Here is a 171,354-nt window from a genome sequence, read left to right as displayed (position 1 = left end):
CACCGGCGTGGCCCCGGGTGCGGAGCTGCGCGCCGACGCGACCGTGCTGGGGCAGGGCGGCAGCATCATCGTCCATTCCACCGAGGCGACCGAGATGGCGGGTGCGATCAGCGCGCGCGGCGGGCCGCAGGGCGGGGATGGCGGCTTCGTCGAGGTCTCGGGCGAGCGCGGCTTCCGCGTGCCCGGCAGCATCGACGCCGGGGCGCCGCAAGGCCAGGCGGGCACCGTGCTGTTCGACCCGAACACGCTGCTGATCGCCAATAACGGCTTCACGCTGCCCGGCGTGCCGGACTTCAACCCGGCCGGCGATTCGCTCGGCTTCGGCGCGCCGCCCACCGACGCGGTGGTCACACCCACGCAGATCGCCGCCGTGACCGGGGACCTGCTGCTGCAGGCCACCAGCTCGATCGTGGTGCAGGATGCGGTCACCAAGCCGCAGGGCAGCCTGACGCTGCAGACCGCGGCCAATGGCCTCATCCAGATCAATGCGAACGTGGTGATCCAGGCGGGCAACCTCACGCTGATCGGCAACGCCATCGCCTTCAACGCGCTGGCCCAGGCGAGCGGCACTGTCACCTTGCAGAATACCGGCGGCACGGCGCCCGGCAACGTCACCGCCGGCACCAATGGGCGGATCGTCGCGACGACGCTGACACAGACCGGGGCGCTGTCCTTCAACGCCATCACGCTCAGCGGCGCCAATGAGATCGCGACGCTCGGCTCGCTGACCGCGCAGCAGGGCATCATCGTCAACAATATCGTGGATCTGACCGTGGCGGGACCGGTATCCCTGCTGGCCGGCGCAGGGAGCGGAAACATCAGAATCATCGCGGACGGCGGCGCCACGGCCAGGAACCTCACGGTCAACGGCTCCGTCAATGCGGGCGTCAATCAGTTCGTCCTCACGGCCAATGGCGACGTTACGCTCAATCCTGGATCGAGCGTCTCAGGATCAGTATTTGAAGGGCTGAGTGTGATTGCCGCGGCCACGACGGGGGGCACCCGTAATCCGGCGCTTCCGGGCGCGCTGCGACTCAACGGCACAATAAACCACGTGGGCGACCTTACCTTCGGCGCTGGGACTGGTGGAATTTCCCAGCAGGGCGGGCAGATTGTTGTCCCGGGGGGGACGCTCGGGGTCGCGTCAGGCGCGGATGCGCTGCTCGACCATGGCGCCGGCGGTGGTGCGCCCAATGCCGTGGCCAACATTGGCTCAGTGAACATTCCGGGGCGTTTCAGCCTTGATAACGGGATTACAAATCTCACGGTTACGACCGCAAGTACGATCCAGGCGGCGTCCATCCGGATTGCGACGGAAGGCACCCTGACGATTGCTGCCGGCGTTGGAACTCTTCCATCTGGCCTGCTCACCTCGCCCAGCGGCACCATATCTCTTCTGGTCAACGGCCTGAACCTGCCGGCAGGACCCACAACCACACCGCGCGTGAATGCCGCCACCGTCGAGATCGCGCCCGCCACCCCGCGCGCCGTTCAGTTCGCCCTGCCCGATGCGACGACGCCCACGCCGGGCACGCTGGCGCTGAACCAGCAGACGCTGGCTCTTATCAACGCGACGGACACGCTGCGCATCGGCGGCACCACGGCGGGCGGCACGACCGCGACCGCGCTGACCATCGAGGATAATTTCGACTTCGCCGGCGGCCCGACGCTGGCGGTGGGCACGCTCGACCTTCGCAGCCTCGGCGCCATCACCCAGGCGGCGGGCACCTTGCTGGGCGCCGACATCCTGACCGGCAGCGCGGGCGGCGGCGTGAACCTGCCCAACGTCTCCATCGGGCAGCTCGGCGATTTCTCCGCCGGGGACAATTTCTTCCTCAGTGCGGGGGAGCTCGTGCTCGCGGGCTTGGTCTCCGCGCCGGGCCGGATCGTGACGCTGGTCGCGAGCGGGTCCGTCTCGACCACCGGCCCCGGCCGCGTGACCGCCGCCGAACTGCGGGTGAGCAACTCGGACGGCAACATCGAGCTCGCCGGTGCGAACCTGCTCGACCGGCTGGGCGAAACCCGCTCGGTCGGGACGCTCGAGATCGTCAATGCCGGGCCGCTGATGGAAATTCCGGCCGGTGCGACGGTGCAGGCGGCCGATGAGGCGGTGCTGCGCGCCACCACCGGCTCCATCACGGTCAACGGCACCGTGCGCGCGCCGGTCCTGACCCTGTCGGCACCGTCGGGCACGGTCGCGGTGAACGGCAATTCGGCCATCGCCACCACCGGCGCGCTGCTGCTCGCCGGCGATGCGGTGGCGGTGAACGGGCTGGTTTCCTCCCCGGTGCAGGTGACCGTGCAGGGGACGAGCAGCGCATCGCTCGCGGGCACCGCGCAGACGCCGCTGCTGGTGGTCAGCGCGCCCGCCGTGACCTTCGGCGGGCTGAACGTGGCCGGTCTCACCCGTCTCTCGCTGGGCACCGGCGGCTTCGCCTCGGGTGGGATCAATACCCGCCAGCTCGCGGTGCTCGGTGGCCGCGGTACGCTGCTGAACGGCACCATCGCGGGCGTCGCGGGCGAGAGTGCCGCCGCACTGGGCGAACGGCGCAACGCGCAGGGCGTGACCGAGCCTTCCCCGCCGCCAAATGCGCTGAGCTTCCTGTTCAACAACTGCGCGATCGCCGTGGCCGGGCTCTGCGCACCGCCGCCTCCGGTCGTGACCCCGCCGCCGCCGACGCCGCCGACGCCGCCCGCGCAGGCTGAGCCTGGGGACCAGTCGCGGCCCGACGTCCCGAGCTATACCGTCGCCGACAACCCGCGCGGCTTGCAGGCTGAGCTCGACCCGGCCGGGCAGCCCGCCGGGCTGGTGCGCTTCCCCAGCGTGTCCCTCGTGGTGCGCCCCGGGCGCGACACGACCGAAGACCGCGAACTCGCCCCCCCCAACGTGCGTGCGGAGGATTTCTGACATGCGCGCCACCATCCTGATCCTGGGCTTGGCACTCGCCGCCTGCGCCCGGCCGCCCGAGAGTGCCTTCGTGCCGGTCTCCTCCGGCGGCGCGGTGACCGAGGTCGGTGCGAGTGCCGCCGGCGAGCCCTGCCGGATGGCGCGCACCAATGATGGCGGCGACATCTGGTGCGGCACCTGGGAAAGCCCCGCGGTGCGCATCCGCCGCGGCGATGGTGCGACCGCCATGGGCGCGGCGCAGGCGGCGCGCACGACCCTCGCGGCGCGGCTGGACTGCGACGCCCCGAGGCCGGCGACCAGCGGCGGCATGAACGGCGCGCTCATGGAGTGCCGCCGGCGTCAGGGCGGCTGGCCGGCCTTCGTGCTCGCCGCCGGCGAGGGCCGGATCTGGCTCGCCGAGGGCGTGCTCTCCGCGCTGCCGGCGGCCGACCGCGCGATCGGCGTGCTGGCGGGGCGCAGCGGCACCGCCTCGGCGCCGCTCTCCTCGGACGCGATCGCGCTGCTGGCGCAGCGCCTCTCGCGCGAGGCGATCTCGAGCGGCGATATTGGTCGCTTCGACGCGCTGATGGAGATCGGCCGCGACGCCAATCAGGCCGAGCGCTTTCCCGCCTCCGAGACCGCCTATCGCGCCGCCCTCGCGCTGCAGGATCGCGCGCTCGGCGCCAACAATCCCAACAGCGCCCAGACGATGATGCTGCTCGCGCTGCAGCTCTCGAACCAGGGCCGCTATCCCGAGGCGGATGCGCTGTTCAACCGCGCGACCCCGCTCGCGGCCCGCGCTGCGGACCCGCTGGCGCCGGCGGCCCTCGCGCATTACCGGGCGCTGGCCGACGCCAATCGCGGCCGCACCGAGCCCGCACTCGCCGGCTTCGCGCGCGCCGCCACGCTCTACCGGCCCTTCCTGCCGCCGGAGCTGCGCGAGGGCGGGGCCGCCCTGCCGGCCGATAGCGGCGCGGCGCTAGCGCCCCTGCTGGTCGCGCGTGACGTGGTGCCGGACCCGCTCGCGCAGCGCGCGACGATCGGGCTCATCGAGGCGCGGCGCAACGCCGCCGCCGTGCTGCGTGCCGCAGGGCGGGGCGCGGAGGCGCAGGTGGCGGTCGCGGATGCGCAGCGCATCGTCGCCGCGGTGCCGGGCCTGTCGGGGGCGAACCTCATCTCGGCCCGCCTCGCGCGGACCAGCGGTGCGCTTGCGGCCGGCACCGGCGAGACCGGGCTCGCCGATGCGCGCTTCGCCGCCTCCGCCCGCGGCTTCGCGCTCGGCGTGCCGCGCTCGCGCCCCTATGCGGAGACGCTGCTGCTCCGTGCCGCCGCCATCGGGCCCACGGCCGGCGAGACCGCCGGGATCTGCCGCGAGGCGGTGAGCGTGCTGCGGTCCCTGCGCGAGGGCGTGGAGGCGCGGCGCATCGCGCCCTGCGTCGATGCGCTCGCTCTGGCCGGCCAGGTCGATGCCGCCTTCGAGGCGGCGCAGCTCGGCCAGGGGCTGGTGACGACCACCCAGATCGGACGCGCCGCCGCACGGCTGACGGAATCGGCGCGCGACCCGGCCGTCGCCGGTGCCTTCCGCCGGCGCGAGACGGCGGAGCGCACACTGGCCGCCAAGTACCGTGAGCGCGACGCCGCCATCGCCGCGGGCGCGAACCGTGGCGAGCTCGCCGCGCTCGATGGCGGCATCGGCGCCGCCGAGGCGGAGGCGGTTGATGCCGACGCCGCGCTGCAATCGGCCGCACCCGGCTTCGCGCAGCTGGTGCAATCCTCGGCGACGGCGTCCGAGGCGATGGCCGCACTCCGACCGGGCGAGGCGCTGCTGCTGGTGACCGAGCCCGAAGGCGGCCGCGGCTGGAGTTTCTGGGCGCAGGAGGGGCGGATCACTGTCGCGCGGATCGGCGCCGACACCGCCGAGATCAACCGCCTGGTGGCCGAGCTTCGCGCCAGCGTCGAGGACGGGAATGGCGAGAAGCCGTTCATGGCGGGCACCGCGCATGCCCTGTACCAGGCGCTGATCGGCGTGCATGGCGCGCGCGTCGGCGAGGCGCGGGCGCTGCTCGTGGTGGCCGAGGGCGCGCTGCTGTCGCTGCCCTTCCCGATGCTGGTCACCGCGCCGCCGCCCGACGCGCGCAGCCACGAGGGCGCGCGCTTTCTGCTCGAAGCCATGCCCGTGACGCATCTGCCCTCGCCGGCCAGCCTTATCGCGCTCCGCCGCTCGGGCAACTCCGCGGCCGGGCAGGCCTGGGTCGGGTTCGGTGCGCCGGTGCCGGTGCCGGCGAGCTACGCCGCGCGCAGTTTCCCCGCACAGCCTTCCTGCGGGCGCGGCCTCGCCTCGCTCGCGGCCCTGCCCGGTGCGGCGCTGGAGCTGCGGGTCGCCGGGCAGATCATGGGGGCGAATGCGTCGGAGCAGCGCCTGGGTGCGGCCTTCACCCTCGACGCGCTGCGCCGGACCCGGTTGCGCGACTACCGCGTGGTGCATTTCGCGACCCATGGCGTGCTGCCCTCGGACCTCGCCTGCCTCACCGAGCCGGCGATCATCGCCTCGGCCGCCGCCAACGGGCCGGATGCGACGCAGGCGCTGCTGACCTCCGGCACGGTGCTGGAATTCGACCTCGACGCCGACCTGGTGATGCTCTCCGCGTGCAACTCCGGCGGTGGGCGCGCCGCCGGCGAGAGCCTCTCCACGCTCGCGCGCAGCTTCTTCTATTCCGGCGCGCGCGGTCTGCTGCTGACGCATTGGTATGTGAACGACATCGCCGCGGCACGGACCGGCGCGGTCATGCTGCTCAACATGCGCAACGGCGACGGCAGTGCCGAGGCGCTGCAGAAGGCGCAGCTTGGCATCTTCCGGCTGCGCGGCGGGTCTCACCCGGCGTTCTGGGCGCCCTTCGCACTGATGGGGCCGGGGCAGGCGGGCAGGCCGGGCGTCCGCCAGGCGGCGCTCTGAGGCCGGCGGCGCCAGGTCTTAGCACGAGGGCGCGAGGCTGACCGTGTCGGCGGGCTCAGGCTTGCCGAACAGGAACCCCTGCGCCTCGTGGCACCCGATCTCAGCCAATAGCGCGCATTGGGCTTCGTTCTCGACGCCTTCGGCCGTGATGGACATGTCGAGCGCGGTACCGAGCGTGACCACCGATCGCACGATCGCGTTGCTCTCGCGCGAATAGCCCAGGCTCGCGACGAAGGACCGGTCGATCTTCACGCGGTCGAACGGGAAGCGCTGCAGGTAGCCGAGCGAGGAATAACCGACGCCGAAATCATCGAGCGCGATGGCGACGCCGAGCTCGCGAAGCCGGTGCAGGCTCGCCATCGTCTCCTCGGTCTCGCGCAGCAGCACCGATTCCGTGATCTCGAGCTCGAGCCGGGCGGGGTCGAGGCCGGATAGCGCCAGCGCGGACCTGACCGCCTCATAGAGGCGGCCACCGCCGAACTGCACCGGGGAGAGGTTGACCGCGACGCGCCAAGGCGTAGGCCAGGCGGCCGCCTGGGCGCAGGCCTGGTGCAGCACCCATTCGCCCAAGGGGATGATCAGACCCATCTCCTCGGCCAGCGAGATGAACTGGTCGGGCAGGATCAGCCCGCGATATGGGTCGCGCCAGCGCAGCAGCGCTTCGAAGCCGATCAGGCGCCGCGCCGGCAGCGTCACCTGCTTCTGGTAGTAGAGCTCGAATTCCTGGTTCTCGAGCGCGCGGCGCAGGTCGAACTGATCGCGGCGCCGCTTCTGCGCCTGGGCGTGCATGCCCTGCTCGAAATAGCGGAAGCGGGAACGCCCGGCCGCCTTGGCGCGGTAGAGCGCCATGTCCGCGTTCTTCAGCAGCGTATCGGCGTCGAGGCCGTCGCGCGGTGCGACGGCGATGCCGATGCTGGCGCCGACGACGACCCTGTGCCCGTCGATCTCGAACGGTGCGCGCAATTCCTCCACCAGGCGCTGGGCCAGCAGGCCGGCATCCTTGGGCTGGTCCAGCTCCATCTGCACGAAGGCGAATTCATCCCCGCCCAGGCGCGCGATCGTGTCGATCTGGCGCACCTGGCCCATGCAGCGCCCGGCGACGGCCTGAAGCAGCGTGTCGCCGCCGCCATGGCCGAGGGTGTCGTTCACATCCTTGAAGTGGTCGAGATCGAGATAGAGCACGGCGAAGGGCTTGCCCCCCGCCTTGGCGCGGACCAACGCCCCGTCGATCACCGAGCGCAGCAGCGCGCGGTTCGCAAGCCCGGTGAGCGCGTCGTGATGCGCGAGGAAGTCGATCCGCGCCGCCCCCTTGCGCTGCTCCTCGAGCACGCTCAGGGCGGTGCGCGCGGTGGCGAGCTGGTCCCGGCTCTGCAGGTGGCGGATGCCGAGCAGCGCGCCGCCGATCGCCGTCAGCGTCACCAGAACCAGGGCGATACTGGTGGTCAGGACATGTTGCCACCATGAGGCCAGCACGTCGTCGACGCTGCGAGACACGGTCACGATCACCGGGTAGTCCGACAGGGCGCGCGCGGCGATGATCCGCTCGACACCGTCCAGCGGGCTCTCGGAGTGATAGGTCAGGCCCGACGCGGCGCCGGCGATCTGCGCGAAGCGGATGGCGTCGGCATCGGCCGAGCTGTTCTGGCCCGGCTCCGGGTGCGGGAACCGCGCCATCAGCACCAGGTCGCGCCGCCACAGCGAAATCACGCCTGTGGGGCCGAGATCGATGCGGCCGAGGAACTCCTCGAAATCGGTCAGCCCGATGCCCACGCCGGCGATGCCGAGGAACTCTCCGTTCGCAGTTTCCAGCCGGCGCGAGAGATAGATGTTCCAGGTGCCGGTCTGGATGTTGCGTGCCGGCGGGGCGAGATAGGTGGCGAGCTGGGGATCATCGCGTAGCACCGAGAAATGCGGACGGTCGGCGATGGAGAAGACCGGCAGCGGCCAGGCCCGCGAGGATGCGATCGTCACCCCCTGCGCATTGGTCAGGAACAGCGCCTCGATCTGCGGCAACGCGCTGATCATGGACCGCAGTTCGAGGTTGACCGCCTGGGTGCTCAGCCGCTCGTCGAATTCGCGGGTGTTCTCGACGCCGAGGATGGTGACCAGCTGCATGAGGCCCTGGTGCAGCAGCTCCACGGAGCGGAAGGTATTCTCGGTGTAGTTCGCGAGCACGAGTGCGAGGTTCTCGATCTCCCGCTCGGCCCGGGCCATGTCGCGGCGATAGAGGTGGCCGAGCAGAAGACCGGCCGCGAGGATCGCGGACAGAACGAAGGACGCCGCCGCCACTACCAGCCAACGGGAGGAGCGTGGGGCCTTGTCCGGCGCGCTGCGAAGGGCCGCGCCGGGCCATCGCAGGACGCTGGTCATGGCAGGCATCGTGGTGCCCGGTCGTTCATGCTGGAATTTCAGTTCCACCAGCGGGATCCGGACAAGTTTCGCGGATCCGTTGGCGATTCGGGTTGCTAACTCGCTGCGTCATTTCTCTTGCGATACGGGAAATGGTCGTTTGCTGCCACTGAAATCAAAATTGCGGAAGTGTCGGGAGCGCTGATGAACGTTCATCGCATCGCTCGGTCAAACGAATCGAAACAAATTGAAGTGCGATTGATCGCTGCTGCATCATATCTTCGTGGGCTGCGGTGGAAGAAATGTCGCAGTGCAATGACGGCGGTAGAATACTGGAATACCGCTCCAGCGACGCAGCGGGGAGCATTGCATCGTCCTGCGACGGGTTCGCCAGACTGCTCGAACCGATGCTTGGAGGGGTGAACGGCGCCACGCTGCCCCGCGGACCGAAAGTCTCTCGCGCGGTGGCCTAAACTCGGTTGCAGGCCGCCAGACGAGGCTGGCGACCTGCATTCGAAACGACGTTCGCCCGCTCCGGTCGCGTGACCGGCGCGGAGACCGGATCAGCGGCGCGTGATGCGGATCGCGCTGGTCGTGTTGTTCCGCATGTTGAAGGTGCAGCGGTAGGAGAAGTTCGCGGGGCCGCGCGCCGTGGTGAACTGGCCACCGCCACGAATGCTGGTGGTCGTGGGCGAGGCCGCGCGCGCCAGCGGATCGTTGAAGGTGATCTGGTCGGCGCCGCGGAACTGGCGGGCGACCATCGGACGCGCCGCGGATTCGCAGGCTTCGCGCGCCACGGCGGCGGGCTCCGGCGCGGCCGGCGGAGCCTGCACGACCGGGGCAACCGGCGGCGGCGGCGGCGGCGGCGTGCTGGCGCAGGCGGCGAAGGCGAGCGGCGCGCCAAGCGCGAGGAGGATGCGATGGTTCATGGCGTTTTCCTAAAGGGTCGTTGCAGACGAGGAAGATTTCCGATTTCGGCCCGGATGGTCAATGGGCGAATCGCGGAAGAATTGAAGTAGATTACCGCCTAGCCGCTTGGCGCGGGTATGGCGATGCCTCCCTTGGCGGAGCGGCGAACACGTTCGGGTCACCGGCTCCATCCCGCAAACGCGACGGGCCCCCATCCCGGCCCGGGTTGCCAAGACTGCGATGCGGCGCCTAGCCTTCGAGTGGGAAGCGCCACTCGACCAGGAGTGCGCCATGATCAAACGCCGTCTTCTTATGGGCCTTGCGGTCGCGACACCGCTCGCGCGCCCCGCGATCGCGCAAAGCTTCCCCGCCCGCCCCATCACCATCATCATGCCTGTTGCACCCGGTGGTCCCGGCGATGTGCTCGGCCGCCCGCTGGCTGCCGCGCTGAGCGCCGAACTTGGCCAGCCCGTGGTGATCGACAACCGCACCGGCGCCGGCGGCACCATCGCCATGGATTTCGCCGCCAGACAGCGACCCGATGGCCACACCATCATCCTGGCGAGCAACAGCACCTACGCGATCGCGCCGCATCTCTACCAGACGCCCTACGACAATGATCGCGCCTTCGCCCCGCTCGCGCTGCTGGCGGTCGCGCCGAGCTTCCTCACCCTGCACCGCTCGGTGCCGGCCAATACCGTCGCCGAATTCATCGCGCTGTGCCGCGCCCGGCCCGAGGCGATCACCTTCGCCACGGCGGGGATCGGCTTCACGAGCCACCTCGCCACCGAGCTGTTCATGGCCAAGACGGGCGTCTCCATGCTGCACGTGCCCTATCGCGGCGGCGCGCCGGCGACGCAGGCGCTGCTCGCCGGCGAGTGTGACTGCAACTTCATGGAAGCCGCCTTCGTCCGTGCGCTCATCGGCACGGGCAACATCAAGCCGCTGGCCATCACCACCGCGCAGCGCTCGCCGCTGTTTCCCGATATCCCGACGCTGCAGGAATCCGGTGTCGAGGGGTTTGAGAGCGCCACCTACTGGGGCATGATGGCACCGGCCGGCGTACCGCAACCGGTACTGGACCGCATCACGGCTTCCGTGCTTCGCTTCTCGCGGCGCGACGAGACCCGCGCCGCCGTCACCAATGCGGGCTTCATCCCGCTGAATGGCGATGCCGCCGCCTTCGCCGCACATCAGCGCGCGGATACCGCGCTCTGGGGCGATGTCATCCGCACCCGCGGCATCCGACTGTCGTAAGAGGAAGCAAGACAAGATGCACGATACAGTGATCCGCGGCGGTACCATCGTCGACGGCACCGGCGCCCCCGCCTACGTCGGCGATGTTGCTATCGACAATGGCGTCATCACCTCGGTGGGCGGTGAGGCAGGCCCTGCGAAGCGCGACGTCGACGCGACCGGCAAGCTAGTTACCCCCGGCTGGGTCGACGTGCACACGCACTATGACGGGCAGGCGACCTGGGATCCGGTGCTCGCCCCCTCTTCCTGGCATGGCGCGACGACGATCCTGTTCGGCAATTGCGGCGTCGGCTTCGCCCCGGTCCAGGCGCCGCATCGCCAGGCGCTGATCGACCTGATGGAGGGCGTCGAGGACATCCCCGGCATCACTCTGAGCGAAGGGTTGAAGTGGGACTGGACCTCCTTCCCTGAATATCTCGACGCGCTGGAGAAGCTGCCGCGGACCATCGATATCGCGGCCCAGCTCGCCCACCACCCGCTGCGCGTCTTCGTCATGGGCGAGCGCGCGATCAACCGCGAGATGGCCACCGGCGAGGATGTCGCGGAGATGGCGCGCCTGGCCGAGGAGGCGATGCGCGCGGGCGCCTTCGGGTTCACCACATCGCGCACCGACCAGCATAAGACGCTCGCGGGCGACCTGGTCCCCGGCCGCTATGCCGAGCATGAGGAGCTGATCGCCATCGGCGACGCGCTGGGGCGCGCGGGCCACGGCACCTTCGGCATGCTGTCCGACTTCGAGGATGAGGCGGCGGAGTTCACCTGGCTGAACCGCATCGCCGAGAAGAACGGCCTGCCCATGTGGTTCCTGCTGACCGACCGCAGCTACGATCCGGATCGCTGGCGCCGGCTGATGGATGGCGTCCGCGCGTCGCGTGCGCGCGGCTTGCCGATGTCGGCGCAGGTCGCGGGGCGGCCGGTGGGGCTGATCCTGGGCCTTACCACCTCGCTCAATCCCTTCGCGCTGCGCGAGAGCTTTGCCGATCTCGCGAAGCTCAGCCCGGCGGCGCAGCTGGAGCGGCTGCGCGACCCGGCGCTCAAGCGCGCGATCCTGGCCGAGGAGGCCTCGCCGCGGCTGTTGGAAGTGCTGCCGCCGCTGTCGCGCCAGATCGCGACGCGGTGGGACCGCATGTACCTGCTCGGCGATCCGCCGGATTACGAGCCGGCGCCGGAGCGTTCCATCGCCGCCATGGCGGAGAAGGCCGGGATGAGTGCGGAGGAATTCTGCTACGACTACCTGGTCGGCGGCGATGGCAGCCGGATGCTGTATTTCCCGGTCACCAACTACGTCCATGGCGACCTGGACGTGGTGCATGAGATGATCACCGACCCGAACACGGTGCTCGGCCTGTCCGATGGTGGCGCGCATTGCGGCGTCATCTGCGACGCCTCGCTCAACACGTTCATGATCACCCACTGGGTGCGCGACCGCAGCCGTGGCGAGCGCCTGCCGCTGGAATTCGTGATCAAGCGCCAGACCAGCGAGACGGCGGATTTCTTCGGCTTCAAGGATCGCGGGCGGCTCGCGGCGGGGATGAAGGCCGACATCAACGTGATCAACTACGAGGCGCTGCGCATGCATCACCCCGAGATGATCTACGATCTTCCGGCTGGCGGGCGGCGTCTGGTCCAGCGGGTCGAGGGCTACGACATGACCATGGTCTCCGGCGTGCCGGTGTTCGAACATGGCGTGGAGACCGGCGCGCGGCCGGGCAAGCTGGTGCGCGCGGGGCATTGATGGACGGCCCGGCCGGCTACGCTCCCGAGGCGCCGCGCCGGGCGCCCTTCATCCTGCCCGCACGCCCCGAGGCGCTGCGACTGGTCGCGGCCGAGACGGCGCTGATCATCGTGGACATGCAGAACGCCTATGCGTCGCCGGGGGGGTATATCGACATCGCCGGCTTCGACATCTCCGGCACGTCGCAGGTGATCGCCCGCATTGGTACCGTCGCGCAGACCGCGCGCGCGGCGGGGATGCCGGTGATCTTCTTCCAGAATGGATGGGACCCAGCCTATGCCGAGGCGGGCGGGCCTGGGTCGCCCAATTTCCACAAGTCGAACGCGCTCAAGACCATGCGCAAGCAGCCGGAGTTGGCCGGCACGCTGTTGTCCAAGGGTGGGTGGGATTATGCGCTGGTCGATGCGCTGAAGCCGGAGCCGGCCGACCTGGTGGTGCCCAAGACGCGCTATTCCGGCTTCTTCAACACCAACATCGACTCGCTGCTGCGCGCGCGCGGCATCCGCAACATCGTCTTCACCGGCATCGCGACGAATGTCTGCGTGGAATCCTCGCTGCGGGACGCCTTCCACCTCGAGTATTTTTGTGTGGTCCTGGAGGACGCGACCCACGCGGCGGGGCCGGACTTCGCGCAAAAGGCGGCGATCTACAACATCGAGACCTTCTTCGGCTGGGTTTCCACCACGGCGGATTTCTGCGGCGCGGTGGGACAGGCGGCGGGATAGCCTCTCCTACGCTTCAACCGGTCCGAGCACCTCGTCGACCGTCCCGTCGCCGGTGATGACGCCGCCCTCCAGCCGGATCGCGCGCGTGCACCAGCGCCGAACCACCGACGTGTCGTGGGTCGCGACGACCATGATGTCCGCGCCGGTCACCAGCCGGGTGAGGCGCTCCTCCGCCTTGGCGAGGAAGCCCGCATCGCCGGCGAGGAACCACTCATCCATGAGCAGGACTTCGGGCTGCATCGCGGTGGCCATCGCGAAGGCGAGGCGCACGCCCATGCCGGCCGAATAGGTGCGGATTGGCACGTCGAAGAACTCGCCCAGGTCGGCGAAGGCCTCGACCTCCGCGGTCAGCGCCGCGGTCTCCGCCTCTTCCATGCCGCGGTAGAGGCAGCGCAGGCGCACATTCTGCCGGCCTGTCGATTCCGCATCGACCCCGGCGCTGACGTCGATCATCGCGCCGATCGAACCGGCGACCGTCAGCCGCCCTGCGACCGGCTCGTACACGCCGGCCAGCATGCGCAGCAGCGTGGTCTTGCCCGCGCCGTTATGCCCGATGAGCGCGACGCGTTCGCCGTCGCGGATGGTGAAGCTCAGGTCGCGCAGCGCGGTCACCACCACGCGATTCGAAGGGTCGGTGTGCAGCCGCGCATTGCCCAGCAGCCGCTTCTTCAGCGACCGCGCGCCGAGGTGATAATACGGAAAATCCAGGCAGAGCCCGTGGGCTTCGATCAGGGCCATGGCGTGTTTCGATCAGACCCAGAACGCGACGCGGCTGCGGAACCGCACCAGGAAGGCCGCCGCGAGCACGACGTTGATGATGGTGTAGGCGAAGGCGGCAACCCAGGCGATCAGCGCGCCACCGCCATCGATGAGCGGGCCGCGCACCGTCTCGAGGATGGAGTAGAACGGGTTGAGCGGCAGCAGCGCCGCCCATTCGCCCAGCAGCTGTGGCTTCCAGATGATCGGGGTGAGGAAGAAGAACAGCTGCATGATGCTGCCCACGATCGGCCCGATGTCGCGGAACCGCGCGCACACCATCCCCAGCAGCAGCGCCAGCGCGAAGCCGTTGATCGCGATCAGCATCAGCCCCGGGATCACGAGCAGCACCTCCCATCCCGGCCAGGTGCCGCAGACGAGGAAGACCAGCGCGATCAGCGGCAGGTTGTGCGCGCCGATCAGCGCGTTGCGCAGCATGCAGCGCAGCGCGTGGATGGTGTAGGGCAGCGGCATCTGGCGGATGATCGCCTCGGATTGCACGAAGCTGGTCGTGGCCTCCGTCACCATCTGCGAGATGAAGTTCCACACCACCAGGCTGACGGCCAGGTGCGGCAGGTATTCCACCAGCGTCAGGCGGAACAGCGCCGAATAGGTGATGCCGATGCCGAGCAGCATCACGCCCGTCGACAGCGTCAGCCAAAACGGGCCGAGCACCGAGCCGCGATATCGGTTGCGGATGTCGAGCCAGGCGAGGGCGACAGCAAGGCGCCAGCGCGCCATCCCCATCACCACATCGGCGATGGCGCGCTGGCGACGCTGCGGGTTGGCGGCATCAACCTGGTACAGGGCAGTGACCGCGGGAAGCTGTTCGAGCATGGCGCGGGTCATACTCCGCCGGCACGGCGCGGGCCAGAGGCAGCGCTGCCTTGCCGCCGCACGCCGAACCATGCTCAAAAACCCGGCAGAACGATGCGCCGCGACCGGCCCCGAGGATGACGCCCATGCACGCTGGCCTTCCCCCGCTCCTGCTCATCGGCTGCGGCAAGATGGGCGGCGCGATGCTGGCCGGCTGGCGGGAGCAGGGGCTGGCCGAGGCGGTGGTGGTCGAACCCAACCCGGCGGCTGCGCTGGCGGAGCTTGGCGGCGTCCAGGTCGTCGCGGGTGCCGACGCGATCCCAGCTGACTTCGAGCCCGGCGCGGTGATCCTGGCGATCAAGCCGCAGGAGGCCGCTGGCGCCCTGCCGGCCTATGCGCGCTATGCCGGCCGCGCGCCGTTCCTGTCGATCATGGCCGGGCGCTCGGTTGCGGCGATGAGCGCAGCGCTGGGCGGCGAGGCCGCCATCATTCGCGCCATGCCGAACACCCCGGCCGCCATTCGCCAGGGTTTCTCGGCCGCCTTCGCCGGCCCCGGCGTCACCGAGGACCAAAGGGCGCTGGCCGACCGGCTGCTGGGCGCGATCGGCGAGGTCGCCTGGGTGGCGGATGAGGACCAGCTCAACCCAGTGACGGCCGTGTCCGGCGGCGGCCCCGCCTATGTCTTCCTCCTCGCCGAGGTGCTGGAGCAGGCGGCACTGGCCGAGGGCGTGCCGCCCGACCTCGCCCGGCGCATGGCCCGCGCCACGGTCGCAGGTTCCGGCGCGCTACTCGCCGCGAGCCCCGAGGACGCGGCCCAGCTGCGCATCAACGTCACCAGCCCGAAGGGCACGACGGAGCGTGCGCTCGCGGTGCTGATGGCCAAGGGCGGACTGCCCGAGCTGATGCGCCGGGCGATAGCGGCTGCCACTGCCCGCTCGCGCGAGCTGGCTGGCTGAGCGGCGCCTGCGCGATGCCGCATAAAACGCTCCCCATGCCTGCGCCACCCTTGCGGGACGGGGCCCAAGTGTCAGCAAATCATGGCTGGCATCTGGCCGCGCGCACCCCATAATCAGGCCATGGACACAAGCCCCGACCTCACCGAAAGCAAGCTCATCGCCGGTTTCTGGCAGGTGGTGGCGCTACGTGGCTGGCACGGCGTCACCATGGCCCGCGTCGCCGCCGAGGCCGGTACCACGCTCGCCACGTTGCGCGGCCGCTTCGCCACCCCGCTCGATCTGCTGCGACTGCATGGGCGCATGGCGGACCAGGCGGTGCTCGCCGGCACCATCGCGGGGCAGGGCGGCACGTCGCGCGACCGCATTTTCGACGTGCTGATGCGCCGGCTGGACACCATGCAGCCGCACCGCGCCGGCATCGAGCGGCTGCTCGACGACGTCCGGCGCGATCCCTTTCTCGCGCTGTTCCTCGGGCCGCGCATCCTGGGCTCCATGGGCTGGATGCTGGAGGCCGCGGAGCTCGACAGCAGCTTTCCCGCCGGCGCCTGGCGCGCCCCGGGTCTCGCCGTGGTCTGGCTCGCGACCGTGCGTGCCTGGCGCGCCGACGACAGCCCCGACCTTGGTTCGACGATGGCGGCACTCGACCGTGCGCTCGATCGCGCCGAGGGTGTCGCCCGGAGCCTGCGCCTGCCGATCGCCGATGCCGAGCCGGAGGACGCGGCCCCGCCGCCCTCTTGAATCCGAACGTCCAGGAAAAAGGGATAAAACAATGGCCAGCGAGATGGATTTCACCAAGATGTTCCGCATGCCCGGCTTCCCGGACATGGAGGCGCTCGCCGCCGCGCAGCGCCGCAACATGGAGGCGCTGGCCGAGGCCAACCGCACCGCGCTCGAAGGCGCCCAGGCGGTGGCCAAGCGACACATGGAAATGGTGCAGCAGTCGATCGGCGACATGACCGAGGCGATGCGCAAGGCCGGCGACGGCGAGGCCCCGCAGGCCCAGGCGCAGCGCCAGGCGGAGATGATGCGCGGCGCCTATGAGCGCGCCGTGGCGAACATGCAGGAGCTCGCCGAGCTGATCCAGAAGTCGAGCGGCGAGGCTCTGGGCCTGCTCAACAAGCGCTTCGCCGCGGCGATGGAAGAGGCCAAGGCGCTGGTGCCGCCCACCAAGTGAGGCCTGCGTCGGGCGCTACGGTGAAAGGGGCCGTCGGTTTGGACGCGCCCCTGTTCAAGCCCGAGCTGTATGGCAGGCGGCCCATCCGCTGTTCGCGCGTTCCTTCTCGCTGCCGCGCCCGCTAGCGCCTTCTTCCGCCTCGCTGATGCCACCCCCATTCGCGCCAATAACCGAGAATCAAGGAAAGAAGGTTAGGGGAGAATTCTTCCTTCCCATTCTTCTTGGCGCCGTCGCCTTCCTCATCCTGCTCGGCCCCGAGGTCCTGCCGCCCTGGCGCGACGGCTGGCTGACCACCGACCGCGATTTCGCCACCTTCCACCTGAGTTGGATGTACTACCGCGACACGCCCTGGTCCTGGCCGCCGGCGGCCAATCCGCGTTACGGCATCGAACTCGGCAGCAGCATCTTCTACGGCGACCTGGTGCCGCTGATCGCCATGCCGATGAAGGCGCTGGCGCAGGTGTTGCCGGTCGGGCAATTCGTGGGCGCCTGGTTCCTGGTGTGCTTCGTGCTGCAGGCCGTGTTCGCCTGGGCGCTTCTTGCGCGCCCGGGTGTGGACCGGACCGCGAGGGTCGCCGGCTGCGTGCTGCTGCTGTTCGCGCCGTTCCTGGTCTATCGGATCTACCAGCATGTCTCGCTGGTGGCGCAGTGGATCGTGCTCGCCGCGCTGTGGCTGGCGCTGCGGCCGGAGCGTCCTCGGCGCGCGCTGCCATGGGCGGCGTTGGTGGCGCTGGGCTCGTTGCTGAACGCCTACCTGCTGGTGATGGTGGCGGCGATCTGGGCGGCGGACTGGCTGCGCCGGCTCGCCGCGGGTCCGCGCTGGGCGCTGCTGCCCGAGGCCATGGCGATGCCGCTGATCGCGGTCGCGGGGGTGTGGCTGGGCGGGTATTTCTTCATCGCCGCGGGACTTCCGTGGGGCGACGGCTATGGCGCGATCGGGATGGATCTGTTGGGACCGCTGACCGCCGGCTACAGCTCGCTGCTGCTGCCCGACTGGCCGCCCCAGCCCCTGCACGAGGGCAGGGCGGTGTTCCTGGGGGCAGGGGGACTGGTGGTGCTGTTGGGTGCAGCCGCCGCGCTCGCCTGGCGGCCTGCGGCGCTGGGCGGGCTCGAGCGATTCTGGGCGCTGGGGCTTGCGATCCTGGCGCTGTTCGCGATTGCGGTGACGCATCGGGTGATGGTCGCGGGACAACTCGCGTTCGAGCTGCCGATTCCGGGTTGGGCGCTGGCGCTGCTGGAACCGCTGCGCTCATCCAATCGCTTCGCCTGGCCGGGGCTCTATGCCGTGCTGGTGCTGGCCGTGGTGCTTGTGGCTCGGGTGCTGCCCAAGGCGGTCTCGGCGCGGGTGCTGATGCTCGCCGCAGGGCTGCAGGTCGGCGACACGGCGAACTGGTGGGTACCGAACCGGAACACGCTCGCCGCGGAGCCTGCGGGGTGGACAACAACGCTCGTCGCGCCGTTCTGGGCCGAGGCGCGCGGGCGGTACCGGCGGCTGCGGCAGGTGATGCCCACCGGGCAGCCGACCTTCATGGATCCGGCGGGGCAGGATGGCTGGGCGATGCTGGCGCGCTATGCGCATGACAATGGCTGGGATACGGATGTGTCCTACCACGCTCGGGTCGCGGCCGAAGCCCGTGCGCGACTATGGGCGGAGACGCGCAGACGCATCGCCGAACGGGACTGGGAAGCGGGCACGCTCTACGTTGTGCAGACAGCCATGCACGATGCCATGCGCGCGGCCGCCATTCAAGACCGGGATCTCTTCGCCGAGATCGATGGCATCACCGTCTTCGCGCCCGGTTGGCACGCCGCGCCGACCGCCGCCACACCGGCGGCCGTCACACCGCCTCCTGTCACACCGGCAGCCGCACGCGCGCCCTGAGACCGCCCAGCGGGCTGTCCTCCAGCAGGATGTCGCCGCCATGGGCGCGGGCGATGTCGCGCGCGATGGCGAGGCCCAGCCCCGTCCCGCCGGCCGACATCGTCGCGAATGGTCGGAAGGCCTCCTCGCGCTGGTCCGCGGCAATCCCCGGCCCGTCATCATCGACCATCACTGTGGCCCAGCCGCCGCCCTCGGGCCGTGCGACCTGCTCCACCGCCACAGCGATGCGTCGGGCGTGCTTGCGCGCATTATCGAGCAGGTTGCCCAGGCACCGGCGGAAGCCGTCGGCGCGCAGCGGCATGGTCAGCGCCTCGGGCGCCTCGACCGAGATCCGCGCGCCGTCGCGTCGGGCGCGCGCAGCGACATCCTCGACCAGGGCGACCAGATCGGTCGGCACCGGCTGTTCCTGGCCCTCGCCGCGCGCGAAGGCGAGGTAGGCGGCGACCATGCGCTCCATTTCCTCGACATCCTGGGTAAGGGCGGCCGCATCCTCCTGCGCCGGTGCCGGCAGCAGGGCCAAGGCGAGGCGCATGCGGGTGAGCGGGGTGCGCAGATCGTGGCTGATGCCGGCCAGCATGTCGGTACGCTGGGCAACGAAGCGGCGGATGCGTTCCTGCATGCGGTTGAAGGCGGCTGCCGCTTGGCGCACCTCGGCGGCCCCCTCGGGCTTGATCGCACCGAGGTCGCGGCCCATCCCAAAGGCCTCGGCCGCACCGGCAAGGCGGCGGATGGCACGGACCTGGTTCTTCATGAACGCCGCCGCCACGCCGAACAGCAGCAGCGCGGATCCCACCAGCCAGATCATGAACAGGTAGAGCGTGCTGGTGAACAGGCGCTTGCGCGGGGCTTCGACATGCAGCACGCCGCCGGGCAGTTGCACCCGGATGATCACGCTGCGCGGGTCGGTCTGCCAATCCGTGTCGAAGGGCAGCGCCACGCGTTCGCGCATGGCTGTGGCGAGGTCATCCTCGAGCGGCAGCAGGGGCAGAGAGGCGCGGCGGGATTGCGGCGCCTCCAGCCGCGCGCCGGGTTCGAAGGCGAGGGCCATTTCCAGCCGCCAGGCCGCCTCGCGGAAGATGCGCGCCTGGGATTCCGCGCTGGCGTCGCGGGTGATGAGTTCGCCGATCATGCCGACATCGCCGGCGACACCGGCGGCGAGACGGCGCGAGATGACGTCGAGGTGGTTGCCGTAGAACAGTTGCAGCGCGATGGCCTGAAGGATGACCAGCGGCAGCAGGATGATGAGCAGCGCGCGCCCGAGCAGACCCCGCGGCGCGAAAAAACGGAAGATGCGGCTGAGGCGCATGAAGGCTTCGATCCCGAGTAAGGAAGTCTGATTTCCTTACCCTGGCATGCGGATGTAAGCGATTGATTTCACTGCCCGCCGAGGAAGGCCACCTTACCCGCTTACTTTCGGCATCGCCTTCGGCGGAACCAAGCGGCGGCGCCTTGCTTATGCTTAACTTCCTATAAAACGAGCGATCCAGACCGTCAAGCCCCGCGGCGCTAGTCGTCCTTCGGCTGCACCGCCGGGTGGTCGCCGGTGGGGCCGGTCACACCCGAGGATGCCGGCGGGTCACTAGCCGGGAAGCTGTCGTCGACGGTGTCATCGTGCTTGGCCTCGTCCTCGGCGATCTCCGCCTTGGCCTGGGCCTCGAAGCGGTGGGCGCCGCCCTCGGGCGACCCCGCTTCCTCCCACAGCTGCCGGGCCCGTTCCTCGATGCGCTGCTGCGCGATCTCATAGGCGTCGGACATGGTGGACCTCCTGAGGGTGAAGCCCGTTCAACGCCGGCCCGGGGAAGGCGGTTTCAGGCGCCTGGTCGCAGGATGTAGCCGCGGTGGCGGATGGTCTGCAGGAAGCGCGGTTCGCGCGGGTCAGGCTCGATCTTGCGGCGAAGGCGGGTCACCTGCACATCGATGGCGCGCTCGCCGGCCTCGGGGGTGCCCAGGGCGTCGGCGATCTCCTCGCGGCTGAGCACCTCGCCGGCCTTGCGGGCCAGCGCCAGAAGCAAGGCGGATTCCCCGCCCGTCAGGCGCACAGGGCCGTCGGGTCCGCGCAGCTCGGCGCGCTCGAGGTCGAACCATTGCGGGCCGATCTGCACGGCATGGGCGACGGGCGTCGTCGGCGGCGCGGGTGGCGCCGCGCGCTTGAGGATGGTGCGGATGCGCAGCGCCAGCTCGCGCGGGTCGAAGGGCTTCGGGAGATAGTCGTCGGCCCCGCTCTCGAAGCCCGCGATGCGGTCATCGGGCGCGCCGCGGGCGGTGAGCATGAGGATCGGCACCTCCTTTCCGTCCCGGCGCAGGCTTTCGGTGAAATCCAGCCCTGATTCGCCCGGCATCATCACGTCGAGCACCAGCATGTCGAAGGCCATCGAGGACAGCGCCTTGCGGGCGGCGGCGGCGTCGGCCGCGACCGAGACGCGGAAGCCCTGTTCGCCGAGGTAGCGCTGAATCAGCGCGCGCAGCCTCGCGTCGTCATCGACGACCAGGATGTGCGGCGTGTCGGCGGTGATCTCGCTCATCGGCCGCGCTCCCGGATCGTGGGCTCATCCTCGATGCTGCGCAGCAGGCCGCGCGCCTCCGGCCCCATCAGCCCGCGCATGACGCGGCGGAACCCTTCCACCGCGCCCGGCCCGGCCTCGCGGTAGGCGGCCATGACGGTCTCGCGCTGGCGGTCGAACAGGCGGCGCTCGAGGTCGCGGCCGCGCTCGGTCAGCGTCAGCAGGCGCTGGCGGCGGTCGGCGGCACCCGCGATCTGCACCACGTAGCCCTCCTCGATCATGGGCTGCAGCACGCGGCCGAGGGATTGCTTGGTGATCGACAGGATCGCGAGCAGGTCGCCCACGGTGATGCCAGGCCGGCGGCCGACGAAGTGCAGCACGCGGTGATGTGCGCGTCCCATGCCGAGCTCGGCGAGGATGGCGTCGGCACCGGCGGTGAAGTCGCGGTAGCCGAAGAACAGCAGGTCCTGGGCCAGGCGCAGCTCCTCCTCGCGCAGGAACAGCAGGTTGCGCCCGGCGGTGGGGCCACCGCCCTTGTCATGCGCGCCGGGGTCGCTGCCGGCCTTGTCCGCCGCGGCGCGGCGCCGTGCCTCGGTTCCGGCCTTGGCCTCGCGTTGCGCGGCCTCCTGCTCAGCGCTCATCCGCGCCATCCTCCCGTCCTTGCCGCATGGCTGCCTTGCCATCATGATGGGTCAGTATCATTGACGCAAATAGGCGGCTCATTCTAATCTCCGGCCATCAGACGCATGATTGTTGCGCATGATGGCGAGATGATGGTGCTTTCCGAAAGTTGGGCTGCGGAGATCTCCACAGTGGCCCAGGAAGACATCCGCATCGGCCGAGAGTATAGCGACAGAAACGCAAGGAAGGATCGCCCCATGGCCCTCGTGCCCTTCGATGACCGCGACGGATGGATCTGGATGGACGGCGCCATGGTGCCTTGGCGCGACGCCAAGCTCCACGTCCTGAGCCACGCGCTGCACTACGCCTCGGCCGTGTTCGAGGGCGAGCGCTGCTATGGCGGGCATATCTTCAAGCTGCGCGAGCACACCGAGCGGCTGATCGCCTCGGCGAAGATCCTGGGCTTCGACCTGCCCTGGTCGGCCGAGGAAATCGACGCCGCGTGCAACGCGACGCTCGCGGCCAACAACCTCACCGACGCCTATTTGCGCCCGATCGCCTGGCGCGGGCCGGAGGAGATGGGCGTGGCGGCGAAGCACACGAAGGTCCACATGGCGATCGCCTGCTGGGAGTGGGGTGCCTATTTCGGCGTCGAGCAGCGCATGGCCGGCGTGCGGCTGTCGATGGCGCCGTGGAAGCGCCCGCACCCGGACACCGCCCCCACCGCGTCCAAGGCAGCGGGCCTTTACATGATCGGGACGCTGTCCAAGCACGCCGCGATGGATGCGGGCTACGACGATGCCCTGATGCTGGACTGGAAGGGCGATGTGGCCGAGGCGACGGGGGCCAACGTGTTCCTGGTCATCGACGGCGAGATCCACACGCCCAAGCCCGACAATTTCCTCGACGGCATCACCCGGCGCACGGTGATGGGCCTTGCGCGGACGCGGCAGATGAAGGTGGTCGAGCGCATCATCCCCGAGAGCGACCTCGCGCGCGCCACCGAGGTGTTCTTGTGCGGCACCGCCGCCGAGGTGACGCCGGTGCGCGAGATCGCGGGCCGCACCTACACGCCGGGCGAGATCACCCGCACGCTGATGACCGACTACTCCGCGCTCGTGCACATGAGCCCGGACGACGTCGCGAAGCGCGCAGCATGACGAACGTGGTGCCCGCCCGCATCGCGGAGCGGCCGGCGAGCGTGCCGGTCGACTTCACGCTCGCGGTCGACATGGATGAGCGCGCCGTGCTGTACCCGGCGGGCAAGAGCATCACGCGGGTGAACATGAGTGCGGCCGAGGGCGGCATCGCCTTCGACGCGGTCTTCGCCTTCAACGAGGCCCGGACGCCGCCGCGGTTCATGGTGCTGGAGCTGGACGATGCGCGGGAGTTCGGCCGCCGCCTGGTCGATGCCGTCTACCAGGCGCGTCCGCAGAACGCCATCACCGAGACGATGCGCATCGGCATCACGGTGCACACCAACGGGTTTCATTTGCAGATCGGCGATGTCGCCGCGCCGACGGAGCTGTTCGTGGGCCTGGGCTCCATCTGGCGCTTCACGCAGACGGTGCTGCGCGCGGTCGACCGGCTGTCGCCGGTCGAGTCCCACTAGCTTCGCGACTGCCCTCTTCACCGCACCAGTAGCCAAAAACAAAAGAATGGTGTCCGGGGAAATTCCTTTACCGGCCTTTTTACCCGATGCTGAACCGCGTTTCGTGCTTATCGGCGACGAGCGTCAGCGCCGCCCCCGTCTCCGCCGTATAATCCTCCAACAGCACCGGATTCGCTTGCAGCGCATCCACCACGCGCGGCGCCGCGTGCAGGGTGAGGCGTGCGCCCGGCCGGTGCCGGGCCTCGCGTGCGGCCTTGCGCAGGGCGGCCAGGGCGAGGGCCAGGGGTCCCGTCATGGCTTCGTACAGCGGCGGATGGATGCGGGCGCGCTGGACCTCGATCAGCCCGAGCCCGGTGAGGCCGACCAGCCGCGCCAGGGGGTCGAGCGCGGCGGCAAAGCCAGGTGCCAGGGCGGCGCGCTGTTTCGCGGGCAGGCCGGCGGGGTCGATCAGGATCGCGCCGGCGAGGTCGCGCAGCCGGATCTGCCGCGCGACGGTCTCGAGCGCGGCCGCGTTCACGGCCGGACCAAGCGGGCCGGAGTCGATGTCGATGGCGACGAGGGCCGGCGTCGGGTGGATGGAGATGCTGGCGCCGCCGGGCAGCGCGACGGTGGGCGTGCAGGCTTCCTCGAAGGCGGTCTCGATGGCGTCGTCGAACACCGGCGTCTCGCTGAAGCCGGCGCGCAGGCTCGCCGCGAGCGCGCGGCTGTCGGTGCGGATCGGTGCCTGGTGACGCGCGGCCAGGCGCAACGCCAGGTGCGGCGCGCGCCAGAGCAGGGCGGGCGAGGGGCCGTTGAGGCGCGCCTCCTCCTCGCTCACGCGGGCGGTCAGGCGCGGGCCCTTCGACCCCTGGGCGGCGCGGGTGATGCGCAACGGCAGCAGCATGCCTTCCGAGCGGGCGTTCTTGTCGAGGTGCTTGGCCTCGCTGTCGGGCAGGAAGCCCGTCGCGCCGTCGGGCAAGGCGCAGAAGCTGCCGGCGAGTGGGGCGGCATGGGTGAGGATGCGCGCGAGCACGAGGTCGCCGACGCCATCGGGGCCGTGGGGGCGGTGGATCCGGAACTCGGCGGCGCGGCCGTCCTCGAGCAGCGCGATGCGGTGCTCGCCGGGGGCGGCGGCGACCAGGATCTCGCGCTTCATGGCCGCAACCAGCCGGAACCGCGCAGCAGCTGGGCCGTCTCGAACAGCGGCAGGCCGACGACGTTGGAATGCGAGCCCGAGAGGAAGCGGCAGAAGGCTTCGGCGCTGCCCTGGATGGCGTAGCCGCCGGCCTTGCCGCGCCACTCCTCGCCGGCGACGTAATGCGCGATCTGCTGGCCGGTTAGGCGCTGGAAGGCGAGGGTGGTCTCGACCACGCGCTTGAGGCGGCGGCCATCGGGCAGCGCCAGGACCACCCCGGTGATCACGCGATGGCGTCGCCCGGAGAGCAGCGTGAGGAACGCCTCCGCCTCCGCCGCATCGGCCGGCTTGCCCAGGATGCGGCGACCCAGTCCCACCACCGTGTCGGCGGCGAGCGTCAGCGCATCGGACGTGGCGGCGGCTTCGGCCTTGGCGAGTGCCAGGCGTGCGGCCAGCTGGCGCGGCAGCTCGGCGGCGCGTGGGGTTTCGTCGATGTCGGTGGCGACGACGCGGTCGGGGATGATGCCGAGGCGCGCGAGCAGTTCCATCCGGCGCGGGCTCGCGGAGGCGAGCACCAGCGGCGGTCGGATCATTTGAATCGGAACGTGATGCGGCCCTTGGTGAGGTCGTAAGGCGTCATCTCGACATTCACGCGGTCGCCGGCGAGGACGCGGATGCGGTTCTTGCGCATTTTGCCGGAGGTGTGGGCGAGCACCATGTGCTCATTGTCGAGTTTGACGCGGAACATGGCATTGGGGAGAAGCTCAACGACCTGGCCGCTGAATTCGATCATATCTTCTTTTGACATCGGTCCTCTTGGTCTGGGGCGCGCGGAACATGCTCGCGCAGTGTTGCAGGGTCAAGCGACGCCTCCGGCGCGTCGGGGCGGCGGTGGCATGCATGGGGAAAGTGATCGCGGCCGAAGTAGGGGCGGGAGCCCCCGGCCGGTTCAGGCGCGCCGGGGCGTGCCCATCGCGGCGAGCAGCGCGCGGAAGGCGGTGATGGCGGCCTCGGCATCGAGGGCCGGGTCCGTCTCCAGGCCCTGCTTCTCGCTGACGCTGCGCCGCGTGACCTGCCAGCCGCCCTCTTCCTCGTCTTCCTTCGCGATCCAGGCAACCATGGCGATGCCGGTGCCGCGGCGGTGGGAGAGATAGCGGAACACCTTGACCGCGCGGTTGCGCTGATCGCCGCCCACCTTGGGCGAGCCGTCGGCGGCCACCAGCTTGTGCGGCGCCGAGGTCTGCGGCGGCGGCGAGAGGTCGAATTCCAGCGCGAGGGCCGCGGCGGCCTCGGTGAGTGCGCCGATCGCGCGCGTCGTCGCGGTCTCGGGCTTCGGGCCGGCGGCGCGGAATCCCGGCCGCGGCGGCAGTGCCGCGAGGGCGGTCTTCACCGCCTCGGCCATGGCCGAGGCGGCGTCATGGTGCTTCGATCGCTTGGCGTCGGCCAGGATGCGTTCGGCATTCTGCGCGAGGGTTTCGAGTTCCTTGCGGCTCTTCGTCGAAATATCCATTATGACATATTCACCATGATCGTTTTCTTGTGCGTGAAGTGTTCGAGCATGGCTTCGAGCGATGCTTCCTTGCCGAGACCGCTCGACTTCACGCCCCCATAGCTGAGATTGGCCTGAACCACCAAATTCTGGTTGATCTGGACCAGCCCGGCTTCGAGGCGGTGCGCAAGATCGAGACCGATCTTGAGATTGTTCGTCCACAGGCTCGCCGCAAGGCCGTACTCGCTGTCATTGGCCTCGGCGAGCACGATTTCGGCATCGTCGAAGGGCTGCACCACCGTCACGGGCCCGAAGATCTCCTCGCGCACCAGGCGCGACTCGGCGGTGAGACCGGTGAAAATGACGGGCTGGATGAACAGGCCCTTCTTCAGAGCTGGGTCGGTCGGCATGGCGGAGCAGGTCAGGGCAGTGGCGCCGGGGGTGGCGGTGCCCTCGGCGATGTAGGCGCGCACCTTCTCCATCTGCCCGGGGCTCACGATGGTGCCGATATCCGTCTTCTCGTCGAGCGGGTCGCCCATGACCATGGCGTCCACCGCCTGCTTCATGGCGGCGACGAAGCGGTCGAAGATCGGGCGTTCGACATAGATGCGGCTCGCGGCCGTGCAGCTCTGCCCCTGGCGGGTGAAGCGCATCGAGGTGATGGCACCGGCGACGGTCTTGTCGAAATTGCAGTCGGCGAAGACGATCATCGGCGACTTGCCGCCGAGTTCCAGCGTCAGCGGGATCAGCTTCTCGGCCGCCGTGCGGGCCACGATCTTGCCGGTCTCGACGCTGCCGGTGAAGGTCACCTTGCGGACCAGCGGGTGCTCGACCAGCGGCGCGCCGCAATCCGGGCCGAAGCCCGAGAGCATGTTGAACACGCCGTGCGGCAGGATGCGGTTGAGCAATTCGCAGATGCGCAGGACGGCGAGGGGGGCTTCCTCGGCGGACTTCACGACGACGGCGTTGCCGGCGACGAGTGCGGGCGCGATCTTCAGCGCCATCAGCAGCATCGGCACGTTCCAGGGGATGATCGCACCCACGACGCCGAGCGGTTCGCGGACGGTGACGCTGAGCACGTCGGGCGCGAAGGGCACGCTCTCGCCCTTCAGTTCGCCGCCGAGGCCGCCGAAGAATTCGAAGATGTCGGCGACGACGTTGGCCTCGACGCGGGATTCCGTGCGCAGCGCCTTGCCGGTCTCGAGTGCGATCAGGCGGCCGAGCTCATCGGCATGGGCCTTGAGCAACGCGGCGCACTGGTAGACCAGGGCGCCGCGTTTCCGCGCGGGCACCTTGGCCCAGAGTTTCTGCGCGACGGCGGCATTCTGGACGGCGGCATCGACATCCGCCGCGTCGCCCAAGGCGGCGGTCGCGACCTCGGCACCGGTCGCGGGGTTCACCACGGGGAAGGTCTTGCCGCTGCGCGACGGCACAAACTGGCCGCCGATCAGGTGCACGCCGGAGAGCGCGGTGGCGAGCGCGAAGGGGTCGGCGCTGGGCGCGTCGGGCGTGTGGCGCGGGGTGTCGAGCATGGAATTGGTCCTCCCTTGGGATCGTGGCGGACCATGCGTCCGGCCGGGCGCCGGGGCAAGCGGGCCGGGATTTCATTTCCCGTCAGCGCTTGGGGAGGTAGGGGCGGATCGTGAGGCCGGTCCTGGGATAGTCGAGCATCAGTTGCCGTTGCTCGGCGGTATTGGCCCAGTCGCCATAGCGGGTGAAGCCGCGCGCGGTGTCGTGCGCCACGAAGATGCGCGGCGACTGAGCGTCGAACAGCTGCGGCAGCATCACCCTGCGGAAGAAATACAGCGTCTCCACCCGCACGGACTGCGCGATGACGGCAGCCACGAACGTGCCGTGGCCGGAGATGATGCGCCGCGCGCCGAAGATCGTGGCGGTGTCCTCGCGCAGCGTGCTGCTCTGCATGGTGCAGCCGATCCCCGCTGCCGAGAGGTAGGCCTCCAGCGCGGCGATGGTGGGGTTGGCGCGGTCCTCGTGCACCACAACTACCTGGTCGACCGGGTGCTCCCGCGCGGCGTGTTCCAGGGCGGCGACGTAGTAGGATAGCGGCGGCTGCACATACCCGACATGCCCGCCCACGCCCTGGAACACGTCGCCGGAGCGGATATGGATGACGACCGTGCCGGCATCCAGCGCGCCATCCTCAAGGCCTGGCAGCAGGATCGGCCGCACGGCGTCGCGCAGGATGGCGGCCAGGCGAATGGGGTCGCGTTCCACGGCCGCCGGCACGTAGTGGCCGTAGTAGAAGCGCGACATCATCAGGAAGGCGTTCTCCCCGGCCTCGGGCTTCCGCACCAGAATCTCGATGTCGCCGTAGCGCAAGCTCTCCGGCACGCCGAACGCGTCGCGGAAATCATCCACGCTGAGATAGACGCGGCCGATCCCGTGGACCTGGGCGAAGAGCAGCGCGTTCATTGTCCCGATGATGCGATTGCCCAGCCGGCCGATGCGCAGCGTCTGGACGGCATCGATGGCGCCGAAGGCGTGGCCGGGGAAGAAGCTCAGCCGGTCGCCGTCATATCGCCGCCGGGCATCCTCGAATGTCCCGAACGGTGCCACGCGTTCGTGGAAGACGCGTTGCAGGTCCGCCTCCTCCGCCGGCGGATGCGGGCCCGTGACGGCCTCGGGAACGAAGACCTGCACCAGTTGCAGGTGCAGCGCGGTGCGGGGCTGGCGCACCGCGAGGCGCACAAAGCGGATGGCGGGCTGGTCATCGCGCCGGTGCAGCCGGATGCTCAGCGGCGCGCCGGACGCCACGTCGCCGAATTCCTGCGCGACGTCGACCAATGCAGTCCACGCGATCCCATCCTCAGAAAGCTGGACCACCAGCGGCAGCGCCCGGCCACGCAGGTTGTCCTGCTTTGCGTTGCTGCGCTGGCCGCGGTTGTAGACCCGCAGCACCAGGTCGCGATGGCCCCCACCAAGGTCGATCGACCACCAGGGATTCGCCTCGAATTCGGTATGGATCGCGAAATCCGCCTGGCGCGGCGGGTCTACCAGCGCCGCGGCGCCACCCATGTGCGACCAGCGCGACAGCGTGCTCTGCGCACAGGCCTTGCCCGGCGCGATGTTCACCCATCCGGCGAGATCGAACCCGGCATCGAGGCGGATCTCGATGCCGGACGCCGGGCCATCGCTCATGGCGCGCTGTCTTGCGGGGGTGGGGTGGCGATCTCGACCATGCGCGGCATCAGGGCGACGATGCGGCGCGACGCGGCCTTCGGCAAGCGCATGGCAGGCCGGCCGCTCAGCCGCGTGCATGGACAGCCACGGACAGGGTGCGTAAGGCTGGCCGCGCCACCCGCATCGATGAGACACCCCGCCATGACCCAGCCCGCCGTGACCCAAGCCGGGGGGCCCCTCACGGGGCTTCGCGTCCTCGACCTCACCCGCGTGCTCGCGGGGCCGACCTGCACGCAGATGCTGGGCGACCTCGGTGCCGAGATCATCAAGATCGAACGCCCCGAAGCTGGCGACGACACCCGCGGCTTCGCGCCCCCGGTCTGGCCAGGCACGACCGAGAGCGCCTACTTCCTCGGCGTGAACCGCAACAAGCAGTCGGTCACGCTCGACATCGCCAAGCCCGAGGGCCAGGCGATCATCCACAAGCTGCTCGCCAGCTGCGACATCCTGGTCGAGAACTTCAAGGTCGGGGCGCTGGCGAAGTACGGGCTGGGGTGGGAGCAGTTGCATGCACAGTACCCGGCGCTGATCTATTGCTCGATCACCGGCTTCGGCCAGACCGGACCCTACGCGCCCCGACCTGGGTATGACGCACTGATCCAGGCCATGGGCGGGGTGATGTCGCTGACGGGCGAGCCCAACGGCCCACCGCAGAAGGTGGGCGTGCCCGTCGCGGACCTGTTCGCGGGCCTCTATGGCTGCATTGGCGTGCTCGCGGCGGTGAACCACCGCCACGCGACCGGGCAGGGCCAGCAGGTGGATATCGGGATGCTGGACACGCATGTCGCCTGGCTCGCGAACCAGGGGATGAACTACCTGGCCACCGGGGAGAACCCGCCGCGCCTGGGCAACCAGCACCCCAACATCTCGCCCTACCAGGAATTCCCGACCAAGGATGGCTACATCATCCTCGCCGTGGGCAACGACCCGACCTTCCTCCGCTTCTGCCAGACGGTGGGGCGTGAGGACATCGCGGCCGACGAACGCTTCGCCACTAACGCGACGCGGGTCGCCAACCGCGACCTGGTCACCGCGACGCTGACGCCGGTGATGCAGACCCGCACGACGACGGAGTGGGTGGGCATTCTGGAGGCCGCCAAGATCGGCTGTGGTCCCATCAACCGGCTCTCGGACGTGTTCGAAGACCCGCACGTCATGGCTCGCGAATGCGTGGTCGAGATGGAGCATGCGAGCGGCACCCGGGTGCAGGTGATCGCCAATCCGGTTCGGCTCTCGGCCACGCCGCCCACCTACCGCTCCGCCCCGCCGGTGCTGGGGCAGCATACCGACGTGGTGCTCACCGGCCTTGGGCTGAGCGAGGCCGAGATCGCCGGGCTGCGCGCGCAAGGGGTCGTCTGACGTGAAGCGCAGGGCGGTGCGCTGGCTATCGGCCACCGGGTTCCACACCATGCGCTGGGTGGAATGGGGGCCGGAGGATGGCGCGCCGGTGCTCTGCGTGCATGGCCTCACCCGCAACGGGCGGGATTTCGACATCCTCGCTCAGGCGCTCGCGGCCGAGGGCCGCCGGGTGATCTGCCCCGACCTGCCGGGGCGGGGGGAGAGCGACTGGCTGGCGCAGGCGTCGCTGTACCAGCCGCCCGTCTATGTCGGCGCGCTGGCCCATCTGCTCGCGCGCATCGACGCGCCCTGGGTCGACTGGGTGGGAACCTCGCTGGGCGGCATCTGCGGCATGCTCGCGACCAACATCCCCGGCCATCACGTTCGGCGGATGGTGCTCAACGATGTCGGCGCTTTAATCCCCAAGGACTCGCTCGAGCGCATCCGCGACTATGTCGGCACGGACCACGTCTTCGCCGACGTGGCGGCGCTCGAGGCCTATCTGCGCCGCGTGCATGCGAGCTTCGGCACGCTCAGCGACGCCGAGTGGCGTCACCTCGCCGACCACTCCAACCGCCGGGTCGAAGGCGGGGTCGCGCTGCATTATGACCCGGCCATCGCGAAGCCGATGCAGGATGCGGCCGTCGAGGCGCTGGACCTCTGGGCCATGTGGGAGGCGATCACCGTGCCGGTGCTGCTGATCCGCGGCGCCGAGAGCGACCTGCTGCCGGCCGATGTCGCGGCCCGCATGGCAACGCGCGACGGCGTGCGCCTGGTCGAGATCAGCGATGCCGGTCACGCGCCGGCTCTGATGGCGGCGGACCAAGTGGCACTGGTCGCCGGCTTCCTGCGCGGCTGAGCGCCTAGCGCCGCCGCACCCGCGCCCGCATGTCGGCGCAGCGCGGATCGTCGCCGATGCCGAGCTCGATGGTCGGCAGCAGCGCGAGCGGCAGCGCGGCAAAGCCCAGCGCCACCGCGAGCCCGCCACGCACGCCGAGTTCCACCACCTCCGGCGCTATGGAGGGATCGGAGAAGCTGCCGGTCAGCAGCAGCGCGGTCGGCAGGGCGCCGACCGTCGGGCGCTTGGACTCGCTGCGCAGCCGCATATCGATCCGCTCGTCGGACAGCCGCACTGTTCCCGAGGCGGAGATCAGCGCATCGGCGGTCTCGAGCAGCGTCGCGCGGGATTCGAGCACGCCGCGCCGCAGCACGAAATCGGCGACGAAGCAGCGCAGCTCGGTGCGGTCCGGCAGACCCAGGCCAGAGAGCAGCGCATTGCCCAACCGAAGGCCGGAGATGTCGACCAGGAAAGCGCTCAGATTGCCGCCCGCGGTCGAGAGGAACAGGTTGCCGTTGCCGCGCGCGAGAAGCTCGGCCAGCGAGCGCCCGGTCGATTCGATCCGGGCCCGCCCGTTCAGCGCGCCGCCGCCGCGCGAGCCCGCGGCGCTCATCAGCCGGGCGATGTCGACCTGTTGGAAGTTGATGCCGGCCACCGCCTGTACGGTGCCTTCGGGCTGCGGCGTGAGCACGATGTCGGCCTCGATCGCACCGCTGCCGACGCCAAAGCGCAGCGGCCGGATGGTGACGATTCCATCCACCAGCTCGAGCGAGACCCGCAGATTGTCGAGCGGGGTGGAATTGCCCAGCACCTGGCCGGCCTCGTATTGCAGGTGGACGTTCGCCGCCTCGAATTTCGGCACGTTCACCGGCGCGTTCGGCAGCACGCGGCCGCTGGCGGCGGCATCGGGGCGGACCGGCGTGCCGCGCACCGGCTGCCCGCCGATGAAGCCCGCGAGGTCGCGCAGGTCGACCCGGCGCGAGCGCAGGGCGGCGGTCACGTCCGGCACCCGCCCGCGCGGATCGATGGTGAGCGTGCCGCCGATATCGGTGCGCCCGACGAGGCCGTCGATCTCGGTGAAGCGGTAGTGGGTCTCGCTGTAGTCGAGCCGGCCGGCGACCCGGAAGGGTGGCGTCTGCGGGATCGGCACGCCGGTGAGCGGCGTCAGCATCGCGAGGTCGGGCCCGGCAAGGCTGAGGCGGAGGTCGGCGCCGGCGAGCGCGAAGGGGTCGCGCAGGCGGCCCTCGACCGTCGCCTCGGTGCGGCCGTTCTGAATGCTGAGCGCGATCGGCCAGGGGCGTTCGTTGGTGTTGAGGTCGGCGATGGTCCCGCCGATGAAGCTGGCCGTGAGCGGCTGCCCGGCATAGGTGCCGCGGCCCTCGGCGGTCACCACCAAGCCCGCAGTCGGCATCTCGCGCGTCTCGATCTGGGCGGTGACGTCGCCGCGCAGCTCCGGGTAGACGACATGCGCCGTCGTCTCATCCACCCGGATCGAACCGATCCTGACGCGCGGCCCCGGTGCGGGCGCGGGGGTCGGCGTCGCCGGATTTCCCAGCGCCGGCGAGGGGGCGGCGAGTGCCAGGTTGCTCACCCCATCCGCGCTCAGCCGGGCCTGGACGTCGCCGCCGCGCACCGCGATTGCGGGCAGCACGATGCCGTCGCCGCGCAGATAGGCCATGACGTCGAGACGGACGGTGAGTTCGCGGACCCGTGCGAAGGGTGCATCGCCCTGGAACCCGGCCGGATTGGCGACGACGACGTCGCGCAGCTGCACCTCGGTCACCCGGCCAAGTCGAACGCCGAGCCCGCCGATCGTCACCGGCTGCCCAAGAGCCGCGGAGGCGCGGACCTCGACCATGGGAATGAACCAGGACCAGGAAAACAGCACCGCAAGAACGCCGAGCGCGAGCAGCGGCACCGCCACCACCACCATCCATCGCCTGAACCGCATAGTGAAACCACTCCGTCCGATGCGACGGCAACGCGTATGACGGGGCGCGGTTTCCCTCCGGCCTGATCGGCGATCGCACGCGCCTACGCGGGTACCTCGACGGCGCCCGTCGCGGCGGCCTTCGCGGCGAGGCAGGCGCGCAGTGCGTCCAGCGCCGCCTGAGGCTGCCCGCGCTTGGGGATGATGATGCCGCTCGCATTGCCGAGCATGAGGAACAGGTGCTGCGAAGTCTCGTCGACATGGGTGATCGCTGCCCATTCGCACTGCGTGGTGCTGGTCGTGGCCGTGATGGTCAGGCCTTCCGGACTGGCTTCGAGACGTTTATGGCCGAGGAAGGCGTCCCGCGGGGCGCGGCCCAGCAGCGTCCGGATCTGGCGGCGGATGAACCAGGGCCTCAGCGCCTCCAGCGCCACCAGCCCCGCCAGGGCGAAGCCGAGCGGCGCGCCATAGAGCAGCGGCAGGTCCGCCGCATGGAGGACGTCGGTCGCCGCATAATAGGCGGTCAGGATGCCGGCCATGACGAGGAGAAAAATGGCGTGGTTGCGCAGGCGCCTCGCCTTTCGGCCCGCCGCGTTGACCTGGTGGAGGTTGAAGGCCTCGAAATCCGCGACCGTCACGTCAAAGGCAAGGCTCGCCCGATGCGTCTCCGGCAGCCGGGTCACGGCAGGCACGGCTGGCGTCTCAGCGGAGGTAGGGCGGCACCGTCGCCCGTTCGGGGCGGAAGCGGCCGAACCGCGCGAGGATCTTCTGCGCAAAGGTGAGAGCGCCCGGCGGCGGTGCGGGCAGTGGCGGCAACTCGGTCACCTGGATCGCGCTGCGCGCGCGCCGCGCCTGCACCAGGCGCCACCATGCGCGCGCCTTCTGGTGCGCGTCCTCGGCATAGCGAAAGCCAAGCATGGCATCGACCTCGGCGCGCTGGGCGCGCAGCGCGTCGATGTCGCGCGGGTCGCCGGCGGACATCGCCGGCTCCCAGGGGCGCGTGAAACCCGGGCGCATGTTGCGCCCGCGCCTGCGCTCCTCCTCCTCGATGAGGCTAGCCACGGCGGAGAACCTCGGCTGCCTCCACGGCGAAATAGGTGAGCACGCCGGCGCAGCCCGCGCGCTTGAAGGCGAGCAGGCTTTCCATCATGGCGCGCTCGCGGTCGATCCAGCCGCGGTCGGCGGCCCCCGCAATCATCGCGTATTCGCCGGACACCTGGTAGGCGAAGGTGGGCACCTTGAAGGTGTCGTGGACGCGGCGGATGATGTCGAGATAGGGCATGCCCGGCTTGACCATGACCATGTCCGCGCCCTCGGCGATGTCCATCGCCACCTCGCGCAGCGCCTCGTCCGAATTGGCCGGGTCCATCTGGTAGGTCTTCTTGTCCCCGCGCAGCGCCTTGCCCGATCCCACCGCGTCACGGAACGGTCCGTAGAAGGCGGACGCGTATTTGGCAGCGTAAGACATGATGCGGGTGTGGATGAGGCCCTTCGCGTCCAGCGCGGCACGGATGCGGGCGACGCGGCCATCCATCATGTCCGACGGCGCGATGATGTCGATGCCGGCTTCGGCCTGGATGACGGACTGGATCTGCAGGATCTCCAGCGTGTCGTCGTTGGCGACGTAGTCGCCGCGGATCACGCCGTCATGGCCGTGGTCGGTGTAGGGGTCGAGTGCGACGTCGCCCACCAGCCCGAAGTCGGGGAATTCGCGCTTGAGCAGGCGGGCGGCGCGACAGATCAGGTTTTCGGGGTTCTTGGCCTCTGTGCCTTCGGCGTCCTTGAGCGAGGGCGGGGTCATCGGGAACAAGGCCAGCGCGGGGATGCCGAGCTTCGCCGCGTGCTCCACATGGCCCACGAGTCGGTCGAGCGTGACGCGCGAGACGCCGGGCATGGAGGGCACGGCCGAAATCGTGTTTTCGCCATCCATGATGAAGATCGGCCAGATCAGGTCGCCGGTGGAGAGCACGTTTTCGGCGGTGAGGCGGCGGGTCCAGGCATCCGTGCGGTTGCGGCGCAGGCGGGTGCCGGGAAAGCTGGGTGTGCTCATGCGTCAGGCCCTGGTTGCTGCATCGAGCGCCTGGGAGAGATCGGCCAGGATGTCGTCGATATGCTCGATGCCGATCGACAGCCTCACATAGCCCGGCGTCACGCCCGAAGCCAGTTGTTCGGCCGGCTCCAGCTGGCTGTGCGTGGTGGTGGCCGGGTGAATGGCCAGGCTGCGGGCGTCGCCGATATTGGCCACGTGGTAGAACAGCTGCAGCGCCTCGATGAAGGCGCGGCCGGCCGAGGCACCCGCCTTCAGCTCGAAGCCCATCAGCGAACCATAGCCACCGCGCAGCGCGGCGTCCGCGCGGCGCTTGGCCTCCCCGGTCTGGACCGAGGGGTGGATGACCCGCTCCACCGCCGGGTGCGAGGACAGGAAGGCGGCGACGCGCAGCGCATTCGCGCAGTGCCGTTCCATGCGCAGCGGCAGCGTCTCGAGGCCCTGGAGGGTGAGGAAGGCGTTGAACGGGGCCATCGGCGCGCCGAGGTCGCGCAGGATGCAGGTGCGGGTGCGGATGATATAGGCGATGGGACCGAGCGGCTTCACCGCCTGCGTCCAGACGGCGCCGTGATAGCTCGGGTCGGGCTGGTTGAGGGTGGGGAAGCGGTCGCCGCCGGCCTCCCAGTCGAAATTGCCGCCATCGACGATGATGCCGCCGATCGAGGTGCCGTGGCCGCCGATGAACTTGGTGGTGGAGTGCATGACCACGGCGGCGCCGAGTTCCAGCGGCTTGCACAGGATGGGCGCAGCGGTGTTGTCCATGATCAGCGGGATGCCGAGCTTGCGGCCAATGGCCGCGACCTCGGCGATGGGGAAGACCTGCAGCTTCGGGTTGGGCAGGGTCTCGGCATACCAGGCGCGGGTGCGGGCGTCGGTGGCGCGGGCGAAGCCTTCGGGGTCGGCCGGGTCCACGAAGCGGACCTCGACCCCCATCTGCTTGAGCGTGTTGGCGAACAGGTTCCAGGTGCCGCCGTAGAGGTCGGTCGAGCTGACGATGTTGTCGCCAGGCTGGGTGAGCGTGAGGATCGAGAAGGCCGTGGCCGCCTGGCCCGAGCCCAGCGCGAGCGCCGCGACGCCACCCTCGAGCGCGGCGATGCGCTTCTCCAGCACATCGACCGTGGGGTTCATGATGCGGGAGTAGATGAATCCCATCTCGGCCAGGCCGAACAGGCGCTCCGCGTGGCCCGTGTCCTGGAACTGGAAGCTTGTGGTCTGGTGGATGGGAACGGCGACGGAGCCCGTGGAGGGGTCGGCGCGCCAGCCGGCATGGAGAACCTGGGTTTCCGGGTTGGTGGACATGGGTTTCTCTCCGCTCGTTTGCGGGCGATGCTAGGCGGCGGCGCGCGGAGCGCCAAGCGTCGCGTGCAATGGCACGTGATCGCACCGGACGGGAGAGGAATTGACCATGCGCGGCCTGATCCTGGCGATGCTGCTGCTGTCCGGGTGCGCGGCCGAGGCGCAGGGACCGATCACCCTCGGGGCCGGCGACATGATGATCCCGGGGCCTGAGGGCGTGCAGCTCCGCGCCCGGCTGGTGCCGGTGGAGGATGGCCGTCGCGGCGTACCGGTGCTGGCTTTCCATGGCTGCGGCGGGATTGGTGGGCCGGAACGCGGCATCCGTCTGCCCTCGCGAGAGCGGGACTGGGCGGACAGGCTGCACGCGCTCGGCCACCCCGTGCTGTTCGTGGACAGCTTTGGCAGCCGCGGGCGCACCGAGGCCTGCCGGGGCGGCAGCGTGGGGATCGAGGCCGAGACCATCCGCCGCGCCGATGCCCATGCGGCCGCGGCCTGGGCGGCCGCTCAGCCCTGGGCGGCGCCAGGGGGTGTGGTGCTGCTGGGCTGGTCGCATGGCGGGTCGACTGTGACGGCGGCCGCGGCCGGGTCGCCGCCGGGGCTGATCCGCGGCGTGATCGGCTTCTATCCGGGCTGCTACCGGCTGCGCCAGGTGGGCGGCTGGCAGCCCAACGTGCCGATGATCATGCTGCTCGGCGCCGAGGATGACTGGACCCCCGCGCGGCATTGCGAGGCGCTGGCGGCGCGCGATCCGGCGCGGGTGCGGGTCCAGGTGTTTCCCGGCGCGCATCACGGCTTCGACGCGCCCACGGGCGAGGTGCGGCAGATGACCGGGCTGGCCTTCACGGCGCGGGGCGGGGGCGTGGCCACGATCGGCCCCAACCCGGCGGCGCGCGAGGCGGTGCATGCGATCGTGCCGGCCTTCATCGCGGGGCTGGCTCCCGCGCCGTAGGGGGCAGACCCGCCCAAGCAGGCTTTGTCCCGGGCGGCCGCCGCGTGATAAACCCGCGCATGGACACGAGTCTCCCGATCGCGTTTGGCGCGGACCATGCCGGCGTCGCGCTCAAGGACCTGCTGCGCGAGGCGGTGGATGGGCCGGTGCTGGACCTCGGCACGCATGGGCCGGACAGCGTCGACTACCCGGATTTCGGGGTGGCTGTGGCGAATGCGGTTGCCTCCGGCCGGGCGCGGCTTGGCGTGCTGGTCTGCGGGTCGGGGATCGGCATCTCCATCGCGGCCAACCGGAACCCGGCCATCCGCTGTGCCCTGGTGCAAGACGCCACCGGCGCGCGACTGGCGCGAGAGCATAACGACGCCAATATCATCGCCCTGGGCGCCCGCATGATCGGGACCGAGGTGGCGCTGGAGGCGCTGCGGGTATTTCTGGCAACACCCTATGCCGGCGGCCGCCATTCGCAGCGCGTCGTCAAGCTGAGCCCTGAATGGACCGAAACACGATGAACGAGCAGACCCCCGCCTTCACCCATGCGCGCTTCTTCCAGGCCTCGCTGTCGGAGACCGACCCCGCGATCTTCGCCGCCGTGGGCCAGGAGATGGCGCGCCAGCAGGATGGGGTGGAGCTGATCGCGTCTGAGAACATCGTCAGTCGGGCGGTGCTGGAGGCGCAGGGCTCGGTGCTGACGAACAAGTATGCGGAGGGGTATCCGGGGCGGCGCTATTACGGCGGGTGCGAGGCGGTGGATATCGCGGAGACCCTGGCCATCGAGCGGGCCTGCGCGCTGTTCGGCTGCGGGTTCGCGAATGTGCAGCCGCATAGCGGGGCGCAGGCGAACCAGGCGGTGTTCCTCGCCCTGCTGCAGCCGGGCGACACCTTCATGGGATTGGACCTGGCGGCGGGTGGGCACCTGACCCATGGCGCGCCGGCGAACCAGTCGGGCAAGTGGTTCAAGGTGGTTCCCTACACGGTGCGCCGCGAGGACAGCATCATCGACATGGACGAGGTCGCGCGCATCGCGCGGGAGAGCCGGCCGAAGCTGATCATCGCCGGTGGGTCCGCCTATTCGCGGGTGTGGGATTTCGCGCGGTTCCGCGCGATCGCCGATGAGGTCGGTGCGTATTTCATGGTCGACATGGCGCATTTCGCGGGGTTGGTGGCGGGGGGGGCGCATCCGTCGCCTTTGCCGCATGCGCATGTGGTGACGACCACGACGCACAAGACACTGCGCGGCCCGCGGGGCGGGATGATCCTCACCAATGACGAGGCGCTGGCCAAGAAGTTCAACTCGGCGGTGTTCCCGGGATTGCAGGGCGGCCCATTGATGCATGTGATCGCGGCCAAGGCGGTGGCCTTCGGGGAGGCGCTGAAGCCGGAGTTCCGAGCCTATTCGCGGCAGGTGGTCAAGAATGCGCAGGCGCTTGCCGCGTCCCTGCAGGAGCAGGGGCTGGATATCGTCACGGGGGGTACGGATAATCACCTGATGCTGGTGGATCTGCGGCCCAAGCGTGTGACCGGCAAGGCCGGCGAGGCGGCGCTGAACCGCGCGCATCTGACCTGCAACAAGAATGCGATTCCGTTCGACCCTGAGAAGCCGATGGTCACCTCAGGCGTGCGCCTAGGTTCGCCGGCCGCGACGACGCGTGGTTTTGGCGAGGCGGAGTTCCGCGAGGTCGGCGCGTTGATCGGCGAGGTGCTGGATGGACTGTCCCGCGCGAACGACGCGTCCGGCAACACCGCCGTCGAAGACGCGGTCCGCGCCCGCGTGCTGGCCCTGTGCTCACGCTTCCCGATCTATCCCGCCTGATGGGGCCGGTGCCCTTAGCCAAGAATAAAGGAAAGGGGTCCGGGGAAATTCTTTTCCCCGGCCTGCTTCCTTCATGAAGTGCCCGTTCTGCGGCGTCGAAGACACCCAGGTGAAAGACAGCCGCCCTGCCGAGGACAGCGCCGCTATCCGCCGCCGCCGTTTCTGTGCCTCGTGCAGCAGCCGCTTTACCACTTTCGAACGTGTGCAGCTGCGCGACATCACGGTGATCAAGACCGATGGCCGCCGGGTGCCGTTCGACCGGGAGAAGTTGTCGCGCTCCATCCGTGTCGCGCTGCGCAAGCGCCCGGTCGAGGAGGACCGTATCGAGCGCCTGGTGACTGGGATCCAGCGCCGGTTGGAGACCGAGATGGAGGCGGAGGTGAATTCGCGCCAGATCGGCGAGATCGTGATGGAGACGCTGCGCGGCGTGGACCAGGTGGGGTACGTGCGGTTCGCGAGCGTGTACCGCAATTTCAATGAGGCCAAGGATTTCCAGAGCTTTCTCGGCGAGCTCGGCAAGCCCGGCAAGGGCTGAGTCGTGCCTTACGTCGTCGGCGCGGCGCTGCTGTTGCTGCTGGTGTTCGGGCCGATGCTGTATGTGCGCTGGACGATGGCGCGGCACGGCGCGGAGCGGGCGGATTTCCCCGGCACGGGCGGCGAGCTGGCGCGGCACCTGCTCGATGAGGCCGGGCTCAACCAGGTGCCGGTGGAGCTTACAGACAAGGGCGACCATTACGATCCGGTGGACCGGGTGGTACGGCTCGGAGAGGCGCATTTCAACGGCCGATCGGTCACCGCGGTGGCGGTCGCCGCGCATGAGGTCGGGCATGCGGTGCAGCACCGGGATGGAATGCCGGCGTTCGGCTGGCGCATCCGGCTGGTTCGGGTGCTGATCCCGGTGCAGCGGGTGGTGGATGTGCTGTTTCTGGTGGGCGGGCTCGGCGCAATCGCGTTGCGCGCACCGGTGATCGTGCTGGCGGAGGGTGCGCTGCTGGTGGGCATGATGGCGCTGTCCGTCGCGGTGCACCTGGTGACCCTGCCGGTGGAGCTCGATGCAAGCTGGCGGCGCGCGCTGCCGGCGTTGGCGACCGGCTACATCTCCGAGAAGGACATGCCCGCCGCGCGGTCGGTGCTGCGTGCGGCCGCACTCACCTATGTGGCATCGGCGCTGATGTCGCTGCTCAATGTCGCGCGGCTCGCAAGGCTGTTCCGCTGAGCACCCCCTGCCGGGCGGCGATGTGACCGGGTAGAGAAGCGCATGGATGATGGTCTCCATATGCGGGCGGCGCTCGCCCTGGCGCGTCGGGGTCTGGGCAATACCTGGCCGAACCCCGCGGTGGGCTGTGTGATCGTGCGGGACGGGCGGGTCGTCGGGCGCGGCTGGACGCAGCCGGGCGGACGGCCGCATGCGGAGACGGAGGCGCTGCGCCGCGCGGGTGATCTCGCGCGCGGGGCCACGGCCTATGTGACGCTGGAGCCGTGCTCGCATTTCGGCCGCACGCCACCCTGCTGCGATGCGCTGGTGCGCGCCGGCGTTGCGCGGGTGGTGTGCGCGATGCGGGACCCCGATGCGCGGGTGGATGGGCGCGGTTTCACGCGCCTGCGCGAGGCGGGCATCGCGGTGGAGGAAAGGCTGTGCGAGGCCGAGGCGCAGGCGCTGAATTTGGGCTTCGTCAAGCGCGTGCGGCTGGGCCTGCCGATGGTGACGCTGAAGCTCGCGACCACGCTCGATGGCCGGATCGCGACGGCCTCGGGCGAAAGCCGCTGGATCACCGGGCCGGAGGCGCGCCGGGCCGTGCACCGGATGCGGGCCGCGCATGATGCGGTGCTGGTGGGCTCGGGGACGGTGCTGTCGGATGATCCGGAGCTGACCTCTCGGCTGGAGGGCACCAAGCCGGTGGCCGACCTGCGCGTGGTCGCCGATGCGCGGCTGCGGATGCCAGCGACGGCGCGGCTGGTCGCGACGGCGCGTGATATCCCGACCTGGCTGGTCACGGTCCCTGGCCATCCGCCGAGCGCGCTGGCGCCATTCCAGGAAGCCGGGGTGGACGTGCTGACCGTGGCGCGCGGCGAGGGCGGGCTGCTGCTGCGCGAGCTGTTGCGTGCGCTCGCCCGGCGCGGCGTCACCCGCGTGCTGGCTGAGGGCGGTGCCGGCATCGCCGCCGCCCTGGTGCGGGAGGGCCTGGTCGACCGGCTCGCCTGGTTCCACGCGCCGGGCGTGATGGGCGGGGATGGGCTGCCGGCCGCCTATCCGCTGCCGCTGGCGCGGCTTTCCGAGATGCCGCGGTTTTTGCGGGTGGCGCATCGGGCCTTGGGCGCCGATATGCTGTCCGAATACGTGAGCGAGGGAGGCTGAGGCGATGTTCACCGGGATCATCACGGCGCTGGGCACGGTGCGGGAAGTGCAGCCGATCGGCGGCGGTCACGACATGCGGGTGGTGATCGGCGTCTCGCCCGAATTCCTGGCCGAGCCGCAGCCGGTGGTGATCGGCGCCTCCATCGCCTGCTCGGGCGTCTGCTTCACCGCGGTGCGCATCGGCGCTGATGAATTCGCGATCGACGCCTCAGCGGAGACGCTGTCCAAGACCACGATCGGGGCCTGGGTCGCGGGCACGCGGGTGAACCTCGAACGCTCGCTGCGCGTGGGCGACGAGCTGGGCGGACATATCGTCTCGGGCCATGTCGATGGCGTGGCTGAGGTTGTTTCGGCCGAGGCGGAGAATGCGTCCGTGCGCTGGCGCTTCCGGCTGCCGCCGGGGCTGGAACGGTTCGTCGCGTCGAAGGGCTCCATCGCCATCGAGGGCGTGTCGCTGACGGTGAATGAAATTGACGATGCGGTCTTCGGGGTCAATATCATTCCCCATACCGCGGCGATGACCACGATCGGCACGCTGCGGCCGGGCGCGCGCGTCAACATCGAGATCGACATGCTCGCGCGCTACGTGGCGCGGCTGCGGGAGACGGAAGCGTGAATTCCTCCATCGAGACCACGCGGGCCAACCTGGCGGATTTCATCACGCCGACCGCCGAGCTGCTCGAGGAAGCGCGCGCGGGGAAGATGTTCATCCTGGTCGATGACGAGGACCGCGAGAATGAGGGCGACCTAGTCATCCCGGCGCAGTTCGCGACACCGGATGCGATCAACTTCATGGCCAAGCATGCGCGCGGCCTGATCTGCCTCGCGATGTCCAAGCCGCGCGTCGAGCAGCTGAACCTGCCGCTGATGGCGCAGGCGAACGGCACGCGGCACTCCACCGCCTTCACAGTCAGCATCGAGGCGCGCGACGGCGTCACCACCGGCATCTCCGCCGCCGACCGCGCGCGCACCGTCGCGGTCGCGATCAACCCCGACCTCGGCGCGGAGCACATCGTCACGCCTGGTCACGTCTTCCCGCTGGTGGCGCGCGAAGGCGGCACCCTGGTGCGCGCCGGCCACACCGAGGCGGCGGTGGATTTCGCGCGCCTCGCCGGGCTGAACCCCTCGGGCGTGATCTGCGAGATCATGAACGATGACGGCACCATGGCGCGCATGCCCGACCTGGTCGCCTTCGCGCAGCACCATGGCCTCAAGCTCGGCACCATCGCGGACCTCATCGCGCATCGGCGGCGGACTGAGCGGCTGGTCAAGCGCGTCGAGGAAGGGGTGATCGAGCAGGCGGTCGGCGGCGAATGGCAGGTGATCGTCTATGCCTCGGCCGTCGAGGAGGGTGAGCATATCGCGCTGGTCAAGGGCGACCTGTCCGGGCCAGGGCCGGTTCTGGTGCGCATGCACGCGGCGGGGCTGCTAAACGACCAGATCGCCGGGCGCGGCGTGGCCGAGCTGCACGGCGCGATGCACATGATCGACGCGGCCGGTCGCGGCGTCGTGGTGATCCTGCGCGAATGGAAGCTCACACATCTGTCGGAGCAGGTGCGCGCGCGGCGCGAACGCAAGGTGATGCAGACCAACATCCGTGACCACGGCATCGGCGCGCAGATCCTCGCCGATCTCGGCCTGAGCGACATCATCCGCCTGTCGAACAACCCGCGCCCGCTGATCGCGCTGGAGGGATACGGCTTGAGCGTGATCGAGACGCGCCCCATCCCGGTCGGAGATCCGGCATGAGGACCGAGGGCGAGGCGAAGCCGCTGGCGCTGATGGGCGCCGCGCCGCGCATCCTGGTGATCCAGGCGCCGTATTACCGCACTGTGGTCGAGGGCATGCGCCTGGGTGCAGAGCGCGCGCTGGCGCCGCTGAACGCGGAGGTCGAGGTGGCGGAAGTCGCCGGCGCCTTCGAACTGCCGGCAGCGCTGCGCCTCGCGCTGGAAGCGCAGGGCGTCGAGGACGGGCCGCAATGGGATGGGTTTCTCGTGCTCGGCTGCGTCGTGAAGGGCGAGACGGACCATTACGACTTCATCTGCCAGGCGGTGTGCAAGGGGATCATGGACATCTCGACCGAGACAGGCGCGCCGATCGGTTTCGGCTTGCTGACGGTCGATACGCTCGCCCAGGCCGAGGCGCGTTCGGCCGATGACCAGCACAACAAGGGCATCGAATGTGCGGCCGCCGTGGTGGGCCAGATCAAGCTCGCGCGGCTGTGGGGGTTGCAGTGAGCCGTCCGCGCACCGGGGCGCGCGTCGCCGCGGTGCAGGCGTTGTTCCAGAGCGAACAGAATGGCGAGAGCGCCGAGGCGGTGATGGACCAGTTCATCCGTCACCGCATCGGCCCGCTGGAGGATCGCGGCTACGAGGATGGCCGCGTGCCAGAGGCGACGATCCCGCTGTTCGCGGCGATCGTGCGCGCCGCCGCCGCCGATGGCGCGCGGGTGGACGCACTGATCCGCGAGCGCCTGGCAAAGGAATGGACCCTGGAACGCCTCGACCCGGTGCTGCGCGCGTTGCTGCGCGCAGCTGCGGCGGAGATGCTGACGCCCAAGGAGCCGCCGGCGCGCGTGGTGATCAACGAGTACATGGATGTCGCGCGCGGCTTCATGGACGAGCAGGGGGCGCGCTTTGCGAATGGCGTGCTGGATGCGCTGGCGCATGCGCTGCGACCGGATGAATTTTCGAAGGCGTAGAAGACTGGGGGCAATGAATTTCCCCCAGACCCCCTCTCTTTTGTTTTTGGCCATTGGTGCTGGCTGCGCAGCCAGCACGGACATCACCGCGGTGATGCCACCGTCCGACGTGCATCAAACATTCAAAGAAGAACGAATGGGCGCAACGCAGTGCGTTGCGTGGAGGAAATTCATGTCCTCCATGCTGTCGCCATGACGATCCCGCCCGAATTCTCCCTGATCTACCGCCACTTCCGACCGCTCGCGGCGCCTGGCGCGCTCGACCTTCGCGACGACGCCGCGGTTTTCGCACCGCCGCTCGGCCGCGAGCTCGTGATCGCCGCCGACGCCATGGTGGCCGGGGTGCATTTCCTCCCCGACGACCCGCCGGAGACGGTGGGTCGCAAGCTGCTGCGCGTGAATCTGTCCGACCTAGCCGCCATGGGCGCGACTCCCTTCGGCTACCTCATGACCACTGCCTTCCCCAGGGGCATCGACGATGGCTGGATCGCGCGTTTCGCGGAGGGTCTTGCGCTGGACCAGGGGCTCTTCTCGGTGGGGCTGCTGGGCGGCGACACCGTCTCCACACCGGGTCCGATGACGCTCTCGCTGACCATCCTCGGCCATGTGGCGCCGGGCCGTGCTTTGCGGCGCAGTGGTGCGCGGGTAGGGGATGGCGTGTGGGTGAGCGGGACCATCGGCGACGGCGCATTCGGCTTGCGTGCCATTCGCGGGCAGGTCGCGGATGACGCCGGGTTTCTGGCCGGCCGCTACCGGCTGCCTGAACCGCGCGTCGCACTCGGCCAGGCGCTGGTCGGTGTGGCGCATGCGGCGATGGATGTGTCGGACGGGCTGGTGCAGGATTTTGGCCATATCTGCCGCGAATCCGGCGTCGGCGGCGTGATCGAGGCCGCGCTGGTGCCGCTCTCCGAGCCCACGCGCGCGGCGGCGGCGGGCGAGCACGCGCTGCTCCCGTTCCATGGCGGCGACGACTACGAGCTGATCTTCACCGCGCCCGAAGACGCCGCGGTGCTGGCGCTGGGCATGCCCGTCACGCGCATCGGGCGGGTTGTGGATGCGGAGCAGGGGGTTAGGCTGCTCGACGCAACGGGGGGCGCGATCGACCTGCCGACCAGGGGATGGAGCCACTTCTAACGCCATGGCGCAGGACTCCCGGGTGACCGTTTGGCTGCTGTTTTGCTGCCAGGCGCTGATGAACTCGACCATGGTCGGCCAGGTCGCGATGGGCGCGCTGATCGGGCACACTCTGGCCGAGGACAAGACGCTCGCGACCTTGCCGATGGCGGTGCAGATGACGGCGGTGATGGCCGCCTCCATCCCCGCCAGCATGCTGTTCGCGCGGCTCGGGCGACGGTTCGGCTTCATGGTTGGGGCGTGCTGTTCGATCGTCGGCTCCCTGGTCTTCGCCGCGGGCGTGTGGCGCGGCGATTTCGCGCTGTATTGCCTGGGCGCGGTGCCGGCGGGGCTCGGCTTCGGCATCGCCCAGCATTACCGTTTCGCCGCCGCCGAAGTGGCGCGGCCGGACTACCGCGCGCGCGCCATCTCGCTGGTGATGGCGGGTGGAGTCATCGCGGCGGTGGTGGGCCCCGAGCTGGTCAAGCACACGCGCGAGGCGGTGGGCGGCGTGCTGTTCCTCGGCACCTATCTCACCATCGCCTGCCTGCCGCCGCTGGTCCTTCTGCTGTTGAGCTTCGCCCAGCTGCCGCCCGCGCCCGCGCGGCCGAAGATCAGCACCCCGATCGGCGAGATCATCGCGCGCCCGGCGTTCATCGCGGCCGCCGGCGCGGGGCTCGTCGCCTATGGCACGATGAACCTGGTGATGACCTCGACACCGATCGAGATGATGTTCTGCGGCTTTGGCGTTGATGCCTCGGCGACGATCATCCAGATCCATGCGCTGGCGATGTTCGCCCCTGGCTTCTTCACCGGCCGGCTGATCCAGCGCTTCGGCGTGCGCACCATCATCGTGGCCGGCGCGGTACTGACGGCGGGGTGCGTGGTGGCGAATGTCGCGGGTGCGAGCTTCGCCCATTTCGGGGTGGCGCTGGCGCTGCTGGGGCTGGGGTGGAACTTCATGTTCGTGGGCGCGACGGCGCTGTTGGCCACCAGCCACGCGCCCGAGGAACGGGTGCGCGCACAGGCGGCGAACGACTTCATCGTCTTCGGCACGGTCGCCTGCACTGCCTTCCTCTCGGGCGCACTGCATGCCCAGGCGGGCTGGGCGATGCTGAACCTGATGCTACTGCCGGCGCTGGCCGTGGCGCTGGGGCTGGTGCGCTGGCAGGCGATGCGCGGCCGCGTCGCGAGCGCGTAGGAAAGTCAGGGCACCTCGGGAACACGGCGGTGCAGCCTCTCAGGGTGCCCCGCGAATGTCATCACGGCGCCGCGACGGCCGGCTGGCTGCAGCGCCGGCGCCGTGTCATCGTTGCGCTCTCGGAGCCGATTCTCGGCGGACCGGACGGAGCTTTGGCGATGATTCGAACCTCGATGGCATTGGTCGTGGCGCTGCTGGCCTGCGGCGCGGCGCGGGCGGAATGCACGACGGAAATCGCCGGCCAGAAGGTCGCCATTCTCGCAGAGCTGATGCCCGCCCTGATCCAGACCAACCCTGCCGCCGCACAGCGAATCGACGCCGAGGTCGTGCCGATGCTGCAGCTCAACACCGTCAATGACGCGATCTGCGAGCGGCTTGACGCGCTGATCGTCATTGCGCGCGAGGGCTGAGGCCCGCGCCCAGTTTGGCGCGGCGATGCCGCGGCGGCGCACCGACAGGCGGGCAATGTCATCCGGTGAGGAATTGCTCTAGCCTTGGCGGATCATCCCCAAGGTGCCCGCATGAAATGGATCGTCCTTGGCGTCGTCGGCGCCATCATCCTGTGGCTCTTCCTCGCCTATAACCGCCTCGTCTCGCTCCGCCAGGTCACCAACCAGGCGTGGTCGGATGTCGACGTGCAGCTCAAACAGCGCCACGACCTGGTGCCGAACCTGGTCGAGGTGGTGAAGGGCTATGTCGCGCATGAACGCGGCACGCTTGAGGCGGTGGTCGCCGCGCGCAACGCGGCGGTGCGCGCCGATGGGCCGGCGGCGGCGGGTGTCGCCGAGGGCGCGCTGAACGCCTCGCTCCGCCAGATCTTCGCGCTGGCCGAGAACTACCCCGACCTCAAGGCCAATGCGAACTTCCTCGGCCTGCAGAACGAGCTTTCCGACCTCGAGAACAAGATCGCGGCGGCGCGGCGCTTCTTCAACAACGCCGTCTCCGAATACAACGCCATGCGCGAGAGCATCCCTGCGGTCGCCTTCGCGAATTCCGTCGGCTTCAAGGAGCGCGGCTTCTTCGAATTGAGCGAGGCGGACAAGGCCGCGGTGCAGGTCGTGCCGTCGGTGAAGTTCTGAGGCAGGGTCGTGGGCGCCTACGGGCTGCGGACGCATATCTGGAACAACCTGTGGAAATCCGGCCTGCTGCTCGCCGGCTTTCCCGTACTGCTCGCGATCATGGCCTATGGGCTCGCGCTGATCTTCAACGACGACCCGCGCGGGCTGGCCTCGGCACTGCGCTCCTCGGCGGCGCAGTGGCCGTATTTCTTCGGGTTCGCCTGCATCGGCGCGCTGATCTGGTTCGCCATCGCCTGGGTCGCGAACCAAGCGATCATCGACGGTATCACCGGCGCGCGCCGGGTGACCCGCAGCGAGGAGCCGCTGCTGTGGAACACGCTCGAGGCGCTGTGCATCTCGCGCGGGATCGCCATGCCGCGCCTGGCGGTGATCGAGACGCCGGAGCGCAACGCCTTCGCCTCGGGCCTGTCACGCAACAAGGGCGCCGTGACGGTAACGCGGGGCCTGCTGCAGGCACTCGACGAGGCCGAGCTGCGCGGCGTGCTGGCGCATGAGCTGACCCATATCCGCAACGGCGATGCGCGGCTGCTGGTGATCGCGGCGGTGTTCTCGGGGGTGATCTCGCTGGTGGCGCAGATGCTGTTCCGCGGCATGCGGTTCCGTGGCGGCGACCGGCGCGGCAGCATGGCGGCGACGATCATCGGCTTCGTGGTGGTCTCCTTCGCCTGGGGGCTGGGCTTCGTGCTGCAGCTCGCGCTGTCGCGGCGGCGGGAATTCCTCGCCGATGCTGGTGCGGTTGAGCTGACGCAGGACGCCGACGGAATGATCGCCGCACTGCGCCGGATCGAGGGGCAGAGCGCCATGCCGGCGATCCCCGGGCAAGTGCGCGCGATGTTCCTTGACGATCCACCGGGGCAGGGATGGCTCGCCTCGCTCACCGCGACGCATCCCCCGATCGCGGCGCGCGTCGCCGCACTGGTGCGCTATGCCGGCGGCCATGACCTGGCGGCGCCGGCGACCACCGTCCCACCATGGACCGGCGCCTTCAGCGAAAAGCCGCGCAATCCCTGGACGTGATTGGTTGCCGCGCGCGCCGCATTACCAGCGCCGCGCCGGCCCGCAATCCACGTGGACGAAGCCGGAGCTGTACAGCCCGATGCCGCCGGTCTGCAGCTCGGCGGCCAGGCGCGCAAGGGCGAGCGGCGGCCGGTCCGCGAGGCGCACGTCGGCGGCCATGCCGGACATGTGCAGCGACACGCGCGAGACCCGGCGCGAGCGCGCTGCGCCGGCGGCGTTGGTCTCGGGCGTGCGGTAGCCGCTGAGCAGCTCGTAGGGTTCCTGGCTGCCGATGACGCCGTGCAGCCGCGCAAGGATGTCGAACAGGCGCGGGTCCATCGGTGTCGCCTCGTCGCGGCCAGGATCGCGGAAGACGGCGTTCAGCTTCGCCATCGCCTCGCGGTCGTAGCGGCCGTTCTGCCAATAGACGCCCGAGAAGCTGTCGCCGGTGGCACCGCGGCGCACGCGCAAGCTGCGCGGCGGGCCGGAGGCGAGCGAGGCCGGCCCGGGATCACGGCCGCGGCGATAGGAATCCGCCCCGGCCGAGGTCGTGGTCGGGCCGGGGCTGGTGGAAGCGTCGGGTGCGCAGGCGGCGGCGCTCAGCGTGAGCAGGCCAGCCGCGCCGCGCAGCCAGGCGCGGCGGGGCAGGGCGGGCGCGGTGTCGGTCTGGGCGTCGGCGCAGCAGGGGCAGGCTTCGATGAAACGCATAAGGGTCAACGACTCGCGGTGCGGGTGCGGGTGGATGCGGCATCCATCGCACGAACGTAGGTCGCGTCGTGATTATACAAATCGTGGCGCAGCACCACCCCGCCATCCCTCACGATCGCGGTGGTGTAGATCAGCGCCACCGGAACGGTCCGCGTGATGGCAGTGCCGGACGTCGCGCGGCTGTCGAGCACGCGCTGGGCCCGCGCCCGGTCCCAGCCCGGCGTGCCGGACAGAGCGGCGTCGAGCATTTCCATCGGCCGTTCGAGCCGGATGCAGCCCGAGGAGAAGGCACGGTCCGGGCGGCGGAACAGATGCCGGTCCGGCGTGTCGTGCATGTAGATGTCCTCGCCATTGGGCATGATGAACTTGATGCGGCCGAGCGCATTCGTGTCACCAGCGTCCTGGCGGATGAAATAGGGGAAGTTGTTGCGGTTCATCGCGGTCCAATCGACCGTGGTTGCGTCCACGACCGTCCGCACGCCGTCGACATTGCCGTAGAGGCGGAAGCCGCGCGCCTGCATCCCCGCCGGGTCGCGCTGGAAGCGCGGCAGCAGGTCCTGGCGCGCGTTGCGCTCGGGCACGCCCCAGCTCGGGTTGAACTGCACCGCGTTCATGCGCACGCGCATCAGCGGCGTGGCGCGATCGGGCCGGCCGACGATGACCGCCATGTCCAGCACGGGCGTGCTGCCTTCGAGCAACTGCAGGCGCTGGTGCGGCAGGTTCACCTCAATGCGGCGATGCGTCTCCGGCGCTGCCAGGCCGCGGCGCATGTCGATATTGGCGCGCAGCTGCATCACGCGGCTATCGAGCGGGCGGTTCAGCGCGGCGAGGGTGATGCGGCCGATGCGGCCATCGGCCTCATAGCCTTCGCGGGCCTGCCAGCGCTTGACGGCCTCGACGAGGGGCTCGTCGTAGAGCGCCGGGTCCGGAGCGGGGAGTGCGGCGAGTGCCGGCTCCTCGATGGCGAGGCGGGCGCGCAGCAGGGGCATGCGGCGGGCGTCGGTGCTGCCGGGCTCGATGGTGTGCGGGCCCTCGGTGGGGATGGCCTGGGCGGGGCCGCGGGCGACGATGGCACGCGCCTCGGCCAGGGCCGCGCGCAGCGGGGCGATCTCGGGGTGGTGCAGGGCCGCACGTTCGAGCGTGGCGGCCGGGTTGGCGGTGCTGGCGAGCTCGGCGCGCCAGGGTTCCAGCATGTGCGCGGTCGCGTCGCGGCGGATGTCGGGGCGGCCGCCGATGGCGCGCGCGCGGCCATGCAGCAGGTCGACCATGGCCGCGTCGGCGGCATTGGCGAGCATGGCGCGGTAGAGCGTGGGGTCGGACGTGGCCAGCGCCTCCTCGGGAATGGCGTAGTGGCGCGGGTCCAGGCCATCCGCGTCCAACGCGCGAAGGCGGGCGGCGAGGGCGGCGAGCCCGGCCTGCGGGGCGGCCAGGGTGGTGCCTTGCGCGCGCACCGTGGCGGGCAGCAGGACGGGCGCGCAGAGCGCGAGGGCGAACGCGAGGGACCGGAGGATGCGCATGGGATTTCCATACCGAAACGTCGATTGTTTGCCAAGGATTCCAAGGGTTCCGGGCGCAGTTGACGGCGCAGTGTGGCCGGCAGACCCTTCCCTCCAAGAACAGGAGGACGGCCATGGAGATCACACCGAACAATGCCGGGCTCGGCGCGCGCGTCGAGGGGATCGATCTCGCACAGCCGCTGGGCGACGCGGCGCGGCGCGATGTGCTGCGCGCGCTGGGCCATTACGGGGTGCTGTGCTTTCCGAACCAGGATCTGGACGCTCCGGCGGTGAGCACCTTCGGGTCGCGCTTCGGCGACCTCGAGGTCAACGTCGCGAACATGTTCCACGCGCCGGGCCACCCCGAGGTGATGATCCTGTCCAATGAGCGGGATGCGGCGGGCAAGCCCGTGGGCCTGTCCGATGCGGGGCAGGGCTGGCACACCGATATGAGCTATTCGCACGACATCGCGCTAGCCAACGTGCTGCATGCGAAGCGCGTGCCGCGGCGCGACGGGCGGGTGCTGGGGGCGACGCAGTTCCGCAACCAGCACGCCGCCTATGACACGCTGCCGGAGGAAGTGCGGCAGCGGCTGGAGGGTCGCTTCGCGGTGCATGATTTCGAGAAGTTCTGGGATGTCATGCGCGCGCGGCCTGGCAGCATCCGCAAGGCGCTGACCGAGGCGCAGAAGGCGGCCAAGCCGCCCGTGCGCCAGCCCATCTTCCGGGTGCATCCGGTCACCGGCCGGCGGGTGCTGTACTGCAATCCCGGCTACGCGATGCACATCGAGGGTCTGGAGCGCGCCGAGAGCGACGCGCTGCTGGGCTTCCTGTTCCGCCACCAGAGCGAGGCGCGCTTTCTCTACAGCCACCTGTGGAGCGAGGGCGACGTGCTGATGTGGGACAATATCGGCACGACCCACAACGCGGTGGCCGATTACGCGGAGGATGAGCCACGCTTCATCCTCCGCGTGCAGGTGATGGCGAGCCTCGACTACGCGGCGCTTGCGGCGTGAGGCTCGCGCGGACGGAGGCTGGGCTGTGTGGCATCCTCGGCGAGGCGCTGGTGCCGTTGCAGGCGGCTCTGGATGCAGCGGCGGGCGAGGGGGCCGCGGTGTTGCCGACGGACATGGTCGCGCTGCTGGACGACGAAGCGGCCATGACGGCTTGCGCGCGGGCCCTGGCCTTCACGGCACGGCCGGAGAATGCGGCGTTGCGGCGGCCAATCGCGGGCCTGTTGGCGCCGCTGGTGCCGGGAAAGATCCTGGGAGTGGGGCGGAACTACGGGGCGCATGCGGCGGAGGTCGGTGGGCCGAAGCTGGAGGCGCCACGGATCTTCCTCAAGCCGTCTTCTTCGGTGTGTGGGCCGGGGACGCTGGTGCACATCCCGCCTTCGGTGACGAAGCCGGATTGGGAGGTGGAGCTGGCGGTCGTCATCGGGCGCGAGGCGTCGGGGGTGATGGAGAGCCAGGCGTTGGATCATGTGGCGGGGTATACGGTGCTGAATGATGTCTCGGCGCGGGAGTTCCAGTTCGACCAGCCCTTGCCCATGACGAGTTTCGCGAAGGGGCTCGACGGGTTCTGCCCGATAGGTCCGTGGATCGTGACGGCTGATGAATTCGGCGAGCCATGGCAGGTTGGATTGGAGTGCCGCCTGAACGGGGAGGTGGTGCAGGAGGGGAATACGCGCGACCTGATCTTCTCGGTGGCCGCGCTGATTGCATATCTGTCGCGATTTCTGGTGTTGCGGACGGGCGACGTGATCGCGACCGGCACGCCGAGCGGCAGCGGGCATTTCCGCAAGCCGCCGCGCTATCTGGGCAGCGGCGATCGGATGGCTCTCTCGGTCGAGGGCATCGGCGTCCTGGATCACGGAATCGCCTAGTGCCGTGGACCAATCGATAAAAATAGAAGATTGGGGGTCTGGGGGAAATTCATTTCCCCCAGTCTTCCTTGGGGGAGGGGCTTCATGGTTCGCCTGATCGCTGTCTTGCTGCTACTTTCGGGCGTTGCATCGGCGCAGCCGCGCCTGGGCGAGTACCCCGCGCGCCCTGTCCGGGTGCTCGTGGCGCTGGCGGCCGGCGGCAATGCGGACATCAATGCGCGCCTGATCTCGACGGCGTTGTCTGCGCGGCTCAGCCAGCAATTCGTGGTGGAGAATCGCCCGTCAGGCGGCGGCATCGTGGCGTTCGGCGAGTTGGCGCGTGCGGCGCCGGATGGGCATACCTTGCTGGTGGGTGCGCTCGGTAGCCACGCCTTGAATGTGGGGTTGTATCGCTCGCTCGCGGTTCATCCGCTGACGGGTGTGGACCACATCACCATCAGCAGCCATTCGGCGATCGCGGTGGCGGTGCATCCGTCGCTTGGTGTGACGACGCTGGCCGAGTTCCGGGCGGTGCTTCTGTCGCGCCCAGGACAGTTCACCTACGGGTCCTCGGGGAACGGGACGACGGGCCATATCGCCGGCGCGATGCTTGTGTCGCTGTTGGGGGTGGAGGCGGTGCATGTGCCGTATCGCGGTTCGGCGGCCGCGTTCACGGATCTCGCGGGTGGGCGGACCTCGTTCCAGGCGGACACGATCAGTTTTCTCTCCGACCACATCCGCGCCGGAACGGTGCGGGGCATCGTGATCGCGACGCCGGTCCGCAGCCGGATGGCGCCGGAGGTTCCGACGAGCGCCGAGGCAGGCCTGCCGGCCTACCAGGCGACGACGTGGGCGCCGTGGTCGGCCACGCTCGGCACGCCGCTCCCGGTGCGGCAGTTCCTCTATGAGCAGATCGCGGAGGTGCTGAAGCTGCCCGATGTACGCGACCGCCTGGTGGCGGTGGGCAACACCATTCCGGAGGGGATGAACCCCGAGGCGACGCGGGCGTTCATCGGCAGCGAGATCGAGCGCTGGGTGCCGATTGTGCGGGCAACTGGGGCGAGTGTGGATTGATGGCGATGCACGCAAGCGAAGCGTCGGTCCGGGCGCAGATCCTGGCCATTCTCGGCGCCTGGGGGATGCCCCAGGACATCGCCGCGGTGACGGCGGAGGTGATGGTCGAGACCGACTTGATGGGCATCGACAGCCACGGCATCTCGATGGTGATGATGTATGACGGCATGCGCCGTGACGGGCAGCTGAAGCTCGACGCGCGGCCCATCGTGGAGCGCGATGCGGGCGCGGTGGTGCTGATGGATGGCGGCGCGGCGCTGGGCCATTTCGCGTGCTGGAGCGGGATGCGCCTCGCCATCGGCAAGGCGCGGGCGCATGGCGTGGGCATCGTCGCGGTGCGCAACTCGCATCATTTCGGCGCGGCGGGGTATTACGCGCGCATGGCGTCCGATGCCGGGATGATCGGGCTGGTGACGAGCTCGGCGCGCAACCTGCTGATGGTGCCGACGCGGGGCGCGGAGCCGATGCTGGGGACCAACCCGATCGCCTTCGCGGCCCCCGCGGCCAGCGAGCGTCCCTTTGTGCTGGACATGGCGACCACGACGGTCGCAGGCAACAAGGTCAAGGTCTACCACCTCAAGGACAAGCCGCTGCCGGAGGGCTGGGTGCTCGATGAGGCCGGCACGCCGGTGGTCGATCCGCATGAGGGCTATGATCGGCTGTTCAACGCGAAGGGCGGCGGGATCTCGCCGCTGGGCGGGACGGCGGCAATGGGCAGCCACAAGGGCTATGGCCTTGCCATGATGGCGCATGTCCTGGCCGCGACGCTGCCGGGCGCGGCTTTCCCTGCCGTGCACAAGGCGCGCCGCGCGCCGGGCGAGGGCGACGACATCGGCCATTTCGTCATGGCGCTGAACCCTGGCGCGATCCGCGAGGAGGGAGCCTTCGAGGCGCAGATGGCCGCCGAGATCGCGGTCCTGCGCGGCACGCGGCCGGCGGAGCAGGGCGTGCCGGTGATGATCCCAGGCGACCCCGAGGATAGCGAGCGTGCGCGCCGGCTCGCGCAGGGCATCCCGCTGCCTGACGCGCTGGTCGCGCATGTGCGCGAGATCGCGGCCGGGTGCGGCGCGGCCTTCGTGCTGGAGGCGGTCGCCTAGTTCTTGTCGCCGAAGCGGAACGCGCCCGGCGAGAGCGTCGGGCCACCCAGCTGGGGCGGGTTCTCCTGCTGCGGCGCGGTCGGTACGGCCGCGGCGGCCGCAGCCTGCGCCTTCTCCTGCAGCTGCTTGAGCATCTGCACCAGCCCGTTCGCCAGGGCCGGCAGCTGCGTCACCGGCACGCACAGCTGTGCCACGGGCACGGTTTTCCCCTCCGCACCCGTCTGCGCCAGCGTGATGCGTGCGACGCCGTTGGCGATCGCGATGTCGGACATGCCGTCAGCGAAGATCATATTGGCGGTGGCGGTCATGGCGGCGTGTCCTATTGTTCGCGGAAGGCGCGGTGGAAACTGTCCAGCACCGGCTGGACCATGTACCGCGCGAAGCTGCGCTGGCCGATCTGCACCATGGCCTCCACCGGCATTCCGGGGACCAGCGTCACCCCCTGCAGGCGCGCGAGCTGATCGCGGTCGATCATGATCTGTGCGCGGTAGTAAGTGGCCCGCGTGCGCTCGTCGAAGGTGACGTCGGAAGCGACGAAGGTGACGTGGCCGTGCAGGAAGGGCACCAGGCGCTGCTTGAAGGCGGGCAGCCGCACCTCGGCCTGCAGGCCCACATGCACCACGTCGATGTCGTTGGGCTGCACATTCACTTCCGCGATCAGCCGGTCCTGGGCGGGCACCAGGTCCATGACCGGGTCGCCGGCGCGCACCACCGCACCCATGGTGAAGAAACGCAGGCCCAGAACGGTGCCGTCCTCGGGGGCCAGGATGTCGCGGCGGGTGGAGATGTCGGTCGCCGCGCGCATCCGCTCCTCGGCTTCGGCGAGGCGGGTGCGGAGGTCGCGAAGCTCCGTGCTCGCATCCTGCATCCGGGTGTCCTGGATCTGCCGGATGGTGCTCTCGGCCTCCACGATGGCACCGCGCGAGCGTTCGATCTGGCCGCGCAGATCGGTGTCGGTGCCGACCAGGGCGGCAGCGCTGCGCTGCAGGGCCAGCAGCTGCGGCAGGCGCTGCAGGCCCTGCTGGACCAAGCCGCGGGTGATCTCCTCCTCGCGCCGGATCAGGTCCAGCTGCGCGATGGTGGCGCGGTACTGGCCCTCGGCGGAGGAGATGGTGGAGCGGCTCTGCGCGATGCGCGCTTCCTGCACCTGGATCTGGCTGGCGAGTGCGGTGGCACGCGCCTCGAACAGTGCGGTCTGGCCGGCGATGGCATCGCGGGCGCGCGGGTCCGTGCTCTCGGCGAGTTCGGCGGGGAAGTCGATGCGACCCGCCCGCGAGAGCTCGGCGGTCAGCCGCGCATCCTGGGCACGGAACGACCACAGCTGGCTGCGCAGCGTCTCGAGCGTCGCGCCGGACTGGACGTCGTCGAGCCGCATCAGCGGCTGCCCGCGCGTCACCCGGTCGCCGTCGCGTACCATGATCTCACGCACGATCCCGCCTTCGAGGTGCTGGATGGTGCGGCGCTGGCCCTCGACCTTGATGATGCCCGGCGCGACGGCGGCCTCCGACAGCGGCGCCATCAGCGACCAGGCGACGAAGCTGCCGAAGAACACGGCGATGGCGAGGATGCCGAACAGGATCAGCCCCCCGGTGCGGGGACGCCCGGCGAGTTCGATCGGGATCGCGGCGCGCGCATCGGCGAGAGCCGGAACGCTTGCGTTGGTCGGCGACAGGGTGGTGCTCATGCCGCGACCCTCACTGTGCGACCCTTTGCGGCGGCGTGGGTGTGGGACCGGCGACCTCGGCGGCGCGGGGCTGCATCAGCTTCTTCAGCACCTCCGCGCGGGGTCCGAACATCTCGACTGCGCCATCCTTGAGGAGCAGCACCTTGTCCACGCCCTGAACGAGCGAGGGCCGGTGCGAGACCAGCACCACGGTACACCCGCTCTCCTTCAGCGCACCCAGGCCGCGGACCAGGGCGGCCTCGGCATCGCCGTCGAGGTTCGAGTTGGGCTCGTCCAGCACGACCAGGCGGGGGCGGCCATAGGCGGCGCGCGCGAGGCCTATCAGCTGGCGCTGGCCGCCCGACAGGTGCTGGCCACCATCGCCGATTTCGGTGTCGTAGCCATTGGGCAGGCGCAGGATCATCTCATGGCAGCCGGCGATGCGGGCGGCCTCGAACACGGCCTCGGGGTCGCCCTCGGTCATGCGGGCGATGTTCATCTTCACGCTGCCGTCGAACAATTCCACATCCTGGGGCAGGTAGCCGACATGGCGGCCGAAATCCTCGCGCATCCAGGTGAACACGTCGGCACCGTCGAGACGGACATTGCCGACAGAAGGCTGAAGCGTGCCGATTAGCATGCGGATCAGCGTGGTCTTGCCCGCCGCCGAGGGCCCGATGACCGCCAGGCTCTCGCCGGCGTCGAGGGTGAAGTTCACCCCCTTGATCATGGCCGCCTGCTGGCCGGGGAAGGCGTAGGACACGCGCTCGACCGCGACATGGCCGACGGGGGCGGGCAGCTTCATGCCCTGCGGGCGGATGCGCGGCTGCTGCAGGAAGCCATCGAGGCGCATCCAGCTCTGCCGCGCCTGGACCAGCTGCTTCCACCCGCCGATCAGCTGCTCCACCGGGGCGAGCGCGCGGCCCATGATGATGGAGGCCGCGATCGAGGCGCCGGCGGTCAGCTCCTGCTGCAAGGTCAGGTAGGCGCCAACGCCGAGGATCGCGATCTGCACGGTCAGGCGGAAGAACTTGGTGAGCGCGAGCAGCACCGCGGCGCGGTCGGCGGCCTTCGCCTGGGCGGGGGTCAGCTCCGCCTGGCTTTCGTGCCAGCGCGCCATGATGGCGGGCTGCATGCCCATCGAGTCGATCACCTCGGCGTTGCGCATCATCGCCTCGGCGCGGCGCTGGCTGACCATGGACGCCGAGCCGGCGGTCTTGAGCAGCGAGGAGGTGACGAGCTCGGAAAGCAGCGTCAGGCCGAACAGGATGACCGCGCCCGCAAGCGCGATGCAGCCCATGATCGGGTGGAGCAGGAAGATGACGGCGAGGAACACCGGCACCCAGGGCACGTCGTACAGCGCGAGCATGCCCGGCGAGCCGAGATAGCCGCGCAGCACCGCGAGGTCGCGCAGCGCCTCCATCCGGTAGGGGCGGCCGCGCAGCTGGGCTTCCAGAGCGCGGGCGAAGCCCTCCGGCGCAACGCGGCGTTCCACCCATTGCCCAAGCCGCTGCATGACTAGGCTGCGCACCGCCTCAAGTACGGCCAGCAGCCCGATGGCGGCGATGGTGATGAGCGTGAGGTAGAGCAGCGTGTCCAGGCTGCGGCTGCCCAGCACCCGGTCGAACACCTGCATCATATAGACCGAGACGGTCAGCTGCAGCGCGTTGACGATGCCGCTGAAGACGCCGACCGAGAGGAATTCCGAGCGGCAGGCGGCGAGCGCGCGCTGGAGCGGTGTCTTGGTGGGCGGGGCGCTGCGGAGCGACTGGGACATTGGGCCTCGATGACAGGGGCCGGGCAGGCCCTGGGGCGATAGGAACCCGGGTTACGTTAGCAAAGTCCTTAGGTCGCGCCGTTTGGCACGACGGTGCCGCGCTGTCTGCGGGCGAAACTATGACAATCCCGGCAGCGGCGCGAGGGGGAAAGCTGGGTGCCTCAGCCCGGCCCGCGAATGGCCAGGTAGGCGATGCGCTTGGCCTCCAGCCGCCCGCGGGTGACGGTGTCGAGCACCAGGCCGGCTGCGAGCGAGAGCAGCCCCGCCAGCACCAGCACGGCCGAGAGGATGGCGGTCGGCAGGCGCGGAACCAGCCCGGTGCGCAGGAATTCGGCCAGCACCGGGATGAACAGCCCTACGGCGACGAGCATCAGGGCGAGGCCGGTGAGGCCGAAGAAGGCGAGTGGCCGCTCGCGCTGGATCAAGGCCAGGATGGTGCGCAGGATACGGATGCCGTCGCGGATGGTGTTGAGCTTGGAGACAGACCCCGGCGGCCGGTCCTTGTAGGGCGTGGCGATCTCGCCCACCGGCAGGCGGAGCTCCAGCGCGTGGACGGTGAATTCCGTCTCGGTCTCGAAGCCGTGGGCGAGGGCGGGGAAGGATTTAACGAATCGGCGGGAGAAGGCGCGGTAGCCCGAAAGCATGTCGGTGATGCGGTCGCCGAAGATGAGCCGCACCATCCCGGTGAGCATTAGGTTGCCGAAGCGGTGGCCGGGCCGGTAGGCAGCGACGATCTCGGTCACCCGGATGGCGGTGACCATGTCCAGCCGGTCATCCTGCAGCATCGCGACCATGGCTGGTGCTGCGGCGGCATCATAGGTGTCGTCGCCATCGACGAGGAGATAGATGTCGGCCTCGATGTCGGCGAACATGCGGCGGACGACGTTGCCCTTGCCCTGTTGCGTCTCGGTGCGGACCAGGGCACCGGCGGCCTCAGCGGCGGCGCGCGTGCCGTCGGTGGAGTTGTTGTCATAGACATGGATGGCGGCCGCGGGCAGCGCGGCGCGGAAGGCCGCAACGACGCGGGGGATGGCCACCGCCTCGTTGTAGCAGGGGATCAGCACGGCGATTCGTGGCTCTGTCATGCGGTTCCAGGAATGATCGAGGCGTGTGGCGGCTTCATGGCGCGGTCGGGCGGAACACCAGGCGGCGCGAGAGGAAGAAATTGCTGCCCATGCCCGTGAGCGCGCCGGCGAAGACGCCGATGACCGGGTGGGCCGCGACCAGCGGCACCGTCGCGACCAGCGCCGCATAGGTGCCGTAGTTGAGCGCGAAGCCCACGAGGTTCACCACCACGAAGGCCGCCCATTGACGATGCACAGCGACGGCGCCCCGGCGGTCGCGGAAGGTCCAGGCGCGGTTGAGCGCGAAGGTGGCTGTGGCGGCGCAAAGGTAGCTCGGGATGCGCGCTAGGTAGGGTCCGAGCCCGGCGGCAAGACCGGCATAGAGCACCGCCGTATCGACCACGAATCCCGCGAGCCCCACCACGCCGAAGCGGAGGAACTCCATGATCAGCCGTTGCAGCGAAGGAAACATGCGCGGCCCCATAGCGCACCTGCCGCGGCTTGGCACGCGCGGCGCGCGCTTGCGCAGGATGCTTGCGTGGGCCCGCCTCTATGGCGATGCTGCCCCGGCTTCGAGAACCGGGAGATGTGGGATCATGCAACGTCGTGACGTATTGATCGGCGCGGGGGCCCTGGCCCTGGCGCGGCCGGCGCTGGCGCAGGCGCCGAAGCTGCTGAAATTCATCCCGCAGGCGGATCTCGCCGTGGTCGATCCCGTGATCACCACCGCCTATGTGACGCGCCACCACGCCTACATGATCTACGACACGCTCTACGGCTTCGACGAGGAGTACAAGGCGCAGCCGCAGATGGTGGAGGGCCACACCGTCGAGGATGGTGGCAAGCGGGTCACCATGAAGCTGCGCACCGGTCTGCGCTTTCATGACAACACGCCCGTGCTGGCCAAGGATGCGGTCGCCTCGGTCAAGCGCTGGGCGGCGCGCGACGCGCTCGGCCAGGTGATGAACTCGGTGCTGGAGGAACTTTCCGCGCCGGACGACCAGACCATCGTCTTCCGCTTCCGCCGCCCCTTCCCGATGCTGTTCGAGGCGCTCGGAAAGCCCTCGACGCCGGTGTGCTTCGTGATGCCGGAGCGGATCGCAAACACCCCGCCCACGACCGCCATCACCGACATGATCGGCTCGGGCCCGTTCCGGATCCTCGCCAATGAGCGGGTGCCCGGCGCCCGCGTGGTCTACGAGAAATTCGCCGGCTACGTGCCGCGGGCGGATGGCACGCCGAGCTGGACGGCGGGCCCCAAGCGCGTGTTCCTCGACCGCGTCGAATGGCATGTGACGCCGGATGCGGCGACCGCCTCGGCCGCGCTGCAGAGCGGCGAGATGGACTGGTGGGAGCAGCCGACCGGCGACCTCCAGCCGGTTCTGCGGCGCAACCGCAACGTGGTCCTCGAAATCCCCGACCCGACGGGCCTGCTGGGTGTGGCGCGGTTCAATCATCTGCACCCGCCCTTCGACAAGCCTGCGGTGCGTCGCGCGCTGCTGGGCGCCGTGAACCAGTCCGACTTCATGACCGCGGTGATCGGCACGGATCGCAGCCTTTGGCGCGACGGGGTCGGGTTCTTCCCGCCCGGCACGCCGATGGCCTCCGATGCGGGGCTCGATGCGATCACCTCGACCCCGGACATGGACAAGGTGAAGCGCGATCTCGCCGCGGCGGGCTACAATGGTGAGCGCGTGGTGCTGATCGCGGCGTCCGATTTCCCCTCCCTGAACGCGCTCGCGCAGGTGACGAACGACATGCTGCGGCGGGCCGGGATGAATGTGGAATACGTCTCCACCGACTGGGGCACGGTGGTGCAGCGCCGCGCCTCGCGCGAGGTCGCGGAGCGGGGTGGGTGGAACATGTTCTGCACCTTCTGGTCGGGCGTGGACATGTTCAACCCTGGCGTGCACCAGAGCCTGCGCGGCCATGGTCAGCAGGCCTGGTTCGGCTGGCCGACCATCCCGCGCATCGAGGAGTTGCGGGGCGCCTGGTTCGATGCGCCGGATCTGGAGGCGCAGCAGGCCGTGGCACGGCAGATGCAGGAGGTTGCCTTCCAGGAGGTGCCTTACCTGCCGCTCGGCCAGTATTTCCAGGCGACCGCCTATCGTCGCGGCATCACCGGCGTGCTGAAGGGCCTGCCCTTGTTCTGGAACGTGGAAAAGGCGTGATCGCTTTGTGCTGATGCTTCGTCGCCAAAAATAAAGGAATGGGGTCCGGGGAAATTCCTTTCCCCGGCTCTTCGTCGGGAAAGGGTTTCGCATGAAGCGTCGTGATGTGTTTTTTGCGGCGGGTGCAGCGGCGTTGCCGCGGTTCGCGATTGCCCAGCCCGCTGCGAACCGCGTCCTGAAGATGGTCCCGCAGGCGAACCTCACCTCGCTCGACCCTATCTGGACCACCGCGAACATCACCCGCAACCACGGCTACATGGTGTTCGACACCCTCTACGGCATGACGTCGGATTTCCGTGCCACGCCGCAGATGGCCGAGGGCCATGTGGTGGAGGAGGATGGCAGGCGCGTGGTGATCACGCTGCGCACGGGGCTGAGGTTCCATGATGGCGAGCCGGTGCGCGCCGCTGATTGCGTGGCCTCGATCACGCGGTGGATGAAGCGCAGCCCGATCGGGCAGAAGCTGGAGAGCTTCGTCGATGCGGTGGAGGCCGCCGATGACCGGCGCATCGTGTTCCGCCTGAAGCAGGCCTTTCCGCTGCTGATCAACGCGCTCGCCCAGGTGAGCAATTCGCCGCCCTTCATCATGCCCGAGCGGATCGCGCGCACGGATGCCTTCACGCAGATCCGCGAAGCCGTCGGGTCCGGCCCGTTCAAGTTCAAGGCGGACGAGTTCAATTCGGGTTCCGTGGTCGTCTATGAGAAGAACGCGGCGTATGTGCCGGTGCAGGGCGGCGAGGCGAGCCTGACGGCCGGGCCGAAGGTGCCGTATTTCGATCGGGTGGAGTGGCAGATCATCACCGATGCAGCGACCGCAGCGGCGGCGCTGCAGACCGGCGAAGTGGACTGGTACGAGCAGCCCAATCCGGAATACCAGACGCTGCTGCGACGCAACCGCGGCGTGGTGATCGAGGAGATCGACCCTCTGCCGCTCACCGGCGTGCTGCGGTTCAACCATCTGCATCCGCCCTTCAACGACAAGCGCCTGCGCCAGGCGCTGCTGCCGGCGGTGAGCCAGACGGATTTCATGAGCGCGGTGGTGGGCCCCGACCCCTCCATCTACGACGACAAGGTGGGCATGTTCACGCCGGGCACGCCGCTCGCGAATGACGCGGGCATGGCCCCTCTGCTGGGTGAGCGCAACGTGGAGCGGGCGCGTGCCCTGATGCGCGAGGCGGGCTACACGAACCAGCTCATGCGCCTGATCGCGCCGACGGATATTCTCGCCCCTTCGGCGATGAGCCAGGTGGGTGCGGATCTGGTGCGCCGGCTGGGCTTCAATTCCGACAATGTCTTCGCCGACTGGGGCACGGTGGTGACGCGCCGCGCCTCGCGCGAGCCGGTGGAGAATGGCGGCTGGTCGATGCTGTTCACCAGCTTCTCCAGCTTCGACTTTCTCGACCCCTCCGCCCATTTCCCGCTGCGCGGCAATGGCGCCGGCGCCTGGGTCGGCTGGCCGAACATTCCCCGGCTGGAGGAGCTGCGCGACGCGTGGTTCGTGGCCCCCGATCTCGATGCGCAGAAGGGCATCGCGCGGCAGATGCAGACCATCGCGATGGATGAGCTGCCCTACATCCCGGTGGGTGCATACAAGTCGTTGACGGCGCTACGGCGCAATCTGACGGGGCGGGTGAAGGGCATGGCCTTGTTCTGGAATTTGCGGAGGGCATGATGCAGCGCAGGACCATTCTCGCAAGCGCCGCCGCGGCCGCCCTGCCATTGCCTGCCTTCTCCCAGGGGGCGGTGGCGCGCACCATCCGGGTGATCCCGCAGGCGAACCTCACCTCCGTGGACCCGGTCTGGACCACGGCGGTGGTGACGCGCAACCACGCCTTCATGATCTACGACCAGATCTGCGCGCAGGATGCGGCGGGCGTGATCCGGCCGCAGATGGCCGAGGGCTGGGTGCTCGGCGATGACCGGCTCAGCCTGACCTTCACGCTGCGCGAGGGCCTGGCTTTCCATGATGGGGAGCGGGTCACGTCGAAGGATGTGGTGGCGTCCATCAAACGCTGGGCGCGGCGCGACCCCTTCATGCAGGTGCTGTGGCCAAGTGTCGCGGATGTGGAGGCGATGGATGACCGCCGCTTCCGCTTCCGCTTGCACCGCCCGGTGCCGCTGCTGCTCGAAGCGCTGGGCCAGACGCAGTTTCCCTGCTTCATCATGCCCGAGCGCATCGCGGCGACCGACGCCTTCACCCAGATCCGGGACACGGTGGGATCCGGCCCGTTCAAGTTCGTCCCCGGCGAGTGGAACCCCGGCCAGCGCGCGGTGTGGTCGAAGAATGAGCGCTATGTGCCGCGCACGGAGGCGGTGGACGGCCTGGCGGGCGGCCGCGTTCCGCGCATCGACCGCGTCGAATGGACCGTCATCTCGGACCCCGCGACGAGTGCGAACGCCATGACCCAGGGCGAGCAGGACTACTGGGAATACCCGCTGCACGATCTGCTGCCGTTGATCCGGCGCAACCGCGAGGTGGTGGTGGAGCAGCGCCTGCTCGAAGGCACCTATGGCATCGCGCGGTTCAACACGCTGCACCCGCCGTTCAACAATGTCGCGGTGCGCCGCGCGGTGGCGATGGCCGTCGACCAGCGCGACTATCTCCGCGCCGTCGCCGGCAACGAGCCCAATGGCTGGGGCGTATGCGAGGGCGTGTTCACCTGCGGCACGCCGATGGCCAATGAGGTGGGCAGCGAGATCCTGAAGACCCACAACATCGAACGCGCGAAGGAAGCGCTGCGCGCCTCGGGCTACAATGGCGAGAAAGTGGTGCTGATCGCACCGTCGGATTATCCGCAGATCAACGCGCTGTCGCTGGTGACCGCGGATATCCTTCAGCGGATGGGCATGAATCTCGACCTGATCGCGACGGATTGGGGATCGCTGGTGCAGCGCCGCGCCTCGCGCGAGCCGGTGGAGCGGGGCGGGTGGAGCATTATCCACACGACGTCGTCGGGGCAGTCGCTGACCCTGCCGGTCTATCACCTGTTCCTGCGCGCGAATGGCGCCAATGCCTGGTTCGGCTGGCCGGACGATCCCGAGATCGAACGGCTGCGCGGCGCTTGGGTGGAGAGTGCCGAGGAGTCGGAGCGGCTGAACATCGCGCAGGCGCTGAACCGGCGGGCGATGGAGTTCATGCACTATTTGCCGCTGGGCTATTACTGGCAACCGAGTGCGTGGCGGCGCAACGTCACCGGCGTGTTCCGCGCACCGGCCACCGTGTTCTGGAACATGGGCAAGTCCTGATGGATCGGCGTTCGCTGCTAACCGCGAGTGCGGTGCTGGCCGCGCCGCGCATCGCCTCGGCCCAGGTCGCCGCGCGCACGCTGCGCTTCGTGCCGCAGTCGAACCTCGCGAGCATCGACCCGGTCTGGTCCACGGCGGTCATCGTGCGCAACCACGGGCTGATGATCTACGACACGCTGTTCGGGTTGGACGCCGCACTGCAGCCGCGCCACCAGATGGCAGCCGGGCATGAGGTCTCCTCCGACGGGCTCACCTGGACCATCGGCCTGCGCGAGGGCCTGCGCTTCCATGACGGCGCGCCGGTGCGGAGTGCGGATTGCATCGCCTCGATCAACCGCTGGTCGAAGCGAGATGTGCTGGGCCAGCGCCTGGGCACGCTGCTCGACGAGATGCGCGCCGAGAGCGACACGCGCTTCACCATCCGGCTGAAGCGGCCCTGGGCCGGCCTGTCCTGGGCACTCGGAAAACCCTCCGCGAACATGTGCGCGATCATGCCCGAGCGCGTCGCGCAGACCGACCCCTTCACCCAGATCACGGATGCCACGGGCTCTGGCCCCTACAGCTTCCGCCGCGACCTGTTCCGTCCTGGCGACGTTGCGGTCTACGAGCGCTTCGCCGGGTATCGGAGCCGCGAGGAGCCTTCGGATTTCCTCGCCGGCGCCAAGCCCGTGCATTTCGACCGCGTCGAATGGCGGGTGATGCCGGACCCGGCCACGGCCTCGGCCGCTCTGCAGAACAACGAGGCCGATTGGTGGGAGACCCCGCTGCCGGACCTGCTGCCGGTGCTGCGCCGCCATCGCGAGATCATCGTCGAGCGGGTCAACGCCTTCGGCAATCTGGGCGTGCTGCGCTTCAACTTCCTCCACCCGCCCTTCAACAACGTCGCCGTCCGCCGCGCGCTGCTGCCGGCGATCGACCAGCGCGCCTTCATGGACGCGGCAATCGGCACGGACACGGCGCTCAGCCATGTCCCGGCCGGCTGCTTCACGCCGGGATCGCCGCTGGCCAATGACGAGGGCCTGTCCGTGCTCACCGGGCCGCGCAGCCTCGATGCGGCGAAGGCCGCGCTTGCAGCTTCGGGCTATCGCGGGGAAAGGGTCGCGATGATGTCCGCCTCCGACCTGCCTGTGCTGCAAAACTTGTCCGAAGTGGCCGCCGATATGATGCGGCGCATCGGTTTCAACGTCGACTTCCAGGCGATGGATTGGGGCACGCAGATCCAGCGCCGCGCTAGCCGCAACGGCGTGGACCAGGGCGGCTGGTCCGCCTTCTGCACCACATGGGAGGGTCTGGACGTCTCGGTGCCCGGCAGCCACCAGCCGCTGCGCGGCAATGGGGCGAATGCCTGGTCCGGCTGGCCGGAAAGCCCGCGGCTGGAGGCACTCCGCGACGCCTGGTTCGAAGCACCCGACATTGCCGCCGAACAGGTCATCGCGCGGCAAATGCAGGCGATTGCGTGGGACGAGGTGCCGTTCATCCCGCTGGGTCAGGTGCTGCCGCCGCAGGCCTATCGGCGCTCCATCACAGGCGTGGTCAAGGGCGGCCCGGCGTTGTTCTGGGGCGTGCGGCGGGCCTGAGGAGGGCGTCTGGCACGGTGCGTGCAAGCCCGGTCCGGGATGGCCGTATGGCATGGCGCATCGCCTAAAATTCGGGCAGTGTGACGGCAATAAGAAGGGGAAAGTCGGATGGAACGCAGGACATTCTTGGCCGCAACGGGCGCTACGCTGCTCTCGGCGCCGGCGCTGAGCCAGGGTGCGGCGGCGCGGACGCTGAAATTCGTGCCGCAAGCGAACCTCGCCAATTTCGACCCGATCTGGGGCACCCAGTACGTGGTGCGCAACGCCGCCGCCGCGGTGTGGGACACGCTCTACGGCATCGACGACCAGCTTGTCCCCCAGCCGCAGATGGTCGAGGGCGAGACGATGTCCGCCGACGGCCTGGTGTGGGATTTCCGTCTGCGTCCGGGCCTGCTGTTCCATGACGGCGCGCCGGTGCTGGCGAAGGACGTCGTCGCCTCGATCACGCGCTGGATGCCGCGAGACCCGATGGGGCAGATGATCAGCGCCATCCAGGACGAACTGGTCGCGGTCGATGACCGCCACTTCCGCTGGAAGCTCAAGCGCCCCTACCCGAAGCTGAAATACGCGCTGGGCAAGACCGCGACGCCCTGCTGCTTCATCATGCCCGAGCGCATCGCCGCCGGCACCGGCAGCACCACGATGATCACCGAATATGTCGGCTCCGGCCCGATGACCTTCGAACGCGGCGAATGGGTGCCCGGTGCAAAGGCCGTGTTCAAGAAATTCGACCGCTACGTGCCGCGCGAAGGCACCGCGAGCTGGATGGCGGGGCCCAAGCGCATCCTGGTGGATCGCCTCGAATGGGTGGTGATGCCCGACCCTGCGACGGCCGCGGCCGCGCTGCAGAATGGCGAGGTCGACTGGTGGGAAAGCCCGATCAGCGACCTGATCCCGCTGATGCGGCGCAACCGCAACGTGGCTGTGGATATCGCCGATCCGCTCGGCAATATTGGCAGCTTCCGCATGAACCACCTTCACCCGCCCTTCAACAACAAGAAGGTGCGCCAGGCGGTGCTGACCGCGCTCAGCCAGGAAGACTACATGCGCGCGCTGGTCGGCGACGACACCAACCTCTGGAGCGTGCTCGGCGGCTACTTCACGCCCGGGACCTCGGGCTATACCGAGGCGGGTGGAGAGGCGCTGAAGGCCAAGAACCTCGCGCGTGGACGCCAGCTGCTGGCGGAATCCGGCTACGCCAATGAGCCGGTGATCTGCCTGGTCGCGCAGGACCAGCCGCTGACCAAGGCGATGGGCGACGTCACTGCCGACCTGCTGCGCCGTCTCGGCATGAACGTCGATTTTGTCGCGACCGACTGGGGCACCGTCGGGCAGCGTCGTGCGATGCGCAACCCGCCCGGGCAGGGCGGGTGGTCCATGTTCCACACTTGGCACGCGGGTGCCGATACGGTGAACCCGGCCGCCTACAACGCGCTGCGCGCCAATGGCGAGCAGGCCTGGTTCGGCTGGCCCAGCATACCGGCGGTGGAGGCGGGCGTGACCGAATGGTTCGACGCGCCCAACGAGGACGCCGAGAAGATCGCCATGGACAAGATCAACCGCGAGGCGGTGGAGAACGTGGTCTACGCGCCGACTGGGTTCTTCAAATCCTACCAGGCCTGGAGGCGCAACGTGACGGGGATCCAGAAGGGACCGTTGCCCTTCTTCTGGGGCGTGGCGAAGAGCTGATGTTCGCCTACGTCGTTCGTCGTGTGCTGGCCACCATCCCCGTCATGGGGCTGGTGGCGCTGTTCGTGTTTTCGCTGCTGTATCTCGCGCCCGGCGACCCGGCCGCGGTGATCGCCGGCGACCAGGCGACGCCGCAGGATGTGGAGCGCATCCGCGCCTCGCTTGGCCTCGACCGACCCTACCTGGTGCGCTTCGGGGAGTGGTTCTTCCGCATCCTGCAGGGTGATCTCGGCCTGTCGATCTTCACCAACCTGCCGGTCACGACGATGATCGCGCAGCGTATCGAGCCCACGCTGTCGCTGATGATCCTGACGCTGATCCTGGCGATCAGCATCGCCGTCCCGATGGGGGTTATCGCGGCGTGGAAGCAGGGCACGCTGATCGACCGCGCCGTGATGGGATTTGCCGTGCTGGGCTTCTCGGTACCGGTGTTCGTGGTTGGGTATGTGCTCGCGTACATCTTCGCGCTCGAGCTCGATTGGTTGCCGGTGCAGGGCTATACGCCTTTTGCGCGAGGCTTCGTTCCGTGGCTGCAGAATTTGATCCTGCCGGCCATCGCGCTGGGTGGCGTCTATATCGCGCTGATCGCCCGCATTACCCGGGCCACGATGCTGGAGGTCTTGCAGCAGGATTACATCCGCACCGCGCGCGCGAAGGGTGCGAACCAGTCGAGCATCCTGTTCCTGCATGCGCTGAAGAATGCCGCCGTGCCGATCGTGACCGTTATCGGCATCGGCATCGCGCTGCTGATCGGGGGTGCGGTGGTAACCGAGAGCGTCTTCGCCATTCCCGGTCTGGGCCGGCTGACGGTGGATGCCATCCTGCGGCGCGACTACCCGGTCATCCAGGGCGTCGTGCTGCTGTTCAGCTTCGTCTATGTGCTGGTCAACCTGGCGATTGACCTCGCGTACACGCTGTTCGACCCGAGGATCCGGTACTGATGGACACAGCCACGATTTCGGAGCGCAACGCCGCCCATATCGCGATGGACCGCAACGCGGGCAACGTCGCCGTGGCGCCACCCATGCCGGACATCCTGCCGCCAGTACGACCACGCGGCGGGTTCCTGGGCTATCTCCGCCGCAACCCCACGATCGCGATCGGCGGCGGGCTGGTCCTCGCCATGGTCTGCGTCGCGATCTTCGCGCCCTTCCTTTTCACCCGCGACCCGACCGCACTCGCGCCGGCGCTGCGCACGCGCGAGCCCTCGGCGCAGTTCTGGTTCGGCTCGGACATGCTCGGGCGCGATGTCTATTCGCGGGTGCTGTACGGCACACGGGTGTCGCTGACGGTGGGCTTCTCGGTCGCGATCCTGGCGTCGGTGATCGGCCTGACCATCGGGTTGGTCTCTGGCTTCATCCGGGTGGCAGACACGATCATCATGCGCTGCATGGATGGGCTGATGTCCATTCCGCCGATCCTGCTCGCAATCGCTCTGATGGCACTCACGCGGGGATCTGTGCAGAACGTCATCATCGCCATCACCATCGCCGAAATCCCGCGCGTCTCGCGCCTGGTGCGCGGCGTGGTGCTGAGTTTGCGCGAGCAGCCCTATGTGGATGCGGCGGTGGCGTCGGGCACGCGCACGCCGCGCATCATCATCCGCCACATCCTGCCCAACACGCTCGCGCCGCTGACCGTGCAGGCGACCTACATCTGTGCGAGCGCGATGATCACCGAGGCGATCCTGTCCTTCATCGGCGCCGGCACGCCGCCGATCATCCCGTCCTGGGGCAACATCATGGCCGAGGGTCGGGCGCTGTGGCAGGTGAAACCTTACATCGTGTTCTTCCCGGCGATCTTCCTGTCGATCACCGTGTTGGCGGTGAACCTGCTGGGCGACGGGCTGCGCGACAGCCTCGATCCGCGCATGGCGAAAAGGGTCTGATGCCATGAGCGAACCGCTCCTCCAGGTCGAGCAGCTGCAGACGCATTTCTGGACGCCGGACGGGATCAACCGCGCCGTCGACGGCATCTCCTTCCATGTCGGCGCCGGCGAGACCGTGGCCATCGTGGGGGAGAGCGGATGCGGGAAATCCGTCACCGCCATGTCCATGCTGCGGCTGATCCCGGAACCGCCGGGCAAGATTGCGGGGTCGATCAAGTTCCAGGGCAAGGACCTTCTGAAACTCTCCGAGAAGGAAATGCGGGCGATCCGCGGGAACGAGATCTCCATGATCTTCCAGGAGCCGATGACATCGCTCAATCCGGTGCTGAACGTGGCGCGGCAGATCGGCGAGACCTTACGTTTGCATCAAGGACTTTCGGCGCGGCAGGCGGAGGACAAGGCCATCGAGATGCTCACGCTGGTGGGCATCCCTGAGCCGGCGCGGCGCGTGCGGGAGTATCCGCACCAGCTTTCGGGCGGGATGCGGCAGCGTGTGATGATCGCCATCGCGCTCGCCTGCAATCCGAAGCTGCTGATCGCGGACGAGCCGACCACGGCGCTCGACGTCACGATCCAGGCGCAGATCCTCGACCTGATGCGCGACCTCAAGCACCGGGTCGGTGCGGCCATCGTGCTCATCACCCATGACCTCGGCGTGGTGGCCGAGGTCGCGGAGCGCGTCATCGTCATGTATGCGGGGAAGAAGGTGGAGGAGGCGCAGGTCGGCGCGCTGTTCCGCACCCCGCGCCATCCCTACACGCAGGGGCTGCTGGGGTCGGTGCCGAAGCTCGGTTCCTCGCTCACCGGCACCGAGACGCGGCTGGCCGAAATTCCGGGCCTGGTGCCGAGCCTCAAGCGCAAGATCGATGGCTGCGTCTTCGCCTCGCGCTGCGCCTATGCGACCGACCTTTGCCGCAAGCTCGCGCCCGCGCTGGAAGAAAAAGCGCCCGGCCACGTCGCCGCCTGCCACTACGCCATGAAGGAAGCGATCGCCGCATGAGCCGCCCGGTGTTGGAGGTCATGGACCTCAAGAAGCATTTCCCGATCCATGGCGGTTTCTTCGGTGGCGTCACGGCCAAGGTCTATGCGGTGGACGGCATCTCCTTCTCGATCGACAAGGGGGAGACGCTGTCGCTGGTGGGTGAATCGGGCTGCGGCAAATCCACCGTTGGCAAGGCGATCCTGCGGCTGTTCGGCCTGACCGACGGCCAGGTGGTGCTGGACGGCACCCGCATCGACGACATGCCCGCGGGCACGCTGCGGCCGCTGCGCCGGCGGATCCAGGTGGTGTTCCAGGACCCCTACAGCTCGCTCAACCCGCGCATGCGGGTGCGGGACATCCTCGCCGAGCCGATCCGCAATTTCGGCCTGGCGAAGAACAAGGCCGAACTCGAGGAGCGGGTCGCCCTGCTGATGGACAAGGTGCGGCTGCCTCGCGATGCGGTGGGCCGTTGGCCGCATGAGTTCTCGGGTGGCCAGCGCCAGCGCATCGGCATCGCCCGCGCGCTCGCCGCTGAACCCGACATCATCATCTGCGACGAGGCGGTCTCGGCACTCGACGTCTCGGTCAAGGCGCAGATCGTGAACCTGCTGCAGGATCTGCAAAAGGAACTCGGTCTCGCGATGCTGTTCATCAGCCACGATCTCGCGATCGTGGAGCACATGACGCACCGGGTCGCGGTCATGTACCTGGGCAAGATCGTGGAGGTCGCGACCAAGCGCGACCTGTTCTCGGCCCCAAAGCATCCCTATACCGAGGCGTTGCTCTCCGCCGTGCCGGTGCCGATGCCGGGGGCGGCGCGCGAGCGGATCATCCTCAAGGGTGATGTGCCGTCTCCCATCAACCCGCCCAAGGGCTGCCGCTTCCACACGCGCTGCGGCTACGCCTTCGACCGGTGCCGGGTCGATGAGCCAGTGCTCAAGATCACCGATGCGGGCCATTGGGCGGCGTGCCATCTCCATGACCGTCCGGCGGCGGAGAACCCGATGGCGGGTGCCAAGGGCGCGGATCTCATCGCCGCGCATTGATCCGCTTGACGAGGATGGGGGAGCGGGGCGAGGCTCCGCGCGAGGGACCAGCGCCATGAGGCGCGGCCAGAAGAATTGGGAGACGCTCATGCCGCAGGTCACGCTGACGGTGAATGGAAAGAGCCATACTGCGGAGGTCGAGGGCCGCACGCTGCTGGTCGAGCTGCTGCGCGAGACGCTGCGCCTGACCGGCACGCATGTCGGCTGCGACACCAGCCAGTGCGGCGCCTGCGTGGTGCATATTGATGGCGAGAGCGCGAAGGCCTGCACCGTGCTGGCGGTCGCCGCGGAGGGCACCTCGGTTACGACCATCGAGGGCCTTGCCGCCGCCGATGGCACGCTGCACCCGATGCAGGAAGCCTTCCGCGAGTACCACGCGTTGCAATGCGGCTTCTGCACGCCGGGAATGGTGATGAGCGCCATCGACCTGGTGCAGAAGAACCCGCAGGGCCTGAGCGAGCACGAGATACGCGAGGGTCTGGAGGGCAATCTCTGCCGCTGTACGGGGTACCACAACATCGTGAAAGCGATCGCGGCGGCGCAGGACGTGATGCATGGGCGGGTTTCGGAGCTTGCCCGCGCGGCCGAGTAAGAAAGCATGGGGGAAAAGAATTTCCCCCAAACCCCCATTCTTTCTTTTTTATCTATTGGCTCCGGTTGAGGGGTCAGCACCAAAAAATCAAAAATAAAAGAATGGGGGTTTGGGGGAAATTCATTTCCCCCATGCTTCCTTCAAGGGAGACTCCAATGAACGTCGTGGCACCCTTCGAGGGCATTGGCGCGAGCCTGCGCCGCAAGGAAGATTCCCGCTTTCTCCAGGGCCACGGCAACTACGTCGACGATATGGATCGCCCCGGCCAGGTCTGTGCGTGGATCCTGCGAAGCCCCCATGCCCATGCGCTGCTGCGGTCCGTCGACGTCGCCGTCGCTCGCGCCATGCCCGGCGTCGTCGGAGTGTTCACCGGCGCGGACACGCAGGCTGCCGGCCTCGGCGGCATTCCCTGCGGCTGGCAGATCCACAACAAGGATGGCTCGCCGATGGCGGAGCCGCCGCACCCGGTGCTCGCGCATGAGCGGGTGCGTCATGTGGGCGACCCCGTCGCGCTGGTGATTGCCGAGACGCGTGCCCAGGCGCGCGATGCCGCCGAGGCGATCAACGTGGATTACGAGACGCTGGAGCCCTCGGTGACGATGGCGCAGGCACTTAGGCCAGGTGCGACGCCGATCCACGAGGGTGTGGCCGGCAACCTTTGCTACGACTGGCATATCGGCGACAAGGCAATCGTGGATGCCGCCTTCGCCGCGGCGCAGAAGGTGGTGGGGCTGGACCTCACCAACAATCGGTTGGTGCCCAATGCGATGGAGCCGCGCGCGGCGGTAGGCGAGTTCGACCGCTACAGCGGCGACTACACGCTCTACACCACCAGCCAGAATCCGCACGTCATCCGACTGTTGATGTCCGCTCACGTGCTGAAGCTGCCGGAGAGCAAGGTGCGCGTGGTGGCCCCCGATGTGGGCGGCGGCTTCGGATCCAAGATCTACCACTATGCCGAGGAAGCGCTGGTGTGCTGGGGCTCGGCGCAGGTGAAGCGGCCGGTGAAGTGGGTGGCGGACCGCACGGAAGCCTTCATGTCGGACGCGCATGGGCGCGACCATGTGAGCCGCGCGGAATTCGCCTTTGATGCGCAGGGCAAGATCCTGGCGCTGCGGGTCGCGACGCAGGCGAACATGGGCGCCTATCTCTCGACCTTCGCGCCGTGCGTGCCGACCTACCTCTACGCCACGCTGCTCGCGGGCTGCTACGCGACGCCGGTGATCTATGCCGAGGTGAAGGCGGTGTTCACCAACACGGTGCCGGTGGATGCCTATCGCGGCGCCGGGCGGCCGGAGGCGACCTATCTGCTGGAGCGTTTGATGGATGTCTCGGCGCGGGAACTGGGCATCGACCGGGTCGAGCTGCGCCGGCGCAACTTCATCGCGGTGGACGCCTTCCCGTACCAGACGCCGGTCGCGCTGCAGTACGACAGCGGCGACTACCAGACGACGCTCGCGGCCGGCCTCGAGACGGCGGATTGGGACGGGTTCGAGACGCGGCGGGCTGAGGCCGCCAGGCGCGGCAAGCTTCGTGGCATCGGGATTTCCACCTATGTCGAGGCCTGCGGGATCGCGCCGTCCGCCGTGGTGGGATCGCTAGGCGCGCGCGCGGGGCTGTATGAAGTGGGCACGATCCGAGTGCATCCGACGGGAAGCGTCACTGTCCTTACTGGTGCGCACAGCCATGGGCAGGGGCATGAGACGACCTTCGCGCAGCTGGTGGCGGACAAACTCGGCGTGCCGACGGCGCAGGTGGATATCGTGCATGGTGACACGGCGAAGGTGCCGTTCGGCATGGGGACCTATGGCAGCCGGTCAATGGCGGTTGGTGGCTCGGCGATGATGAAGGCGATGGACAAGATTATCGCCAAGGGCAAGCGCATCGCGGCGCACCTTATGGAAGCGTCGGTCGAGGATATCGAATTCGACCGCGGCACCTTCCGCGTCGCGGGCACCGACAAGACCAAGGCGCTGGTGGACATCTCGGTCGCGGCCTACGTGCCGCACAACTACCCCATCGACGAGATCGAGCCGGGCCTCGAGGAGACCGCCTTCTACGACCCGAAGAATTTTACGTATCCCGGCGGGTGTCACATCGCGGAAGTGGAGATCGACACCGATACCGGCCATGTGGCGATGGTGAACTTCACCGCCGTTGATGATGTGGGGCGCGTCATCAACCCGATGATCGTCGAGGGCCAGGTGCAGGGCGGCGTCGCCCAGGGCATCGGCCAGGCGCTGATGGAAGCGTGCCTGTATGACGACCAGGGCCAGCTCGTCTCGGGCTCGATGATGGACTACGCCATGCCGCGCGCGGAGGACATCGCGCCGGTCAGCGTCGCGACGCATGTGACGCTGTGCACGCACAATCCGCTGGGCGTGAAGGGGTGCGGGGAGGTGGGGGCGATCGGGTCGCCGCCGGCGGTGATCAACGCCGTGGTCGATGCTCTGCGCGATTATGGCGTGCGGCACCTCGACATGCCCGCGACAGCGCCCAAGATCTTTGCCATCATCCAGGGCGGCCAGAAACTGGCGGCCGAGTAGGAGATACCGCGATGTATGATTTCACCTATCACAAGCCGACCTCGGTCGCGGATGCGGTCGCACTCCTGGCCGCCGACCCGGATGCGAAGCCGATCTCGGGCGGGCACACGCTGCTGCCGGCGCTGAAGCACCGGCTGAACAAGCCCTCGGCGCTGATCGACCTCTCCGGCATCGCGGAGCTCAAGGGCATCAAGCGCGAGGGCGACGCGATCGTTATCGGCGGCATGACGCGCCACGCGGATGTGGCGACCTCCGCCGAGGTGAAGGCGGCGATCCCGGTGCTCGCCTACATGGCGACGGTGATCGGGGACACGCAGGTGCGCAATCGCGGCACGATTGGCGGCTCGGTTGCGAACAACGACCCGGCGGCGGATTACCCCGCGGCGGTGCTGGGGCTCGGGGCGACCATCATCACCTCGAAGCGGCGGATCGCGGCGGATGAGTTTTTCCTCGGCATGTTCACCACCGCACTCGAGGAGGGCGAGCTGTTGACCGGCGTCTCCTTCCCCATCCCGGAGAAGGCCGGCTACGCGAAGATGCGCAACCCGGCCTCGCGCTACGTCATGGCGGGCGCGCTCGTCTCGAAGGGGCCGATGGGCGTGCGCGTCGCGATCAACGGCGCCGGCCCCTGCGTGTTCCGCCAGGCGGCGATGGAAGCAGCGTTGTCGTCCAACTGGTCGGCCGATGCGGTGGCGGCGATCAAGCAGGATGCGGATGGGCTGAACGCCGACATCCATGGCAGCGCCGAGTATCGCGCGCACCTCGTGACAGTGATGGCGAAGCGGGCGGTCATCAACGCGGGTTGATGACGCCACGAGCGTGATCCGGAGGGCCAGGGGCACACGCCTCTGGCCCTCCGCGTTTCAACCGTCGGCGCGGATGCCGAGCTGGCGCACCAGCGGTTCGAGCAGGATCCGCTGCTCGCGCAGCAGGGCGGAGAAGGCCTCCGGGCGGCGCGGTTCCACCTCGATGCCGATGGGTGCCAGGCGGTCGCGCATCTGCTGGGTGGCCAGGCCAACCTCCATCTCGGTGATCAGGCGCTGGGTGATGGCGGGCGGCAGGTTCGGCGGCCCCATCAGGCCGTTCCAGCCACCGATCCCATAGCCGGCGACACCGGTCGCCTCCGCCACGGTCGGCACGCCCGGCAGCAGCGCGGTCAGACGCGGCAGGCTCTGCCCGAGCGCGCGGATGGAGCCCTGTTGCACAAGTGCGCCCGCGCCCGCCGGCGTCTCCATGCCAAAATCGACCGTGCCGTTGAGCAGCGAGGCCATCGCCGCGCCGCTGCCCTGGTAGGGCACGTGCAGCACCTCCACCCCGGCCATCGCGTTGAACACCGCGCAAACCAGGTGCTGGGTGCCGCCCGTGCCGGAGGAGCAGAAGGTGTACTTGCCCGGCTCCGCCCGCAGGCGCGCGAGGAATTCGCGGCCATTGGTTGCCGGGAAATCCCTGCGCACGACGAGGAGGTAGGGCGAGACCCCGAAGGTGATGATGGGTGAGAGGTCGCGCTCCGGATCGTAGGGGGTGCGCTGTACCAGCGGCGCGAAGGTGATCGGCCCGCCCGAGGCGGAGAGGAGCGTGTAGCCATCGGGCGGCGCCTTGGCGACGAGGTCGGTGCCGATCATCCCCGTGGCACCCGGTCGGTTGTCGGGCACCACGGGCTGCCCGAGCCGTTCGGAGAGGAAGGAGGCGACGAGGCGCCCGATGAGGTCCGTCGCCTGCCCCGGCGGCCAGGGAATAACCATGCGCAGAGGCCGGTTGGGCCACGGTGTTTGCGCGCTCGCGCCCGTGCCCAGGAGCGCGGGCATGGCGAGCCCGAGTGTGCGGCGTTGAATCATTTGCTTCCTCCCGATTTTCCCAGGAGTTTGCGTGAGTTTATTAGCGCCGCCTACGCCGCCAGCTCCAGTAGCCAAAAATAAAAGATTGGGGTCCGGGGAAATTCTTTTCTCCGGCCTTTTACTTGCTCAGCACTTCCCAGATCCGCTCCGGCGTCGCCGGCATATCGATATGCCGGCCGCCCAGCGCATCGGAGATCGCGTTCATCACCGCCGGCAGCGACCCCGCGCACCCCGCCTCGCCGCACCCCTTGGCGCCGAGCGGGTTGGTCTTGGCCGGCACCGGATGGCTGACGAAGCCGAAGCTCGGCAGGTTGTCCGCTCGCGGCAGCCCGTAATCCATGTAGGTGCCGGTCATCAGCTGCCCGTCGTCGGAATAGGCGACGCGCTCGTGCAGTGCCTGGCCGATGCCCTGGGCGATGCCGCCATGGGCCTGCCCGGCGACCAGCATGGGGTTCACGATGACGCCGAAGTCGTTGACCGCGATGTAGCGGTCGAAGGTGACGATGCCGGTTTCGGGTTCGATCTCGACTTCGCAGATGTGGCAGCCATTCGGGAAGGCCATGGGCGCCTGGTCGAAGACGTGGCGGACGTTGAGCGCGGAGATGCCCTCCGCGTCGCGCAGCTTGCCGGCGAGGTCCATGATGTCGATGCCGCGGTCGGTGCCGGCGATGGTGAAGCGCCCGGCGTTGAATTCGATGTCGACGGGCGCGGCTTCGAGGATGTCCGCACTCGCCGCGCGGCCTTTTTCGATGACGAGGGCGGAGGCTTCCGCGATCGCGGCGCCGGATGCCATCAGCGACTTGGAGCCGCCGGTGCCGCCGCCAGCGATGAGCAGGTCGGAATCGCCCTGCTGCAGGCGGATGGCGTCGAAGGGCACGCCGAGTTTGGAATGCAGCACCTGGGCGAAGGCGCTCCAGTGGCCCTGGCCGTAGTCGAGCGTGCCGGTGATGATGGTGACGGTGCCGTCCTTCTCGAAGCGCAGCTCGCCCTGTTCCTTCATCGGGGGCGCGGTGCATTCGAGGAAGTTGCCGATGCCGCGCCCGCGGAGTTTGCCAGCCGCCTTGCTGGCGTCGAGGCGAGCCGGGTAGCCGTCCCAATCGGCGGCCTTCAGCGCTTCGTCGAGCAAGGCGGAGAAATCGCCGCCGTCGTAGGTGGAGCCCGAGGCGGTCGCGTAGGGGAATTGGTCGGGCCGGATGTAATTCAGCTTGCGCAGGGCAACGGCGTCGCGACCGGTCTCGCGCGCGGCTGTCTCGATCAGCCGCTCCATGAAGTAGTTGCCCTCGGGGCGGCCGGCGCCGCGATAGGCGGAGACGGGCGTGGTGTTGGTCACCATGCAGCGCGTCGCGACCTCGATCAGAGGCGTGGCGTAGTTCGACTGCACGTTCTTCACGAAATTGCCGGTGCCCATCAGGGGGGCGACGGTCGCCAGGTACCCGCCCATGTTGGCGAAGCTGGTCAGACGCACGGCGAGGAATTTGCCCTCGGCGTCGAGGGCGAGTTCGGCGATCACCTCATGGTCGCGGCCGTGCTGGTCGGACATGAAGGCGCCGGAGCGGTCGTCGGTCCATTTCACCGCGCGTCCCAGGAGTTTTGCGGCGTGCAGGCAACACAGGTATTCGGGGTAGGCGGATGCCTTCATCCCAAAACTGCCGCCGACATTGCCGGTGAGGATGCGCAGCTTGTCGGTGGGCACCTTGAGGATGTCGTTCGCCATCTGGGCGCGCAGGCCGAAGACGCCCTGGCTGCCGACATGGAGGGTGAAGCGGCCGGTCTCGGCCTCGTACTCGCCGATGGCGCTGCGCGGCTCCATCGCGCAGACGACCAGGCGGTTGTTGCGGATGGACAGCTTGGTCACATGCGCCGCGGCGGCAAAGGCGGCGGCGGTCTTGTCCTTGTCGCCGTAGTGGAAGTCGAGCACCTGGTTGCCGGGGATGTGGTCGTAGAGTAGCGGCGCATCCGGCGCGGCCGCGGCGGAGGCCAGGGTCACGGCATCAAGGCTGTCGATGTCGAGCTCCACCGCCTCGGCGGCGTCGCGGGCGGCGAGCTTGGTCTCGGCGACGACGAAAGCCACCGGGTCGCCGACGAAGCGCACCTTGTCCGTGGCAAGCGAGGGGCGCTCGATGTTGATCAGCGGCGTGCCGTCGGCGTTCTTCAACGGCAGGACGCAGCGCATCGGCCCGTAGCCGGCCTCGACCAGGTCCTTGCCGGTCAGCACCAGCAGCACGCCGGGAATGGCGCGCGCGACCTCGGCATTGATCCCGTTGATGACGCCATGCGCGTAGGGGCTGCGAACCATGACGCACCAGGCCTGGCCGGAGACCGCCATGTCATCGGTGTATCGGCCCTCGCCGCGCAGGAGGTGGGGGTCCTCCTGGCGCTTCACCGGCTGGCCGATGCCGAATTTCAGCAGGGTGGGGTCGGCCAGGTTGGTGTCGGGCATGGGGATCTCGGCTCTTCGCTGCGTTGCGATAGAGGTTAGGGTGTTGGGCCAATGACGCAACCCGGGGAGGTGACGATGCTGTTGGTGATCGGGTCCTACAACCGAGACCTGGTGCTGACGATGGCGCAGCTGCCTGCGGCGGGGGAGACCGTGGCGGCGGCTGGCGTCGCGCAATTCGATGGCGGCAAGGGCAGCAATCAGGCGGTGCAGGCGGCGCGCTGCGGGGTGCGGGTGACCATGGTGGGCGCACTCGGCGCCGACGGGGCCGGGCAGTCGGCACGCGCGCTGTGGGCGGCGGAGGGGATCGACGCGTACGTCCAGGATTGCACGGCAGCGACCGGGCAGGCGGTGATCTTCGTCGATGCCGCCGGCGAGAACTGCATCGCCGTGGTGGCGGGGGCCAATGGCGCCCTCGCCAGCGCCTATGTGGCGGGCGCGGTGCGGGATGTGGCGCCGCGCGTGGTGCTGGCGCAGCGCGAGGTGCCGGATGCGGCCATTCTCGCGGGGTTCCATGCGGCGCGCGCTTTGGGGGCGCTGACGATGCTGAACGCGGCGCCCGCCGGGGTCGTGCCGGCGGCGCTGCTGGCGGCAACCGACCTGCTGGTGGTGAATGAGGGCGAGGCGGCGGCGCTTGGCGGTGACCTGGCCGCGCTGGCTGCGGGGCATGCGCTCGGTGTCATCGTGACCCAGGGCGCGGCGGGTGCGACGCGTATCGCGCGTGACGGTGCGGTGCGCGCCTGGCCGGCCTTCGCGGTGGCGGTGCGGGATACGACTGGGGCGGGGGATGCCTTCACCGGCTGCCTCGCGGCGTGGCTGGCCATGGGGGCGACGATCGACGCCGCCATGCCCTTCGCACTGGCAGCTGGCGCGCTCGCCTGCACGCGCGATGGCGCGGTGCCGTCGCTGCACGGGCGCGCGGCGATCGCGGCGATGGCGGGTTGCCCGGGCGCGGTCGTTCCGGCATAGGGGTTTTGAGATGCTCCGGCGCCCCGCCCTGCTGCCCCTGATCGCGCTGCTCCTGCTGATGCAGGCGGTGGTCGCACCCGCGCTGTGCCTCGCGCATGCCGCGGCGCGGGCCGGCGGCGGCCACAGCGTCGAGATCTGCGGGCCGGAGGGTCTGCAGACCATCCGCCTCAATGAGAATGGCGACCCGGTGCAGGATGCGGCGCCGATGCCGGGCGGCTTCTGCTTTGCCTGTCACGCGATCCCCGATGCGAGCTTCGCGGTCGGCCCCGAGCCGGTGACGCCGCACTGGGTGCGGGTTGCGCTCGCCATCCCCGCGCGGATTGCCGCGCACCCGGCACCGGCCATTCGCGGCCCGCCGCTCGGCGCCCAGGCACCACCCTTCCTGGCCTGACGTCCCGTGCGCGCGCGCGGGGCCGAACACCCCCGCCGTGACGCTAGACCTTCAGGAAAGCCTGCCTCCCATGACCCTTCGTGCCCGGCTGCTTGCATCCGCCGCCCTAGTGCTGCCCTGCGTGGCCCTTGCTCAATCGCTCACCGCGATCCCACCCATCACCGTCACCGCGGTGCCCCCCGTGGCAACCGTGCCGGACAATGCGGCCGCCGAGGAGATCGCCCGCCAGAACCCCGGCAACGTCTCGATCGTGCCGGCCGAGCGCTTCCGCGACCGCGCCGGCGTGCGCTCCCTTCAAGATGCGCTGGAATTCACCCCCGGCGTCTTCGCGCCGCCGAAATGGGGCGAGGATACGAGGCTGTCGATCCGCGGCTCCGGCCTCGCGCGCAACTTCCACCTGCGCGGGGTGCGGCTGCTGCAGGATGGCGTGCCGCTCAACCAAGCCGATGGCAGCGGGGATTTCCAGGAGCTGGACCCCCTGACGCTCCAGCGCCTGGAGGTCTATCGCGGCGCGAACGCCTTCGCGCTGGGTGCCAATGCCCTGGGCGGGGCGATCAACGCGGTCACGCCGACCGGGCGGACCTCGCCAGGCGGGCTGGTGCGCCTGGAGGCCGGCAGCAACAGCTTCGTCCGGGGCCAGCTCGCCTATGGCTACGCAAACGGCGCGAGCGACGCCTACATCAGCGTCACCGGGCTCGGCTCGGAGGGGGTGCGCGACCATTCGGCGGCGCGCAACGTCCGCATCAACGCCAATGTCGGCTACCGCATCACCGATGATGTCGAGACACGCGTCTACGTCACCTACAACAACATCTTCCAGCAGATCCCCGGCGTGGTCACGCGCGGCTCGGCGCTGAACACGCCCCGGGTCGCGGCGCCGGCGAACCTGCTCAACAACTACCAGCGCAACATCGAGAGCACGCGGCTGGGCAGCATCACCACCTGGCGCGTGCAGGAGGGCGTGGTGATCGAGGCCGGCGGCGGCTTCGTCCGCCGCGAGCTGGACCACCCGATCTTCCAGTACATCGACCAGCGCAATGACGACTTCAACCTGTTCCTGCGCGCCACGCTCGACTTCCGGGTGTTCGGGCTGGAGAACCGTCTGCGGGCGGGCGTGAACAGCGCGATCGGCGAGACCGACAGCCTCCGTTACGTCAATCTCAACGGCCGCCCGACGGCGCAGCTGACCGCGAGCTCGCAGGACCGCGCCCGAACCAATGACGCCTATGTCGAGAACACGCTGCGCATCACCGACACCGTCGGGCTGATCGCGGGCGCGCAGGTGGGCGAGGCGTATCGCGCGAGCCGCGACCGTTTCCTCCAGGATGGCAATGGCAGCGGCAGCGGCCGTTGGCAGTGGGTCAACCCGCGCGTCGGGGTAATCTGGGACTACGCGCCGACGGCGCAGCTGTTCGCGAACCTCTCCTGGTCGACCGAGCCGCCGACCCTGTCGGACCTGACGCCGCTGGTGCCGGTGGGTGGCTTCTCGCGGTTGAAGGCGCAGCGGGCCACGACGCTGGAGGTGGGTACCCGCGGCACGATCGGTCCGGTGCGGTTCGAGGCGGCACTGTACCGCGCCTGGATCCGCGACGAGATCCAGCTGATCAGCACGGGGCCCTCGACGTCGCTCGCCTTGAACCTCGACCGCACGATCCATCAGGGCGTGGAGCTGGGCGCGGAATGGACGGCGCTGGCGAACGGGATCAGCGAGGGCGACGCGCTGACCCTGCGCGGCGCCTACACCTTCTCGGATTTCCGCTTCGACGGCGATGCGCGGTTCCGCAACAACCAGCTGCCCGGCGCGCCGCGGCATTTTGTGGTCGCGGAGGGGCGCTACAGCCACCCCGCCGGCGGCTGGATCGCGCCAAACGTGACCTTCCTGCCGGAAAGCTTCCTCGTGGACAGTGCCAACACGACGCGGACCAGCAGCTATGCCCTGCTGGGTCTGCGCGCGGGTTGGAACTTCTCCGACCGCGTCTCCGTCTTCGCCGATGCGCGCAATCTGACCGACAAACGATACGTCGCGAGTGCCAGCGTCGCGCCCACGGCGACGGCCAATTCCCTGCTGTTCGAACCTGGTGCGGGCCGCGCGGTCTATGCCGGCCTGCAGCTCCGTTTCTGAAGGAGGCTTGCCATGAAGCGCCTGTTCCTCGCGGCTACTCTATTCAGCGCGCCCGCCGCCGCGCATGTCACGCTCGATCCCCCGCAGGCGGTGGCGGGGAGCTATCTCCGCGCCGCCTTCCGGGTGCCGCATGGGTGTGGGGCGGCGGCCACCGAGCGCCTGGTGGTGCAGTTCCCCGAGGGGATCGTCATGGCGCGGCCAATGCCGGTCGCGGGCTGGCGGATCTCCATCGCGCGCGCCCCGCTCGATCCGCCGGTGGACAATGGCCATGGCGGGCTGATCCGCGAGAGGATCACCGGGATCACCTGGGAGGGTGGATCGCTGCCGGACGAGTATTACGGGGAGTTCGTGGTGATGTTCCAGGTGCCGAACCGCGCGGGGGAGACGCTGCACTGGCCGGTGACGCAGCATTGCGCGGGGGGCGCGACCGCCGCCTGGGTGGAGATTCCGCAAGCGGGCCGGCGCGTGACGGATTACCGTTATCCGGCGCCGACGCTTCGGGTGGTCGCACCTCGGCCGGTTGGAGGGAATTGAGATGCGCTTTCATATCCTGGCCCTGGTCGTTTTCCTGTTCGCACCGCCGCTCGCGCGGGCCTGCGACCCCGACGAGCTGAACGCGCATCTGACGACGGTGTGCCGCGCTGCGCTTGACCCCGCCGTGGCGGTCATCATGCCGCTGCGCGTGCACGCGAGTGCGGAGGAGGACACGGCCATCGGGCTTGCCTTCGCGCGCGCCGCCGAGGCTTGTGACACGGGCGATCCCGCCATCGGCGCCGCCGAGGCGGTGCGCCTTGCGCGCCTGGCCGGCCGTATCGAGGCTCGCACGGGCGCGCTGCCGGCGCTCTGACGCCTCGTCGCCCAGCGTGACTTTCCTGCCCGGAGCCAATAGACAAAAATAAAAAAAGGGGTCTGGGGAATTCTTTCCCCAGCGCTTCCTTGCTTCGGGAGGATGTCCATGTTCGCACGCCGCACGCTTCTGGCCACCGGGGCGCTGTTGCCCCTCGCGGCGCGCGCCCAAACCGACTACCCCAACCGCCCGGTGCGCATCATCGTCCCGTTCCCCCCGGGGCAGGCGGCCGACATCATCACCCGCCTGATCGCCGACGAGTTGTCGCGCCGCTGGCCGCAGCGCGTGGTGGTCGAGAACCGCGCGGGCGGCGCCGGCGTGCCGGCGATCGAGGCGGGCGCGCGCTCGGCACCGGACGGCTACACCTTGATCAACGGGACTTCAGGCACGCTGGGCATCAATCCGGGAGTTATCCAGCGGCTGCCCTATGAGCCGCTGCGGGATTTCGCGCCGATCACCAATGTGGCGATGGTGCCCTTGCTGATCATCGCGCACCCGTCCTTCGCGGCGGCCGACCTCGATGCGTTGCTGGCCAAGGCGCGTGCGGAGCCGGGGAAGATCGACGTGGCCTCGGCGGGCCCGGCGACGTCGCAGCACCTGGCGGCGGAGATGTTCGCGCATCAGGCCGGGATCCAGCTGAACATCGTGCACTATCGGGGCAGCGGGCCGGCGGTGACCGACCTCATCGCGGGGAATATCCCGGTGATGTTCGATTCAGTCGCGAGCGCGCTGCCGCATATCCGCGGCGGGCGAGCGCGAGCCATCGCGGTGACGGTGCGTGCGCGGGTTGCGCAGCTGCCCGAGACTCCCACCATCGCCGAGCGGCTGCCTGGCTACGAGGCGGCGGGGTGGAGCGGGCTGGTCGCGCCCATCGGCACGCCGGCGGAGATCCTGCGCAAGGTGAATGCCGATGTGGTGGCGATCCTGCGGGAGCCCTCGGTCATTGCGCGGATCGGCGAGTTGGGGATGCTCACGGACCCGGGCACCCCGGCCGAGTACGGGCGGTTCCTTGCCAGCGAGATCGCGAAGTGGCGGGAGGTGGCGCGGGTGGCGAATGTGCGGCTCGACGGATAGCGGCTAGCTGGATCGTTAGCGGAACGACATAGCCGGGTGGGCCGCGCCGGCCTATGGTGTTCCCGTGTTTGCGGAGGACCGGTCATGCGGCGTCTGGTGATGCTCCTGGGTGTGCTGGCCTCGGCGCCGGCCGGCGCGCAAACCATGTATCGCGGCTATGATATCGGCCCTGATTTCGGCGCCATGCTGGAGCAGTCGCAGCGCGGCAGCGCGCAGCTCTCGGCGCAGATGCAGGCTGCGCAACAGCAGGCCATCGCCCGCGCCATGCAGGACCCTGAATGCCAGGCGCATTACCGTGCCTTCCTGCAGCGCGGCGGGCAGATGCCGTTTCCGAACTTCGCCTATCAATGCGCGGCGACGGCGAATTTCTCGCCCGAGGGCATGCGCCGCTACCGCGAGGGCGAAGTGCGCAACCAGCGCGAGGAGCAGTTGCGGCGGGATGAGCTGCGTCGCGCCGAGGAGGCGCGCGGGCGCGCCCAGGGCGAATACGCCGAGCGCTACCGCGAGGGTCAGCGGGAGCAGGGCCGGGTGATGCAGGGTCAGTCGACCTATGTGGACCCGCGCACGGGTCAGCCCGTGGTGCTTCCCTATATGGGCCCGAATGGCTACGTGGACCCATCCACCGGCCAGCGCTTCACGCGCGACCAGCAGGGCAATCAGTACGTCATGCTGCCCAACGGGCAGTGGCAGATGCTGTATCCGGCGCGCTGATCAATCGCCGATATACCCGAACAGGCGCATGCCCAGCACCATCAGGATGACGCCGATCCCCAAGGTGTAGACGATGAGATCGAAGACCGACATGCGCCAGTTCCCGGTCGGCACCCACCGCGGCGCATAGGCATAGACCGGGTTTTCGGATTTGGTTCGCTCGGCCATGTCGCGGAACCGCCTGTTCTCGTCGCGGCTTCGCGCATCGCCCAGATCATCGGCCATGACTTGGCTCGATCGCCGCATGATAGCACCGGGTGAGGTCCGCATCGCCAGCATTCACAACCCCATCACGCGCGGCAGCCACAGTGCAATATCCGGAACCGCGACGACCATCGCGAGGGCCACGAACATCGCCAGGATCATCCACACCACCCAGGGGATAGTGCTTTCCATGGGCACGCCGGCGATGCGGCAGCTCACCATCAGGTTCACCGCCATGGGCGGGGTGAACTGACCGATCGCGATCTTCATCGTCAGGATCACGCCGAACCAGGTGAGGTCCCAGTGGAAGGCATTCGCGATGGGGATCAGCACCGGCAGCAGGATGAGGAAGGTGGACACGCCGTCGAGGAACATGCCGATCATGATCAGCACGATCATCAGCAGCCCGATGGTGCCGTATTCGCCGAGGCCCAGGCCCACCACCCAGTCCGCGACCGGCTGGACGATGCCGAGCGTGCTGAGCGACCAGGCGAAGACGGAGGCGAGGGCCACCACGATCATGATCACCGCCGATAGCTCGCCGGCCTCGACCAGCATCTCGTAGAGGTCGCGTATGGTCAGCGTGCGATAGACGAAGAAGCCGATGATCAGCCCATATGCGACGGCCATCACCGCGGCCTCGGTGGGCGTGAAGGCGCCGGTGCGCATACCGCCCAGGATCACCACCGGCGCCATCAGGCCCCAGAACGCCTCCTTGAAGGTCTGCCAGATGGAGAGCGCGTGGCGCGACGGATTCTTCCCGCCGAAATTCATCACCAGAGAGATGATGACGATGGGGATGATGATGGCGAAGCCGGCCAGGATCCCCGGGAACATCCCGGCCATGAAGATGGCGGGAACCGACACGCCAGGTACCATCACCGCGTAGATGATGAAGGCGATGGAGGGCGGGATCAGGATGTCGGTGGCCGCGGCGGCCGCCACCGTGCTGGCAATGAAGGAGCGCGGGTAGCCGTCGGCCACCATGGACTTCGTCACCACATGGCCGACGGCGGCGGATGTCGCCGGGCCGGAACCGGAGATGCCGCCGATCACCATCGCCACCAGCACCGCCACCGAGGCCAGCGCGCCGCGCCCGGCGCCGACGATGGCGGTGGCGAAGCGCACCAGCCGCAGCGCCACGCCGGTGCGGTCGAACACTGAGCCCACGAGGACGAACATCGGGATGGCGATCAGCGGATATTTTGCGATGCCGGAATACACGTTCGTCGGCATCGCCATGATCGACTGGTCGGCGAGTTGGATCGCCAGCGCGCCGGCGAGGCCCAGTGCGACCGCGATCGGCACGCCGCCGAATAGCAGGATAGTGAAGGCCAGGAACAGGATGACGCCGATCATGGGCCGTGCCCCCGCAGGCTGCGGATCATCCGCTGAAGCGCGCGCGCGATGACCACCAGCGACAGGATCGGCAGCCACATCGTGTAGAGGAATTGCGGGTGGCCGAGGCCGGAGGAGACGAACTCGAAATCCCACTCGTCATAGGCGAGCTTCGCGCCGTGCAGCGCGAGCAGCCCGAAGCAGAGAATGGTGAGCGCCATCGCCACCGCCTCGGCGATGCGCTGGCCGCGCGGAGAGAGCTTCTCGACGAAAAAGGGAATGCGGATATGCGTGCCGCGCGCGACGGCGAGCGCGGTGCCGAGCAGTGCGAGGCCGATCATGAGCGCGACCGAATACTCCTCGGTGAAGGCGAGGGAGACGTTGGAGAGGTAGCGCGTGACGACGTTCGCCGCGGTGATGAGGGCGATGGCGGCCATGGTCGCGGCGACGAGGGGTTCTTCGATTTTCATGGGGGCAAAAAAGGCTGGGGAAAAGAATTTCCCAGACCCCATTCTTTTATTTTTATCCATTGGATGCGGCTGTGAGGAAGCACCAATCGACAAAAATAAAAGATCGGGGGTCTGGGGGAAATTCTTTTCCCCCAGTCTTTCTATCTCACCGCCGCCTCCGCCTTACGCACCAGCTCTGCACCGATCGTCGCCGCCCAGCGGTCGTACACAGGTCGCGTGATCCGCGCGAAGGCTTCCTTCTCCGCATCCGTCAGCACCGTCACCTCCACACCGCGCGTCCGCAGGTCGCGCATCGACGCATCATCGCCGCCATCCAACCCCAGGCCGCGCCGCGTGAGTTCGATCTGGTAGCGTCCCGCCTCGATCGCGCAGTCTCGCACCAGCGCCTGGTCGGCCGGTGTGAAGCTGTTCATCACCGTGCGCGAGAGCCCGAAGATCAGCGGGTCGTTCACGTAGTTCCACACCGTCAGGTGTTTCTGCGCCAGCGTGTCCATGCGCAGCGCGAGGAAGAGGTTGATCGGGTTCTCCTGCCCGTCCACCGCACCGGTCGACAGCGCCGGCTGCAGGTCGGCGAAGCTCATCTGCACGGGGTTGGCGCCCATGGCGGTGAGAATCTCGTTGAAGATCGCGCCGGCGGCGAAGCGGATCTTCAACCCGCGCATGTCCTCGGGCGTGCGGATGGTGCGCTTGGAGTTGCTGATCTCGCGGAAGCCGTTCTCGCCCCAGGCCAGCGGCACGATTTCGCGGCGCTCCACCACCGAGAAGATGTCGCGCCCGACCACGCCGCGGATGAGTGCTTCGAAGGCGCGGTGGTCGCGCATGAGGAAGGGCAGCTGGAAGATGCCGACCTCGCGCAGCTGGGGCGCGATGTTGATGGTCGAGAAGACGCCGAAATCGATCACGCCCTGGCGCATGGCCAGCAACTCGCGCGTCTGGTCGCCGCCGACCAGCTGGCTGCCAGGATAGGTGCGCACGTTGATGCGGCCGGAGGTACGCTCGGTGACGAGCTCGGCCCATTTGAAAGCGCCCTCGGCGAAGGGGATGGGGCGATTGCCAACGACCGTCATCTTGTACTCGCCGCGATAGGCGGTCTGCGCGCGGGCGACGTGCGGGGCCGCGAGCGGCGCGGTGAGGCCGGCCGCGATCAGCGCGCGGCGCGACGGTGCGATGATGGTCATGGTGTTTCTCTCCCTCGATTTTCGTTGCCTATAGCAGGCGAGCGAGGGCGTGTCGCGTCAGGTGCCGGCGGTGACTTCCACGGCTGCGAAGTGCTGGCGCTCGAGGAAATCGACCCGCGCGGAAAAATCCTCGCGGCGGCAGAGCATCACCTCGGTGACGCCGATCCCGACCAGGCGCGCGGCCTCGCCACGGCGACGGTTCGGCAGAGTCTGCGGGACGGTGGCCGCGATCTCGATGGCCAGCGCATCGCCGGAGCCGGCGGGGATCTCAAGGAACGCGGTCTGTCGCGCATCGGGCGCGAGGGTGAGGCTCGCCCAGGCATCGCCCGGCCGGGCGCGGAGCCGCAGCGTGACCGGCGCGCGGCCGGGCGGCGCCACGAGGCCGAGGTAGAGCCGCAGCGGCTCTACCTCGGGCTGCGCGAGCGGCAGGCGCAACCGGGCGCGGCCAGGCACGGTCCAGCAGCCCCAATCCTCGAGGGGGTGCCAGCCGAGCCCGTCGCGCAGCAGGTCGGCGAGTGCCATCGCGCGATCGGGCTGGGTGCGGCCGAGCAGGCGCAGCGGCATGGCCCGCGCCAAAGGCGCGGGCAGGCGGGTTTCGGAGGGCGGCGCGTCGGTGGCTGCGAAGCGGGCGATGGCGGCAAGCACTTCCGCGGTGATGGCGCCCCAATCGCGTAGATGGACCTCGCGGGCGATGGTCGCCTCGGCTGCGGCGCGGGCCTCGGCGAACAAGATCAGCTTCTCGACCTTGGCGATCAGGTCCGGCTCGCTTTGCGGCTCGAAGAAGATCCCGCCCGCAGCGCCCGCTTCGATGAGTGCGGAATGGCGCGGCAGCACCACGGCGCGGCCATGGCCGAGGCTCTCCGTCACCGGCAGGCCCCAGCCCTCGTAGAAGGAGTTGTAGATGGAGAACAGCGCGCGCCGGTACAGCGTTGCCAGCACGAGGTCCGAGATGCCGTGCAGGATGGTCACCTTCTCGGCCAGCAGCGGCGAGGCTTCCAGGAGGTGCAGCGCTGGCTCCGCGAGCCAGCCGGGCTTGCCCACGCAGACCAGGCGCGGCACGGCGGCCGGCCCATGCTTGCGCAACAGGGCGAGCCAGGCCTGGAAGACGAGGAGGTGGTTCTTGCGTGCCTCGATGGTGCCGACGACGAGGACGAAGGGCTCGTCATCCGGGATCGGCAGCGCCTGGGAATCCGGGGCCGCGTCAGGCGCGGCGTTCAGGCGGATCACGGCGTGCGGCATCGCCGCCCCGGGCACCACTTCTGCCAGGATCCGCGTGGCATCCGCCGCGGTGCAATCGGAATTGGCGAGGAAGCCATCGGCATGGGCGGCCAGGCCCGCGAACCATTGCGCGAATTCTAGCACGAGCGGGCGTGAACAATGCTCGGGCAGAATCAGCGGGATGCAATCATGGATGAAGGGGATGTAGCGGATGCCGAAGCGCCGCTGCGCATGGCGCACGCGCAGGAAATAGTCCGCGATCCACCACGACGTGCCCAGATTGACCAGGCAGGCGCCGGGCGCGAAGGGGAAATCGGCACCCTCGCTGAGCTGGCGCCGCGCCTCGTCCACCGCCTCCACCCACACCGCGTCGCGCGTGTCGGCGCCGAGGCGCGAGAGGCGATACAGGCGCAGGAACAGCGCCGCGCTGACCTCGCGCCAGAACCCGCCGCGCGCATCGAAGGCGGCCACGGCGGTCGCGGTGCCCTCGGCCGGGTTGGTCAGCGCTCGGCTGATGATGTTGAGCTGCACGCGCTGGATGCCCGTTGGCGCCCGGTTGCCGCGGAACCAGGCGAGCAGGTCCGAAGCGTCGAACACGATCAGCAGGTCGGCGCTGGCGTGCCGCCGCCGCGCCGGCCCGGCATCGGCGAAAGGCGCGAGCGCGGTGAGCTCCGGACCCGCGAAGGGGTTTTGCGGATCGAGCGCAAGCGCATCGGCATAAGCGGCGAAGGCGCCGGCCGCATCGCCTAGCCGCTTCAACGCGCCCGCGATGTGCAGCTTGGTGTCCGCCACGTCGGGCGCCAGCGCATCCGCCGCGCGGTACAGCGCGAGCGCGCCGGCGGTGTCCCCCGCTTCCTTCACGGCATGGCCGCGCTGGACCATGGCGCGCCAGTCGCCGGGTGCTGCGTCCAGGTAGGCGCCATATGCCTCCGCCGCGGCGTCCCACAGGCGCTGGTCACGCAGGCGATCGGCACGCGCAAGCAGTGCCTCGGGCGCTTCGGCGTTCAGCTCTGCCACTTGGCCCCGACCTTTGCATAGGCCTCGGCGAGGCGGAGCTTGTACCGCTCGGGCGAGAACAGCTCCGCCCGCACGGGGCCGGCAGCGGCCAATCGGTCGCGCAGGGCCTCGTCGGTGTCGAGCGTGCGGATCGCCTCGGCCATCGCGGCGGTGTCGTAGGGGTCCACCTTCATCGCGGCGTCACCCACGACCTCGGGCATGGAGGCGGTGTTGGAGGTCATCACCGGCGTGCCCAGCAGCATGGCTTCGAGCGCCGGAAGGCCGAACCCCTCATAGAGCGAGGGGAACAGCAGCGCCTTGGCGCCGCGCATGAGGCTGACGAGGAGCGGGAAGGAGGCATAGTCGATCTGCTGCACCCGGTAGCGGGTTTCGGTGACGCCGTTCTGCGTCAGCAGATAGCGCACATGCGCGTTGTCGGAAATGAGGCGCAGTTCCTGGCCGGATTTCCAGGCCTTCTTGCCCACGATGACGAGCGGGTCCGTCACGCCCGAGGCGAGATACGCCTCGATCATGCGGCCGATGTTCTTCTTGGGCTCGATCGCGCCCACGAACAGGAAATACCGCCCGGGCTTGAGGCCGAAGGTGCCCTCGATCTCCATGGCCACGTCGCTCATCGGCTTGTTGCGGAGCTTCGCGGGGATCTCGACCGCCTGGTAGGTGTTGGTGACCCGCTCCTCGGGCACGCCCAACAGGTTCACGATGTCCTTCTTGGACGCCTCGCTCACGGTGAAGATGTGGTCGGCGCGGCGGCCGAGTTGGCGGGCGAGGGAGAAATAGAGCCGCTTGTTGTCGAGCGTGGTGTAGGGCAGGCGCAGCGGCACCAGGTCATGCATGGTGTAGATGTTCTTGGCCCCGGTGACCTTCAGCGCCAGCGGGTAGGTCCAGTGCATGATCTGCGGGGGCTTGCGGAAATACACCTGCAGGCGACTGCGATAGAGGCTGAAATGCATGCGCTGCGAGTCGAATAGTCGCTGGACGTTCCAGATACTGTCGAAATACGGAAGGCGGGAACGGTAGGTCTCCTGCACGACACGCCCCGTCATCGGCACCTGTGTCGCGATCTCGCCGAAAGGGGTGGTGAGCGCGCGCTGGACGTTCTTCAGGATGCGCATCCACTTGCCCGGGCGGCCGACCATGGGATCGAAAAAACCGATCTCCCGGATCAGCGATTGCAGACTGACCGTCGAATTGACCGTGCCATACAGCACCCCGACCTCGGCGCCGAGGTCGCGCAGGCCGAAGGAGAGATTGCGGGCATAGGTCGCCACGCCCGTCCCTTGTTCCAGCGCGAGATTGTAGCCGTCGAGGAAGATGCGGGGGCTGCGCGGGGAGGACATGGGAGAGGGGAACTCGCGCAAGGGTTGTAGAAGGTCATGCCGAACCTGCCGTCTGCGCGATGCCCCGTCAAGCAATGTCAGGCCGATTAACGGAGGAAATCGATGATCATTGCGTCACGTCAAATATGTATTCACAACTGTTCCACGCCGAAGCGATGAATATTATCAAATCCTGAATGCTCGGCCCTGCCGCTGGATCGGATGCCCGTGGGGCGCCTAGCATCGCACCCAATCGAGGGAGGCCTCCATGAACCAGATCGATCTCGCCGGCCGCGTCGCCATCATCACCGGAGGCGCCCGCGGCATCGGCTACGCCATCGCCGAACGAGCCGCCGCCAGCGGCGCCGCCCTCGCGCTGTGGGACATGGACGCGGCCAAGCTCGCCGAGACGAAAGCCATGCTCGAAGGGAAGGGGGCCACCGTCAGCAGCCACGCCCTTGACCTCACCGACCAGAATGCCGTCGACGCCGCCGCGGCGGCCACGCTCCAGCATCACGGGCGCTGCGACATCCTCGTGAACAACGCCGGAATTACCGGAGGCAACGCGCCCACCTGGGATTTGCCCGTCGCCGAATGGCGCCGTGTCATCGAGGTTAACCTCATCGCGCCCTACCTGGTCTGCCGCGCCGTCATCCCCGCGATGATCGCGTCCGGCTACGGGCGCGTCGTCAACATCGCCTCCGTCGCCGGCAAGGAAGGCAACCCAAACGCATCCCACTACAGCGCCTCGAAGGCAGGACTCATCGGCCTCACCAAATCCCTCGGCAAAGAGCTGGCCACAAAGGGCGTGCTGGTGAACGCCATCGCGCCGGCCGCCGCGAAAACCGACCTCTTTGCGCAAATGACCGAGGCGCAAATCGCCTACATGCTGTCGAAAATCCCGATGGGGCGCTTCGTCGAAACAACCGAAATCGCCGCCATGTGCTGCTGGCTTTCCTCCGAAGACTGCTCCTTCGCGACCGGCGCGGTCTTCGACGTCACCGGCGGCCGGGCGGTGTATTGAGGGGAGGGAACAAGGCGGGGGGCTCCGCCCCCTCGACCCCGCCAGGGATCGCGCCGATCCCTGGACCCTGGCATGTGATGGTCCCGTGTTTTGAAGGGGTGTGCTTGCTTGAAGCGCCGCGGTGGGGAGGAGGCGCGTCGCAAGCGCTCCCTTCATCAAGGTTGCTCCACGCGCCTCCTCCCCACCGCGGCTCGCCTCCGGCGAGTACTCCTCACCAAACTCAAGACCAACAAATGGAGGTCGAGGATCGACACGATCCTCGCGGGCTTCGACGTATACGTCGAAGGGGGCAGAGCTCCTGGCCTTGCTACCCCCCCACAATCCCCGGCCGGGCCGCCGCGTGGTGTTCTTTCAGGATGCGGTCTTCGGTGGCGTCCACTTCCTTCAGCACCACGTCGTAGCCCCATAGATCGGCCAGGTGTTGCAGCACGGATTTGGCGTCCTCGGCGTGGAGCAGTTGGCGTTCCAACACGCGGTGGTGGAGGATGAGGCGCCGGTCGCCGGCGAGGTCAACATCCATCACCTGGATGTCAGGGTCCATGCGGCCGATATCGTATTGGCGGGCGAGCGCGCGGCGGAGGCGCCGGTAGCCGCGCTCGTCATGGATGGCGGCGACGCGCATGGCGTCCTCATCCTCGTCATCGGCCAGGTGGAACAGGCGCAGCTCGCGCATCAGCCGGGGCGAAAGGTATTGCGAGATGAAGCTTTCGTCGCGGAAGGCGGCCCAGCCTTCGCGGAGGATGCCCATGCCGTCGCCGCGGCCCGCGAAATCGGGGAACCAGTCGCGGTCTTCGGCGGTGGGCGTTTCGGCGATGCGGTGGATGTCGTTCATCATCGCGAAGCCGAGCGCGTAGGGGTTGAAGCCGCCGTAGCGCGGGTCGTCGTAGTTGGGCTGGAAGACGACGTTGGTGTGGCTTTGCAGGAACTCGAGGTAGTGGCCGTCGGTGATGCGACCCTGTTCGTGCAGGCGGGTGAGAATGCGGTGGTGGACGTAGGTGGCGCAGCCCTCGTTCATCACCTTGGTCTGGATCTGCGGGTAGAAATACTGCGAGACCTGGCGGACGATACGCAGGATTTCGCGCTGCCAGGGTGCCAGGCGCGGCGCTGATTTTTCCAGAAAGTAGAGGATGTTTTCCTGCGGCAGTTCGAGCAGCGCGCGGCGGCGTTCTTCCTCGGCGCGGCGCGCGGGCGTGCCGGCGGCGGGGATGGTGGCGCGCCAGACGTCGTTGTAGATCGCGGCCTCGTGCGCACGGCGTTCGCGGGCGCGCTTTTCCTCGGAAGCGAGGTCGGGCGCTCGGCGTCGCGGCGAGCGGAAGATGCCGTGGGATTGCAGCGCGTGCGCGGCGTCAAGCATGCGTTCGACGGCGGGGGCGCCGTAGCGGTCCTCGCATTCGGCGACGTAGCCGCGGGCGAATTCCAGGTAGTCGAGGATGCCATAGGCATCCGTCCATTGCCGGAACAGCGTGTTGTTCTTGAAGAAGTGGTTGTGCCCGAACGCCGCGTGCGCGATCACCAGCGTCTGCATCAGCGCCGTGTTCTCTTCCATGATGTAGGAGATGCAGGGCGAGGAGTTGATGACGATCTCATAGGCGAGGCCCTGGAAACCCTTGCGGTACAGGCCTTCGTGGCGCGCGAAGCGCTTGCCGAAGGACCAGTGCTTGTACAGCACCGGCATGCCGTTGGCGGCATAGGCATCGAGCATCTGTTCGGCGGAGATGACCTCGATGCGGTTGGGGTAGGTGTCGAGGCCGAGCTCCATGCGCGCGATTTCCTCGCAGGCGTCGTGAACGCGGCGGATGGTGTCGAAATCCCACTCCGCGCCCTTGAAGAGGGGGTCGCTCACGGGCTGGCCTCGGCGGTCGCGCCGCCCTTGCGGAACAGGTCGCGGAAGACCGGGTAGATGTCCTTGCGGTGGCGCACCTTGCGCATTGCGATCGGCAAGCCGTCGCCGCGTAGCGAGGTGTAGAGGCGCCACAGATCCGTCTCGCGCGGGATGAAGCCGATGGGGCCGTGGTCGCCTTCGCGGCCGACTTCGAGATAGGCGTAGTATTGGCAGGCAGGCAGGATGTCGGAGGCGAGCAGCCCCGCAGTCTTGTCGTTGTCCGACGCCGTGTTGTCGCCGTCGCTGGCTTGCGCGGCATAGATGTTCCAGTCCTCGGGGCTGAAACGCGCCTTGAGCACGCGCTGCATCTCGACGAGTGCGGTCGAGACGACGGTACCGCCGGTTTCGGGGCTGCGGAAGAAGGTCTCCTCATCGACCTCCTTCGCCTCGTGGGTGTGGCGGATGAAGACCACTTCCACATGCTTGTAGCGGCGCTTCAGGAAGACGTAGAGCAACAGGTAGAAGCGCTTCGCGAGGTCCTTCATGCCTTCGGTCATGGAGCCCGAGACATCCATTAGGCAGAACATCACTGCCTGGGCGATCGGGCGCGGCGCCGGCGCGAATTGCCGATAACGCACGTCGAGCGGGTCGATATAGGGGATGCGCAGGGCGCGGGTGCGCAGCCGCGCGATCTCGATGCGAAGAGCTTCCGCGCGTTCAACGGCGCCCGCCTCCTCGGCGAGGCGCGCTTGGTCCTCCAGCGCGTCGAAGGCTTCGGGCTTGGGGCGCTTGAGCGCGATGCGCCGTGACATCGCGTTGCGCATGGTGCGCGACAGCGCCAGGTTCGCCGGCGAGCCGGAGGAGGAGTAGCCCGCGCGCCGGAAGCCGGAGACCTCGCCCACCACCATGCGCTTCTTGGCGAGGTCGGGCAGCTCCAGGTCTTCGAGGAACAGGTCGAGGAATTCCTCCTGCGTCAACGCGAAGCGGAACTCATCCTCACCCGAGCCCTGGTCGTTTCCTTCGTTGCCTGACGCGCCCCCGCCTCCCTTGGGGCGTGGGATGCGGTCACCCTCGGCGAACTCCTTGTTGCCCGGCAGCACGTGTTCGCGATTGCCACCACCCGCGCGGCGCAACCCCGGTTCCTTGACGCCCGAGGCAGGGATCGAGACCTCTCCGCCGCGTTCCATGTCCTTCATGCCGCGGCCGGAGATGCTGTCGCGCACCGCGTCCTGGATCTGCTCCTTCGCGCGGCGGAGGAAACGCTGCCGGTTCGCGAGACTCTTGCCGCCGGGATTCCGGCGGCGATCAACGATGTGCATTGGCGCTGTTCCGGCTGTCTTCGTCTCAGCCCGATTGTTTCACACGCATGTACCATTCAACAAGGCGCCGCACCTGGCGTTCGGTGTAGCCGCGCGACGTCATTCGCTCCACAAATTCGGAGTGCTTGCGCTCGGTCTCGTTGTCCTTCTTCGACCCGAAGCTGATCACGGGGAGCAGCTCCTCCACCTGCGAGAACATGCGCCGTTCGATGACTTCGCGCAGCTTCTCGTAGCTGGTCCAGGATGGGTTGCGCCCGGAGTTTGCCGCTCGGGTGCGAAGGGCGAACTTCACCACCTCGTTGCGGAAATCCTTGGGGTTCGCGATGCCCGCGGGCTTCTCGATCTTGGTCAGCTCCTGGTTGAGCGCGTCGCGGTTGAGCAGCTGGCCGGTGTCGGGATCCTTGAAGTCCTGGTCCTCGATCCAGGCATCGGCGTAGTTCACGTAGCGGTCGAACAGGTTCTGGCCGTAGTCGTGGTAGCTCTCGAGGTAAGCCTTCTGGATCTCGTTGCCGATGAATTCCGCATAACGCGGCGCGAGCTCGCCCTTGATGAATTCGAGGTAGCGCTTCTCGGTCTCGTCGGCGAACTGCTCACGCCGGATCGCCTGTTCCAGCACGTACATCAGGTGGACCGGGTCGGCGGCGATCTCGTTGGTATCGTGGTTGAAGGTGGCGGCAAGCACCTTGAAGGCGAAGCGGGTGGAGATCCCGTCCATCCCCTCATCGCCGCCTGCGGCATCGCGGTATTCCTGCAAGGACCGCGCGCGCGGATCCGTCTCCTTCAGGCTTTCGCCGTCGTAGACGCGCATCTTCGCGAACAGCCCGCTGTTCTCGTGCTTGCGTAGGCGGGAGAGGACGGAGAAGCGGGCCAGCATCTCGAGCGTGCCGGGCGCGCAGGGGTTCTGCGCCAGCTCGCTGCCCTTGAGCAGCTTTTCGTAGATATGCTCTTCCTCGGTCACGCGCAGGCAGTAGGGCACCTTGATGACGTAGATGCGGTCGATGAAGGCTTCGTTGTTGCGGTTGTTGCGGAAGGCCTGCCACTCCGCCTCGTTCGAGTGGGCCATGATGATGCCCTGGAACGGAATGCCGCCGATATTCTCGGTACCGATGTAGCTGCCTTCCTGCGTCGCGGTCAGCAGCGGATGCAGCATCTTGATCGGCGCCTTGAACATCTCGACGAATTCGAGAATGCCCTGATTGGCGCGGTTCAACCCGCCCGAGAAGCTGTAGGCATCCGGGTCGTTCTGCGCGTGCAGCTCGAGCTTCCGGATGTCGACCTTGCCGACGAGCGAGGAGATGTCCTGGTTGTTCTCGTCGCCCGGTTCGGTCTTGGCGATGGCGATCTGACGCAGGCGCGAGGGGCTGAGCCGCACCACGCGGAAGCGGGAGATGTCGCCGCGGAACTCATCAAGGCGCTTGACCGCCCAAGGGCTCATGAAGCCCGTGAGGCGCCGCCGAGGAATGCCATAGCGATCCTCCAGCAGGGGGCCGAACTTCTCGGGGTCGAAGAGACCGAGCGGACTTTCGAAGCAGGGGCTGATCTCGTCGCCGGCCTTGAGCGCATAGACCGGGTGCACCTCGATCAGCGCCTTCAACCGTTCGGCGAGCGAGCTTTTACCGCCCCCAACCGGGCCGAGCAGGTAGACGATCTGCTTGCGTTCCTCGAGGCCCTGCGCCGCGTGGCGGAAGAAGCCCACAATGCGCTCGATTGTCTCCTCCATGCCGTAGAACTCGGCAAAGGCGGGGTAGCGGCGGATCGTGCGGTTGAGGAAGATGCGGCCGAGGAGCGGATCCTTGGCAGTGTCGATCAATTCCGGCTCGCCGATCGCGGCGAGGATGCGTTCGGGAGCGGTAGCGAACATCATCGGATCCTGCCGGCAACCTTGCAGGAAATCGTCGAGCGACATGTCGGCGTCGCGTCGCTGGTCGTAGCCTCGGGCATACTGGACGAAAACATCGTCGGACGGATGCATGCGATAGCTCCTCGCCAAAAATCCAGGCGTCTATTGACTACGCCCGCACGACCAGTTTCGTTTCTCCCCCTCGAGCCAAACTCTCTCAAACCATCGTGCAGGCTGCCGGCGTTCTGCCGGCGAGTGGACATTGTAGATCGGGCGCTGGTGTCAAATTCAAGGCTTTCCGTCGCGCCCTGATTCTTCGCCCCCCCACGTGGCCGGAAAGACGCTGTGGTTCATGCCGGATGGACAAGCGTCCCGCGTGGCGCGACATGTTGTGTCTGCATGACGCAAGTGGGGAGCATCCAATGAGCCAACAAGGATCAGGCCGAGTCGCGCTGGTGACCGGCGCCGGCCAGGGAATCGGGCGCGCCTGCGCACTGGGCCTGCTGCGCCACGGCTATGCGGTCGCCCTCGCCGGGCGGAAGATGGACACGCTGAGCGAGACGATCTCGCTCGCCGGCGACGCCGGCGGCAATGCCCTCGCCGTCGCGACCGACGTGGGCGACCCCACTGCCGTCACCGCCCTGTTCAAGGCCATCGGGGACCGCTTCGGCCGGCTGGACCTGGTCTTCAACAATGCCGGCACCAACGCTCCGGGCACCCTGTTCGAGGATCTCAGCTACGAGAAATGGGCCGAGGTCGTGCAGGTGAACCTCACCGGCACCTTCCTCATCGCCCAGGCGGCCTTCCGGATGATGAAGGAGCAGTCGCCGCAGGGCGGGCGCATCGTCAACAATGGCTCGATCTCCGCCCACGCCCCACGCCCGGACTCCGCGCCCTACACGGCGACCAAGCACGCGGTCACGGGGCTGACCAAATCGATCAGCCTCGACGGGCGCAAGTACGACATCTGCTGCGGGCAGATCGACATCGGCAATGCCGCCACGCCCATGACCCAGCGCATGCAGAAGGGCGTCAAGCAGGCCAATGGCGAGGTGAAGGTCGAGCCGACGATGGATGTGGAGGCGGTCTCGACCACGCTGCTCTACATGGACAGCCTGCCCAAGGACGCCCACGTGCAGTTCGTCACGGTGATGGCCGATAAAATGCCCTTCGTCGGCCGCGGCTGACCCCCGAACCCCTGAGCGGAGACCACCCATGGACGGCATGAACATGGACGGCATGGACAAGTTCGGCATCGGCCAGCCGGTGCGCCGCAAGGAGGATAAGCGCCTTCTGACCGGCGGCGGCACCTACACCGACGACATCAACCTGCCCGGCCAGGCCCATGCCGCCATTCTGCGCAGCCCGCATGCGCATGCGCGGATCCTTTCCATCGACACCACCGCGGCGGCCGCCATGCCGGGCGTCGTCGCCGTGCTGACAGGCAAGGAAGTGGCGGAGGACCAGCTTGGCCTGCTGCCGGTGCAGGTCGACGTGCCGGGTGTTGCGGGGACCAAGATGTTTGCCCCGCCGCGGCAGATCCTGCAGACCGAGTTTGTCCGCTTCGTGGGCGACCCGGTCGCGCTGATCATCGCCGAGACCCGCGCTGCCGCCATCGAGGCGATGGAAGCGGTGATGGTGGATTACGACATCCTGCCCTCGGTCACCGACACCGCCCGAGCGCTGGATGCCGATGCGACCGTGATCTGGCCGGAGAACGGCACCAATCTGTGCGTCCACTGGGATAGCGGTCGCGCCGCCGAGGCCGATGCCGGGATCGCCGCCGCCCAGACGGTGGTTTCCATCGACCTGATCCAGAACCGCCTGGTCGGCAACCCAATGGAGCCGCGGGTGGCCCTGGCCGAATGGGATGGCGAGCGCTTCACCCTGCACTCCCCGACGCAGGGCGTGATCCGGGTGCGCGAATCACTGGCGAAAATCGTGTTCAAGATGCCGCTGGAGAAGCTGCGGGTGATCAGCCCCGATGTCGGCGGCGGCTTTGGGCTGCGCGGCAAGCTGTTTCCGGAATCGGCGATGGTGCTGTGGGCGGCCCGCCGGCTCGGCCGCCCCGTGAAGTGGCGTGCCGACCGCGCCGAGACCTTCGTCTGCGATCCGCACGGCCGAGACCATGTGACCCATGCCGAGATGGGCTTCGACACCGCCGGCAGGATCACCGCGATGCGGGTGCGCACCACCGCGGCGATGGGCGCCTACCTGCTCGATTTCGGGCCGCGCATTCCCACACTGGCCGGTGGGCGCATCAACGGCACCGTCTACGACATCCAGGTGCTGAACGTGCAAGTGCGCTGCGTCTTCACCAACACGGTGTCCACCGACGCCTATCGCGGCGCCGGGCGCCCGGAGACGGCCTATGTGATCGAACGCCTGCTCGACCAGGGGGCGGCCAAGCTGGGCCTGGCGCGCGACGAGATCCGCAGGCGCAACTACATCAAGCCCGAGCAGATCCCCTACACCAACGCCGCCGGCAACCACATCGACAGCGGCCATTTCGCCGAAACCCAGGGGCTGGCCTTGGAACTGGCCGACTGGGCCGGCTTCCCGGCGCGCAAGGCGGAGGCGGCAGCGCGCGGGAAGCTGCGCGGCATTGGGCTGGGCTACTTCATCGAGGCCTCGGGCGGGCAGCCCTTCGAATGGGCGCGTGTGCACATTACCGCGGAGGGGCGCGCCAAGGTCCATGTCGGCACCTTCAGCCACGGCCAGGGGCATGAGACGGCCTTCGCGCAGGTGCTCTCCCAGACGCTGGGCTTTCCCTATGAGAGCATCGACCTGGTGCAGGGCGACACCGACCTGGTCGAGAATGGCGGCGGCACCGGGGGCTCGCGTTCCTCCCAGATGGGCGGCGTCGCGGTGAAGCGCGCCGGAGGGATGGTGCTGGAGAAGGCCAGGCGCATTGCGGCACACCTGCTGGAAGCGGGTGTGGCGGATATCGAGGCGGCGAATGGCCGCTTCACCATCGCCGGCACCGATCGCGCGATCGGATGGGCGCAGGTGATCGCTGCCTCGCTCGACCGAGCCAGGCTGCCGGCGGGCGAGACGCCGGGGCTCGATGAGCAGCTGGTCTACAAGCGCGACACCGAGTGCAACTTCCCCAACGGCGCCCATGTCGCCGAGGTGGAGGTGGACCCGGACACCGGCGTCGTCACGCTGGTGAACTACGCCGCCGTCGACGACGTCGGCGTGGTGATCAACCCCAAGCTGGTGCATGGGCAATGCCATGGCGGCATCGTCTCGGGCATCGGCCAGGCAATGCTGGAACACGCGGTCTATGACAGCGAAAGCGGCCAGTTCATGACCGCCACCTTCCAGGATTACTGCATGCCGCGCGCCGGTGACGCGCCGGACCTGAAGCTGGGCCTGAACGTGGTGCCGTGCCCGTCGAACGACCTCGGCGTGAAGGGCGCGGGGGAGGGCGGTGCCTGCGGCGCGCCGCCGGCGATCGTATCGGCGCTGTGTGACGCGTTGGACGTGGCGCATGTGGACATGCCGCTGACGCCGGAGCGGGTCTGGCGCGCGTTGCGCCGGTCAGCATAGGGAGGATGGCGGCTTGGCGATGTTCAGCGGAGGCTGCCTCTGCGGCGCATCGCGCTATGTCGCCGTTGGCGAGCCAATCAATGTGCGCGTCTGCCACTGTCGCGTATGCCAGCGGTCACTGGGTGCCGCGTTCAATGCCCGCGTGCTCATGCCGCTCGATGGCGTCACGATGACCGGTCCGCTCGGCCGCCGCACCTCCTCCCCTGAGCTTGTCCGGGGCTTCTGCACGGTTTGCGGGACCTCGTTGTTCACCGAGCGGGCAGGTGCGGGCGTCATTGGCCTGACCTGCGGTAGCCTGGATTCGCCCGCCGATTTCCGGCCGACCGAGCATGTCTGGACATCGAGCAAGCAGGCCTGGCTAGTGCTCGATGACGGGCTGCCGCAACACCCTGAGGGCGCACCCGCGTGAAATTCGTCGGTCTGACTCAGACCGCCAGCCGCGCCCGCACCGCGAATACCGAGACCGGCCCGCGATCCGCATTGTAGGCCGGGTTCACCAGCAGCTGGTAGCCGAGTGAGAAGTTCACTCCAGGTGCGACGCGGATGTCGTAGTAGAGCTCCGTCGCCACCTCCGGCGAATACCGCAGCCGCCCGTCGCCGGTGATGAAGCCGATCCCGCCCGCGGCGAGATAGCGGCGATGTGCGCCGCTGAGCCAGCCGACGTTTGTTGCCAGCCCCACCGTGTCGTCTGCCCGGCCCCAGCGCGCGCCGCGCAGCGACAGGCCGAGCGAGACCGCGCGGTCCATCTCGGTGAACATCCAACTCTGGCTGCGCCCGTCATTCCAGGACAGCCGTCCGAACATGCCGAGATCCTCGCTCAGCGCCTGTTCGAAATTCAGCAGCAAATTGTGCTTCACGCGGTAATTGCGGACCGCTTCGGAGGCGGCCTCGTCGAAATTCACCGCGATCAGGTCGCGGTAATTGGCCGAGTTGGTGCGCGAGGCGCCGTAGAGCAGGCGCACCGCGCCGGGCCGGTCGTCGATGCGCCAGAAGCGGTCGAGCTGGACCAGCGCCTGGAAGCCGCGCCCCGGCGTCGCGTCCAGGGCGAGGCCGTTCTGGTCGCGCGCGACCTGCAGCGCGCCCAGCCGCACGCCCCAAACCCCGTCATCGTATTCAACGGCTAGGCCATTGGTGTAGCCGCGCGCATCGGCGGCGAAGTCGAAGGCGCCGGCGCCGACGAGGGCCCAGTTCTGGAACTGCGTGCGCGGGTCATGGGCGTAGCGGTTGTCGTCGAAGATGTCCCAGATGCTGAACTTGCCCGCCGTGATGGTCAGCCGCTCGCGGGGCAGGGGGCCGGCGAAGCGGAAGGGGTCGTCGTCGGCCTCCTCCATGGTGGTTCCCAGCGCGATGGTCTGGCGGAAGAAGGCACGCGGCACATAGCCCTTGATGTCCTCGCTGCCGAGCCGGAAGGCTTCGGCATTGGGGAAGGCCGCGGCACCGCGCGCGTTGGAGAAGCCGAAGCCGCGGCTGATCTGCCCGTCGATGATGATCTCGGCCCCCGACCAGAGCCGGCGCCCGATCACCAGGTCGGCGGAGAAGGTGTTCGCCTGCACCGCGCCGGGCGCCATGCTGGAGGGGCCTTCGTAGCGGGAGCGAAAGCCCGGGTGGAACTGCCCGATGAATGTGGCCGAACCACGCAGCAGCCAGCCCGCTGCCTCCAGGCGCACGCGGCTCGCCTCGAGTTCGGGGAACAGCGCTTCGGGCGGTGCGGCGGCTTCCTGGGCGCGGGGGGCGACGGCCACCGCCGCGAGCATGGCGCCACCGAGCAGCAGCCGGGCGAGAAGGGTGGTGGTGCGACGCATGGCGGGGCCTCGGTCAGTGGTTTAGCGTTCCTGCGACTCAGTCGCAGCTAGAAACCTTAGCATCGGCTAAAGTCATCACGGCACTGCCCCGCTGTCCATGGCGGTTGCGTGAATACCGCATCGGCGCGTGCGAGAGGGGCTCATCCCAGGTTTGACCCCCGCCGCGGCCTGGCCGATCCTGCCGAAAACCCGAGGAACCGCGCCATGACCAGCTTCCCTTTCGACGCCGCCGACCTCAAGGCGCTCTGCGCCTGGGACACGCCCACCATCTGCAACGCGCTCGAGGTCACCAACCCCGAGCGCCGCGGTTTTGGGTTCACGGTGCGGCAATTTGCGATTGCCGACGTGACGCTGCCGCCGATCTGCGGCCTCGCCCGGGTGGGGACCATCCGCGCCGCCGCCCCGTCCGGCCGGACGAAGGAAGAAGATCGCGCGGTGCGGCTGGGCTGGTACGAATATGTCGGCGATGCCGCGCTGCCGACGGTGGTGGTACTCGAGGACCTCGACCCCACGCCCGGCATCGGCGCCTTCTGGGGCGAGGTGAACAGCAATGTCCACAAGGGCCTCGGCGCGCTGGGTTGTGTCACCTCGGGGTCCATCCGTGATCTCGACATGCTGGCGCCGGGCTTCCAGCTCATCGCGGGCAGCATCAACCCCTCCCATGCGCATGTGCACAATGTTGCCTTCGGCGCGCCGGTCAACGTCCACGGCATGGCGGTCGCAACCGACGACGTGGTCCATGCCGACCGCCATGGTGCTGTGGTCATCCCGGCAGACAGCGTGAAGAAGATCCCCGGCGTGATCGACCTGCTGACCCGCAAGGAGGCGGTGGTTCTCGCCATGGCGCGCTCGGAGGGCTTCTCCGCCGCGATGCTGCGCGAGGCGTTCCGCCAGGCAGACGACATCCATTGATGCCTCTGGCCCATGTGAAGCCCGAATGGGTCGACCACTACGGGCACATGAACCTGGCCTACTACCTGGTCGTCTTCGACCTTGCGACCGACGTGGTCTGGCCAGGCCTGGGCCTGGGTCCGGCGTTCCGCGCGCGCGGGCTCGGCACCTTCGCCGCCGAAAGCTGGCAGGGCTACACGCGCGAGGTGGTCGAGGGCGCGCCGCTCGCCTGCACGACCGAGGTCCTCGCCCATGACGCCAAGCGTCTGCTGCTCCGGCACGTCATGGTGCACGCCGAGGAAGGCTGGCAGGTCGCGGAGAACGAGGTGCTTTACCTTTGCGTCGACCTCGCGCGGCGTCGCGTCGCGGAATGGCCGGCCGACGTGGCGGCACGGTTCGCTGCCGCGGCGACCGGGGGTACCGGCAAGCGGGTCGCGCTGCCGGTGCGGGTCAGTCCTCCGGCGGAGCCTTCGGCAGGTTGAAGAAGCCGGCGGCGGCTTTTTGGCTGCCCTCCCGCGCCAGGATCACCGCCTCGGCGCGGGCGATGTCGGCACGCAACGCCGCGATATGGTCGCGCAGGTCGGCCACCGACCAGCCGTTGAAGTCCGGCGGCACGAAACCGTTGGCCGGGCGCGGCCTGTCGTCGTTTTCCATGGGTATCTCCTCTCTGGGGCTTTGACCGCCCCCCGTCTCGCGCTTATATCCCGGCCCAACTTGCCAGGGGCGCACCGCGCCCCCGCGCCCCTTGAGGTTCCGATGCCACAGCCCCTGATGCCGAAGGCCACCGCCGTGTGGCTGATCGAAAAGACGTCCCTGACCTTCGACCAGGTCGCTGACTTCGTGGGCATGCACCCGCTGGAGATCCAGGCGATCGCCGATGGCGAGGTGGCGCAGGGCATCGTCGGCTACGACCCCATCGCCAATGGCCAGCTGACGCGCGAGGAGATCGCCCGAGCCGAGGCCGACCCCGCCGCGCGCCTGGTGTTGATGGACACCTCGCTGCCCACCACGAAGATGCGCGGCAAGGGTGCCCGCTACACGCCCGTGGCCAAGCGCAACGACCGGCCGGACGGCATAGCCTTCCTGCTGCGCAACTACCCGCATCTGGGGGAGGCGGTCATCGGCAAGCTGCTGGGCACCACCAAGGAGACGATCGCCAAGGTGCGCGACCGGACCCATTGGAACAGCGCGAACATCAAGCCGCGTGACCCGGTGATCCTCGGCCTGTGCAGCCAGGGCGACCTCAACGCGGCGGTGATGGCCGCCGGCGAGCGCCCCTCGCACCTGCCCCCGCTGCCCGCGGAGGAGGACGCCGCCTAGGCGTCGCCTCGCTCCAATGCGCCTTTCGATGCCCCGGGTTGCTTCTAAGCCTGCCGATACGCGGTCAGTGCGTGGTCTGTCGCAGCTTCTCCATCGCTTCCTTCAGGCGCAGCTTCTCCAGCTTCAGACGGTTCAGCGCCTGCGGGTCCGGGGCAGGGCGTTGCCCTTCCTCGGTGATGCGGCGGTCGAGCGCCCCATGGCGGGTTTCCAGGGTGGAGATACGGGCCTCAGTCGGCATGGAGCGGACATCCTCCGTCATGTGACGGCCCGGACCAGCCCGGCCGTCGTGCCGCAGGCCTCCCCGGCGTTGTCCCGGGGACGCGCGCGAAAGGACATGTTAGCGCAGCGCCGGCCGGGCGCGTATTGTTATTTGCCCAAGGCGGCGAGGCTTGCGGAGAGGCTGGTATGATCGAGAATCGCGATTCGCTGCTGCGGCAACTGCATGAGATGCGCAGCGAACACCGCGACCTTGATACGGTGATCGCCCGCATGGAGGGCATGCCGGTCGACCAGATTCAGCTGGCGCGGCTGAAGAAGCGCAAGCTGAAGCTGAAGGACGACATCATCCGCCTGGAAAGCCGCCTGGTGCCGGACATCATCGCGTGACGCCCCTGGTGGGCGTCATCATGGGCAGCCGCTCGGACCACGAGACCATGCGCCATGCCGAGGCGATGCTCACCGAACTCGCCATCCCCTTCGAATATCAGGTTGTCTCCGCGCATCGGACCCCCGACCGTATGATCGCCTATGCGAAGACGGCGGTGGAGCGTGGCCTGCGTGTGATCATCGCCGGCGCAGGGGGTGCGGCGCACCTGCCGGGGATGGTGGCCGCGCTCACCCGCCTGCCGGTCCTCGGCGTGCCGGTCGAGAGCCATGCGCTGCGCGGCCAGGACAGCCTGCTGTCGATCGTGCAGATGCCGGCGGGCATCCCGGTCGGCACGCTCGCGATCGGCAAGGCGGGGGCGATCAATGCCGCCCTGCTCGCCGCGGCCATCCTCGCCACCACGGATGCGGCGCTGGCCGCCCGGCTCGACGCGTTGCGTGCCGCGCAGACGGCCGCGGTGCCGGAGCAGCCGGGCGAGAACGCATGAAGCCCACCGGCCTCCCGCCGAATGCCACCATCGGAATCCTGGGCGGTGGCCAGCTCGGGCGGATGTCGGCGCTCGCGGCGGCGCGGCTGGGCTACCGCACCCATGTCTTCGCGCCCGAGGCCGATCAGCCGGCGATGCAGGTCGCCACGCGCCACAGCGTGGCCGACTACACCGACGAGGCGGCGCTGGTGGAGTTCGCCCGCGCCGTCGACGCCGTGACCTTCGAGTTCGAGAACGTGCCGGCGCGGACGCTCGACATCCTGGGCCCGCTCGCCCCGTGCCACCCGAGCGCCGAAGTCCTCGCGATCTGCCAGGACCGCGTCGCCGAGAAACGCTTCATGGCTGCGGCGGGCATCCCGACCGCGCCCTGGCGCAGCGTCGACAGCGCGGCCGAGCTAGCGGAGGCGGTCGCCGAGATCGGTCTGCCGGCCGTGCTCAAGACCACCCGGCTGGGCTATGACGGGCGGGGGCAGGCGGTGCTGCGCGACCAGGCCGACATCGCCCCTGCCTGGACCCGGCTCGCGCCGCGGCCGCTGATCCTGGAGGGCTTCATTCCCTTCGCGATGGAACTTTCGGTCATCGTGGCCCGCGACGCGGATGGCGCGACAGCGGTGTTCGACATCGCCGAGAACCGGCACCACCATCACATCCTCGACATCACATTCGCCCCCGCCCGCATTCCCGAATCGGTGGCGCTGGAGGCGCAGGCGCATGCGCGGCGGCTTGCCGAGGCGCTCGGCCTCGTCGGGGTGGCCGCACTCGAGCTGTTCCTGCTGGCCGACGCGACGCTGCTCGGCAACGAGATCGCGCCGCGGCCGCATAATTCCGGCCATTGGACCATCGAAGCCTGCTGCGCGAGCCAGTTCGAGCAGCATATCCGGGCGGTGGCAGGTCTGCCACTTGCCGATCCCAGCCGTCACCATGATGCCGTGATGCGCAACCTGGTGGGGCCGGAGGGTATGGCGCTCTGGTCCGGCCTGCTCACTGCGCCGCGAATCGTCCCGCATCTCTATGGCAAGGCGGAGCCGCGGCCGGGCCGCAAGATGGGCCATGCGACGTGGATCCTGCCATTCGGAACTCTGGCGACGATGGCGGATGAAGAGGCTTTGAGCGGATTTTCGGGCGTTTGACGGGGCTGCTCACGCGCCTGTGGCCAATTTGCCAGCACTGGCTGTGACTTATCGGCCACATGCGGCGCAAATGCCTCGCGGGTGGCTGTCTTTGCCGAAAAGCGGTGCTAGGGTGCTCCCACGCAGTGTCGGATTCAGTGCGCTCGGGGGAGTGCGCGGCGGCCCTGTGAACAGATAGCACGTTTGAACGTGAGGAGAGACGCAATGAGCCTCAAGAAGGCCCTTCTGGCCGCGACCATGTTGGCGCTGCCGCTCGCGGCGCAGGCCCAGCCTGTGACCGGGATCTACATCGGCGCTGGCGCCGGTTTGAACTACCTTCAGACCACGAAGGACAACGGCGCCCGCGTGAGCAGCGACATCGGCTTCGCTGGTGTGTTCAGCGTCGGCTATGGCTTCGGCAACGGTCTCCGCCTCGAAGTGGAAGGCAACTTCCGCATCAACGACGCCGACCGCATCTCGTCGCGCACCGGCGGCCGCTTCAGCTCCGGCGGCACCATCCGCAGCTACGGCGCGATGGCGAACATCCTGTATGAATTCCCGCTCGGCCCCGTGCAGCCCTACATCGGCGGCGGCGTCGGCTACGTGATCCACGACTACGACGTGCGCGGCCGCACCGCGACCCGGACGACCACGATCAATGACGACGAGGGCAACTTCGCGTTCCAGGGCATCGTCGGCCTCGCCTTCCCGATCGCCGCCGTCCCCGGCTTGGCCATCACGGCCGAGTACCGCTTCCTCGGCACGCTCGGCCACGAGCTGGAGCGCACCGAGCGCGTCGGCAACGTGACCACGCGTTCGACCTTCGACGCGGACAACTACAACCACTCCATCCTCGCCGGCCTGCGCTACAACTTCGGCCAGGTTGCGCGTGTTCTTCCGCCTGCGATCGTCACGCCGCAGGGTCCTGCCCGCACCTACATCGTGTTCTTCGACTGGAACCGTTCGGACCTGACCGAGCGCGCTCGCCAGATCATCGGCGAGGCCGCCTCCGCCTCGACCTCCGTCGCCTCGACGCGCATCGAAGTGGCCGGCCACGCCGACCGCTCGGGCACGCCCGCCTACAACCAGGGCCTGTCGCAGCGCCGCGCCAACACCGTGGCGGCCGAACTGGTCCGCCGCGGCGTGAACCGCTCGAACATCGCGATCAGCGCCTTCGGCGAGACCCGCCCGCTGGTCCCGACCGCCGACGGTGTGCGCGAGCCGCAGAACCGCCGCGTCGAGATCGTCCTGCGCTAAATACCGCAGGGCCTCACGGCCAATCGCTGAGGAAGGCGTCCGGAAAACCGGGCGCCTTTCTGCGTTTCCGAAAGGTTTCCTTCATAGAAGTGCAACTTCTCGTGCGGGGGGTGAACGAAACCCATTCCACGACGTTCTTCATGTGCGGTGTGGATGATCACATCGACTGAGAAGTCTCGAGGAGATTGTTATGCGGATGAGGACCGGCCTTTTGGCCGCCACCATGTTGGCCGCCCCGCTCACGGCGGCCCAGGCCCAGCTCTTCCCGCCGCCGGCATATTCGCCGACTGCCGGGGTCTATATCGGTGCCGGCGCCGGCATCAACTACATGCTCGACTCCAAGGATAACGGCATCCGGATCCAGCACGAAAATCCTGGCTATGTCGGCGTGCTCTCGGTCGGCTACGGCTTCGGCAACGGCCTGCGCCTCGAAGTTGAAGGCAGCGCCCGGTCCAACGACGGCCGTCGCGTGCGCGGCACCGGCTTCACCGGCAACCTCGAGGGCGAGACCCGCACCTACGCGGCGATGTTCAACGTCCTTTATGAGCTGCCGATCGCCATTCCCTTCGCGCGCCCCTACATCGGCGGCGGCGTGGGCTACGCGATCCAGTCCACGGACATCAACGGCAACACCGGTCCCGGCAACCGTGGCCCCGGCCGCTTCCGCATCGATGACGACAGCGGCAACTTCGCCTACCAGGGCATCGCCGGTCTCGCCTTCCCGATCGAGGCCGTTCCGGGCCTCGCGATCACGGCCGAATACCGCTTCTTCGGCACGCTCGCGCAGGACCAGCGCGCGACCTTCGCCGGCCGTGGCATCCAGTACGATTACCAGAACCTGAACCACTCCGTGCTCGCCGGCCTTCGCTACACCTTCGGCCAGCGCGCGGTGGCGCAGGTCGCCCCGACGCCGCCGCCGGCGGCGACGGCCCGCACCTACCTGGTCTTCTTCGACTGGAACCGTGCGGACCTGACCGATCGTGCCCGCCAGATCATCGGCGAGGCGGCCGCCGCCGCGCCGCGCCTGCAGGCGACGCGCATCGAAGTGGCCGGCCACGCCGACCGCTCCGGCACGCCCGCCTACAACCAGGGCCTGTCGCAGCGCCGCGCGAACATCGTGGCCGCCGAGCTGGTGAGCCGTGGCGTCGCGCGCGACCAGATCTCGATCAGCGCCTTCGGCGAGACCCGCCCCTTGGTGCCGACCGCCGATGGCGTGCGTGAGCCGCAGAATCGCCGCGTGGAAATCGTTCTGCGCTAAGCGAAACAAGGGGGTGCCCGGGCAACCGGGCACCCCGCCTCGCCCGTGACCTGAGAATATTGCAACTTGGCGAGACGCGGCGGTGTGGTATGTTGCACCGCAATCCCGCAGATCGCGCGCGTGCGGCCGCGCCAGGTTGGAAGTTTGTCTTGACCTCCCGTTCGTGGCTTCTTCTCACCGTCGCTGTTCTTTCAGCGAGCCCTGTCGCCGCACAGGTCCTGAGACCCTCGGATGCGATCACCGGTCCCTATGTGGCCGGCGGCGCGGGGCTCAACCTGTTGCAGGATCCCTCGCTTTCGCCGGAGGGGAATACGGCGACGCAGCTGCGCGGCATCGGCATCAACCCTTCCGGTTCGCTGACCTTCAACCCCGGCTTCGCCGGCGTGCTCAGCCTCGGCTGGGGTTTCGGCAACGGGCTCCGCGCCGAGGTCGAGGGCAATTTCCGCCGCAATGACGCCGATGGCGCCTCGGGCTTCGCCGGCGCGGGGCGACTCGGCGTGTCCGGCCAGCAGGACAGCTACGGCATCATGGGCAATGTCCTGCTCGACCTCGGCAGCTTCGGCCCTGTGGTGCCCTACGTCGGCGCCGGCCTAGGCTATGTGGTGACGGATTGGCGCCAGCTTCGGCTCTCGGGCAACGCCACAGATGTGCGTCTGACCGCCACCGGCAGCGACGGCCGCTTCGCCTTCCAGGGCATTGCGGGCCTGGCCTTTCCGCTCGATTTCCTGCCCGGCGCGGCGGTGACGGCCGAATACCGCTTCCTCGGGACGCAGAACCCCTCCATCCCGATCCGCGCCGAGAGCCGCACCACCGGTGCGACGATCGCAAGCGGCCGGGTGGAGACCGAGACCTACAACCATTCGCTGCTGGTCGGCATCCGCTACGCCTTCAACCCGGCGCCGCCCGCACCAGCCGCCGCCGCCCCTGCGCCGGCACCCTCGACGGTACGCACCTTCCTTGTCTTCTTCGATTATGACCGCGCGGATCTTACGGAGCGCGCCCGGCAGATTGTCGCCGAGGCGTCGCTCAACGCCCGCCGCGCAGGCGGCGAGACGCGACTCGAAGTCTCCGGCCACACCGATCGGGCCGGGACGCCAGCCTACAACCAGGGCCTGTCGCAGCGCCGCGCCGATGCGGTCGCGGCCGAACTGGTGCGCAACGGCGTCGCGCGCGGTGATATCCTGGTTACGGCCTTCGGGGAAACCCGGCCGCTGGTCGCGACCGCTGATGGCGTTCGCGAGCCGCAGAACCGGCGGGTCGAAATCCTGCTGCGCTGAGCGCGGCGGAGTGGTCGACCGGGGCGTCAAGTGCCCCGGCCGTTTAGGACATCAGCGCTGGCGGCGCGCCGGGCGCGCGGCACGCGCGGGCGTCGCCGGGCAAACCGCCGGCTCATACGTCATCAGGATATTCGTCGTATTGGCCATGCGCACGAGCTCGGCCGCATTTGGGGCCGCAACAGCCTGCTGATAGAGCGCGGCGTTGTCGCGGCACAGGAAGCCCTCGAAACGCTGGGCTTCCTGGTCATGCGCGTTGATGAGTTCGGTCGAGTACATGTTGTAGCGCGCCGCGCCCTGGCCGCCATAGGCGCGGCGGAAATGGGTCTGCGCCGTGCGGCCGGCCGCGGTCAGGTCAGCCTGGTGACGACGGACAAAGCTTGCGTAGGTCGCGTCCTGCTGGCAGCGGATCGCGACCACGGCCAGATGGCTCTGCAGCGCGTTCAACTCGAGCGCTGCACGCTCGCCTGGGAAGGCGCAGGTGTCAGCGATTGCCGGAGCAGCGAGGGCGAGCGCCGCGACGCCGGCCAACCAGATGCGGGATTTCTTCATGCGATCGTTCTTTCCGAGAAACTGCGCAGCTTATACACGGCTGCGCGCGTCGCCGGAAGTCACGTAATCCCGTGTCGTTACAGTGTCTTGGCGTTAGAGCCAGCCAAGCAGGTAGAGGACGAGGATAATCGGCAGGGGAATCCCGATCAGCCACAGCAACCCGCCACGCAACATCGCTCAAACCTCCATGTCCGGGCGGGAATCGCGCCGGTCCGGTTTTTAGAACGCTGTCTCGGGGCGCGGGTTTCAGGCCGGCAGTGGCTCGTCGCGCTTGCGGCGGCGAGATAGCCGCGCGAGGTCGTCGAGTCGGCGCTGCAGGAATGCGGCGGTCTCGGCGAGGTCGGGGTCCTCGCGCCGCAGCCAGTAGGCGAGCGTGGCGCCGTAGACACCGGCCAGGCTGGCACGCCGCGTGTACCAGGAGAAATCGGCCGAGGCGTCACCGGCGGCGTTCCACATTGCGTCGGCCGTGCGTGCCGCGGCGCGGATCGCGACACCGGGATGAAACGCAAGCCGGCCAAGGGCGCGGCGCACCGCCTCCCGGTGCGGGGTCGCCTGTTCCAGGCGCAGCAGCACCAACCGGCGAATCCGCGCCGGAACGCGCATGGCCGAAAGCCCCTCGGCTTCTGCGGAGGCCGCCATGTCGCGGTCGGCGAGGTCGAGCCAGGCCTCGATGGCGCCGATCGCGCCGCGTGGGAACAGCCACGCCTCGCTCTCGGGATCCGCACCGATATCGGCAAGGCCCGCACGCAGCGCTGCGCGCCCCCAGCCGAGTCGCGCGACATGGGGCAGGGCGGCACGCAGCGCGGCGTCGCGTTCGGGGCTCTGTTCGATGGGCATCACAGGTTCTCCTTCTCGCGCCGCGCCAGTTCCTCGGTAAAGCCGAGCAGCGTCAGGTCCGGCATCCGGCTCAGATAGAGCACGCCGTCCAGATGGTCATTCTCGTGCTGGATGACACGGGCAACGATGCCCTCCGCCTCGCCTTCGACCGGTTCGCCATCCTGGTCCAGGCCGCGGAACCGCACCTTCGCCGCGCGCGGCACCGCGCCGCGCAGGCCGGGGATCGAGAGGCAGCCCTCCCAGGCGGTCTCGATCTCCTCGTCGAGCGGTTCGATCTCGGGATTGATCAGCACCTGGGGCGCGCCGGGCCCGGCGCGGAAGACGAACAGCCGCAGGGGCACATGCACCTGGGGTGCGGCGAGCCCGATCCCGCCCGCATCGGCCATGGTCTCGGCCATGTCGGCGATCAGGCGCTGGATCTCCGGCGCGGTCGCGTCGGGCACCGTCTCGGCGCGGCCGAGCAGCACCGGGTGGCCCAGGCGGGCGATCTTCAGCAGGGCCATGGCGCGTGTCTCATTGTGCTGGTTGGATAATGCCGGCCGTCCGATGCGCAAGGGGGCTTCCGGCGCGGGTCGGCTTTGTGCTAACGCAGCGTTCCTGGAAGAGGGGTGGCGCGCCGTCCCTCTCCTTTGTCGTCGTATTCAACCCAATCTTCGTAAGGAGTTCGAGCCGCGTGCAGGTCGTCGTCCGTGACAACAACATTGATCAGGCGCTCAAGGCGCTCAAGAAAAAGCTGCAGCGCGAAGGCGTGTTTCGCGAAATGAAGCTTCGCCGTCATTACGAGAAGCCCTCCGAGCGCCGCGCCCGCGAAGCCGCCGAGGCTGTCCGCCGCGCCCGCAAGGTCGAGCGCAAGCGCATCGAACGCGAAGGCTTCTGACGCCGGCTGGGGGACCTTGATCCCCCGGGCCGCTCCCCCGATCAGGAGATGAGCGCGGCACCCGCGGTGCTGACCCAGGCAAGTTCGCCAGCGACAAAGCTCGCGACCGGGGCGCGCGAAGCCGCGTTCACCAGCACGACATCGCCGCGCAAGCCCGGTTCGATGCGGCCTCGGTCGTCCAGTCCCAGCGCTTGTGCGGGGTTGGCGGAGACCAGCGCCCAGGCCTCGCCCAGCGCCAGCATGCCGCGCGTTTCGAGCACAAAGGCGGCCTCCAGCATCGCCGGCCAATAATAGTCGGACGCCAGGATGGTCACGAGGCCGCGTTCCGCGAGCGGTGCGGCCGAGGCCCAGCCGAGATGGCTGCCGCCGCGCACCACGTTGGGCGCCCCCATCACCACCGCCTCGCAGGCGTCGCGCGCATCCTCCGCGATGGCCTCGTTGAGCGGGAATTCCGCGATGCGCGCGCCCAGCGCACGGAACGCCGCGCGGGACCCGATTGTCGCGTCATCATGGCTGAGCATGGTCACCCCGGCCCTGCGTGCCGCGGCAGCCATGCGGGCGCGGGCGGCCGGCACCTCGCCGCGCCGCGCGCCGACCTGTTCGGCGAGCGCGCGAAAGCCGTCGAGCGTCATCCCGGCACGCGCGGCATATTTCACCGTCTGCGTATCGTCACTGAGCTTCTTCAGGATGCCGGGCGTGTGGTCGTTGAAGCCGAGCAGGTGGACGTGGCGGGCGGCGATATCTTCCAGCGCCTCCTCGAGCGCGTCGAAATTATCCGCCTCGAAGCGCAGATGGACGCGCAGATCCGGCCCTGGCGGCAGGGTCGCGAGGGCCGTGCGCAGTGCTCGCCACGCAGCGATGGAGCGCAGCCCCGGCTCCCAGGAGAGCGTGACACCGAGATACGCCGTGGTGATGCCGGCGGCGAGGATCTGCGCCGCGCAGTCGCGCAACGCGAGCGGGGCGGCGAAGCCAATGCCGGGGCGCGGCTCGAGCTGACGCTCATGCGCATCGCCGTGGATGTCGACCAGCCCTGGCATCACCAGCAGCCCGCGCGCATCGAAGCGCCGCGCGCCGGCGGTGGCCTCTCCGATGCGCCCCTCCGCGAGGCCGATGTCGCCCTCGACAAGCGCCGTGCCCTGCAGCACCCGGCCGCCTTCGATGTTCCACGCCATCACTCGCCCTCCACCACGATCTGCACGCGCCCGGAGGCATAGCGGGAGAGCGTGAAATCCACCGGCCGCCCCTCGGGGTCGGCGTTGAGCGCCTCGGCCACGATCAGCGGGCGGATGCGCGCCTGGTGCAGCAGCGTGGCTTCCTCCGCCGTCGGCATGCGTGCGGTGACGCGCGTGCGCACGCGGTGGTAGTCCGGCAGGCCGCAAGCCGCGAGGGCCACCGTGATCGAGGCTTGCTGCGCGAGCGCGGCCGGCATCGCCTCGAAGCGGGGCAAGGGGAAATGGTGCGCGCCGATCACGATCGGCGTGCCATTGGCCATTGCGAGCCGCTCCACCCGCAGCACCGGGCGTCCGCGCCGCAGCCCCAGTGCGGTCGCGACCGCGCCTTCGGCGGCGATGGTCTCGATGCCCAGGATGCGGCCCTGCGGCTCCTTCTTCTGGCGCCGGATGTTCTCTGAAAAACGCGTGCGCGTGCCGAGTGGGTATTCCAGCACGTCCTCGGCGACGAAGCTGCCGCGGCCCTGCTCGATGCGGATCATGCCGCGCGATTCGAGCGATTCCATAGCGCGGCGCACCGTGTGGCGGTTGACCGCGAAGCGCGCGGTGAACTCGGCCTCGGTCGGCAGCCGCGCGCCCGGTATCCACAGGCCCGCGATGATGTCGCGCTCGATGGCGCTCGCGATCTGGTGCCACAGCGATACGCCGCGCCCACGGTCGAGCGTGGCGGTCGTGGTCCGTTCCCCTGTCACCAAAGCTTCAACCATGCGGCACTCGCGTTGTGGCATCGAAGGACTTGACCGATACCCTGCCGAGCATCTAGTTGTCTAGACGTATCCTCTGGACCGGCCGTCTTGCCCGACCATTCCCTCGCCGTTCAAACCGAAGATCGCCGCCGCTGGATGGGCCTGCTCGCCCGCGCCAAGGGTGATGCGATCGCCGCGCTCGTCGCCGGGATCGACCTGCCCACCCATACGCGCATTCGCGGTCCTGAGACGGGGCTGGTGATGCTGCGCGGGCGCGCCGGCGGTGATGGCGCCGCCTTCAACCTGGGCGAGATGACGACTACGCGCTGCACGATCCGCACTTCGGCGGGGCAGGTGGGGCATGCCTATGTGGCGGGGCGGGATGGTCGCCAGGCGGAGCTGGCCGCGCTGCTGGACGCGCTGCTGCAGGATGCGGATTGGCATGATGCGATGATGGCGGCGGTGATCGAGCCTTTGAACGCTGCTGAGCGCGCGCGCCACGCACTGCGGGCGCGACGCGCCGCCGCGACGCGGGTGGATTTCCTTGCCATGGCAACGATGCGATGAGCGCGCTGCAACCCGGCTTCGCCGACCCCGTGCTGGATGCGCAGGCGAGCTTCCGCGCCGTGCTGGAGGCGATGAGCCGGCCGGGGCGCATCATCGCCATCACCACGCCGGCACCCGCGCCGGCGCCGCTCAACACGGCGGCCGCGGCGGTGTTGCTGACACTCGCCGATGCCGAGACGCCTGTGTGCAGCGATGCGGGCGACGCGGTCGCCGGATGGCTCGGCTTTCATGCCGGCTGTCCGTTCACGCCCGCACCGGACCGTGCACGTTTCGTGCTGGCGACCGGTGCGGCGCCGGCGCTCACCGTGCTCGACGCCGGAACCGAGGAGGAACCGCAGACCTCAGCGACGCTGATCGTGCAGGTCGAGGCGCTGGCCGCCGGCGAGGGCTGGCGCCTGACTGGCCCGGGCATCGAAAGCGAGCACCGGTTGCGCGTCTACGGATTGCCGGAGGATTTCCTGTCGCAATGGCAGGCGCAGCGCGCGCGCTTTCCGCGTGGCGTGGATGTGGTGCTCTGCGCCGGCGACCGGCTCGCCGCACTCCCGCGCAGCGTCACGATCGAGGAAGGCTGAGCGATGTATGTCGCGGTCAAAGGCGGCGAAGCTGCCATCGATGCCGCCCATGCCTGGCTCGCCGATGCCCGGCGCGGCGATGCGGCGGTACCCGAGCTCACCACAGCACAGATCGAGCAGCAGATGACGCTCGCGGTGGATCGCGTGATGGCGGAGGGCAGCTGCTATGACCGCGGCCTTGCGGCACTCGCGCTCAAGCAGGCGCGTGGCGATGGCATCGAGGCGGCCTTCCTGCTGCGCGCCTATCGCACCACGCTCACGCGCTTCGGCCACGCCGCGCCGCTCGACACCGCGGCGATGGGCATCACGCGGCGCATCAGCGCGACCTACAAGGAGTTGCCAGGTGGGCAGGTGCTGGGGCCGACGTTTGACTACACGCACCGCCTGCTCGATTTCGCGCTCGCCGCCGAGGGCGTGACGCGCGACGCGGTGCCCGAACGTGCCGCCGACGAGGCGGCCATTCCGCGGGTCTCCGAACTGCTCGCCCGCGAAGGGCTGATGCAGCGCGAGGAAGCCGCCGAAGCCGAGCCCTCTGACCTCACCCGCGAGCCGCTGGCCTTTCCCGCGGACCGCAGCGCGCGGCTGCAAAATCTGGCTCGCGGCGATGAGGGGTTCTTGCTCGGTTTGGGCTATTCCACACAACGCGGCTACGGCAACGCGCACCCCTTCGTGGGCGAGATCCGCCAGGGCGGCGTCATGGTGGAATTCACGCCCCCTGAACTGGGCTTCGCGATCGAGATCGGCGAGATCGACGTCACCGAATGCCAGATGGTGAACCAATTCCACGGCAGCCTCACCGAGCCGCCGCAATTCACCCGCGGCTATGGCCTGGTCTTCGGCAGCGGCGAGCGCAAGGCAATGGCGATGGCGCTGGTGGACCGCGCACTGCGCGCCGCCGAACTCGGCGAAGACATCACCGCGCCCGCGCAGGATGCGGAGTTCGTGCTCTACCATTCCGACAATGTCGAGGCGACCGGCTTTGTCGAACACCTCAAGCTGCCGCACTACGTCGATTTCCAGTCCGAATTGGAAAACATCCGCGCCATGCGCCGGAATGCCGTCTGATGGAAGCCGGCTACAATTTTGCTTATCTCGACGAGGCCACGAAGCGGATGATCCGCCGCGCCATCCTCAAGGCCGTGGCGATCCCCGGCCACCAGATACCCTTCGGCGCGCGCGAGATGCCGCTGCCCTATGGCTGGGGCACCGGCGGCATCCAGGTGACGGCGTCGATCATCGGGCCGGCGGACACGCTGAAGGTCATCGACCAGGGCGCGGATGACACGACCAACGCCATCTCCATCCGCCGCTTCTTCGCCCGCGTCGCCGATGTCGCGACCACCGAGCGCACGGAAGACGCCAGCATCATCCAGACCCGCCACCGCATCCCCGAGGCGCCGCTGCGCGAGGATCAGATTCTGGTCTACCAGGTGCCGATGCCCGAGCCACTGTTCCGCCTGGAGCCGCGTATCGCGGAGACCAAGCGCATGCACGCGCTCGCCGATTACGGGCTGATGCACACCAAGCTGTACGAGGATATCGCGCGCCTGGGACGCATCGGCACCGCGTATAATTATCCGGTGATGGTCAATGAGCGCTACCTGATGTCGCCCTCGCCCATCCCCGCCTTCGACAACCCCAAGATGGACCGCATGCCCGCGCTGCAATTGTTCGGCGCCGGGCGCGAGAAGCGCATCTACGCGGTGCCGCCCTATACGCCTGTGCGCAGCCTGGATTTCGAGGACCATCCCTTCCGCGCCATCCGCGCACCGCACGCCTGCACGCTGTGCAACAGCACCGCGTCGTATCTCGATGAGGTGGTGACGGATGACCAGGGCGGGCGCGTCTATGTCTGCTCCGACACGGATTTCTGCCGCACCGAACAGGAGCGCGCGGCATGAACGCGCTGCTGGAAGCCCAGGGCCTGTCGCTGCGCTTCGGCCGCGTGCGCGCGCTTGATGACGTGGCCATCGCCATCTGGCCCGGCGAAGTGCTCGCGGTTGTAGGTGAATCGGGCTCCGGCAAATCGACCCTTTTGCGCGTGCTCTCCGGCCAGCAGCGGCCCGAAGCGGGTATCATCCGCTTCGACGGCACCGATATCCACGAAGCCGGCGAGGCCGCCCTGCGCCGCCTTTCCCGCACCGATTGGGGTTTTGTGCACCAGAACCCGCGCGACGGGTTGCGCATGGCGATCTCCGCCGGCGGCAATATCGGCGAACGGCTGATGAGCAACGGCGCGCGCCACTACGGCGATATCCGCGCCCAGGCAAAGGACTGGCTCGCGCGCGTCGAGATCGACCCCGCGCGCATCGATGAACTGCCGCGCAATTTCTCGGGCGGCATGCAGCAGCGGTTGCAGATTGCGCGCACACTGGTCACGCGCCCGCGCCTTGTCTTCATGGATGAGCCGACCGGGGGCCTCGATGTCTCGGTGCAGGCGAAGCTGCTCGACATGCTGCGTGCGCTGGCGCGCGACCTGAGCCTCGCCATCATCATCGTCACGCATGACATCGCCGCGGCGCGACTTCTCGCGCACCGCATCGTGGTCATGCGCCACGGCCAGGTGGTGGAGGAAGGGCTGACCGACCGCGTGCTGGACGACCCGCAACATCCCTACACGCAGCTTCTGGTCAGCTCGGTGCTCGCGGCATGAGCTATTCCCTGGCGACCGAAGGTCTCGGCAAATCGTTCACGCTGCATCTGCAGAACGCGACTGCCATCCCGGTGCTGGAGGGCGTGGACCTCTCCGTCGCGGCTGGCGAATGCGTCGCACTGTCGGGCCCATCGGGCGCGGGTAAATCCACCCTCATGCGCTGCCTCTACGGCAATTACGGCGCCGAGCGTGGCCGCATCCTGCTTCGCCATCGCGGGGAGATGCTGGACCTTGCCAGCGCCCCGGCCCGCGTGGTGATCGAGGCGCGGCGCGAGACCATTGGTTACGTCAGCCAATTCCTCCGAGTCATCCCGCGCGTCTCCTCGCTCGCCATCGTGGCCGAGCCGCTGATCGCCCGCGGCGTCGCGCCCGCCGAGGCCGAAGCGCGCGCCGCGTCCCTGCTCACGCGCCTGAATATGGCCCCGCGCCTGCATGCCCTGCCGCCCGCGACCTTCTCCGGCGGCGAGCAGCAGCGCGTGAACCTCGCGCGTGGCTTTGCTGCCGAATACCCGGTGCTTCTGCTCGACGAACCCACCGCCAGCCTTGACGCTGCCAACCGCGAGATCGTCATCACGCTCATCGCCGAAGCGAAGGGGCGCGGAGCCGCGATCATCGGTATCTTCCACGACACCGAGGTGCGCGACCGCGTTGCCGATCGCCTCTTCACCGTTCTCCCCATCGCGGACGCCGCCTGATGCAAGAGACCATCCTGACCAATGCGCGCATCGTCACCCCAGACGCGGTGATCGAGGGCACGCTCACCCTTCGCGATGGCCGTATCGCCACAATCGATGAGGACCGCAGCGCGCTGCCCGGCGCCATCGATTGCGAGGGCGACCTGCTGATCCCGGGCCTCGTGGACGTGCACACCGACAATCTCGAACGCCAGGTGCTGCCGCGCTCCAACGCGCGCTGGCCGGGGGTGTCCGCCTACCTCTCGCATGACGCGCAATGCATCGCGGCGGGTGTCACCACCGTGCTGGACGCCCTGTGCCTGGGCGACCTCGGCTTCGACACCGAGCGCAACCAGACGTTTGTCGACGGCGTGCGCGACCTCGACCAGCTTGCCGGCGCCGGCGTGCTCAAGGCCGAGCACTACCTGCATCTGCGCTGCGAGATCCCCGCGCTTGACATGCCCGCCGCCCTCGACGGCGTCGCCGAGAATCCGCGCGTGGTGATGGCGTCGCTGATGGATCATTCGCCTGGCATCGGCCAGTACCGCGACCTCACGCGCTACCGCGCGATGCGCATCCGGCAGACGCGCATGACCGATGCCGAGGTCGAGACCCGCATCGGCGAATTGCTCGAACGCCGCGAGCGCCTGCGCCGCCCGCAGCGGGAATGGATGTTGCAGCGCCTGGCGCACCGTAACCTGCCGCTTGCGAGCCATGACGACGACACCGAGGCGACGATCGCCGAGAACCTTGCCGACGGTATCCGCATCAGCGAGTTCCCGGTCACCATGGTCGCCGCCCGCGCTGCACGGGCAGGCGGCATGGAGGTGATCGCCGGTGCGCCCAACATCGTGCGCGGCGGCAGCCATAGCGGCAATGTCAACGCGGCCGACCTCATCGAGGCCGAGTTGATCGATGCCTTCGCCAGCGACTATGTGCCGGCGTCGATGCTCGAAGCGGCGTGGGGGCTTGCGGCGCGCGACACACTCTCGATCCCCGAGGCGATCGCGCTGGTCACCGACCGGCCGGCGCGCATGGCGCGGTTCGCGGACCGCGGCCATCTCGCGCCGGGCCTGCGCGCCGATGTGGTGCGCCTCAAACCCTTTGGCGCGCTGCCGGTGTTGCGCGGCGTCTGGGTCGCAGGCGCGCGCGCCGGCTGATGCGCCTCGCGCTCTACTGGGCCCCGGAGGTCACGGACCCGCTGCATGCCCGCGCCAGCGCCTGGCTGGGGCGCGACGCGGAGACGGGTGCAATGCTGTCGCAGCCGGACATCCCCGGCATTGCCGAGGCCACCGCCGACCCGCGCCTGTACGGCTTCCACGCCACGCTGAAGGCGCCACTCCGCCTTTCCACTTCCTATGAGGAGGCGCGCGCCGCGGGCGGCTTTCTCGCCGAGCGCACCGCGCCCTTTACCCTGCCGCCCCTGGTGCTGCGCGACCTGCGCGGCTTCCTCGCGATGATCGAGAGCGAGCCTTGCCCGGCGCTGGCGGCCTTCGCCGATGACTGCGTGCGCACGCTCGATCCGCACCGCGCGCCGCTCACGCCCGAGGAGATCGCCCGGCGCAGGCCGGAGCGGCTGTCGGCGCGTCAGCGCGCGAACCTCGAAGCCTGGGGCTACCACCTGGTCTTCGAGGATTTCCAGTTCCACGCCACGCTGACCGGGCGCCTCACCGAAGATCAGCGCGCGGTGTTCGAACCTCTGGCCGGCGCGTTCTTCGGCGATCTTCCCGCTGTGCCGCGAATTGTCCGCGAGCTGTGCCTCTTCACCCAGGCCGCCCCTGGCGCGCCCTTCCTCATCGCCGAGCGTCTTCCGCTGCGCGGTTGAGGGCGTCGACCACGCGCGCCGCACCTTCCTCCGGCGTCGCGTCATTCATCACCGTGACCACGTCCAGCCCCTCCGGCAACGGGGCCTCCCGTGCCAGGCGCGCGGCAACGTCGGCCGCTTCCTCCCGCCCCCGCGCGGCGAGGCGCGCGGCGCGCACCGCGACCGGCGCCGTGATCAGTAGCACCCTCAGCCGGTAGCGCGCGGCCGCTTCGGCCAGTACGCCGCGCGAGAGATTCGCGATGACGACGCGTCCCGCTGCAATCGCCGTCTTGATCGAACCAGGGATCGCGTAGCGCAGCCCATGCGCGGACCAGTGCAGCGCGAAGCCGGGCAGGCGGGCGTCGAATTCCGCCTCGCTCACCGCCTCATGCGCCTCGCCGCCGGCATCGGCCGGGCGGGTGATGACGCGGCGCGCGAAGACGTAGCGCGGGTCGTCGGCGAACGCAGCGCGCGCGCGATCCATGAGCGTGTCCTTGCCGGCGCCCGACGGGCCGACCACCGCGATAAGCATATGATTGACCCGATGCCAGAACGGGAGAATGAATCTCCCCCAGAACCATCCCCGCCTTTTGCCATCCGCCACCCGTTTCAGCGAGGCTCCATGTTCACCACGCGCCCCGAGATCGCAGCCACCTTCGGCGCCGTCGCCTCGACCCACTGGATCGCCTCCCAGGTCGGCATGGCCGTGCTGGAGCGCGGCGGCAATGCCTTCGACGCAGCCGCCGCGGCCGGCTTCACCCTGCAGATCGTGGAGCCGCATTTGAACGGACCCGGCGGCGATTGCCCGCTCATCCTGCACGATGCGAAGACCGGCATGCAGCGCGTCATCTGCGGCCAGGGCGTGGCACCCGCCGCCATGACGGTTGCCAAGATCAAGGGCCATCTGGGCCTGGATCTCATTCCCGGCACCGGTTTCCTGCCCGCCGTCGTCCCCGGCGCCTTCGAGGCCTGGACGGTGATGCTGCGCGATTGGGGCACTTGGGGCCTGCGCGATGTGCTGGAATTCGCCATCGGCTACGCGCGGAACGGCGCCCACATGGTGCCCCGCGTGGTCTCCACCATCGCCGGCGTCACGCCGCTGTTCCAGGGCGAGTGGACGAGCTCGGCCGCCATCTGGCTGCGCGATGGCGGCCCCAAGGCCGGCTGCCTCTACGCCAATCCCGTCCTCGCCGACACCTATGAGCGCGTGCTGCGCGAAGCCGAGGCCGCCGGCGGCAGCCGCGAACGCCAGATCGACGCCGCGCGCGACGCCTGGTACCGCGGTTTTGTTGCCGAGGAGGTCGAGAAATTCGCGAAATCCTTCGCCGCACTCGACGCTTCCGGCCGCCGCCACACCGGCCTGATCACGGCGCAGGACATGGCGCAGTGGAAGGCGCCCATCGAGGCGCCGCTCACCTATGAATACCGCGGCCACACCATTCTGAAGTGCGGCCCCTGGAGCCAGGGTCCCGCCTTCCTCCAGCAGATGGCCCTGCTCGCCGGCTTCGACCTTGCCGCGATGGATCCGGTGGGCGAGGAGCTCGTTCACACCGTGGTGGAATGCGCCAAGCTCGCCTTCGCCGACCGCGAGGCGTTCTATGGCGACCCCGACTTCACCGACGTGCCGATGCAGGCGCTGCTGTCGGAGGCCTACAACGTCGAGCGCCGCAAGCTGGTCACCGATCGCGCATCGCTCGAACTCCGCCCCGGCAGCATCGATGGCCGCAGCCCTTGGGTGGACCACAACGCGGCATCGCGCGCCGGCCGCCTCGCGCCGGGCGTGGGCGAACCCACCGTGTCGCGCATGGGCGTCTCGGGTGCCGACACCTGCCATGTCGACGTGATCGATCGCTGGGGCAACATGGTCAGCGCGACGCCCTCGGCAGGCTGGCTGCAATCCTCGCCGGCGATCCCGGCGCTGGGGTTCTGCCTGGGCATCCGCGGGCAGATGTTCTGGCTCGATGAATCGCTGCCCAACGGGCTCAAGCCCGGCAAGCGGCCGCGCACCACGCTCTCGCCCTCGATGGCGCTCAAGGACGGCAAGCCCTGGATGGCCTTCGGCACGCCCGGCGGCGAGCAGCAGGACCAGTGGTCGCCGCTGATGTTCGCCCGCATGGTTAACCACAAGCTCAACATCCAGCAGGCGATCGACCTTCCCGCCTTCCATTCCGAACACTGGCCGTCGAGCTTCTGGCCGCGTGTCGCCAAGCCTGGGAAGCTGGTGATCGAGGGCCGCTATGCGCCGGATGTCGCCACCGCCCTGCGCGCACGCGGGCATCTGGTCGATATCGGCGGGGAATGGTCGGAAGGCCGGCTCAGCGGCGTGCGGCGGGAAGCCGATGGCCAGATCTTCGCCGGTGCCAACCCGCGGGGCATGCAGGGATACGCGGTCGGGCGCTGATGCGCATCCTGGTCGCGATCGCGCATTTCTTCCGCGCGGAGGAAAATTCCCGTCACACGTCGACCGATGCGCGTCGGCGGGAGCAGCGCGCCCAGATCATCCGCAGCGTGATCACAACCTACCGCGGGCAATTCGGGCCGACGCAGGTCATCGACGTCGCCACCCGGCGCTTCGTGCCGGTGCTTGCCAGCGTCGATACGCTCGACATCGTGCTGCTCACCGATCGCGACAACCACCTGGTGCCGGCGGATGAGGCGGCGCGCCTCGGCGCCAGCCTGATCGACGCCAAGCCCGCCGATCCGCGCCGATTGGGATTCGCCGCGCACCGGCTGATGGCGGATCTGCGCGACGCGTATGACCTGTTCTGCTTCAGCGAAGACGACCTGCGTGTCTCCGACCCGTCCTTCTTCGACAAAATCCTTGGCTTCACCGAGGCCTTCGGCCCCAGGCGCATCCTGGTGCCCAACCGCTTCGAATGGAATCCACGCGCCCAACGCCTCAAGACCTTCATCGATGGCGATCTGCGGCGCGGCCTGATCGAGCCCTACGAGGCGGCGCTGCCCGATGTACCCACCCTTGAGCAGCCGGCATTGGGGCGAACCATCAAGCACCGGCGGCCCGGCAACCCGCATGCGGGATTCTTCGCCATCACCGGCGCTCAGCTCAAGCACTGGATCGCGCAGCCGCATTTCGGTGACGAGGATTGCCGCTTCATCGGCCCGCTCGAAAGTGCGGCGACGCTGGGAATGCTGAAGACCTTCCCGATCTACAAATCCTACGGCCGCAACATGGCCTGGCTGCAGATCGAACACATGGACAACCGCTTTTCATCGCTCAAGCTCGAGGGGTGGTCCGGGGGCTAGCCCCCGGACCGGTTCCGTCTGCCGTGGTCAGGCCGCGAGCTGCGGCTGGCCCTCCGGCTGCGCCTGCGGGGCCGCACCCTGGATCGCGATGCGGCGGGGCTTCAGGGCCTCGGGCACCTGGCGCTTCAGCGTCACGTGCAGCAGACCGTTCACCAGCGACGCACCCTCGATCAGGATGTGATCGGCGAGCACGAAGCGCCGCTCGAACGCACGTGCCGCGATGCCGCGATGCAGGTAGCGGCCCTGGGTCTCGGGCTGTTCCTGCGCGCGACCGGCGATGGTGAGCGTGTTCTCGACCGCGGTGATGGCGATGTCATCGGGGCCGAAACCAGCGACCGCCATGGTCAGCACGTAGCCGTCCTGGCCGGTACGCTCGATGTTGTAGGGCGGATAGGTGGTGTTGTCCGCCGCACCACGGGCGGATTCCATCAGGCTGGTGAGCCGATCGAAGCCGATGGCGGAACGGAAGAGGGGCGAAAAATCGATGGCGTTCATGAAGAACCTCCTGCTGTAGCAAGGTCCGATGTGGGCCGGCGATTTGGCGTGGAGGGTCCCCGTGCGGGCAACCCGGGCCTTGGCGCCGGGCCGGCGACCCCATCAGGGCATCGCTGGCATGCAGGAGGTAGGAAGCCGGAAAATGGCCTTCAAGGGGTCCCGGCTGGCTTCGTCGCAAGGGATGATTTCCGCGCGCGGACATCGTCGCTCAGATCCGTCGCGAGCATCGCGAGGCCTTTGGCGTTGTACAGGTCCACGCCGAGCATGATGGCGGCCTGGTCGTCGGGGTCGTCGAAGGCGGCGAGGAAATCCGCATCGCCGAGCGTGTTGAAGCGCCGGTCCCAATAGCCGGGCGGGACGGTCTTGTCCTTCACCTGGGCACCTCCGGCGCCGGCCTTCAGCGTCCAGGCGGAGAAGCCCACGGCACGGCCGACGAAGCCGTAATGGATGTTGGACCAGATATCGAAGCGGTAGGCGGTGTCGCCATCGCTGACCCAGGCATTGTGTGGTTTGAGCCGGCCCTTGTGGTCCCAGTCGCGCCCGGCGGCGACCTTGTTGTACCACAGCACCATCGCCGCGGCCGAGCCGCTCACCTCGGCGGCGGCCGCGGAGCCGGCGGTGACGGGCGCGCGCATCGACAGCGGCAGTACCTGGGTCAGCGAGAACGCGACGCGTAGCGTGCTCGTGCCGGCCTGGTTGTAGCGCTTGATCATCAGGGCGTCGGGCGACTTGGCATTCATGACCATCTCGCCATGCATGTAGTCGATCAGCTCGGGGAAGGTCTTCGCCGGCAGGGGAGAGAAGGCCATCACCGAACTCCTTGCGAAGGATCTTTACGTCCGCGTATCTAGCGGCGCGAGAGCCCAGAGGCAACAGATGCTTCGCGTCGTCAGCGCACCGGCATCGCGTACATCAGACCGCCACGGGTCCAGAGATTGTTGAGCCCGCGCGGCAGGGCGACGGAGGATTGCGGGCCGAAATGGCGGTCGTAGATCTCGCCGTAATTGCCCACCGCGCGGATCGCCGTATAGGCCCAGCGCCGATCGACGCCCATCATCGGGCCGTGGTCGCCGGCCACGCCGAGCAGGCGGCGGATGGCGGGGTTGGGGCTCGCCAGCATCGCCTCCGCATTGGCCTGGGTAACGCCGAGTTCTTCCGCCTCGATCAGCGCGAACAGCGTCCAGCGGACGATGTCGAACCACTGGTCGTCGCCGTGGCGCACGGCCGGCGCCAGCGGCTCCTTGCTGATGATGTCGGGCAGGATGACGTGGTCGCCAGGCACCCGGGCGGTGGAGCGGATGCCGGCGAGCTGCGAGGCATCGGTCGAGAAGGCGTCGCAGCGCCCCGAGAGATAGGCCAGCCGCGTTTCGTCATTCTGTTCGAAGACGATGGGGTTGATGCGGATGGCGTTGCTGCGCGCCCAATCGGCGAGGTTGAGCTCGTTGGTGGTGCCGGAGGTCACGCAAATGGTGGCCCCATCCAGCTGGGCAGCGCGTTCGACATTGGCGCGACGGTGGACCAGGAAACCCTGGCCGTCGAAGAAGTTCACCGCGGTGAAGTTGAGCCCGTTGGCGGTGTCGCGCGTCTGGGTCCAGGTGGTGGTGCGCGCGAGGACGTCGATCTGGCCCGATTGCAGCGCCGGCAGCCGAGCCTGGGAGGTGAGGATGGTGAAGCGCACCTTCTCCGCATCGCCCAGCGTCGCGGCCGCGACGGCGCGGCAGAAATCCGCATCCAGCCCGCGGTAGACTCCGCGGCTGTCCATAACGCCGAAGCCTGGCGCCCCGGGATGCGCGCCGCAGGCGAGCACGTCGCGCGCCCGCACGGTGGCGAGCGTGGGCCCGGGTGCGACCGCCTGGGCCAGCGCGGAAGCGGCGTTGAGCGTGAGAAGGCCGGCAGCGATGAGATGGCGAAGCATGGGGGTTCCCCTCGTTGTTGATATCGGGCGCGGCGGCGCCCGGTCAGGCGGTTCGCGGTGTCGTCGGTCGCAAACTCTGCCAGGCCGCGACGAGCGCGAGCGCGCCCATTCCGACCGCGAGCCGCGCCGGGTCGGGCAGCATGTGCGCAAACGCGGTCGCCAGACCGGCGGCGCCGAGCAACACGCGCAGCGCGATGTTGAGTGGCGCGAGCAGGAAGCCGGCATAGGCGGAGGTCACCAGCGTGAGGGCCGCGACCTGCATCAGGAAGGCGGTGACGATCTCGACCAGGCTGCCGCGCATCATGATGCCGGGATCGTAGATGAAGGCGAAGCCCACGGTGAAGCCGGCGATGCCGAAGCGAGTCGCGTGCACGGAACTCATCGTGGGGCTGGCGCGCGCGATGGCGGCCGCGGCGAAGGCTGCGGCCGCGACGGGCGGCGTCGCATCCGCGATGACCGCGAAGTAGAATAGGAACATGTGCGCCGGCAGCAGGTCCACGCCCAGGGCCAGAAGCTGCGGCACGCCGATCGCGGCGGCGATGATGTAGGAGGGCGTGGTCGGCAGCCCGAGCCCGAGCACCAGCACAGTGGTCGCGAGCAGGATCAGCAGCAGCCAGAGCTGGCCCCCGGCCATCTCCTTGATGATGCCGCCGAACGCCACGACCATCCCGGTCGCCGTCAGCGCGGAGACCACGATGCCCGCCCCCGCGATGGAGACCGCGAGAGGCGCCATGGTTAGCCCCGCATTGGCCAGGGAGTCGAAGATGGCGCGCGGCGACATCCGCGTGCGGCGGTACAGCATCGCGATGGCGATCATCGCCATGGTCGCACAGAAGGCCGCGAAATTGCCCGACCACCGCTCGGTCATCAGCCAGACCAGCACGACGATGGGAATGACGAGATGCAGGTCCGCCAGCACCTCGCGCGCGGCGGGGATGTCGGCGACCGCCATGGGCTTCATGCCCAGGCGCTTGGCCTCGAAATGCACCGCGGCGAGGATGGCGAAATAGTACAGGATCGCGCCCAGGGTCGCGGCGATCAGGATCTCGCCATAGGGAATGTTCGTGATCTCGGCCATGACGAAGGCGGCCGCCCCCATCACCGGCGGCATCAGCGCGCCGCCGACCGAGGCCGCGCTCTCGATGCCCGCCGCCACCGTCCGGCTGTAGCCGATGCGGATCATCAGCGGGATGGTCATCGCGCCCGTGGTGATGACGTTGGAGACGGAGGATCCGCTCATGGTCCCGAACAGGCCCGAGGTGATGACGGCGACCTTCGCCGGACCGCCGGTGTAGCGCCCGGCTGCGACGGCCCCGAGGTTCTGGAACAGCCGCCCGGTCCCGCTCCCCTGCATGAAGGCGCCGAAGATGATGAACACCGCGATCGTCGTGGCCACAATGCCCGTCAGCGGCCCGTAGACGCCGCCCGCGGTCGGGACCAGCCAGGCAGATTCCACGATTTCCGCAGGGGTGAAGACGCGGCTGTTCAGCACGCCGGGCAGGTGATGCCCCCACCACATGTAGGCGAGCGACCCGGCCACCATCCAGGCGAGACCCGGTTCCACCGCGCGTCGCGTCGCCTCGAGCAGCGTGATGATGCAAATGATGCCGAGCGCCATCATCAGGGGCGAGAAGGGGTCGACATATTCCATCCGGTCGCTGACCGCGTCGGCGTTCCAAAGCACCCAGGCGTGCGGTGCCGCCGCGGCCAGGGCCCAGATCCAGTCGAGCAGGCTCGGACGATGCTGCGGCGAGGCAGCTCGCGCCGGGTAGAGCAGGAACAGGGGTGGGACGAAGACCAGCAGGTGGAAGCCGCGCATGCGGATGGGTTCGGGAAACCCGGTTCCGCCGAAATACAGGTGCACGGCGGCTGCGCAGGCCATCAGAGCCAGTATCGCGGTGCGAAGATGTGGGGTGAGAGTTCTCATGTGACAGCATGGGGGAAATGAATTTCCCCCAAACCCCCATTCTTTTATTTTTGATTTATTGGTGCTTCCTCACGGCCGCATCCAAAACACAAAAATAAAAGATGGGGGTCTGGGGGAATTCTTTCCCCCAGCCTTTCTTAAGCCGCCGGCATCACGCCGGCCTCACGAAACGCCCGAGCCGCCCCCGGATGCAACGGCAGCCCCGCATAACGCCACGCCGCCGCAGGGTCCCAGGCTCCCATGCTCGGGTGGATGGTGACCAGGCGCGGACCCTTGTTGCGGATCAGCGTGCGCGTCACGCGGTAGGCGATGTCGTCGGGCAGCGTGTCGTGCACCATGATGACCGTGTCCATCGTCGTCACGGGCACATCCGCCGTCTGCAGCTGCGGGTAGGTTCCGGCCGGAAGCACGCCCTGGCTATAGGCGTAGGTGGTCTCCAGATGCGTGCGGATATCCTGCGGGAAGGCGACCAGCTGCGAGGTGCGCCGGCCTTGCGAGATCTCGGTCAGGATCGCCGCGGGCTTGGCGAGTGCGACGTAGAGGCAATCCACCTGGCCATCGGCATAGGCCGAGGCAATGTCGTTGTAGCTGCCCATCAGGTAGCGTCCGCCCTCCGCGTTGATCTTCTCGGGCGAGGTGTCGAGGAAGCGCAGGATGCGGCGCAGCGTCATCTCGTCGGTGGAGCTGCGCTGCGGTGCGCCGATGCGTAGGCCACGCTGCGTCAGGATGCCGCGCATGTCGCTGGGGCCGGAGGCACTAGTGGCGCGGAGGAAGTTGTGCTCGGTCGGCGAATAGCCGGTGCCGAGGCTCTTGAGCCGCTCGTGCTTGGCCGAATAGGGGTCCTCGCCGCGCGCGGCGGCGGCGGCGAAGGCGTCGATGCCCCAGCCCATCATCGAGGTCGCATTGTTCACGCGGGTGGAATTGGCCAGCCCGCCGCCGGGGACGACGCGGATCTGCAGGTCGGAGTTCTCGTCGCGCACCAGGGCGGAGACGCCGGCGGCCATGGTGTACCAGCCGCCGCCGAGCGAGCCCGCTACCCACTCCACCGTGGTCTGCGCCTGCGCCACGCGGATGAAGGGCATGGCGAGAGCGGCGCCGAGGACGGCACGGCGGGTGGCGGACATGGCGGGCACTCCTTGTTCTGGTTCCGGGATCATGGACGCGGGCGCCGCCACCGCGCAATCCGCGGAATGCCTGTGACGCATTGCGCGGGTTGACGGCGGCCAGCCCCGGGGCGAGCGTCGTCCGGCATTCAGGACTCGTCCCAACCATCATGGCTGCTCCCTCCGGCGCCGCGGCGCCCGCATCACGCATGGACAGGTTTCGCGTGCTCGCGCCCGGGTTGCTGCTGTCCTTCGCCATCGCCGCGGCCGCCATCGTCTTCCGTGGCCAGACCGGGGTGGCGGCGCTGAACCCGGTGGTCGTGGCCCTCGTCGTGGGCATCGGGATCCGCGCCGCGACGGGGCCGATGGCGGTGCTGACACCGGGCATCGCCTATGCCGTGCGCCCGGTGCTGCGCGCCGCGATCGTGCTGCTGGGGTTGCAGGTGACCCTGCCGCAGCTTGTGGCACTCGGGCCGGGCGCGCTGGCGCTGGCATTGGCCGTGGTGGCGCTGACGCTGCCCTTCACCATCTGGCTTGGCGGCGTCCTGGGCGTGGACCGGGCGCTGTCGCAGCTGATCGGGATGGGCACGGCGATCTGCGGCGCCTCGGCGATCGTGGCCGCCAATCAGGTGGTGCGCGGCAAGGGCGAGGATGTGACCTATGCGCTCGCCGTCATCACCCTGTGCGGCACCGGGGCGATGCTGATCCTGCCGGGCCTGGCGGGCCCGCTCGGCCTCGACGCCGGCGCCTATGGGCTGTGGGCCGGCGCCTCGGTGCATGAGGTGGTCCAGGCGGTGGGTGCCGCGGCCGCCGGTGGCGAGGCCGCGACCCAGAGTGGCACGGTGATGAAGCTGGCGCGCGTCTTCCTGCTCGCCCCGGCGCTGCTCGCGCTGGGCTGGTGGGTCTCGCGCGGGGCGGGGGCGGGACAGGTGAAGGCGCCGGTGCCGTGGTTCGCCTTCGGCTTCCTCGCGCTCGTCGTGCTCGGCAGCACCGGGCTGGTGCCTCGCGAGGCGGTGGATGCCAGCCGCTTCCTGGTGCCGCTGATGATGGCAGCCTCGGTCGCGGCGCTGGGCCTCTCGACCGACCTGCGCGCGCTTAGGGCGCGCGGGGTGCGGCCGATGGCATTGGGCGTCGGTAGCTCCCTGTTCATCTCGGGGCTCGCGCTGCTCGGGGTCATGCTGCTCCGATGATCCATCGCGGCGACCCGCGGCTTACCGCCGCGATCGTGGCGAGCGCCTTGTTCATGCAGAATCTCGACGGCTCGGCCGTGAACACCGCGCTGCCGGCCATGGCGCGCGAATTCGCGACCGAGCCCGCGCATATGAGCGCGGCGGTGACCGCCTACCTCGTCTCGCTCACCGTCTTCATCCCGGCCTCGGGCTGGGTCGCCGACCGGTTCGGGGCGAAGCGCATCTTCCTCATGGCGATCGTGCTGTTCGTCGGCTCGTCGATCCTGTGTGGCGCCGCCGGCAGCTTTTCGCAGCTGGTCGCAGCCCGCATCCTGCAGGGGGTGGGGGGTGCGATGATGATCCCGGTGGGCCGGCTGCTGCTGCTGCGGGGCGTGCGCAAGGACCAGCTGCTGACGGCGACGGCCTGGCTCACCACGCCCGCCGTGCTGGGGCCGGTGATCGGGCCGCCACTGGGTGGGCTGCTGACGGACGCACTGTCCTGGCGGTGGGTGTTCTGGATCAACATCCCGGTCGGCATCATCGGCCTGATCGCGGCCTGGCGGCTGATCCCGCGCCCGGAGCAGGGCCCGCCACCCAAGCTCGACGCGGTGGGGCTGCTGCTGGTGGGGGCGACGCTGGCCAGCGGGATGATCGGCATCGAGACAGCGGGGCGCCACATCCTGCCCGACTATGGCTGGCTGGTCGCGCTGGCACTGAGCGCGGTGCTCGGCATCGCCGCGGTGCGGCATCTGAAGCGTGTGGTGCAGCCGGCGATCGACCTCACACTTCTGCGCGTACCGACCTTCCATGTCGCGGCCGTGGCGGGGACGGTGTTCCGCATCGCGGCCGGTGCCTCGCCCTTTCTGCTCGCGCTCACCCTGCAGATCGGGTTCGGGTGGAGTGCGACGCAGAGCGGGCTGGTGGCCTTCGCCACGGCCCTGGGTGCGTTTTCGATGAAGCCGCTGGCACGGCCGCTGCTGCGCCAGTTCGGCTTCCGCAACGTGGTGCTCGGCAATGGCCTGGTCGCCGCCGTGGGCCTGGGCGTCGGCGCGCTGTTCTCGCCCGCCTGGCCGGCGGTGGCGATCTTCATCGTACTGGCGATCGGCGGGCTGTCGCGGTCGCTGCAGTTCACCGCCTACAATACGCTTGCCTTCGCGGACCTGCCGCCGGAGCGGCTCTCGGCCGGCACATCCTTCTATGGCACCGCGCAGCAGCTGCCCCAGGCGCTGGGCGTGGTGCTCGCGAGTGCCGCGATCGGCGTGAGCGCGGCGCTGGCCGGGCGGGGCGCTGGTGGGCTGGCGGATTTCGCGGTGGGGTTCTGGGTCGCGGGGGCGGTCGCGCTGCTGGCGATACCGCTCGCCTGGGGCCTGGCGCGGGATGCGGCAGCCGAGGTCTCCGGCCACCGCGGCTAGTTCACGGTGATGCCGAATTCCTGCGTCAGCGCCGTCCAGCGGGCGACGTCGCGCGCGAGATAGTCCGCGAATTCCGCCGGGCTCTCGCTCGGCGTCACGCGCAGCCCCTGGCCTTCGAGGTTCGCCAGCACCGCCGGCTCGCGCAGCGCGCGGATCGTGTGCGCGTGCAGCGTGGCGATGATCTCGGCGGGAGTGCCGGCGGGCACGAACAGCCCGTTCCACAAGGTGGTGGTGAGGTCAGGAAAACCGGCCTCCAGCGTCGTCGGCGTGTCCGGCAGCTGCGCGATGCGCTCGCGCGAGACCACCGCCAGCGCGCGCATCCGCCCCGATTGGATATGCGGCAGCGCGGTGACGAGGTTGAATTCGCTGATCTGCGCATCGCCACGCAGCATCACCGGCACGATCTCTCCCGCGCCGCGCAGTGCAAGGTGCGTGAGTGCGATGCCGGCCCGCCGCGCAAAGGTCTCGAGGTCGATGTGCTGGTAGGATCCCACCCCTGCCGAGGCGAAGACCAGCGGGTTCGGCGACCGCCGCGCGAGGGCCACGAATTCCGCGAGGCTGGTGGCCGCCACACTTGTCGGCGTGAGCATGAGTTGCGGCGCCTCGATCAGGTTGGTGATGGGTGCGAGGCCGCGCGCCGGCGTCAGCGGCCGGTCCGGACCCGCCATCGCCGAGTTGATCGCGTGGGTGGAGACGTTGTTGACGATCAGGGTGTGCCCGTCGGGGCGTTCGCGCATCACCACGTCATTGGCGATCCAGCCATTGGCACCGGCGCGGTTTTCCACCACGACGGGCTGGCCGAGGGCGCGCGACAGCGGCTCCGCGAGCACGCGCGCGATCAGGTCCGTGGTGCCGCCTGGGACCAGCGGCAGGATGATGCGCACGGGCCGGGTCGGCCAGCCCTGGGCTAGGGCAGGGGCGGCGAGCGGCAGCGCGAGGATTGTGCGACGGGTGGCCTGCATCGCCCGTCACTCCATCCGGATGCCGGCGTCGCGGATGAGTGCCGCCATCGCCGCGTGCTCGCGCGTCAGGTTCTGCGCGAAGGTCTCTGGCGTGTTGCCGACGATGCCGTAGCCCAGCCCCTCCAGCCGTTCGCGGATCGCGGGCAGGGCGAGGGCCTCGCGGAGTGCGGTGTTGAGCCGCGAGACGATCGGCGCCGGTGTCCCGGCCGGGGCAAGCAGCGCCGCCCAGGTGTAGAAGGCGAAGCCTGGCAGCCCTGCTTCCGCGATGGTCGGGCTGTCCGGAAATGCCTCGCGCCCGACGCCCGCCGTTGCAATCAGCCGCAACCTGCCCTCACCGATGAACGCGTTTGGCGTCGGCAGGCCGAAGAAGCCCAGGCTCACATCGCCCGCGACCACGCCCGTCAGCGCCGGCGTTGCGCCTCGATAGGAGATGTGGTTCATCCGCACACCCGCGCGCTGCAGGAACATCTCCATCGCCACATGCTGTGGGCTGCCCGCGCCGCCCGAGGCGTAGTCGATCGCCCCCGGCCGTGCGCGCGCCTGCGCGATGACCTCCGCCACGTTCGTCGCCGCGAAACCCGGATGCGCCACCAGGGCCCAGCGGATCTGCACGATCTGCCCGATCGGCGCGAAGTCGCGCAGCGGGTCGTAGCCCGCCTGCGAATTCAGGTTCGGCAGCATGGTCAGAACGGCGTCGTTCGTCGCCAGCAGCGTGTAGCCATCCGGCGCCGCACGCGCCCCCGTGCGCATGCCCACGATGCCTGAAGCCCCCGTCTGGTTCTCGATCACCAGGCGCTGCCCGAGCGCGCGCTCCACCGGATCGGCCACGATGCGGAACACCACATCCACGGCGCTGCCGGCGGCGAGCGGCATCACCACGCGGATGGGACGGTCAGGGTAGGGCGCCTGCGCCATCGCGGCCGCGACGCCCCCCAATACCAGAGCGCAGGCCAGCACCAGACGCCGCATTGCTTTACTCCCCGCACGCGCTTTCGTTGCCGGCAGGGGACAGGCGCCCCACCACCGTGTCAAGCGCGCCGGCACCGCTTGCCGCCGCCCGCGCGCCCGTGTTCGATGCGTACGCACAGGAGCCCCCCGCATGACCGTCATCGACGCGCACACCCACATCTTCACCGAGACGATGATCGACGCGATCGCGCGCGAAGTCCCCTCGCTCGCGCCGAAACTCACCCGCGTGGATGCGGACAACAGCGCGCTCGAACTGCTCGGCGTGAAGCAGAACCCCTTCCCGCGCGGCGCCTGGGACCTCGAACGGCGCTTCGCCGACATGGCAAAGCAAGGCGTCGACATGCACGTCATCTGCAACGTGCCGCAGACCTTCCTCTATGAGGCCGAGGCCGGCGCCGCGGACGCCGTCACCGAGATCCAGAACGCCGCGATCGGCGCGCTCTGCCGCCAATACCCGGACAAGTTCATTGGCCTGGCCGGCGTGGCCATGCAGGACCCCGTCCGTGGCGCCGCCACGCTGAAGCGCGCCATTACCCAGCACGGACTGCGCGGAGTCCACATCGGCTCCAACGTCGGCGGCCGCAATCTCGATGACCCCGCGCTCGATCCCGTTTGGGCCGTGATGCAAGCCCACAAGCTGTTTGTCCTGGTCCACCCGCACCGCGTTGTCGGCGCCGAACGCATGCACAGCTACTATCTCACCAACCTCATCGGAAACCCCCTCGAGACCACCATCGCCGCTGCCTCGCTGGTCTTCGGCGGCGTCATCGAGCGCCACCCCGATATCCGCTTCGTTCTCTCCCACGGCGGCGGCTTCACGCCCTACCAGGCCGGCCGATTCATCCATGGCTGGGAGGTCCGCAAGGAACCCCACGTCACCCTCAAAGGCCACCCGTCCGAAAGCCTGAACAAACTTCTCTACGACAGCATCACCCACGCCACTGGCGCCCTCCAATTCCTCCTCAAGGACGTCGGCGCCGACCGCATCATCTTCGGCACCGACTACCCTTTCGACATGGGCACCGAAACCGGCGTCGCCGAGATCGCCGCGGCCACGCCCGACCCCGCGACACAAGCAACGCTGCTGGCCGGCAACGCGCGGGCGTGGCTGGGGGTGTAGGGAGAGGAAAACAAGGTGAGGGGCTTTGCCACCTCGATCCCCACCAGGAGCCTGTGGCGCCTGGACCCCCATTTGTGGTTCTGAGTTTGGGGAGGGATGTGCTTGCTGAATGAGTCTGGTTGGGGAGTCGCGGGAACGCCCGCTGAGCGGGAGCGCCTCGCGCCCCTCCCCAACCAGACGCGCCTCCGGCGGGCTCAAAGCCCTCTCCAAAACTCAGGGCCAACAAATGGAGGTCGAGGATCGACGCGATCCTCGCAGGGTCCAGGGGCAGAGCCCCTGGCCTTGCTTTCTCCTACGCCCCTTTCACTCCGCCCGCCGTCAGCCCGGCGACGATCTGCTTTTGCGCCAGGAGGGTCAGTAGGAGGACGGGAGCGGTCACCAACAGGGCCGCGGCCGAGAGCGGGCCCCAGGAGATTTGTTCGAAGGTCAGCATGTTGTTCACGGCGACGGGCAAGGTGCGGGTTTCGCGCCCGGCGAGGACGACGGCGAAGATGAAGTTGTTCCACGAGAAGATGAAACTGAGGATGCAGGCCACGGTGATGCCGGGTCGTGCCAGGGGCATGGCGACGTGTCGGAAGGCTTGCCAGATGGTCGCACCATCGACGAGGGCGGCTTCTTCGAGTTCGCCTGGCAGTCCTTCGAAGAAGGAGATCATCACCCACACCACGATGGGCAGCGTGATGACCAGGTGGGTGATGATGATGGGTGCGAGGGTTCCGGTCAGCCCCAGCCATTGGAACAGCAGGAACAGCGGGATCAGGTACGACAGGCCCGGCGTGATGCGGGCGATGAGGATGAGGCCGGCCAGGCGCGTGGCGCGCATCTTGGCGATGCCGTAGCCGGCGGGGACGCCGAGCAGGAGCGCGATGCCGGTGGCCGAGAAGCTGACGATGACGGAGTTCCACGCGTAGAGCAGGAAGTCGTTGCGCGCGAAGACTTCGGCATAGTTGTCGAGCGTGGGCGGGGAGGGGATGAAGACGGGTGGGAAGGCGGTGTTGTCGAGCTCGTTCTTCAGCGAGAGCGACAGCATCCACAGGAAAATGAGGATCGCTGGCGAGATCAGCAGCACGACGGAGAGCGCAAAGCCCAATTTGCCCAAGATGCGCTTCACGGCCGCACCTTCTCGCGCGTCCACATCAGCAGCGCGGCGAGTGTGAGAATGAGGGCGAAGAACACCACGACCACCGCGCTGGCGTAGCCCATGTTGTAGAAGGCGAAGGCCTGCAGATAGAGATAGATGTTGATGGTCTCGGAAGCACTTCCGGGTCCGCCTTGCGTGATGACGTAGATGGTGTCGAAGGCTTTCAACGCGTCGATGGTGCGGATGATGAGCGCGACGACCAGGTATGGCGCGAGCAGTGGGAGAGTGATGTAGCGGAACACCTGCAACGGCGTTGCGCCATCGATCTTCGCAGCCTCATAGGGGTCGATGGGCAGCGCGGCCAGGCCACCGAGCAGAAGCAGCATCACCAGCGGCGTCCAGTGCCAGACTTCCACCAGCACCAGCGTCGGGATGACGCTGTCCGCGTGATAGACCCACATGCTCGGTGGGATGCCGACCTGTTGCAGCAGCCAGTTCAGCACGCCGAGCTGGGGATGGAACATCATCGTCCACACCAGTGCGACCGCCACGGGTGTCGCCATCATCGGCAGGATGAAGATGGTGCGGGCCAGGCCGCGCAGCGGGAATTTGTGATTGAAGATCAGCGCGGCCGCGAGGCCGAGAATCAGCGGGAAGATCACGGACAGCGTGGTGTAGTAGAGCGTGCGCAGCAGCGCCCAGCCGAAGCGTTCATCGGTGAACAGCTTGGTGTAGTTCGCGAAGCCGACAAACTCGCGCGTGCTGCCCAGCCGCCAGTCGAAGGCGCTGATGTAGAAGGTGAAGGCCCACGGAAACAGGATGGTACCCAGCACCGCGATCGCGGCGGGCACCACGAACCATATGTAATGCCGCGCATAGTTCCGCCGCCGCCGCTCGATGGTGGCGGCGGCCGCTTCGATGGCGGAGGCGCTGCTCAACTCTCGCGCTCGCTCCGCTCCAGGATGGGGCGGAACGCCGCGGTCGCCGCGCGCATCTCGGCCGCCGGATCCGCACCGCCGATGGTGTTGGTCAGCGCGGTGCCGATCGTGTCTCGGAATTCCGTCACCGGCAGGATCTCCGGCAGGCCGGCGCGAGCGATGGGGGCGCTGGCGAGCAGAGTGGCGAAAAACTCGCGCGGGAAGGGGCTGCCGGAAATCGCCGCCTCGTCGCGCAGCGCACTGACGCGGGCCGGCACGCCGGCGCCGGCGGAGAGCATCCGGGTCTGCATCTGCTTGCCCAGCGCCCATTGCAGGTAGAACCAGGCCGGGCCCTTCTTCGCACTCGCCTCGGGGATGCCGTAGCCGGCGCCGAACAGGGCGCAGTGATGGTTCGCCGGCCCGCGCGGCACCACCGCATAGCCGACCTTGCCGGCGACGCGGGAGCGCTGCGCATTCTCCAGCGGTGCGGCGAAGCCGATGCCGTCCACCCACATCGCCGCACGGCCCTGCATGAAGGTCGTCTGGCACTCGTTCCAGTTGAAGCCGATGGAGCCTGGCGGGGACGCATCGCGCAGAAAGCGCTGGTACTGCACCGTCGCCCAGATCGCCTCGTCCGTGTCGGTGATGAGCTGGCGTTCGGCGTTGATCATGTCGCGCTGCCCTGTGCCGAGCAGGAAGGACGACCACAGCACCACATTGGCGTTCTTCACGCCGCGGCCGACATGGCCATAGACCTGCCGCGACCGATCCTCGATGCGCTTCGCACCCTCGAACATTGCGTCCCAGGTGGTGGGCACTTCGACGTTCTTCGCGGCCAGCAATTCCTTGTTGTAGTAGAGGATGAAGTAGTCGGCGAAGGCCGGCAGCGTATCCATGCGGCCATCGGCCTGGGTCGCGTAGCTGCGCATGCCCGCGCCGAAATCATCGAAGTCGAAATCGGGCGCGGTCAAAGTGCGGTCGGCGATCAGCGCGCGGATGTCGGTGTTCCACCGCGCGCGCCCCACTTGGCGCTTGTTCACATGCAGGCTCACCTCGCCCACGTCGAAGGAGGGCCGGCCCGATGCGTATTCGATGATGATCTTCTGGCGGTGCTGCTGCTCCGGCACCACCTCGACACCCGCACGAATGCCGGTGAGCTCCTCGAATTCGCGATTGTGCTGTTGCAGGAGCGTCCCGCGCGGAGACGTCTGGACCGAAACCTCGATGCGTTCGCCACGGAAGCGCCGCCAGTCGAAGGCGCTCTGTGCGTTGGCGCGCTCGATGATGGCCGGGGCCGCAAGCGTGCCCAGAAGCGCGCCGCGGCGCGTGATGCCCTGCATGAACTTCTCCCCAGTTTCTTGTTGCTGATATCCTCGCGTTGTTCGGGTCCTATCCGCAAGGCAGTTCTTCCGGCCTGGCGCCTAAAAACCAGGCAGGCGAGGGCGTGGACGCGGTCGATGACCGGCCCATCCCGCTAGACACAGGCGCGCGCCGCCGCCGAGACTGCGCCCGCCGGGCAAGAAGGATGGCGCGCGGCCATCGCCTGCAAAACAAGGGAGAAGGACACACCGATGACCCGTCTGTTCACATTCGCGGCCGGCGCGCTCGCGCTCCTGGCCGCCGCGCTGCCCGCTTCGGCGCAGTCGCCCGCACCGGCCGACACTGTTGCCGCCATTCGCGCGCGCGGCGCGCTGCTGTGCGGCGTGGCCCCCTCGACCCCGGGCTTTTCCGCACCCGACAGCCGCGGCGAGTGGCGCGGCATCGATGTCGACACCTGCCGCGCCGTCGCCGCCGCCCTGCTGGGCGACGCGACCAAGGTGCGCTTCGTGCCCGCCAGCACGCAGCAGCGCTTCACCATGCTGCAATCGGGCGAAATCGATATGCTGGTGCGCAGCACCACCTGGACGCTCGGCCGCGAAGCCTCGCTCGGCCTCAGCTTCGCGGGCGTGAATTTCTATGACGGCCAGGGCTTCCTGGTGCGTCGCGATTCGGGTGTGACCACCGCCACGCGGCTCGATGGCGCGACGGTCTGCGTGCAGCCCGGCACCACGACCGAGCTGAACCTCGCCGACTACTTCCGCACGAACCGGATGCGCTTCACCCCCGTCGTGATCGACAATGTCGAGGAGCTTCGCAACGCGTTCCGCTCCGGGCGCTGCGACGTCTATACCAACGACGCCTCATCGCTCGCCTCCTTCCGCGCCGGCGAGGGTCCCAACGCCGAGCGCTACCTGCTGCTGCCCGAGATTATCTCGAAGGAGCCGCTGGGCCCGGTGGTGCGCAAGGGCGACCCGCGCTTCTTCGACATCGTCCGCTGGTCGCTGTTCGCGCAGCTGACGGCGGAGGAACTCGGCATCACGTCGGAGAACATGGGCACCTTCAACGACAGCACGAACCCCGATGTGCAGCGCTTCCTCGGCCGCACCGGCGAGCTCGGGCGCCAGCTGGGCGTGAACAATGACTGGGCGGTGCAGATCGTGCGCCAAGTGGGCAATTTCTCGGAGATGTGGGAGCGCAACATCACGCCGCTTGGGATCCAACGCGGGATCAACAACCTTTGGAACCGGGGTGGACTGCATTATCCGCCGCCGATGCGGTGATCTCGGACGACAGCATGGGGGAAATGAATTTCCCCCAAACCCCCATTCTTTTATTTTTTGTTATTGGTGCTTCCGGACGGCCAGCACCAATAAATTAAATATAAAAGAGTGGGCGCAAACGTATACGTGGGGAGAATTCTTTTCCCCCGCCTTACTTCCTTTTCGCCTTGAGTCCGGCCCAGTACTCCAGCCGCTTCTTCACCTCCCGCTCGAACCCCCGCTCATTCGGCACATAGAATTCCTGCGGCCCGAGGGCTTCGGGGAAGAATTCCTGCCCGGCGTAGGCGTCAGGCTGGTTGTGGTCGTACTTGTACCCCGCGTGATAGCCAAGCTCCTTCATCATCCGCGTGGGTGCGTTGAGGATGTGCAGCGGCGGCGGCAGGTGTGCGGTGCGTTCGGCCTCCGCCAGCGCCGCTGCGAAGCCCATGTAGGAGGCGTTGGATTTCGGCGCCGTCGCCACGTAGGTGATGGCCTGGGCCATGAACAGCTTGCCCTCTGGCCAGCCGATGCGGAGATAGGCGTCCCATGCCGTGATCACCTGCGGCACCGCCTGAGGGTCGGCCATGCCTATATCCTCCGCGGCCGCGCAGGCGAGGCGGCGAAACACGGTTTCACCCGCCTCGCCGGCGACCATCATCCGCGCGGCGTAGTAGAGCGCGGCCTGCACGTCGGACCCGCGCAGAGCCTTGTGGAAGCAGCTCAGCAGGTCGTAGTGCCCGTCGCCGGCCTTGTCGTGCGTGGGCATGCGCCGTTGCAGCAGCTGGCCCATGGCCTCGAGGGTGAGCGGCGCGGCGTCTTCGGCGCTGAAGATCAGCTCCGCCATGTTGAGCAAGTAGCGCCCATCGCCGCCGGCGAGGTCGATCATCGCGGTGCGCGCCTCGGGCTCCAGGGGCAGGGGGAGTCCCTCCTCGGCCTCGGCGCGGGTGAGCAACTGGGCGAGGGCGGGCTCGTCCAGCTTCTTCAGCACCAGCACCTGACAGCGCGAGAGCAGCGCGCCGTTCAGCTCGAAGGAAGGGTTTTCGGTGGTCGCGCCGACCAGCACCACGGTGCCATCCTCGACGACAGGGAGGAAGCCATCCTGCTGGGCCCGGTTGAAGCGGTGGATCTCGTCGCAGAACAGCAGCGTGCCGGTGCCGGCAGCGCGGGCCTTGCGGGCGTCCTCGAAGACGCGGCGCAGCTCGGCGACGCCGGACTGGATCGCTGAGATCGCGACGAAGTTCCGCCCGCTCTGCTGGGCGAGAAGGCGGGCGATGGTGGTCTTGCCGGTGCCTGGCGGCCCCCAGAGGATGATGGAGGTGACGGCGCCGGCGGCCACCATGCGGCCCAGCGGCGCGCCAGGGCCGAGCAGATGCGCCTGCCCCACCACCTCCGCGAGGGTTGCGGGACGGACGCGGTCGGCGAGGGGGCGTGGCGAGCTCATGCGCTCAGGATATGGGAATTCCGCCGATCCCGTGCCACGGGGTTAGCCGTGTTCAGCCGAGCAGCGCGGCGATCTCGGCGCGGAGTTCCGGCATACCCACGCCGGTCTCGCTGCTGGTGGTCAGCACCAGCGGGTGCGCGGCGATGTGCTTGCGGGCGATCGCCGCCGCCTCCTCCTGACGGGCGGCTAGGCGCGCGGGCTTGCAGTCGTCCGCCTTGGTGATGACGATCTGGAAGGTGACCGCGGCCTCGTCGAGCAGCTTCATCGCGGCGTTGTCGGCGGCCTTGGTCTCGACGCGGGCATCAAGCAGCAGGAACACCCGGCGCAGCGTGGGCCGGCCCCGCAGGAAGCCGAACATCAGCCCCTGCCAGTCCGCCTTCACGCTCTTCGCCGCCTGCGCATAGCCATAGCCGGGCATGTCGACGAGCGTCATGCGCTCGCCCAGGTCGAAGAAGTTCAGCTGCCGGGTGCGGCCGGGGGTGTTGGACACCCGCGCCAGCGCGTTCTGCCCGGTCAGCGCATTGACCAGCGAGGACTTGCCCACGTTGGAGCGGCCGCAGAAAGCGATCTCCAGCTTGTCCGTCGGTGGCAGCTGATCGAGCTTCTGGGCCGCGTAGAAGAAGGTGCAGGGGCGGGCGAACAGCAGACGCCCGGCCTCGATCAGGGCCGCCCGCTCGCCATCGTCGCGCGCTTCGGACAGGCCTCCGGCTGGAAGGGGCGCGCTCACCCCTTCTTGGCGAGCGCGAGGGTCCTGCGCGCCGCCATCCGCTCCGCCCGCTCCTGCCTGGTGATCCAGGCCTGCTGCGCGATCGAGAGCAGGTTATTCCAGCTCCAGTAGATCACGAGGCCCGCCGGCATCGAGGCGAGCATGAAGGTGAACAGCACCGGCATGTAGGTGAACAGCTTCGCCTGGATCGGGTCGGTCGGCTGCGGGTTCAGCTTCTGCTGCACGAACATGGTGACACCCATGATCAGCGCCCAGGCCGGCAGGTGCAGGAAGGAGGACAGCTGCATGGGATCGAACGGCAGCAGCCCGAACAGGTTGAACAAATTGGTCGGGTCCGGCGCGGAGAGGTCGCGGATCCAGCCCACGAAGGGCGCCTGGCGCATCTCGATGGTGACGAACAGCACCTTGTAGAGCGAGAAGAAGACCGGGATCTGGATCAGGATCGGCAGGCAGCCGGAGACCGGGTTGATCTTCTCGGTCTTGTACAGCGCCATCATCTCGGACTGGACCTTGCGCGGGTCGTCCGGGTAGCGCTCCTTGATCTCGGTGAGTTTGGGCCCGACCAGCTTCATCTTGGCCATCGAATGATAGGCCTTGTTCTGTAGCGGGAAGAACAACAGCTTGATGCCGAGCGTGAAGACCAGGATGGCGACGCCGAAATTGCCGAACAGGTCGTAGAGGAAGTCGATGGCGTAGAAGAACGGCTTGGTCAGGAAGTAGAACCAGCCGAAATCCACCGCCTTGTCGAAATCGGTGATGCCGAGCGTGCGCTCGTAGAAATCGAGCGTCGCGACCTCTTTGGCACCGGCGAAAAGACGCGTTGCGATGGAGGCCGTGGCACCCGCGGCGACCTCGACCGGTGCGGCGGCGGCGAGGTCCGCCTGCCAGCGATCCACGCCACCCTCCGAGACGTGGCGGAAGGCGGTGCGCATGGCGATGTCGCGCGAGGGGATGAGGGCCGCGAGCCAGTACTTGTCGGTGATGCCGGCCCAGCCGCCGGCGGAGGAGGCGACCTCGAAGGCCGGGCTGCCGGGGCGCTTGGCGGCTTCGGACTTGGCCGAGGAATAGCTCCATTCCTGCAGGCGGCCGTCGAGCACGCCGACGAAGCCTTCATGGAGGATGTAGAAGCCCGCGAGCGTGGGCGTGTGCTCGCGGCGGATGCGGGCCCAGGGCAGCACCGAGGCCGCCTCGGTGCCGGTGTTGCGCACGGCCTGCGTGACCGAGACCATGTAGCGCTCGTCGAGCGTCAGCGCGATGGTGAAGACCTGCCCCTGGCCATTGTCCCAGGTGAGCGTCACCGGGCTATCGGGCGCGAGGCGCGCCGCGCTCGCACTCCATTCAGTGTTGCCGTCAGGGATGCGGGTGCGTCCGTCCGCGGCGCTCCAGCCCCATTGGGCGAAATAGCCGGCCGTCGATTCGCGCGGTGCGAAGAGCTGCACGAGCGGCGAGTTGGGTGCGAGCGTGTCGCGGTAGCCGGAGAGTTCCAGCGTATCCAGCATTGCACCGCGGAGGTTCAGGCTGCCCTGCACGCGCGGGCCTTGCACCGGGATGCGAGGCGCCGGGCCACGGGGAGCCGCGGCGACAGTGGTGTCGCCTGGCGTGGCCGTCACGCTCTGGCCGGCGGCGGGCGGGGTCGTGGGGGCGGCGGGGGTAGCCGGCGTCGGCACCGTCTGGCTCTGCGGTGCCTGGGCGGTCGTCACCGGCGCGTTCGGCTTCACCAGCAGGTTGAAGGTGAGCAGGATGCCGATCGAAAGCGCGATCGCCAGAATGAGGTTCTTTTGGTCCATGGCGGGCGGATCAGCCTTTCGGCGACTGGGGGGTGGGCACCGGGTCGTAGCCGCCCGGGTGCCAGGGGTGGCAGCGAAGGATGCGGCGGCCGGCGAGATAGCTACCGCGCAGTGCGCCGTGTTCGGTCAAGGCCTCGACGGCATAGGCGGAGCAGTGCGGCTCGAAGCGGCAATGCGGGCCGATGATGCCGCGCAGCGTGTAGCGGTAGGTATGGACGCAGCCCTTGAGCACCAGTGCGGCGGCCTTGTCCACCTGGCCGAGGACCGCGCTCATCGGGTCACGCCCGCCTGGCGCAGCGCGCCGCGAAGGTCGCCCTGGAGTGTCGCGAAATCGCGTTTGCCGGTGGCGTCGCGCCCGATCAGCACCAGGTCCCAACCCGGGTCCATCGCACCTTCGGCGAGGAGGGCTGGGATGGCGAGGCGCGCGGCCTCGCGCAGCCGGCGCTTGGCGCGGTTGCGGACCACGGCGTTGCCGACCTTCTTGGTCACGGTGAAGCCGATGCGGGTTTCGTCGGAGGCGGCGCACAGGGCCTGCAGCACCAGCCCGGGCCGGGCCGCGCGCTTGCCTTTACCGGCGACTCGCAGGAAGTCGCGCCGGCGTTTCAATCGTGTGGGCCGTTGCGCCATGGGGCATGTCCGGCCGTCGCCTGCTCAGGCGGAGAGTTTCTTGCGGCCCTTGGACCGGCGATTGGCCAGGATGTTGCGGCCACCGACGGTGGACAGGCGGGCGCGGAAGCCGTGGCGGCGCTTCCGGACGAGTTTCGAGGGCTGGTAGGTACGCTTCACGACGCAATCTCCTGAATACCTCGCCCCACGCCCCGTAGGGCACCTGGTAGCGAGGCCCGGACGTATAGGGAGCCTGTGGCGTGGGCGTCAACCTTGGGCGCCCGGGAGCCAAGTGATAAAAAGAAAAGATTGGGGGTCCGGGGGAAATTCTTTTCCCCCGTCTTTTTGTTTCTGGAGGCTGCATGCCCGATCTTGTCGACGTGGTTGTGATCGGCGCCGGCGCCGCCGGTCTCTCGGTCGCGGCGATCTCCGCCGGCCTGGGCCTGAAGGTGGTGCTGATCGAGCGCGCCAAGATGGGCGGCGATTGTTTGAACTACGGCTGTGTCCCCTCCAAGGCGATGCTCGCCGCCGGCCACGCCGCCGCCCAGGCGCGCGGCGCATATCGTTTTGGGGTCAGGGTGTCCGAGCCGGAGATCGACTGGGCCGGCGTGCGTGCGCATGTGCAGGGCGCCATCGCGCGTATCGCCCCCAATGACAGCGTCGCGCGGTTTCGCGGCATGGGGATCGACGTGATCGAGGCGTCGGCCCATTTCATCGCCCCGGACGAGGTCGAGGCCGGCACACGGCGCATCCGCTTCCGCCGCTGTGTGATCGCCGCCGGCAGTGCAGCCATCATCCCGCCGATCCCGGGCCTGGGCGAAGTGCTCTACCTCACCAACGAGACCCTGTTCGACCTGGAGGAAGCGCCCGAGCATCTGGCGATCATCGGCGGCGGCCCGATCGGACTGGAAATGGCGCAGGCGCATGTGCGCCTGGGCTGCAAGGTCAGCGTGATCGAGGCCGCCGCCGGCATCGCGAGCCGCGAGGACCCCGAGCTGGTCGCGGCGCTGCGCGACGTGTTGGTGCGCGAGGACGTGGCCTTCCATGAGGGCGTGAAGGTGGATCGCGTGGCGCGCGATGGCGCGGGCGTTACGATCATGCTGGGTGATGGCGGACGGGTCACGGCGTCGCACCTGTTGCTGGCGACGGGACGGGCGCCGCGCCTCGCGGCCCTCGACCTGGTGGCGGGGCAGGTGGAGGCGAGCCCGCGCGGTATCACCACCGATGCGGGGTTGCGCAGCGTGAGCAACAGGCGGGTCTTCGCCTGTGGCGACATCGCGGACCCAGCCGGGATCGGCCCGCGCGCCTTCACCCACGTCGCGAGCCAGCATGCCGGGGTGCTGGCGCGGCGGATGATCTTCAAGCTGCCCGCCAAGGTGGATTACGCCGCCTTGCCGCGTGTGACCTACACGGACCCGGAGATTGCGCAGATCGGGCTGACCGAGGCGGAGGCGCGCGCGGCGGGGCATACGGAGCTTGCCATCCTGCGCTGGCCGCTGGTCGAGAATGACCGCGCCGTGGCGGAGGGGATCGAGGGCGGCCTGATCAAGCTGGTCGCGACGAAGAAGGGGGTGCTGCTGGGCGCGTCGATCCTCGCCCCCGGGGCAGGGGAGATGGCGGGGACCTATGGGCTGATGATCGGGCGGAAGTTGAAGCTCTCCGCTCTGGCGGGGGTCGTGCTGCCCTATCCGACGCTGGCGGAGATGGGCAAGCGCGCGGCGGGGGATTTCTACACGCCCAAGCTGCTGAGCCCGGCGGTGAAGCGGGTGGTTGGATGGCTCAAGTATGTCTAGGCCGCCACGGCCCGCCCCGGCGCTCGGATGGACCAGTTGAACGCCACCGCCGCCAAGCCGACGATCACCATCACTAGCCAGAACGCCGCGTAGCTGCCGCTCATATCCACCAGGATCGCGCCGGTGCCGGCGCCGAGGAACCCGCCCACCTGGTGCGAGAAGAAGCACAGTCCATACAGCGCCCCGAGATCGCGCACCCCGAACCGCCGCGCGATCGCCGCCGAGGTCAGCGGGATGGTCCCAAGCCAGACGAAGCCCATCACCGCGGCGAAGATCATCGTTCCCCATTCGCTCGGCGCGGATGACGCGAAGGCCGCGATCGCGACTGTGCGGATCAGATAGATGACGCCCAGCGCCCGCTCCGGCCGAACGATGCCCGCAAGCCGCCCGCACAGCCAGGATCCGGGGATGTTGAACAGACCCACCAGCATCAGCGCCGTGGCCCCGAGCGACAGCGGCAGGCCGCAGAGTGCGAGGTGCGCCGGCAGATGCGTAGTCAGGAAGGCCAGCTGGAACCCGCAGGCGAAGAAGCCCAGCGTCAGCAGGGCAAAGCCCCTGTCGGCAAAGGCGGTCCGCGCCAGTGCCGGGAGCCCGGCCAGGCCTACCGGCGGCGGCCCCAGGCGGGCGGCGGGGCGCCATTCCAGCCGGGGTGCCGCGATGAAGGCGAGCAGCAGGGTCGAACACAGGATCAGCAGGGCGGTCTGAGTGCCGAACGCGTTGATGCTGCCCATGGCGAGCGGGACCATCGCCGCCTGCCCGAAGGACCCGCCGGCGGAGGCCAGCCCCATGGCATTGCCGCGCTGCTCGGGCGGTACCGCGCGCGCGACGGCGGAGAGCACCGTGCCCGCGCCGGCACAGGCCACGCCCAGCCCGGTCAGGATGCCGATGCCGATGAACACCGTGATCGCGGAAGGATAAGCGGCCACCAACGACAGGCCGCAGGCGTATAGCCCCGCACCGATCAGCGCGATGCGCCCGGCGCCGAACTTGTCCGCCATCGCCCCGGTGAAGGGCTGGCTCAGGCCCCACAGAAGATTATGCGTCGCGACCGAGAGCCCGATGGCCGTCGCCGTCACGCCGTGCTCGACGCCGAGCGGCAGCAGGAACAGCCCGAAGGTCTGCCGGATGCCCAGCGCCAGGCTCACCGACAGGGCGGCGGCGAAGATCACGGTCAAGGCGCTGCGTGTCATTTCGCCATAGGGCAATGTTACACGGCGACGGGAGAAGCAGCGGCTGCGCGGGGCAGCCATGCGTGGCGGCGGGCGAGGTGGTGCCTAGCCCGCCGCCTGGCATTCAGGCGTGCTGCGGGCGGCCCGAGCGCAGGGCGACCGGCGCCTTGCGCTTCGCTGCGACGAAGTCGGGGTCGAACACGCGCGGGATGTCGGCGCGGGTCAGCCCGATATCGGCGAGTTCGCGCGACGTGAGCGCGAGCAGGTCGCTATAGGCGCGGCGCTTGGCCGGGAAGGTCACGACCGCGCGGACCAGGGTCGCGACGGCGGTGGCGGTGGCCTTCAGCCCCTGGCGAAGGTTCTGTGCGAACAGCGCATCGCCTTGGGTTGTCGCGGCGACGCGCAGGGCCTCGCGCTCGGCGGCATCGCGCATGCCGATGGTGGGGCGGAGGGCAGTCAGCTCACTCTGGGTGATACGGGCGTCCATGGTAGTGTTCCTCAAGAAGCGGGATGCCCTGTCCGCGCCGGATGGCGATCACCACCTCGGCGCCGGAGCATTGTCCGCTTCCGGAATGTAGGTACGCTTATGAGCTGAGCGATGCGGCAATGCAGCATTGGAGCTGCGATCGTACCGCATGGCTTCCTGTGGATGCATGCAATTATTTGGTAACACCTCGTGAGGACGCCACCCACGTGACTGCTGACCAACGCCTCGCCGCGCTCCGTACCCGCCTCGCCGCCGTCGGCATTGACGGCATGCTCGTCCCGCGCGCCGACGAGCATCTGGGCGAATACGTCCCCGCCTCTGCCGAGCGCCTGGCCTGGCTCACCGGCTTCACGGGGTCCGCGGGCATGGCCATCGTGCTGCGGGAACGCGCCGCCATCTTCACCGATGGGCGCTACACGCTCCAGGTCACCCAGCAGACCGACCCGGCCCTGTGGGAACGCCGCCACCTCACCGAGGAACCGCCTGCCGAATGGCTGCGCGCGAACGCCGCGGGGCTGCGCATCGGATTCGATCCCTGGCTCTACGCCGAGCCCGCGCTCGCCCGCTTCGAAGCCGCCGGCATCACGCTCGTCCCGCTCGAGACGAACCCGATCGACACGGCCTGGGCGGACCGTCCGGCGCCGCCCGGCGCGCCGCTCATCGCCCATCCCACCCGCTTCGCCGGTCGCGAGGCGGCCGAGAAGCGCGCCGAGCTCGCCGCCACGCTGTCCGCCGCCGGCCAGGATGCGGTGGTGCTGGCCGACCCGGCATCGTCCGCCTGGCTGCTCAACATCCGCGGCCAGGACGTGCCCTTCACGCCGCTGGCGCTGGCCTTCGCGATTGCGAAGTCCAGCGGCGCGGTCGATCTGTTCATCGACCCCGACCGTGCCGATGCCGAAACCCGCGCCCATCTCGGAAACGCTGTGCGCCTGCGCCCGCGCGGCGAATTCCTCGCGGCGCTCGACGCGCTGGGCGGGCAGCGCGTGCGGATCGACCCCGACGCCACGCCCGCCGCCATCGCCCGGCACCTGCGCGCCGCCGGTGCGGTGCTGCACCTGGCCGAAGACCCGTGCCGGATGCCGCGCGCCTGCAAGAACGCCACCGAACAGGCCGGCGCCCGCAACGCTCACCATCGCGACGGTGCCGCCATGGTGCGCTTCCTCGCCTGGTTCACGGCCACCGCGCCAGGCGGCGCCCTGACCGAAATATCCGCCGCCGAAGCCCTGCTCGCCGAACGCGCGAAAGACCCGATGTTCCGCGGCGAAAGCTTCCCCGCCATCGCCGGCAGCGGGCCCCACGGCGCCATCGTCCACTACCGCGTCAGCCCCGAGAGCAACCGCGCCATCGCGCCGGACGAGGTCTTCCTGCTCGATTCCGGCGGCCAATACGCGGACGGCACCACCGACATCACCCGCACTCTCTGGACCGGCCCCGGCCCCGCACCGGCGCTGCTCCGTGCCCGCGCCACCCGCGTGCTGCGCGGCCATATCGCGCTCGCCTCGCTCTGCTTCCCCGAAGGTGTCGCCGGCCCCCACCTCGACGCCATCGCCCGCCGCCCGCTTTGGGACGCCGGGGAGGATTTCGACCACGGCACCGGCCATGGCGTCGGCAGCTACCTCTCCGTCCATGAAGGCCCTGTCGCGTTCAGCCGCGCCGCCCGCCCCGTGCCGTTGCGCGAGGGCATGATCCTGTCCGACGAGCCCGGTTTCTACGCCGTGGGCGAATACGGCATCCGGCTGGAGAACCTAATCCTTGTGCGCCGCGCCGAACGTCCCGGTGCGAACCGCCCCTTCCTCGACTTCGAAACCCTCACCCTCGCCCCCTTCGACCGCGCGCTGATCGAGCCCGCACTGCTCACCCCCGCCGAACGCTGCTGGCTCGACGGCTACCACGCCCGCGTGCTCGCCGAGATCGGCCCGCTTCTCGACGCGCCCACCCTCGCCTGGCTCGACACAGCCTGCGCACCGCTGTGACGCTGCCCGGCCGGCGCATCCTCCTCGTCCACGGCCTGATGGGCGAGGTGATGGCGGCGCTCCGCCCCATCGGTATCGACTACATGCAAAGCCTCGCCGCATGGCTGCGCGAGGAACGCGCCGAGGTCAGCGTCGTCAAGCTGCCGACCGCCGAACCCATCATCCGCAACGGCCTCGCACTCCGCGCCGCCATTGCCGCCGAGCCACGCCCGCCGCTGGTCATCGCGCACAGCAAGGGTGGCCTCGAAGCCCTGACTGCACTGATCGACCCCGGAACCGCCGACCGCTGCGCGGGCTTCATCGCCCTGCAGTCGCCCTTCTTCGGCAGCCCCGTCGCAGACCTCGTCACCGCGACGCCCGCGCTGGACGCCACCGCGACCACCCTCGCGCACCTGCTTCGCATCGGCAGCGGCGAAGGCATCCGAGACCTCACCACCACACGCCGCCACGCCTGGATGACCACCCACGCCGCCGCCATCCAATCCCTGACGAACCAAATCCCCATCCTCTGCGTCGCCACCACCATCCCCGCCCGCGCCGCCCACGGCCGCGATCGCGCCTACGCCATCGCCGCCACATGGATGCGCCAACGCGGCGCCGGCCCCAGCGACGGCCTGGTGCCGCTGAGCAGCGCCCTCATCCCCGGCGCCCCAAGCCTGATCCGCGAAGGCAGCCACATCGCCTGCGTGAGCCAGGGACAGGGACGCGACCCGGTCGGGATACTGAAGGCCGCGCTGGAGGCACTGGGGTAGGAGAAGGCAAGGCTGGGGCGCTGCCCCAGACCCCGCCGGGGATCGCGCCGATCCCCGGGCCCCTGCATGTGTTGGTGCTGGTTCTGGGAGCTGGCTCTGGACTTTTAGGAGCGCCTGTCATCGGGAGAGGGTGGCCGATAAGCGCTCACCATTGGTGAGCGATCCTCCGGCCACCCTCTCCCGATGACAGGCATTCTCGACAAGGGTCGAGAACCATCCTCCAAAACCCAAGAACCAACAGACGGAGGTCCAGGATCGACACGATCCTGGCGGGGTCCAGGGGCAGAGCCCCTGGCCTTGCTTTCTTCCCTACCCCACCGCCATCGCGCGCCATTCGGCTTCCGTCAGGGTCGCGACTCCGAGTTCCGTGGCTTTCGCGGCTTTGGAGCCGGCGTCTTCGCCGATGATCACGTAGTCGGTTTTCTTCGACACGCTCTTGGTCACTTTGGCGCCGAGGCGTTCGGCGATGGCTTCGGCTTCGTCGCGCGTCATGGTGGTGAGTGTGCCGGTGAAGACCACGGTCTTGTTGGCGAAGGCGGTGTTGGTGGTGGCGGTGGTGGTGGCGGGGGCGGGGCGAGCTTCTGCGGCGAGGTCATCGAGGGCTTCGAGGTTGCGCGGTTCGGCCGCGAACTCGACGAGTTCCTGGGCGATGGCGGGTCCGATGCCTTGGATGGCGCCGAGTTCCTCGCGCGCTTCGGAGCCGATGATGCGGGCGTCGACCATGCGGGCGCGCCAGTGTTCGAAGCTGCCGTAGTGGCGGGCGAGGAGCTTGGCGTTCTGCGCGCCGATCCGGCGGATGCCGAGGGCGAAGAGGAAGCGTTCGAGCGCAACGCCGCGGCGGGCTTCGATGGCGTCGAGCAGTTTGGTGATCTTGCGGTTTCCCCAACCTTCCCAGGTGGCGAGCGTATCGCGGTGGTTTGCCAGGCGGAAAATGTCTGCGGGTGTGGCGACCAGCTTTGCGGCGTGCAGGGCGATGATGTTCTCGGCGCCGAGCCCTTCGATATCCATCGCGTTGCGCGAGGCGAAGTGGATCAGGCGCTCCTGCTGCTGGGCGGCGCAGATCAGCCCGCCCGTGCAGCGGCGCACGACCTCGCCTTCGGGCCGAATGGCGTGGCTGTGGCAGATCGGGCAACGGGTGGGAAAGGCGTAGGGTTCGCGGGCCTGGTGCGCGTTGTCGTCGATGATTCCGGTGATCTGCGGAATGACGTCTCCGGCGCGTTGGAGGATGACGGTGTCGCCGATGCGGATGTCCTTGCGCGCGATCTCGTCTTCGTTGTGCAGGGTGGCGTGGCGCACCACGACGCCGCCGACGGCAACGGGTTCCATGATGGCGCGCGGGGTGAGGGCGCCGGTGCGGCCAACCTGGATGTCGATGTTGAGGAGGACCGTGCGCGCCTGTTCGGCAGGGAATTTCCACGCGGTCGCCCAGCGCGGTGCGCGGCCGACGAAGCCCAGGCGCTGCTGCCAGGCGAGGTCGTTGAGCTTGTAGACGACGCCGTCGATCTCGTAGTCGAGCGCCGGGCGCGCAGTGGCGATCTCGGCCTGGAAATCGGCGGCGGCATCCTCATTCGGCAGCAGGCGGGACAGCGGGTTCACGGAAAATCCCCATGCACGCAGGCGGTCGAGGAATTCGGCGTGGGTGGCGGCGGGCGCCTCGCTCGCCTCGCCCATGGCGTAGGCGAAGAGGTTGAGCGCGCGCCCGGCGGTCACGCGCGCATCCTTCTGGCGCAGCGAACCGGCGGCGGCGTTGCGCGGGTTTACCGGGACCACGATGTTGTCGCCGAGCTTTTCCCCCGCGCTGCGGCGCGCGTCACGGGCGGCAAGTGCGGCAACCTGGAGCGCGCGGAAGGCGAGGAAATCCGCGCGCGTCATGTAGACCTCGCCGCGGATCTCGATGCGGGCGGGGCAGGGGGCAGCGAGCTTGCGTGGCAGGCTGGCCAGCGTGAGCAGGTTGGCGGTGACGTCCTCGCCTTCGAGGCCGTCGCCGCGCGTGGCGCCGCGGGTGAAACGGCCATTCTCGTAGAGCAGGTTGATGGACAGGCCATCGATCTTGGGCTCGGCGACAAGCGGCAGCGCCTGGTCCGCGGGAAGGCCGAGGAAACGGCGGATGCGCGCGGCGAAATCGGCGAAATCATTGGGTTCGAAGACGTTGTCCAGGCTCAGCATCGGCACGCCGTGGCGCGATTTGGCGAAGCCTTCGGCGGCGGATGCACCGACGCGATGCGTCGGGCTGTCGGCGCGGATCAGGTCGGGGAATTGCGCCTCGATGTCGCGGTTGCGGCGCACCAGCGCGTCGTATTCGGCGTCGGTGATCTCGGGCGCGTCGTCGCGGTGGTAGAGCGCGTCATGGCGCGCGATCTCGGTGGCCAAGCGTTCGAGTTCGGCGGCGGCTTCGGCCTCGGTCAGGGTCTCGCTCATCGCTGGGCCTCGTCGGCAAGGTGGCGGAGGGCAGCGCCCTCGAGCAGAAGCCCGGTGAAGCCGCCCTCCAATTCCGCGCCGATCGCGCGGTAGAACGCCGTCGCCTCCTCGTCGCCGTCATCGACACCCCACCAGAGGCAGCCGACGCCCTCGGCCTGGCCGCGCGCCGCGAGGGCGGCCATCAGCGCGCGGGCATGGCCACGCCTTCGCGTGGCGGGTTCGACGTAGAGGTCGAGCAGCATCGCGCAGGGTGCCGCGCGCTCAGCGTCATAGACGAGGCCGGCGGTGGCGAAGCCCACCAGCCGCTCCGCCTCCACTGCCACCAGCAGCCAGGCGAGCGGCGCATCGCCCAACAGGTCGCGCCGGACGATGGCGTCCGTCATCGGTACGCGCGGCGTGTTGCCGTCGAGGCTGTTGATTGCGTTGATCAGAGCCGCGACCGCCCCCGCTTCCTCCGGCCGCGCTGCGCGCACCCGGCTCACCGGGGTGCCTCCGCGGCGAGGCCGAGGAAATCCTCCCCGGTGCTGGCGAAGGCGAGGATGCGCTCGCCATGCCCGCCGATGCGGCGGTAGAGCGCGTGCGCGGCGTGGTTGTCCCCGGCCGCCGTGAGCCAGAGGTGGCGGGCGCCCTGCGCCTGGCCGGCGCGGGCGAGGGCGGCCAGCAGCGAGCGCGCCACGCCACGGCGCCGATGCGCCGGGTCCACGTAGAGGTCGCCGACATAGACGCCGCGCTCGGCATGGCCGGTCTCATAGGTCGGGTGTGCGGTCGCGTAGCCAATCAGCGCGCCATCCGCCTCGGCCACCATCACCATCGTGGCGTCCCCGCCGATCACGTCGCGGGCCAGGGTCGTGGCATCGATCAGCCCGGTCGGGTTGCCCTCCGCCGAGTTAAGGGCGCGCACCAGCGCGAGCAGGGCAGGGGCGTCCTCCGCGCGGGCGGCACGGCAGGTCATGGCGCGGCGAGCAGGCTTTCGGCCGCGGCGCGCGCGGCATCCGTCACGATCTCGCCCGCCAACATGCGTGCGATCTCCTCGCGCCGCGCGCTTTCGGGCAGCGGGATGACGCGCGTCTCGGCGCGCCCCGCGCGGACCGACTTCGCTACCTGGAAATGCGCGGCGCCCCGCGCGGCCACCTGCGGCGAATGCGTGACCACCAGCACCTGCAGCCGCTCCGCCACGCGCGCGAGGCGCTCCCCCACGGCGGCCGCCGTGGCGCCGCCGATGCCGGCATCGACCTCGTCGAAGATCAGCGTCGGCACCGGCGATCCGCGCGCGAGCACCACCTTCAGCGCCAGCATCAGCCGCGACAGCTCGCCACCCGAGGCGATCTTCGCCAATGGCCCCGGCGTCTGCCCCGGATTGGTCGCGACCAGGAAGGCCACGCGGTCCTGGCCATCGGATCCCCACTGCGCTTCCTCGCGCGCAGCGATGTCCATCACCAGGCGCGCGCGATCCAGCTTCAGCGGTGGCAATTCGCGCGCGACGGCGCGTTCCAGCTTCTCCGCGCTGGCGCGACGCGCGGCACTCAGCGCGGCGGCCGCGGCGAGGTAGGCGACGCGCGCCGCTGTGGCCGCGCGGGCCAGTTCTGCGACGCGCCCGGTGCCGGCATCGAGCGAGGCGAGACGGTCCTGCAGGGATCCCAGCAGCGCGGGCAATTCGATAACCGGGATCTGGTGCTTCCGCGCAGCCGCTCGCAGCGCGAACAGGCGCTCCTCCACCTGCTCCAGCCGCTTCGGGTCGGGGCCGGCTTCGGCCATCAGGCGCGACAGCGCGCTCTCGGCCTCCGCCATCGCCTCCTGCGCGGTGTTGAGCGCGAGCAGCGCCGGCTGGGCTTCCTCATTGGGCGGCGGCAGACGTTCCAGCGCGCGCGCCGCCTCCCGCAAGGCCCGCGCCGGCGAAGCGCTGCGCCGGTCCTTCGGTGTCAGTTCCGCCAGCGCGGAGGCAATCGCTTCCGCGCGCCGCTCGCCCTGTTGCAGGCGTTGGCGGTCGGTGGCGAGCTCGGCCTCCTCGCCATCCTTGGGCGCGAGTTCCACCAGCTCCCCGATCGTGTGGCGTAGCCAGTCCTCGTCGCGCTGCGCGGCGGCGATGGCTGCCTCGGCCTCGGCGAGCGCGCGCTCCGCCCCGCGCCATTGCGACCAGGCTGCGGCGACGGCTGCGCGCGACGGTTCCAGCCCACCGAAGGCATCGAGCAGTCCGGCATGGGTGGTGGGGTCGGCGAGGCCCACCTGGTCATGCTGGCCCTGCACCTCGATCAGCAGGGCGCCCAGGCGCTTGAGCAGCGCCACGCCCACCGGCTCGTCATTCACGAAGGCACGCGAACGGCCATCGGCCTGCACCACGCGGCGCAGCACGATCTCCTCCTCCGTTGCCATGCCGTGTTCGGCGAGCAGCGCGAAGGCCGGGTGGGCGCGCGGTGGGGCGAATCCGGCCGCCACACTCGCCTGCGCCTGTCCGCTCCGCACGATGCCCTGCTCGGCGCGATTGCCGAGTGCGAGGCCCAGCGCATCGAGCAGGATCGACTTGCCCGCGCCGGTCTCGCCCGTGAGCACGGTAAGTCCGGGACCGAATGCGAGGTCCAGCCGCTCGATCAGCACCACATCGCGGATGGCCAGCGTGGCGAGCATGAAGCGCGCCCCGTCCTTCTCAGAAAATCCAGCCCACCGCGCGACGAAGCAGCCCCGGACGCTCGCCGCTGGGCGAGACGCCGTCGCCCACCAGCGCATAGGTGTCCTGGTACCATTCATTGCCCGGGTAATTGTGCCCGAGCACGGCGGCCGTGCGCCGCGCCTCATCACGCAGGCCGAGCGTCAGATAGATCTCGGTCAGCCGGTGCAGCGCCTCGGGCACGTGGTTGGTGGTCTGGAATTCCTCGACCACGCGGCGGTAGCGGCCGATCGCGGCGGTGTAGAGGCCCTGGCGCTGGTAGAAGCGCGCGATGTGCATCTCACGACCCGCCAGGTGGTCACGCGCAAGGTCGATCTTGAGGCGTGCGTCGCGGGCATAGGCGGTGTCGGGGAAGCGGCTCACCACATCCTGCAGCGCGGCCATGGCGATCTCGGTCTGGCGCTGGTCGCGCTCGGAATCGTTGATCTGCTCGTACTGCGACAGCGCGCGCAGGTAGTAGGCGTAGGCGATGTCGCGATGCGCCGGGTGGAGCTGGATGAAGCGGTCGAGCGCGCCGATCGCCTCGGTGTAGCGGTTGCGCTGATACTCGGTGTAGGCGGCCATCAGCTTCGCGCTGGTCGCCCAGGTCGAATAGGGGTGCTCGCGCTCGACCGCGTCGAAGGCGCGCGCGGCGGTCGCGAAGTTCTGCGCGCGCAGCTGGCGCATGCCCTCCGCATACAGGTCCTCAGGCGCCGCCTCGCTGGCGGCTGTCGTGCCGGAGCTGCTGCTGCGTGTGGTCGAGTTGCTGATGCGGCCGGCATTGGTGCCGTCCCAGGGGCGCGGGTTGGAATCACCGCAAGCGGCGAGCCCGGCGGTGACGGCGAGGATCGGGAGCAGCGTGACAAGCTTGAATCGCATGGTGCGGACCGTGATGCTGGTGCCGTTCTATATCATGGCTTGGCGCGGCAACGCCAAGCCGGGCCCGCGACGGCCCCGATCCTCAGTCGCCGGCGCTCAGTCGCGTGCAGGTGAGGCCGCGGCCGGCAGGCGGGCGCCGACGCCGTCATAGGCCATTTCGGAGGCGCCCACGCGACGCCAAGCGGTCTGGTCCGCGAACAGCGCGCGCAGCACGCGGTTGTTCAGCGCATGACCGGAACGGTTACCGCGAAAGCGCGCCTTGAGCGGGGCGCCGGCGAGCGCCAGGTCGCCCACCACGTCGAGCATCTTGTGACGAACGAACTCATCCGCGCTGCGCAGCCCGCCGGGGTTGAGCACCAGCGGCCCGTCCACCACAACCGCATTGGCGAGGCTGCCGCCGCGGGCGAGCCCGGCCTTGCGCAACCGGGCCACATCCTCGGCGAGGGTGAAGGTGCGCGCATCGGCGAGGATGTCGCGGAAGCCGTGCGACGTCACCCGCATCGACAGGCGCTGGCGGCCGATCGCGGTGTTCGGGAAGTCGATCTCGAGTTCGGCCTCGAAGCCACCCTCGCGGGCGGGCAGCAGCTCGGCGAAGGCGCCCGAGGCGTCCTCGACGCGGACGGGGCGCAGGACTTCGATCGCGGCGCGGGGCGCGGCAGTGGTCACGATGCCGGCGCAGTCGATCAGGAACAGGAAGGGGGCGGCGGAGCCGTCCAGGATCGGCAGCTCGGCGGCGTCCACGTCGACCTCGGCATCGTCGATGCCGGCGCCGGCGAAGGCGGCCATGAGGTGCTCGATGGTGCCGACGCGCAGGTCGGGTGCTTCGTCCGACGCGATGGCGGTGCACAGGCGAGTATCGACCACCTGGTCGAAGCGCGCGGCGATGGTCGCGCCGCCGAGGTCGGTGCGCCGGAAGACGATGCCAGTGCCGGCCGCGGCGGGACGCAGCATGAGCGAAACGCGACGGCCGGTGTGCAAGCCAATGCCGGTGCAGCCGATCGCGCTTTTCAGCGTGCGGCGTCGCCCGTGCTCAGCTTGGATGGAACCGTCCATGAGACCCCTGTACCCAAATGGGCCGGGCAGGTTGCCCGGCTTTCGCGCGATGGCCCATGAAGGGAGCCGTCACCGGATCATCTCACCCGTTCAAAGGTGTTGGTGATCCCAGGCCAAGATGGCCGCGTGGGGACGGAGAAGCCACTCAATCCATGTTTCGAGATATTACCGCATAAGCACCTGGAAAGGTTATGTTCTTGCAATGCACAAAAGGGCAGGAATATGGCCGCATTGGGGCATGGTTTCGCTCCTTTCCCGGCTCAGCGCGGTCCGCCCGCCGCCCAGGGCTCGCGCAGCGCATGCCCTGCATCGCGCAATGCCGCGGCAAGGCGGGCGCCAAGCGACAGGGCCTGGCAGGCGCCGAGCAGGGGCAGCCAGCGCAGCCAGATGGCAAGGGATTCACGCTCCGCGCCTCGCTGGGCGAGTGCTGTCGCGAGCAACAGCCCTCCCTCGGCCGGGTGGATGCCGGGGCAGAACCGGCAAGCGAAGGGCGCAGTACCCCAGGGGCTGAGGCGCAGCAGCGCATCGAGCGGTTCCAGCGCCGCGCCGGCATCGGCGCTGGCCAGCAGCATCCGCAGCGCCGGGGCGGGGGGCCGCCCCGCCTTCGCCTCCTCCTGCCACAATCGCGCGGCGTCGAGCAGCAGGCGCTCGGGTCCGGGCAGGTCGTCGGCCGCCTGGTCGAGCCAGGGCCAGAGGGGGATGCCGCGTGTGGCCATGCTGTCTGAAGACTCCGCCGATGAGACCGGCAGGCTAGGTCAGATGAGAATGATTCGCAATATCGTCCTCCTCGGTGGTGAGGCTGTCCGTGCTGGCTCGCCACCGCGTCTCCCAGCTCTGCGGCCTGCCGCCGCGGCAGCGCAGCAGCTCCAGCCGCCAGCCAGGATCGCCGAGGTCGTGCGGCGAGCCGGTGCCGGCAATGGGGGAGACGCGCCAGCGGGTCAGTGCCGGGGAGGCCTGCCCCGCGCCGGTATCCCCGCGCAGCAGCAGCCCGATCGGGCCGCCTGATTCCGCCGCGAGCTGCAGCCGCCGCGCGGCGGTGAGGTCGATCTCCCGCAATTCCAGCAGCGCGCCGCCGATCGCCGGGCAGCGCAGCGATTCCTCCATCGCCCAGAGCCCGTCCTGCGCAGTGCCGGCATGGACGAAGACCAGGTTCTCCGGCCGCAGCCCGAAGCGCGCGAGGCCCGGCGGCCAGGCGTCGGGGTCGGGGCCAATCCAGAGCACGGTGGTCTCCGTCCGCGCCAGGATCAGGGCGGCGAAGGCGGTGGTCGCGCCGATGTGGGGGCCGGTGATCTCGTGCAGCCCAGCCCGCGCCAGCCCGCCCCAGGGCAGTGCGGCGTCGATGGAAGGCGAGAGCTTGATCGCCCGGCCATCGCCGCGCTCGAGCGCTTCGGCCGCGCCGCCGCGCTCGATGGCGGTGACGCGGGCGCGGAGCGCGGCCAGCGTCGCGGCACGGTCCATGGCCGGAGGCGCCTCGGCGGCAGTGTCCATGGCGGGAGGGGGGGCGAGGTCCATGTTCCAGTTATGTTCTTACTAAGCGCGGCTTGCGTCAATGATCCAGTGCCGCCGGGGCTCAACGCGGGTCTGGCCAAGCGCGACATCGCTTTCTCCCTGTAGCGCGACGCGAAGCCGTATTTGGCCCAAGACATCCAGCAGGGAGTATCAGGTTCTCCGAACGCGCACTCCTGGACCACGTTCTTCTCAGGGCCGCCCGGCATGTCGTTCCCCCGCATGGCAGCAGCGCGGGCATGCCTCTTGAAGCGTGACCAATGCAACCGAATCTCACCGCACGATCAAGGAGATTACCATGCCGGCGCATATCGTGGAGGGGTTCGCCGGCGCGGTCGGCAACACGCCCCTGATCCGCCTCCGCCGCGCCTCCGAGGCGACCGGCTGCGAGATCCTGGGCAAGGCGGAATTCATGAACCCCGGCGGGTCGGTGAAGGACCGCGCAGCCCTCGGCATCATCGAGGCCGCGGAGCGCGACGGCCGCCTCACGCCCGGCAAGCCGGGCGTTATCGTCGAGGGCACGGCCGGCAACACAGGCATCGGCATCACGCTCGTCGCCAATGCGCGGGGCTATCGCTCCATCATCGTCATGCCCGAGACCCAGAGCCGGGAGAAGATCGACTTCCTGCGCATGATCGGCGCCGATCTGCGCCTGGTCCCGGCGCTGCCCTATTCGGATCAGGGCAACTACGTGCATGCCTCCCGCCGCCTCGCCGGCGAGATGGGCGCGGTGCACGCGAACCAGTTCGACAACCCGGCCAACGGCAACGCGCACGAAGCGACCACCGGCCCGGAGATCTGGGACCAGACCAATGGCGGCGTCGATGCCTTTACCTGCTCCTGCGGGACGGGGGGAACGCTCGCCGGCGTCGCGCGCGCGCTCAAGTCGCGCAAATCATCGGTGCGCATCGTGCTCGCCGACCCGCTCGGCAGCGGGCTGTATGCCTGGGTCAAGACTGGCCAGGTGAAGGCGTCGGAGGGCAATTCCATCACCGAGGGCATCGGCCAGGCAGCCCGCGTTCCGGGCAATCTCGAGGGCGCGCCGATCGACGACGCGGAATCGATCCCCGATGCCGAGGCACTGGAGCAGGTCTATGCGCTGCAGTCGGAGGAAGGCATCTCGGTCGGCGGCTCCGCCGGCATCAACGTCGCGGCCGCGATCCGCGTCGCGCGCGCGATGGGCCCGGGCCACACCATCGTGACCATCCTGTGCGACGGTGCGGCGCGCTACCAGTCCAAGCTGTTCAATCCCGAATTCCTGCGCGGCAAGGGCCTGCCCGTCCCCGCCTGGCTCGAGGCCTGAGAGACGCCATGGAACTCCTCGAACTCGCCCGCAACATCCGCGCCCGCGACCCGGCCAAGCCGAACTGGCCGGAGACCATCCTGTGCTATGCCGGGCTGCACGCCGTGGTGTGGCACCGCATGGCGCACGCGCTGTGGCGTGGCGGGATGCGCGCGCCGGCGCGCTGCATCTCCCACCTGTCGCGGTTTCTCACGGGGATCGAGATCCATCCCGGCGCGAAGATCGGCCGGCGGCTGTTCATCGACCACGGGATGGGCGTGGTGTTCGGCGAGACCGCCGAGGTGGGCGACGACGTCTACATGTATCACGGGGTGACGCTGGGCGGCCTCACCACCGCCACCGGCAAGCGCCACCCGACGATCGGCAATGGCGTGACGATCGGCGCGGGGGCCAAGGTGCTCGGGCCCATCACGGTGGGCGACGGGGCGCGGATCGGCGCCAACGCCGTGGTCGTGCGCAATGTACCCGCCGACCAGACGGTGGTTGGCATCCCGGCCCGCCCGCCCGGCGACGATCCTTGCTCCGATCCCGGCATCGGCTATGGCCTGACGCGGCCCGAGGCAGACCCGGTCGGCGAGCAGCTCGCGGCCTTGCGGGCCGAGGTGGCGCTGCTCCGCGCCGAGGTCGCGCAGCGCGAGCGCGTGGGCTCCTGAGTGATTGATGGGTTGGCGCGGACCCGCCCAGCGGGTAACCGCCGCCCCCATGGCTGAACATCTCGACCGCGCCGTCTTCGATCACATCCGCAGCGGCGCCGTCATGGCGGAGTTCATGCCCAGCGTGCGCGACGCTGGCCGCGCCTATGCCGCCGAAGGGCGCGTGCTGTCGCGGCGCATCAGCAGCGGCGGCTGGGTGATCGATGCCGAGACCGCCGGCACCGCCAAGCGCCCCTATGCGCAGAACATCGTGTTTTCGCGCGGGCCCCGGCACAAGCTGGTGCTCGAGGGCATCTGCACCTGCCCGGTCAACTTCAACTGCAAGCACGTGGCCGCGGTGCTGATCGCGATGCAGGGCGGCCTCGCCGCGCGGCCATCGACCCCGGCCGCGGTGCCGGATGGCCGCCTGCCCTCGGACGTGGCGCTCTGGCTCGACAGCCTCGACGCCGGCGTGGCGGCGGAGGCGGCGTCGCGCGTCGAAGGCACGCAGCTGCGCTATATCCTCGACATCGTCCCGAGCTTCCGCGGCGGGATGGCGCTGCACGCCGTCGCCACGGTCTGCCGCATCCGCAAGGATGGCACCGCCGGGCAGCCGCGCCCGTTCAATGTCCGCACGGTCGAGCTGCCGATGGCCCATGTGGGCGCGGGCGACCGGCTGATCCTTCGCCGCCTGGGCCGGCTGTCGGATGACAGCCGTGGCCTGGCCGAGGATGACGACCCGGCCGGTCTGTTGCGCCAAATCCTCGCCACCGGCCGCGCCCATTGGCAGGACGTGGCGGGCCCGCAGCTTCGCGAAGGCCCGCCATGCGCGGCCGCCATCGCCTGGGAGGTCGCGACCGACGGCAGCCAGCGTGCGGGGCTGCCGCTGGACCCCCCACTGGTCGGGTTGTCGCTGCCGATGCCGTGGTACTTCGACCCGGCGAGCGCCACCTTCGGTCCGGTCGAGGCCGGCCTGCCCGATGCCATGGTGCGGACCCTGCTCGCCGCACCGCCGATCCCAGCCGCGCATGTGGAACGGGTCGCTGCGGAACTCGCGCGCCGGCTGCCCGGTGCCCCGCCCCCCTTCGCGCCGGGCGCCGCCGAGGATGTGGAAGCGCCGGCCTCGCCGCGGCTGCGCCTCACCCGCGCCTCTCTGCCCTTCGACCCCGCCGCGGCCGCTGCCGACCCGTTGTTCAAGACCGCACCGCGCGTGACCGAGACACCGGCCGCGCGCCTGTCCTTCGGCTACGGGCCGGTGGTGGTGCCGCCCGGATCCCCGCTCGGCGTCGCGACCGTCACGCAGGGCGGGCGGCTCTACCGCGTCACCCGCGAGCGCGAGGCGGAGCGCGCCGCGATGCTGCGCCTGGATGCGCTCGGCCTGGTCGACGTCGCGGCCATCATCCCCGGCCATCTCGGCCGCGAGGTGCCGGGGACGTACATCCTCGACCCCGACAATGCCGGCGCGGACTGGTTCGACATCGTGACCGCGGGGGTCGAGGCGTTGCGCGAGGAGGGCTGGCAGGTCGAGGTCGCCACCGACTTCCCGCTGCGCATCGTGCTGCCCGATTCCGACGTGGATGCGCGGCTGCAGGAAGGCCAGGGCACCGGCGCGATCGACTGGTTCGACCTCGAACTCGGCGTCATCGTCGACGGCAAGCGCCTGGACCTGGTGCCGCTGCTGCTGCGCATGATCGAGGGTGGCCGTGGCGTCTCCCTCGTCGAGCACCATGACGACGACGAGCCCTTCCTCATCCCCCTCGACGATGGCCGGCTGCTGACGCTGCCGATGGCGCGGCTGCGCCCGATCCTGATGGCGCTCGCGCATTTCCACGCCGGTGGCGGCACCCAGGGCGGCAAGGTCCGCTTCACCCGCCGCGACGCCGCCGAGGCCGCAGCACTGGAGGAAGCCACCGGCCTCGCCTGGTCGGGCGGCGAGCAGATCCGCACGCTGGGCCGCATCCTGGCCCAGGCCGGGGGCCGGGTGCCGCCGGTGGCGTTGCCCGAGGCGTTCCTGGGCGCGCTGCGGCCCTACCAGGCGGAGGGCGTGGCCTGGCTGCAATTCCTGCGCGAGGCTGGGTTCGGCGGCATCCTCGCCGACGATATGGGCCTGGGAAAGACGGTGCAGACCCTCGCCCACCTCGCCATCGAGAAGCAGGCGGGGCGGCTGGATCGTCCGGCGCTGATCATCTGCCCGACCAGCCTGATCCCGAACTGGACGCGCGAGGCCGCGCGCTTCGCCCCTCACCTGAAACTGCTGGCGCTGCATGGCCCGACGCGGCGGGAGCATTTCGCCAGTATTGATCAGCACGACCTGGTGCTGACCACCTACCCGCTGCTCGCCCGCGACCATGAGGCGCTGGTGCCGCAGCCCTGGCACATGGTGGTGCTGGACGAAGCGCAGATCATCAAGAACCCCAAGGCGGAAGCCACGCGCGCGGCGATGCGCCTCAAGGCCCGCCAGCGCATCTGCCTGTCCGGCACGCCGCTGCAGAACCACCTCGGCGAGCTGTGGTCGCTGTTTGATTTCCTCACGCCGGGCTTTCTCGGCGCCGAGCGGGATTTCCGTGCCCGCTACCGAACGCCCATCGAGAAGCACGCCGATGCCGAGCGCCAGGTGGCACTCACCCGCCGCGTGCGCCCCTTCCTGCTGCGAAGGACCAAGGCCGAGGTCGCCTCCGACCTGCCGCCGCGCACCGACATCGTCGAGCCCGTGGAGATGGAGGCGCCGCAGCGCGCGATCTATGAGGGCATCCGCCTGGCCATGCATGGCCGCGTGAAGGACGCGATCGCGGAGCGGGGCCTCGCGCGGTCGGGCATCATCATCCTCGATGCGCTGCTGAAGCTGCGCCAGGCGTGCTGCGACCCGCGGCTGCTGGAGCTACCGGCGGCGCAGAAGGCCGAAGCCGGATCGGCCAAGCTGGAACGGCTGATGGAGCTGCTGGAATCACTGGCCGATGAGGGGCGGAGGGTGTTGGTCTTCTCCCAGTTCACCTCCATGCTGGCGCTGATCGAGGCGCGGTTGAAGGCGGCGGGGATGGACTACGTGATCCTCACCGGCTCCACGAAGGACCGGGCGACGCCGGTGGAGCGCTTCCAGGCCGGCGAGGTGCCGATCTTCCTGGTCAGCCTCAAGGCGGGCGGCGTGGGGCTGAACCTGACGGCGGCGGATACCGTCATCCATTACGACCCCTGGTGGAACCCCGCGGCCGAGGACCAGGCGACGGACCGGGCGCACCGGATCGGCCAGACCAAGCCGGTCTTCGTGCACCGGCTGATGACGCTGGGCAGCATCGAGGAGAAGATCGAGGTGCTGAAGGACAAGAAGCGGGCGCTGGTGGCGACCGTGCTGGGCGGCGCGCAGTCGGGCGGCGCGCCGCTGGATGAGGCGGATATCGCGGCGCTGTTCGGCGAGGTCTGACGGCGCGCCGCGCCGCTGCGGTTTTCCCTTGAGTCTGGGTGCATGGCCGGCGTGAATGAGCCGCCCGACGATGATGCGCGACGCGGCCCGCCCGGGTGACCCTTCCTGGTTGCTGAGGCTACGTCATGCGCACACCGATGCCGCCGGCCGACCCACCACCACCACCGCCGATGCCGCCACGACCGACGCCGGGGCTCGCTGCCTGGACCAACGAGGGGCTGCGCGGACCGGTGCGGCTGCCCTGGCTGCCCGACGACCTCGCGCGCATGCCTGTCGAACTGGTCCTCTGCGCGATCTGCGCCGCGCTGGCAGGGCTCGTGATCGCCTTCCGTGTGTCGGGGGCGGAGCGCCTGCTCGCCATCGTGTTCTTCGCAATCGCCGCCTGGCTGGTCTGGGGGGACGCCGGCCGTCGCGCCGCCAGGCGGGCACGGACCTTCATCGACGTCGACCCGGCGCGCGGCGTCCTGCGCGTTGCCAATGCCGAGAGCGGCCTGGACATCGACCTTCCCTTCGGGGCGCTCGGCGCCGTCGCGGTGCGGCGTTTCGCGGACGGGGCGCATGTGATGGTCAGGCGGCGCGACGCGCCGGACGTGCTGATCTCGGGCGCCTTGGCACCCGCTGCTGCGCAGGAGGCGGCGGCCGCGCTCGCGCGCCGGCTCGGTGTTCCCTGCGATGCCGCCCCGACCGCCCCGATGGCTGCGCTCACCGTGGCTGTGCCGGATGTCCCGGTCGCCAATCCCGACCCGCCACCGGAGGTGCCGGACCCGCCCCATGCCCAGCATATACCGCTCAGCCCGAACCCCGTCGCGGCCGGGCGGATGGCGCTTTGGGTGGGCGGCTTCGTGGTGCTGTGCGGTCTGTTCCTGCTGCTGATGAGCGGCGCGCCGGCCTTCATGCGATTGGGTGGGTTGGGCGTCATCGTCCTTGGGCTGGCCACCATGCGCCTCCAGCAACCATGGGAGGAGGCTGCGCGCGAGCAGGCGGTGGTCGTCGACCATGTGGCCGGGACGGTGACGCTGCGCGGGCTGGCCTACACCGATATCCTGCGCACTCGCGTCGCCGACCCGGTTGTCCTCTCGCTGGCCGCGGTGCGCCGCGTGGCGGTGTTCAAGATGAGCGAGGAACCCGGACTGGCGATCGACGTGCTCGACCGCCCGCGGGTCATGCTGCCAGCCGGCGGGTGCGTCGCCGAGGTGGAGGCGCTCGCCCAACGCCTGGCGGCGACGATGGGCTGCCCGGTGGAAGAGGCCCAATGATCCGCGCCGCGCCTTCGCGCGCCGCCTGGATGCAACCCGGCGATCCCTGAATCCTTGGCGGTGGCAAGGCTCCGGCTACCTGACCATCGCCGCCGCGAAATAGGCATCCGGCGCATCGATCTCGACGAGCCGTCCGCGCTCGATCAGCCAAAAGCGGTTGCCGACACTCTTCACGAAGCGGCGGTCATGGGAGACCAGAATGCAGGCCGCTTCGCCGCGGTTGAGTTCGCCTTCGAGCGCTTCCTGGCCCTCGATGTCCAGGTGATTCGTCGGCTCATCGAGGAGGTAGAAATTCGGCTCCTCCAGCCGCAGGATCAGCATTGCCAGGCGCGCTTTCTGGCCGCCGGACAGGGTGGAGACCATCCGCCCCTGGCGCTCGACCACGAAGCCTGCGCCGGCGAGCAGCGCCCGGATGCGCTGCTCGCCGACCTCGAAGCGGTCCGCGATCGCCTGGTGCAGCGTCTCGCCCGGCCTCAGGTGGCTCAGCGTCTGGTCGCAGATGCCGGGGATGATCGAGGGGTTGATACGGAACCCTGCATGGGTCTCGCCGCGCATCACCCGCGTGACGTGGTGCAGCAGGCGCGACTTGCCCGCACCATTGCCGCCGAGCACGACCACCCGGTCGCCCGGATGCACCCACAGTTTCCCCGTGCCGAAAAGCGGCCGCCCATCGGGCGTGGTGACCCGGACCTCATGCATCGCCAGCAGCGTCTTTGCGTCGGTGCCGCCATCCGACAGCCGGATCTTGCCGGCCGAGGCGGCGCGATGCGCCGGACGGGCCGCGGACTCGATCCGCTCGGCGCGATCCTTCAACTGCCTGGTCTTGACCGTGAGCAGGTCGGAGCCGGAGTTGATGCCGATATTGTTCAGCTTGGCCGCCTGGCGGCGCAGCTGGTCCGCCTGCCGCAGCGCATTCGCATGCTCGCGGGCCGTCGCCGCGTCCAGCGCGTCGAGGCTGGCGCGGGCCGCCGAATAGGGCAGAGCGAACGCCACCGAGACATCGGGGCGAAGGAACAGGGTCCGGCTGGTGGTCTCGTCAAGGAAGGCGCGGTCGTGGCTCGCGATCAGCAGCGCCGTCTCCTTCGGCAATGCCGCCGTCCAGCGCTGCAACTGCCCGATCCGCTGGAGGTCGAGGTGGTTGGTCGGCTCATCCATCAGAAGGATGTCGGGTTCGGTCAGCCAAGCCTGGGCCAGCAGCGCCATGCGCTGCCACCCGCCGCTGAGTTCGCCGAAGGGGTTGGCGCGCAGGCCCTCGGGAAGTTCGAGCGCATCGAGCACGACGTCCGCCCGCCAGGCCTCCCAATCACGGGTTCCGGCCGGCAGCGCCGCCAGCACGACATCCCGCATGGGCAGGCGAAGGAGGTCCGGGTCGGGATCCTGCACCATCAGCGTGACGCGGATGCCACGGGCGGTGCGGCAGCCGCCTTCGGTCGGGTCGGACAGCCCGGCGAGGCATCGAAGCAAGGTGGATTTGCCCCGCCCATTGGCGGCGACGAGACCGAGGCGGTCGCCCTTCTGGATGCTGAATTCGAGGTTGGAGAACAGGCGCGTGCCCAGCGTGATGCCGAGCGAATGGGCTGAAAGGAGGGTCACGGCGGCGGCTTCCTCGTTCCCGGCGGGACGCGATGTCCAGGCACGGGAGATAGGCTTCGGGGATGAGCCGACCGGGAGGAAGGACGCTTGGGTCCGTGACCTGATCAGCCCTGCAAACGCATCTGCAGGGCGAAGACAGGGCCGCGCTGGCGGTGGAGGTGGAAGAAGGTCACGGAGGTCTCGGTTGAGAAGGTTGGTCCACCTGAACGATGATCGCGCCCGTTGGTTTGAGCAAGCATTCCTTGCATTTCGGCGGGCGGTATGAACTAAGAACGTATTATGAACCCATGTGCCTAAGACGGCAGGCTATGCGATGGTCCGCACCGACTGACCCGGTGAGTGAGCGCGTAAGCTGGACACTTGCCAGGGCGGTAAGGTGGTAAGGAATTCCGATTTCCTTGTAAAAATACGTGTCTTTGCAATGGGTTCGGGCCGCGGCGGCGGTAAGGAAACAAGGCCATTTTACGGGGGGCTTGAGGCGTGCCGCACCGCATGGCAAAGCCGTTCATCGCGGGACGGCGCCCGACCTGGTATCGGGTCAAGATCCGCACAAGAAGACCGCCCGCGCAAACGCGCCAGAAACCGCCGAGGATCCGTCCATGTTCCGCCGCACACTCCTGGCCGCCACCGCCGGCGCGCTCGCGACCCCGCACATCGCCAATGCCCAATCCGGCGCCTGGCCGGACCGGCCGCTGCGCATCATCGTGCCCTGGCCGCCGGGCGGGTCGACCGACACCGTTGCGCGCCTGTTCCAGCCCAAGCTGGCCGAGATCCTCGGCCGCCCGATCATCATCGAGAATCGCGGCGGCGCCTCGGGCTCCATCGGATCGGCCGAGGCCGCGCGCGCACCGGCCGATGGCTACACCTGGATGCTTGCCTACGACAACGAGGCGACCAATCAGACCGTCATGCGCCTGCCCTACCGCACGCTCGAGGCCTTCGCCCCTGTCACGCTGGTCGCGACCGGCCCGCTCGCGCTGGTGGCGCATCAGTCAACGCCCTACCGGAGCTTCGCCGATGTGGTGAATGCGGCGAAGGCGGCGCCGGACACGATCGGCTATGCGAGCTCGGGCGTCGGCGGGCTCGCCCATGTCTCGACGGTGCTGCTCTCGGCGCGGTCGGGGATGAGCCTGGTGCACGTGCCCTACCGCGGCGGTGGCCCGGCGCTGCAGGATGCGGTGGCCGGCAACGTGCCGCTGTTCATGTCCAACGTGGTGATCATCTCCCAGCACATCCGCGCCGGCACGCTGCGCCCGCTGGGTGTCACGACGCGCACGGAGAGCCATCACGTGCCCGGCGTGCAAAGCTTCGCGCAACAGGGCGTGGGCGATTTCGAAGCGCCGACCTGGTGGGCCTTCGTCGGCCGCGCCGGCACGCCCGAGCCGATCCAGCGCCGCATGCAGGAGGCGATGGCCCTCGCGCTGGCGGACCCGGAGGTGAAGCGCAAAATCGAGGAGCAGGGCTGCGACGTTGTCGCCTCCAGCGCCGATGCCTGCCGCGCCTTTCTCGCCCAGCAGATCGACAAGTGGGGCGAGGTCATCCGCGGCAACAACATCCGCGCCGACAGTTGAGCTGATCCCGTGACGATCCTGGTCACGGGCGTGGCGGGCTTCATCGGCATGCATGCCGCCGAGGCGCTGCTCGCACGCGGCGAGCAGGTGATCGGGATCGATTCGCTCAACGCCTACTACGACGTGCGGCTGAAGCGGGCGCGACTCGCGCGGCTGGAGGGCAGGGCGGGGTTTAGCTTCCGCCCGATCGACGTCAGCGATCGGGGTGCGATGCTGGCACTCGCCGCGGAGGTGCCGGCCATCACGCGCATCCTGCACCTGGCCGCACAGGCGGGTGTCCGGCACTCGCTGGTCGATCCCTACGCCTATGTCGATGCGAACGTGATGGGGCACCTGGTGGTGCTGGAGCTGGCGCGGCGGCTCCCTGGGCTGCGGCACCTGGTCTATGCGAGCTCATCCTCGGTCTATGGGGGCAATACCGCCTTGCCATTCGCGGAGTCGGATCGGGTGGATACGCCGGTATCGCTCTATGCCGCCACCAAGCGGGCGGGGGAGCTGATGAGCGCCGCCTATGGGCACCTGTTCGGCCTGCCGCAGACCGGACTGCGATTCTTCACCGCCTACGGCCCCTGGGGGCGCCCAGACATGGCACCGTGGCTGTTCGCGGAGGCGATCCTCGCGGGACGTCCGATCACGCTCTACGAGGGCGGCAATCTGAAGCGCGATTTCACCTATGTGACTGATATCGTGGCCGGCGTGGTGGGCGTTCTCGACCGCCCGGCGCCTGTCGAGGCGCCGAGGATCCTCAACATCGGCAATCATCGCAGCGAGCTGGTGTCACGCTTCGTGGCGGTGCTGGAGGATGCGCTGGGCACGCGCGCCGTGATCGAGGTTGCGCCCCGCCCGGCGACCGAAGTGCGCGAGACTTTTGCCGATGTGGACGCCATTTCCGCACTCACCGGCTATGCGCCGACGACACCGATCGAGGCGGGAATTCCACAATTCGCCGCCTGGTTTCGCGATTGGCGAAAAATGGGTGTTGACGGTTCCGTGGCAGGGACATAAAAGCCCGCCACCGCCGAGGAGTAAGGCGCCGGGCACGAGGGTCTGACGCAGGCTCCCACGCAGTGCCCCGAAAGACGGGACAGAGCGCCAACCGAGAAGAGTTTCTCGGGGGGTGTTTTCGTCCCTGAAGGTCGGGGGGTTCTTTGACAATTGCATCTGGTTTGGAAGTATTGGTCACGGTGTATTCGTGTGGCTGATATTGATGCTTGTGATGGTCCTGTCC

At 69.0% G+C, this 171,354-nt stretch carries 161 protein-coding genes; 88 read left to right on the top strand and 73 right to left on the bottom strand.

Annotated elements, in window-relative coordinates:
• On the top strand, window positions 1-2,908 hold a 2,908-nt coding region (locus GXW79_RS08465), incomplete at its 5' end, for a beta strand repeat-containing protein (protein ID WP_211873936.1).
• Between the two features lies 1 nt (window position 2,909).
• Window positions 2,910-5,840: a CHAT domain-containing protein gene (locus GXW79_RS08460; RefSeq protein WP_211873935.1), complete on the top strand. Its 2,931-nt coding sequence runs from the start codon at window positions 2,910-2,912 to the stop codon at window positions 5,838-5,840.
• Between the two features lie 18 nt (window positions 5,841-5,858).
• Here GXW79_RS08460 and GXW79_RS08455 read toward each other — a convergent pair whose 3' ends face one another.
• On the bottom strand, window positions 5,859-8,210 hold the full coding sequence (locus GXW79_RS08455; RefSeq protein WP_211873934.1) for a putative bifunctional diguanylate cyclase/phosphodiesterase: 2,352 nt from the start codon (window positions 8,208-8,210) through the stop codon (window positions 5,859-5,861).
• Window positions 8,211-8,752: 542 nt separating this feature from the next.
• Window positions 8,753-9,118, bottom strand: coding sequence for a hypothetical protein (locus GXW79_RS08450; protein WP_211873933.1), 366 nt, complete (start codon window positions 9,116-9,118; stop codon window positions 8,753-8,755).
• A gap of 271 nt (window positions 9,119-9,389) precedes the next feature.
• Here GXW79_RS08450 and GXW79_RS08445 point away from each other — a divergent pair, with 271 nt between their 5' ends.
• From GXW79_RS08445 to rutB, 3 genes are read left to right on the top strand one after another with little or no spacing between them, the layout of a single operon-like run.
• Window positions 9,390-10,355, top strand: a complete 966-nt coding sequence (locus GXW79_RS08445; RefSeq protein WP_211873932.1) for a Bug family tripartite tricarboxylate transporter substrate binding protein — start codon at window positions 9,390-9,392, stop codon at window positions 10,353-10,355.
• 16 nt (window positions 10,356-10,371) lie between these two features.
• Entirely contained in the window at window positions 10,372-12,090 is a 1,719-nt protein-coding gene (locus GXW79_RS08440) for an N-acyl-D-amino-acid deacylase family protein (protein ID WP_211873931.1), read from the top strand.
• Window positions 12,090-12,815, top strand: coding sequence for a pyrimidine utilization protein B (rutB, locus tag GXW79_RS08435; RefSeq protein ID WP_211873930.1), 726 nt, complete (start codon window positions 12,090-12,092; stop codon window positions 12,813-12,815). The genes GXW79_RS08440 and rutB overlap by 1 nt, the downstream gene beginning before the upstream one ends.
• A 6-nt stretch (window positions 12,816-12,821) precedes the next feature.
• Here the strand turns inward: rutB and GXW79_RS08430 are convergent, their stop codons facing one another.
• On the bottom strand, window positions 12,822-13,553 hold the full coding sequence (locus tag GXW79_RS08430) for an ABC transporter ATP-binding protein (protein WP_211873929.1): 732 nt from the start codon (window positions 13,551-13,553) through the stop codon (window positions 12,822-12,824).
• 12 nt (window positions 13,554-13,565) lie between these two features.
• A complete protein-coding gene (locus GXW79_RS08425) occupies window positions 13,566-14,408 on the bottom strand; it encodes an ABC transporter permease (RefSeq protein WP_211873928.1) in 843 nt (280 codons plus the stop codon).
• Between the two features lie 125 nt (window positions 14,409-14,533).
• Here GXW79_RS08425 and proC point away from each other — a divergent pair, with 125 nt between their 5' ends.
• The 4 genes from proC to GXW79_RS08405 all read left to right on the top strand — a co-directional run bounded on the left by proC (window position 14,534) and on the right by GXW79_RS08405 (window position 18,399).
• A complete protein-coding gene (proC, locus tag GXW79_RS08420) occupies window positions 14,534-15,343 on the top strand; it encodes a pyrroline-5-carboxylate reductase (protein WP_211873927.1) in 810 nt (269 codons plus the stop codon).
• Between the two features lie 120 nt (window positions 15,344-15,463).
• Window positions 15,464-16,081, top strand: coding sequence for a TetR family transcriptional regulator (locus tag GXW79_RS08415; RefSeq protein ID WP_211873926.1), 618 nt, complete (start codon window positions 15,464-15,466; stop codon window positions 16,079-16,081).
• A gap of 31 nt (window positions 16,082-16,112) precedes the next feature.
• Window positions 16,113-16,517, top strand: coding sequence for a phasin family protein (locus GXW79_RS08410; RefSeq protein WP_211873925.1), 405 nt, complete (start codon window positions 16,113-16,115; stop codon window positions 16,515-16,517).
• A 145-nt stretch (window positions 16,518-16,662) separates the two neighbouring features.
• Entirely contained in the window at window positions 16,663-18,399 is a 1,737-nt protein-coding gene (locus GXW79_RS08405) for a DUF6311 domain-containing protein (RefSeq protein ID WP_211873924.1), read from the top strand.
• Here the strand turns inward: GXW79_RS08405 and GXW79_RS08400 are convergent.
• The 4 genes from GXW79_RS08400 to GXW79_RS08385 form a co-directional block, all read right to left on the bottom strand.
• Window positions 18,371-19,705, bottom strand: a complete 1,335-nt coding sequence (locus tag GXW79_RS08400) for a sensor histidine kinase (protein WP_211873923.1) — start codon at window positions 19,703-19,705, stop codon at window positions 18,371-18,373. The two genes, GXW79_RS08405 and GXW79_RS08400, sit on opposite strands and share 29 nt — an antisense overlap.
• A 200-nt stretch (window positions 19,706-19,905) precedes the next feature.
• A complete protein-coding gene (locus tag GXW79_RS08395) occupies window positions 19,906-20,154 on the bottom strand; it encodes a DUF2934 domain-containing protein (protein WP_211873922.1) in 249 nt (82 codons plus the stop codon).
• A 53-nt stretch (window positions 20,155-20,207) separates the two neighbouring features.
• Window positions 20,208-20,921 (bottom strand): response regulator, encoded by a 714-nt coding sequence (locus GXW79_RS08390; protein ID WP_211873921.1) that lies wholly within the window; start codon window positions 20,919-20,921, stop codon window positions 20,208-20,210.
• Window positions 20,918-21,541 carry a MarR family winged helix-turn-helix transcriptional regulator gene (locus tag GXW79_RS08385; protein ID WP_211873920.1) on the bottom strand — a complete coding sequence of 208 codons (624 nt, stop codon included), beginning with the start codon at window positions 21,539-21,541 and terminating at the stop codon, window positions 20,918-20,920. Before GXW79_RS08385 ends, GXW79_RS08390 begins: the two co-directional genes overlap by 4 nt.
• 237 nt (window positions 21,542-21,778) lie before the next feature.
• Here GXW79_RS08385 and GXW79_RS08380 point away from each other — a divergent pair, with 237 nt between their 5' ends.
• Window positions 21,779-22,681, top strand: coding sequence for a branched-chain amino acid aminotransferase (locus GXW79_RS08380; RefSeq protein ID WP_211873919.1), 903 nt, complete (start codon window positions 21,779-21,781; stop codon window positions 22,679-22,681).
• On the top strand, window positions 22,678-23,133 hold the full coding sequence (locus GXW79_RS08375; RefSeq protein ID WP_211873918.1) for a hypothetical protein: 456 nt from the start codon (window positions 22,678-22,680) through the stop codon (window positions 23,131-23,133). The genes GXW79_RS08380 and GXW79_RS08375 overlap by 4 nt, the downstream gene beginning before the upstream one ends.
• Window positions 23,134-23,212: 79 nt before the next feature.
• On the opposite strand, the gene GXW79_RS08370 is transcribed toward GXW79_RS08375, so the two are convergent.
• The 6 genes from GXW79_RS08370 to GXW79_RS08345 all read right to left on the bottom strand — a co-directional run bounded on the left by GXW79_RS08370 (window position 23,213) and on the right by GXW79_RS08345 (window position 28,895).
• Window positions 23,213-24,268 (bottom strand): ribonuclease E/G, encoded by a 1,056-nt coding sequence (locus GXW79_RS08370; protein WP_211873917.1) that lies wholly within the window; start codon window positions 24,266-24,268, stop codon window positions 23,213-23,215.
• Entirely contained in the window at window positions 24,265-24,840 is a 576-nt protein-coding gene (locus GXW79_RS08365; RefSeq protein ID WP_211873916.1) for a Maf family protein, read from the bottom strand. The genes GXW79_RS08370 and GXW79_RS08365 overlap by 4 nt, the downstream gene beginning before the upstream one ends.
• Window positions 24,837-25,055, bottom strand: coding sequence for a translation initiation factor IF-1 (gene infA, locus GXW79_RS08360; RefSeq protein WP_007003972.1), 219 nt, complete (start codon window positions 25,053-25,055; stop codon window positions 24,837-24,839). The genes GXW79_RS08365 and infA overlap by 4 nt, the downstream gene beginning before the upstream one ends.
• Before the next feature lie 141 nt (window positions 25,056-25,196).
• The gene (locus GXW79_RS08355; protein WP_211873915.1) at window positions 25,197-25,757 is read right to left on the bottom strand and encodes a hypothetical protein; all 561 of its coding nucleotides are present in this window, start codon (window positions 25,755-25,757) and stop codon (window positions 25,197-25,199) included.
• Window positions 25,757-27,268 carry an aldehyde dehydrogenase family protein gene (locus tag GXW79_RS08350; RefSeq protein WP_211873914.1) on the bottom strand — a complete coding sequence of 504 codons (1,512 nt, stop codon included), beginning with the start codon at window positions 27,266-27,268 and terminating at the stop codon, window positions 25,757-25,759. The genes GXW79_RS08355 and GXW79_RS08350 overlap by 1 nt, the downstream gene beginning before the upstream one ends.
• An 82-nt stretch (window positions 27,269-27,350) precedes the next feature.
• Window positions 27,351-28,895 (bottom strand): discoidin/SUN/FTP domain-containing protein, encoded by a 1,545-nt coding sequence (locus GXW79_RS08345; RefSeq protein ID WP_211873913.1) that lies wholly within the window; start codon window positions 28,893-28,895, stop codon window positions 27,351-27,353.
• Window positions 28,896-29,078: 183 nt separating this feature from the next.
• Between GXW79_RS08345 and GXW79_RS08340 the strand changes: the two genes are divergently transcribed.
• Both GXW79_RS08340 and GXW79_RS08335 read left to right on the top strand, forming a co-directional pair.
• Window positions 29,079-30,296 carry a CaiB/BaiF CoA transferase family protein gene (locus tag GXW79_RS08340; RefSeq protein ID WP_211873912.1) on the top strand — a complete coding sequence of 406 codons (1,218 nt, stop codon included), beginning with the start codon at window positions 29,079-29,081 and terminating at the stop codon, window positions 30,294-30,296.
• Between the two features lies 1 nt (window position 30,297).
• Entirely contained in the window at window positions 30,298-31,134 is an 837-nt protein-coding gene (locus GXW79_RS08335) for an alpha/beta fold hydrolase (RefSeq protein ID WP_367614843.1), read from the top strand.
• Between the two features lie 4 nt (window positions 31,135-31,138).
• On the opposite strand, the gene GXW79_RS08330 is transcribed toward GXW79_RS08335, so the two are convergent.
• From GXW79_RS08330 to GXW79_RS08310, 5 genes are all read right to left on the bottom strand, one after another.
• The gene (locus GXW79_RS08330; RefSeq protein WP_211873911.1) at window positions 31,139-33,064 is read right to left on the bottom strand and encodes an AsmA family protein; all 1,926 of its coding nucleotides are present in this window, start codon (window positions 33,062-33,064) and stop codon (window positions 31,139-31,141) included.
• A gap of 83 nt (window positions 33,065-33,147) precedes the next feature.
• Window positions 33,148-33,735, bottom strand: coding sequence for a YcxB family protein (locus tag GXW79_RS08325; protein WP_211873910.1), 588 nt, complete (start codon window positions 33,733-33,735; stop codon window positions 33,148-33,150).
• A 10-nt stretch (window positions 33,736-33,745) separates the two neighbouring features.
• Entirely contained in the window at window positions 33,746-34,105 is a 360-nt protein-coding gene (locus GXW79_RS08320; protein WP_211873909.1) for a hypothetical protein, read from the bottom strand.
• Window positions 34,098-35,093 carry a porphobilinogen synthase gene (gene hemB, locus GXW79_RS08315; protein ID WP_211873908.1) on the bottom strand — a complete coding sequence of 332 codons (996 nt, stop codon included), beginning with the start codon at window positions 35,091-35,093 and terminating at the stop codon, window positions 34,098-34,100. Before hemB ends, GXW79_RS08320 begins: the two co-directional genes overlap by 8 nt.
• Window positions 35,094-35,096: 3 nt before the next feature.
• Window positions 35,097-36,389 carry an O-acetylhomoserine aminocarboxypropyltransferase/cysteine synthase family protein gene (locus GXW79_RS08310; protein WP_211873907.1) on the bottom strand — a complete coding sequence of 431 codons (1,293 nt, stop codon included), beginning with the start codon at window positions 36,387-36,389 and terminating at the stop codon, window positions 35,097-35,099.
• 106 nt (window positions 36,390-36,495) lie between these two features.
• Between GXW79_RS08310 and GXW79_RS08305 the strand changes: the two genes are divergently transcribed.
• From GXW79_RS08305 to GXW79_RS08235, 15 genes are all read left to right on the top strand, one after another.
• On the top strand, window positions 36,496-37,335 hold the full coding sequence (locus GXW79_RS08305; protein WP_211873906.1) for a dienelactone hydrolase family protein: 840 nt from the start codon (window positions 36,496-36,498) through the stop codon (window positions 37,333-37,335).
• A gap of 59 nt (window positions 37,336-37,394) precedes the next feature.
• On the top strand, window positions 37,395-37,844 hold the full coding sequence (gene rpiB / locus GXW79_RS08300) for a ribose 5-phosphate isomerase B (protein WP_211873905.1): 450 nt from the start codon (window positions 37,395-37,397) through the stop codon (window positions 37,842-37,844).
• Window positions 37,841-39,145, top strand: coding sequence for a serine hydroxymethyltransferase (gene glyA / locus GXW79_RS08295; RefSeq protein WP_211873904.1), 1,305 nt, complete (start codon window positions 37,841-37,843; stop codon window positions 39,143-39,145). Before rpiB ends, glyA begins: the two co-directional genes overlap by 4 nt.
• A 73-nt stretch (window positions 39,146-39,218) precedes the next feature.
• Window positions 39,219-39,680, top strand: coding sequence for a transcriptional regulator NrdR (nrdR, locus tag GXW79_RS08290; RefSeq protein ID WP_211873903.1), 462 nt, complete (start codon window positions 39,219-39,221; stop codon window positions 39,678-39,680).
• Window positions 39,681-39,683: 3 nt separating this feature from the next.
• A complete protein-coding gene (locus GXW79_RS08285) occupies window positions 39,684-40,361 on the top strand; it encodes a zinc metallopeptidase (protein ID WP_211873902.1) in 678 nt (225 codons plus the stop codon).
• A 42-nt stretch (window positions 40,362-40,403) separates the two neighbouring features.
• Window positions 40,404-41,501 carry a bifunctional diaminohydroxyphosphoribosylaminopyrimidine deaminase/5-amino-6-(5-phosphoribosylamino)uracil reductase RibD gene (ribD, locus tag GXW79_RS08280; RefSeq protein ID WP_246503817.1) on the top strand — a complete coding sequence of 366 codons (1,098 nt, stop codon included), beginning with the start codon at window positions 40,404-40,406 and terminating at the stop codon, window positions 41,499-41,501.
• 4 nt (window positions 41,502-41,505) lie between these two features.
• Window positions 41,506-42,117, top strand: a complete 612-nt coding sequence (locus tag GXW79_RS08275; RefSeq protein WP_211873901.1) for a riboflavin synthase — start codon at window positions 41,506-41,508, stop codon at window positions 42,115-42,117.
• A complete protein-coding gene (gene ribB / locus GXW79_RS08270; RefSeq protein WP_367614842.1) occupies window positions 42,114-43,250 on the top strand; it encodes a 3,4-dihydroxy-2-butanone-4-phosphate synthase in 1,137 nt (378 codons plus the stop codon). The genes GXW79_RS08275 and ribB overlap by 4 nt, the downstream gene beginning before the upstream one ends.
• Window positions 43,247-43,738, top strand: a complete 492-nt coding sequence (gene ribH / locus GXW79_RS08265; RefSeq protein WP_211873900.1) for a 6,7-dimethyl-8-ribityllumazine synthase — start codon at window positions 43,247-43,249, stop codon at window positions 43,736-43,738. Before ribB ends, ribH begins: the two co-directional genes overlap by 4 nt.
• Entirely contained in the window at window positions 43,681-44,202 is a 522-nt protein-coding gene (gene nusB / locus GXW79_RS08260) for a transcription antitermination factor NusB (protein ID WP_211873899.1), read from the top strand. The genes ribH and nusB overlap by 58 nt, the downstream gene beginning before the upstream one ends.
• A 192-nt stretch (window positions 44,203-44,394) precedes the next feature.
• Window positions 44,395-45,336, top strand: coding sequence for a thiamine-phosphate kinase (thiL, locus tag GXW79_RS08255; RefSeq protein WP_211873898.1), 942 nt, complete (start codon window positions 44,395-44,397; stop codon window positions 45,334-45,336).
• Window positions 45,337-45,358: 22 nt separating this feature from the next.
• Window positions 45,359-46,516, top strand: a complete 1,158-nt coding sequence (locus GXW79_RS08250) for an MFS transporter (RefSeq protein ID WP_367614840.1) — start codon at window positions 45,359-45,361, stop codon at window positions 46,514-46,516.
• Between the two features lie 173 nt (window positions 46,517-46,689).
• The gene (locus GXW79_RS08245) at window positions 46,690-46,926 is read left to right on the top strand and encodes a hypothetical protein (RefSeq protein ID WP_211873896.1); all 237 of its coding nucleotides are present in this window, start codon (window positions 46,690-46,692) and stop codon (window positions 46,924-46,926) included.
• A gap of 111 nt (window positions 46,927-47,037) precedes the next feature.
• Window positions 47,038-47,595, top strand: a complete 558-nt coding sequence (locus tag GXW79_RS08240; protein ID WP_211873895.1) for a LemA family protein — start codon at window positions 47,038-47,040, stop codon at window positions 47,593-47,595.
• A gap of 9 nt (window positions 47,596-47,604) precedes the next feature.
• Window positions 47,605-48,612, top strand: coding sequence for a M48 family metallopeptidase (locus GXW79_RS08235; protein ID WP_211873894.1), 1,008 nt, complete (start codon window positions 47,605-47,607; stop codon window positions 48,610-48,612).
• Between the two features lie 21 nt (window positions 48,613-48,633).
• Here the strand turns inward: GXW79_RS08235 and GXW79_RS08230 are convergent, their stop codons facing one another.
• Window positions 48,634-49,299, bottom strand: a complete 666-nt coding sequence (locus tag GXW79_RS08230) for a DUF882 domain-containing protein (RefSeq protein ID WP_211873893.1) — start codon at window positions 49,297-49,299, stop codon at window positions 48,634-48,636.
• A 5-nt stretch (window positions 49,300-49,304) separates the two neighbouring features.
• Entirely contained in the window at window positions 49,305-50,816 is a 1,512-nt protein-coding gene (locus GXW79_RS08225; protein WP_211873892.1) for a L,D-transpeptidase family protein, read from the bottom strand.
• Between the two features lie 113 nt (window positions 50,817-50,929).
• On the opposite strand from GXW79_RS08225, the gene GXW79_RS08220 reads away from it, so the two are divergent.
• The 4 genes from GXW79_RS08220 (at window position 50,930) to GXW79_RS08205 (ending at window position 54,830) form a co-directional block, all read left to right on the top strand.
• Complete coding sequence (locus tag GXW79_RS08220; RefSeq protein WP_211873891.1) at window positions 50,930-51,811, top strand: TauD/TfdA dioxygenase family protein; 882 nt, start codon at window positions 50,930-50,932, stop codon at window positions 51,809-51,811.
• Window positions 51,808-52,680: a fumarylacetoacetate hydrolase family protein gene (locus tag GXW79_RS08215; RefSeq protein ID WP_211873890.1), complete on the top strand. Its 873-nt coding sequence runs from the start codon at window positions 51,808-51,810 to the stop codon at window positions 52,678-52,680. Before GXW79_RS08220 ends, GXW79_RS08215 begins: the two co-directional genes overlap by 4 nt.
• A gap of 84 nt (window positions 52,681-52,764) precedes the next feature.
• The gene (locus GXW79_RS08210) at window positions 52,765-53,733 is read left to right on the top strand and encodes a Bug family tripartite tricarboxylate transporter substrate binding protein (protein ID WP_211873889.1); all 969 of its coding nucleotides are present in this window, start codon (window positions 52,765-52,767) and stop codon (window positions 53,731-53,733) included.
• A 5-nt stretch (window positions 53,734-53,738) separates the two neighbouring features.
• Window positions 53,739-54,830, top strand: coding sequence for an Ldh family oxidoreductase (locus GXW79_RS08205; protein ID WP_211873888.1), 1,092 nt, complete (start codon window positions 53,739-53,741; stop codon window positions 54,828-54,830).
• Here GXW79_RS08205 and GXW79_RS08200 read toward each other — a convergent pair.
• The 5 genes from GXW79_RS08200 to GXW79_RS08180 form a co-directional block, all read right to left on the bottom strand.
• Window positions 54,827-55,138, bottom strand: a complete 312-nt coding sequence (locus GXW79_RS08200) for a hypothetical protein (RefSeq protein ID WP_211873887.1) — start codon at window positions 55,136-55,138, stop codon at window positions 54,827-54,829. The two genes, GXW79_RS08205 and GXW79_RS08200, sit on opposite strands and share 4 nt — an antisense overlap.
• Window positions 55,139-55,149: 11 nt before the next feature.
• Window positions 55,150-56,514: an HlyD family type I secretion periplasmic adaptor subunit gene (locus GXW79_RS08195; RefSeq protein ID WP_211873886.1), complete on the bottom strand. Its 1,365-nt coding sequence runs from the start codon at window positions 56,512-56,514 to the stop codon at window positions 55,150-55,152.
• A gap of 10 nt (window positions 56,515-56,524) precedes the next feature.
• On the bottom strand, window positions 56,525-58,270 hold the full coding sequence (locus tag GXW79_RS08190) for a type I secretion system permease/ATPase (RefSeq protein WP_211873885.1): 1,746 nt from the start codon (window positions 58,268-58,270) through the stop codon (window positions 56,525-56,527).
• Between the two features lie 161 nt (window positions 58,271-58,431).
• On the bottom strand, window positions 58,432-59,355 hold the full coding sequence (locus GXW79_RS08185) for a glycosyltransferase (RefSeq protein ID WP_211873884.1): 924 nt from the start codon (window positions 59,353-59,355) through the stop codon (window positions 58,432-58,434).
• A gap of 34 nt (window positions 59,356-59,389) precedes the next feature.
• Window positions 59,390-59,806, bottom strand: coding sequence for a GtrA family protein (locus GXW79_RS08180; protein WP_246503816.1), 417 nt, complete (start codon window positions 59,804-59,806; stop codon window positions 59,390-59,392).
• 124 nt (window positions 59,807-59,930) lie between these two features.
• Here GXW79_RS08180 and GXW79_RS08175 point away from each other — a divergent pair, with 124 nt between their 5' ends.
• From GXW79_RS08175 to GXW79_RS08120, 12 genes are all read left to right on the top strand, one after another.
• Entirely contained in the window at window positions 59,931-61,505 is a 1,575-nt protein-coding gene (locus GXW79_RS08175) for an ABC transporter substrate-binding protein (RefSeq protein ID WP_211873882.1), read from the top strand.
• Between the two features lie 91 nt (window positions 61,506-61,596).
• On the top strand, window positions 61,597-63,177 hold the full coding sequence (locus GXW79_RS08170) for an ABC transporter substrate-binding protein (RefSeq protein WP_211873881.1): 1,581 nt from the start codon (window positions 61,597-61,599) through the stop codon (window positions 63,175-63,177).
• The gene (locus GXW79_RS08165) at window positions 63,174-64,751 is read left to right on the top strand and encodes an ABC transporter substrate-binding protein (protein ID WP_211873880.1); all 1,578 of its coding nucleotides are present in this window, start codon (window positions 63,174-63,176) and stop codon (window positions 64,749-64,751) included. Before GXW79_RS08170 ends, GXW79_RS08165 begins: the two co-directional genes overlap by 4 nt.
• Window positions 64,751-66,328, top strand: a complete 1,578-nt coding sequence (locus GXW79_RS08160) for an ABC transporter substrate-binding protein (protein WP_211873879.1) — start codon at window positions 64,751-64,753, stop codon at window positions 66,326-66,328. The genes GXW79_RS08165 and GXW79_RS08160 overlap by 1 nt, the downstream gene beginning before the upstream one ends.
• Window positions 66,329-66,436: 108 nt before the next feature.
• On the top strand, window positions 66,437-68,017 hold the full coding sequence (locus GXW79_RS08155; RefSeq protein ID WP_211873878.1) for an ABC transporter substrate-binding protein: 1,581 nt from the start codon (window positions 66,437-66,439) through the stop codon (window positions 68,015-68,017).
• Window positions 68,017-68,958 carry an ABC transporter permease gene (locus GXW79_RS08150; protein WP_211873877.1) on the top strand — a complete coding sequence of 314 codons (942 nt, stop codon included), beginning with the start codon at window positions 68,017-68,019 and terminating at the stop codon, window positions 68,956-68,958. Before GXW79_RS08155 ends, GXW79_RS08150 begins: the two co-directional genes overlap by 1 nt.
• On the top strand, window positions 68,958-69,905 hold the full coding sequence (locus tag GXW79_RS08145; protein ID WP_456315828.1) for an ABC transporter permease: 948 nt from the start codon (window positions 68,958-68,960) through the stop codon (window positions 69,903-69,905). Before GXW79_RS08150 ends, GXW79_RS08145 begins: the two co-directional genes overlap by 1 nt.
• Before the next feature lie 4 nt (window positions 69,906-69,909).
• Complete coding sequence (locus GXW79_RS08140; RefSeq protein ID WP_211873876.1) at window positions 69,910-70,905, top strand: ABC transporter ATP-binding protein; 996 nt, start codon at window positions 69,910-69,912, stop codon at window positions 70,903-70,905.
• Window positions 70,902-71,933, top strand: a complete 1,032-nt coding sequence (locus tag GXW79_RS08135; protein WP_211873875.1) for an ABC transporter ATP-binding protein — start codon at window positions 70,902-70,904, stop codon at window positions 71,931-71,933. The genes GXW79_RS08140 and GXW79_RS08135 overlap by 4 nt, the downstream gene beginning before the upstream one ends.
• Window positions 71,934-72,021: 88 nt before the next feature.
• Entirely contained in the window at window positions 72,022-72,525 is a 504-nt protein-coding gene (locus GXW79_RS08130; protein WP_211873941.1) for a (2Fe-2S)-binding protein, read from the top strand.
• A gap of 155 nt (window positions 72,526-72,680) precedes the next feature.
• Window positions 72,681-75,071, top strand: a complete 2,391-nt coding sequence (locus GXW79_RS08125) for a xanthine dehydrogenase family protein molybdopterin-binding subunit (protein WP_211873874.1) — start codon at window positions 72,681-72,683, stop codon at window positions 75,069-75,071.
• A gap of 11 nt (window positions 75,072-75,082) precedes the next feature.
• Complete coding sequence (locus GXW79_RS08120) at window positions 75,083-75,877, top strand: FAD binding domain-containing protein (RefSeq protein WP_211873873.1); 795 nt, start codon at window positions 75,083-75,085, stop codon at window positions 75,875-75,877.
• Between the two features lie 57 nt (window positions 75,878-75,934).
• On the opposite strand, the gene GXW79_RS08115 is transcribed toward GXW79_RS08120, so the two are convergent.
• Both GXW79_RS08115 and GXW79_RS08110 read right to left on the bottom strand, forming a co-directional pair.
• On the bottom strand, window positions 75,935-76,906 hold the full coding sequence (locus tag GXW79_RS08115) for a Bug family tripartite tricarboxylate transporter substrate binding protein (protein ID WP_211873872.1): 972 nt from the start codon (window positions 76,904-76,906) through the stop codon (window positions 75,935-75,937).
• A 118-nt stretch (window positions 76,907-77,024) separates the two neighbouring features.
• Window positions 77,025-79,346, bottom strand: a complete 2,322-nt coding sequence (locus GXW79_RS08110) for a xanthine dehydrogenase family protein molybdopterin-binding subunit (protein WP_211873871.1) — start codon at window positions 79,344-79,346, stop codon at window positions 77,025-77,027.
• A 51-nt stretch (window positions 79,347-79,397) separates the two neighbouring features.
• Here GXW79_RS08110 and GXW79_RS08105 point away from each other — a divergent pair, with 51 nt between their 5' ends.
• The 7 genes from GXW79_RS08105 to GXW79_RS08075 all read left to right on the top strand — a co-directional run bounded on the left by GXW79_RS08105 (window position 79,398) and on the right by GXW79_RS08075 (window position 85,457).
• Window positions 79,398-80,312 carry a ribokinase gene (locus GXW79_RS08105; RefSeq protein ID WP_211873870.1) on the top strand — a complete coding sequence of 305 codons (915 nt, stop codon included), beginning with the start codon at window positions 79,398-79,400 and terminating at the stop codon, window positions 80,310-80,312.
• A gap of 10 nt (window positions 80,313-80,322) precedes the next feature.
• Window positions 80,323-80,703: a hypothetical protein gene (locus GXW79_RS08100; RefSeq protein ID WP_211873869.1), complete on the top strand. Its 381-nt coding sequence runs from the start codon at window positions 80,323-80,325 to the stop codon at window positions 80,701-80,703.
• Window positions 80,704-80,773: 70 nt separating this feature from the next.
• Complete coding sequence (locus tag GXW79_RS08095) at window positions 80,774-82,825, top strand: TonB-dependent receptor family protein (protein WP_211873868.1); 2,052 nt, start codon at window positions 80,774-80,776, stop codon at window positions 82,823-82,825.
• Window positions 82,826-82,837: 12 nt separating this feature from the next.
• Window positions 82,838-83,359 (top strand): YcnI family copper-binding membrane protein, encoded by a 522-nt coding sequence (locus GXW79_RS08090; protein WP_211873867.1) that lies wholly within the window; start codon window positions 82,838-82,840, stop codon window positions 83,357-83,359.
• 1 nt (window position 83,360) lies between these two features.
• Window positions 83,361-83,672 carry a hypothetical protein gene (locus GXW79_RS08085; RefSeq protein ID WP_211873866.1) on the top strand — a complete coding sequence of 104 codons (312 nt, stop codon included), beginning with the start codon at window positions 83,361-83,363 and terminating at the stop codon, window positions 83,670-83,672.
• 108 nt (window positions 83,673-83,780) lie between these two features.
• The gene (locus GXW79_RS08080; protein ID WP_246503815.1) at window positions 83,781-84,746 is read left to right on the top strand and encodes a Bug family tripartite tricarboxylate transporter substrate binding protein; all 966 of its coding nucleotides are present in this window, start codon (window positions 83,781-83,783) and stop codon (window positions 84,744-84,746) included.
• Between the two features lie 84 nt (window positions 84,747-84,830).
• Window positions 84,831-85,457, top strand: a complete 627-nt coding sequence (locus GXW79_RS08075; RefSeq protein ID WP_211873864.1) for a hypothetical protein — start codon at window positions 84,831-84,833, stop codon at window positions 85,455-85,457.
• On the opposite strand, the gene GXW79_RS08070 is transcribed toward GXW79_RS08075, so the two are convergent.
• The 6 genes from GXW79_RS08070 to GXW79_RS08045 all read right to left on the bottom strand — a co-directional run bounded on the left by GXW79_RS08070 (window position 85,458) and on the right by GXW79_RS08045 (window position 92,219).
• Entirely contained in the window at window positions 85,458-85,682 is a 225-nt protein-coding gene (locus GXW79_RS08070) for a hypothetical protein (RefSeq protein WP_211873863.1), read from the bottom strand.
• A 54-nt stretch (window positions 85,683-85,736) separates the two neighbouring features.
• Complete coding sequence (locus GXW79_RS08065) at window positions 85,737-87,020, bottom strand: TRAP transporter large permease (protein WP_211873862.1); 1,284 nt, start codon at window positions 87,018-87,020, stop codon at window positions 85,737-85,739.
• A complete protein-coding gene (locus tag GXW79_RS08060) occupies window positions 87,017-87,469 on the bottom strand; it encodes a TRAP transporter small permease (protein WP_246503814.1) in 453 nt (150 codons plus the stop codon). The genes GXW79_RS08065 and GXW79_RS08060 overlap by 4 nt, the downstream gene beginning before the upstream one ends.
• A 140-nt stretch (window positions 87,470-87,609) precedes the next feature.
• Complete coding sequence (gene dctP / locus GXW79_RS08055) at window positions 87,610-88,647, bottom strand: TRAP transporter substrate-binding protein DctP (protein ID WP_211873860.1); 1,038 nt, start codon at window positions 88,645-88,647, stop codon at window positions 87,610-87,612.
• Between the two features lie 57 nt (window positions 88,648-88,704).
• Window positions 88,705-90,882, bottom strand: a complete 2,178-nt coding sequence (locus GXW79_RS08050; RefSeq protein ID WP_211873859.1) for a glycosyltransferase — start codon at window positions 90,880-90,882, stop codon at window positions 88,705-88,707.
• Entirely contained in the window at window positions 90,870-92,219 is a 1,350-nt protein-coding gene (locus tag GXW79_RS08045; protein WP_211873858.1) for a glycosyltransferase family 4 protein, read from the bottom strand. The genes GXW79_RS08050 and GXW79_RS08045 overlap by 13 nt, the downstream gene beginning before the upstream one ends.
• Window positions 92,220-92,466: 247 nt before the next feature.
• Here GXW79_RS08045 and GXW79_RS08040 point away from each other — a divergent pair, with 247 nt between their 5' ends.
• Window positions 92,467-93,222, top strand: a complete 756-nt coding sequence (locus GXW79_RS08040) for an SDR family NAD(P)-dependent oxidoreductase (protein WP_211873857.1) — start codon at window positions 92,467-92,469, stop codon at window positions 93,220-93,222.
• A 307-nt stretch (window positions 93,223-93,529) separates the two neighbouring features.
• On the opposite strand, the gene GXW79_RS08035 is transcribed toward GXW79_RS08040, so the two are convergent.
• The 3 genes from GXW79_RS08035 to GXW79_RS08025 are packed head-to-tail and all read right to left on the bottom strand — an operon-like array spanning window position 93,530 to window position 98,335.
• Window positions 93,530-95,065 carry a SpoVR family protein gene (locus tag GXW79_RS08035; RefSeq protein WP_211873856.1) on the bottom strand — a complete coding sequence of 512 codons (1,536 nt, stop codon included), beginning with the start codon at window positions 95,063-95,065 and terminating at the stop codon, window positions 93,530-93,532.
• Window positions 95,062-96,363, bottom strand: coding sequence for a YeaH/YhbH family protein (locus tag GXW79_RS08030; protein WP_211873855.1), 1,302 nt, complete (start codon window positions 96,361-96,363; stop codon window positions 95,062-95,064). Before GXW79_RS08030 ends, GXW79_RS08035 begins: the two co-directional genes overlap by 4 nt.
• Before the next feature lie 25 nt (window positions 96,364-96,388).
• On the bottom strand, window positions 96,389-98,335 hold the full coding sequence (locus tag GXW79_RS08025; protein WP_211873854.1) for a PrkA family serine protein kinase: 1,947 nt from the start codon (window positions 98,333-98,335) through the stop codon (window positions 96,389-96,391).
• Window positions 98,336-98,625: 290 nt separating this feature from the next.
• Here GXW79_RS08025 and GXW79_RS08020 point away from each other — a divergent pair, with 290 nt between their 5' ends.
• Genes GXW79_RS08020 through GXW79_RS08010 form a run of 3 tightly spaced genes read left to right on the top strand, consistent with a single transcriptional unit; the run spans window position 98,626 to window position 102,164 of the window.
• Window positions 98,626-99,390, top strand: coding sequence for an SDR family oxidoreductase (locus tag GXW79_RS08020; RefSeq protein WP_211873853.1), 765 nt, complete (start codon window positions 98,626-98,628; stop codon window positions 99,388-99,390).
• 28 nt (window positions 99,391-99,418) lie between these two features.
• A complete protein-coding gene (locus GXW79_RS08015) occupies window positions 99,419-101,755 on the top strand; it encodes a xanthine dehydrogenase family protein molybdopterin-binding subunit (RefSeq protein ID WP_246503813.1) in 2,337 nt (778 codons plus the stop codon).
• 19 nt (window positions 101,756-101,774) lie between these two features.
• Window positions 101,775-102,164, top strand: coding sequence for a GFA family protein (locus GXW79_RS08010; RefSeq protein WP_246503824.1), 390 nt, complete (start codon window positions 101,775-101,777; stop codon window positions 102,162-102,164).
• 16 nt (window positions 102,165-102,180) lie between these two features.
• Here the strand turns inward: GXW79_RS08010 and GXW79_RS08005 are convergent, their stop codons facing one another.
• Complete coding sequence (locus tag GXW79_RS08005; RefSeq protein WP_211873851.1) at window positions 102,181-103,557, bottom strand: carbohydrate porin; 1,377 nt, start codon at window positions 103,555-103,557, stop codon at window positions 102,181-102,183.
• A gap of 204 nt (window positions 103,558-103,761) precedes the next feature.
• Here GXW79_RS08005 and GXW79_RS08000 point away from each other — a divergent pair, with 204 nt between their 5' ends.
• Window positions 103,762-104,469: an RraA family protein gene (locus GXW79_RS08000; protein ID WP_211873850.1), complete on the top strand. Its 708-nt coding sequence runs from the start codon at window positions 103,762-103,764 to the stop codon at window positions 104,467-104,469.
• Window positions 104,469-104,930: a thioesterase family protein gene (locus tag GXW79_RS07995; RefSeq protein ID WP_211873849.1), complete on the top strand. Its 462-nt coding sequence runs from the start codon at window positions 104,469-104,471 to the stop codon at window positions 104,928-104,930. The genes GXW79_RS08000 and GXW79_RS07995 overlap by 1 nt, the downstream gene beginning before the upstream one ends.
• Here GXW79_RS07995 and GXW79_RS07990 read toward each other — a convergent pair.
• Entirely contained in the window at window positions 104,899-105,102 is a 204-nt protein-coding gene (locus GXW79_RS07990) for a DUF1192 domain-containing protein (RefSeq protein WP_211873848.1), read from the bottom strand. The genes GXW79_RS07995 and GXW79_RS07990 overlap by 32 nt on opposite strands.
• Window positions 105,103-105,204: 102 nt before the next feature.
• On the opposite strand from GXW79_RS07990, the gene GXW79_RS07985 reads away from it, so the two are divergent.
• The gene (locus GXW79_RS07985; RefSeq protein WP_211873847.1) at window positions 105,205-105,768 is read left to right on the top strand and encodes a DUF1013 domain-containing protein; all 564 of its coding nucleotides are present in this window, start codon (window positions 105,205-105,207) and stop codon (window positions 105,766-105,768) included.
• Between the two features lie 64 nt (window positions 105,769-105,832).
• Here the strand turns inward: GXW79_RS07985 and GXW79_RS07980 are convergent, their stop codons facing one another.
• On the bottom strand, window positions 105,833-106,006 hold the full coding sequence (locus tag GXW79_RS07980; RefSeq protein WP_211873846.1) for a YdcH family protein: 174 nt from the start codon (window positions 106,004-106,006) through the stop codon (window positions 105,833-105,835).
• Window positions 106,007-106,173: 167 nt separating this feature from the next.
• Here GXW79_RS07980 and GXW79_RS07975 point away from each other — a divergent pair, with 167 nt between their 5' ends.
• From GXW79_RS07975 to GXW79_RS07950, 6 genes are all read left to right on the top strand, one after another.
• Window positions 106,174-106,374, top strand: a complete 201-nt coding sequence (locus tag GXW79_RS07975; protein WP_211873845.1) for a YdcH family protein — start codon at window positions 106,174-106,176, stop codon at window positions 106,372-106,374.
• 20 nt (window positions 106,375-106,394) lie between these two features.
• Window positions 106,395-106,859: a 5-(carboxyamino)imidazole ribonucleotide mutase gene (gene purE, locus GXW79_RS07970; protein ID WP_211873939.1), complete on the top strand. Its 465-nt coding sequence runs from the start codon at window positions 106,395-106,397 to the stop codon at window positions 106,857-106,859.
• Window positions 106,856-107,989, top strand: a complete 1,134-nt coding sequence (locus GXW79_RS07965) for a 5-(carboxyamino)imidazole ribonucleotide synthase (RefSeq protein WP_211873844.1) — start codon at window positions 106,856-106,858, stop codon at window positions 107,987-107,989. The genes purE and GXW79_RS07965 overlap by 4 nt, the downstream gene beginning before the upstream one ends.
• A gap of 204 nt (window positions 107,990-108,193) precedes the next feature.
• A complete protein-coding gene (locus GXW79_RS07960) occupies window positions 108,194-109,225 on the top strand; it encodes an OmpA family protein (RefSeq protein ID WP_211873843.1) in 1,032 nt (343 codons plus the stop codon).
• Window positions 109,226-109,421: 196 nt separating this feature from the next.
• Window positions 109,422-110,483 carry an OmpA family protein gene (locus tag GXW79_RS07955; RefSeq protein WP_246503812.1) on the top strand — a complete coding sequence of 354 codons (1,062 nt, stop codon included), beginning with the start codon at window positions 109,422-109,424 and terminating at the stop codon, window positions 110,481-110,483.
• Window positions 110,484-110,632: 149 nt separating this feature from the next.
• Window positions 110,633-111,760 (top strand): OmpA family protein, encoded by a 1,128-nt coding sequence (locus GXW79_RS07950; protein WP_246503811.1) that lies wholly within the window; start codon window positions 110,633-110,635, stop codon window positions 111,758-111,760.
• A 51-nt stretch (window positions 111,761-111,811) separates the two neighbouring features.
• Here GXW79_RS07950 and GXW79_RS07945 read toward each other — a convergent pair whose 3' ends face one another.
• From GXW79_RS07945 to def, 3 genes are all read right to left on the bottom strand, one after another.
• A complete protein-coding gene (locus GXW79_RS07945) occupies window positions 111,812-112,309 on the bottom strand; it encodes a hypothetical protein (RefSeq protein WP_211873840.1) in 498 nt (165 codons plus the stop codon).
• A 246-nt stretch (window positions 112,310-112,555) separates the two neighbouring features.
• Window positions 112,556-113,146, bottom strand: coding sequence for a COQ9 family protein (locus GXW79_RS07940; protein ID WP_211873839.1), 591 nt, complete (start codon window positions 113,144-113,146; stop codon window positions 112,556-112,558).
• A complete protein-coding gene (gene def, locus GXW79_RS07935) occupies window positions 113,146-113,649 on the bottom strand; it encodes a peptide deformylase (RefSeq protein WP_211873838.1) in 504 nt (167 codons plus the stop codon). Before def ends, GXW79_RS07940 begins: the two co-directional genes overlap by 1 nt.
• Before the next feature lie 170 nt (window positions 113,650-113,819).
• Between def and rpsU the strand changes: the two genes are divergently transcribed.
• Window positions 113,820-114,023 carry a 30S ribosomal protein S21 gene (gene rpsU / locus GXW79_RS07930; RefSeq protein WP_211873837.1) on the top strand — a complete coding sequence of 68 codons (204 nt, stop codon included), beginning with the start codon at window positions 113,820-113,822 and terminating at the stop codon, window positions 114,021-114,023.
• Window positions 114,024-114,064: 41 nt separating this feature from the next.
• Here rpsU and GXW79_RS07925 read toward each other — a convergent pair whose 3' ends face one another.
• Together GXW79_RS07925 and phnF are read right to left on the bottom strand one after the other, a co-directional pair.
• The gene (locus GXW79_RS07925) at window positions 114,065-115,195 is read right to left on the bottom strand and encodes an alpha-D-ribose 1-methylphosphonate 5-triphosphate diphosphatase (RefSeq protein WP_211873836.1); all 1,131 of its coding nucleotides are present in this window, start codon (window positions 115,193-115,195) and stop codon (window positions 114,065-114,067) included.
• Entirely contained in the window at window positions 115,195-115,959 is a 765-nt protein-coding gene (gene phnF, locus GXW79_RS07920; RefSeq protein ID WP_211873835.1) for a phosphonate metabolism transcriptional regulator PhnF, read from the bottom strand. The genes GXW79_RS07925 and phnF overlap by 1 nt, the downstream gene beginning before the upstream one ends.
• An 87-nt stretch (window positions 115,960-116,046) precedes the next feature.
• Here phnF and phnG point away from each other — a divergent pair, with 87 nt between their 5' ends.
• Genes phnG through GXW79_RS07880 form a run of 8 tightly spaced genes read left to right on the top strand, consistent with a single transcriptional unit; the run spans window position 116,047 to window position 122,229 of the window.
• Complete coding sequence (gene phnG, locus GXW79_RS07915; protein WP_281414689.1) at window positions 116,047-116,505, top strand: phosphonate C-P lyase system protein PhnG; 459 nt, start codon at window positions 116,047-116,049, stop codon at window positions 116,503-116,505.
• Window positions 116,502-117,077: a phosphonate C-P lyase system protein PhnH gene (gene phnH / locus GXW79_RS07910; RefSeq protein WP_211873834.1), complete on the top strand. Its 576-nt coding sequence runs from the start codon at window positions 116,502-116,504 to the stop codon at window positions 117,075-117,077. Before phnG ends, phnH begins: the two co-directional genes overlap by 4 nt.
• A 3-nt stretch (window positions 117,078-117,080) precedes the next feature.
• Window positions 117,081-118,142, top strand: a complete 1,062-nt coding sequence (locus tag GXW79_RS07905; protein ID WP_211873833.1) for a carbon-phosphorus lyase complex subunit PhnI — start codon at window positions 117,081-117,083, stop codon at window positions 118,140-118,142.
• Window positions 118,142-118,978: an alpha-D-ribose 1-methylphosphonate 5-phosphate C-P-lyase PhnJ gene (locus GXW79_RS07900; protein WP_211873832.1), complete on the top strand. Its 837-nt coding sequence runs from the start codon at window positions 118,142-118,144 to the stop codon at window positions 118,976-118,978. The genes GXW79_RS07905 and GXW79_RS07900 overlap by 1 nt, the downstream gene beginning before the upstream one ends.
• A complete protein-coding gene (gene phnK, locus GXW79_RS07895; RefSeq protein WP_211873831.1) occupies window positions 118,975-119,730 on the top strand; it encodes a phosphonate C-P lyase system protein PhnK in 756 nt (251 codons plus the stop codon). The genes GXW79_RS07900 and phnK overlap by 4 nt, the downstream gene beginning before the upstream one ends.
• Window positions 119,727-120,425, top strand: a complete 699-nt coding sequence (phnL, locus tag GXW79_RS07890; RefSeq protein WP_211873830.1) for a phosphonate C-P lyase system protein PhnL — start codon at window positions 119,727-119,729, stop codon at window positions 120,423-120,425. Before phnK ends, phnL begins: the two co-directional genes overlap by 4 nt.
• Window positions 120,425-121,564, top strand: coding sequence for an alpha-D-ribose 1-methylphosphonate 5-triphosphate diphosphatase (locus GXW79_RS07885; protein ID WP_211873829.1), 1,140 nt, complete (start codon window positions 120,425-120,427; stop codon window positions 121,562-121,564). Before phnL ends, GXW79_RS07885 begins: the two co-directional genes overlap by 1 nt.
• A complete protein-coding gene (locus GXW79_RS07880) occupies window positions 121,564-122,229 on the top strand; it encodes a DUF1045 domain-containing protein (RefSeq protein WP_211873828.1) in 666 nt (221 codons plus the stop codon). The genes GXW79_RS07885 and GXW79_RS07880 overlap by 1 nt, the downstream gene beginning before the upstream one ends.
• Here the strand turns inward: GXW79_RS07880 and phnN are convergent.
• On the bottom strand, window positions 122,198-122,740 hold the full coding sequence (gene phnN, locus GXW79_RS07875) for a phosphonate metabolism protein/1,5-bisphosphokinase (PRPP-forming) PhnN (protein ID WP_211873827.1): 543 nt from the start codon (window positions 122,738-122,740) through the stop codon (window positions 122,198-122,200). The two genes, GXW79_RS07880 and phnN, sit on opposite strands and share 32 nt — an antisense overlap.
• 90 nt (window positions 122,741-122,830) lie before the next feature.
• On the opposite strand from phnN, the gene GXW79_RS07870 reads away from it, so the two are divergent.
• Window positions 122,831-124,609 (top strand): gamma-glutamyltransferase family protein, encoded by a 1,779-nt coding sequence (locus GXW79_RS07870; RefSeq protein ID WP_211873826.1) that lies wholly within the window; start codon window positions 122,831-122,833, stop codon window positions 124,607-124,609.
• On the top strand, window positions 124,609-125,472 hold the full coding sequence (locus GXW79_RS07865) for a hypothetical protein (protein ID WP_211873825.1): 864 nt from the start codon (window positions 124,609-124,611) through the stop codon (window positions 125,470-125,472). Before GXW79_RS07870 ends, GXW79_RS07865 begins: the two co-directional genes overlap by 1 nt.
• Window positions 125,473-125,499: 27 nt before the next feature.
• On the opposite strand, the gene GXW79_RS07860 is transcribed toward GXW79_RS07865, so the two are convergent.
• The 5 genes from GXW79_RS07860 to GXW79_RS07840 all read right to left on the bottom strand — a co-directional run bounded on the left by GXW79_RS07860 (window position 125,500) and on the right by GXW79_RS07840 (window position 130,933).
• Window positions 125,500-125,967, bottom strand: a complete 468-nt coding sequence (locus GXW79_RS07860) for an Hsp20 family protein (protein ID WP_211873824.1) — start codon at window positions 125,965-125,967, stop codon at window positions 125,500-125,502.
• Window positions 125,968-126,116: 149 nt separating this feature from the next.
• Window positions 126,117-126,776, bottom strand: a complete 660-nt coding sequence (locus GXW79_RS07855) for a polymorphic toxin type 44 domain-containing protein (protein WP_211873823.1) — start codon at window positions 126,774-126,776, stop codon at window positions 126,117-126,119.
• A gap of 80 nt (window positions 126,777-126,856) precedes the next feature.
• Window positions 126,857-127,882, bottom strand: a complete 1,026-nt coding sequence (locus GXW79_RS07850; protein WP_211873822.1) for an amino acid ABC transporter substrate-binding protein — start codon at window positions 127,880-127,882, stop codon at window positions 126,857-126,859.
• A 43-nt stretch (window positions 127,883-127,925) separates the two neighbouring features.
• Window positions 127,926-129,809 carry a TRAP transporter permease gene (locus GXW79_RS07845; protein WP_281414688.1) on the bottom strand — a complete coding sequence of 628 codons (1,884 nt, stop codon included), beginning with the start codon at window positions 129,807-129,809 and terminating at the stop codon, window positions 127,926-127,928.
• A gap of 137 nt (window positions 129,810-129,946) precedes the next feature.
• Complete coding sequence (locus GXW79_RS07840) at window positions 129,947-130,933, bottom strand: TAXI family TRAP transporter solute-binding subunit (protein ID WP_211873820.1); 987 nt, start codon at window positions 130,931-130,933, stop codon at window positions 129,947-129,949.
• Between the two features lie 188 nt (window positions 130,934-131,121).
• Here GXW79_RS07840 and GXW79_RS07835 point away from each other — a divergent pair, with 188 nt between their 5' ends.
• Both GXW79_RS07835 and GXW79_RS07830 read left to right on the top strand, forming a co-directional pair.
• The gene (locus GXW79_RS07835; RefSeq protein ID WP_211873819.1) at window positions 131,122-132,102 is read left to right on the top strand and encodes a YeiH family protein; all 981 of its coding nucleotides are present in this window, start codon (window positions 131,122-131,124) and stop codon (window positions 132,100-132,102) included.
• Entirely contained in the window at window positions 132,099-133,493 is a 1,395-nt protein-coding gene (locus GXW79_RS07830) for a DHA2 family efflux MFS transporter permease subunit (RefSeq protein ID WP_211873818.1), read from the top strand. The genes GXW79_RS07835 and GXW79_RS07830 overlap by 4 nt, the downstream gene beginning before the upstream one ends.
• Here the strand turns inward: GXW79_RS07830 and GXW79_RS07825 are convergent.
• Together GXW79_RS07825 and GXW79_RS07820 are read right to left on the bottom strand one after the other, a co-directional pair.
• On the bottom strand, window positions 133,490-134,455 hold the full coding sequence (locus GXW79_RS07825) for a Bug family tripartite tricarboxylate transporter substrate binding protein (protein ID WP_211873817.1): 966 nt from the start codon (window positions 134,453-134,455) through the stop codon (window positions 133,490-133,492). The genes GXW79_RS07830 and GXW79_RS07825 overlap by 4 nt on opposite strands.
• Window positions 134,456-134,461: 6 nt before the next feature.
• A complete protein-coding gene (locus GXW79_RS07820; protein WP_211873816.1) occupies window positions 134,462-135,424 on the bottom strand; it encodes a Bug family tripartite tricarboxylate transporter substrate binding protein in 963 nt (320 codons plus the stop codon).
• Between the two features lie 130 nt (window positions 135,425-135,554).
• Here GXW79_RS07820 and GXW79_RS07815 point away from each other — a divergent pair, with 130 nt between their 5' ends.
• Window positions 135,555-136,544, top strand: a complete 990-nt coding sequence (locus tag GXW79_RS07815) for an amidohydrolase family protein (protein ID WP_211873815.1) — start codon at window positions 135,555-135,557, stop codon at window positions 136,542-136,544.
• A 292-nt stretch (window positions 136,545-136,836) separates the two neighbouring features.
• Here the strand turns inward: GXW79_RS07815 and GXW79_RS07810 are convergent, their stop codons facing one another.
• Genes GXW79_RS07810 through GXW79_RS07800 form a run of 3 tightly spaced genes read right to left on the bottom strand, consistent with a single transcriptional unit; the run spans window position 136,837 to window position 139,882 of the window.
• Window positions 136,837-137,655: a carbohydrate ABC transporter permease gene (locus GXW79_RS07810; protein ID WP_211873814.1), complete on the bottom strand. Its 819-nt coding sequence runs from the start codon at window positions 137,653-137,655 to the stop codon at window positions 136,837-136,839.
• Window positions 137,652-138,563 carry a carbohydrate ABC transporter permease gene (locus GXW79_RS07805; protein ID WP_211873813.1) on the bottom strand — a complete coding sequence of 304 codons (912 nt, stop codon included), beginning with the start codon at window positions 138,561-138,563 and terminating at the stop codon, window positions 137,652-137,654. The genes GXW79_RS07810 and GXW79_RS07805 overlap by 4 nt, the downstream gene beginning before the upstream one ends.
• A complete protein-coding gene (locus GXW79_RS07800) occupies window positions 138,560-139,882 on the bottom strand; it encodes an extracellular solute-binding protein (protein ID WP_211873812.1) in 1,323 nt (440 codons plus the stop codon). The genes GXW79_RS07805 and GXW79_RS07800 overlap by 4 nt, the downstream gene beginning before the upstream one ends.
• Before the next feature lie 231 nt (window positions 139,883-140,113).
• Here GXW79_RS07800 and GXW79_RS07795 point away from each other — a divergent pair, with 231 nt between their 5' ends.
• Window positions 140,114-141,142, top strand: a complete 1,029-nt coding sequence (locus tag GXW79_RS07795; protein ID WP_211873811.1) for an amino acid ABC transporter substrate-binding protein — start codon at window positions 140,114-140,116, stop codon at window positions 141,140-141,142.
• A 151-nt stretch (window positions 141,143-141,293) separates the two neighbouring features.
• On the opposite strand, the gene GXW79_RS07790 is transcribed toward GXW79_RS07795, so the two are convergent.
• The 6 genes from GXW79_RS07790 to rpmH are packed head-to-tail and all read right to left on the bottom strand — an operon-like array spanning window position 141,294 to window position 145,862.
• Window positions 141,294-142,562, bottom strand: coding sequence for a replication-associated recombination protein A (locus GXW79_RS07790; RefSeq protein ID WP_211873810.1), 1,269 nt, complete (start codon window positions 142,560-142,562; stop codon window positions 141,294-141,296).
• A gap of 52 nt (window positions 142,563-142,614) precedes the next feature.
• Window positions 142,615-143,289: a ribosome biogenesis GTP-binding protein YihA/YsxC gene (gene yihA / locus GXW79_RS07785; RefSeq protein WP_408901547.1), complete on the bottom strand. Its 675-nt coding sequence runs from the start codon at window positions 143,287-143,289 to the stop codon at window positions 142,615-142,617.
• Window positions 143,286-145,076: a membrane protein insertase YidC gene (gene yidC, locus GXW79_RS07780; protein WP_211873809.1), complete on the bottom strand. Its 1,791-nt coding sequence runs from the start codon at window positions 145,074-145,076 to the stop codon at window positions 143,286-143,288. The genes yihA and yidC overlap by 4 nt, the downstream gene beginning before the upstream one ends.
• 10 nt (window positions 145,077-145,086) lie before the next feature.
• Window positions 145,087-145,350, bottom strand: a complete 264-nt coding sequence (gene yidD / locus GXW79_RS07775; RefSeq protein ID WP_211873808.1) for a membrane protein insertion efficiency factor YidD — start codon at window positions 145,348-145,350, stop codon at window positions 145,087-145,089.
• Window positions 145,347-145,703 carry a ribonuclease P protein component gene (gene rnpA, locus GXW79_RS07770; protein WP_211873807.1) on the bottom strand — a complete coding sequence of 119 codons (357 nt, stop codon included), beginning with the start codon at window positions 145,701-145,703 and terminating at the stop codon, window positions 145,347-145,349. The genes yidD and rnpA overlap by 4 nt, the downstream gene beginning before the upstream one ends.
• A gap of 24 nt (window positions 145,704-145,727) precedes the next feature.
• The gene (rpmH, locus tag GXW79_RS07765) at window positions 145,728-145,862 is read right to left on the bottom strand and encodes a 50S ribosomal protein L34 (protein WP_211873806.1); all 135 of its coding nucleotides are present in this window, start codon (window positions 145,860-145,862) and stop codon (window positions 145,728-145,730) included.
• A 182-nt stretch (window positions 145,863-146,044) separates the two neighbouring features.
• On the opposite strand from rpmH, the gene GXW79_RS07760 reads away from it, so the two are divergent.
• Window positions 146,045-147,475, top strand: coding sequence for a dihydrolipoyl dehydrogenase family protein (locus tag GXW79_RS07760; RefSeq protein ID WP_211873805.1), 1,431 nt, complete (start codon window positions 146,045-146,047; stop codon window positions 147,473-147,475).
• On the opposite strand, the gene GXW79_RS07755 is transcribed toward GXW79_RS07760, so the two are convergent.
• Entirely contained in the window at window positions 147,472-148,644 is a 1,173-nt protein-coding gene (locus GXW79_RS07755) for an MFS transporter (protein ID WP_367614845.1), read from the bottom strand. The two genes, GXW79_RS07760 and GXW79_RS07755, sit on opposite strands and share 4 nt — an antisense overlap.
• A gap of 124 nt (window positions 148,645-148,768) precedes the next feature.
• Entirely contained in the window at window positions 148,769-149,131 is a 363-nt protein-coding gene (locus GXW79_RS07750; protein ID WP_211873803.1) for a DUF1127 domain-containing protein, read from the bottom strand.
• A 206-nt stretch (window positions 149,132-149,337) separates the two neighbouring features.
• On the opposite strand from GXW79_RS07750, the gene GXW79_RS07745 reads away from it, so the two are divergent.
• Entirely contained in the window at window positions 149,338-151,104 is a 1,767-nt protein-coding gene (locus GXW79_RS07745; RefSeq protein WP_367614836.1) for an aminopeptidase P family protein, read from the top strand.
• Window positions 151,101-151,856, top strand: coding sequence for an esterase/lipase family protein (locus GXW79_RS07740; protein ID WP_211873801.1), 756 nt, complete (start codon window positions 151,101-151,103; stop codon window positions 151,854-151,856). The genes GXW79_RS07745 and GXW79_RS07740 overlap by 4 nt, the downstream gene beginning before the upstream one ends.
• Window positions 151,857-152,165: 309 nt before the next feature.
• On the opposite strand, the gene ligA is transcribed toward GXW79_RS07740, so the two are convergent.
• The 8 genes from ligA to GXW79_RS07700 form a co-directional block, all read right to left on the bottom strand.
• Window positions 152,166-154,274, bottom strand: a complete 2,109-nt coding sequence (gene ligA / locus GXW79_RS07735; protein ID WP_211873800.1) for an NAD-dependent DNA ligase LigA — start codon at window positions 154,272-154,274, stop codon at window positions 152,166-152,168.
• Entirely contained in the window at window positions 154,271-154,756 is a 486-nt protein-coding gene (locus GXW79_RS07730; RefSeq protein ID WP_211873799.1) for a GNAT family N-acetyltransferase, read from the bottom strand. Before GXW79_RS07730 ends, ligA begins: the two co-directional genes overlap by 4 nt.
• Entirely contained in the window at window positions 154,753-155,226 is a 474-nt protein-coding gene (locus GXW79_RS07725) for a GNAT family N-acetyltransferase (RefSeq protein ID WP_211873798.1), read from the bottom strand. Before GXW79_RS07725 ends, GXW79_RS07730 begins: the two co-directional genes overlap by 4 nt.
• The gene (gene recN, locus GXW79_RS07720) at window positions 155,223-156,896 is read right to left on the bottom strand and encodes a DNA repair protein RecN (RefSeq protein ID WP_211873797.1); all 1,674 of its coding nucleotides are present in this window, start codon (window positions 156,894-156,896) and stop codon (window positions 155,223-155,225) included. The genes GXW79_RS07725 and recN overlap by 4 nt, the downstream gene beginning before the upstream one ends.
• Window positions 156,897-156,915: 19 nt before the next feature.
• On the bottom strand, window positions 156,916-157,794 hold the full coding sequence (locus GXW79_RS07715; RefSeq protein WP_211873796.1) for an outer membrane protein assembly factor BamD: 879 nt from the start codon (window positions 157,792-157,794) through the stop codon (window positions 156,916-156,918).
• Between the two features lie 96 nt (window positions 157,795-157,890).
• On the bottom strand, window positions 157,891-158,847 hold the full coding sequence (gene lpxC / locus GXW79_RS07710; protein WP_211873795.1) for a UDP-3-O-acyl-N-acetylglucosamine deacetylase: 957 nt from the start codon (window positions 158,845-158,847) through the stop codon (window positions 157,891-157,893).
• Window positions 158,848-159,107: 260 nt separating this feature from the next.
• The gene (locus tag GXW79_RS07705; RefSeq protein WP_211873794.1) at window positions 159,108-159,563 is read right to left on the bottom strand and encodes a hypothetical protein; all 456 of its coding nucleotides are present in this window, start codon (window positions 159,561-159,563) and stop codon (window positions 159,108-159,110) included.
• Between the two features lie 34 nt (window positions 159,564-159,597).
• The gene (locus GXW79_RS07700) at window positions 159,598-160,359 is read right to left on the bottom strand and encodes an ImuA family protein (RefSeq protein WP_211873793.1); all 762 of its coding nucleotides are present in this window, start codon (window positions 160,357-160,359) and stop codon (window positions 159,598-159,600) included.
• Window positions 160,360-160,651: 292 nt separating this feature from the next.
• Between GXW79_RS07700 and GXW79_RS07695 the strand changes: the two genes are divergently transcribed.
• The 4 genes from GXW79_RS07695 to GXW79_RS07680 all read left to right on the top strand — a co-directional run bounded on the left by GXW79_RS07695 (window position 160,652) and on the right by GXW79_RS07680 (window position 166,962).
• Window positions 160,652-161,656, top strand: coding sequence for a cysteine synthase A (locus GXW79_RS07695; RefSeq protein WP_211873792.1), 1,005 nt, complete (start codon window positions 160,652-160,654; stop codon window positions 161,654-161,656).
• 8 nt (window positions 161,657-161,664) lie between these two features.
• Window positions 161,665-162,309 (top strand): serine O-acetyltransferase, encoded by a 645-nt coding sequence (gene cysE, locus GXW79_RS07690; protein ID WP_211873791.1) that lies wholly within the window; start codon window positions 161,665-161,667, stop codon window positions 162,307-162,309.
• A 49-nt stretch (window positions 162,310-162,358) separates the two neighbouring features.
• Window positions 162,359-165,706, top strand: a complete 3,348-nt coding sequence (locus tag GXW79_RS07685; protein ID WP_211873790.1) for a DEAD/DEAH box helicase — start codon at window positions 162,359-162,361, stop codon at window positions 165,704-165,706.
• A gap of 125 nt (window positions 165,707-165,831) precedes the next feature.
• Window positions 165,832-166,962 (top strand): hypothetical protein, encoded by a 1,131-nt coding sequence (locus tag GXW79_RS07680; protein WP_211873789.1) that lies wholly within the window; start codon window positions 165,832-165,834, stop codon window positions 166,960-166,962.
• A 75-nt stretch (window positions 166,963-167,037) separates the two neighbouring features.
• On the opposite strand, the gene GXW79_RS07675 is transcribed toward GXW79_RS07680, so the two are convergent.
• On the bottom strand, window positions 167,038-168,555 hold the full coding sequence (locus GXW79_RS07675; protein ID WP_211873788.1) for an ABC-F family ATP-binding cassette domain-containing protein: 1,518 nt from the start codon (window positions 168,553-168,555) through the stop codon (window positions 167,038-167,040).
• A gap of 599 nt (window positions 168,556-169,154) precedes the next feature.
• Here GXW79_RS07675 and GXW79_RS07670 point away from each other — a divergent pair.
• A complete protein-coding gene (locus GXW79_RS07670; protein ID WP_211873787.1) occupies window positions 169,155-170,126 on the top strand; it encodes a tripartite tricarboxylate transporter substrate binding protein in 972 nt (323 codons plus the stop codon).
• Window positions 170,127-170,135: 9 nt separating this feature from the next.
• Window positions 170,136-171,131 carry an NAD-dependent epimerase/dehydratase family protein gene (locus tag GXW79_RS07665; protein ID WP_211873786.1) on the top strand — a complete coding sequence of 332 codons (996 nt, stop codon included), beginning with the start codon at window positions 170,136-170,138 and terminating at the stop codon, window positions 171,129-171,131.
• Window positions 171,132-171,354 lie beyond the last annotated feature (223 nt).

The organism is Plastoroseomonas arctica (genome assembly GCF_018128965.1).
Classification (GTDB): domain Bacteria; phylum Pseudomonadota; class Alphaproteobacteria; order Acetobacterales; family Acetobacteraceae; genus Plastoroseomonas; species Plastoroseomonas arctica.
This window is presented reverse-complemented; position numbering and strand designations above follow the sequence as displayed.

Bases quoted from the DNA above. Each gene is read 5' to 3' on its own strand.
- GXW79_RS08400 (WP_211873923.1), bottom strand. From the start codon at position 19,705: ATGCGCCTCAGCCGCATCTTCCGTTTTTTCGCGCCGCGGGGTCTGCTC.
- GXW79_RS08340 (WP_211873912.1), top strand. From the start codon at position 29,079: ATGACCCAGCCCGCCGTGACCCAAGCCGGGGGGCCCCTCACGGGGCTT.
- GXW79_RS08040 (WP_211873857.1), top strand. From the start codon at position 92,467: ATGAACCAGATCGATCTCGCCGGCCGCGTCGCCATCATCACCGGAGGC.
- GXW79_RS08415 (WP_211873926.1), top strand. From the start codon at position 15,464: ATGGACACAAGCCCCGACCTCACCGAAAGCAAGCTCATCGCCGGTTTC.
- GXW79_RS07790 (WP_211873810.1), bottom strand. From the start codon at position 142,562: ATGAGCTCGCCACGCCCCCTCGCCGACCGCGTCCGTCCCGCAACCCTC.
- nrdR (WP_211873903.1), top strand. From the start codon at position 39,219: ATGAAGTGCCCGTTCTGCGGCGTCGAAGACACCCAGGTGAAAGACAGC.
- nusB (WP_211873899.1), top strand. From the start codon at position 43,681: ATGTGCGGCCGCCGTGGTGGGCCAGATCAAGCTCGCGCGGCTGTGGGG.
- GXW79_RS08445 (WP_211873932.1), top strand. From the start codon at position 9,390: ATGATCAAACGCCGTCTTCTTATGGGCCTTGCGGTCGCGACACCGCTC.
- GXW79_RS08210 (WP_211873889.1), top strand. From the start codon at position 52,765: ATGGTTCGCCTGATCGCTGTCTTGCTGCTACTTTCGGGCGTTGCATCG.
- GXW79_RS07925 (WP_211873836.1), bottom strand. From the start codon at position 115,195: ATGGCGTGGAACATCGAAGGCGGCCGGGTGCTGCAGGGCACGGCGCTT.
- GXW79_RS07865 (WP_211873825.1), top strand. From the start codon at position 124,609: ATGCGCATCCTGGTCGCGATCGCGCATTTCTTCCGCGCGGAGGAAAAT.
- GXW79_RS08140 (WP_211873876.1), top strand. From the start codon at position 69,910: ATGAGCGAACCGCTCCTCCAGGTCGAGCAGCTGCAGACGCATTTCTGG.
- GXW79_RS07680 (WP_211873789.1), top strand. From the start codon at position 165,832: ATGCGCACACCGATGCCGCCGGCCGACCCACCACCACCACCGCCGATG.
- GXW79_RS08185 (WP_211873884.1), bottom strand. From the start codon at position 59,355: ATGACAGAGCCACGAATCGCCGTGCTGATCCCCTGCTACAACGAGGCG.
- hemB (WP_211873908.1), bottom strand. From the start codon at position 35,093: ATGAGCACACCCAGCTTTCCCGGCACCCGCCTGCGCCGCAACCGCACG.
- GXW79_RS08070 (WP_211873863.1), bottom strand. From the start codon at position 85,682: ATGGCCGATGATCTGGGCGATGCGCGAAGCCGCGACGAGAACAGGCGG.
- GXW79_RS08065 (WP_211873862.1), bottom strand. From the start codon at position 87,020: ATGATCGGCGTCATCCTGTTCCTGGCCTTCACTATCCTGCTATTCGGC.
- GXW79_RS08160 (WP_211873879.1), top strand. From the start codon at position 64,751: ATGGATCGGCGTTCGCTGCTAACCGCGAGTGCGGTGCTGGCCGCGCCG.
- GXW79_RS07940 (WP_211873839.1), bottom strand. From the start codon at position 113,146: ATGCCCATCGAACAGAGCCCCGAACGCGACGCCGCGCTGCGTGCCGCC.
- GXW79_RS08200 (WP_211873887.1), bottom strand. From the start codon at position 55,138: ATGACCGCCACCGCCAATATGATCTTCGCTGACGGCATGTCCGACATC.
- GXW79_RS08275 (WP_211873901.1), top strand. From the start codon at position 41,506: ATGTTCACCGGGATCATCACGGCGCTGGGCACGGTGCGGGAAGTGCAG.
- GXW79_RS07955 (WP_246503812.1), top strand. From the start codon at position 109,422: ATGAGGACCGGCCTTTTGGCCGCCACCATGTTGGCCGCCCCGCTCACG.
- GXW79_RS08350 (WP_211873914.1), bottom strand. From the start codon at position 27,268: ATGCTCGACACCCCGCGCCACACGCCCGACGCGCCCAGCGCCGACCCC.
- GXW79_RS08410 (WP_211873925.1), top strand. From the start codon at position 16,113: ATGGCCAGCGAGATGGATTTCACCAAGATGTTCCGCATGCCCGGCTTC.
- proC (WP_211873927.1), top strand. From the start codon at position 14,534: ATGCACGCTGGCCTTCCCCCGCTCCTGCTCATCGGCTGCGGCAAGATG.
- GXW79_RS08245 (WP_211873896.1), top strand. From the start codon at position 46,690: ATGGCATTGGTCGTGGCGCTGCTGGCCTGCGGCGCGGCGCGGGCGGAA.
- infA (WP_007003972.1), bottom strand. From the start codon at position 25,055: ATGTCAAAAGAAGATATGATCGAATTCAGCGGCCAGGTCGTTGAGCTT.
- GXW79_RS07900 (WP_211873832.1), top strand. From the start codon at position 118,142: ATGGAAGCCGGCTACAATTTTGCTTATCTCGACGAGGCCACGAAGCGG.
- GXW79_RS07855 (WP_211873823.1), bottom strand. From the start codon at position 126,776: ATGGCCTTCTCTCCCCTGCCGGCGAAGACCTTCCCCGAGCTGATCGAC.
- phnL (WP_211873830.1), top strand. From the start codon at position 119,727: ATGAGCTATTCCCTGGCGACCGAAGGTCTCGGCAAATCGTTCACGCTG.
- GXW79_RS08355 (WP_211873915.1), bottom strand. From the start codon at position 25,757: ATGGATATTTCGACGAAGAGCCGCAAGGAACTCGAAACCCTCGCGCAG.
- GXW79_RS07980 (WP_211873846.1), bottom strand. From the start codon at position 106,006: ATGCCGACTGAGGCCCGTATCTCCACCCTGGAAACCCGCCATGGGGCG.
- GXW79_RS07945 (WP_211873840.1), bottom strand. From the start codon at position 112,309: ATGAAGAAATCCCGCATCTGGTTGGCCGGCGTCGCGGCGCTCGCCCTC.
- GXW79_RS07830 (WP_211873818.1), top strand. From the start codon at position 132,099: ATGATCCATCGCGGCGACCCGCGGCTTACCGCCGCGATCGTGGCGAGC.
- GXW79_RS07760 (WP_211873805.1), top strand. From the start codon at position 146,045: ATGCCCGATCTTGTCGACGTGGTTGTGATCGGCGCCGGCGCCGCCGGT.
- lpxC (WP_211873795.1), bottom strand. From the start codon at position 158,847: ATGGACGGTTCCATCCAAGCTGAGCACGGGCGACGCCGCACGCTGAAA.
- GXW79_RS08305 (WP_211873906.1), top strand. From the start codon at position 36,496: ATGCGCGGCCTGATCCTGGCGATGCTGCTGCTGTCCGGGTGCGCGGCC.
- GXW79_RS08190 (WP_211873885.1), bottom strand. From the start codon at position 58,270: ATGTCCCAGTCGCTCCGCAGCGCCCCGCCCACCAAGACACCGCTCCAG.
- GXW79_RS08220 (WP_211873891.1), top strand. From the start codon at position 50,930: ATGGAGATCACACCGAACAATGCCGGGCTCGGCGCGCGCGTCGAGGGG.
- GXW79_RS08390 (WP_211873921.1), bottom strand. From the start codon at position 20,921: ATGAGCGAGATCACCGCCGACACGCCGCACATCCTGGTCGTCGATGAC.
- glyA (WP_211873904.1), top strand. From the start codon at position 37,841: ATGAACGAGCAGACCCCCGCCTTCACCCATGCGCGCTTCTTCCAGGCC.
- GXW79_RS08380 (WP_211873919.1), top strand. From the start codon at position 21,779: ATGGCCCTCGTGCCCTTCGATGACCGCGACGGATGGATCTGGATGGAC.
- dctP (WP_211873860.1), bottom strand. From the start codon at position 88,647: ATGACCATCATCGCACCGTCGCGCCGCGCGCTGATCGCGGCCGGCCTC.
- GXW79_RS07825 (WP_211873817.1), bottom strand. From the start codon at position 134,455: ATGCAGGCCACCCGTCGCACAATCCTCGCGCTGCCGCTCGCCGCCCCT.
- GXW79_RS07725 (WP_211873798.1), bottom strand. From the start codon at position 155,226: ATGACCTGCCGTGCCGCCCGCGCGGAGGACGCCCCTGCCCTGCTCGCG.
- GXW79_RS08425 (WP_211873928.1), bottom strand. From the start codon at position 14,408: ATGCTCGAACAGCTTCCCGCGGTCACTGCCCTGTACCAGGTTGATGCC.
- GXW79_RS08230 (WP_211873893.1), bottom strand. From the start codon at position 49,299: ATGCGTTTCATCGAAGCCTGCCCCTGCTGCGCCGACGCCCAGACCGAC.
- GXW79_RS08375 (WP_211873918.1), top strand. From the start codon at position 22,678: ATGACGAACGTGGTGCCCGCCCGCATCGCGGAGCGGCCGGCGAGCGTG.
- GXW79_RS07800 (WP_211873812.1), bottom strand. From the start codon at position 139,882: ATGCAGGGCATCACGCGCCGCGGCGCGCTTCTGGGCACGCTTGCGGCC.
- phnN (WP_211873827.1), bottom strand. From the start codon at position 122,740: ATGCTTATCGCGGTGGTCGGCCCGTCGGGCGCCGGCAAGGACACGCTC.
- GXW79_RS08195 (WP_211873886.1), bottom strand. From the start codon at position 56,514: ATGAGCACCACCCTGTCGCCGACCAACGCAAGCGTTCCGGCTCTCGCC.
- GXW79_RS07750 (WP_211873803.1), bottom strand. From the start codon at position 149,131: ATGGACGCCCGTATCACCCAGAGTGAGCTGACTGCCCTCCGCCCCACC.
- GXW79_RS08385 (WP_211873920.1), bottom strand. From the start codon at position 21,541: ATGAGCGCTGAGCAGGAGGCCGCGCAACGCGAGGCCAAGGCCGGAACC.
- GXW79_RS08395 (WP_211873922.1), bottom strand. From the start codon at position 20,154: ATGTCCGACGCCTATGAGATCGCGCAGCAGCGCATCGAGGAACGGGCC.
- ribH (WP_211873900.1), top strand. From the start codon at position 43,247: ATGAGGACCGAGGGCGAGGCGAAGCCGCTGGCGCTGATGGGCGCCGCG.
- phnH (WP_211873834.1), top strand. From the start codon at position 116,502: ATGAGCGCGCTGCAACCCGGCTTCGCCGACCCCGTGCTGGATGCGCAG.
- GXW79_RS08095 (WP_211873868.1), top strand. From the start codon at position 80,774: ATGACCCTTCGTGCCCGGCTGCTTGCATCCGCCGCCCTAGTGCTGCCC.
- GXW79_RS08000 (WP_211873850.1), top strand. From the start codon at position 103,762: ATGACCAGCTTCCCTTTCGACGCCGCCGACCTCAAGGCGCTCTGCGCC.
- GXW79_RS08460 (WP_211873935.1), top strand. From the start codon at position 2,910: ATGCGCGCCACCATCCTGATCCTGGGCTTGGCACTCGCCGCCTGCGCC.
- ribD (WP_246503817.1), top strand. From the start codon at position 40,404: ATGGATGATGGTCTCCATATGCGGGCGGCGCTCGCCCTGGCGCGTCGG.
- GXW79_RS08455 (WP_211873934.1), bottom strand. From the start codon at position 8,210: ATGACCAGCGTCCTGCGATGGCCCGGCGCGGCCCTTCGCAGCGCGCCG.
- GXW79_RS08020 (WP_211873853.1), top strand. From the start codon at position 98,626: ATGAGCCAACAAGGATCAGGCCGAGTCGCGCTGGTGACCGGCGCCGGC.
- GXW79_RS08205 (WP_211873888.1), top strand. From the start codon at position 53,739: ATGCACGCAAGCGAAGCGTCGGTCCGGGCGCAGATCCTGGCCATTCTC.
- cysE (WP_211873791.1), top strand. From the start codon at position 161,665: ATGGAACTCCTCGAACTCGCCCGCAACATCCGCGCCCGCGACCCGGCC.
- GXW79_RS07670 (WP_211873787.1), top strand. From the start codon at position 169,155: ATGTTCCGCCGCACACTCCTGGCCGCCACCGCCGGCGCGCTCGCGACC.
- GXW79_RS07695 (WP_211873792.1), top strand. From the start codon at position 160,652: ATGCCGGCGCATATCGTGGAGGGGTTCGCCGGCGCGGTCGGCAACACG.
- GXW79_RS08440 (WP_211873931.1), top strand. From the start codon at position 10,372: ATGCACGATACAGTGATCCGCGGCGGTACCATCGTCGACGGCACCGGC.
- GXW79_RS08365 (WP_211873916.1), bottom strand. From the start codon at position 24,840: ATGATCCGACCGCCGCTGGTGCTCGCCTCCGCGAGCCCGCGCCGGATG.
- GXW79_RS07700 (WP_211873793.1), bottom strand. From the start codon at position 160,359: ATGGACCTCGCCCCCCCTCCCGCCATGGACACTGCCGCCGAGGCGCCT.
- GXW79_RS07860 (WP_211873824.1), bottom strand. From the start codon at position 125,967: ATGAACGCCATCGATTTTTCGCCCCTCTTCCGTTCCGCCATCGGCTTC.
- GXW79_RS07820 (WP_211873816.1), bottom strand. From the start codon at position 135,424: ATGCGGCGTCTGGTGCTGGCCTGCGCTCTGGTATTGGGGGGCGTCGCG.
- GXW79_RS07905 (WP_211873833.1), top strand. From the start codon at position 117,081: ATGTATGTCGCGGTCAAAGGCGGCGAAGCTGCCATCGATGCCGCCCAT.
- GXW79_RS08030 (WP_211873855.1), bottom strand. From the start codon at position 96,363: ATGCACATCGTTGATCGCCGCCGGAATCCCGGCGGCAAGAGTCTCGCG.
- GXW79_RS08085 (WP_211873866.1), top strand. From the start codon at position 83,361: ATGCGCTTTCATATCCTGGCCCTGGTCGTTTTCCTGTTCGCACCGCCG.
- GXW79_RS07995 (WP_211873849.1), top strand. From the start codon at position 104,469: ATGCCTCTGGCCCATGTGAAGCCCGAATGGGTCGACCACTACGGGCAC.
- GXW79_RS07835 (WP_211873819.1), top strand. From the start codon at position 131,122: ATGGACAGGTTTCGCGTGCTCGCGCCCGGGTTGCTGCTGTCCTTCGCC.
- ligA (WP_211873800.1), bottom strand. From the start codon at position 154,274: ATGAGCGAGACCCTGACCGAGGCCGAAGCCGCCGCCGAACTCGAACGC.
- GXW79_RS08170 (WP_211873881.1), top strand. From the start codon at position 61,597: ATGAAGCGTCGTGATGTGTTTTTTGCGGCGGGTGCAGCGGCGTTGCCG.
- GXW79_RS07880 (WP_211873828.1), top strand. From the start codon at position 121,564: ATGCGCCTCGCGCTCTACTGGGCCCCGGAGGTCACGGACCCGCTGCAT.
- rpiB (WP_211873905.1), top strand. From the start codon at position 37,395: ATGGACACGAGTCTCCCGATCGCGTTTGGCGCGGACCATGCCGGCGTC.
- GXW79_RS08310 (WP_211873907.1), bottom strand. From the start codon at position 36,389: ATGTCCACCAACCCGGAAACCCAGGTTCTCCATGCCGGCTGGCGCGCC.
- GXW79_RS08155 (WP_211873878.1), top strand. From the start codon at position 66,437: ATGGAACGCAGGACATTCTTGGCCGCAACGGGCGCTACGCTGCTCTCG.
- yidD (WP_211873808.1), bottom strand. From the start codon at position 145,350: ATGAGCGCGGTCCTCGGCCAGGTGGACAAGGCCGCCGCACTGGTGCTC.
- GXW79_RS08225 (WP_211873892.1), bottom strand. From the start codon at position 50,816: ATGCGCATCCTCCGGTCCCTCGCGTTCGCCCTCGCGCTCTGCGCGCCC.
- GXW79_RS08080 (WP_246503815.1), top strand. From the start codon at position 83,781: ATGTTCGCACGCCGCACGCTTCTGGCCACCGGGGCGCTGTTGCCCCTC.
- GXW79_RS07840 (WP_211873820.1), bottom strand. From the start codon at position 130,933: ATGTCCGCCACCCGCCGTGCCGTCCTCGGCGCCGCTCTCGCCATGCCC.
- GXW79_RS08105 (WP_211873870.1), top strand. From the start codon at position 79,398: ATGACGCAACCCGGGGAGGTGACGATGCTGTTGGTGATCGGGTCCTAC.
- GXW79_RS07795 (WP_211873811.1), top strand. From the start codon at position 140,114: ATGACCCGTCTGTTCACATTCGCGGCCGGCGCGCTCGCGCTCCTGGCC.
- GXW79_RS08090 (WP_211873867.1), top strand. From the start codon at position 82,838: ATGAAGCGCCTGTTCCTCGCGGCTACTCTATTCAGCGCGCCCGCCGCC.
- GXW79_RS08370 (WP_211873917.1), bottom strand. From the start codon at position 24,268: ATGAAGCGCGAGATCCTGGTCGCCGCCGCCCCCGGCGAGCACCGCATC.
- GXW79_RS07850 (WP_211873822.1), bottom strand. From the start codon at position 127,882: ATGCTTCGCCATCTCATCGCTGCCGGCCTTCTCACGCTCAACGCCGCT.
- GXW79_RS08345 (WP_211873913.1), bottom strand. From the start codon at position 28,895: ATGAGCGATGGCCCGGCGTCCGGCATCGAGATCCGCCTCGATGCCGGG.
- rutB (WP_211873930.1), top strand. From the start codon at position 12,090: ATGGACGGCCCGGCCGGCTACGCTCCCGAGGCGCCGCGCCGGGCGCCC.
- GXW79_RS07985 (WP_211873847.1), top strand. From the start codon at position 105,205: ATGCCACAGCCCCTGATGCCGAAGGCCACCGCCGTGTGGCTGATCGAA.
- GXW79_RS07975 (WP_211873845.1), top strand. From the start codon at position 106,174: ATGATCGAGAATCGCGATTCGCTGCTGCGGCAACTGCATGAGATGCGC.
- GXW79_RS08450 (WP_211873933.1), bottom strand. From the start codon at position 9,118: ATGAACCATCGCATCCTCCTCGCGCTTGGCGCGCCGCTCGCCTTCGCC.
- GXW79_RS07685 (WP_211873790.1), top strand. From the start codon at position 162,359: ATGGCTGAACATCTCGACCGCGCCGTCTTCGATCACATCCGCAGCGGC.
- GXW79_RS07815 (WP_211873815.1), top strand. From the start codon at position 135,555: ATGACCGTCATCGACGCGCACACCCACATCTTCACCGAGACGATGATC.
- GXW79_RS07965 (WP_211873844.1), top strand. From the start codon at position 106,856: ATGAAGCCCACCGGCCTCCCGCCGAATGCCACCATCGGAATCCTGGGC.
- phnF (WP_211873835.1), bottom strand. From the start codon at position 115,959: ATGGTTGAAGCTTTGGTGACAGGGGAACGGACCACGACCGCCACGCTC.
- GXW79_RS08100 (WP_211873869.1), top strand. From the start codon at position 80,323: ATGCTCCGGCGCCCCGCCCTGCTGCCCCTGATCGCGCTGCTCCTGCTG.
- GXW79_RS08330 (WP_211873911.1), bottom strand. From the start codon at position 33,064: ATGCGGTTCAGGCGATGGATGGTGGTGGTGGCGGTGCCGCTGCTCGCG.
- rnpA (WP_211873807.1), bottom strand. From the start codon at position 145,703: ATGGCGCAACGGCCCACACGATTGAAACGCCGGCGCGACTTCCTGCGA.
- GXW79_RS08025 (WP_211873854.1), bottom strand. From the start codon at position 98,335: ATGCATCCGTCCGACGATGTTTTCGTCCAGTATGCCCGAGGCTACGAC.
- phnK (WP_211873831.1), top strand. From the start codon at position 118,975: ATGAACGCGCTGCTGGAAGCCCAGGGCCTGTCGCTGCGCTTCGGCCGC.
- GXW79_RS08180 (WP_246503816.1), bottom strand. From the start codon at position 59,806: ATGTTTCCTTCGCTGCAACGGCTGATCATGGAGTTCCTCCGCTTCGGC.
- GXW79_RS07705 (WP_211873794.1), bottom strand. From the start codon at position 159,563: ATGGCCACACGCGGCATCCCCCTCTGGCCCTGGCTCGACCAGGCGGCC.
- GXW79_RS08130 (WP_211873941.1), top strand. From the start codon at position 72,022: ATGCCGCAGGTCACGCTGACGGTGAATGGAAAGAGCCATACTGCGGAG.
- GXW79_RS07715 (WP_211873796.1), bottom strand. From the start codon at position 157,794: ATGCGATTCAAGCTTGTCACGCTGCTCCCGATCCTCGCCGTCACCGCC.
- GXW79_RS08010 (WP_246503824.1), top strand. From the start codon at position 101,775: ATGTTCAGCGGAGGCTGCCTCTGCGGCGCATCGCGCTATGTCGCCGTT.
- GXW79_RS07870 (WP_211873826.1), top strand. From the start codon at position 122,831: ATGTTCACCACGCGCCCCGAGATCGCAGCCACCTTCGGCGCCGTCGCC.
- GXW79_RS08405 (WP_211873924.1), top strand. From the start codon at position 16,663: ATGCCACCCCCATTCGCGCCAATAACCGAGAATCAAGGAAAGAAGGTT.
- yidC (WP_211873809.1), bottom strand. From the start codon at position 145,076: ATGGACCAAAAGAACCTCATTCTGGCGATCGCGCTTTCGATCGGCATC.
- GXW79_RS08120 (WP_211873873.1), top strand. From the start codon at position 75,083: ATGTATGATTTCACCTATCACAAGCCGACCTCGGTCGCGGATGCGGTC.
- GXW79_RS08150 (WP_211873877.1), top strand. From the start codon at position 68,017: ATGTTCGCCTACGTCGTTCGTCGTGTGCTGGCCACCATCCCCGTCATG.
- GXW79_RS08175 (WP_211873882.1), top strand. From the start codon at position 59,931: ATGCAACGTCGTGACGTATTGATCGGCGCGGGGGCCCTGGCCCTGGCG.
- GXW79_RS08145 (WP_456315828.1), top strand. From the start codon at position 68,958: ATGGACACAGCCACGATTTCGGAGCGCAACGCCGCCCATATCGCGATG.
- GXW79_RS08125 (WP_211873874.1), top strand. From the start codon at position 72,681: ATGAACGTCGTGGCACCCTTCGAGGGCATTGGCGCGAGCCTGCGCCGC.
- GXW79_RS08005 (WP_211873851.1), bottom strand. From the start codon at position 103,557: ATGCGTCGCACCACCACCCTTCTCGCCCGGCTGCTGCTCGGTGGCGCC.
- thiL (WP_211873898.1), top strand. From the start codon at position 44,395: ATGACGATCCCGCCCGAATTCTCCCTGATCTACCGCCACTTCCGACCG.
- GXW79_RS07990 (WP_211873848.1), bottom strand. From the start codon at position 105,102: ATGGAAAACGACGACAGGCCGCGCCCGGCCAACGGTTTCGTGCCGCCG.
- GXW79_RS08045 (WP_211873858.1), bottom strand. From the start codon at position 92,219: ATGTCCTCCCCGCGCAGCCCCCGCATCTTCCTCGACGGCTACAATCTC.
- GXW79_RS08060 (WP_246503814.1), bottom strand. From the start codon at position 87,469: ATGAAAATCGAAGAACCCCTCGTCGCCGCGACCATGGCCGCCATCGCC.
- def (WP_211873838.1), bottom strand. From the start codon at position 113,649: ATGGCCCTGCTGAAGATCGCCCGCCTGGGCCACCCGGTGCTGCTCGGC.
- GXW79_RS08165 (WP_211873880.1), top strand. From the start codon at position 63,174: ATGATGCAGCGCAGGACCATTCTCGCAAGCGCCGCCGCGGCCGCCCTG.
- GXW79_RS08135 (WP_211873875.1), top strand. From the start codon at position 70,902: ATGAGCCGCCCGGTGTTGGAGGTCATGGACCTCAAGAAGCATTTCCCG.
- GXW79_RS07845 (WP_281414688.1), bottom strand. From the start codon at position 129,809: ATGAGAACTCTCACCCCACATCTTCGCACCGCGATACTGGCTCTGATG.
- recN (WP_211873797.1), bottom strand. From the start codon at position 156,896: ATGCTCGCCACGCTGGCCATCCGCGATGTGGTGCTGATCGAGCGGCTG.
- GXW79_RS08240 (WP_211873895.1), top strand. From the start codon at position 47,038: ATGAAATGGATCGTCCTTGGCGTCGTCGGCGCCATCATCCTGTGGCTC.
- GXW79_RS08115 (WP_211873872.1), bottom strand. From the start codon at position 76,906: ATGATTCAACGCCGCACACTCGGGCTCGCCATGCCCGCGCTCCTGGGC.
- GXW79_RS08110 (WP_211873871.1), bottom strand. From the start codon at position 79,346: ATGCCCGACACCAACCTGGCCGACCCCACCCTGCTGAAATTCGGCATC.
- GXW79_RS08430 (WP_211873929.1), bottom strand. From the start codon at position 13,553: ATGGCCCTGATCGAAGCCCACGGGCTCTGCCTGGATTTTCCGTATTAT.
- GXW79_RS08075 (WP_211873864.1), top strand. From the start codon at position 84,831: ATGCGGCGTCTGGTGATGCTCCTGGGTGTGCTGGCCTCGGCGCCGGCC.
- GXW79_RS07960 (WP_211873843.1), top strand. From the start codon at position 108,194: ATGAGCCTCAAGAAGGCCCTTCTGGCCGCGACCATGTTGGCGCTGCCG.
- GXW79_RS08015 (WP_246503813.1), top strand. From the start codon at position 99,419: ATGGACGGCATGAACATGGACGGCATGGACAAGTTCGGCATCGGCCAG.
- GXW79_RS07885 (WP_211873829.1), top strand. From the start codon at position 120,425: ATGCAAGAGACCATCCTGACCAATGCGCGCATCGTCACCCCAGACGCG.
- purE (WP_211873939.1), top strand. From the start codon at position 106,395: ATGGGCAGCCGCTCGGACCACGAGACCATGCGCCATGCCGAGGCGATG.